This is a genomic window from Sphingomonas sp. 7/4-4 (assembly GCF_027941955.1).
Lineage (GTDB): Bacteria > Pseudomonadota > Alphaproteobacteria > Sphingomonadales > Sphingomonadaceae > Sphingomonas.
Window position 1 is genome coordinate 3,910,001 of sequence record NZ_CP115960.1, and the last position, 226,144, is coordinate 4,136,144.

207 protein-coding genes, 2 tRNA genes, 2 rRNA genes, 27 pseudogenes and 1 riboswitch (1 of these 239 only partly in view) are annotated in these 226,144 nt (G+C 65.9%); of the genes and pseudogenes, 121 read left to right on the forward strand and 117 right to left on the reverse strand.

Features of this window, described 5'->3' with window-relative positions:
- From PIB19_RS20030 to PIB19_RS20040, 3 genes are all read left to right on the forward strand, one after another.
- Window positions 1-1,873: ribosomal RNA gene (locus PIB19_RS20030) — 23S ribosomal RNA — on the forward strand; it begins 922 nt to the left of the window's first position.
- Between the two features lie 162 nt (window positions 1,874-2,035).
- Window positions 2,036-2,150: ribosomal RNA gene (rrf, locus tag PIB19_RS20035) — 5S ribosomal RNA — on the forward strand.
- A 181-nt stretch (window positions 2,151-2,331) separates the two neighbouring features.
- Window positions 2,332-2,408, forward strand: a tRNA-Met gene (locus PIB19_RS20040).
- A gap of 67 nt (window positions 2,409-2,475) precedes the next feature.
- Here the strand turns inward: PIB19_RS20040 and PIB19_RS20045 are convergent.
- The 3 genes and pseudogenes from PIB19_RS20045 to PIB19_RS20055 all read right to left on the reverse strand — a co-directional run bounded on the left by PIB19_RS20045 (window position 2,476) and on the right by PIB19_RS20055 (window position 6,646).
- Window positions 2,476-3,087, reverse strand: coding sequence for a TonB-dependent receptor domain-containing protein (locus PIB19_RS20045; protein WP_271238748.1), 612 nt, complete (start codon window positions 3,085-3,087; stop codon window positions 2,476-2,478).
- Window positions 3,088-3,226: 139 nt separating this feature from the next.
- A pseudogene (locus tag PIB19_RS20050) lies at window positions 3,227-5,137 on the reverse strand (TonB-dependent receptor); the annotation flags it as partial.
- A pseudogene (locus tag PIB19_RS20055) lies at window positions 5,097-6,646 on the reverse strand (sulfotransferase). The pseudogenes PIB19_RS20055 and PIB19_RS20050, both read right to left, overlap by 41 nt.
- Before the next feature lie 122 nt (window positions 6,647-6,768).
- Here PIB19_RS20055 and PIB19_RS20060 point away from each other — a divergent pair.
- Window positions 6,769-8,061 carry an amino acid permease gene (locus tag PIB19_RS20060; RefSeq protein WP_271238749.1) on the forward strand — a complete coding sequence of 431 codons (1,293 nt, stop codon included), beginning with the start codon at window positions 6,769-6,771 and terminating at the stop codon, window positions 8,059-8,061.
- Here the strand turns inward: PIB19_RS20060 and PIB19_RS20065 are convergent.
- Together PIB19_RS20065 and PIB19_RS20070 are read right to left on the reverse strand one after the other, a co-directional pair.
- Window positions 8,058-9,665, reverse strand: a complete 1,608-nt coding sequence (locus tag PIB19_RS20065; protein WP_271238750.1) for a phytoene desaturase family protein — start codon at window positions 9,663-9,665, stop codon at window positions 8,058-8,060. The genes PIB19_RS20060 and PIB19_RS20065 overlap by 4 nt on opposite strands.
- A gap of 137 nt (window positions 9,666-9,802) precedes the next feature.
- On the reverse strand, window positions 9,803-10,975 hold the full coding sequence (locus PIB19_RS20070) for an aromatic ring-hydroxylating oxygenase subunit alpha (protein WP_271238751.1): 1,173 nt from the start codon (window positions 10,973-10,975) through the stop codon (window positions 9,803-9,805).
- 49 nt (window positions 10,976-11,024) lie between these two features.
- Here PIB19_RS20070 and PIB19_RS20075 point away from each other — a divergent pair.
- From PIB19_RS20075 to PIB19_RS20110, 9 genes and pseudogenes are all read left to right on the forward strand, one after another.
- Window positions 11,025-11,153, forward strand: a pseudogene (locus PIB19_RS20075) (TetR family transcriptional regulator); the annotation flags it as partial.
- A gap of 191 nt (window positions 11,154-11,344) precedes the next feature.
- A pseudogene (locus PIB19_RS20080) lies at window positions 11,345-11,389 on the forward strand (hypothetical protein); the annotation flags it as partial.
- Window positions 11,390-11,511: 122 nt separating this feature from the next.
- Window positions 11,512-11,616 carry a TetR family transcriptional regulator C-terminal domain-containing protein gene (locus PIB19_RS20085; protein ID WP_271238752.1) on the forward strand — a complete coding sequence of 35 codons (105 nt, stop codon included), beginning with the start codon at window positions 11,512-11,514 and terminating at the stop codon, window positions 11,614-11,616.
- 208 nt (window positions 11,617-11,824) lie between these two features.
- Window positions 11,825-12,877: a Calx-beta domain-containing protein gene (locus tag PIB19_RS20090; RefSeq protein WP_271238753.1), complete on the forward strand. Its 1,053-nt coding sequence runs from the start codon at window positions 11,825-11,827 to the stop codon at window positions 12,875-12,877.
- Entirely contained in the window at window positions 12,805-13,320 is a 516-nt protein-coding gene (locus tag PIB19_RS20095) for a hypothetical protein (protein WP_271238754.1), read from the forward strand. Before PIB19_RS20090 ends, PIB19_RS20095 begins: the two co-directional genes overlap by 73 nt.
- Window positions 13,272-13,493, forward strand: a pseudogene (locus tag PIB19_RS23855) (hypothetical protein); the annotation flags it as partial. The gene PIB19_RS20095 and the pseudogene PIB19_RS23855, both read left to right, overlap by 49 nt.
- Window positions 13,494-13,508: 15 nt before the next feature.
- Entirely contained in the window at window positions 13,509-16,433 is a 2,925-nt protein-coding gene (locus PIB19_RS20100) for an Ig-like domain-containing protein (protein WP_271238755.1), read from the forward strand.
- Between the two features lie 89 nt (window positions 16,434-16,522).
- Window positions 16,523-18,259, forward strand: coding sequence for a type I secretion system permease/ATPase (locus PIB19_RS20105; protein WP_271238756.1), 1,737 nt, complete (start codon window positions 16,523-16,525; stop codon window positions 18,257-18,259).
- Between the two features lie 2 nt (window positions 18,260-18,261).
- Entirely contained in the window at window positions 18,262-19,617 is a 1,356-nt protein-coding gene (locus tag PIB19_RS20110; protein ID WP_443018760.1) for an HlyD family type I secretion periplasmic adaptor subunit, read from the forward strand.
- A 21-nt stretch (window positions 19,618-19,638) separates the two neighbouring features.
- On the opposite strand, the gene PIB19_RS20115 is transcribed toward PIB19_RS20110, so the two are convergent.
- From PIB19_RS20115 to PIB19_RS20140, 6 genes are all read right to left on the reverse strand, one after another.
- Entirely contained in the window at window positions 19,639-20,232 is a 594-nt protein-coding gene (locus tag PIB19_RS20115; protein ID WP_271238758.1) for an alpha/beta hydrolase, read from the reverse strand.
- A gap of 97 nt (window positions 20,233-20,329) precedes the next feature.
- Complete coding sequence (locus PIB19_RS20120) at window positions 20,330-20,755, reverse strand: OsmC family protein (RefSeq protein ID WP_271238759.1); 426 nt, start codon at window positions 20,753-20,755, stop codon at window positions 20,330-20,332.
- A gap of 56 nt (window positions 20,756-20,811) precedes the next feature.
- Window positions 20,812-21,216 (reverse strand): glycine zipper 2TM domain-containing protein, encoded by a 405-nt coding sequence (locus tag PIB19_RS20125; protein WP_271238760.1) that lies wholly within the window; start codon window positions 21,214-21,216, stop codon window positions 20,812-20,814.
- 83 nt (window positions 21,217-21,299) lie between these two features.
- A complete protein-coding gene (locus PIB19_RS20130) occupies window positions 21,300-21,437 on the reverse strand; it encodes a hypothetical protein (protein ID WP_271238761.1) in 138 nt (45 codons plus the stop codon).
- Window positions 21,415-21,783, reverse strand: a complete 369-nt coding sequence (locus PIB19_RS20135) for a hypothetical protein (RefSeq protein WP_271238762.1) — start codon at window positions 21,781-21,783, stop codon at window positions 21,415-21,417. Before PIB19_RS20135 ends, PIB19_RS20130 begins: the two co-directional genes overlap by 23 nt.
- A gap of 324 nt (window positions 21,784-22,107) precedes the next feature.
- On the reverse strand, window positions 22,108-22,569 hold the full coding sequence (locus PIB19_RS20140) for a lysozyme (RefSeq protein WP_271238763.1): 462 nt from the start codon (window positions 22,567-22,569) through the stop codon (window positions 22,108-22,110).
- 126 nt (window positions 22,570-22,695) lie between these two features.
- On the opposite strand from PIB19_RS20140, the gene PIB19_RS20145 reads away from it, so the two are divergent.
- Window positions 22,696-23,436: a TlyA family RNA methyltransferase gene (locus tag PIB19_RS20145; RefSeq protein WP_271238764.1), complete on the forward strand. Its 741-nt coding sequence runs from the start codon at window positions 22,696-22,698 to the stop codon at window positions 23,434-23,436.
- A 9-nt stretch (window positions 23,437-23,445) separates the two neighbouring features.
- Here the strand turns inward: PIB19_RS20145 and PIB19_RS20150 are convergent, their stop codons facing one another.
- Entirely contained in the window at window positions 23,446-23,814 is a 369-nt protein-coding gene (locus tag PIB19_RS20150; RefSeq protein WP_271238765.1) for a GFA family protein, read from the reverse strand.
- A 150-nt stretch (window positions 23,815-23,964) separates the two neighbouring features.
- Between PIB19_RS20150 and PIB19_RS20155 the strand changes: the two genes are divergently transcribed.
- The 5 genes and pseudogenes from PIB19_RS20155 to PIB19_RS20175 all read left to right on the forward strand — a co-directional run.
- Window positions 23,965-24,522: a TspO/MBR family protein gene (locus PIB19_RS20155; protein ID WP_271238766.1), complete on the forward strand. Its 558-nt coding sequence runs from the start codon at window positions 23,965-23,967 to the stop codon at window positions 24,520-24,522.
- A gap of 21 nt (window positions 24,523-24,543) precedes the next feature.
- The gene (locus PIB19_RS20160; protein WP_271238767.1) at window positions 24,544-24,840 is read left to right on the forward strand and encodes an accessory factor UbiK family protein; all 297 of its coding nucleotides are present in this window, start codon (window positions 24,544-24,546) and stop codon (window positions 24,838-24,840) included.
- A 121-nt stretch (window positions 24,841-24,961) separates the two neighbouring features.
- A complete protein-coding gene (locus tag PIB19_RS20165) occupies window positions 24,962-25,465 on the forward strand; it encodes a YbjN domain-containing protein (RefSeq protein WP_271238768.1) in 504 nt (167 codons plus the stop codon).
- Window positions 25,466-25,509: 44 nt separating this feature from the next.
- Window positions 25,510-26,258 (forward strand): annotated as a pseudogene (locus PIB19_RS20170) (pyrroline-5-carboxylate reductase family protein).
- A 487-nt stretch (window positions 26,259-26,745) separates the two neighbouring features.
- Window positions 26,746-27,108, forward strand: a pseudogene (locus PIB19_RS20175) (hemerythrin domain-containing protein); the annotation flags it as partial.
- An 8-nt stretch (window positions 27,109-27,116) separates the two neighbouring features.
- On the opposite strand, the gene PIB19_RS20180 reads toward PIB19_RS20175, so the two are convergent.
- Entirely contained in the window at window positions 27,117-27,596 is a 480-nt protein-coding gene (locus tag PIB19_RS20180; RefSeq protein ID WP_271238769.1) for a MarR family transcriptional regulator, read from the reverse strand.
- A gap of 80 nt (window positions 27,597-27,676) precedes the next feature.
- Between PIB19_RS20180 and PIB19_RS20185 the strand changes: the two genes are divergently transcribed.
- From PIB19_RS20185 to PIB19_RS20220, 8 genes are all read left to right on the forward strand, one after another.
- The gene (locus PIB19_RS20185; protein ID WP_271238770.1) at window positions 27,677-28,774 is read left to right on the forward strand and encodes a branched-chain amino acid aminotransferase; all 1,098 of its coding nucleotides are present in this window, start codon (window positions 27,677-27,679) and stop codon (window positions 28,772-28,774) included.
- A 23-nt stretch (window positions 28,775-28,797) separates the two neighbouring features.
- A tRNA-Gln gene (locus PIB19_RS20190) sits at window positions 28,798-28,872 on the forward strand.
- Window positions 28,873-29,074: 202 nt separating this feature from the next.
- Window positions 29,075-29,278 carry a UBP-type zinc finger domain-containing protein gene (locus PIB19_RS20195; protein ID WP_271238771.1) on the forward strand — a complete coding sequence of 68 codons (204 nt, stop codon included), beginning with the start codon at window positions 29,075-29,077 and terminating at the stop codon, window positions 29,276-29,278.
- A 201-nt stretch (window positions 29,279-29,479) separates the two neighbouring features.
- On the forward strand, window positions 29,480-31,768 hold the full coding sequence (locus PIB19_RS20200) for an FdhF/YdeP family oxidoreductase (RefSeq protein WP_271238772.1): 2,289 nt from the start codon (window positions 29,480-29,482) through the stop codon (window positions 31,766-31,768).
- A complete protein-coding gene (fdhD, locus tag PIB19_RS20205; protein WP_443018656.1) occupies window positions 31,765-32,544 on the forward strand; it encodes a formate dehydrogenase accessory sulfurtransferase FdhD in 780 nt (259 codons plus the stop codon). The genes PIB19_RS20200 and fdhD overlap by 4 nt, the downstream gene beginning before the upstream one ends.
- Window positions 32,541-33,086 (forward strand): molybdenum cofactor guanylyltransferase, encoded by a 546-nt coding sequence (mobA, locus tag PIB19_RS20210; protein WP_271238773.1) that lies wholly within the window; start codon window positions 32,541-32,543, stop codon window positions 33,084-33,086. The genes fdhD and mobA overlap by 4 nt, the downstream gene beginning before the upstream one ends.
- A 149-nt stretch (window positions 33,087-33,235) precedes the next feature.
- Entirely contained in the window at window positions 33,236-34,903 is a 1,668-nt protein-coding gene (locus tag PIB19_RS20215; RefSeq protein ID WP_271238774.1) for a cadherin repeat domain-containing protein, read from the forward strand.
- Entirely contained in the window at window positions 34,900-35,730 is an 831-nt protein-coding gene (locus PIB19_RS20220; RefSeq protein WP_271238775.1) for a calcium-binding protein, read from the forward strand. The genes PIB19_RS20215 and PIB19_RS20220 overlap by 4 nt, the downstream gene beginning before the upstream one ends.
- 22 nt (window positions 35,731-35,752) lie before the next feature.
- Here PIB19_RS20220 and PIB19_RS20225 read toward each other — a convergent pair whose 3' ends face one another.
- Complete coding sequence (locus tag PIB19_RS20225) at window positions 35,753-37,000, reverse strand: YdcF family protein (protein ID WP_271238776.1); 1,248 nt, start codon at window positions 36,998-37,000, stop codon at window positions 35,753-35,755.
- 1 nt (window position 37,001) lies between these two features.
- The gene (locus tag PIB19_RS20230) at window positions 37,002-39,497 is read right to left on the reverse strand and encodes a TonB-dependent receptor (protein WP_271238777.1); all 2,496 of its coding nucleotides are present in this window, start codon (window positions 39,495-39,497) and stop codon (window positions 37,002-37,004) included.
- 248 nt (window positions 39,498-39,745) lie between these two features.
- On the opposite strand from PIB19_RS20230, the gene PIB19_RS20235 reads away from it, so the two are divergent.
- Both PIB19_RS20235 and PIB19_RS20240 read left to right on the forward strand, forming a co-directional pair.
- On the forward strand, window positions 39,746-39,961 hold the full coding sequence (locus tag PIB19_RS20235) for a hypothetical protein (protein ID WP_271238778.1): 216 nt from the start codon (window positions 39,746-39,748) through the stop codon (window positions 39,959-39,961).
- 129 nt (window positions 39,962-40,090) lie between these two features.
- A complete protein-coding gene (locus PIB19_RS20240; protein WP_271238779.1) occupies window positions 40,091-40,753 on the forward strand; it encodes a hypothetical protein in 663 nt (220 codons plus the stop codon).
- A 93-nt stretch (window positions 40,754-40,846) separates the two neighbouring features.
- Here the strand turns inward: PIB19_RS20240 and PIB19_RS20245 are convergent, their stop codons facing one another.
- The 4 genes from PIB19_RS20245 to PIB19_RS20260 form a co-directional block, all read right to left on the reverse strand.
- On the reverse strand, window positions 40,847-41,680 hold the full coding sequence (locus PIB19_RS20245) for a DUF6454 family protein (protein WP_271238780.1): 834 nt from the start codon (window positions 41,678-41,680) through the stop codon (window positions 40,847-40,849).
- A 164-nt stretch (window positions 41,681-41,844) separates the two neighbouring features.
- Entirely contained in the window at window positions 41,845-42,699 is an 855-nt protein-coding gene (locus PIB19_RS20250) for a TonB-dependent receptor domain-containing protein (RefSeq protein WP_271238781.1), read from the reverse strand.
- Entirely contained in the window at window positions 42,696-44,879 is a 2,184-nt protein-coding gene (locus tag PIB19_RS20255; RefSeq protein WP_271238782.1) for a TonB-dependent receptor, read from the reverse strand. The genes PIB19_RS20250 and PIB19_RS20255 overlap by 4 nt, the downstream gene beginning before the upstream one ends.
- Window positions 44,880-45,106: 227 nt before the next feature.
- On the reverse strand, window positions 45,107-45,322 hold the full coding sequence (locus tag PIB19_RS20260) for a hypothetical protein (protein WP_271238783.1): 216 nt from the start codon (window positions 45,320-45,322) through the stop codon (window positions 45,107-45,109).
- Here PIB19_RS20260 and PIB19_RS20265 point away from each other — a divergent pair.
- From PIB19_RS20265 to PIB19_RS20300, 8 genes are all read left to right on the forward strand, one after another.
- Window positions 45,309-46,148 carry a family 16 glycoside hydrolase gene (locus PIB19_RS20265; protein ID WP_271238784.1) on the forward strand — a complete coding sequence of 280 codons (840 nt, stop codon included), beginning with the start codon at window positions 45,309-45,311 and terminating at the stop codon, window positions 46,146-46,148. The two genes, PIB19_RS20260 and PIB19_RS20265, sit on opposite strands and share 14 nt — an antisense overlap.
- 4 nt (window positions 46,149-46,152) lie before the next feature.
- The gene (locus PIB19_RS20270) at window positions 46,153-46,569 is read left to right on the forward strand and encodes a 3-keto-disaccharide hydrolase (RefSeq protein WP_271241042.1); all 417 of its coding nucleotides are present in this window, start codon (window positions 46,153-46,155) and stop codon (window positions 46,567-46,569) included.
- 10 nt (window positions 46,570-46,579) lie between these two features.
- Entirely contained in the window at window positions 46,580-47,845 is a 1,266-nt protein-coding gene (locus tag PIB19_RS20275) for a Gfo/Idh/MocA family protein (protein ID WP_271238785.1), read from the forward strand.
- 64 nt (window positions 47,846-47,909) lie between these two features.
- A complete protein-coding gene (locus tag PIB19_RS20280; protein ID WP_271238786.1) occupies window positions 47,910-48,533 on the forward strand; it encodes an FAD:protein FMN transferase in 624 nt (207 codons plus the stop codon).
- A complete protein-coding gene (locus PIB19_RS20285; RefSeq protein ID WP_271238787.1) occupies window positions 48,530-48,751 on the forward strand; it encodes a hypothetical protein in 222 nt (73 codons plus the stop codon). Before PIB19_RS20280 ends, PIB19_RS20285 begins: the two co-directional genes overlap by 4 nt.
- Window positions 48,748-50,010: a Gfo/Idh/MocA family protein gene (locus PIB19_RS20290; protein ID WP_271238788.1), complete on the forward strand. Its 1,263-nt coding sequence runs from the start codon at window positions 48,748-48,750 to the stop codon at window positions 50,008-50,010. Before PIB19_RS20285 ends, PIB19_RS20290 begins: the two co-directional genes overlap by 4 nt.
- Before the next feature lie 27 nt (window positions 50,011-50,037).
- Entirely contained in the window at window positions 50,038-51,213 is a 1,176-nt protein-coding gene (locus PIB19_RS20295) for a Gfo/Idh/MocA family protein (RefSeq protein ID WP_271238789.1), read from the forward strand.
- Window positions 51,214-51,618: 405 nt separating this feature from the next.
- Window positions 51,619-52,275, forward strand: coding sequence for a response regulator transcription factor (locus tag PIB19_RS20300; protein WP_271238790.1), 657 nt, complete (start codon window positions 51,619-51,621; stop codon window positions 52,273-52,275).
- Here the strand turns inward: PIB19_RS20300 and PIB19_RS20305 are convergent.
- From PIB19_RS20305 to PIB19_RS20325, 5 genes are all read right to left on the reverse strand, one after another.
- Window positions 52,160-52,843 (reverse strand): hypothetical protein, encoded by a 684-nt coding sequence (locus tag PIB19_RS20305; RefSeq protein ID WP_271238791.1) that lies wholly within the window; start codon window positions 52,841-52,843, stop codon window positions 52,160-52,162. The two genes, PIB19_RS20300 and PIB19_RS20305, sit on opposite strands and share 116 nt — an antisense overlap.
- Window positions 52,840-53,934, reverse strand: coding sequence for a hypothetical protein (locus PIB19_RS20310; protein WP_271238792.1), 1,095 nt, complete (start codon window positions 53,932-53,934; stop codon window positions 52,840-52,842). Before PIB19_RS20310 ends, PIB19_RS20305 begins: the two co-directional genes overlap by 4 nt.
- Before the next feature lie 17 nt (window positions 53,935-53,951).
- Window positions 53,952-54,500 carry a hypothetical protein gene (locus tag PIB19_RS20315; RefSeq protein WP_271238793.1) on the reverse strand — a complete coding sequence of 183 codons (549 nt, stop codon included), beginning with the start codon at window positions 54,498-54,500 and terminating at the stop codon, window positions 53,952-53,954.
- Window positions 54,494-57,235 (reverse strand): phage tail protein, encoded by a 2,742-nt coding sequence (locus PIB19_RS20320; protein ID WP_271238794.1) that lies wholly within the window; start codon window positions 57,233-57,235, stop codon window positions 54,494-54,496. The genes PIB19_RS20315 and PIB19_RS20320 overlap by 7 nt, the downstream gene beginning before the upstream one ends.
- Window positions 57,236-57,882: 647 nt before the next feature.
- On the reverse strand, window positions 57,883-58,167 hold the full coding sequence (locus PIB19_RS20325) for a hypothetical protein (RefSeq protein WP_271238795.1): 285 nt from the start codon (window positions 58,165-58,167) through the stop codon (window positions 57,883-57,885).
- A 7-nt stretch (window positions 58,168-58,174) separates the two neighbouring features.
- Here PIB19_RS20325 and PIB19_RS20330 point away from each other — a divergent pair, with 7 nt between their 5' ends.
- Window positions 58,175-58,636, forward strand: coding sequence for a hypothetical protein (locus tag PIB19_RS20330; RefSeq protein ID WP_271238796.1), 462 nt, complete (start codon window positions 58,175-58,177; stop codon window positions 58,634-58,636).
- Between the two features lie 107 nt (window positions 58,637-58,743).
- Here the strand turns inward: PIB19_RS20330 and PIB19_RS20335 are convergent, their stop codons facing one another.
- The 26 genes and pseudogenes from PIB19_RS20335 to PIB19_RS20455 form a co-directional block, all read right to left on the reverse strand.
- A complete protein-coding gene (locus PIB19_RS20335) occupies window positions 58,744-60,009 on the reverse strand; it encodes a hypothetical protein (protein ID WP_271238797.1) in 1,266 nt (421 codons plus the stop codon).
- A gap of 325 nt (window positions 60,010-60,334) precedes the next feature.
- Window positions 60,335-61,537 carry a phage tail protein gene (locus PIB19_RS20340; RefSeq protein WP_271238798.1) on the reverse strand — a complete coding sequence of 401 codons (1,203 nt, stop codon included), beginning with the start codon at window positions 61,535-61,537 and terminating at the stop codon, window positions 60,335-60,337.
- A 70-nt stretch (window positions 61,538-61,607) separates the two neighbouring features.
- A complete protein-coding gene (locus PIB19_RS20345) occupies window positions 61,608-62,363 on the reverse strand; it encodes a hypothetical protein (RefSeq protein WP_271238799.1) in 756 nt (251 codons plus the stop codon).
- Window positions 62,360-64,219: a hypothetical protein gene (locus PIB19_RS20350; protein WP_271238800.1), complete on the reverse strand. Its 1,860-nt coding sequence runs from the start codon at window positions 64,217-64,219 to the stop codon at window positions 62,360-62,362. Before PIB19_RS20350 ends, PIB19_RS20345 begins: the two co-directional genes overlap by 4 nt.
- Window positions 64,216-64,764: a hypothetical protein gene (locus PIB19_RS20355; protein ID WP_336297205.1), complete on the reverse strand. Its 549-nt coding sequence runs from the start codon at window positions 64,762-64,764 to the stop codon at window positions 64,216-64,218. The genes PIB19_RS20350 and PIB19_RS20355 overlap by 4 nt, the downstream gene beginning before the upstream one ends.
- Window positions 64,761-67,187: a hypothetical protein gene (locus PIB19_RS23285; RefSeq protein ID WP_336297206.1), complete on the reverse strand. Its 2,427-nt coding sequence runs from the start codon at window positions 67,185-67,187 to the stop codon at window positions 64,761-64,763. Before PIB19_RS23285 ends, PIB19_RS20355 begins: the two co-directional genes overlap by 4 nt.
- 198 nt (window positions 67,188-67,385) lie before the next feature.
- On the reverse strand, window positions 67,386-67,733 hold the full coding sequence (locus PIB19_RS20360) for a hypothetical protein (protein ID WP_271238801.1): 348 nt from the start codon (window positions 67,731-67,733) through the stop codon (window positions 67,386-67,388).
- Window positions 67,672-69,096 carry a hypothetical protein gene (locus PIB19_RS20365; protein WP_271238802.1) on the reverse strand — a complete coding sequence of 475 codons (1,425 nt, stop codon included), beginning with the start codon at window positions 69,094-69,096 and terminating at the stop codon, window positions 67,672-67,674. The genes PIB19_RS20360 and PIB19_RS20365 overlap by 62 nt, the downstream gene beginning before the upstream one ends.
- On the reverse strand, window positions 69,093-69,509 hold the full coding sequence (locus PIB19_RS20370) for a GPW/gp25 family protein (RefSeq protein ID WP_271238803.1): 417 nt from the start codon (window positions 69,507-69,509) through the stop codon (window positions 69,093-69,095). The genes PIB19_RS20365 and PIB19_RS20370 overlap by 4 nt, the downstream gene beginning before the upstream one ends.
- Window position 69,510: 1 nt before the next feature.
- Entirely contained in the window at window positions 69,511-69,810 is a 300-nt protein-coding gene (locus PIB19_RS20375; protein ID WP_271238804.1) for a PAAR domain-containing protein, read from the reverse strand.
- Entirely contained in the window at window positions 69,810-70,493 is a 684-nt protein-coding gene (locus PIB19_RS20380; protein WP_271238805.1) for a phage baseplate assembly protein V, read from the reverse strand. Before PIB19_RS20380 ends, PIB19_RS20375 begins: the two co-directional genes overlap by 1 nt.
- On the reverse strand, window positions 70,441-71,565 hold the full coding sequence (locus PIB19_RS20385) for a phage late control D family protein (protein WP_271238806.1): 1,125 nt from the start codon (window positions 71,563-71,565) through the stop codon (window positions 70,441-70,443). Before PIB19_RS20385 ends, PIB19_RS20380 begins: the two co-directional genes overlap by 53 nt.
- A complete protein-coding gene (locus PIB19_RS20390) occupies window positions 71,543-72,253 on the reverse strand; it encodes a CIS tube protein (RefSeq protein WP_271238807.1) in 711 nt (236 codons plus the stop codon). Before PIB19_RS20390 ends, PIB19_RS20385 begins: the two co-directional genes overlap by 23 nt.
- The gene (locus tag PIB19_RS20395) at window positions 72,253-73,326 is read right to left on the reverse strand and encodes a hypothetical protein (protein WP_271238808.1); all 1,074 of its coding nucleotides are present in this window, start codon (window positions 73,324-73,326) and stop codon (window positions 72,253-72,255) included. The genes PIB19_RS20390 and PIB19_RS20395 overlap by 1 nt, the downstream gene beginning before the upstream one ends.
- A complete protein-coding gene (locus PIB19_RS20400) occupies window positions 73,323-73,766 on the reverse strand; it encodes a phage tail protein (protein WP_271238809.1) in 444 nt (147 codons plus the stop codon). The genes PIB19_RS20395 and PIB19_RS20400 overlap by 4 nt, the downstream gene beginning before the upstream one ends.
- Window position 73,767: 1 nt before the next feature.
- Window positions 73,768-73,947 carry a DUF6760 family protein gene (locus PIB19_RS20405; protein ID WP_271238810.1) on the reverse strand — a complete coding sequence of 60 codons (180 nt, stop codon included), beginning with the start codon at window positions 73,945-73,947 and terminating at the stop codon, window positions 73,768-73,770.
- Between the two features lie 403 nt (window positions 73,948-74,350).
- Complete coding sequence (locus PIB19_RS20410) at window positions 74,351-74,758, reverse strand: phage tail protein (protein ID WP_271238811.1); 408 nt, start codon at window positions 74,756-74,758, stop codon at window positions 74,351-74,353.
- Window positions 74,759-74,807: 49 nt separating this feature from the next.
- Window positions 74,808-75,173 carry a phage tail sheath family protein gene (locus PIB19_RS20415; RefSeq protein ID WP_271238812.1) on the reverse strand — a complete coding sequence of 122 codons (366 nt, stop codon included), beginning with the start codon at window positions 75,171-75,173 and terminating at the stop codon, window positions 74,808-74,810.
- A gap of 53 nt (window positions 75,174-75,226) precedes the next feature.
- Window positions 75,227-76,336: pseudogene (locus PIB19_RS20420) on the reverse strand (phage tail sheath subtilisin-like domain-containing protein); the annotation flags it as partial.
- Window positions 76,337-76,366: 30 nt separating this feature from the next.
- Window positions 76,367-76,504, reverse strand: coding sequence for a hypothetical protein (locus PIB19_RS20425; RefSeq protein ID WP_271238813.1), 138 nt, complete (start codon window positions 76,502-76,504; stop codon window positions 76,367-76,369).
- A gap of 20 nt (window positions 76,505-76,524) precedes the next feature.
- Window positions 76,525-77,205, reverse strand: a complete 681-nt coding sequence (locus PIB19_RS20430; RefSeq protein WP_271238814.1) for a hypothetical protein — start codon at window positions 77,203-77,205, stop codon at window positions 76,525-76,527.
- Between the two features lie 148 nt (window positions 77,206-77,353).
- Window positions 77,354-78,088 carry a hypothetical protein gene (locus PIB19_RS20435; RefSeq protein WP_271238815.1) on the reverse strand — a complete coding sequence of 245 codons (735 nt, stop codon included), beginning with the start codon at window positions 78,086-78,088 and terminating at the stop codon, window positions 77,354-77,356.
- A complete protein-coding gene (locus PIB19_RS20440) occupies window positions 78,085-78,660 on the reverse strand; it encodes a Pvc16 family protein (protein ID WP_271238816.1) in 576 nt (191 codons plus the stop codon). The genes PIB19_RS20435 and PIB19_RS20440 overlap by 4 nt, the downstream gene beginning before the upstream one ends.
- Complete coding sequence (locus tag PIB19_RS20445; RefSeq protein WP_336297349.1) at window positions 78,660-79,445, reverse strand: ATP-binding protein; 786 nt, start codon at window positions 79,443-79,445, stop codon at window positions 78,660-78,662. The genes PIB19_RS20440 and PIB19_RS20445 overlap by 1 nt, the downstream gene beginning before the upstream one ends.
- Before the next feature lie 31 nt (window positions 79,446-79,476).
- Window positions 79,477-80,499, reverse strand: coding sequence for a hypothetical protein (locus tag PIB19_RS20450; protein ID WP_271238817.1), 1,023 nt, complete (start codon window positions 80,497-80,499; stop codon window positions 79,477-79,479).
- Window positions 80,496-81,272 (reverse strand): hypothetical protein, encoded by a 777-nt coding sequence (locus tag PIB19_RS20455; RefSeq protein ID WP_271238818.1) that lies wholly within the window; start codon window positions 81,270-81,272, stop codon window positions 80,496-80,498. The genes PIB19_RS20450 and PIB19_RS20455 overlap by 4 nt, the downstream gene beginning before the upstream one ends.
- 235 nt (window positions 81,273-81,507) lie before the next feature.
- On the opposite strand from PIB19_RS20455, the pseudogene PIB19_RS20460 reads away from it, so the two are divergent.
- Window positions 81,508-83,162 (forward strand): annotated as a pseudogene (locus PIB19_RS20460) (MFS transporter).
- Window positions 83,163-83,230: 68 nt separating this feature from the next.
- Here PIB19_RS20460 and PIB19_RS20465 read toward each other — a convergent pair.
- On the reverse strand, window positions 83,231-84,112 hold the full coding sequence (locus tag PIB19_RS20465) for a LysR substrate-binding domain-containing protein (RefSeq protein WP_271238819.1): 882 nt from the start codon (window positions 84,110-84,112) through the stop codon (window positions 83,231-83,233).
- Between the two features lie 111 nt (window positions 84,113-84,223).
- On the opposite strand from PIB19_RS20465, the gene PIB19_RS20470 reads away from it, so the two are divergent.
- Entirely contained in the window at window positions 84,224-84,673 is a 450-nt protein-coding gene (locus PIB19_RS20470; RefSeq protein WP_271238820.1) for a DUF3237 domain-containing protein, read from the forward strand.
- 91 nt (window positions 84,674-84,764) lie between these two features.
- Here the strand turns inward: PIB19_RS20470 and PIB19_RS20475 are convergent, their stop codons facing one another.
- Window positions 84,765-87,689 carry a TonB-dependent receptor gene (locus PIB19_RS20475; RefSeq protein WP_271238821.1) on the reverse strand — a complete coding sequence of 975 codons (2,925 nt, stop codon included), beginning with the start codon at window positions 87,687-87,689 and terminating at the stop codon, window positions 84,765-84,767.
- Window positions 87,690-88,042: 353 nt separating this feature from the next.
- Here PIB19_RS20475 and PIB19_RS20480 point away from each other — a divergent pair.
- Window positions 88,043-88,803, forward strand: a pseudogene (locus PIB19_RS20480) (FadR/GntR family transcriptional regulator).
- Window positions 88,804-88,842: 39 nt separating this feature from the next.
- On the opposite strand, the gene PIB19_RS20485 reads toward PIB19_RS20480, so the two are convergent.
- Window positions 88,843-89,913: an alpha/beta hydrolase gene (locus PIB19_RS20485; RefSeq protein WP_271238822.1), complete on the reverse strand. Its 1,071-nt coding sequence runs from the start codon at window positions 89,911-89,913 to the stop codon at window positions 88,843-88,845.
- Between the two features lie 168 nt (window positions 89,914-90,081).
- Here PIB19_RS20485 and PIB19_RS20490 point away from each other — a divergent pair, with 168 nt between their 5' ends.
- Window positions 90,082-92,142, forward strand: coding sequence for an alpha-L-arabinofuranosidase C-terminal domain-containing protein (locus PIB19_RS20490; protein ID WP_271238823.1), 2,061 nt, complete (start codon window positions 90,082-90,084; stop codon window positions 92,140-92,142).
- 24 nt (window positions 92,143-92,166) lie between these two features.
- Here PIB19_RS20490 and PIB19_RS23290 read toward each other — a convergent pair whose 3' ends face one another.
- The gene (locus PIB19_RS23290) at window positions 92,167-93,867 is read right to left on the reverse strand and encodes a cupin-like domain-containing protein (protein ID WP_336297207.1); all 1,701 of its coding nucleotides are present in this window, start codon (window positions 93,865-93,867) and stop codon (window positions 92,167-92,169) included.
- Between the two features lie 400 nt (window positions 93,868-94,267).
- Between PIB19_RS23290 and PIB19_RS20505 the strand changes: the two genes are divergently transcribed.
- The 4 genes and pseudogenes from PIB19_RS20505 to PIB19_RS20515 all read left to right on the forward strand — a co-directional run bounded on the left by PIB19_RS20505 (window position 94,268) and on the right by PIB19_RS20515 (window position 101,460).
- Window positions 94,268-96,547, forward strand: coding sequence for a TonB-dependent receptor (locus PIB19_RS20505; protein ID WP_336297208.1), 2,280 nt, complete (start codon window positions 94,268-94,270; stop codon window positions 96,545-96,547).
- On the forward strand, window positions 96,472-97,149 hold the full coding sequence (locus PIB19_RS23295; protein WP_336297209.1) for a TonB-dependent receptor domain-containing protein: 678 nt from the start codon (window positions 96,472-96,474) through the stop codon (window positions 97,147-97,149). Before PIB19_RS20505 ends, PIB19_RS23295 begins: the two co-directional genes overlap by 76 nt.
- A gap of 63 nt (window positions 97,150-97,212) precedes the next feature.
- Window positions 97,213-98,753: pseudogene (locus PIB19_RS20510) on the forward strand (tryptophan halogenase family protein).
- Between the two features lie 33 nt (window positions 98,754-98,786).
- Window positions 98,787-101,460, forward strand: a pseudogene (locus PIB19_RS20515) (glycoside hydrolase family 3 C-terminal domain-containing protein).
- 30 nt (window positions 101,461-101,490) lie between these two features.
- Here the strand turns inward: PIB19_RS20515 and PIB19_RS20520 are convergent.
- Together PIB19_RS20520 and PIB19_RS20525 are read right to left on the reverse strand one after the other, a co-directional pair.
- Entirely contained in the window at window positions 101,491-101,748 is a 258-nt protein-coding gene (locus PIB19_RS20520; protein WP_443018657.1) for a helix-turn-helix domain-containing protein, read from the reverse strand.
- Window positions 101,749-101,970: 222 nt separating this feature from the next.
- The gene (locus PIB19_RS20525) at window positions 101,971-102,468 is read right to left on the reverse strand and encodes a gluconokinase (protein ID WP_271241047.1); all 498 of its coding nucleotides are present in this window, start codon (window positions 102,466-102,468) and stop codon (window positions 101,971-101,973) included.
- A gap of 208 nt (window positions 102,469-102,676) precedes the next feature.
- Between PIB19_RS20525 and PIB19_RS20530 the strand changes: the two are divergent.
- The 3 pseudogenes from PIB19_RS20530 to PIB19_RS23860 all read left to right on the forward strand — a co-directional run.
- A pseudogene (locus tag PIB19_RS20530) lies at window positions 102,677-105,704 on the forward strand (glycosyl hydrolase family 28-related protein).
- A gap of 131 nt (window positions 105,705-105,835) precedes the next feature.
- Window positions 105,836-108,818: pseudogene (locus tag PIB19_RS20535) on the forward strand (TonB-dependent receptor plug domain-containing protein).
- A gap of 144 nt (window positions 108,819-108,962) precedes the next feature.
- Window positions 108,963-109,244 (forward strand): annotated as a pseudogene (locus PIB19_RS23860) (L-rhamnose mutarotase); the annotation flags it as partial.
- Between the two features lie 144 nt (window positions 109,245-109,388).
- On the opposite strand, the gene PIB19_RS20540 reads toward PIB19_RS23860, so the two are convergent.
- On the reverse strand, window positions 109,389-110,396 hold the full coding sequence (locus tag PIB19_RS20540; protein ID WP_271238824.1) for a zinc-binding alcohol dehydrogenase family protein: 1,008 nt from the start codon (window positions 110,394-110,396) through the stop codon (window positions 109,389-109,391).
- Between the two features lie 179 nt (window positions 110,397-110,575).
- Window positions 110,576-111,259, reverse strand: a complete 684-nt coding sequence (locus PIB19_RS20545) for an IclR family transcriptional regulator (protein ID WP_271238825.1) — start codon at window positions 111,257-111,259, stop codon at window positions 110,576-110,578.
- A gap of 232 nt (window positions 111,260-111,491) precedes the next feature.
- Here PIB19_RS20545 and PIB19_RS20550 point away from each other — a divergent pair, with 232 nt between their 5' ends.
- From PIB19_RS20550 to PIB19_RS20585, 8 genes are all read left to right on the forward strand, one after another.
- Complete coding sequence (locus tag PIB19_RS20550) at window positions 111,492-113,045, forward strand: alpha-L-fucosidase (protein WP_271238826.1); 1,554 nt, start codon at window positions 111,492-111,494, stop codon at window positions 113,043-113,045.
- A 71-nt stretch (window positions 113,046-113,116) separates the two neighbouring features.
- Window positions 113,117-113,863, forward strand: a complete 747-nt coding sequence (locus tag PIB19_RS20555; RefSeq protein ID WP_271238827.1) for a FadR/GntR family transcriptional regulator — start codon at window positions 113,117-113,119, stop codon at window positions 113,861-113,863.
- 134 nt (window positions 113,864-113,997) lie between these two features.
- Complete coding sequence (locus tag PIB19_RS20560) at window positions 113,998-116,991, forward strand: TonB-dependent receptor (RefSeq protein WP_271238828.1); 2,994 nt, start codon at window positions 113,998-114,000, stop codon at window positions 116,989-116,991.
- A 7-nt stretch (window positions 116,992-116,998) separates the two neighbouring features.
- The gene (locus PIB19_RS20565) at window positions 116,999-119,194 is read left to right on the forward strand and encodes a polysaccharide lyase 6 family protein (RefSeq protein WP_271238829.1); all 2,196 of its coding nucleotides are present in this window, start codon (window positions 116,999-117,001) and stop codon (window positions 119,192-119,194) included.
- The gene (locus tag PIB19_RS20570) at window positions 119,191-121,380 is read left to right on the forward strand and encodes an alginate lyase family protein (RefSeq protein ID WP_271238830.1); all 2,190 of its coding nucleotides are present in this window, start codon (window positions 119,191-119,193) and stop codon (window positions 121,378-121,380) included. The genes PIB19_RS20565 and PIB19_RS20570 overlap by 4 nt, the downstream gene beginning before the upstream one ends.
- Window positions 121,377-122,636 (forward strand): MFS transporter, encoded by a 1,260-nt coding sequence (locus PIB19_RS20575; protein WP_271238831.1) that lies wholly within the window; start codon window positions 121,377-121,379, stop codon window positions 122,634-122,636. The genes PIB19_RS20570 and PIB19_RS20575 overlap by 4 nt, the downstream gene beginning before the upstream one ends.
- Window positions 122,637-122,649: 13 nt before the next feature.
- The gene (locus PIB19_RS20580) at window positions 122,650-123,402 is read left to right on the forward strand and encodes an SDR family NAD(P)-dependent oxidoreductase (RefSeq protein ID WP_271238832.1); all 753 of its coding nucleotides are present in this window, start codon (window positions 122,650-122,652) and stop codon (window positions 123,400-123,402) included.
- Entirely contained in the window at window positions 123,399-124,274 is an 876-nt protein-coding gene (locus tag PIB19_RS20585) for a rhamnogalacturonan acetylesterase (protein WP_271238833.1), read from the forward strand. Before PIB19_RS20580 ends, PIB19_RS20585 begins: the two co-directional genes overlap by 4 nt.
- On the opposite strand, the gene PIB19_RS20590 is transcribed toward PIB19_RS20585, so the two are convergent.
- The 5 genes from PIB19_RS20590 to PIB19_RS20605 form a co-directional block, all read right to left on the reverse strand.
- Window positions 124,275-125,804 carry a SulP family inorganic anion transporter gene (locus PIB19_RS20590; RefSeq protein WP_271238834.1) on the reverse strand — a complete coding sequence of 510 codons (1,530 nt, stop codon included), beginning with the start codon at window positions 125,802-125,804 and terminating at the stop codon, window positions 124,275-124,277.
- Window positions 125,801-126,490, reverse strand: a complete 690-nt coding sequence (locus tag PIB19_RS20595; protein ID WP_271238835.1) for a carbonic anhydrase — start codon at window positions 126,488-126,490, stop codon at window positions 125,801-125,803. Before PIB19_RS20595 ends, PIB19_RS20590 begins: the two co-directional genes overlap by 4 nt.
- A 116-nt stretch (window positions 126,491-126,606) precedes the next feature.
- Complete coding sequence (locus tag PIB19_RS20600; protein ID WP_336297210.1) at window positions 126,607-127,605, reverse strand: ATP-binding protein; 999 nt, start codon at window positions 127,603-127,605, stop codon at window positions 126,607-126,609.
- 147 nt (window positions 127,606-127,752) lie between these two features.
- Complete coding sequence (locus PIB19_RS23300) at window positions 127,753-127,917, reverse strand: hypothetical protein (protein WP_336297211.1); 165 nt, start codon at window positions 127,915-127,917, stop codon at window positions 127,753-127,755.
- Window positions 127,914-128,636 (reverse strand): response regulator transcription factor, encoded by a 723-nt coding sequence (locus tag PIB19_RS20605; RefSeq protein WP_271241048.1) that lies wholly within the window; start codon window positions 128,634-128,636, stop codon window positions 127,914-127,916. Before PIB19_RS20605 ends, PIB19_RS23300 begins: the two co-directional genes overlap by 4 nt.
- A gap of 147 nt (window positions 128,637-128,783) precedes the next feature.
- Here PIB19_RS20605 and PIB19_RS20610 point away from each other — a divergent pair, with 147 nt between their 5' ends.
- The 3 genes from PIB19_RS20610 to PIB19_RS20620 all read left to right on the forward strand — a co-directional run bounded on the left by PIB19_RS20610 (window position 128,784) and on the right by PIB19_RS20620 (window position 130,503).
- Window positions 128,784-128,999 (forward strand): hypothetical protein, encoded by a 216-nt coding sequence (locus tag PIB19_RS20610; protein ID WP_271238836.1) that lies wholly within the window; start codon window positions 128,784-128,786, stop codon window positions 128,997-128,999.
- A 49-nt stretch (window positions 129,000-129,048) separates the two neighbouring features.
- Window positions 129,049-129,465 (forward strand): hypothetical protein, encoded by a 417-nt coding sequence (locus tag PIB19_RS20615; protein WP_271238837.1) that lies wholly within the window; start codon window positions 129,049-129,051, stop codon window positions 129,463-129,465.
- Window positions 129,466-129,579: 114 nt separating this feature from the next.
- Window positions 129,580-130,503, forward strand: coding sequence for a DUF808 domain-containing protein (locus PIB19_RS20620; protein ID WP_271238838.1), 924 nt, complete (start codon window positions 129,580-129,582; stop codon window positions 130,501-130,503).
- A 42-nt stretch (window positions 130,504-130,545) separates the two neighbouring features.
- Here PIB19_RS20620 and PIB19_RS20625 read toward each other — a convergent pair whose 3' ends face one another.
- The 7 genes and pseudogenes from PIB19_RS20625 to PIB19_RS20655 form a co-directional block, all read right to left on the reverse strand.
- Window positions 130,546-131,004 (reverse strand): Fur family transcriptional regulator, encoded by a 459-nt coding sequence (locus tag PIB19_RS20625; protein ID WP_271238839.1) that lies wholly within the window; start codon window positions 131,002-131,004, stop codon window positions 130,546-130,548.
- A gap of 40 nt (window positions 131,005-131,044) precedes the next feature.
- A complete protein-coding gene (locus PIB19_RS20630) occupies window positions 131,045-131,431 on the reverse strand; it encodes a MerC domain-containing protein (RefSeq protein WP_271238840.1) in 387 nt (128 codons plus the stop codon).
- A 242-nt stretch (window positions 131,432-131,673) separates the two neighbouring features.
- The gene (locus tag PIB19_RS20635) at window positions 131,674-132,351 is read right to left on the reverse strand and encodes an RBBP9/YdeN family alpha/beta hydrolase (protein WP_056611575.1); all 678 of its coding nucleotides are present in this window, start codon (window positions 132,349-132,351) and stop codon (window positions 131,674-131,676) included.
- A gap of 249 nt (window positions 132,352-132,600) precedes the next feature.
- Window positions 132,601-133,997: pseudogene (lpdA, locus tag PIB19_RS20640) on the reverse strand (dihydrolipoyl dehydrogenase).
- Window positions 133,998-134,037: 40 nt separating this feature from the next.
- Window positions 134,038-134,436: an acyl-CoA thioesterase gene (locus tag PIB19_RS20645; protein WP_271238841.1), complete on the reverse strand. Its 399-nt coding sequence runs from the start codon at window positions 134,434-134,436 to the stop codon at window positions 134,038-134,040.
- A complete protein-coding gene (locus tag PIB19_RS20650) occupies window positions 134,429-134,701 on the reverse strand; it encodes a hypothetical protein (protein ID WP_271238842.1) in 273 nt (90 codons plus the stop codon). The genes PIB19_RS20645 and PIB19_RS20650 overlap by 8 nt, the downstream gene beginning before the upstream one ends.
- A gap of 27 nt (window positions 134,702-134,728) precedes the next feature.
- A pseudogene (locus tag PIB19_RS20655) lies at window positions 134,729-136,028 on the reverse strand (pyruvate dehydrogenase complex dihydrolipoamide acetyltransferase).
- A 172-nt stretch (window positions 136,029-136,200) separates the two neighbouring features.
- Between PIB19_RS20655 and PIB19_RS20660 the strand changes: the two are divergent.
- Window positions 136,201-136,656, forward strand: a complete 456-nt coding sequence (locus PIB19_RS20660) for a universal stress protein (protein WP_056611588.1) — start codon at window positions 136,201-136,203, stop codon at window positions 136,654-136,656.
- On the opposite strand, the gene PIB19_RS20665 is transcribed toward PIB19_RS20660, so the two are convergent.
- Window positions 136,610-137,128: a hypothetical protein gene (locus PIB19_RS20665; protein WP_271238843.1), complete on the reverse strand. Its 519-nt coding sequence runs from the start codon at window positions 137,126-137,128 to the stop codon at window positions 136,610-136,612. The two genes, PIB19_RS20660 and PIB19_RS20665, sit on opposite strands and share 47 nt — an antisense overlap.
- Before the next feature lie 43 nt (window positions 137,129-137,171).
- Between PIB19_RS20665 and PIB19_RS20670 the strand changes: the two genes are divergently transcribed.
- Window positions 137,172-138,461 (forward strand): M28 family metallopeptidase, encoded by a 1,290-nt coding sequence (locus PIB19_RS20670; RefSeq protein WP_271238844.1) that lies wholly within the window; start codon window positions 137,172-137,174, stop codon window positions 138,459-138,461.
- A gap of 184 nt (window positions 138,462-138,645) precedes the next feature.
- Here the strand turns inward: PIB19_RS20670 and PIB19_RS20675 are convergent, their stop codons facing one another.
- The 5 genes from PIB19_RS20675 to PIB19_RS20695 all read right to left on the reverse strand — a co-directional run bounded on the left by PIB19_RS20675 (window position 138,646) and on the right by PIB19_RS20695 (window position 141,326).
- The gene (locus PIB19_RS20675) at window positions 138,646-138,885 is read right to left on the reverse strand and encodes a hypothetical protein (RefSeq protein WP_271238845.1); all 240 of its coding nucleotides are present in this window, start codon (window positions 138,883-138,885) and stop codon (window positions 138,646-138,648) included.
- Window positions 138,836-139,540, reverse strand: a complete 705-nt coding sequence (locus tag PIB19_RS20680) for an RcnB family protein (protein WP_271238846.1) — start codon at window positions 139,538-139,540, stop codon at window positions 138,836-138,838. Before PIB19_RS20680 ends, PIB19_RS20675 begins: the two co-directional genes overlap by 50 nt.
- Window positions 139,541-139,653: 113 nt before the next feature.
- A complete protein-coding gene (locus PIB19_RS20685; RefSeq protein WP_271238847.1) occupies window positions 139,654-140,139 on the reverse strand; it encodes a GAF domain-containing protein in 486 nt (161 codons plus the stop codon).
- A 142-nt stretch (window positions 140,140-140,281) separates the two neighbouring features.
- Window positions 140,282-140,683, reverse strand: a complete 402-nt coding sequence (arfB, locus tag PIB19_RS20690) for an alternative ribosome rescue aminoacyl-tRNA hydrolase ArfB (RefSeq protein ID WP_271238848.1) — start codon at window positions 140,681-140,683, stop codon at window positions 140,282-140,284.
- On the reverse strand, window positions 140,676-141,326 hold the full coding sequence (locus tag PIB19_RS20695; protein ID WP_271238849.1) for an RluA family pseudouridine synthase: 651 nt from the start codon (window positions 141,324-141,326) through the stop codon (window positions 140,676-140,678). The genes arfB and PIB19_RS20695 overlap by 8 nt, the downstream gene beginning before the upstream one ends.
- Before the next feature lie 278 nt (window positions 141,327-141,604).
- Between PIB19_RS20695 and PIB19_RS23865 the strand changes: the two are divergent.
- Window positions 141,605-141,898: pseudogene (locus tag PIB19_RS23865) on the forward strand (D-alanyl-D-alanine carboxypeptidase family protein); the annotation flags it as partial.
- A gap of 261 nt (window positions 141,899-142,159) precedes the next feature.
- Here PIB19_RS23865 and wrbA read toward each other — a convergent pair.
- Both wrbA and PIB19_RS20705 read right to left on the reverse strand, forming a co-directional pair.
- Complete coding sequence (gene wrbA, locus PIB19_RS20700) at window positions 142,160-142,786, reverse strand: NAD(P)H:quinone oxidoreductase (RefSeq protein ID WP_271238850.1); 627 nt, start codon at window positions 142,784-142,786, stop codon at window positions 142,160-142,162.
- Window positions 142,787-142,846: 60 nt separating this feature from the next.
- Complete coding sequence (locus tag PIB19_RS20705) at window positions 142,847-143,545, reverse strand: pirin family protein (protein ID WP_271238851.1); 699 nt, start codon at window positions 143,543-143,545, stop codon at window positions 142,847-142,849.
- A 97-nt stretch (window positions 143,546-143,642) separates the two neighbouring features.
- Between PIB19_RS20705 and PIB19_RS20710 the strand changes: the two genes are divergently transcribed.
- Together PIB19_RS20710 and ctrA are read left to right on the forward strand one after the other, a co-directional pair.
- The gene (locus PIB19_RS20710) at window positions 143,643-144,503 is read left to right on the forward strand and encodes a LysR substrate-binding domain-containing protein (RefSeq protein ID WP_443018658.1); all 861 of its coding nucleotides are present in this window, start codon (window positions 143,643-143,645) and stop codon (window positions 144,501-144,503) included.
- A 227-nt stretch (window positions 144,504-144,730) separates the two neighbouring features.
- A complete protein-coding gene (gene ctrA / locus PIB19_RS20715; RefSeq protein WP_271238852.1) occupies window positions 144,731-145,444 on the forward strand; it encodes a response regulator transcription factor CtrA in 714 nt (237 codons plus the stop codon).
- Between the two features lie 144 nt (window positions 145,445-145,588).
- Here the strand turns inward: ctrA and PIB19_RS20720 are convergent, their stop codons facing one another.
- The 3 genes from PIB19_RS20720 to PIB19_RS20730 all read right to left on the reverse strand — a co-directional run bounded on the left by PIB19_RS20720 (window position 145,589) and on the right by PIB19_RS20730 (window position 149,246).
- Window positions 145,589-146,485, reverse strand: coding sequence for a lactate/malate family dehydrogenase (locus PIB19_RS20720; protein ID WP_271238853.1), 897 nt, complete (start codon window positions 146,483-146,485; stop codon window positions 145,589-145,591).
- Window positions 146,486-146,905: 420 nt separating this feature from the next.
- Entirely contained in the window at window positions 146,906-147,589 is a 684-nt protein-coding gene (locus PIB19_RS20725; protein ID WP_271238854.1) for an HPP family protein, read from the reverse strand.
- A gap of 1 nt (window position 147,590) precedes the next feature.
- The gene (locus PIB19_RS20730) at window positions 147,591-149,246 is read right to left on the reverse strand and encodes an amidohydrolase (protein WP_271241049.1); all 1,656 of its coding nucleotides are present in this window, start codon (window positions 149,244-149,246) and stop codon (window positions 147,591-147,593) included.
- Window positions 149,247-149,315: 69 nt separating this feature from the next.
- On the opposite strand from PIB19_RS20730, the gene PIB19_RS20735 reads away from it, so the two are divergent.
- The gene (locus PIB19_RS20735; RefSeq protein WP_271238855.1) at window positions 149,316-150,560 is read left to right on the forward strand and encodes a threonine ammonia-lyase; all 1,245 of its coding nucleotides are present in this window, start codon (window positions 149,316-149,318) and stop codon (window positions 150,558-150,560) included.
- A 350-nt stretch (window positions 150,561-150,910) separates the two neighbouring features.
- A complete protein-coding gene (locus tag PIB19_RS20740) occupies window positions 150,911-151,696 on the forward strand; it encodes an arginyltransferase (RefSeq protein ID WP_271238856.1) in 786 nt (261 codons plus the stop codon).
- 204 nt (window positions 151,697-151,900) lie between these two features.
- On the opposite strand, the pseudogene PIB19_RS20745 reads toward PIB19_RS20740, so the two are convergent.
- The 4 genes and pseudogenes from PIB19_RS20745 to PIB19_RS20760 form a co-directional block, all read right to left on the reverse strand.
- Window positions 151,901-152,497, reverse strand: a pseudogene (locus tag PIB19_RS20745) (transglutaminase family protein); the annotation flags it as partial.
- Window positions 152,497-153,432: an alpha-E domain-containing protein gene (locus PIB19_RS20750; RefSeq protein ID WP_271241050.1), complete on the reverse strand. Its 936-nt coding sequence runs from the start codon at window positions 153,430-153,432 to the stop codon at window positions 152,497-152,499. The gene PIB19_RS20750 and the pseudogene PIB19_RS20745, both read right to left, overlap by 1 nt.
- 155 nt (window positions 153,433-153,587) lie before the next feature.
- Window positions 153,588-155,055, reverse strand: a pseudogene (locus PIB19_RS20755) (circularly permuted type 2 ATP-grasp protein).
- A gap of 85 nt (window positions 155,056-155,140) precedes the next feature.
- A pseudogene (locus tag PIB19_RS20760) lies at window positions 155,141-157,182 on the reverse strand (protein-disulfide reductase DsbD family protein).
- Between the two features lie 77 nt (window positions 157,183-157,259).
- Between PIB19_RS20760 and PIB19_RS20765 the strand changes: the two are divergent.
- Window positions 157,260-158,900, forward strand: a complete 1,641-nt coding sequence (locus PIB19_RS20765; RefSeq protein WP_271241051.1) for an alkaline phosphatase family protein — start codon at window positions 157,260-157,262, stop codon at window positions 158,898-158,900.
- A gap of 360 nt (window positions 158,901-159,260) precedes the next feature.
- On the opposite strand, the gene PIB19_RS20770 is transcribed toward PIB19_RS20765, so the two are convergent.
- From PIB19_RS20770 to PIB19_RS20845, 18 genes and pseudogenes are all read right to left on the reverse strand, one after another.
- A complete protein-coding gene (locus tag PIB19_RS20770) occupies window positions 159,261-160,118 on the reverse strand; it encodes a right-handed parallel beta-helix repeat-containing protein (protein WP_336297212.1) in 858 nt (285 codons plus the stop codon).
- 45 nt (window positions 160,119-160,163) lie between these two features.
- Window positions 160,164-161,243 (reverse strand): calcium:proton antiporter, encoded by a 1,080-nt coding sequence (locus PIB19_RS20775; RefSeq protein ID WP_271238857.1) that lies wholly within the window; start codon window positions 161,241-161,243, stop codon window positions 160,164-160,166.
- Between the two features lie 34 nt (window positions 161,244-161,277).
- Window positions 161,278-162,156, reverse strand: coding sequence for a 3-hydroxyisobutyrate dehydrogenase (gene mmsB, locus PIB19_RS20780; protein WP_271238858.1), 879 nt, complete (start codon window positions 162,154-162,156; stop codon window positions 161,278-161,280).
- 10 nt (window positions 162,157-162,166) lie between these two features.
- Complete coding sequence (locus PIB19_RS20785; protein ID WP_271238859.1) at window positions 162,167-162,970, reverse strand: arginase family protein; 804 nt, start codon at window positions 162,968-162,970, stop codon at window positions 162,167-162,169.
- Window positions 162,970-163,746: an enoyl-CoA hydratase gene (locus PIB19_RS20790; RefSeq protein ID WP_271238860.1), complete on the reverse strand. Its 777-nt coding sequence runs from the start codon at window positions 163,744-163,746 to the stop codon at window positions 162,970-162,972. Before PIB19_RS20790 ends, PIB19_RS20785 begins: the two co-directional genes overlap by 1 nt.
- A 103-nt stretch (window positions 163,747-163,849) precedes the next feature.
- A complete protein-coding gene (locus PIB19_RS20795; protein ID WP_271241052.1) occupies window positions 163,850-164,896 on the reverse strand; it encodes an enoyl-CoA hydratase/isomerase family protein in 1,047 nt (348 codons plus the stop codon).
- On the reverse strand, window positions 164,893-166,038 hold the full coding sequence (locus tag PIB19_RS20800) for an acyl-CoA dehydrogenase family protein (RefSeq protein ID WP_271238861.1): 1,146 nt from the start codon (window positions 166,036-166,038) through the stop codon (window positions 164,893-164,895). The genes PIB19_RS20795 and PIB19_RS20800 overlap by 4 nt, the downstream gene beginning before the upstream one ends.
- A 562-nt stretch (window positions 166,039-166,600) precedes the next feature.
- A pseudogene (locus tag PIB19_RS20805) lies at window positions 166,601-166,966 on the reverse strand (polysaccharide deacetylase family protein); the annotation flags it as partial.
- Complete coding sequence (locus tag PIB19_RS20810) at window positions 166,963-167,463, reverse strand: hypothetical protein (protein WP_271238862.1); 501 nt, start codon at window positions 167,461-167,463, stop codon at window positions 166,963-166,965. The pseudogene PIB19_RS20805 and the gene PIB19_RS20810, both read right to left, overlap by 4 nt.
- Window positions 167,464-167,525: 62 nt before the next feature.
- Window positions 167,526-169,022 (reverse strand): CoA-acylating methylmalonate-semialdehyde dehydrogenase, encoded by a 1,497-nt coding sequence (locus tag PIB19_RS20815; RefSeq protein WP_271238863.1) that lies wholly within the window; start codon window positions 169,020-169,022, stop codon window positions 167,526-167,528.
- Between the two features lie 210 nt (window positions 169,023-169,232).
- Complete coding sequence (locus PIB19_RS23305; protein ID WP_336297213.1) at window positions 169,233-169,496, reverse strand: ABC transporter ATP-binding protein; 264 nt, start codon at window positions 169,494-169,496, stop codon at window positions 169,233-169,235.
- A 57-nt stretch (window positions 169,497-169,553) separates the two neighbouring features.
- A pseudogene (locus PIB19_RS23310) lies at window positions 169,554-169,745 on the reverse strand (hypothetical protein); the annotation flags it as partial.
- Window positions 169,676-170,008, reverse strand: a pseudogene (locus tag PIB19_RS23315) (ATP-binding cassette domain-containing protein); the annotation flags it as partial. The pseudogenes PIB19_RS23310 and PIB19_RS23315, both read right to left, overlap by 70 nt.
- On the reverse strand, window positions 169,999-170,970 hold the full coding sequence (locus PIB19_RS20825) for a FecCD family ABC transporter permease (RefSeq protein ID WP_271238864.1): 972 nt from the start codon (window positions 170,968-170,970) through the stop codon (window positions 169,999-170,001). The gene PIB19_RS20825 and the pseudogene PIB19_RS23315, both read right to left, overlap by 10 nt.
- Entirely contained in the window at window positions 170,967-171,716 is a 750-nt protein-coding gene (locus PIB19_RS20830) for an ABC transporter substrate-binding protein (protein ID WP_271238865.1), read from the reverse strand. Before PIB19_RS20830 ends, PIB19_RS20825 begins: the two co-directional genes overlap by 4 nt.
- A 74-nt stretch (window positions 171,717-171,790) precedes the next feature.
- The gene (locus PIB19_RS20835; RefSeq protein ID WP_271238866.1) at window positions 171,791-172,006 is read right to left on the reverse strand and encodes a TonB-dependent receptor; all 216 of its coding nucleotides are present in this window, start codon (window positions 172,004-172,006) and stop codon (window positions 171,791-171,793) included.
- Window positions 172,003-173,223 carry a TonB-dependent receptor plug domain-containing protein gene (locus PIB19_RS20840; RefSeq protein WP_271238867.1) on the reverse strand — a complete coding sequence of 407 codons (1,221 nt, stop codon included), beginning with the start codon at window positions 173,221-173,223 and terminating at the stop codon, window positions 172,003-172,005. Before PIB19_RS20840 ends, PIB19_RS20835 begins: the two co-directional genes overlap by 4 nt.
- 44 nt (window positions 173,224-173,267) lie before the next feature.
- Window positions 173,268-173,630, reverse strand: coding sequence for a TonB-dependent receptor (locus PIB19_RS20845; protein WP_271238868.1), 363 nt, complete (start codon window positions 173,628-173,630; stop codon window positions 173,268-173,270).
- 117 nt (window positions 173,631-173,747) lie between these two features.
- Window positions 173,748-173,934, reverse strand: a riboswitch (cobalamin riboswitch).
- A 183-nt stretch (window positions 173,935-174,117) separates the two neighbouring features.
- On the opposite strand from PIB19_RS20845, the pseudogene PIB19_RS20850 reads away from it, so the two are divergent.
- Window positions 174,118-175,170 (forward strand): annotated as a pseudogene (locus PIB19_RS20850) (methyl-accepting chemotaxis protein); the annotation flags it as partial.
- A 175-nt stretch (window positions 175,171-175,345) separates the two neighbouring features.
- Here PIB19_RS20850 and PIB19_RS20855 read toward each other — a convergent pair.
- The gene (locus tag PIB19_RS20855; RefSeq protein WP_271238869.1) at window positions 175,346-175,810 is read right to left on the reverse strand and encodes a GFA family protein; all 465 of its coding nucleotides are present in this window, start codon (window positions 175,808-175,810) and stop codon (window positions 175,346-175,348) included.
- A gap of 146 nt (window positions 175,811-175,956) precedes the next feature.
- Here PIB19_RS20855 and PIB19_RS20860 point away from each other — a divergent pair, with 146 nt between their 5' ends.
- The gene (locus tag PIB19_RS20860) at window positions 175,957-176,538 is read left to right on the forward strand and encodes a DUF4142 domain-containing protein (RefSeq protein WP_271238870.1); all 582 of its coding nucleotides are present in this window, start codon (window positions 175,957-175,959) and stop codon (window positions 176,536-176,538) included.
- Window positions 176,539-176,665: 127 nt separating this feature from the next.
- On the opposite strand, the gene PIB19_RS20865 is transcribed toward PIB19_RS20860, so the two are convergent.
- Window positions 176,666-177,100, reverse strand: a complete 435-nt coding sequence (locus PIB19_RS20865; protein ID WP_271238871.1) for a bactofilin family protein — start codon at window positions 177,098-177,100, stop codon at window positions 176,666-176,668.
- 433 nt (window positions 177,101-177,533) lie between these two features.
- Between PIB19_RS20865 and rpsL the strand changes: the two genes are divergently transcribed.
- From rpsL to rpmD (PIB19_RS21000), 27 genes are all read left to right on the forward strand, one after another.
- A complete protein-coding gene (gene rpsL / locus PIB19_RS20870) occupies window positions 177,534-177,905 on the forward strand; it encodes a 30S ribosomal protein S12 (protein ID WP_029936467.1) in 372 nt (123 codons plus the stop codon).
- Between the two features lie 53 nt (window positions 177,906-177,958).
- The gene (gene rpsG, locus PIB19_RS20875; RefSeq protein WP_077511480.1) at window positions 177,959-178,429 is read left to right on the forward strand and encodes a 30S ribosomal protein S7; all 471 of its coding nucleotides are present in this window, start codon (window positions 177,959-177,961) and stop codon (window positions 178,427-178,429) included.
- Between the two features lie 66 nt (window positions 178,430-178,495).
- Window positions 178,496-180,592, forward strand: coding sequence for an elongation factor G (fusA, locus tag PIB19_RS20880; RefSeq protein ID WP_271238872.1), 2,097 nt, complete (start codon window positions 178,496-178,498; stop codon window positions 180,590-180,592).
- A gap of 79 nt (window positions 180,593-180,671) precedes the next feature.
- Window positions 180,672-181,865 carry an elongation factor Tu gene (tuf, locus tag PIB19_RS20885; protein WP_271238873.1) on the forward strand — a complete coding sequence of 398 codons (1,194 nt, stop codon included), beginning with the start codon at window positions 180,672-180,674 and terminating at the stop codon, window positions 181,863-181,865.
- Between the two features lie 150 nt (window positions 181,866-182,015).
- Window positions 182,016-182,327 (forward strand): 30S ribosomal protein S10, encoded by a 312-nt coding sequence (rpsJ, locus tag PIB19_RS20890; RefSeq protein WP_029936463.1) that lies wholly within the window; start codon window positions 182,016-182,018, stop codon window positions 182,325-182,327.
- A gap of 310 nt (window positions 182,328-182,637) precedes the next feature.
- Window positions 182,638-183,498 carry a 50S ribosomal protein L3 gene (gene rplC, locus PIB19_RS20895; RefSeq protein ID WP_271238874.1) on the forward strand — a complete coding sequence of 287 codons (861 nt, stop codon included), beginning with the start codon at window positions 182,638-182,640 and terminating at the stop codon, window positions 183,496-183,498.
- A 2-nt stretch (window positions 183,499-183,500) separates the two neighbouring features.
- The gene (gene rplD / locus PIB19_RS20900; RefSeq protein WP_271238875.1) at window positions 183,501-184,130 is read left to right on the forward strand and encodes a 50S ribosomal protein L4; all 630 of its coding nucleotides are present in this window, start codon (window positions 183,501-183,503) and stop codon (window positions 184,128-184,130) included.
- Window positions 184,123-184,443 (forward strand): 50S ribosomal protein L23, encoded by a 321-nt coding sequence (locus tag PIB19_RS20905; RefSeq protein WP_100283861.1) that lies wholly within the window; start codon window positions 184,123-184,125, stop codon window positions 184,441-184,443. Before rplD ends, PIB19_RS20905 begins: the two co-directional genes overlap by 8 nt.
- Window positions 184,443-185,294: a 50S ribosomal protein L2 gene (rplB, locus tag PIB19_RS20910; RefSeq protein ID WP_271238876.1), complete on the forward strand. Its 852-nt coding sequence runs from the start codon at window positions 184,443-184,445 to the stop codon at window positions 185,292-185,294. Before PIB19_RS20905 ends, rplB begins: the two co-directional genes overlap by 1 nt.
- 6 nt (window positions 185,295-185,300) lie before the next feature.
- The gene (gene rpsS, locus PIB19_RS20915; RefSeq protein WP_077511491.1) at window positions 185,301-185,576 is read left to right on the forward strand and encodes a 30S ribosomal protein S19; all 276 of its coding nucleotides are present in this window, start codon (window positions 185,301-185,303) and stop codon (window positions 185,574-185,576) included.
- Entirely contained in the window at window positions 185,576-185,953 is a 378-nt protein-coding gene (rplV, locus tag PIB19_RS20920; protein ID WP_037566464.1) for a 50S ribosomal protein L22, read from the forward strand. Before rpsS ends, rplV begins: the two co-directional genes overlap by 1 nt.
- Window positions 185,953-186,660, forward strand: a complete 708-nt coding sequence (rpsC, locus tag PIB19_RS20925; RefSeq protein WP_271238877.1) for a 30S ribosomal protein S3 — start codon at window positions 185,953-185,955, stop codon at window positions 186,658-186,660. The genes rplV and rpsC overlap by 1 nt, the downstream gene beginning before the upstream one ends.
- Window positions 186,661-186,672: 12 nt before the next feature.
- Entirely contained in the window at window positions 186,673-187,104 is a 432-nt protein-coding gene (gene rplP / locus PIB19_RS20930) for a 50S ribosomal protein L16 (protein ID WP_029936455.1), read from the forward strand.
- A gap of 5 nt (window positions 187,105-187,109) precedes the next feature.
- Window positions 187,110-187,313: a 50S ribosomal protein L29 gene (rpmC, locus tag PIB19_RS20935; RefSeq protein ID WP_271238878.1), complete on the forward strand. Its 204-nt coding sequence runs from the start codon at window positions 187,110-187,112 to the stop codon at window positions 187,311-187,313.
- 10 nt (window positions 187,314-187,323) lie between these two features.
- Window positions 187,324-187,593, forward strand: coding sequence for a 30S ribosomal protein S17 (gene rpsQ, locus PIB19_RS20940; RefSeq protein ID WP_029936453.1), 270 nt, complete (start codon window positions 187,324-187,326; stop codon window positions 187,591-187,593).
- A gap of 62 nt (window positions 187,594-187,655) precedes the next feature.
- Window positions 187,656-188,024 carry a 50S ribosomal protein L14 gene (gene rplN, locus PIB19_RS20945; RefSeq protein ID WP_029936452.1) on the forward strand — a complete coding sequence of 123 codons (369 nt, stop codon included), beginning with the start codon at window positions 187,656-187,658 and terminating at the stop codon, window positions 188,022-188,024.
- Complete coding sequence (gene rplX, locus PIB19_RS20950) at window positions 188,024-188,341, forward strand: 50S ribosomal protein L24 (RefSeq protein ID WP_029936451.1); 318 nt, start codon at window positions 188,024-188,026, stop codon at window positions 188,339-188,341. The genes rplN and rplX overlap by 1 nt, the downstream gene beginning before the upstream one ends.
- On the forward strand, window positions 188,334-188,918 hold the full coding sequence (gene rplE / locus PIB19_RS20955) for a 50S ribosomal protein L5 (RefSeq protein ID WP_082596351.1): 585 nt from the start codon (window positions 188,334-188,336) through the stop codon (window positions 188,916-188,918). Before rplX ends, rplE begins: the two co-directional genes overlap by 8 nt.
- Window positions 188,919-188,937: 19 nt before the next feature.
- Window positions 188,938-189,243, forward strand: coding sequence for a 30S ribosomal protein S14 (gene rpsN, locus PIB19_RS20960; protein ID WP_025560979.1), 306 nt, complete (start codon window positions 188,938-188,940; stop codon window positions 189,241-189,243).
- A 10-nt stretch (window positions 189,244-189,253) separates the two neighbouring features.
- Window positions 189,254-189,649, forward strand: a complete 396-nt coding sequence (gene rpsH, locus PIB19_RS20965; RefSeq protein ID WP_025560980.1) for a 30S ribosomal protein S8 — start codon at window positions 189,254-189,256, stop codon at window positions 189,647-189,649.
- 1 nt (window position 189,650) lies between these two features.
- On the forward strand, window positions 189,651-190,184 hold the full coding sequence (gene rplF, locus PIB19_RS20970; RefSeq protein ID WP_271238879.1) for a 50S ribosomal protein L6: 534 nt from the start codon (window positions 189,651-189,653) through the stop codon (window positions 190,182-190,184).
- On the forward strand, window positions 190,184-190,540 hold the full coding sequence (rplR, locus tag PIB19_RS20975) for a 50S ribosomal protein L18 (RefSeq protein ID WP_271238880.1): 357 nt from the start codon (window positions 190,184-190,186) through the stop codon (window positions 190,538-190,540). Before rplF ends, rplR begins: the two co-directional genes overlap by 1 nt.
- A gap of 2 nt (window positions 190,541-190,542) precedes the next feature.
- The gene (gene rpsE, locus PIB19_RS20980) at window positions 190,543-191,337 is read left to right on the forward strand and encodes a 30S ribosomal protein S5 (RefSeq protein ID WP_271238881.1); all 795 of its coding nucleotides are present in this window, start codon (window positions 190,543-190,545) and stop codon (window positions 191,335-191,337) included.
- A 6-nt stretch (window positions 191,338-191,343) separates the two neighbouring features.
- Window positions 191,344-191,523 (forward strand): 50S ribosomal protein L30, encoded by a 180-nt coding sequence (gene rpmD, locus PIB19_RS20985; protein WP_056611741.1) that lies wholly within the window; start codon window positions 191,344-191,346, stop codon window positions 191,521-191,523.
- 121 nt (window positions 191,524-191,644) lie between these two features.
- Window positions 191,645-191,932, forward strand: coding sequence for a hypothetical protein (locus PIB19_RS20990; RefSeq protein WP_271238882.1), 288 nt, complete (start codon window positions 191,645-191,647; stop codon window positions 191,930-191,932).
- Window positions 191,929-192,324 (forward strand): hypothetical protein, encoded by a 396-nt coding sequence (locus PIB19_RS20995; RefSeq protein WP_271238883.1) that lies wholly within the window; start codon window positions 191,929-191,931, stop codon window positions 192,322-192,324. Before PIB19_RS20990 ends, PIB19_RS20995 begins: the two co-directional genes overlap by 4 nt.
- A complete protein-coding gene (gene rpmD, locus PIB19_RS21000) occupies window positions 192,321-192,476 on the forward strand; it encodes a 50S ribosomal protein L30 (protein ID WP_271238884.1) in 156 nt (51 codons plus the stop codon). Before PIB19_RS20995 ends, rpmD (PIB19_RS21000) begins: the two co-directional genes overlap by 4 nt.
- A gap of 48 nt (window positions 192,477-192,524) precedes the next feature.
- Here the strand turns inward: rpmD (PIB19_RS21000) and PIB19_RS21005 are convergent, their stop codons facing one another.
- Window positions 192,525-194,168 (reverse strand): hypothetical protein, encoded by a 1,644-nt coding sequence (locus tag PIB19_RS21005; RefSeq protein ID WP_271238885.1) that lies wholly within the window; start codon window positions 194,166-194,168, stop codon window positions 192,525-192,527.
- A 386-nt stretch (window positions 194,169-194,554) separates the two neighbouring features.
- Between PIB19_RS21005 and rplO the strand changes: the two are divergent.
- The 11 genes and pseudogenes from rplO (at window position 194,555) to PIB19_RS21060 (ending at window position 203,335) form a co-directional block, all read left to right on the forward strand.
- A pseudogene (rplO, locus tag PIB19_RS21010) lies at window positions 194,555-195,095 on the forward strand (50S ribosomal protein L15).
- A gap of 181 nt (window positions 195,096-195,276) precedes the next feature.
- Entirely contained in the window at window positions 195,277-196,632 is a 1,356-nt protein-coding gene (gene secY, locus PIB19_RS21015) for a preprotein translocase subunit SecY (RefSeq protein WP_271238886.1), read from the forward strand.
- 28 nt (window positions 196,633-196,660) lie between these two features.
- Window positions 196,661-197,314, forward strand: a complete 654-nt coding sequence (locus PIB19_RS21020) for an adenylate kinase (protein WP_271238887.1) — start codon at window positions 196,661-196,663, stop codon at window positions 197,312-197,314.
- Window positions 197,315-197,348: 34 nt separating this feature from the next.
- Complete coding sequence (locus PIB19_RS21025) at window positions 197,349-197,849, forward strand: SRPBCC family protein (protein ID WP_271238888.1); 501 nt, start codon at window positions 197,349-197,351, stop codon at window positions 197,847-197,849.
- A 339-nt stretch (window positions 197,850-198,188) separates the two neighbouring features.
- Window positions 198,189-198,359 carry a hypothetical protein gene (locus PIB19_RS21030; protein ID WP_271238889.1) on the forward strand — a complete coding sequence of 57 codons (171 nt, stop codon included), beginning with the start codon at window positions 198,189-198,191 and terminating at the stop codon, window positions 198,357-198,359.
- A 104-nt stretch (window positions 198,360-198,463) separates the two neighbouring features.
- A complete protein-coding gene (locus PIB19_RS21035) occupies window positions 198,464-199,156 on the forward strand; it encodes a winged helix-turn-helix domain-containing protein (protein ID WP_271238890.1) in 693 nt (230 codons plus the stop codon).
- The gene (locus PIB19_RS21040) at window positions 199,156-200,499 is read left to right on the forward strand and encodes a sensor histidine kinase (protein WP_271238891.1); all 1,344 of its coding nucleotides are present in this window, start codon (window positions 199,156-199,158) and stop codon (window positions 200,497-200,499) included. Before PIB19_RS21035 ends, PIB19_RS21040 begins: the two co-directional genes overlap by 1 nt.
- A gap of 265 nt (window positions 200,500-200,764) precedes the next feature.
- Complete coding sequence (gene rpsM, locus PIB19_RS21045) at window positions 200,765-201,133, forward strand: 30S ribosomal protein S13 (protein ID WP_271238892.1); 369 nt, start codon at window positions 200,765-200,767, stop codon at window positions 201,131-201,133.
- A 14-nt stretch (window positions 201,134-201,147) separates the two neighbouring features.
- Window positions 201,148-201,537, forward strand: coding sequence for a 30S ribosomal protein S11 (gene rpsK, locus PIB19_RS21050; RefSeq protein WP_271238893.1), 390 nt, complete (start codon window positions 201,148-201,150; stop codon window positions 201,535-201,537).
- Between the two features lie 101 nt (window positions 201,538-201,638).
- Window positions 201,639-202,709: a DNA-directed RNA polymerase subunit alpha gene (locus PIB19_RS21055; RefSeq protein ID WP_271238894.1), complete on the forward strand. Its 1,071-nt coding sequence runs from the start codon at window positions 201,639-201,641 to the stop codon at window positions 202,707-202,709.
- Between the two features lie 242 nt (window positions 202,710-202,951).
- Window positions 202,952-203,335, forward strand: a complete 384-nt coding sequence (locus PIB19_RS21060; RefSeq protein ID WP_271238895.1) for a sce7726 family protein — start codon at window positions 202,952-202,954, stop codon at window positions 203,333-203,335.
- A 292-nt stretch (window positions 203,336-203,627) separates the two neighbouring features.
- On the opposite strand, the gene PIB19_RS21065 is transcribed toward PIB19_RS21060, so the two are convergent.
- Entirely contained in the window at window positions 203,628-204,716 is a 1,089-nt protein-coding gene (locus tag PIB19_RS21065) for a beta family protein (protein ID WP_271238896.1), read from the reverse strand.
- Window positions 204,716-205,726 (reverse strand): ImmA/IrrE family metallo-endopeptidase, encoded by a 1,011-nt coding sequence (locus PIB19_RS21070; protein WP_271238897.1) that lies wholly within the window; start codon window positions 205,724-205,726, stop codon window positions 204,716-204,718. Before PIB19_RS21070 ends, PIB19_RS21065 begins: the two co-directional genes overlap by 1 nt.
- A 283-nt stretch (window positions 205,727-206,009) precedes the next feature.
- Here PIB19_RS21070 and PIB19_RS21075 point away from each other — a divergent pair, with 283 nt between their 5' ends.
- Window positions 206,010-206,246 (forward strand): hypothetical protein, encoded by a 237-nt coding sequence (locus PIB19_RS21075; protein ID WP_271238898.1) that lies wholly within the window; start codon window positions 206,010-206,012, stop codon window positions 206,244-206,246.
- Here PIB19_RS21075 and PIB19_RS21080 read toward each other — a convergent pair.
- The 3 genes from PIB19_RS21080 to PIB19_RS21090 are packed head-to-tail and all read right to left on the reverse strand — an operon-like array spanning window position 206,243 to window position 207,611.
- Window positions 206,243-206,650, reverse strand: a complete 408-nt coding sequence (locus PIB19_RS21080; protein WP_271238899.1) for a DUF2182 domain-containing protein — start codon at window positions 206,648-206,650, stop codon at window positions 206,243-206,245. The genes PIB19_RS21075 and PIB19_RS21080 overlap by 4 nt on opposite strands.
- Window positions 206,647-206,928 carry a copper chaperone gene (locus PIB19_RS21085; RefSeq protein ID WP_271238900.1) on the reverse strand — a complete coding sequence of 94 codons (282 nt, stop codon included), beginning with the start codon at window positions 206,926-206,928 and terminating at the stop codon, window positions 206,647-206,649. The genes PIB19_RS21080 and PIB19_RS21085 overlap by 4 nt, the downstream gene beginning before the upstream one ends.
- Before the next feature lie 47 nt (window positions 206,929-206,975).
- Window positions 206,976-207,611, reverse strand: coding sequence for a DUF1326 domain-containing protein (locus PIB19_RS21090; protein ID WP_271238901.1), 636 nt, complete (start codon window positions 207,609-207,611; stop codon window positions 206,976-206,978).
- 383 nt (window positions 207,612-207,994) lie between these two features.
- On the opposite strand from PIB19_RS21090, the gene PIB19_RS21095 reads away from it, so the two are divergent.
- The 3 genes from PIB19_RS21095 to PIB19_RS21105 are packed head-to-tail and all read left to right on the forward strand — an operon-like array spanning window position 207,995 to window position 210,488.
- Window positions 207,995-208,570: a hypothetical protein gene (locus PIB19_RS21095; protein WP_271238902.1), complete on the forward strand. Its 576-nt coding sequence runs from the start codon at window positions 207,995-207,997 to the stop codon at window positions 208,568-208,570.
- Entirely contained in the window at window positions 208,455-210,224 is a 1,770-nt protein-coding gene (locus tag PIB19_RS21100; RefSeq protein ID WP_271238903.1) for a hypothetical protein, read from the forward strand. Before PIB19_RS21095 ends, PIB19_RS21100 begins: the two co-directional genes overlap by 116 nt.
- Window positions 210,225-210,278: 54 nt before the next feature.
- On the forward strand, window positions 210,279-210,488 hold the full coding sequence (locus PIB19_RS21105) for a hypothetical protein (RefSeq protein ID WP_271238904.1): 210 nt from the start codon (window positions 210,279-210,281) through the stop codon (window positions 210,486-210,488).
- An 84-nt stretch (window positions 210,489-210,572) separates the two neighbouring features.
- Here PIB19_RS21105 and PIB19_RS21110 read toward each other — a convergent pair whose 3' ends face one another.
- Entirely contained in the window at window positions 210,573-211,601 is a 1,029-nt protein-coding gene (locus tag PIB19_RS21110; protein WP_271238905.1) for a hypothetical protein, read from the reverse strand.
- A gap of 474 nt (window positions 211,602-212,075) precedes the next feature.
- Here PIB19_RS21110 and PIB19_RS21115 point away from each other — a divergent pair, with 474 nt between their 5' ends.
- From PIB19_RS21115 to PIB19_RS21130, 4 genes and pseudogenes are all read left to right on the forward strand, one after another.
- Window positions 212,076-212,636 (forward strand): hypothetical protein, encoded by a 561-nt coding sequence (locus tag PIB19_RS21115; RefSeq protein ID WP_271238906.1) that lies wholly within the window; start codon window positions 212,076-212,078, stop codon window positions 212,634-212,636.
- A 192-nt stretch (window positions 212,637-212,828) separates the two neighbouring features.
- Window positions 212,829-214,013, forward strand: a complete 1,185-nt coding sequence (locus PIB19_RS21120; RefSeq protein WP_336297214.1) for a terminase large subunit domain-containing protein — start codon at window positions 212,829-212,831, stop codon at window positions 214,011-214,013.
- A gap of 218 nt (window positions 214,014-214,231) precedes the next feature.
- The gene (rplQ, locus tag PIB19_RS21125) at window positions 214,232-214,654 is read left to right on the forward strand and encodes a 50S ribosomal protein L17 (protein WP_271238907.1); all 423 of its coding nucleotides are present in this window, start codon (window positions 214,232-214,234) and stop codon (window positions 214,652-214,654) included.
- Between the two features lie 38 nt (window positions 214,655-214,692).
- Window positions 214,693-216,800: pseudogene (locus tag PIB19_RS21130) on the forward strand (prolyl oligopeptidase family serine peptidase).
- A 314-nt stretch (window positions 216,801-217,114) separates the two neighbouring features.
- Here the strand turns inward: PIB19_RS21130 and PIB19_RS21135 are convergent.
- A complete protein-coding gene (locus PIB19_RS21135) occupies window positions 217,115-217,903 on the reverse strand; it encodes an alpha/beta fold hydrolase (protein WP_271238908.1) in 789 nt (262 codons plus the stop codon).
- Between the two features lie 29 nt (window positions 217,904-217,932).
- Window positions 217,933-218,358 (reverse strand): organic hydroperoxide resistance protein, encoded by a 426-nt coding sequence (locus tag PIB19_RS21140; RefSeq protein ID WP_271238909.1) that lies wholly within the window; start codon window positions 218,356-218,358, stop codon window positions 217,933-217,935.
- 140 nt (window positions 218,359-218,498) lie between these two features.
- On the opposite strand from PIB19_RS21140, the gene PIB19_RS21145 reads away from it, so the two are divergent.
- From PIB19_RS21145 to guaA, 4 genes are all read left to right on the forward strand, one after another.
- Window positions 218,499-218,975: a MarR family winged helix-turn-helix transcriptional regulator gene (locus PIB19_RS21145; protein WP_271238910.1), complete on the forward strand. Its 477-nt coding sequence runs from the start codon at window positions 218,499-218,501 to the stop codon at window positions 218,973-218,975.
- 150 nt (window positions 218,976-219,125) lie between these two features.
- Window positions 219,126-220,184 carry a serine hydrolase domain-containing protein gene (locus PIB19_RS21150; protein ID WP_271238911.1) on the forward strand — a complete coding sequence of 353 codons (1,059 nt, stop codon included), beginning with the start codon at window positions 219,126-219,128 and terminating at the stop codon, window positions 220,182-220,184.
- A gap of 292 nt (window positions 220,185-220,476) precedes the next feature.
- Window positions 220,477-220,851: an endonuclease domain-containing protein gene (locus PIB19_RS21155; protein WP_271238912.1), complete on the forward strand. Its 375-nt coding sequence runs from the start codon at window positions 220,477-220,479 to the stop codon at window positions 220,849-220,851.
- Window positions 220,852-220,911: 60 nt separating this feature from the next.
- Window positions 220,912-222,468: a glutamine-hydrolyzing GMP synthase gene (guaA, locus tag PIB19_RS21160; RefSeq protein WP_271238913.1), complete on the forward strand. Its 1,557-nt coding sequence runs from the start codon at window positions 220,912-220,914 to the stop codon at window positions 222,466-222,468.
- A gap of 22 nt (window positions 222,469-222,490) precedes the next feature.
- Here guaA and PIB19_RS21165 read toward each other — a convergent pair whose 3' ends face one another.
- The 3 genes from PIB19_RS21165 to PIB19_RS21175 all read right to left on the reverse strand — a co-directional run bounded on the left by PIB19_RS21165 (window position 222,491) and on the right by PIB19_RS21175 (window position 224,886).
- Complete coding sequence (locus PIB19_RS21165; RefSeq protein ID WP_271238914.1) at window positions 222,491-223,303, reverse strand: SDR family NAD(P)-dependent oxidoreductase; 813 nt, start codon at window positions 223,301-223,303, stop codon at window positions 222,491-222,493.
- A 205-nt stretch (window positions 223,304-223,508) separates the two neighbouring features.
- Window positions 223,509-224,111 carry an NADPH-dependent F420 reductase gene (locus PIB19_RS21170; protein ID WP_271238915.1) on the reverse strand — a complete coding sequence of 201 codons (603 nt, stop codon included), beginning with the start codon at window positions 224,109-224,111 and terminating at the stop codon, window positions 223,509-223,511.
- Between the two features lie 40 nt (window positions 224,112-224,151).
- Window positions 224,152-224,886 (reverse strand): SDR family NAD(P)-dependent oxidoreductase, encoded by a 735-nt coding sequence (locus PIB19_RS21175; RefSeq protein WP_271238916.1) that lies wholly within the window; start codon window positions 224,884-224,886, stop codon window positions 224,152-224,154.
- Between the two features lie 301 nt (window positions 224,887-225,187).
- Between PIB19_RS21175 and PIB19_RS21180 the strand changes: the two genes are divergently transcribed.
- Entirely contained in the window at window positions 225,188-226,084 is an 897-nt protein-coding gene (locus PIB19_RS21180) for a LysR family transcriptional regulator (RefSeq protein ID WP_271238917.1), read from the forward strand.
- Window positions 226,085-226,144: the final 60 nt, after the last annotated feature.

Below are 226,144 nucleotides of genomic sequence, written 5' to 3' on the forward strand. Positions count from 1 at the left end.
TCTACCAAACCTAACCAAACTCCGAATACCTATGAGTACTATGCGGGAGACAGACGGCGGGTGCTAAGGTCCGTCGTCAAAAGGGAAACAGCCCTGACCTACAGCTAAGGTCCCCAAGTCGTGTCTAAGTGGGAAAGCATGTGGGAATCCCAAAACAACCAGGAGGTTGGCTTAGAAGCAGCCATCCTTTAAAGAAAGCGTAACAGCTCACTGGTCTAAATAAGGGTTCCTGCGGCGAAGATGTAACGGGGCTCAAGACACGCACCGAAGCTTAGGGTGTGATCGTTTACGATCACGCGGTAGCGGAGCGTTCCGTAAGCCGTTGAAGCGATCTGGTAATGGGTCGTGGAGGTATCGGAAGTGCGAATGCAGACATGAGTAGCGATAAAGAGGGTGAGATGCCCTCTCGCCGAAAGACCAAGGGTTCCTGCGCAAGGCTAATCCGCGCAGGGTGAGCCGGCCCCTAAGACGAGCCCGAAGGGGGTAGTCGATGGGAACCACGTTAATATTCGTGGGCCTGGTGGTGTGTGACGGATCTCGTGTGTTGTACGATCTTATCGGATTGATCGTGCTTCGAAGAGGTCCCGGGAAATAGCCCCACCGTATAGACCGTACCCGAAACCGACACAGGTGGTCAGGTAGAGTATACCAAGGCGCTTGAGAGAAGTGTCCTGAAGGAACTCGGCAAATTGCCTCCGTACCTTCGGAAGAAGGAGGCCCTCACTGAGCGCAAGCTTTTTGAGGGGGCACAGGCCAGGGGGTAGCGACTGTTTAGCAAAAACACAGGGCTCTGCTAAGTCGGCTTCAAGACGACGTATAGGGTCTGACGCCTGCCCGGTGCCTGAAGGTTAAGTGGAGGGGTGCAAGCTCCGAAATGAAGCCCAGGTAAACGGCGGCCGTAACTATAACGGTCCTAAGGTAGCGAAATTCCTTGTCGGGTAAGTTCCGACCTGCACGAATGGCGTAACGACTTCCCCACTGTCTCCAGGACATGCTCAGCGAAATTGAATTCTCCGTGAAGATGCGGAGTACCCGCGGTTAGACGGAAAGACCCCGTGCACCTTTACTGCAGCTTCAGAGTGGCATTAGGAAGAAACTGTGTAGAATAGGTGGGAGGCTTTGAAGCATGGGCGCCAGCCCGTGTGGAGCCACAATGTGAAATACCACCCTGTTTGTTTCTGATGTCTAACCACGCACCGTCATCCGGTGCTGGGACCCTCTGTGGCGGGTAGTTTGACTGGGGCGGTCGCCTCCTAAAGAGTAACGGAGGCGCGCGAAGGTTGGCTCAGGACGGTTGGAAACCGTCTGTTAGAGTGCAATGGCATAAGCCAGCCTGACTGCGAGACTGACAAGTCGAGCAGAGACGAAAGTCGGTCATAGTGATCCGGTGGTCCCTCGTGGAAGGGCCATCGCTCAACGGATAAAAGGTACGCCGGGGATAACAGGCTGATAACCCCCAAGAGCTCATATCGACGGGGTTGTTTGGCACCTCGATGTCGGCTCATCACATCCTGGGGCTGGAGCAGGTCCCAAGGGTTTGGCTGTTCGCCAATTAAAGTGGTACGTGAGCTGGGTTCAGAACGTCGCGAGACAGTTTGGTCCCTATCTGCCGTGGGCGTCGAAATTTGAGAGGAGTTGACCCTAGTACGAGAGGACCGGGTTGAACATACCTCTGGTGTACCAGTCGTTCTGCCAAGAGCGCAGCTGGGTAGCTATGTATGGACGGGATAACCGCTGAAAGCATCTAAGCGGGAAGCCTCCCTCGAGATAAGATTTCTTAGGACGGTCGGAGACCACGACCTTGATAGACTGGATGTGGAAGTGCGGTAACGCATGGAGCTAACCAGTACTAATTGTCCTATTCGCGCTTGAGAGTTCCACCATCAATGACAATTCTGGGTACCACCCGGTGTTGCAAATGGTCGGATGATCATCGCAGCTATATTCGAACACATGTGCACGGTATCGATTTGAACCCCAAGATTTGCGCCCAAAAGGGCAGCCTCACCGGCTGCCCGTCGCACGGGCTCCATTGCCTGGTGGCTATGGCGTCTGTGAACCACCCGATCCCATCCCGAACTCGGCCGTGAAACCAGACAGCGCCGATGGTACTATCGCTCAAGCGATGGAAGAGTAGGTCGTCGCCAGGCATTGCAGCCCGTGCGAAACGCAAATCCAAGGTTCCCCACAGGAAAAACCCATTCACTTTCTTTGTTGGCCTCAGGCGCCGGCAGCCGCATCCGCGGCTTTGGCTTTCGCGCCAATAAGGCGCGGCGGCCGGTCGGCCTTGCGGAGGCTTCGCCTCCGTCCCTGATCCCAACACCATGGTGGCGCGGGATGGAGCAGCCCGGTAGCTCGTCAGGCTCATAACCTGAAGGTCGTAGGTTCAAATCCTACTCCCGCAACCAACACCAAAGCCCGCATGCCACATGGCACGCGGGCTTTTCGCGTCTCAGCCGCGACGGTGTGCGCCGCCTAAAACCGTGTTCCCGCCCTTATGCCGATCGTCCGCGGCGTGATCGGGACGATATAGGGCCGCTGGTCGCACGCGCCGCATTGCTGGAAGCGCGAGATCTGGCCGCGTTCGTCCCAGATGTTCTGCGCGAACAACTCGAAATTCACGCGTGAGAGTTCGAAACCGACCGCGAGATTGCCGGTCGTGTAGGACTCGATTCGGCCCAACGCCGCCGCCTTCGCGACGCGGATGTCCGATGATGCCGAACTTTGATGGGCCACAAGGCCCTGCACGTAGGCCCGGCCCGATCCTATGGGCACGGAATAGCGCGCATTGCCGCTGATCTTGAAGCGCGGCGTGATCGGCAGCCGCGTGCCTTCGGGTGCCAGCACGTCGCTGCCGTCACCGACGCAGATCTGCGTTTCGCACAGATCCTCGCGGGTCTTGGCATCGGTGTACGACCCGGCGACCGTGAGGCTCAGCCCGCCCAGCAGGAGGTTGGCGTCCATTTCCGCCCCGTAGATGCGCGCATCCGGGCCGTTCTGGATGATCGTGAAGCTGTTCTCGCCGAGGAACGAGAACTGGAAGTCCTTCCAGTTCTGTCGATAGATCGCGCCGTTGAAGCGCAGCATGCCGTCGGCCAGCGTCGTCTTCCAGCCCAGCTCGTAATTGGTGAGCACGTCGGTGGCATAGGGTGACGTCGCCGCGGCGGTTGATCCCGCCCGGCCGGAAACCGCTCGACGCGACGGCGTAGAACATCAGCGCATCGTTGGGCTTCCACGTCAGGTTGAAGCGATAGGTGACGCCCTGGCCGCTCGTCTTCTTGGGACGCAGTTCGCCGGCCACATAGGTTGCCAGATTGGTGCAGGGTCCGCCCGAGACCATCGGCGGCAGCAGCGTATTGGTGGGACTGCCGTCGAGATAGGCGTCGCGCAGCGTCCGTCCGTCGGACAGGAAGCAGCCGGCGACGCCGGTGCGCGAGCTTCCCGCGGCGTTGAACGGCGACGCCGTATAGGGTCGTCCGTCGCCGGGATCGACACCCGGATTCCTGCCGAAGCCGAAGAAGCCGATCAGCGAATTGTCGTAGATATAGGCGCGCCCGCCCGCGGTGAAGGTCAGCTTCGGCGAAAGGTCGAAGCTCGCCTCGCCGAACATCGCATAATCCTTGTCGACGCGGTGCTGCTGCGTCAGCCACAAAGTGCCCGGCGAACCGTTGACCGAGACATCGGCGCCGAGGCCGGGAATCTGATAGTCCTGATGGATCAGGTTCGACTGGCGCTGGTAGAACATGCCCGCGACGATCCGGAAGCGCTCCGTGGACGGCGAGGCGACGCGCAGCTCCTGGCTGGTCTTCTTGAAATGATCGGTGCCGATCACCCACTGGCGCGGGTCGATCGTGTTGCCGGCATTATCCTGATAATAGAAATAGCCAGCCAGCCCGCCGACCGAGGCGTAGAGATTGTCGTACGCTTCGGAATAGTCGGTATAATCGGTCGCCGAATAGGTCTTCCGGTCGAGATAGGCACCGGCATAGGTGACGTCCCAATTGCCGATCCTGCCCTCGATGGTCAGCGCGCCCTGGATGAAGCGGTCGCGGCGATATTCGGGGTAGAAATGCTGCACCTCGAGGTCGCCGACGCTCGGATCGAACCCGTAGGTGCCGTGGCTGCGCATCTCCTGGTAGAGCACGCTCGGCGTGACGGTCCAGGTGTCGTCGAGATCGACCTTCAGCGCGGCCCGCCCGCCCCAGGTTTCGGTGTCGTTATAATCCTTCTCGACGAATTCGTCATTGTCGACGGTGATCCCTCCGGGTGTCGGCAGGAAGCTGCGCGTGCCGGGCACATTGTCGATATAGCCGGCATCGCGCTGGTAGAAGCCGACGACGCGCAGCGCCGCCCAATCGGAGAAGGGCGTGTTGATCATGCCCTCGATCTTGCCGCCCTGGCCACCGTTCGCGACGGTGTTGACCTCGGCATCAACGCGGCCTTCGAACGCGGTAGTGCTGGGCTTGTTGGTGATGATCCGGATCGTGCCCGCCTGGCTCGACGCGCCGTACAGCGTGCCCTGCGGACCCGCGAGGCTCTCGATCCGCGCGATATCGTAGATATGGACGTCGAGCGTGCCGCCGATCGTCGTCACCGGCTGCTCGTCGAGATAGCTGCCCACCGAGGGCAGCGAGCCCGAATGGTTGCCGTCGCCGCCTGATGCGACGCCGCGCATATAGACGGTGGTCACGCCCGGCTGCGAGGTCTGGAACGCCACCGACGGCAGCAGCTGGGTATATTCATTGAAGTTCGAGATGTTGAGCTGATCGAGCTTGCGCGTCCCGATCGCCTGGATGCTGATCGGGACCGACTGGATGTTCTCGTCGCGCTTCTGCGCAGTGACGACGATCTCGTCGCGATCGGGGGGCAGATCGGAGGGGGTACTTTGCGTATCCTGGGCTTGCGCCACGGCTGGAAGCGTCAGGGCCGTCGAAGCGAGCAACCCGGAAATCACGGCACGGCGCACGGATACGATCATTGCGGTCCCCAGCGTAACATCAATGTAAGTAAGAGACTGTGCTGCGTCGCAGCAGTCGTCAATCTGCCGTACAGATGGAAATGCGCGATCTTTCGATGACCGTGATGTTTCTGCAACGTTACAGCGTGTCGGGGACCTGCGGGTAGGTATCGACGACATCGCCCAGCGCGGCGACGAGCGGACCCAGATGCGGCGCGAACGGGCGCCAGGCGCGGTCGCCGCCGGTGAAGATCGGCTGGCGCACCTGTTCGGAGCTGGCGGTGCGCACTGCGCGTTCGGTCTCGTGGAAGGCGAGGCAGGCCGGCTCGAAACCGACGCCGCAGGCTTGGAGCAGCCTAACCACCTCGGTCTCGGTATCCGCGACCAGCGCCTCGTGGATCACGCGGTGCACCTGCCTAGGCTGGACGCGGTCGAGATGCGCCATCAGCCGTACGTAATCGCGATAATAGCGCCCCATGTCGTCGAGCGCGTAGCTGAACGCCTGGCCGCGTGCGAAATGCTGCTTGAAGTTGGAGAAGCAGCAGGCGCGCGGCTCGCGGCGGGCGTCGATGATCGTTGCGTTGGGCAGGATCAGCCGGATCAGCACGACATGTGCCCAATTGTTGGGGAGCTTGTCGACGAACAGTGGACGATCGGTGCGGCGCTGGACCGCGGTGCGATGCAGATATTCTTCGCCGAGTTCGCGCGCGCGTTCGGCAGTCAGCGCGGCAAGGCCGTGCGGATAGTTCGGGATGCGCCGAGCGAGGGCAGGGAGGTCCGGAAGCTCGGTAGTGCCCTCGATCTGGCTGTGGCTCGCGAGGATCTGCTCGACCAGAGTCGAGCCCGCGCGCGGCATGCCGAGGATGAAGACCGGATCGCGTGCATCACTGCCCCAGCCGGCGCGATCGGCGAAGAATTCCGGCGTGGCGAGTGCGATGCAATCATCGACGAAGCGTTCGGTCTCGTCGGCATCATAGACGAGTTGCGTTCGACGCAGCGCATTGCCCGCGGCGTAATGCGCGAAGGCACGCTGGGCCTCGCGCCGGTCCTCGAACGCCTTGCCGAGCGCGAAATCCAGATGGAACCGGTCTTCATCGCTTATGCCGGATTCGGTCTGCGCGGCCTCCATCGCCGCGATATCGGCATCGTCGAAGCGCACGGTCTTGAGATTGGCGAGGCTCCACCACGCCTCCCCCAGCGTCGGCGAAAGCGCGAGCGCCTTGCGATACGCCGCGACGCCTTCCGCCTGACGTCCCAGGGTCTTGAGCATATGGCCGTAGCTCATCCACAATTTGGACTGCGCAGGTGCCTCGGCGAGCACGCGTTCGTAGAGCGTGATCGCCTCCTCGAACGCGCCGAGCCGGCCGAGCGTGGCGGCCTTGAGATTGGCATGGCCGGGGTGGTCCGGCTCGGCTTCGATCAGCCGGTCGAGCTCCTCCAGCGCCTCGCTCGCGCGGTTCTGGCGGTAGAGGACGAGCGCGAGATTAGCGCGCGCCGCCGTGAATGCGGGGGCGATCTCGACGGCGCGACGCAGCAGATTCTCGGCATCCTTGAGCCGTCCGATCCTCCCGGCTAGCTCGGCGAGCATGCGGATCGCGCGCGCATCGAAGGGATCGCGCTTCAGATAATCCTTTAGCCGCGCTCGGCGTCGGGAAGGCGGTTGTCGTGGAGCGCCAGCGCGGCCGCCATCAGGTCCGGGGGAAAGCGCGTCGCGAGCATCGCGCGATGATGACCACGCGGCTGTCCCGCGATCAAGCGCCGTGCTGTTTTTCGCGCTGGACGTGCACCGCGGTCGTCGCGACAACGGGTGCGTGACCGATACCGCCACCGTATCGCCGCGACGCGTGCTCGGCTTCTGGCCGGCGCTGGCGCTGGTGGTAGGCAACATGATCGGATCGGGCATCTATCTGCTGCCCGCGACGCTCGCGCCGCTCGGCGCCAATGCACTGATCGGCTGGGGCGTGACGATACTCGGTGCGATGGCGCTGGCGTTCGTGTTCGCCCGGCTCGCGGCGAAACTGCCCTGCGCAGGCGGGCCCTATGCCTTTGCCGACGCCGCGTTCGGGCCGGTGGTCGGGTTCGCGGTGGCGTGGAGCTACTGGATCCTCATCTGGGCGGGCAATGGCGCGCTGGCGATCGCGGTGGTGAGCGCGCTGAGCGTGCCGTTTCCGGCGATGGCAGGCGGCGCACCGGCCTTCGTGATAGCGCTGGCGCTGATCTGGGCACTGGTTGCGGTCAATATCCATGGCGTGGCGTTGGCGGGCCGCATCCAGCTGGTGACTGCGTTGCTCAAGCTCGCGCCTCTCGTCGCGATCATCGTCGTCGTGCTCTGGGCGCTGTTTCGCGAGGGCGGATCGGCCGTCGTGGACAACCCGCCCGTGCCGATCGGCGCGGGCGCGGTCGCGGGCGCCATCGCACTGACCTTCTGGGGGTTCCTCGGCGTCGAATCGGCGACGGTGCCGGCGGACAAGGTGAAGAATGCGGCACGGACGGTGCCGATCGTCACGTTGCTCGGCACTGCGCTGACCGGCGCGATCTATGTCCTCGTCGCCGGCGGAGTCACGCTGATGATGCCCGCCGACGAGGTCGCCGCGTCGCACGCGCCGCTCGCGGCATTCCTCGGCCGCTTTTGGGGCGGGGAAGTGGAGCAGATCGTCGCTGTCTTCGCCGCGATCAGCGCGCTCGGCACGCTCAATGGCTTCATCCTGCTGCAGGGCGAGATGCCCTGGGCGATGGCGCGCGGCGGCGTGTTTCCCGTGTGGTTCGGCAAGGAGAGCCGCCGCGGCACCCCGGCGCGCGCGCACTTGGTCTCGGGCCTGCTGGTGACGTTGGTGATGGCACTCAATTACACCGGCTCCACGGGAGCCCTGTTCGCCGAAATCGCGACGATCAGCCTCGCGGCGGGGATGCTCGCATATTTCGTCAGTGCGCTCGCCGCGCTCAAGCTGCTCGCCGGGGATCGTCCCGTGCAATTGGCGGCCGCCATCTCCGCCGGATTCGTGCTGTGGATGATCTATGGGCTGGGGCTGCACGCGAACCTGTGGGGGTTCGGGCTGCTGGCGCTGGGGCTGCCGGTATTCCTGTGGGTGCGGATGAGGCGTTAGATCGGCAGCAATCGCCTGACGAATGAGCGATCCCGCAGAATCTCGTGCGCGGCGTTATGCCCGGGCGCGCCGGTGACACCGCCGCCGGGATGCGTGCCCGAACCGCACATGTAGAGCCCCTGGATCGGCGCGCGATAATCGCCATGACCGAGCACCGGGCGCGCCGCCCAGAGCTGGTCGAGCCCCATCGCGCCGTGAAAGATGTCCCCGCCGATCAGCCCGAACTTGCGCTCGAGATCGAGCGGCGAATGGATCTGCCGGGCGATCACGCTCGCCTTGAAATTGGGGGCATGGTCGTTGACCGTGTCGATGATCAGGTCGGCGACTTCCTCACGCGCATCGTCCCAGCTGCGCCCGTCGGGCAGCTCGGGCGCGAATTGCTGGCAGAACAGGCTGGCGATGTGCATGCCCTCGGGGGCGAGGCTGTCATCGACCGCGGTCGGCAGCTTCATCTCGACGATCGGCTTCCTCGACCAGCCCTGCGCCTTCGCGTCGTCATAGGCCTGGTCCATATAATCCATGCCGGGCGCGATGATGATGCCGGCGGTGTGGTGCTCGGCCTTTTCCTTGCCGCGCAGCACGGTGAAGTCGGGCAGCTCGGAAAGCGCGACGTTCATCCGGAAGGTGCCCGATCCGATCTTGAAGCTCTTCATGCGCTTGTTGAAGTCGGCGGGCAGGTCGCTGGTGTCGAGCATCTGCCGGTAGAGCAAGGCGGGCCCGACATTGGCGGCGACGATCGGTGCGGCGATCTCCTCACCGCTCTCCAGCTGCACGCCCGCAGCCTTGCCGCCGTCGATGAGCACGCGAGCGACAGGCGCCTCGAGGCTGATCTCGACCCCCGCATCTTCGCAGGCGCGCGCCATCGCCTGGGTGATTGCGCCCATTCCGCCCACCGAATGGCCCCAGGCACCGAGCTTGCCGTTCACTTCACCGAACACGTGGTGGAGCAGGACATAGGCCGAACCGGGCGTGGAGACGCCGGCATAATTGCCGACCACCGCGTCGAAGGCGAAGGCGGTCTTGACGTGATCGTCCTCATACCAGCCGTCGAGGAAATCGCGCGCCGATTTGGTGAACACGTCGAGCAGGTCGCGCTGCGCCTCGATACCCATTCTCGACAAGGGCCAGCCCTGCGCCGCGCCGGAGAGCAATGCGCGCAGCCCGCCGCCGGCATTGGGCGGCGTCTTGAGAGCAAGGTCGCGCAGCACCTGCGCCACCTTCTCCAGCGCCGCGTCATAAGCCGGATAGGCGTCCGCGTCCTTTTGCGAGAAACGCGCGAACTCGGCCTGGGTGCGCTGCGTGCCGCCGCCCAGCTTGAGATAGGTGTTTTCGAACGGGAAGAAGTTGCTGATCGTCCGCTCGATGATGCGATAGCCGCGATCGTGCAGCTTCATATCGGCGATCACCTTAGGGCGAAGCAGGCTGACGGTGTAGCTAGCGGTCGAATTGCGGAAGCCCGGATGGAATTCCTCGGTCACCGCCGCGCCCCCGACGACGTGTCGCCGCTCGAGCACGCGGACCTTCAATCCGGCACGCGCGAGATAGAAGGCGCAGACGAGGCCGTTATGCCCACCACCGATGACGATCGCGTCGTATTTCTTCATGGCTATCCCCCGGAATCACTATCCCCGTTCGCCCTGAGCTTGTCGAAGGGCCGCTCTTTCTGCTTCGCGGCCGAAAGAGAAAGGCGGTGCTTTGACAAGCTCAGCACGAACGGGTGGGTTGCTTGATCAATCGCGGTTCATACCGAGCCTGGTCGCGACCAGCCCGGTGCCGGCGCGCGGTGCAGCCGGGCCTCGGGGATGATCGCGCGAACCTTGGCCGCGAAGCCGCGCAGGCACACCTCGCTCGCGCCGATCGGTCCGGCGGTGTAGCTGCCCGACGCCATGCCCTGCTGGACGCGCTCGATCAGCCAGGTGTCCTCGGCGTTGACCACGCGGTTGATCCGCCAGTTGGCGTAGCGGACGAGCTTCATGCTCCGGCGGTCATCGGGCAGGGCGAACGCCATCTCGCGCAGCACGCAGCTGGTCGGCGACGTTGGCAGCCATTGCATGAAATCGATCTGGTCGGCGTAGATGTCGAACGCCATGTTGGGCCAAAGCTTGTAATAGAGCCAGCGCCGCTGATTGGCCTCGGGCAAATGGTCGACGCGCGGCAGGTGGCGCTGGTAGAATGCTTCCCACGGATTGGCCGAAGGGCGATCGACCAGATCGCCCGACATCTTGTCGACCCAGCCCGACGCCTCGATCGCATAGCTCTTGCCGAACAGCCGGGTCAGGCCGTCATGCGCGACGGGGATGTGGAGATTGTCCGAATAATTGTCGCCGACATTCTTCCAGTTGACCGCGCGGTCGCGGGTGCGGACGTCGCCGATCCGGCGCATGTCCTCGAAGCGATAAGGCGCGATCTCGGCGTCATAGGGCGCCATCATCTCGGCGACTGAGGGGCCATCATCATCCTCGAGCCGCACGAAGACGAAGCCGCGCCACGTCGAAACCTGGACCGGCACGAGCCCGATCGCATCGATGTCGAGCGCCGGATAGTCGCGCCGCATCGGCACGCCCGACAGGCGGCCATCGAGTTCATAGGTCCAGGCATGATAGGGGCAGACGAGCTTGCTCGCGCAGCCTGCATCGCCTTCGACGATGCGCATCGCGCGGTGACGACAGACATTGTGGAAGGCACGGATAGCGCCGTCGCGCCCGCGCACCGCGACGATATTCTCGCCGAGGTAGCTGATCGTCCGCCAATCGCCGGGTTCGGCCAGGTCGCTCTCGTGACACAGAATCTGCCACGATGGGCGCAGGATGCGCGCGGTTTCGAGCTCGAGGAACTCCGGATCGGTGTAGATCCAGCCGGGCAGCGACCAGTCGGCGTCGGGATCGACGATGGGAAGAGAGGCGAGGGTCGCCATGGCCGGCTCCGCGATTGCTTGTTGCACGATCGTATAATAAGCTAGCATTATGAGCAAGCCCGCCTTCACCCGCGCCGAACCGGACGCGCGGCGCCTGTCGTTGATCGAGGCGACGGCGCGAGTGTTGGCACGCGACGGGGCAAGCGGTGCCTCGGTACGCGCGATCACGCTGGAGGCGGGAGTATCGCCCGGGCTGGTCGCGCACCATTTCGGCGGCGTCGATGCGCTGATCGCGGCCACCTACCGGCATGTCGGCGATCGGGTCTCCGCTGCCCTGGACGCGGCCGTTGTCGCGGCGGGCGAGGATCGCGGGCGCGCCTCACGGCCTATGTCGCGGCGAGCTTCGCCCCGCCGATCGCCGACCGCGCCCTGCTGGCGACGTGGACGGCATTCTGGGGACTGGTGATCGCCCAGCCCGGGATCGCGAAGCTCCATGATCACCAATATGCGCGGTATCGCGCGGAGATGGGGAACTGCTTGCCGCATGCGGGCTTGCCTCCGCGGCGAAGCGCCGCGCGGCGATCGCGATCACTGCGTTGGTCGACGGGCTGTGGCTCGAGCTCTGCCTGTCGCCCGCGGTGCTCGACGCCGACGAAGCCCGCGCGATCACCGAAGCGCAGATCGCCTCGCTGCTGCGGTAGGGCAACACCGACGGATTGCGCGCAAGCCATCGATTATCCACACAGAATTTCCGGAGACCTGTCCGATCCCGGCACAGACGGGTTGAGCGGCGCAATGTTGCTGTCATGATCGCGTCCTAGCGAGACACAGCGTCGGGATTCGCCCCGACACTCTGTTCTCCATCCCGTCGCCCGACGGCCGCGACCGCGGCCAATCGAAGGACCCGCCATGCCCGCTCCCGCGTTCATCAACGAGATCCATTACGACAATGCTGGCGCCGACAGCGGCGAGTTCATCGAGATCGCGGGCGTCGCGGGCACCGATCTCACCGGCTGGAAGATCGTCCTCTACAACGGCGCGAACGGCGCCAGCTACAACCCGGTCATGACGCTGAGCGGCGTCATCGCAAATCAGCAGAATGGCTTCGGCACGATCTCCGTCGCCTATCCGACCGACGGCATCCAGAACGGTTCGCCCGATGCCATCGCACTCGTCGATGCGAGCAACAACGTCATCCAGTTCCTCAGCTACGAAGGCAGCTTCACTGCCACCAACGGCCCCGCCGCGGGCCTGACCAGCGTCAATGTCGGCGTGTCCGAGAACGGTACGCAGAGCGGCACTTCGATCGGCCTGATCGGCAGCGGCACGACCTATGAGGATTTCCACTGGGCGCTGATCAACGGCAGCACCGCGGGCGGCGTCAATGCCGGCCAGAGCTTCGGCGGCGTGGTGCCGCCTCAGCCGGGCACGCTCAACATCGCCGATGCGACCACCGTCGAGAGCAATAGCGGGGCGCACGACATCGTCTTCACCGTGACGCGCGCCGACGGCAGCGCGGGCGCGGTCTCCGCCACCTGGACCGTCGCTCTAGGCAGCGCCGATGCCGCGGACTTCGGCGTGGGCTTCACTGCCACCGGCACGGTCAGCTTCGCCGACGGTGCCACCACCGCCGAGATCCGCCTGCCGGTACAGGGCGACACCGCATTCGAATCGAACGACGGCTTCACCGTGACGCTGAGCGCGCCCCAGGGCGGCGTAGCGCTGGGCGATGCGGTCGCGACCGGCACGATCACCAACGACGACGCTGCGCCCCCGCGCCGCCGGCGAACGTGTTCATCAACGAGATCCATTACGACAATGCCGGCACCGATGCGGGCGAGGAGATCGAGATCGCCGGCACCGCGGGCACCGATCTCACCGGATACAAATTGGTCTTCTACAACGGCTCGAACACCCCCGGCGCCGCCCCGGTCTATGACACGCTCAACCTTTCGGGCGTGATCGACGACGAATCGAACGGCTTCGGCGCGCTCGGTTTCCTCCGCGCCGGCATCCAGAACGGCGCGGCGGACGGCGTCGCGCTGATCGCCCCCGACGGCAGCGTGGTCCAATTGCTCTCCTATGAAGGCAGCTTCACCGCGGCAGCGGGCACCCCCGCCGCCGGCACGACCAGTACCGATATCGGCGTGACCGAGGAGCCGGCCCCGCCGCCGGCCTGTCGCTCCAGCTCAAGGGCAGCGGCTCGAGCGCCGCCGACTTCGCCTGGGCCGATGCTTCGGACGACAGCTTCGGCTCGCTCAACGCGGGTCAGTCGTTCCTCCCGGCGACCGGCACCGGCCATCTGCGCATCGGCGACGCCCGCGTCGTCGAGGGTGACAGCGGCACCACCAACCTCATCTTCACCGTCAATCGCGCGGGCGGTTCCGCGCTCGCCGCGAGCGTAGACTATGCGATCAACCTCGACGGCACTGCCACCGCGGACGATCTCGCTCTCGGCGCAGTCCTTTCGGGCACGCTGAGCTTCGCTCCCGGCGAATTCTCGAAGCAGATCGTCGTAGCGGTCAACGGCGATCTCGTCGGCGAGCCCAACGAGACGCTGTCGGTCAGCCTCGGCGCGACCACCGGCAATGTCGTGATCGACGATGCCGTCGCGACCGGCACGATCACCAACGACGATCCGATCGCGCTCACGATCAGCCAGATCCAGGGCGCGGGTCACGTCTCGGCCTATGCGGGCCAGGTCGTGATCACCACCGGCATCGTCACGGCAGTCGATTCCAACGGCTTCTATCTCCAGTCGGCGGTGGGAGACGGCGATGCCGCTACTTCCGACGCGGTCTTCGTCTTCACCAGCACCGCGCCAGGCGTCGCGGTTGGCGACGGCGTATCGGTGCGTGGCTCGGTCGCCGAGTTTCAGGGCAGCACCGCCAGCCTCAGCCTGACCGAAATCGTCGCGCCGACCGTCACGGTCGAAACGCACGGCAATGCGCTGCCCACGGCATTGCTGATCGGCACCGGTGGCATCCTCCCGCCGACCGAGGCGATCGATGACGACGGCCTGACCAGCTACGATCCGCTCCACGACGGCGTGGACTTCTGGGAATCGCTGGAGGGTATGCGCGTCACGCTCGATACGCCGCAGGCGGTGTCGAACACCACATCGTTCGGCGAGACCGATGTCGTCGTCTCGCACGGCAATGGCGCCAGCGGAATCAACGATCGCGGCGGCATCACCATCTCGGGCGATGGATCGGGCGTCCCCGATTACAATCCCGAGAAGATCCAGATCGACGACGACAGCGGCATCTTCGCGGGCTTCACGCCCGGCTACACGATCGGCGATCAACTCAGCAGCGTCACCGGCATCGTCAATTATTCGTTCGACGCATATGAAGTGCTCGTCACCGAGGCCGTGACCGTCACGCAGGACACGACGCTCACCCGCGAGCAGACCGCGCTCCACGGCGACGCCAATTACCTCTCGCTGGCGACCTATAATCTCGAGAATCTCGATGCGTCGGACCAGAAGTTCGACATCCTCGCCGCCGACATCGTCTACAATCTCCGCGCGCCCGACATCATCGCGGTGCAGGAAATCCAGGACGCCGACGGCGCCGGTTCGGGCTCGAACCTCTCGGGCACGGTCACTGCGCAGGGCCTGATCGATGCGATCTACGCCCAGTCCGGGCTGCATTACGCCTATATCGAGATCGCGCCGACCACCGCGGGATCGACCGGCGGCGAGCCCGGCGGCAACATCCGCAACGGCTATTTCTATAACATCGACCGCGTGTCCTATGTCGAAGGCAGCGCCGAGCTGATCGACGGCGCCGCCTATAACGGTACCCGGAAACCGCTGGTCGCGCAGTTCGCCTTTGCCGGCCAGACGATCACTGCGATCGACGTCCACCTCACCTCGCGCCTCGGCAGCGATCCGCTATGGGGCGACAACCAGCCCGCCAACGATGCCGGCGACGCCGCCCGCACCGCGCAGGCGGCGGGGGTCAAGGCATGGGTCCAGGAGCATCTCGCCGACAATCCGGCGCTCAACATCGCCGTGCTCGGCGACTGGAACGGCTTCTATTTCGAGAATGCGCAGACCCAGCTCACCGATCCGGGGCAGGGCGGGGTGTTCACCAATCTCAACACGCTGCTGCCCGAGCAGGAGCGCTACAGCTACATGTTCGAGGGCAATGCCCAGCAGATCGACAACATCCTCGTCACCGGCGGGCTGGTCACCAACGCGCAATATGACGCGGTCCACCTGAACTCGCAGTTCGGCGGCGCGCGCGCGACCGATCACGATCCGCAGATCTCGCTGCTGTTCCTCGGCGCCGCGCCGAAGGACCTTGCCCTCAGCAACGCCAGCGTCGCCGAAAATCTGCCTGCGGGCAGCGTGGTCGGCACGGTCTCGGCCACCGATACTGCCAATGACACGCTCCATTATGCGCTGGTCGACAATGCCGGCGGGCTCTTCGCCATCGACGCGGCGACGGGCGTGATCACCACCACCGCGCCGCTCAACCATGAGGCGGTGGCGGAGTACGCGCTGATCGCAAAGGCGACCGACAGCGGCGGGCTGGTCGTCCAGCAGAGCTTCACCGTCGCAGTGACCGACGTCAACGAGGCGCCCGTCGCCGCGCACGACGCAGTCGCAGTCAACGAGGATGCGACCACCGCGAACCTCTGGACGACCTTGCTCGGCAACGATTCGGATCCCGATGCCGGGCAGACGCTGGCGATCAGTGCGGTCAACAGCTCGGGGACGCTCGGAAGCCTCGTCTTCGACGCAGCGAGCCATACGCTGAAATATGTCGCCGATGCCGACGCGTTCGACGCGCTGGCACCGGGCGCCACCCAGGTCGATCATTTCAGCTACACCGTCACCGACGGCAACGGCCTCACCAGCACCGCGATCGTCGACGTGACCGTCACCGGCATCGCCGACGGCATCACGCGCAACGGCACGATCTTCTCCGATACGCTGAACGGCACCGCGGGCGAGGACAGACTGTCGGGCGGGATCGGCAGCGACACGCTGTATGGCCTTGGCGGGCATGACTGGCTCGACGGCGGCATCGGCAATGACAAGCTCTATGGCGGCGACGGCAACGACGTGCTGTTCGGCGATCTCGGCAACGACACCCTGTGGGGTGGCAACGGCCGCGACGTGCTGTTCGGCGGGCTCGGCAACGACACGCTCTATGGCGGTGCCGATGCTGACAGCTTCCACTTCGGCCGGCTCGAAGGCAGCGGCACGATCGCCGATTTCAATACCGCCGAGGACAAGATCGTCCTCGACGACGGCGTCTCGATCACGCGCACCAAGGTGCAGGACGTCAATCGCGACGGGGTCAAGGACCTGACCCTCACGCTGAGCTGGGGCAGCAGCGTCACGTTGCTTGGCGTCAGCGACGTGTCACAGGTCAAGTTCGGTGCGCCGGACTATTATTCGGATCACCAGCCCGGACTTGGCGGCTTGCTCGACAACATTGGCGATCTCTTCGATAGCCTGTACGGTGGTCATCAGAAGTTGATCGACACCGGATGGTTCTGACGATTTGCGACATCGCGTAACGACAAGTATCGAAGCCTCGCCGCGCGATCTTCCGGGTCGCGCGGCACTGCGTTTAGCGGGGGCAAGCCATGCGAATTGAACGCCCGATCGGGGTGCTGCGTCAGGCGCTGGCGTTGTGCCGGCGGCATTTCGTCTCCGCCGCGGCGTTCAGCGCGCTGATCAACCTGCTCTACATCGTGCCCACGCTCTACATGCTGCAGGTCTATGATCGCGTAGTGCCGACCCAGGGCCTGCAGACGCTCGCGTTCCTCACGCTGGTGCTGCTGTTCGCACTGGGCACGCTGTCGCTGCTCGATCGCATCCGCACGCGGCTGCTGGTCCGCGCCGGCGTCCAGCTCGATGCGACGCTCGCGCCGCTGATCCTCGACGCGACTTTGGGTCGGCCCGAGCTGCCGGTGGCGCGGCAGGCGCTGCGCGAATTCGATACGATGCGCGGCACGCTCACCGGTCCGGGAATCCTCGCATTGTTCGATGCGCCCTGGGTCCCGATCTACATCCTGGTCTGCTTTCTGGTGCATCCATGGCTCGGCGTCGTCGCGATAGTGGGATGCACGATTCTGCCGCTCATCGCCTGGGCAAACGAGCGCGCGACTCGCAGCCGTCTCGATCGTGCCCAACTGATCGCCAGCACTTCCTACGCCAATCAGGATGCCCTGCTCGGCTCGAGCGACAGCATCCGGGCGCTGGGCATGCGCCGGGCGATGGTTGCGCGGCAGCTGCGCCAGCGCGAGGCCATGCTCGCCGCGCAGACCGAGGCGAGCTTCGCTTCGGGCAGCTATCTCACTGCCACCAAGTTCACGCGCCTCGCGCTCCAGTCGCTCGCCTTGGGGCTGGGCGCTCTGCTCGCGATCGACAACCTCATCTCGGGCGGCGCGATCTTCGCCGCCTCCTTCCTGATCGCCCGCGCGCTCGCGCCGATCGAGCAGCTGATCGGCACGTGGAAGACGCTCGTCCAGGCGCATCAGAGCTATCGCAGTCTCGGCACGCTCCTCGAGGGCAGCAGCACCCGGCCCGAACCGACCCGGCTGCCGCCGCCGCAGGGCGCGGTCGCGCTGGAAGGCATCACCGTCCTCAACGAGGCGCGTGACGGCGCGATCCTGAACAGCATCTCGCTGCGCTTCGATCCCGGCGAAGTGATCGCGATCGTCGGCCCCAGCGGTGCGGGCAAATCGACTCTGGTCCGCACGATCGCCGGCGCGCTTCCGGCCGATCGTGGCACGATCCGGCTCGACGGCGCGGATACGCGCGATTGGGATCCCGAGCAGCTGGCCCGCCACATCGGCTATCTGCCGCAGGATGCCGCTTTGTTCGCCGGATCGGTCGCCGAAAACATCGCGCGCTTCGCCGGCGAGTTGGGCGAAGATCGTGCCACGCTCGATACCGCGGTAGTCGCCGCGGCGTCCAAGGTCGGTGCCGATCCGCTGATCCGGCGCCTGCCGAACGGCTATGATCATCAGCTCAAGCTGGGCGGTCGCGGCGTATCGGCCGGTCAGGCGCAGCGCATTGCGCTCGCCCGCGCCGTCTATGGCGATCCGCGCATCCTGATTCTCGACGAGCCCAATGCGCATCTCGATACCGAAGGCGATGCCGCTCTGGTCGCCGCGCTGGGAACACTCAAGGCGGAAGGCCGCACGATCCTGATCGTCTCGCACAAACTTGGTATCCTGCCCGTGGTCGACAAGATCCTCGTCCTGCGCGACGGTCGTGTCGAACTCTATGGCCCGCGCGACGAAGTGCTTCCCAAGATCGCGCCGCCCAATCTCCGGCGTGTCGCTCCGCCCACTGCCGCGGCGAGTGGCGCATGAACATGCCGATCCTCCTCGCGCCCTCGGGCGAAGCGCCGGTCTCCGCGTCGCCGGTCGCCGATCCGCGACGCGACATCCGCATCGGGTTGGTGATCGCCGCCCTCTTCTTCGTGATATTTCTCGGCTGGGCGATGTTCGCGCGGCTCGATGCCGCTGCTTATGCACCGGGCACTTTGGTGGTGTCGGGCCAGCGCCAGTCGGTCCAGCACCGCGACGGCGGTGTCGTCGGCAAGATCTATGTCCGCGAGGGCCAGCGCGTCGAGCGCGGCCAGCTGCTGGTCCAGCTCGCCGCAGCCGAGGTTCAGGCGCAGGAGCGGGCGCTTGCCTCGCAGGCGATCCGGCTGCTCGCCCAACGCGCGCGGCTCGAAGCCGAGCAGCTCGGGCGCGGCCAGGTCGCAGCACCGAAGGAATTCGCCTCGCTCTCGCCCGAAGACCGCGAGGAAGCGGCGCTGGCGATGCGGCTGCAGCAGACCGAACTCTCGGCGCGAACCTCGGTGCTGTCTGCCCAGCGCGGCGCGCTCGGTCAACGCGTTCTCCAGTCGGGCGAACAAGGGCGTGGCTATGGCGAGCAGGCAGTGTCTTCGACCGAGCAGCTCCGCCTGATCGAAGAGCAGATCGCCGCGCTCAAGCCCGTCGCCGACAAGGGCTTCGTCTCGGCGACGCGGATGCGCGAGCTCGAGCGTGCGCGCGCCCAGCTTCAGGGCCAGCGCGGCCAATATACTGCCAGCGTCGCCCAGACCCGCGGCGCCGCGCGCGAGAACGAGATTCAGGTGCTCGAGGCCGAACGAACCTTCCGCGAGCGTACCGCGTCCGATCTCCGCGACGTCGAGACCCGGCTGGGCGACGTCCTGCCGCGCTGGACCGCCGCGCGCGACCAGCTCGAACGCACGGCAATCCGCTCGCCCGCCACCGGCGCGGTGGTCGGCCTGTCGGTGTTCACCCCGGGCGGCGTGGTCGCGCCGGGCCAGAAGCTGATGGACGTCGTCCCTGAACGCACGCCGCTATTGATCCAGGCCCGGATATCGCCCGAGGATGCCGACGATCTCCAAGTCGGCCAGCGCACCCTCGTCAAATTCTCCGGGCTCCACGAGCGGACCCTGCCCAATCTCGAAGGCAGGCTGACGCGGCTCTCCGCCGACAGCTTTACCGACGAGAAGAGCGGGATGAGCTATTTCACCGGCGAGATCACCGTCCCGCGCGAGCAATTGAACCTGATCCAGGGCGTCCGCGGTGCCGATTTCGCGCTCAGGGCCGGCATGCCCGTCCAGGTGCTGATCCCGTTGCGCAGGCGCACGGCGCTGGATTATGCGCTCGAGCCGCTGATCGGCAGCTTCTGGTCCTCGTTCCGCGAGCATTGATCGCTCGCCGCGAGCCTCGCCTCAGCGGATCGGGCGCACCCGTCCCATCAGCGTCGTCGCAGTGCGCACTTCGCGGGCAACCACCCCGGCGGTGAAGCGTTCGATCACGCCGCGGGTGCGCCGCATCGGGCGCGCGTCGCTGCTGTGCGCGGACGCCACCAGCCCACTGCCCCAATTGTCCGCCAGCGCGCGGACCCGCGCCGCCAGCATCGATCGCCGGTCCTCGCCTCCCAGCACGATCGACGGGAAGGGGAGCGGCGTGCGCGGCGAGGCGAAGGTATCGAGCAAGGTCTCGACGCTCTCGCCCTGCTCGTCGATCGGCTCGAAGAACAAGGCGCCCGCGACACGCGAGACGTAGGAAGCCGGCGACAGCCGCGCCCACCACGCCGTCGCGAAGCAGCTCGCGCCCTCGGCGATCAGCAGCACCGCGCCGTCCGCGCGCGTCACCGCCGCATCGAGCTTCGCCGCGAGCAGATTGCGCTCCGATTGCGTACCCGCGCGATAGGGGATGTGCTCCCGCGCCGGTCCCGTGAACAGATTGCGCCACGGCGCGCCGGCAGCACCCGATATTTCGACGAGCGACAGGTTCGCGGGAAGGGACAGCGCAGGCACCATGGCGCACTCCATCAGCTGAAGGTCGATCCTAATCCGATCCGACGATTCTCGCCAGCGGATTCCCAGTCATCGAGTAGAGATTGAGCGCAAAAGCCGCTCAGGCCAGCGTATGGCTGAGCGTGATCTCGGCCTTGAGCAGCTTCGAGATCGGGCAATTGGCCTTGGCCCCGGCGGCGAGCTCGTCGAACTGCTCGGGCGAGATGCCCGGCACTTCGGCCTTGAGCGTCAGGTCCGATCGCGTCACCGCGAAGCTGTCGCCCTGCTGCTCGAGCTTGACCGCGGCAGTCGTCTCGAGGCTGCCTTCGCTGAACCCCGCCCGCGCAAGCGCGAAGCTCAGCGCCATGGTGAAGCATCCGGCATGCGCCGCCGCGATCAGCTCCTCGGGGTTGGTGCCCTTCTCGTCGCCGAAGCGGGTATTGTAGCTATAGGGCGTCGCGTCGAGCACGCCCGAGGGCGTGTCGAGCTGGCCTTTGCCGTCCTTGCCGAAGCCCTGGTAGCGAGCGGTCGCAGTCCGTGTCGTCATGGATTCCCCTTCGAGTGATGGGACGCGGCGACAGCGTGCCGCCGCGTCCCGGATTGTCAACGGCAGCGAACTTGGTTCTTGTCGATCGCCGAGCCGGCCGCGGCGCCGGCTGCCGCGCCGAGCACCGTGCCCAGCAGCTCCGATCCGCCCGGCGCGATGATATTGCCCAGCACGCCGCCGGCAACCCCGCCGACGATCAGCCCGGTCGTCCCGTCCGAACGGCGGCAATAATAACGCCCGTCCCGGCCGCGATAGAGGCGATCCTGCCGCGACAGGCGGCGCTCGCGATAGCTGCGGTCGTCGCGATAATAACGGTCGGCATAATAGCCGCCGTACGAGGGGTCGGGCCGGTTCCAGTCATAGCTGCGATAGCCGCCGTCATAGCTCGACGTGCCATAGCCCGTGTCCGCACAGCCGGCGAGCGTGCCCGCGGCCAGCAATCCCAACAACATGGTGCGCATGTCTACTCTCCCATGAAGATTCCTATGGAGAGGGAATGCGTGGCGCCGGGAAAGTTGCGCCGGCGCTATGATCAGGACGGCCGTCAGGCTTCGGCCTGCAGCCGCGCGAGGATCTCGCGTACCCGCCCCAGCACTTCCGGCTCGCCGTCCACCCAGAAACGGCGCTTGTCGGAAGGATCGGGGTCCGCGTGAGCAGGCCTAGAGCCTCGAGCCGTCGACATGGCGCAGCGCCGTCGTCGTCGGCACGCCCGAGGCATGGCACAGCCCCGAAACCGAGACCGCGCGCCGCTCGTCGGCCGCCACCACCAGATCGAGCAGCATGTCCCAGGCGGGATCGCGGAACACCGGCGTGCCGAGCATCTCGTTCCGGCGCAGGCGGACCGCGCGCAGACCGGCCGCGAACTGTGCGACCGATTTATAGGAAGGCTTGTTCAGTCCCGCCGCGGCCGAATCCTGGAGGAACGCGATTGCCGCATCGGCGTCTCCTCCGCGTTGCGCGGCGATCGCCTCGACCAGCTGCGTCAGCCGGAGCAACTGTTCCCTGGAAAGTACGACACGCGCGCCCATCGACGATGCCCCTTCGGTGGTTGCCAGACGGTTGTGACGGAGGGGCTGGACGTGGCAAGCGCGGGAAAGGCTTAACGCCGGCGAAACCGTGGATGCCAACGACACGATGTTTCTGATTGATTTCCGTAGATTTTCCGGAACTCGCAACCGATCGAGGTCGGCGGCTCGACCCTTCAGCGGATCCTGCTCCCGGTTCGTCGGTAAAAACCGCCGGCGCGAGCCGGGATCCAGCGCTCCGCGCGCCATCCCCGTGCGAGGTGGCGCCGGACAAATCCTGTAGTCTTGCGCATATGGGAATAGTCGCGGGCGTCGCGCTCGGCCGCCTCAATCGGCGTAGAGCACCGCCTCGGCCGCGCGCCGTTTGGTCAGGCCGGGCAGCACTTTACCCGCCGCCTTGTTCCACCGGCCGAATTGCTGTTGCGCACCCGCAAAGTCGCCTGCTTTGTGGAGTCGCAGCAAGGTGCTGTTCGCCAGGTTCGTCACGCCGACATTATAGGCGAAGCTCACCATCGCATCGAACTGATTCTGGCTGGTCGGCGCTCCGCCGATCACCGCGGAAACCTTCGCTGCGAAGCTGGCGACGTCCTTCGCCAGCCGATCGTCGCATTGCTGCTGGGTCCAGATCACCCCCGGCTTTACGTCCGCGCCCGTGGTTCCCCAGCCGATCGTCCATGGATCGCCGCCCGTTCCCGGATCGGGATAGGCGATGAACCTGCCATCCGCCCGTTTCTTCGCGCAGCCCTCGAATCGCCGCACCAGCGCGGTGCACGCGGAACCTGGCGTCATCGGAACCTCCCCCGAAGTCGATGTCCATAAAGCGGATCGACTTGTGCACCAGCTGCCGCAGCCTGGCCATGAACGTTGCATCCGGAGTGGTTGCACAGCGGGAGAAGGCGCGCCTAAAGGCGGCGGATGGGCAAACAGCGCGCCGATCAGATGCTCGTCGACCGGGGGCTGGCCGAGAGCCGCACCCGCGCACAGGCCCTGATCATGGCCGGCCTCGTCTTCGCGGGCGATCGCAAGGTCGACAAATCGGGGCAGCAATTCGCCGACGACGTGGTGCTCGACGTGCGCGGCCGCGATCATCCCTGGGTTTCGCGCGGCGGGATCAAGCTGGCGCACGCGCTCGACCATTTCGGGTGGGACGTCACGCAAATGGTCGCGATCGACGTCGGCTCCTCGACCGGCGGCTTCACCGACGTGCTGCTCACCCGTGGCGCAGCACGCGTCTATGCGGTCGACAGCGGCACCAACCAGCTCGCCTGGAAGCTCCGCCAGGATCCGCGCGTGATCGTCCTTGAGCAGACCAGCGCGCGCGTGCTCACCGAAGCGCATATCCCGGAGCCGGTGGACATCATTGTCTGCGACGCCAGCTTCATCGGCCTCGCCAAGGTGCTCGAAGTGCCGTTCCGCTTCGCCAAACCGCAGGCCCGGCTCGCAGCGCTGATCAAGCCGCAGTTCGAGGCGGGGCGCGGGGAAGTGGGCAAGGGCGGGGTGGTGCGCGATCCGCAAGTGCACGAGCGCGTCTGCCGCGAAGTATCCGAATGGGTCGCCGCGCAGGGCTGGCGGGTATTGGGGATCACCCAGAGCCCGATCACCGGGCCCGAAGGCAATGTTGAATTCCTGATCGGGGCGGAGCGAGGCGGCGCGTAATCCTGCGCGCTACTCCTCGAAACGCCCGTCGGTCTCCCTGTCTCGCGCATAATGTCGTTTGAGCGGAAAGGGCGGCAGCCACGCCTCGCGGCGGATCACCCAATTCTCATAGCTCGGCATGAACTGGTCCGGTGTATCGAGCGCCCCCAGATGCACTTCGATCTCGTCCGCGAAACGCGCGAAGACCGACGAGCCGCAGCGGGGGCAGAAATGCCGGCCGCGATAGTCGCGGGTCTCGCCTTCGACGGTCACGGCATCCTGCGGGAATATCGCCGCGGCGAAGAAAAGCGCGCCGTGATGCTTGCGGCAGTCGAGACAATGGCAAAGCCCGACGCGGTAGGGCGCGCCTGTTGCCGTGATCCGAACATCGCCGCACAAGCAGCCTCCGGTAACTTGCTCCATACCGCGCCTCCGTCATTTCGGGTCGGGGCACATTTACATGACGATCGCATCTTTGCGACTGCGCAGACATTGGATTAGGGGATCATCCCGGGGGCGGCGCTTGCGTGCCGCAAAGGAGGAACCGGGTTGAGAGAGATCGCGTCCAGGGGTCAGTTGCGCCTCGCTTATTTTCGCTGGGCCATCGTGACGGTCCCGCTCATGCTGTTGCTGGGGCTGGGTTCGGGAAGGCTCGCACCAAGCGGCGACGAGAATCCGTGGTTCGTCCAGCTCGCCAAGCCCGGCATCATGCCGCCCGGCTGGGCTTTCGGCGTCGCGTGGAGCATCCTTTACGTCCTGATGGGGCTGGCGCTTGCGCTGGTGATCAATGCGCGCGGCTCGCGCGGCCGCGGTCTCGCGTTGCTGGTTTTCGTCGCCCAGCTCGCGATCAACCTCGCCTGGAGCCCGGTGTTCTTCGGGCTGCACAAGGTCGATACCGCGTTGCTGATGATCGGTGCATTGGTCGCATTGGCGCTGCTCACCCTCCTGCTTTTCTGGCGCATCCGGAAGGTCGCGGGGGCGCTGCTGCTGCCCTATTTCGCCTGGCTCTGCTTCGCCTTCGTGCTGCTCTGGCAGATCCACGCGCTCAATCCGAACGCCGGGTCCCTTGTACCTTCGCGCTCGGCTGACCAAATTGAGATCCGTTGAAGTTCGTTTAGGAAGCTCGAAATGCAGACCGACAACCGCCTGTTCGACGATTTCGTCAAGTTCGTGAACGGTGCGGCAGGCACCGTCGCCGGCATGGCGCGCGAGGCCGAGGGCGCCACGCGGGAACGTGCGCGCGAATGGCTCGGCGGGCTCGATTTCGTGTCGCGCGAGGAATTCGACGCGGTGAAGGCGATGGCGGTCGCCGCGCGGGACGAGAATGATGCGCTCAAGGCACGGATCGAGGCGCTCGAGGCCAAGCTCGGCGGTCAGGCCGCCAAGCCCGCCCGTGCGCCCAAGGCTCCGAAGGCAGACGTTTGAGCCAACCGGTTAACGACTGCTTGTCCACAGCTTTTCGACAGGGTTGCGCACCGCGCGCTTGTGCCGCCGGAGCACGATTGGCAGGATTCGCCTCAGCCAATTCCGGTGTGTGGAGGTGAGGATGTTGGACGAGGCCGAATACGACCGCGACGACGCCGCGCCGATCGACATGCTCGAAAATTATTTCGCGGCGCATGGCTGGACCTTCGAGCGCGAGGACGACGAGATCGTCGCCAAGTTCAAAGGCAGCTGGACCGAATATGAGTTGCGCGCGATCTGGCGCGAGGACGATGGCGTCCTTCAGTTCCTCGCCTTCCCCGACATCCGTGTCGCCGACGAGCGCCGCGCGGCGGTCTATGAGACGATCGGGCTGGTCAACGAACAGCTCTGGATCGGCCATTTCGAGCTCTGGTCGGCCAGCGGCATCCTGCTCTTCCGCCACGCCGCGATGATCGACGGTGCGGGCGAGAAGACGCTGACGCTCGATCAGGCTGAATTGCTGGTCGAGAGCGCGATCGACGAGTGCGAGCGCTTCTACCCCGTCTTCCAGTTCGTATTGTGGGGCGGCAAGAGCCCTGCCGAGGCGATCGCAGCCGCGCTGATCGAGACGCAGGGCGAGGCGTGAGCACGGCTGCGCCGCTCCGGCTATGGCTGGTCGGCTGCGGCAACATGGCCGGCGCGATGCTCCGCCGCTGGATAGAAAGCGGGGTGATCGCGCCCGAAAACGTCTTCGTCGTCAATCGCCACGATCGCGAGCTCCCCGCCGGCGTGCGGCAGGGCAGGGCCTTCCCCGACGAAGCGGCGCCCGATTTCATCCAGCTCGGCATGAAGCCGCAGCAAATCGATGATGTTGCGCCGTTGATCCACTCCCTACCGTCGGGCGGCGTGCCCCTCATCTCGATCCTCGCCGGAGCCGAGGTCGCGACGCTGAGGGAGCGTTTCCCCGGCCACTCGATCGTCCGCGCCATGCCCAATCTTCCCGTCGCGCTCGGCAAGGGCGTCGTCGGGCTCCACGGAGATCGCGTCCCCGGCGTGGACGCGCTGATGGCGCCCCTCGGCCTCGTCGAATGGATCCATGACGAGGGCCTGTTCGAAGCCGTCACGACGCTGTCGGGCTGCGGCCCCGCCTTCGTCTATCGATTTATCGACGCATTGGCCGAAGCGGGCGCGGCGCTCGGTCTCGATTCCGATCAGGCGCAGCGGCTCGCGATTGCTACGGTGGAGGGCTCGGGCCTGCTCGCCGCACAGGCCGATGTCGCGCCCGGCATTCTCGCCGATCGCGTCGCCAGCCCCGGCGGCTCGACGCGTCAGGGCCTCAACGTGCTCGACCGCGACGACGCGCTCAAAGGCTGCTCCGCGAGACCCTCGCCGCCTCGCAGCGCCGCAACGCCGAAATGGCCGCAGAGGCACGCCGCTGACTTTCGCGCAGGAAGTATTTTCCTACACGCGCATTTTATGCCATACCGATGTTCGCTCTTTGATCCGGTGAACCTTCCTGGAAATCCCTGCGTAACATCCTTGCTTTGGCGCGCAACGAAATGTCCCAAACCGCGGGCAAAGTGCGAAGTTAAGCGCCGCAAATCCAACACGGAACGCGGGCCTTCCCAATTTGTTTTGCTTCCGACTCATCCATCAATGGAGGCGGTAATGGCGACCACCACGGCCACGCGTGACAGCAAGGGACGTTTCAAGGGCTCCTCTTCGTCGAAGGGCAATGAAGGCCGGTCGAGCAATTTCGGCATGGTCGCCGGCGCGGTGGCGGGCGGCGCTGCGCTTGGTATCCTCGCGATGTTCGGCCGCAAGGCTGCGGTGCAGGCGCCGACCGCGCTCGCCGGTAATTGGGACGAGGCGCTGGTCGTCGAGCATCAGGCCACGCTCAAGGTGTTCGATGCCATCGAGGCGACCGACGAGAACAACACCGTCAAGCGCTCGATGCTGCTCTCGCACCTCAAGCACGCATTGCTCAAGCACGCGGTCGAGGAAGAGAATGTGATCTATCCCGCGCTCCGCGAGATCGGCCAGCGCGACGCCGCCGATGCCCTCACCAAGGAGCATGGCTATGTGAAGCAGTATCTCTACGAGCTGGAGAATACGCCCGCGGCCTCGCCCGACTGGATCGCCAAGGTTCGCGAGTTCCGCGCCGACATCGAGAAGCACATGCAGGAAGAGGAGATGCACCTCTTCCCGATGCTCCGCGCCCAGCTCTCCGAAGAAAAGAACAAGGCGCTGACGCTGACGATGAACAAAGAGGGCTTCAAGGTCGCCTGAGCGCGCTGCTAGCGCCCCGAGACGCTGCTCCGCTCGCTTTCGGGCACCAGCCCTTCGAGCACTGCCCAAAAGCCGCCGACAGCGCCCTGCCCGGCGCTCGAATACGCCGCGGACATCTTCTCGCGGAGCGCGTCGAACAATTCGGCCTCCAGCGCCGCGCCAGCCGGCGTCAGCCGCAGCAGCCGCTGGCGCCGGTCGCGCTCGCCGGCGCGGGTCTCGACCATGCCGCGGTCGGCGAGCTCGCCCAGCACCCGGCCGAGCGACTGCTTGGTGATGCCCAGGATCGTCAGCAGCGCGCTCACCGTCAGGTCGGGCTGGCGCGCGATGAAATAGAGCGCGCGGTGGTGCGCGCGGCCCAGTCCCTGCTTGGCCAAGCCCGCGTCGATCGAGCGCGTCAGATTGGCATAGCCGAAATAGAGCAGCTCGATGCCGCGGCGGATCTCGGGCTCGCGCAGGAACAGTGGTGAGGCAGGAATTGGGGCAGCCATGTTGACCATTCTAGCCTCGCGGCCTAGTCGTCCGCAAGTCGATCCGGCCAGACTCGGCCGGTGCTCTCGGGAAGGGTATGATGGAAGACGCGACGGTCCTGGATTTCGAGTTCGAGGCGCATGCGAATCCGGTGGCGGTGGCCGACCGTGCGGCGCTCCTTGCCAATCCCGGCTTCGGCAAGATCTTCACCGATCACATGGCGGTGATCCATTACTCCGCCGACAAGGGCTGGCACGATGCGCGGATCGAGCCGCGCCGTCCGATCCAGCTCGATCCCGCCTGCGCCGTGCTCCATTATGCGCAGGAGATCTTCGAGGGTCTCAAGGCCTATCGCATGCCCGATGGCGGCGCGACCCTGTTCCGCGCCGACGCCAATGCCCGCCGCTTCGCCGAATCGGCGCAGCGCATGGCGATGCCGCCGCTGCCCGAGGAACTGTTCCTCGCCTCGATCCGCGAACTGGTCAGCACCGACCGCGACTGGATCCCGGAGGGCGAGGGCGCCTCGCTCTATCTGCGTCCCTTCATGTTCGCGAGCGAGACCTTCCTCGGCGTCCGGCCCGCGCAGGAGTATCTCTATCTGGTGATCGCTTCCCCGGCGGGCGCCTATTTCAAGGGCGGCGCGCCGTCGGTTACCTTGTGGGTTTCCGAACATTACACCCGCGCCGCGCCGGGCGGCACCGGTGCAGCGAAGTGCGGCGGCAATTATGCCGCCAGCCTCGTCGCCCAGGCCGAGGCGATCGGCCATGCCTGCGACCAGGTCGTCTTCCTCGACGCGGCGGAGAACCGCTATGTCGAGGAACTGGGCGGCATGAACGTCTTCTTCGTGTTCGACGACGGCTCGATCCAGACTCCGCCGCTGACCGGCACGATCCTGCCCGGCATCACCCGCGAATCGCTGCTGACGCTCGCCCGCGACGCCGGCATCACGGTGCGCGAGGAGCGTTACAGCCTCGAGGAGTGGCAGGCCGATGCCGCCAGCGGGCGCCTGCGTGAGGCGTTTGCGTGCGGTACTGCCGCGGTGGTCACGCCGATCGGCCGGGTGCGCGGGCGCGGCTTCGATTTCGCGATCGGAAACGGTGGTCCGGGCATGCTCACCGAGCAACTCCGCACGCAGCTCGTCGCGATCCAGCGCGGAACCGCGCCCGATCCGTACGGCTGGGTTGAACGGCTCTTCTAAGGCCCTATAAGCCCGCTTCCCGTTGGGGCGTCGCCAAGTGGTAAGGCACCGGTTTTTGGTACCGGCATTCGCAGGTTCGAATCCTGCCGCCCCAGCCAGCTACCATGTTTGGGGTCCCCAAGGCCCCATGACGCTGAACTCCGCCGGATCAAGCTGCTCGAACGGCACGCCGGTTGATCCCGCTATCCGCATGGCATGCCCGCCGGCTATGCTCACATCTTCGGGCCGCTCACGTTCGTCCGGAGCAGATAGGGCGCGGCGGCAGCGCCGGTCTTCGCGGCGGGCCGGAAGGGAGAACGCATGAGCTCGTGTATCCACAGCGCAACGATCAATCAGGTGACGCCGAGCGCGCAGGGCTGCGAGGAGTGCCTCGAGATCGGCAGCCCATGGCTTCATCTCCGCATCTGCCGCGCCTGCGGCCATGTCGGCTGCTGCGACCAGTCGCCGCACCGCCACGCCACCGCGCATTTCCACGCGACGCGCCATCCGATCATCGAGGGTTAGACCCGCCCGAAGGCTGGGGCTGGTGTTATGTCGACGAAGTCGAGATCGACTTGCCGGACCAGACGCCGCAACGTGGCCCCATTCCGCGATATTATTGAGACGAAAGGTCAGGCGCGGTTCGCGGATTTTTCTTGCAGTCGGTGTGCTCCGTACCATTGTCCGGGAAGACTGCTCCAGCCGGGCGGCGGAAGGATAGGCGTCATGTCGAAGCAGCGTTCGGACAAGCCCGAGATCAAGCCTTTTGCCGGTCCGGCGGGCGGATGGGGCTCGGTACGCTCGCTCGCTGAGATCCTGCCGCGCGAGCGTGTCACGCCTGATGCGCTGCTCCAGCTCGCGCGCCAGAACAAGCCCCATGGCTTCATGTGCACCAGTTGCGCCTGGCCCAAACCCGCGGATCATCACCCCGCGGAGTTCTGCGAGGAAGGCGCGAAGGCGACTGCTTGGGAGCTGACCACGCTGCGCACCACGCCGGAATTCTTCGAACAGCACACGCTGACCGAGCTGCGCGACTGGAAGGATTACGATCTCGAGCAGCACGGCCGGCTGACGCATCCACTGCGCTATGATGCAGTCACCGACAAATATGTCGCGTGCAGCTGGGAAGAGGCTTTCGACGCGATCGGCGCGGCGCTGCGCCCGCTCGATCCCAGGTCGGTCGCCTTCTACTCGTCGGGGCGAACCAGCCTCGAGGCGTCGTACATGTACGGGCTGATGGCGCGGATGTTCGGCAACCAGAACCTGCCCGACAGCTCGAACATGTGCCACGAATCGACCTCGGTGGGGCTGAAGGCGGCGATCGGCGTCCCGGTGGGGACGACGCAGCTCAGGGATTTCGAGACGTGCGACGCGATCTTCTTCTTCGGCCAGAATGTCGGATCTAATGCGCCGCGGATGCTCCACGACCTGCGCAGCGCGCGCAAGCGCGGGGTGGAGATCATTACCTTCAATCCGCTCCGGGAGCGCGGGCTCGAACGCTTCACCGATCCGCAGAACCCGATCGAAATGGTGACGGGCGGCGAGACGCAGATCTCGACGCAATATCACCAGGTGAAGGCCGGCGGCGACATCGCCGCGATGCTCGGCATCGCCAAATTCCTGATCGAATGGGACGATGCCGCGCTGGCGGTCGGCGACCCGCCGGTCCTCGATCATGAATTCATCGCGCAGCACACGCATGATTTCCACGCCTTCGCCGATGCGGCGCGCTCCGTGGAATGGACGGATATCGAGCGCGAGTCCGGATTGGCGCGATCGGCGCTGGAGCAGGCGGCGCGGGTCTATGCGAAAGCGAAGGCCGTGCTCGCCATCTACGGCATGGGGCTGACCCAGCATGTGAAGGGCGTCGAGAATGTCCGCATGGTGGTCAATTTGCTGCTGTTGCGTGGCAATATCGGCAGGCCCGGCGCTGGGCCTACGCCGGTGCGCGGCCATTCGAACGTCCAGGGCCAGCGCACCGTCGGCATCACCGAGAAGACCGAATTGGTGCCCGTCGACAGGCTGAAGGAGCTGTACGGCTTCGATCCGCCGACCGAGAAAGGGCTCGATACCGTCGAGACCTGTCGCGGCGTCATCGATGGCTCCGTGAAAGCCGTGATCGGGCTCGGCGGCAATTTCCTGCGCGCGGTGCCGGAAACCGCGGCGATGGAGGAAGCCTGGCCGCGCCTCGACCTCTCCGTCCAGATTGCGACCAAGCTCAATCGCAATCATCTCTTCGCCGGGAAGATCACCTATCTTCTGCCCTGCCTCGGCCGGATCGAGGAGGATGTGCAGGCGAGCGGACCGCAGGCGGTATCCACCGAGGATTCGACCAGTTGCATCCACGGCTCGCGCGGCAAGGCGAAGCCCGCCGGCCCGCATCTTCTGTCCGAGCCGCGCATCGTCGCGGAACTCGCCAAGCGTATCCTGCCGCCCAATCCGCGCGTGGACTGGGACGGCTGGGTCGCCGACTACAGCCGGATCCGGGAAGCGATCGAGGCGACGTATCCGGCGATCTTCAAGGACTATAACCAGCGCCTGTTCACGCCCGGCGGCTTCTGGAAAGGCAACAAGGCGGCCGAACGGATCTGGCAGACTCCGAGCGGCAAGGCCGAGTTCCTCGCGCCGAGCGGGCTGAGCGCGACCGGGTTCGCCGATGCGGAAGGGCGCTTCCGGCTGATGACCCTGCGCTCGAACGACCAGTTCAACACGACGATCTACGGCTATCACGATCGCTTCCGCGGCGTGAAAGGGACGCGCGACGTGCTGTTCATCAATCGCGAGGACATGGCCGTGGCGGGCGTGTCCGAAGGCCAGATCGTTGCATTGGAGAGCGACGCCGGGGACGGCAGGTTGCGCCGGCGCGAGGGGCTGATCGTCACGCCCTACGACATTCCGCGCGGCTGCCTGGGAGCCTATTATCCGGAGGCGAACGTGCTGATGCCGGTCGAGCATCACGCCGAGCAGAGCCATGTCCCCGCGGCGAAATCGGTGCCCGTCCGGATACGCGTTTGACCGCCGCACTGACTCTCCCATTCGAGTGGATCGGCGCCGACGGCAGCGCCGACGTGCGGGAGCGTGCGATCGCCGAGGAAGTGCCGGTGGCAATCGAGTGCAATGGCCTTGGCTATGCTGTGCTGATGGCCAGTCCGGGCGATCTGCTCGATATGGGCTATGGCTTCGCGCTGACCGAGCGGCTGATCGACGATGCCGGCGACATGCTCGACGCCGAAGTGCATGCGCTCGAACATGGCACGGTACTGCGCCTGACCTTGTCGCAACGCGTGGCGAACCGCGTTTCGGATCGCGTCCGCCATCGCACTGCCGATTCCTCTTGTGGATTGTGTGGGGTAGAAAGCCTCGAACAGGCGCTGCGCCCGTTGCCTTCGCGATCGATGCCTTGGGCCGGCGACGACCAGGCGATATTCACTGCGCTGCAAGCACTCGAGAAGACCCAACCGCTCGGCGCGGCGACGCGCGCGGTGCACGCCGCGGCGGCCTGCACGCAGGCGGGCGCGATCCGGCTCGTTCGCGAGGATGTCGGCCGCCACAACGCATTCGACAAGCTCATCGGAGCGATGCTGCGCGAAGGGTTGTCGTGGGACCAGGGCTTCGCCTTGCTCACTTCGCGCTGCTCCTACGAGCTGGTGGAGAAGGCCGCTTTGTCGGGTTGCCCCATGCTCGCGACGATCTCCGCTCCGACCGCGCTTGCGTTGACGCGCGCGCGGTCGGCCGGGCTTGAATTGCGCGTGCTTACCCGTCCCGACGCGCTGCTGCGGCCGATCGCGTGAAGCTGCTCGGCGCGATCCTTGCCGGCGGTCGCTCGCGCCGCTTCGGCAGCGACAAGGCCGAGGCCGTGCTCAATGGCCGAACGCTCCTCGCGCACGTCGCCGATGCGCTTCGTCCGCACTGTGATGCACTTGTCGTTTGCGGCCGAACGCATCGCGAAATGGCCTCGCTGGAGGATCGCCCGCATGCCGGTCTCGGTCCACTCGGCGGGCTTTGCGCGGCCCTGACTTTCGGCAAGGATGCAGGCTTCACGGCCGTGCTAAGCGCGCCCTGTGATGCGCCGGACCTGCCGAGCGGTCTTTGCGATCGCCTGCTGGAGGAATCGGGCCCGGCCTATGTCGCCGATCTTCCCGTGGTCGGCCTCTGGCCCTGCGTACTGGCGGAACATCTGCATTCCTGGCTCGATAGGAATAACGATCGTTCGTTCAGCATCTGGGCGCGTGCGGTGTCGGCCAAGCCCGTGGAATTTGAGCACAAGTTCGGCAACATCAACACGCCCGATGATCTGAGCGTATACGAACATCGCCACGCAATACGCTGGTGAGAAGCTGAGCCCGCAGCGGCCGCTTCCACAGTCCCGGGGCGTAGCAATCCCTTAAACGCGATTAACCGACCCTGCTCGCACCGCTTTTAATAGTCTCGTCTATTCGGCTCGTGCAAAGGTCCACTGTCTGGGCCGAAGAGGGGGCGGATATGGCGGCGAACTTCACGCATGAATTCAAGGCATTCCACAATGGCTTCATGGCGGAAGTCAATGACGCTCCGGCCGACGCCATCGCAACCGAACCCGATGATGTAAACGAAGCGCCGGTAATCAAGGACAGCCGCAATATCATCTTCATCGACGAAGGTGAGACTTTCGTCACCGCGAGCTTCGCTGCCACCGATCCCGATGGCGATACGCTCACCTACAGTCTCGGCCAGCGGTACGACGAGGATGCCGGGCTCTTCACGATCGATCCCGCCACCGGCGCGCTCCGGTTCACGGTGGCGCCCGATTACGAGCACCCGACCAGCTACAGCGGCGAGAACTATTATTATAAAGTCGAGATAATCGTCTCGGACGGTTATCTCAGCGATCGCTTTACCGTCCGCATCGGCGTCGACAATGTCAACGAGGGGCTGTTCGTCACGTCGTTCGGCGGCGCGGCCTCGGCGACGGTCGCCGCGATCGAGAACAGCCAGGCCGTCGCGACGTTCACCGTCTACGATCCCGACAACACTCCGCCCCATTTCTCGCTAGCCGGCGCCGACGCCGCGTTGTTCGGGATCAATCCCTTCACCGGGCAGGTCTATTTCAAGTCCGCGCCCGATTATGAGGCGCCGACGGACGCCAATGGCGACAACGTCTATGAGGTCACCGCGCAAGCGGGCGACGGCACGTTCGTCGTCACCCAGGCCTGGGCAGTGACCGTTGCCGATACGAGCCAGGGCAATGTCTCGATCACTTCGAGCTATGGCAATCCCGGCGCTTCCTACGCGATATCCGAGAACAGCACCGCCGTCGCCACGATCGCCGCCCGCGATGACGAGGGAGGCGCAGTGAGCTATCGGATCGCCGGCGGCGCCGATGCCGCGCTCTTCGCCATCGACACCGGCAGCGGCGCGCTCCATTTTGTCGCCGCGCCGGATTATGAGGCGCCTTCCAGCAGCACCGGGACCAATTACTACGAAGTCACGGTCGAGGCGACGAACGGCTCGAGTGTCGACAGCCAGGACGTGGCTGTTCAGGTGACCGATGTCGCGCCGGCGCTGGCGATCACTTCGCTGGGCGGCGGCGCCACTGCCGCGACCGATGTGGTGGAGCTTGGTTGGGGGACCGTGGCCAGGATCACGACCGCGGGCGCCAGCGGCAATGTGCGCTACTCGATCGTCCCGACCGACGATTATCAGGCGTTCACTGTCGACGGGGCCGGCTGGCTTTCCTTCTCGACCATTCCCGATTTCGAAAATCCACGCGATGCCGATGGCGACAACGTCTATTTCGTCACGGTTCGCGCTGATGACAATGAGGGCGGCGACACGCAGAGGATCGCCGTTACCGTCACGGATTTCGTCAGCCCGATCGCGATCACCTCCAATGGCGGCGGCGCCACCGCCTCGGTCAATTTTGACGAGAACGGCAGCGGCGCGGTCACGACCGTCAGGGTTGCCGACGCATGGGGCGCGCCTGCCTTCTCGATCGTCGGCGGTGCCGATGCCGGTGCATTCCAGCTCGATGGCAACGGCGTGCTGCACTTTACGGCGGTGCCCGACTTCGAGAACGCACGCGATGTCGACGGCGATAATGTCTATGAAGTCATCGTCGCCGCGAAGGACGTGGAGGAGGTGACACCCAGGCCATCTCGGTCCACGTCGTGAATTTCAGCCCGATAACAATCACTTCAAATGGCGGCGGCGATACCGCGTCGGTCGACTTCGCCGAGAACGGCACGGGCGTGGTCACGACGGTTCGGGTCTCCGGTGCCGTCAGCCAGCCCGGCTACGCCATCGTGGGCGGCGCCGACGCCGCTTTGTTCGTGATCGACAGCAGCGGCGCACTGCGTTTCGCCGCGGCGCCCGATTTCGAGAATGCGCGCGATGCCGACGGCAACAATATCTATGACGTGCTCGTCCGCGCGAAAGACATGGAGGGCAGCGACGTCCAGGCGATCTCGGTCAATGTTCGGGATTTGGGTGATAGTCAGGGTGTCAACATCACTGGCAACTCGGGGCCCGGCACGCATACGGGCACTGCCTATGCGGACGAGATCCGCGGGCTTGGCGGGAACGACGTTCTCTACGGCCTGGGCGGCAACGATCTGCTCGACGGCGGTGCGCAGAACGACGTGCTGATCGGCGGTGCGGGGAGGGATACGCTGATCGGCGGCAGCGGCAGCGATCAGTTCGTTTTCGAGACGCTGGCGGACAGCAGCTTCTCGGCTCCGGACACGATCGCCGATTTCAGCCACGGCGAGGACCGCATCTCGCTCTCGGCGATCGACGCCAATGTGCTCGCGTCGGGCAATCAGGCATTCACGTTCATCGGCAGCAGCGCCTTCACCGGCAGTGCGGGCCAGCTCCGCTACACCTATTCCGGCGGCGATCTGATCGTCACCGGCGACGTCGACGGTGACCGCCATGCCGATTTCAGCCTGATCGTGGACGGCGGCTGGTCCTCGCTGTCGTCGAGCGATTTCCTTCTTTGAGCGACCGGATCGTCTAGCCGGATCAAGGATCGAGCGGATCGGCGGCTTCGACGTGGAAAGCGATCGGCGCGGGCGTGAAGCGCAGGCTGAACCGGTCGGGGCCCGGCGCGAGGCGGCCCGGCTGGACGCCCATCTCGCGCAGGTTGCGCTGGGCGAGTTCGGTGCCGCCGATATACTGGATCGTGCGGTGGTCCGAGACGACCAGCGCCGGCCGATCGACCGGGAAGCCGGCGGCGAGGAGCAGCCGGGCGCAATTGCGCAAATTGGTCGTGGTGTGGCGGGCGTGCGGCTCGATCAGGATGCGGTCGGCCGGAACGCCGTGCTCGGTGACGAGAAGCCGCTTCATCTCGATCGCTTCGTTGAACGGCGTACGGTTGGGGTGGACGTTGCCGCCCGACACGATGATGAACGGCGCGAGCCCGCGTGCGAACATGTCGGCGGCGATCCGCATGCGGATGTGCCCCATCACCCCGGTGCGCGATTGCGCATCCTCGGGGCCGTGCCCGAACACCAGCAGCGCAGTATAAGGGCGTGCCTGCCAGTCGGTCCCGGCGACTGCGCGCAGTGCCGCGGCATTCTCGCCACCCAAAAGCGGTCGATAGGCACCCGCCTCCGTACGCTCGTTCATCTGGAGCAGCCCGATCGCGTAGCGTAGCGATGGGTCGAAGAAGAGATCATCGTCATGCCTCAGCGCCGCAGTGGCCACGCCGTGCGCGCTCAGCACGTCGGCATATTCGGGTCTGGCGGTGTCGAAGATGATCGCGTCGATCTTGGGATAACGCGGCGGAATCCCCTTGGCATAGACCGCGATCACGCGATTGATCGCGGCGGCGGCCTCGTCCCAGGCGGTGGCGACGAGATCCGCGTCGGCCAGGGATTCGTGGCGTGCGAACCGTCCCGAAGGCCGCATCTGCCGACCGACAAGCGCCGCGCCGAGGCGGCGATCGCGCGTCAGCAGCCGCAGCCGAGCCTCCACCGTGGCGATGTCGGCATCGGTCCAGACCCACGCATCGGCAAGGCATTGCGGCGACGGAGTGCACGTGTCCTGTGGCACGCGTGCGGCGCGCTCCGTCGCGAGCTGGCGAAGGATCCTGTCGTCGCGCAGCGCCTGCGCCCAGCCGTCCGCCGTCCGCAGCATCGCGAAGAGCGGGAAGACCCGCGTCTCCAGCGAGTCGGCGAACGGCGCGGAATAGCCTCGGGGATCCTGCGCCCAGGCCGCCGCGGGCGCCCAGGCCAGTGCGACGGCGAGAGCGATGGCGGCGTGGCGCAACTTACCAGCTCCGGCTGAGGATGAAGCGGAAGTTGCGGCCGAACAGCGGACGGCCATAGATCGCGTCGGTCGCGCCCTGGCCGGCGAGCTGGTCGGTGCGCGGGTTGCCCTCGGTGAGGCCCTTGGCGTTGGTGAGATTGTCGGCCACCACCTGGACCCGCCACGGGCCGTAGGTGACCGACGCGTTCGCGCCGAAGGTCTGATAGGCCGGCAGCGCCGTCAGGTTGAACAGGTCGACATAGCGGCGGCCGACCCATTCGTAGCGGCCGGCGATCTCGAGCTCACCCTCGCCGACGGGGAAGTGGACTGCGGGGCGCAGATTGCCGAAGAATTTCGGCTCGCGGATGATCTGGTTGCCGTTGACCGCGCTGGGATCCGCGCCCGACGTATTCTCGAGGTTGCGATATTGCGGATCGGCGACGGTGACCGAGCCGGTCAGCTCGAACCAGCGCAGCGGCGCGACCTTCCCGTCGATTTCGACGCCCTTGACGACGGCCTCGCCGACGAACGGCACCGATTGATCGTTGCGCCCGGTCACCGGATTGAACGCGACGAACGAGGCGTTGAACGGATCGAACTTGGTATAGAAGCCCGTGACATAGAGGTAATTGCGCCCGAAGCTCGCCTTGACGCCGGCTTCATATTGCCGCGCTTTGGTCTTGATGATCGTCGGCGCAGTGCTCGTCGTCACGCCGAGCTGCGGCGGCACCTCGAGATTGGAGATGCGGCCATAGGCGCCGAGATTGTCGGTGAAATCATAGTTGAGGCCGGCCGTCCAATTGGTCGTCGACGGCTTCAGCTTGCGCGATACGAACGCGCCGGTGAAGGCGCGGGTGGTGTTGTCGGCAAGGGTGGTCGCATCGCCCAGATTGGCTTCGGCCGAAAGCAGGGCATAGCCGTCATAATCATACCATTCCTTGCGTACGCCCGCGTCGAGCCGCAGTCCGTTGGTGATTTCCCACGTGTCGTTGGCATAGACCGCGACCATCTTCGCGTTGCCCTCACCCTGGTTGAGCGTGGTCGTATAGCGCAGCACGCCGTTCTGCGTCACCGAGCCGAGCACCGCGCCGGCGGCCGAATACGCCACGAGGTCGATCGTCCGCGGCTTGCTCCGCACTTCGATCAGCATGTCCTGATAGACCTGCCGGCTGCTCACGCCATAAGCCGAGCCGTAGATTCCGGCGCGGATATCGTGCGTGCCGAAGCCGGTCTCGAACTTGCGGGTGACACTGAGATCGGCCTGGCTCGAATAGAAATCGGCGTCGACCGCGCGATACTGGCCCGACATGATCAGACCCGAAGCGGTGGCGGGATCGTAAGCCGTCGCGCCGTTGCTGCCCGCGATCGCATAGCCGAGCCGCGAGACGCCGGCGCCGAACGCAGCGCGCGCCGCAGGGAGATAGCCGGCGGCGAAGGTGGCTGCGTCGGCCGGATTGGTGGTCGAGTAGAAGGCATCGAAGCTGCTCTTGCCCTTGGTGAGGCCGAGCCTGGCGGAGACCAGCCAGCCGTCGAAATCGGCCTCCCAGTCCACCGCGCCGTTGAAGAAGCGCATGTAGCGGCCGTCGGCGAGATCGCGGTTCAGGGTCTGCACCGCACCCGTGCCGTCGCGATACCGGATATTGACGTCGCGTAGCGCCGGCGAGTTCAGCGTGCCGGTGTGATAGTCGATATAGGGATCGAGCGAGACCGACGGGTTGCGCGGATCGGCGACCGGAATCGGCAGATAGAACAGATTGTGGTCGTTGACGTACATCGCCGAGATCTTGACGAAGCCATTGTCGAAATCGTGCTTCAGATTGGCGCGGATCTGCCCGCCTTTATCGCTGGGGAAGCCGCTGTCGCGATAGCCGTCATGCTGGCGCAGGAAGCCGCCCACCGCGAAATAGGTCCGGTCGTCGATCGGGCCCGACTGCATCAGATCGAGCCGGTACAGGCCGGTGTCGCCGAGCGTCAGCTGCGCGCGGCCGCGCGATCGGGCGTCGCCGGTCACGGTGATGTTGTTGGCGATCGCGGCGGCGCTGCTCGCATAGACCGGCGCCGGGCCGCCACGGACGATCTCGACCCGCTCGGTCATCAGGTCGTAGCGGTTCATGCCTTCGCCCGAATTGAAGAACACGCCGTCGATCTCGTGATACAGCGGCAGGCCGTCCTGCTGGAAGATCAGATAACCGCGATCGGTCGGGATGCCGCGGACGCGGGTGATGTTCTGCACCTCGCCGCCGGTCGCTTCCACCTGGATGCCCGGAACGGTGCCGAGCAGGTCGGCGAAGTTCTTCGGCGCGATCTTCTGGACTTCCTCCTGGCTCAACGAATTGACCGCATAGGAGACGTCGAAGCGGCGCTGGGCACGCGCAGTGCCGGTGACGACGATGTCGTCGGCCGGATCCGCCTCGACCTGGGGTTCCGCCGCAGGCGTGGCCGGCTGGCCCGCATCCTGCGCAGCGGCGACCCCGGGTAGTGCGCAGGCCAAAGCGCATGCGGATGCGAGAAGCGACATTGCGGAAGTTTTCTTGCCCGAGACGTGCATTTTGCGAACCCCTTATCTGGATCGGCTGCGGCTAGGGGCCGTTCACTACGGCGCGATGACACCGCGAACCGGAACGGATTACCAGAACAGTGCCAGGCGATTCACGGATCGGGGTTCAACCGATCGACCGCGCACCTTGCCGCAAAAGCTCCGCGCTCGTCCTTTGACTGTCACATGCGAGGACTATTTCCCGGACAGTGTTGGAGAGGGTGTTGGTGATGCGTGCTTTCAATCCGCTGTTCGCGGCGGAGGTCGTCGACTGTGTGGCCCAGGGCCGCGCACCGACGGTTCAAGAGCTGTTTGCGGTTGCGGAGCGCATTCGTCATGATGCCGGGATGCGGCCGATCTTCGGCTGGGACGGTGCTTCGAGCAACCAGGAGGAATGCCTTCTCATTCGTGCAGCCCACGCCGCGCTATGCGGGACTACGGGCTAGCGGCGGCACGGTTTTCGGCATTGCAGTCGGTGCCGTGCGATGCCTGATTTTGCAGCGTCCATCAAAAAATTGAAATGCGGGAGTTGGCCCGTGTAGGGATGCGCATGCGGATCTCACAGGAGACCTGACATGGGCACCATTCCACGCCGGAGCATTACCGGTCTGCGGCAATTCGTGGATCTCGAGCAGCAGCGCGCCTGGATGGAGGACGACGCGCAATTGCCCGATGCCGGCGAGCGCGCGGAGTCGCTGGAACAGCGCTTCAAATATGTCGTGCGATTTCAGAAGCTGCTTGCTCGCCCGCAGGCAGAAGACGTGCTGGAGATACTCGGGATCTACGGCGCGACCTGCATTCCGATCCCGCGCCGGACCGAGCGTCATTATTGGTCGGTTTCCTGTCTGCCGTCGACCTCCGACAAGCCACTCGCCCGCGTCAATGCGAGCTGGATGGAACTCTTCACGCTCTATGCGGACGGCGAGGGTATCCGCGCCAGATTCATCGTGCACCTTTCCGACTTCACGGCGGATCGCTCGCTGGCACAGGAGCAGGTGGACGAATCCTTTCTCGAGCACTGTGTCACGACGCCGGAAGACATCGGCTGTTTTTTCCCACGCGGCGCGGACATTTTCGGCATCAACGTGCGCGGGGCCGCCTCCATCCGCAAATTCCTCGCGACCCGCCAAGCGGTGCGCGCGATCCGGAGGTTCAATCTGACGCACATGAACCGAGGCCGGAATGCCTATCAGGCGAGCCACTGCTACAGCCTGGCGGATCACATGCTGGTGGACTGATCGGTTTTGGCGGCGCGGCGGTGCTCGTTATTGGCGATTGCAGACTGGCTCGAGGCAATCCCGGCAGTGCGCTGATGACCAGTTACGACCGAGCTATATTGGCCAGCTTTCCTGTGGATCATCGAGCCTGAAACGGAACAGGCGGCTGGGGCCGTCTTCCGGGACGACATACAGTTCGCGGCCTTCGATCGCCATTCCCTCGCCGGTATAGGGCCCGCCGCGGCCCAAGGGCCTGACCGGTCCGATTGCGCCGGCGCGCAATGTCCGCTTGAGCTTCATCGACGGCCAGTCGATCCAGTCGACGGCGCCGCTCCACAAAGTCAGCGATCCGCTGGCCACAAGCTGTCCGTCGACGAACTTCATGTCCTGATAGTGCGTCGGGGAAGGGTTCGGCACGACGCGCGTCCGCGCATTGTCGCCCAGATCGAATATGTAGAGCAATTCGCTGTCCCAATTGCCCGCCACGAGGGTGCGGCCAGATGCTGCCACGCACCCCAGATGGTCCGCGACGTGAATTCTCCGGCGTATCTGCAGGCTGTCCGCATCGATCTCGACAAGTACCGAGGCACTCTTCGGCTTCATTTCCGCAACCGGAACCCAGATCGAACTGCCGGAAATCGATATCCCGCCAGGATGATATTTTGCCCCGTCCGTCAGCTCCAGCCGCCGCCGGAGCTTGCCCGTGCGCCGGTCGAACTCGTGGATATAGCCCTTGCGGTTCTCCTGATCGACCGAAGTGACCCAGATGCGCCGGCTATCGAGTTCGAGGCCCTGGACATGGAACAACTCCCCTTCGAGCGCGAGCGTGCCCAGGAGGCGGGCATGTTCGATCGTTCCGTCGAACTGGTCCGGAGCCGCGGACACCGACAGGCTCGGCAATACCAGGAAAAGCGCAGTCAAACTGGTTCGGATGGTCTTGCGGATCATCTGACTTGCCCCCGGACTTTGCGTATCCGGGCCCCATGGCAAACTTGTGTGTCAGAATGACTGCGCGAATTTTTTGATGCGAATGTGAGAGACTTCGTGGGCTCTGAAGCAGGGCCGCGCGCGCCGGGGCCGCGGATCGGCCGGCGCGCGCGGGAATCGGACGGCTAGAACTGGAAATTCACCGCCAGCGCAAAGGTGCGTCCGAAATAGGCGGTGTAGAGCGGGTCCTGGCGCACGGTGTCGGTGTACAGCCGGTTGGTCTCGTTGGTGATGTTGCTTACTTCCGCGATGAGTTTGATGTTCTCGCTCAGGTTGTACGAGGCGGAAGCGTCGACGAAGATCGAGCTGGCGGCGCCGTTCGCGTCGCTGTCGGTCGGTCCGGGGATGCCCGTCAGATAGCCGGCCCGATAATTGACCGTGGAGCGGATGCTGAACTTGCTGTCCTCGTAATAAAGCGTGCCGCTGGCAGTCTCCGGCGACAGGCCGACGAGCGGTGCGTTGCGCGTGATCGTCGGCGAGATGATGTAGTTGATGTTGGAGCGCACGCGCGTGAAGTTGGCGAGAACGCCGAAATTCTTGAGCATGCCCGGCAGGAAGCGGAAGGGCAGCTGCAGGTTCACTTCGAACCCGCGCAGCGGCCCGCCCTCGGTATTGTTGCTTCGCGTCACGCTGAACAGTTCGTCCGGCGTCACACCGGTGCCCGTGCCGCTGAGCAGCGACAGCGGGAGACCCAGCTCGCGGAAAGGCACCAGCTGGCTGGTGTTCTGGATATAGGTCTCGATGTTCTTGTAGAAATACGCGACCGACAGCAGCGAGCCTGGAGCGAAATACCATTCGAGCGAGGCGTCCATCGTATTGGCGCGGATCGGATCGAGATACGGGTTGCTGATCGAGGCGGTGCGGATCACGATGTTCGCGCTGCCGCTGGGAATCAGCTGCCCATAAGCCGGGCGGGACATCACCCGCGATGCCGAGAAGCGTGCGATCACGTTCGGCGTGACGTCGAGCGCGAGGTTCATCGACGGCAGAAAATCCTCGTACGAGCGCTGCACCTGCGAGATGACGTAGAAAGAGGGTAGGGCGCCCCGGTCGGCGCGGCAGTGGGGATCGGTCCATAGGTGTCGAGGCTGGTGTGGACATAGCGCACGCCGGCATCGCCGCGCAGCGTGAACGGCAGCGTTTCCTCGGTGTTGAACTTCACCATCAGATAGCCGGAGCTGTATTTCTCGCTGACTCCGCCATAGGTGCCCTTCGCGCATTCGACGCTGCAATATTGGAAGCTGTCGAAGTTCACTGCGCTGCGGAACTTGTCCGGATCGATCGCGACGAAATCCTGCATGTTGCCGCCCAGGTTCTTGCCGATGCCGCTCGTCAGGAACGTGATGTCGGCCATCGACACGCCCGCCGGCAGAGTCAGCGGCAGCGACTGGCTCGGGATCAGCTGACGCTCGCGCGCAGTGTATTTGTTGGTGCGATACTGTCCCCCGACCTGCACGGTGAAGCCCGGTGCCGCCTTCCACTCGCTGTTGAGTTCGAAGGTCTTGCTGACGATGGTGTTGTCGCGAATGAAGTTCGAGATCTGGCCCCGTTGGCTGCCGTCGGCGAGCGGCGGGCCGTAGAGGAAATTCGCCGGATTGGTGAGGTCGATGCCATAGTCGATCTTGGGAAGGTTCGGATCGTCGCGGAAGTCGATCGAGAAATTGTCGGTGTCGTTGGAGTCGATCGCGACCTGCAGCCGGTTCACGTGCAGGCGCGAGTCATTGATGCCGGCAAGGCCGTAGATGCGGAAACTGTCGGAGAAGCGCTGGTCGAAGTTCAGGTTCACCTGGCGGAATGTCGAGGTGAAATGCTCGTCCTGCATCTCGGAGCGCAGGTCGACGCCGTCCCACAGCCCATGGATGAGCGAGCCGTTGTCGTCGACCTCGATGTCGCGGATCGACATCATCGGCTGGCCGTTGTTCGAAGCGGTGCGACCCATCGAGCGAGCGTCGAGCATCGTGTCGAGCCGGTTGACCTTGAAGCGCGAATAGAGGCTATCGATCGAGATGTCGGTGTTGTCGCTCGGCTTCCACTGGAGCGTCAGCGAGCCCGCAAGGCGCTCCTGGTTCTGGCTGCCCTTCACCGGACGGGGCAGGCGCGGCAGGAACACGCCGCCGCCCGGGCGGCCCGAAACGCCGGTGCGGCTCATGATATAGTCGTAAGCGGCCGCGGTGCTGGTGCGTGGATTGCCGGTGCTGCAATTGGCTGCGTCGGCACCCACCGAGACGCCGCTATTGGCGTAGCCCGGGGCGGGGCTGGTCACCGCCACCCCTTGATAGGTGTAGCCGACAGGCGTGCAGAACGGGAAGATGATGTTGGTCGGAGTCGTTGCGCCGGGCAAGGTCACCGGACGCGATTGTCCCGCGACATAAGTCGGCAGGATATCGACGGCCGAATAGGCATATTCGTCGATATGGCGCTTCGAATAAGCGACGCTGGCCAGCACGCCGAACGTATCGCCGAACTTTTTGGACACCAGAGCCGAGAGGCGCGGATCGGCCTTCTTGCTGATGTCGTTATAGATGCCACGTGCCGTGGCCGAAAGGACGAAGTCCTTCTTCTGATCGAACGGCTTGGGCGCGCGCAGGTCGACCGTCGCGCCGAGCGATCCTTCCTCGACATCGGCCGACAGCGTTTTCCGGACGGCCAGTGAGGAGAAGATCTCGGTCGGGAAGGTCACGAAGTCGAACGAGCGCCCGGTGGCGACGCCGCCGCGGATGTCGCTGCCGCTGACCTGCGACACGCCTTCCATCCCGTTGATGCGGACGCGCGTGAACTGTGCGCCGAGGCCGCGGACCGAGATGTTGCGGCCCTCGCCGCCGTCGCCGCGCGACAGCGCGACGCCGGGGATGCGCTGCATCGATTCGGCCAGGTTCGAGTCAGGGAACTTGCCGATGTCCTCGGCGACGATCGAGTCGACGGCGGCGGTCTCTTCGCGCTTGAGGTTCAGCGCATTGTCCAGCGAAGCGCGGAAGCCCTGGACGACGATCTCCTGTTCCTGCGGCTGTTGTGCGTCCGGCCCGGCAGGCTCCGCAGCCTGTGGATCGCCTCCTGTCCCGCCCGGAGGCGTCGTCTGCCCCTGTGCCGATGCCGCAGCCAAAAGGCTCGCCAGGCTGGCCGAGACGAGCAGTCCCCGCCGGTTGAATCGATCGCGCCTCATTCCCCTCTCCCATTGACCCGGGCATTCGGCAGTTTCCGCCGCCCGGGAGGTAATTGTCGGCAATTTGCATTTTTGATTTATTTTCCGAGCTGCTATCATGGTCAGGCCACATTGGCAATGAGGCCTGACTCATTTCGCCGATGTGGTATGGCCGTTTGCCTTTACGTGTGGTTGGCCAATACGTTACTGTCTGACAATGTTGTTGCATGTGGTCTGACCGAGATCTATCAGTCGCAAGAAGCCGCGCCGTAAAATGCGCGCGGATGACACAGGGTGAGGATGTCAATGATGGCGTCAGGAACAGCGCGGCGCTCGAGCCCGGCCTCCGGGATCAGAAGAATAGTCCGCACCATGGCGTTGGCACTGCTCACCGCCACGGTCGCGACAATGTCTTCCGCGGCGATGCAGAAAGCCGCGCCGTGGCGCGCAATGACGCCGGCCACCGGTTTGGCGGGCTGGCACGTCACCGGCGGGAACGCGAAGTTCGCGGTCGAGAATGGCGAGCTGGTCGGGCGCGCCGCGCCGGGATCGCCGAACAGCTGGCTGGTGTCGGACACGCAGTTCGGCGACTTCATCCTCGAATTCGAGGCGAAGACCGATCCGGCGCTCAATTCCGGCGTGATGATCCGCGGCCAGAGCCGGCCGGATTACCGCAAGGGTGTCGTCTTCGGCTATCAGGCCGAGATCGACCCGTCGAAGCGGGCGTGGAGCGCCGGCATCTATGACGAGCAGCGCCGCCAGTGGCTCTACACGCTCGGCCGCAACGATGCGGCGCGACAGGTTTTCCGATCGGGGGACTGGAATCGCTATCGGGTGGAAGCGATCGGCAACCGGATCCGCACCTGGATAAACGGCGTGCCCGCCGCCGATCTGGTCGACGATACCGATGCCCGCGGGTTCATCGCCTTCCAGGTCCACGCCATACCCGACGCCGAGGCGGCCCGGGGACCCGAAGTGCGGTTCCGGGGGATCCGGATCATCGACGCCGGCGCGGCACGGTTCGCGGCGCCCGCGACGCCGCTGGAGCAGCAGGCCTGGCTCGCCAACCGCCTGTCCGACGGTGAGCGCCGGGCCGGTTGGCGCTTGCTGTGGGACGGCCGAACCAATGCCGGCTGGCACAGCGCCAAAGGCGGCGGGTTTCCGGCAAAGGGCTGGTCGATCGGCGACGGAATATTGCGGGTCGAAGGCGGCGGCGGAGATATCGTGAGCGATCGCGCATATCGCGACTTCGAGCTGTCGATCGACTTTCGCCTCTCCCGGTGCCAATAGCGGGATCAAATATTTCCTCGACGGCAAGGATTCCACGGTCGGGCTCGAATATCAGCTGCTCGACGATGCCCGCCACCCCGATGCGAAGATGGGGCGTGACGGCAACCGGACGGTTGGCTCGCTCTACGATCTGATCGCGGCGCGCAACCTTTCGGATCCCGACAGTCCGGGCAAAAGGGTCAACCCTCCAGGCGAGTGGAACCGGGCGGTGATCGTCGCACGCGGCCGGCATGTCGAGCACTGGCTGAACGGCTTCAAGGTCGTCGAATATGACCGCGGGTCGCCCGAGTTCCGGGCGTTGGTGGCGCAGAGCAAGTTCGCCGGGCGGGCGAATTTCGGCGAGGCCGAGCAGAGCCCGATCCTGCTCCAGGATCATGGCGACCGCGTCGAGTTCCGTTCGATCAAATTGCGCGCGCTTTGAGGAGATGACGATGCTCGACCGCCGGACGATGATCAAGGGTGCGGGCGCCGCTGCGGGAATCGCGATGAGCGCCCGCAGCTATGCGCGGATCAGAGGCGCCAACGATCGGCTGCGCGTCGCAGTGGTCGGCGTCAACGGCCGCGGGCAGGCGCATATGAGCGCCTTCTCGAAGCTGCCCAATGTCGAAGTCACCCATTTCGTCGACGTCGATTCGAACGTGCTGGCGAAACGCGCGGGCGAATTCGCCGCGAAAGGGCATCCGGCGCCGCAGACCGAGGGCGACTATCGCCGCCTGTTCGATCGCAAGGCAGTCGACATCGTCACGGTCGCCACGCCCGATCACTGGCATGCCAAGCTTGGCATCGATGCGATGGATTCGGGCCATCATGTCTATCTCGAAAAGCCGATCGGCATGGCGCCTGCCGAAGGCGAAGCACTGATCGCGGCGCAGCAACGCACCGGGCGGAAGCTGCAGGTGGGCAACCAGCAGCGCTCGAGCGCGGAGACGCAGCAGCTGGTTGCTTTGGTCAAGGCAGGCGAGCTCGGCAACGTCTACGAGGCGCAGACCTGGTATGCGAACAATCGCGTCTCGATCGGCCGCGGGCACGAAACCGCGCCGCCGCCGAACCTCGACTGGGACCTGTGGCAGGGGCCACGTCCGCGCGGGCCCTATCGCTCCAATCTCGTTCCCTACAACTGGCACTGGTTCTGGAAATACGGGACGGGCGAGACCTGCAACAATGCGATGCACGAGCTCGATGTGGCGCGCTGGGCGATGGGGCTGGCCTTCCCCGAGAAAGTGACCGCGCGCGGCTCGCGCCAGTTCTTCCGCGACGACGATTGGGAGATGTACGACACGCTGTCGATGGACCTGCTCTATGCGGACGGCCGCACGATCCGCTGGGACGGCAACAGCTGCAACGGCATGCTGCGCTACGGCCGCGGCCGCGGCGTGCTGCTGCTCGGCACCAAGGGCTCGGCGGTGGTCGATCGCAACGGCTATGAGCTGTTCGATCTGGCGGGCAAGTCGACACGCGTGGTCAAGGCGCCCGCGACGTCGGAAACCACCGGAACGGTGGGCGAGGGCGCGCTCGACATCTACCATGCCGGCAATCTCGTCGATGTGATCCGGGGCCGCGCCCCGCGCTCGCCTCGCCGATCCGCGAAGGGCATATCAGCACCACGCTTTGCCACCTCGGCAACATCGCTTATCGCACCAAGTCGACGCTGTCGCTGGACGTGGCGACGGGCAAGCCGAAGAGCCCGGAGGCGATGAAATTATGGGCGGTGGACTATCAGCCCGGCTGGGAGGTCAAGGCCTGATCGCTTCCCCGATCCCGATGCATGCCGAACGGTTCGCAGCAATGGGCACCCGCGTCGAACTCCATCTGTTCGGCACGGTCGAGCGCGCGGCGATCGATGCGGCGCGGCGGGCGATCGAGGCGGTGGACGATGCCCTGACGATCCACCGTCCCTCGGCTACGACCGCGCTCAACGATTGCCTGATGGCGGGGCGGCCCTGCCATGTCGACGATCCGTTGCTGCTCGACGCGCTGATCGAGATCGAGACGGCGCATGCACTGACGCAGGGTCTGTTCGATCCGGCCGCAGACGCGGCACGCCCGGGAGCGGGATGGGGAGCGGTTCGATTTGATCGAAGTGCCGCACGCATCGCGGCTTCGCAGCCGGTGGCGTTCGACTTTGGCGGGTTCGGCAAAGGTTTCGCGCTCGACCGCGCATGCGACGCGCTGCGCGACGCGGGAGTGACTTCGGCCTTTCTCTGCGCGGGCGAGAGCTCGATCGCGGTCATCGGCGAGCATCCGCTGGGGGAGGCTGGCCGGTCGCCATACCCCATCCGCTCGAGGCCGAGCGCGTTCTGGTGGAACTCGAGCTGCGTGACGAGGCGCTCTCGGTCTCGTCGACGGTGGGTGCGGGGGCGAGTGCGCCCGGGCGCGCGCCTATGATCCGGCCGACCGACGGCTCCCGCGTCACCGCGGCACGCACGGCTGTCGCGGTGGATTACAGGGGGTCGCGTGCCGAAGTGATGAGCACCGCGCTGCTTGTCGCCGACGAGGTGCAGGCCGGGTGCTTTCCGGATGGCGGACGGTCGCGCCGTTTTCTGTTCGATTTCAGTCTCGAGCGGGCGATGCCCGCGCATGCGTACGAGGTGGCTCTGCAATGACCGACAAGGATTTCGACCTGACGCGACGCGCGTTCCTCGACGGCGTGCTGAAGGCGACGGCGGGGGCGGGGATGACCGCTGCCGCGCCTTGGGCGGTGTCCGCCGCGGCGGCCGAGCCGCTCCAGCGCGATCGTGTGCGGCTGGGCGTGATCGGGACCGGTGACCGGGGCCGGACCCTGATCCGCAACATCCTCAAGACCCGCAATTGCACCGTCGCGGCGGTCTGCGACAATTTCGAGCCGCATCTCGCGAAAGGGCGGGCACTGGTGGCAGCGAACACGCCCGCCTTTGCCGATCACCGCGCGATGCTCGACGCCGGCGGTTTGGACGCCGTCGTCATCGCGACGCCGCTGGACATGCATGCACGCCAAGCCTTCGATGCGTTCGGCGCGGGCCAGCACGTGTGGTGCGAGAAGGCGATGGCGCGCACCATCGCGGACTGCACTGCGATGGTGAAACGATCGCAGGACAGCCGCAAGGTGCTGCAGATCGGTCATCAGCGCATGTTCCACCCGACCTATCTGAACGCGCTCAAGCGCGTGAAGGCGGGCGAGATCGGCGAGATTACCCAGATCCGTGCCAGCTGGCACCGCAACACCAGCTGGCGGCGCCCGATCCCGCCGGGAAGCACCGACCGCAAGATCAACTGGCGCCTGTATCGCGACGCCTCGGCGGGGCTGATGACCGAGCTGGCGACGCACCAGCTGCAGATCGGCGGCTGGTTCCTCGACGCGGTGCCGACGCGGGTGATCGGATCGGGCAGCATCTGCTTCTGGAAGGATGGCCGCGAGGTCTACGACCATGTCGCTCTGGTCTACGAATATCCGGACGGCCGCAAATTCGTCTACACGTCGCTGCTCAACAATGCGCGCTATGGCTGTGAGGAGCAGATTCAGGGCAGCAAGGGCACGATCGAGCCCGAGCTCGGCCGCATCTATCAGGAAGTGCCGCCCAAGGTGCTGGCGCTCCAGCGGATGCAGGAGGACGTCAAGCGCGGGCACAAGCGCGTCGTGCCGATCGGCGGCGCGACCTGGTTCCCGGAGCTTCCGGTGACGACGCCGGGCGAATCGCTCGGTTGGGGCGAATATGACGAGACGATGCTGCAGTTCGAAGGCTTTGGCGAGGCGGTGCGTGCGGGGAAGCCGCTGCCGGGGATGCTGGCCCAGGCCTATCACGCAAGCGTCGCATCGCTGCTCGGCGAGCAGGCGATGGACCGCGGCGAAGCGGTGACTTGGCCGACCAACCTGATCACCGTCTGACCGCGCCGCAATTCAAGGGGAAAACTCGTGACCGAATCCAGCCGTCGCCAGGTCCTCGGCCTGCTGTCCGCCGGCGCTGCCGCCGGCTTCACTGCCGACGCGCTCGCCCAGTCCGTCACTCGCGGCGATGCGCCGACCGAAACCGCGCAGGCACGGCCCGCACCGGAGGCGAAATACCGCCTGCCCTTCGCAGTGATCGGACTGGATCACAACCACATCTATGGCATCACCGACGCAGTGATCCGCGGCGGCGGCGTGCTGACCAGCTTCCATGCCACCGATCCCAAACAGATCGCGATGTTCCAGAAGCGCTACCCTGGCGTGAAGCTGGCGCGCTCGCAGGAGGAGATTCTCGCGGACCGGAGTATCAAGCTGGTCTGCAGCGCGGCGATCCCGAATCTGCGCGCACCGCTCGGTATCCGGGTGATGCGCGCGGGCAAGGATTATCTGAGCGACAAGGCGGCGGTGACCACGCTTGCGCAGCTGGCCGACGTGCGCCGCGCTATCAAGGAGACCGGCCGCAAATACGGCATCATGTATTCGGAACGGCTCGAGGTTCCCGCCGCGGTGATGGCGGGCCAGCTCGTCCATGACGGCGCGATCGGGCGGGTCCTCCAGACCGTCAATCTCGCGCCGCACCGGCTCGCCGCGCCGACCCGGCCCGAATGGTTCTGGGATCCGGCGCGCAACGGCGGCATCCTCACCGATGTGGGCAGCCACCAGGCCGACCAGTTCGTCTATCTGACGGGCAGCAAGCGCGCGCGCGTGGTCGCCTCGCAGACCGGCAATTTCGGCCATCCGGAGCATCCCGCGTTCAATGATTTCGGCGACATGATGCTGAACGGCGACGGCGGTACCGGCTATGTCCGGGTCGACTGGTTCACGCCCGACGGACTTCCCACCTGGGGCGACGGCCGCCTGTTCATCCTCGGGACCGAGGGATTCATCGAGCTGCGCAAATATGTCGATATCGCCGGGCGGCCTGGCGGCAATCACCTGTTCCTCGCGGACCGAAAGGGCACGCGCTATCTTGATTGCTCCAGGGTTCCGCTTCCTTTCGGCCCGCAATTCGTGACCGACCTCGTCGAGCGCACCTCGATCGCGCAGGACCAGGAGGGTGCGCTGCTCGCCGCCGAACTCGTGCTCACAGCCCAGGCGCACGCCACTCCGGCGATGTGGCCCGCGGAGGTTCGTTTGCCGTGAGACCCTCCACCTAGCCCCGGGGGATCGGGAAATTCGTTCAAATTCTGGAAGTTGCCGTTGGGGCGACCGTTAAGCGCGACCCTCATCCAGCCTTCATCGAACGCGACCTCGTAATTGTCGTCGGCGTGGCGAGGGCAGCCGAGGGAAGCCATTAAGATCGTCACGGCGCCAGACCCTTGGCGGTTCTCTGATTGATATATTAAGTCTAGGCCTATTTGCTGTCAGAGTGTTTTTGTTCGTGCCGGCACAAACGGTTATCTCTTTTATCGAGCCGACTGATTTACATCATACGCCCTTTGACTGTAGAATGGTCCGCCGAGAAATGGGGCTCGATTCGGGCGCACACCCGAGACCCCGTTCAGCTTAGATTCTGGCAACTTTTCGACCGGGTTCGAAGGGGAAAACGTGCGCATCGCAATCGTCAGTCTCGTGCGATTATTGGGCGAAGCCGTCGCCCAGTCGTTGTGCGCGCGCGACGCCTCGCTCGATATCAAGCTGGTGCGGGAGTTCGACGAACTACGCCGCGCGACGCTGGGGGCATCGCTGTTCGATCTCGTGGTGGTCGACACCACCCAGGGCCTCGATCTCGACGCGGTGCGCGCATTCCGCCGCGATCATCCGGGCCTCCCGCTGCTGGCGCTCGGCCTGCGCGAGAAGGAGGCCGAAGTGGTCGCGCACGGCAGCGCCGGCTTCACTTGCTATGTACGGCGCGAGGACGGGCTCGAGCGGCTCCACGCGATGCTGTGTGATGCCGTCGCGGGCCGGCTCACCTGTTCTCCGGAGATCGCCGCCTCGATGATGCGCGCGCTGTTCCGCAACGGGCCGGTCGCGGTCCCCGAAGAGGGTGGCCACCTCACGCGGCGCGAGGACGAAGTCGCGCACCTGGTCGCCCAGGCGTTGTCGAACAAGGAAGTGGCGCGCGAACTCGGCCTGAGCGAGTCGACCGTCAAGCACCACGTCCATTCGATCCTCGGCAAATTCGGACTGGCCACGCGCGGCCAATTGATGCGGCGGATGCGCACCGACAGTCGACCGATGCAGCCCAGCCGGATGGCGGTCTAGCGTCGATCTTCACCTTGATCGTTCGGTGACGGGGGCTGGCTCCCGCGCGGGATCGCCCGATTTCTGCACGCAACCCGGCGAGGCGGTCGGGGAAGACCGACAGCCGATCGCCGACCGCGATCCCCGCATGATTGAGCCGCTGTCCGATGCCGTCTAGCGCGTCATGGGCGTTGGTCACGCGCGCTGGATCACCCGACAACCCGTCGAGGATCGCACGCGGCAGCGCCTTGGCCAGCGACAGCAAGGCGGGCAGCGCATCCGGGGCTACGTCGTGTTCGGGCCGCGCCGGCGTCCGTTTCGCGGCATCAAGCGAAGCCCGCATCCGCCCGAGCTTGGCGTCGATCCGGCGCCGGATCTCGCCGAGCGCGATGCCGAATTCCTGTTTCGCCCAGGCATGCGCTTCGTTTTCGGTGACTTCGTATCGCCCGAGCCAGTCGGGATCGACCGCCGCTTCGTCGCCCGCGAGGGAACGAATAACCAGGGGGCCAGGCGGGCGGGTGGCGACGTCTGGAAGAATGAAGTGCCGCATCCCATCGGATGTACGCCAAAGCTGCTCATCGAGATTCATAACTGGTGCCCCAGATTATGTTCGACCACCCAGCGAAGGTCGGGCCAATTCTGTTCCGTGGTCAGCAATTTCACACCGTCGGCGATTGCCGGGGGCATCTCGCCAAATTGCCGTGCCATCCACCACGCCGCGGTGTTCAGCGTTCCCCAGCCGCGAATGGGATCGCTCCCTTCGGCAAGCACTGCCGTCGCTTCGGCGTGAGCAACGCCGTCATAATCCATACCGCCTGCCTCGATCGCGCGGGCCAGCCCGGTATCGATCTCGTCCTTCGGGCCGCCGGAACCGGACAGCGTGCCGGCCAGCGAGAGCAATGTGCTTTCGCCCGAACCGATCCGCGTCCAAAGGCCCCAGCTCTTCATGCGCGGCGCCCCCGAATCGATCCCGCTGAAGCTTTCGATCAGGTCGCGCCGGATCGACGCCGACCCTGCGGGCGGCGGGCTCGCCCGCCAGAAGTGCTGATAGGCGAGCGCGATCGCCAGCCTTCGCCATGGCCCGAGCGGCTCGCTCCGGACCGGCGGGTCGTCTTCCCCACGGATGACGGCGTCGAGCCAGTCGGCAAAGGCAATGAATTCGGCGGTGGGATTGAACCTTCGTGCCAACCGGCTCGCGGCTTCTTCATACGCCGCCGGGTCCCGACTGCGGGCGGCGACCAGGTCCAGCAAGGCCTCCTGCCCGAGCGCCCATTCGAGCGCCGTGAGGTCCTCGCCGCCGAGATGGCGATGGAGCGCCTCGAGCGGGCCGCGCAATGCGGGCCAACCTTGCTTGAGCCGCCCGACGAGTTCCGCATCATCCAGGATGATGTGGGTCAGAATGAACATGGGCAGCAAATGCCGCGCCGTCGCGGCGAGCGTCAGCGCCTGGCCCTCGCTTACGACCACGCCAGTCCATTCGGTGACCGGCCGACCAGGCCAGGCGACCAGCCCGAAGATCAGCACATCGGATCGCCAGAGCGGAAGCAGCGCGGGAAACCCCGCGCGCGCCAGCGCCTCGCGACGCGCAGGTTCGACCGTGGCGAGGATCATGTCGTCGATCTGCTCAACCTTGCTTGCGAGCGCTTCGGCTGTCGCCGTCCAGTCTTCGATTTCGCGCATTCGTGTCTCTCCAATGCTCATACCGGCCGATCGAACGGGTCCCAGCTGCTGACATAGGCACTCTGCAGATCGTTCATTGCGGCCTCCTGTTCGTCGGCCGTGCCCTCGCGCGCGGTCTTCATCGCCTGTTTCACGACGCTCGACCCGCTGACATAGGCCTGGCGGACGGCTTCATTGGTCAGCAGGTTGAACTTGGTGCGGAAATTACGCGTGATGAAACCCTTCTGGCGCTCTTCGATATCCAGGAATTCATTTTCGAGCGCCGCCGCCTTCGCCCGTGCGTCGACGAGCAGCAGACGGGACCCACGCTTCGCATCGCGCGGTGCGCTGCTGTCGGTCTCGGCGTCGGTGATCTGGCGATAGACGTCGGCGATGAACGACCTCCAGCCCGGGCGCCTGGGATTGACCGAGAAGAACAGTCGCTCGCTATTCTTCGCCTTCAATTTCGCACCCATAATCGCCTCGCCTTCGTCTCCGTCGGCCAGCGCCTGGAGTATTCTTGACGACTTGACGTTGTGCGCGCCGCCCATATGGACCTTGTGCGACAGCGAGATCGCGCTCAGCATGTCGCAGCTGCCGGAGATGAGCGGATCGATTTCCTCTGCCGCTCCTCCATGTCGCGCGCCAGCTCGCGCGCTTTCTCATTCTCGTTCCAGGGTGCGCGGCGGAGCCCGGCAGCCACGTTGCCGTAAAGTTCGTTCATCGCTCTGGCGAAGCCCTGCGCCGGGACGTGGTGGGACTCGCGCGGCTTGTTGGGATGCGCGCTTGATCCCAGTTTGACGACTCCGTGCAGCCCGGCGAACGGCTTGCCCCGCGCAGCAACCGCCCGCATGATCTGGCGGACGCTTTGCGCCAGCACCTGTTCCGCCGCCTTGACGGCCGCTTCCGCCGCGGTCGCATCCTCGCCCTGTTCGACCTTCTTGCGGGCCTTGCGCGCTTCGGTGCGGACATTGGCCAGGTCCGCCTTTGCCGTACCGACCAGGCCGGGCACCTTGGGGTTCGCCGCCGCGGCGGCCTTCACTGCCTCGCTGCGGAGGAACTGCGCGAGCGGTTCGGTGTTGCTCGCGACCATGATCTCGGGTTCGGCGCCACCGCCCTCCACCCACAAGTGATGTTCCTCGCCATCTGCTTCGAATGGGATGTCTTCGCCGATCTGCGCGGTCGCCTTGTCTTTATCCTTGTCCTTTTTCCCACCGATCCCGAGCGCGGCGAGCAGCGATTTGCCTTTCTCGATCAGCCAGTCGAACGCCTTTTCGATCATCCCCAGGATCCAAACGCGGAATCCCTTGATCTGCTTGGCGACCATCTTGGGCAGATCACCCAGGCTGAAATAGTCGGCGATGAACCCCAGGACCGGGGCGATCAGCATCTCGAGGCCCTTTTCGACCGCATTGGCGAAGCCGCCGATATTGCCGGCGATGATGTCGGCCAGCCCGTTCACGATCGTCTCGATCAGCGTGAAGATGCGCGCGGCGTTCTGGAACACCCATTTGAGCACGCGATAGATCGCCTCGATTGCCTGCAGGATCGCGCCGGCGGGATTGAACAGCAACGCGATCCGGATCGCGACCTGCTTGGCGATGGCGGTGACCATATATTCGACCGCCATCTGGACGACCTGATCGACGATCGCCTGGGGGTCGAGCTTCTCCTTGATCATCTCGAAGATGCCTTCGGGACCCTTGTCCATCAGCACCGAGACGAGCGACCAGACCTTCTCGATCAGCGCGACATTCTTCTCGCCGATCTTCTTGGCGATGATCTTGCGGATGTTGGGCCAGGTGATGCCCATGATCTGCAGGAAGAACGTGATGATGCTCTTGAGCGACAGGTCCTTGGGGATCTGGACGTCCTTGAGATCGCCGAGCAGCCAGGACAGGAAGCCGCGCAGCATGTGCGCGGGGAAATTGTCGAAGAACTGGCTGAACCCCTGGCCGATCCCCGCCATCAGATTGTTCGCGAACCCCATCGGGTCGTCGACGATGTCCTTGGCGACCTTCTTGATCTTGGCGATCACCGCCCAGAATGCCGGCGGCGAGATGCCGAGCAGTTCGAGCAGCCCCTCGATGATGAACTTGACCGGATCGTCGAGGAACCGGCCGACCGCGTCGACGATCCGGCCGACCAGCCCGCCGGCCTTCTTGCGCAGCTCGGCGATCTCGGTGCGGACCTCGTCGACTGCCTGCGAAGCGCGGCCGGCCAGATCCTTGTTGAACGATTCCTGGGTGGCGTGGACTTCCTGGCCGAGCTTGTCGAGCTGACCGTCGAACTTGGCCTGTTCGCCCGTCGCCCATTCCTTGAGCGACGCCGGCAGCGCGCCGAAAATCTCGGCGATGCGATCGCGGGCTTTCTTGATCAGCGCCTCGCACGCCTTGATGATGGCATCGACTTCGGTCGAGATCTCGGTGAGCTTGGCGATCACGCCGTCGGCGAAACTTTTCTCCGCCTTGTCATAGGCCTCGGTCGCCCAGCCGGGAAGGCCGGTGACTGCGTCCCACAGCCCGACGACGAAGCCCGACGCGCCCGAATGGCGGTCGTCCACGCGATCCTGGACGATCTTGAGGTCGGCCTTGAATTGGGTGGTCAGGGAAGCCTTGGCGGTCTCCCATTTCTGCATCGCGTTGGGGACGAGATCCTTGAGCAGGTCCTTGACCAGCCCCTGCGCCTCGTCGAACGCGGCCTTGGCATCGGTGCCTGCCTGCGCGCGCATCTGCGCCTCGCTGCCGACCATCCCCTTTTTGTGTTCGGTGGCCTGCCCAGCGGTCCCGCCGCGCTCGGCGGTCAGCGCGGCCAGCGCGCGCAACTGGAGTGCGCCCATATCGGCATTGGCCTTGGCGAGGGCTTCCTTCTGTTCGGCCACCACCTTGCCGGGATCGGTCTTGGCGAGATCGTCGAGCTCGCCTTGCGCGGCACGCGTCTCGGCGACCGGGCCGCTCTGGACCAGTGCCGCGGCCGGCTTGTTCATGCCCGCGGCATCGGCTTTCTTGCGCGCCTCCTCGGCATCCTTGTCGAGCGAGACGTTGTCGGCAGGCACGGCATCGGGCGTCGCCGACTTGGCGTTGAGCGGCGCGGTCTGCGCGGCGGCGGGCTGCGGCGTCAGCGGCGGCGCGGGTGTCGCCGGGGGCGTCGCGCCCGGAGTCTGCAGCGATTGGTAATTGTCCTCGACCTTCTTGCTTTCGCCCTGGACGGTCGCGTTGAGTTCGCTGCCCGCCTCGGCGGCCGCCTTGTCGGGTTCCGCCTCGAGCAGCGCGTCCTCGTCAGGGGGCGCTTGTCGCGGATCACCTGGCGGATGCGCTCGCACAATTTGACGATCGCGGGGCTGGGCGCGGCATTGACCTGGGCAATCAGCTGCGCGCGCGCCTCGGCCAGTCGCTCGGCATCGGGCGGAGTCACTGCCTTTTGCGCGTCGCCCACCTGGTTCGCGGCATCGGGCAGGGTGGCCTGCGCGGTAGCGGTGCCGCCGGCGCGCTCCTTGACTCCCGCGATCCGGCCCATCGTCGCCTTGGACGGCTTGGTCGGCGGTTCGGGGATGTGCAGCTTGACCTTGGCCTCGGCGGCCTGCTCGCCGCCTCCGCCGCCTTCCGGTCCGCCGCCCTCGACCGGCGCGGGCGCCTTGGCCTTGGCGTCGAGTTCGACGGCGTCCTTCTTGTGGGCACCCTGGCCTTTCTTGCCCCCGCTATGGGCGGGGCTCGCGGTACTGCCGGATTCGTGATGCGTCGACCCAGCCGCCCGCCTGGCGCGGGCGGGGTGAGCGTGGCCGGCCAGCATCTTGTGCACACCGCTCGCGCCGATCCGGCTCTGCAGCGCCGCCGCGGCGCTCACCGGGGCGGCGGGATGCGGGCGCACCGGCGCCCGCGCCGGGGTCGGCGCGGGCAGGCTCTTGATGGCTTTGGCGGCTCGCTCCACGCCTTCGTCTCTCTGGCCCGCCGCCGGCGGCGCCGGCTGGGGTCAGGACCCGGTCGAAACCCGATCGTCGATCGGATCTTCGATCAATTGCGGCCGGACGAACCGCCGCACGCCCTTGTGCAGCACCACCCAGCCGTCATCCTCGGTCCAGCGCGCCCAGCCGAGCAGCACGCAGCAACCGCACTCGCAGGCCGATCCGCACCCGCAATCGGGCGGGCAGTCGGCGGTAGCCTGGGGCGCGGGTGCCTGGTTCCCGGCCGGTTTCGGTTGATCGGTATCCTTGGTGCCCTTGGGCGCAGGCGCGGAAGCGGCTTCGGCGATCGGCATCAGCCGTTTGGCCAGCGCCTCGCGCTCGGCGCTGTCGCTCGGCAAGGCGTCGGAGCTGAAGGCGCAAGCGCAGTCGGGCGGGTCGAACGTGATCGAGATCTCGGTGGCGCCGCGCGCGCGTTGCCTGGCGGATATCGTCGAGCGAATCGTCGCAGACCAGCGAGCGCGGCGCGCAGCGGCGTTCCGTGCCGCAGGCCAGGATCCAGAATTCCGTGCGCTTCGGCGGGTCCTTCGTGCCCGTCGGGCTCAGCACGCCGGTGCGCTCGTCGAGCTTGACCGCCGCCGGGCCCGCCAGATGAAGCGGATCGCCGCAGCCGTCGAGCGCGAGGCCCGGGGCAATGGTGACAGTCAGTCCGCAATCCTCGCGGATGCCGACGCGCAGTCCGCAGATGACGCCGCATCCGAACAAGGTCCGGAACAGCAGGCGGTTGAGTTCGCGGGTATAGTCGACCGCCGCGGTCAGGTCTGAATCCTGGAGGATCAGACCGGGTGCGTAGAGCGGGCGTTCGATCTGGCCGATGACGGTCGTCGCCAGGCGGTCTTCGGTGCCGTGGCAGCTGCAATCGTGGGACATGGTCAGGCCTCCTGCGGCGGCTGCGATGCCGCCGATTTGATGGGATCTTTCGTGTCGGGCGTGGCCGTCTCGTCGGGTTCGGCGGTTTCGACTGCATCATCCTCCGCCAGCACCACGAAGCTGCTGAGATAACGGCCGCCCGGCGTGCAACCGTCGGTCGGCACATAGCGGCCGCCGCCGGCGACTTCCTGACCGCGCGCATCGACGATGAAGCCGGTACGGACCTCGATCTCGACCATGGTATCGCCTTCGAACCCCGAACTGTTGTCGGGGTTGATCTCGCCTTCCCAGAATCGCGCGGCGACCAGCGGGCGGAACGCGCGCGTCGTGCCGGCGGGATCGCCGGGGCTCGGATCGGCAACCGCGACTGCGGCGACCGGCACGCGGTACATCGTTCCGACGTCCTCGTTGGCGTCGCGCTGGACGATCGTCATCGCCAGCACGTCGGGAGTCAGCGAATTGGTCTGGACCGGGCCCGAGAAGCTGACCCAGAATTTGGTGTCGACCGGCGGGCGAAGCGTCCTGCCCCTCTTGGTCTTGGGGCCGGCGGGGGCACGCGGCGGCGCGACGAACATCGCCGCGAAGCGGTCGAACGGCACTCGGCGATGACTGTGCGGCAGCCAGCGGGACCAGCCGACATCCTGTATCCGGGTCAGATCGCAACCGCGGATCAGGTCGAACAAACTATTGTTGGGATAGGCCAGGCGGCGTGCGCGATGATCGTCGATCGGCGCGGCGATATGCGGTTTGCCGCAGGCGAAGGCGATGGCGACGCAGGCGATCGGCACGCCGTCGTCGAGCGCCACATGGAGATGACCGACCTTCGTCAGCCGCGGCCGTGCGCACAGATGCGGATCGTGCCGGGCGAGACTCCAGTCGACCAGTTGGTCGTGCGGGCCGCGATCGTGGACCGCAGCGATATGCGGATCGCCGTCCGGCGAGGGTTCGTGCGACCAGCGCGGCTCGCCCTTCTCGGACTCAGAGGGCTCGCATGCACATTGGCAATCGGGCAGTCCGTGGGTGCAGTTCGGCGTCAGCGAATAGACCACCGTCTCGCAGACGTGATTGCCTTCGCAGCGCGTATCGCCGCAACCGTCTTCAACACGGATGCCGTCGATCCATGCTTCGGCGTAATGGGCGCGGAGCAGGTAGCGGCGATGCTGTTCCGTCTCCTCTGTGTAGTCCTTCTCGCCCTTCTCCCGCTTGTCGTCCTCGGGCTCGGAGGGGTGCTCGCCTGCGGTCCAGCCGCATTCCCTCGGATCAGCCACAGCAGGTCATCCGGCGCGGTCAGGTCGACCGGCTCGCAAGCGACGAGCTCGCGGCCGCGCGCATCGAACGCCATTCCGGGGCCGACCGTGATTCCCGCTTCGCCGGGAATGATCGCGAACCCCTCGGCGACGCCCCAGCCGAGCATCGTGCGGTTGATCAGCCGCCGTCGCTCGATCAGATAATCCTGCTCGAGCTCGAAATCGGCGACGGTCAATTTCTTGCCGCGGAAATAGCGGTTTCGTTCGGACGGGCTGCACGGGCCGCACCGCGTCGCAGTCCTTGGTGCTGGCGTTTCGCAGCGCATGACTTTTTCCTCCTTCGATTTCATGACAGGGCTCCGGCGATCGGCACGCCGCCCTCGCGGAGCCTGGGCGCGCGGTCGCCGCCCAGGCTGGCGGTGCCGAGCGGACGCGGATCGCCCAATGCGAGCGGGCGATTGGGGTCGGCGATCATCGGCAGGTCGCCGGACGCCGCAATGTTCAGGTCGATCCAGCGGACGCGAAGCCGCACGCCGGCGGGCACCATCTCGGCGATCATCCGCTCGATCGCGTTGCCCCAGCGACGCTGCTCCCGGCCGGTCGCGGGAATCTCGACGAGGAGTTCGGTGCCGCGCGTGACCTGCTCGGGCCGGTCCGGATCGGGTGGGCACAAGGCGGTTCGGCCGAGTACCAGCCGCGCGCTCAGCATCGGCGTGCGGATCGACGGTCCGTTCAGGAACCCCGGCAGCCGCGATCCGGCCAGCCCATCGCCGCCCAGCGTCACCGGCGCGAATTCCTCGCTGCGATCGACCACGCGATAGCCGCGGTCGCCGAGCACCGCCCGCAGCAGGGCGAGCACCCCACGGCGGGTGCCGCGGCCGGCGAGCAATGCGGGGGCGGCGACCACCAAACGGCGCTGGGCGTCCTGGGCAAGCGTCGCATCGAACGGCAGCCCGAGCAACGCGGCGAGATCGGGAAGCCAGCGCGCCTCGGTCCGCGCCGGATCGAGCCGGTCGGCGAGTGCGCCGATCTCGCCATCGATTCCCTGACTGACCGCTTCGAACACCGCCAGCAGACGCGACAATGTGTGGTCCTGATCGCCATCGGGGCCACGGAAGACGGCGGGCAGATAATCGATCAGCCCCGGTGAATCGTGGACCACGGACACCAGGTCGATCCGTGGCGCGATGCCTGGTTGTCCGGGGATGCTGTTGCCGTCGAGCGTCAGTTCGAGCCACAGGAAGCTGCCATCGACCTCGTCGAGCGGGAAGCTGAAATCCTCGACCACCGGGTCGCCGTTGCGCGCGACACCGACGAAGCTGCGGCGCAGCGGCGACCAATCGAGCCGACGGTCGAGATCGCGGATGCGATCGCCCTTCAGCCTGGTCTCGTCGGTGGCGATGATGTGGGCGGCGTTGCGCATCGAAGCGCTTCGGCTCGCCGCCCAACGCAGGCCGAGCGTCGCGCCTTCGGGCAGCAGTGCGCGCATATCGGCGCGCAGCCATTTGCCGTCCAGCGTGTCGCTTTCGAGCGCCGGGCTCAGCCACATCCTGCCGCCCGCGGCAGCTCCCCGGCGAACCGGCGCACGGTCCAGATGCTGCCGGTGTCGAAGAGCGCGATCAGATCGTCGCCGGCGCAGGCGAACGCGACGGGGCCGGCCCGGCCCAGATACCCCAGCGCGACGGCTCGCCGGCATCGTCGAGCAACAGGAAGCCGGGTTCGCCGTTCCACTCGCCCGCCAGGCAAAAGCCCGACGATGCCGAGGACAGGGTGTTCGCCGCGAAGGTCGGCGCATCGCTGCCGAGGATCACGCGCAGGTCGACGGTCAGCGCCGCAGCCCCCGACGGAAGCAGGGTGAGCGTGCCGGATGCGATATCGAGCAAGGCAATGGTCGTGCCGTGTGCGGCGATCCGGTCGGCTGACGGGATCGGGGTTGGCCCGCCCAGGATACGCCCGCCGGCGTCGAGATGGACCAGGCCGTGGCCGGTCATCACCCAGAGCCCGTCATGCGCCGCTCCGGCAATATCCCGCACGCCGGCGAGATGAACGGTCCCCAGCCGCTGCAGGGTGGCTGCGTCGAACCGCTGCAACCCGGTATCGTCGAGTACCCAGGTCACACGCCGGCCGGGCACCAGCCGCCGCACCTCGCCGAGCAGCGGCCCGGCGCAATCGCCATTGGCCCGGAGCGCGCCGTCTGCGCCGACCCACAGCAACCCGCCGTCGGGCGCCGCGGCGAATCCCGTCACCGGTCCGGACAGGCGCATGACCTCCACGCCGTCGTCCGGCCGCAGGTCGCCGCGCTCGGGGATCGCCACCGTCAGCCAGCGGCTCCATTGCTCGGGCGTCGCGAAACGATAGCTGTCGCCGTCGGTCATCGCGGGCCCTCCATGATCGTGATCTCGGCGGGCGCGACGAGCTGGGGCAATTCGCCTTTGCCCACCGGAATCCGCCCGGCGATTCCTCCCGCGGCAGTCAGCCGGACCTCGACATCTCCACCCACGCCTTCGACACGCCGGATCCAGCCGGCCATCGCCTCCGCGTCAACGTCGCGGCCGAGCGGCCAGGCCGCTTTGGCGGTGTCGAAACGGCCCGTCAGCATCGCCCGGACGCGTTTGGCGACATCGGCGCGATCGGCACCCGGCGCCAGCCGGAGCGTCACCGCGGCGGTGAACGGACGATAGGACGGGGCCGCGATCACCAGCCGTTCGCCGATCGCGATGCGGGGGACGACCGCGCGCCGAATCCGTGCCAGCCAGTCCTGCGTCTCCCGCCCGGCGAAGCGGTGGCCGACGATCAAGGTCCGCGTCGCCGCAATCGCCGGCTGCGCGCGGTTTGGCTCCCAGCCTTCGATCACCGTCGCGCGGACCATTGCGAGCGCGGGATCGAGCGCCAATGCCGCGTCTTCGATCTCTCGGGCGGTGGCGAGCACACGGTTGCTGGCGAGTCCGGTCCGCACCGCGGCCAGCGTGGTGCCAACCGACTGGGCATTCTGGCCACCCTCGATCGGTGTCCGATTGCGCCACATCGTGCGCTGGCCGTCGAGCAGCCAATCGACGGGGTGGCGGACATCGCCGCCCGAGCCGCAGCTCAGCGTCAGTGTGACCGCGATTGTCTCTTCAGGTGCAGGTGTGCGGCCATTGATCCCGTTGCCGAAGCGCAGCCGGATACTGCTGCCATCGGCCCGCTCGGCGACACTGAAGCGGCGGTCGTCGGGGCCGGCGGGGTCGAGCCGGCCCGGGGTCCAGCGTGACATGGCCGCGTCGAGCGTGATGACGGCAACCGCGTCTTCCGCGTCGCTGATCCGCCATGTCCGCTCCTCAACCAGTTCGTCGGCGAGGAACAGGTCGCCTGGCGTCACCGAGATGGTCTGGCCCGGCCGGTCGTTGCCGCGATAGACCGGCAGCGCGATCGTCGCGCGCTGGGCGACCGGCAGCGCGTTGGCCGAGACTCGCACCAGCCGCGGCGACAAAGCGTAGTCGTGTCCCGGGCGCAACACGATCGCGTCGCCGAACGTGGCGGGATCGATCACAACGATGATGACACCGCTGCGCTGGAGCCCGAAGGTGCTGTCGAGGCGCCGGTCGAGTGTGCGGCCTGCTGCGTCGTGGGCATGGACGCGGCCGTCGCGCTGCGGCGGTTGCGCGGGTCCGGCACCGTCGACCTCGACGCCGATCGAGAGCAGCAACGGCGTGGCCGCGGGCCAGGCGATTCCCGGCAGCCGGGACAATTCGATCCGCAGTGTGCCGTCGCCGTCTTCCCCGAAAGGCGCGAACGTCGCGCGGGCACGGGCATTGACTGCAGTGTGATCGTCGCGATGACCGTCTGGATAGTCGGTCGCGACGCGGCTGATCTCGACGGGCAGCACATCCATGTCGGCGGCGGCTTCGAGCCGGGGCACCGCCTCACGGACCGGCTTGAGCACCGATCCGGCGATGACTCGATGGATCGTATCAGGTGCATCGGCCGGAAACAGCATGCCCTGGGCCGGCACCGCGCCGCGCGCCGACACGCCGAGCAGACGCGCCATCGCCGCTTGCTCGTCCTGGCGGTTGCGCGCGAGCGAATAGATCTGGCTGTCGGCCAGCCACGCCAGCAGCTCGACCAGCATGATGCCGGGATCGTGATAATTATAATCGGTCCATTGGGGCGCCAATGCCGGGAGCCGCGCGCGCGCGGCGGCAAGCAGGCCATCGAAATCGATATCGTCAAGATTGGGCGCGAGCGGGATCATGCCGCGGCCTCCCCGTAAGCGCGAACCATGATGTCCGCGCGCTCGATCCGGATCAGCACGTCGCCGGGGAAGGGATCCGGCATCGCCTGATGCGGGTCGGACCGGCCGATCGCGATGTCGCTGATCACAGCGCGATCACTGAGCGGGGCGAGTGCGGCGGCGATATCGTCGATTGTCGGCAGCCTGCCAACCGGCCATCCCCGGCCCTGGAATCCGCCGGTCTCATGGTCGCACAAAGCGAGGATCGCCGCTGCCGCTGCTTCCTCGATACCAACGAAATCCACTCCGGGGTCAGGCTCGACGGTCAGCGCCACTCCGATCGGCAGCAACCGGGGGCCGACCACCGTCAGCCGCGTGCGGACTCCGAAACTGGCGACCGCCTCCAGCGCACGCACGATCGCCTTGCGCGCCGAGGGCGGCGGGATCAGCCGTGCGCCGGCTCCGACGACGACCAGCCGGGTGCCGCCGTGGCGGTTCTCCGCCCGCGCCTGGGCGATGGTCGGGTCGCGCGCGAGGACATGGTTCTCGATATCGGCGAGCGTCACGATGCGGCCGTCATTGGCAAGCTTGGCCGGTGCACGGGCCCGCGCTCTTTCAGGGGCTTCGACATCGGCACCCCCGCCGCGCCGTCGAGCGCCGTCACCCGGTCGATCCCGGCGATCGGCGAGACCAGCTGCAGCTTGTCCCCAGCGCTCACTGCATTGGCGGACGCTCCGGCGACGCGCTGATAGGCAAGCGCAAGCACCGCGCTGCCCATCGGCGGCACCAATGCGTTGCGGCCGTTACCGAAGCCGACAATGCCGCGCTCCGCGTCGGTCGTGAACAGCCGGGCCGGAGCGGTGCTGCCCTCGACGGGGAATTCGTCGACCCGCGTCCAGGCGACCCACGGACCGGGCATGCCGGCGACATCGGAGGCGGCGCCGAGCGCGAGCGCCTCGTCCTCGCCAACAGGTTCGGCCACGCGAAGGATCAGGCTATCGGGATCAATCGGAGTAGCGAACAACCGGAATTGCTGATCGGGTGCCCCCGACGAGGTGCCGATCGTCTCGATCGTGCGAGTCTCGACCGACGCGGCGACGACGCCGTTCAGATAGACTCCGCGCAACCGGGGCGACCAGGCAGTCGCGTCGCCCTTCGGCGTCAGGCGTAGCCAATAGGCGCTGGTCCCGAACAGGACAATGCGATCGGGTGGTTGCGCCACCTCGATCGCGATCACCCCGCTCTCGCCCAGGCCGCTGCTACCGTCGCTCAGCACGCGCGCGGTCCAGAACCCTCCGGCGCGGAACATCGCCGCTTCAATCGCCCAGTCGCCGCCATGCGCGACCGCATCGACGAACAGCGACAACGGCGACTGGTCGATCGGCTGGTCGAACCCGATCAGCACCGCGCGCGAGGCCGCGGAAGCCGGCTCGGGGCCAGTGCCCGGCGCTATCGTGTCTGTGTCGGGCATTTCACGGCAACAATCCGGGATCGAATTGAAGTCCGGCGCGGCCGCTGCCTGCGGGGCGAGCGCTTCGGCGACGGTCGGAAAGATCGTCACCGGCAGGCCGGCGTCATTGGCGTTGGTCTGATCGATCATGCCGAGATTGTCGGCGGTGACGACGATCGCCGGCTTGACCGGCTCGGTCACGCAATAATTGATCTTCAGGCTGATTATGTAGGGGGCACGGATCGCGCTCAGGTCGCGTGTCACGCTCTGCTCGGTCTTAGTGCCTTTCACTTCCGAGGTGACAGTGACCTTTGCCTCGCCGTAATCGCCCCCGACGAGGCGCGCCCGGATCCACAGATTCTTGCGTCCACCGACTTCGGTCTCGGTCAGGTTCGCCGGGGCCTTGAAGAAGATTCCCTGACTTATCTGCAGGTTGGCGGTGCGGTCGGAGAAATCGAACGCGTCGGTATCGAGTGCCCACCACGACGCGCCGTTCCAATATTCCCAGGACAGGGCCGGATTGGCCGGATCGCTGGGCCCCAATGCGGTCCAGCCGCCTGCCGCCACAGTCAGCACCGCGGTTTCGTCGTCGATCAGGGCGTGGTCGAGCCGGATTGCCGGGAAGTTGCCGAAATACTCTACGCGCGTGACGGCGAAGTCGCTGTAGAACGACCGTAACGACACCGTTGTGAGCAATTGCGACAGGTCCAGCGCGTCGGACGGCTGGAGCTGGAAGTAATCCTGCAACTTCAGATCGGCGTCGGCGATCAGATCGAGCAATTGATAGGCCAGGCCGGTATGTGCCGGCAGATCCGGCGAGTCGGCCGGCAGCTTCCAGGCAGCGTCATCGTCGTCATAGCGCAGGTGCCAGATGCCGAGCGGCTGGCCGGCGATGCTCAGGAACAGATCGACTGCGTGCTGCGCCGTGCTGACATGGCCCGATTGATCGGTGAGCGTGATCAGCCCGCCGTTTTCGGCGATCGTGCCGGTTTCGGTGCCTTTTTTGAAGAACGACCCGCTGCGCGTCACGCCCGACGCCGTCCCATCCGGGGTCAAGGGCAGCAGCAGTCGGTCGCCGCTGCCATCGGCGATCAGATAGCCGCCGCCATTGTCCTCGTCCGCGTCGACGAAATAGATCGCCCCGGCGGGGACGTCGCGACCATCGGCGACCTGGCGCTGTGTGCCGGTGACCTTGATCGGCTGGTTCAGCTGGTCGCCCGGCGCGGCACGATAGAGCAGGCCGCGATCCCAATGCTGGGTCATCGCGCGATCCCCGGCGAAGACGATCTGGCGGACCGGATTGGTGCTGTCGCCGATCGCTTCGATTCCATAGGTAGCCTCGAAATCGTCGCCGCGGCGGATGAAGCGGACAGGCGTCGCGGTCGCGATCGCGATCACCGGTGCGCCGTCGTCCTCGACCGGCGGCTCGAAGGTGATCGGCAAAGGCGGGCAAGTGCCGACCTCGACGACCTCGCCGGCACCGCCGGAGTCGAGCGTGACCAATTGCAGATTCTGCCTCGCCGTCCGCCGGCGCCGCATCGTCATAGCCGGCGATGTGGAAGCGATCGAAGCTGTCGCCGGGCGGTGCGCAGGCGGCGCGGCCGGAGGCGGGCAGTTCGTCCGGGTCGAGCAGCGCGAAGTCGAAGGGGTCGGCGACGGCGCCCTGCTTGACGCGGACGCGCCACTGGCCGCCTTCGTCGACGATCAGCAGCGCGGCGTCGCGGCCCTGGACCGGGATCAGGTCATAGGCGTCTTCGGGGGCTGGAGCTCGAAGGCACGGCTGCGCCAGCTCTGCAGCCGCGTGCCGACCATGGCATGGATCGATCCTTCGAAGATGTTTGCGGCAATCACCGCGCCGACCGGCACCGCGGCATCCTCGGGCGCGGCTGCCAGTTTCGTCCATCTGACCGCGCCTTCGACCAACGGCGTGCCGATCGGAAATTCGGCGAGATAGACCGCGCCGATCCCGCCGATCGCGATCCGCACCCATTCGCTGTCGATCCGCGCCGACAGATGCGGCTGGTCAGGCAGTTCGGCGGGCCGATCGCCGTCGCGCGGCCCGGGCACGACCGAGAAGCTCGGCATGCCGAAGCCGAACCGTGCCGCATAGAGCTGGTGATCGGTGCCGAGGCCGAACATATAGGTCAAACCGCCCCCGCCGCCGCGACGATCCGCTCGAGCGACGCGCCCCCAGCGACAGGCACAGGCTGACCTCGGCGCCGGCTTTCCCGAAGGCTTCGGCGCAGCCGACGTAGAAGGCGTCGTACAGACGCGGCTCGCGGCCGAAGGGGTAATAGGGCTTGTTGGGGACGACTGGTGTGGTGACCGCGACTGCGTCATATTCGACCGCGGGCAGCTCGGTCCCGCTCGCAGGGGCGCAGCGCCGATCATGCTCCATCGAGCATAATCCGCCGCTCGACACCGCCATGGTGATGTCGGTCGCGAGGGAGGAGCCGGCCGAGCTGCCGTCGAGCCGTCCGCGAATCCACAGCGCGTTGCGCCCATCGACGATCGTCTTCTCGGGCTTGCCCTCGGGCTTCTCCAGTGCCCAGTGATCGGTATCGAAACGGGCCTCGAATGCCTGCCAGCCGGCGGGTGCGCCGTCGGCGCCCGGCCCGAACCATTCCCAGGTCATTGCCTGGCCCGGCTCGACTCCAGCAACGGTGATGGTCAATGCACCGGCGACATCGAGCATCGTCGGGTGGCTGAGGTAGAGCGCGTGGTCCTGCCGGTTGCGCGAGCCGGCGAACGGCACGAAGCGATCGACCACGAACAATTGGTCGCCCTTGGCGATCGTCCCGGCGAGCGCCGGCGTGAAGCTGACGACGTCGTTCTTGACCTCGGTGATGTCATATTCCGGCGTGCCGTCCGCGGTGAAGCAGATCGTCATGCCCTTAACGAGCCCCAGGACGGGATCCACCTGGACCATCGTCGCGCCGGAGCCCGCTGCGCTGCGAACGTTGCGCGTCACCACGGCGGGGGCGGGCAGCACCGGGGTCACCACGCCCGATGGCGCCAGATAGATCGCGTCTGCGCTCAGATCGGCGGCGGTCAGCGCCGCAACCTTGCCGCGAACCAGGGCGATGCCGCTTTCGATTTCGAAAATGGTCGGAGTCGTGCCGGTATCGGCCATCAATTTCGTGCGCGCCGGTGCGACCAGCCCACCGGGTGCGGTATCGCTCAGCTTGAGCGCCACCGGCACGCGCGCCGGAAGAGCCGGATCACGCCCGATCCCCATCGCCGCGTAGAAATTGTCGGCCTGTTTCTCGGGCACCTTGTCGAGCCGCCGCGTGACTTCCTCGAACATCCGCGCCGCGGCGCCGATCAGCGCAGCCTCGATCGTGCCCGGCTCGACCGGCGCGCCATCGGGGCCGAGCAACGCCGTCGCCCGGCGCACCAGTTGCGCGCGGACCATTTCCTGGCTGCGGCCGTCCAGCTTCTCGCTCATGGCGTGCCGCTCTCCTTGAAGTAGAACGGATAGACGAGGTTGTCGGTCTGGTTGGTGCGGCGGACGCGATAGTCGATCCCGACCAACAACAGACCGTCGAGCGCGCCCATAGGATCGACCTTGACGCTCAGCAGTTCGATCCGTGGCTCATAGGTATTGAGCGCATCGCGCACCGCCTGCTCGACTGCGTAAAGCGTCGTGGTGCTCATCTCCTCGAACACGAAATCGTGGATGCCGCAGCCGAATCGCGGCCGCATCACACGTTCGCCGCGCGCGGTTTGCAGAATGATGCGGATCGCTTCCTTGATGTCGCGGCCATAAGCCGACAGCGCGATATCGCCGGTGGCAGGATCGGTGGCGACCGGGAACCGCCAGCCGATGCCGAGGAAGTCGCGATGTCCCTGACTGTCCATATCAGCCTCCGACCAGCACGGTGGGGGCGCCCATCGCGATCGCGTTGGGGGCGCCGGCCTCGACCACCATGTCGCCCTGGCGCGCGGCGGGAAGGCCGCCGATCAGCACCGTCGCGCTGCCCAGGGCAACCACGCCGCCGACATGCGGTTTGACGCCGTCGACCAGCGGACAGACATGCGTGTCGCCGCCCGCGCGCCAGGCCGGCTGGCCGGCGATCAGCACGGTCGGCGCGCCCGGGCCGGGGCCGAGCGGCGTGCCGTGGCTGGTGGGGTCTCCGACGCGGGCGGCTGGCTGTCCCATCAGTTGATCTTCACCATGCCGGCGCTCGCGCTGAGCGTTGCGCCGCCCTTGAGTTCGAGCGATGCCGAGGCCTCGATCGTGATCTTGGGTGCTTTCAGCGACAGGCTGGCCGAAGCCTCGACGCTGATCGCGCCGCTTTTGGTATCGATCGAGATTGTGTTGCTCGCATCGGTGATGCGGATGCCGTCGTCGTCGATCTCGACTTTCTTGCCGTCGCTCAGCTGGACCGTGACGACGCCCTTGGCATCGCTGTCGTCGAACTGCAGCATGTGGCCCTTGCGCGACTTGATCACGCGATGGTCGTTCTTCTTGCTGTCGTTGGCGTCGGGCGGCTTGTCCGTGTCGCTCCACAGCCCGCCCAGCACATAGGGCTTGCGGATGTCGTCGCGGTCGAACGCGACCAGGACCTCGTCGCCGACTTCGGGCAGGAAATAGGCACCGCGCGCGGCGCCGGCCATCGGGGCCATGCAGCGCACCCAATCGGTGGTGAAGCCGGCCTCACGCCACGGGAAATTGAGCTTGACCCTGCCGAGCCCCTGGGGATCGGCATTGTCGACGACGGTGGCGACGGCGACGCCGGCGACCGAGCCGCCGGCCTCGCGTTGCGATTCGAGAAGGAGTCGAGGCCGCTCATGCGACCGGCCGCTCGACCGAGAATTTCGTCCGATACCCGGCGCCGTCATAGCGGTGGACGGTCTTGGTGACGTAGTAATTGTTCGAAAATTGCTGGCCGATCCCGGCCAGCGTGATGCTGGTATCGGGCAGCAATTCGGGCAGGCCGAACGTCTCGCCTTCGCCTTTCATCAGATTGTTGCTCAGCTTGGCCAGTTCGGCGGCGGCGATCTGGTCGGCCTCCTGTTTCGACTTGACCGCGCGGCGCTCACGGCGGACCGCGCTGCGGCCATAAGCCGAGGCGATGATGTCGCCGCCGGAAGGCTCGCCCTTATTGCCCTTGTCGGCAGTGGCGACGCCGACGATCGCCTCCTTCTTGACTTCGTCCCAGCCGAGGATCTCGAACTTCTTGACCTGTTTGCCCAAATCGATGTCGGGCTTGAAACTGAGCAGGTCGCCGCCCCAGTCGAGTGTCGTCAGCGGGGGATCGATCGGGCTGCGCGGGCGGAACACCAGGACGTCGCGTCCCGGGGACGCGCGCACGAAGAATTCCCATTTCTGCTTCGGGTTGGAGAAATTCTCGGCGAGCTTGCGCAGGAATTCCAGGTCGTTCTGCAGATTGGCGTCGAGCGTGATGTTGGACGGCGGATCGCCCGAGAATTTGAGCGTCACGCCGTAAGCCTGGGCGACTTCGTTGACGGCGTCGCGGATCGAGCGGTTCTCCAGCCGGTGCTCGGTCGTGTCGAACGTCATCATTTGCAGGACATCGAGACCCGACACTTCGATCTCGGGGGCGCCGCCCTCCGCGAAGCTTGTCGAGATCGAATTGATGAAGCCCGAGATCAGAAGCGTCTGATGCGCCCGATCGCCATAGCCCATCTTGATCCACACCGATTGGCCGAGCTTGAGCAGCGGCATCAGCGCTTCGCCGCGCGGCGTGAAGAAGTCGCGCTTCTCGGCGTCGAAGGCGTGCGGGATGGTGAAGCGGAACGCGCCGACCGTGCTGATCGCCAGATCGACCTCCACCTGCGTGAAATCGAGTCCGTAGCGATCACGCATATCGGTGTCGGCGCTGCCGAGCGCGATCGTCGCGCCCGGCACGTACAGCTTGCTCGGCGCGCTATTGCGATCGGTTAAGAGCATTGCTCACCTCCAGCGGCGGCACGCGTAGCCAGTCGCCCGGGACCAGCGCACGGGGGTCGTCCACGTCACTCGCCGCGGCGACCACGCGCCAGTAGCGAGGATCGCCATATTCCGTGTCGGCGATCTCCCAGATCGTCTCTGCCGCCCCGATCTGACGGCGCTTGGTCTTGTCGGCGGATTCGAGGCGTACCTTGGGCGCGTCGCGATCGTGCGGCGTAAACCCCTTGAACGACACCGACAGATTGGCGCGCGCCGGCGTGCCGTCGGGGCGGAACAGGGAGGTCTTGCGGCCGATCTTCTCGATCACTGCGTCGAACCGCAGCGGCCCCCAGACGAACCGCACCGGCGGCGGCGCGTGGAGCGTGCGGTCGATATCGAGCAGCGAAAGGATCTCGTCGATCCGATCCTTGACGCTCTTGCCGCCGCCCGAGGCGATCGGGAGGAAGTCGTCGGGCGGGCCCTTGGGATCGGTCCAGTCATCGAGGAACAGGTCCATCGACAAGGTCGGTGCGTCGCCGTTGACGAACTGGATCAGCGGGCCGCCCAGCCCCGGCAGGGGAGTCGACTTATAGGCGTTGCCGCGCTCGAGGCTGTATTCGGCCGGGTTGAACAGCACCTGGATGCGTTCGCCCATGCGGGCGCCGCCGAGTATTTCGATATAGGCTTTTTCGAGCGACTTGCCGAACATCACATCCCCCGGCGCTGGCGGTCTTGGCGGGTCTGGCGCTCGATCCGGCGCATGACCTCGTCGACCAGGCGGTTGACGTCGGGGGCCGCTGCGGCAGGCGCGGCGACGGACCCCGGAGCGACGGCGATTGCCGGGGCGGACATGCCTGGCGACGAGAAAATCGGCGCGAAGGCCTGCGTGAACGATGCGCCGGCGGCGGTTTGCGGAGCGGACCAGACCTGCTCGGCGGGGTGCGCGCGGGCCGCCCGTGCGGGACGCGCCGGGGCGATATCGAGCGCTCTGCGGACCGGGCTCGCCATGCGCGAGGCGGTTGCGGTGCGTGCGGTGTCGGCGGGCCGAGGCGCCGAGGGCGTGACCGAGATCCGGCGAAGCGACCGGTGTACCAGCGGGTCCGCGGTGAACAGCGGGCGATCGTCCGGCCGCATCGGGCGGGAGAGACTTGGGGCGGTCCGCCTCGTTGCCGAATGGGTCTCAAGGGGAATATCGGACCGGCGCGACGGCCGCATCACGGGGAAATGGCGATCGGCTGACGAGTGCGATGCGGTGCCGGCCTCGCCGTGTTCGACCGGCGAATGAAAGGTCATCCGCGTGCGCAGCCAGCGCTGCTCGATCAGGGGGTAGAGCGTCCGCGCGAAGCTCGGCGATGGGTCGGAAACTGCCTCGGGCGAACGCATCGCGGAAGGGAGCGAAGGCTGTGTCGCCGACGGCTGCGGTGCGGTCCCCGAGCGTTTGGACGGAGTCTGGGATGGCGCGTTCCGGATCGCGTCGCGCCGCTCCCAAATCATGACCGTTCCGGCCTTCGCGACATGGCGGGGCGTGATGGCCGCTGCTCCCGGTGCCGGCTGGGCTGGCGGTGTCGCCGGTGCCGTGACGGTCGAACGGAACAGCAGATTGACGGTCAGCGGCCAATGATGGTGGACTTCGTGACGTGTCGACGCGCCCGCCGCGATGCGGGTGGCTCGGCGCCAGGACAGGGGCGCTCCCCGCCGTCGGGCGGCCGGCACGGGCGATCCCGGCGGGGCGATCGTGGTGGCGAGCGGGCGCGTGCACCCGAGTGGCGGACGCGGGGTCACAGCCCGATGCTCCCGAGGCCGGGGCGCAACAGATAGCCGGTATGCGCGAACTCGACCGATTCAGCCGCGACCTGGCCCGAATTGGCGTCGAAATCGGTCACGGTCCATTTGACCGGATAGGCGTTGAGCACGTTCCAGCTCCACGCCGTGCCGCCTTCGGTATTGCGCAGCGTGACGGTGATGATCGCGCGCTTGACCATCCCTTCGACGACCGCCTGGTGCCAGGCATAGAGCGCCGGATCGGCCAGCCCGCGCTCCAGCACCAGATTGCCATAGGTGGTCAGCGAGGCGAGCTTGTGTTCGTGATCGTTGACCCCGCCTTCGCGGAAGCTCTCGACCTTGGTCTCGCGCGACAGGCCGCGGACCTTGGTGAAGCCGCCGGCCTCGAGCTGGTCGACCAGCACGACGAAGCGGAAACCGGAATAGGGGCCGATCGCCATCTCACAACCCCGCGAACGGATCGTCGGCGCTCGCGCCGAGCATGCGGTTGATCCGCGAGATCTCGCGGCACCAGCGGCGGCGCTCGCCATGCTCCATCGTCAGCAGCGTCTCGCTGCTCCAGTGGAAATGCGCGGCGATGAACGCCATTTCCCCGTAAAGATCGGCCACGGGGTAGGCCATCAGGCTTCCCCCAGGACGGTGAGGCCCCCGCCGTCCGCCCGTTGGCCGCGGCGGCGACTGCGGGCGCGGGCACCGCGGCGGGTTCTTCAGCGGCGTTGATCTCCTCGTACAACCGACGGAGATATTCGATGTCGCAGGCGAACAGCGCCTCGACCAGCTGGGTGTCGATATGCGCGACGCTGCCCAATCGCGTGACGACGCGCGCCAGCACGATGATCGTCAGATAAGCGGGATTGGCCTGCACCCGGGGATCGCGCAGCGGCAGGATCTCGTCGGCGGCGGTGGCCAGCCGCATGACGCCGCGCTTATGCAGCACGCCCGTCTCGTCGATAAAGCCCTTGGGCAAAGTGAAGTCGATTTCGGTCTTGAACCCCGGGTTCGCGATGCGATCCATGGCGGCCTCCTATTTGGTGCGCTCGATGCCTTCGTTGACCAGCTCGAGGAGTTCGATGAACACCTCGTTTCCCTTGCCGTTGAGGTCGCTGGGATCGTATTTGGTCGGCCAGGCCTCGGACACGAGGAAGCTCGCTTTGTCCGCGCCGGATTCGTCGATGACGATGATCTTGACCGTCTTGCGCGCATCCTTGATGCCGCCGCCGACCACCTTCTTGTGCCACTCGTAGAGTTCCTGGGAATCGGTCACGCCCCATTTCAGCGTGATGTTCCCGAATTTGGTCAGGCCCGGCAGCTTGCGGACGTGCGTGGGGTCGGCGCCTTCGCGATAGTCGATCGCTTCGTTCGAGGTTTCGCCGATCATCACTTCGCTGAAGAAGCCTTGGGTGATCTGATCGATCTCGACCCGGAACCGCATGTTCCGGAGGGGTCGTTGCGTGCCATGGTGCGTCTCCTGTTGGCGCCGGTCAGCTCTGGGCTTCGGCGGTGTTCTGGAAGATGCGGAAGACGACGAACTCGGCCGGGCGCACCGGCGCGATGCCGATTTCGCAGATCAGCCGGCCGTTCAGGATGTCGTCCTGCGTCATCGTCGAGCGGTCGCAGGCGATGGTGAAGGCCTGGTCCTCGGTCAGCCCCATCAGCGCGCCGTTGCGCCACTGGGTGCGCAGGAACAGGCGGACCGTATCCTTGACGCGTTCCCACAGGCGTTCGTCATTAGGCTCGAACACGACCCATTGCGTGCCTTCGTAGATCGACCGTTCGAGGAAGATGAACAGCCGCCGCACGCTGACATATTTCCACAGCGAATTGGACGAGAGGGTGCGCGCCCCCATACCCGGATGCCGCGGCCGGGGAAGCGGCGGATGGCGTTGACCCCGTTGGGGTTGAGCACTTGCTGCATCTGGTCGTTGACCAGATATTCGAGGTCGAAGACGCCGCTCAGCGTGTCGTTGGCCGGCGCCTTCCACACCCCGCGATCGACATCGGTGCGGGCGTAGAGGCCGAGGACATGGCCGCCGGGCGGCACGGTCTTCTTCTGCCCGCTGCGCAGGTCCGCGACGCCGATCCAGGGGTAATAGAAAGCCGCGTAGCTGGTGTCCCAATTGTCGCGCGGGGTGATCAACGAGACGTCGGCGCTGCTCTTGGGTGCGTCGATCACCGCGAAGCGGAACTGGTTCCGCTCGCAATGGCTATAGACTTCCTGAGCAACGTCGTCGGCGGCCGCGGGCGCGTAGACGAGCGCCACGTCGCGGAACGCGTCGAGCTCGAGTGCGGACAGGCCGGTGCGCAGATTGCTGTCGGTATTCCCGCCCTTATACTCGACCAGTCCCGGGTCGGCGCTGGCGTCGGTGCCGCCCGCCAGCGCGGTGAAGGCGCCCGTCGGCTGCGAAGTCAGCGGTATCGCGGCGCTCACCTTGACCAGCGCGCTCGCGGTTTCCAGCCGCTTGACGAAATAGTCGGGCGAATTGGGGTCGTCCCACACCAGATCGTCGAAATCCTCACGGATCGTCGGCGCCGGAAAGCGTGGCTGGGTCGGGTCGAAGGGATCGGGATAGGTGCCGCCGGGCGACGGCGTCTGCCAATAGGCGACCTGCAGACGGAAACCGATCGGGGCCCCTGCGCGCGTCGTGCTGCTGTCGACCACCTTGGCGAAGATACGGTTGCCCGAATCGCCGGGCCCGGCGGCGGAGATCGTCAGCCCGCCCATGTCGATCGTCGCAACGGCGGCGCCCGGGCCGACGATGCGGCAGACATAGAGGCGCTGCCCGCCATTGTCGAAGAAGCCCGATGCCGCGTCGGGCAGGAATTTCCCGTCGGCGAAGCTGGTGCCGAAATAGCGGCGGAAATCGTTGAAATTGGTCACCAGCCGCGGCCAGGTCTGGCCGCGCTCGGTTTCGCCGAGGAAAGCAGCGGTGCTGGTCGAGACGCCTTCGATCGGCCGCGGGCCGCGCTCGATCTCTTCGATGAACACGCCGGGTGCGAGGTATTCAGCCATGTCGTCCTCCGTTCGGATTTGCGCGCGTCGTCACGATGCGGTCGGGGTGAGCAATGCCTTGGCGCTCTTGATCCAGATGTCGTCCTTGAGCGTGCTCCAGCGCTGTTTGAGCGTGGCGGCGTCGTCGGGATCGATCTTGAAGTCGGCCTCGGCGGCGGCGCGCGCCACGGCAGCGTCCTTCCATTTGGTCAGGACGTCGGCCCGCTTGGGGGCAGGTCGACCGGCGGGATCACATAGACGCCGCCGGCGTTGCGTGCCGTCACCGGATCGAGCCAGGCGGCGAGATCGGCGAAGCCGGCCTGGGCGACTGCGTTCTTGACCTTGCCCAGCGCAGTCTTGGCGTCGTCCGTCAGCGTTCCGTCGGAAACCTGAAGATGCTTCGGCGCGACTTCGAACCAGAAGCTGAGGATCGCCGAATCGGGTGCGTTTCCGCCGTTGATCTCGAGATCGAGCTTGTTGATCTGATCGGCATAGCCCGCGACGATCTTGGTGATCGTATCGGCCGGCGCCGACCAATCGGCGAAGCGTGCGCCCCAGGCCTTGGCGTCATCCTGCGCGGCAGCGCGGGCGCGTTCACGAGAGCCGAGCGTGGCGTCGAGGTCGGTCCTGGTCTTCGCCCGCGTGACGAGAAGCTGGTGCAGCGGGCCGGTGGCGACCTTCTTCACCCACTCGTCGAGCGCATCGACCATGAAGCCGGCGGTCTCGTTGAAATTGGCGTTGGCGGCATCGAGCTTGCGGCGCAGATCGCCGCCGGGCGCCACGGCCTTGGCATATTTGTCGGCGATCGCGTCGCGCGCAGCCTGGCGGTCGACAGCATAGAGATCGGCTGCGGCCGCTTCGATCGGCTTCATCGCATCGGCGAGCGCCAATTGCGTCGCGATGACGCGCTGCGGATCATTGCCCCAATCGCCTGGCGGTGCCGGGGGCGGAGCCGGTGGTGCGGGGGCGAGGGTACTGCGGCCGGAGCGGTATCGTCGTCAGTCTCGGGGGGCATGTCGAGTCTCCTTGGATTCCTGGTCATGGTGCGGGCAATGCGGGCGGCGCAGCCGCCAAAGCGGCCCAGACAAAGGGTGCAGGTGCCTGAAAGAGGCGAGCACGGCGGAGCGGCAGCAGCAGGCTGTGGCGCGTGGTCGCGCCGACGGTGAAGGCGATCCAGCCGATTACCGCACCGTCGGGCGCGGGCGCCTTTTGCGGCATCGACGCATCGCCGGCGAGATCGCCGACAACGGCGACGAACCCGCCTCGCGTGTCGCTGATCGCCTGATAATTGCTGTCGAGTGCGGCGGCATCGTTGCGCGACTGCAGCCAGATTCTCACTTTTGCGCCGGCGACGGGCTGGCGCGAGGCGGCCGCGTCGATCAGCATTCCGGCGGCTGCCAGCCGTCCGGGTGGCGCCTGGTAGAGGCCCGTCGGCACCAGCGTGTCGCGATAAACGGGCGGCGGCACATCTTTCAGGCGGACCGGCAATGTCAGCGTTCGGCTATAAGGCGCGAACTGACCGTGACGGGCGATCGCCTCGATCGCCAGCTGACGGTCAGGCGGCGGCGCCGGATCGGCCGGATCGAGCGGTGGCTGCGGATCGGTCCACACGATCTGCCCGGCGCGCGTGACCGAGGGCGCCGCGAAACCTGGCCCGCTGACTCGCATGTCTGCTCCTGCCAGCCGGCCGGTGATCGGGTCGACCAATTCGAGCGCGACCATCACGCGACGCTTGACGATGTCCGGCGACAGGAGGGCCAGCGACGCGGTCATGCCTCCTCCAACATCCGCCCGGCTTTCGAACTGCTCTCGCTGACCGGCGTCGCGTCGTCCTCCACCGCGCGCGGATCGATCCAGACCGGGCTGGCGCGGAAAGCGATCGACGACCGGCAATTCTCGTTGGGGAACAATCCCCAGATCCGGGCCATCTCATCGGAGGACAAAGTCAGCAGCGACAGCCAGATGGCCTCCTGGAATGCGGCCGGCACGGCGAGCGGCGAGGCGCCCTCGATCGCGCGGACCGCGTCGACCAGCCGGCTCAGTCCGGCCGCGCCCGCGGGCGCGCCGGCGCCGACGGTCAGCAGAAAATGTAGCTCGAGCGCGACTGCCGGCTCGATCACCCGCGGCGGGTCATTGGGGCCGGGCCAGGGTCGGATGCGCTCGGCGTTGCGCAGCTCGGGCGCGGGGGTCACGAGGTAGAGGAAAAGCACGACATCGGCATTGGCCGCGCCCTCGTTGGGCGAGGCGAAACTGATGACATAGGAATTGGGCGGCACGCCCTCCTGGTTGCCCAGCGACTCCTTGAGCATGTCGATGATCGCGGCGGTGACGGTATCGATCGCCATTACGCCGCCTTTGCCCTGGCGGCGGTAGCGATCGCGTCGAGCCGGGGAAGGTCGGTATAGAGGCCGAGCCTGACGAGCTGGCTGCGCACGCCCGACAGGACATGGTCGAAGCGGATCAGCCCGCCTTCCTCGGCGGCGAGCATCGCGGCATGGACCGCCATCTGGCGGATCGTTCCGCCGGTCAGGTCGAACGCGAAGGCGATGGCGCGCAAGTCGAGCGTCTCGGCGCGCAAGTCGGCCGGGAACGATTGTTCCCAGATCGTCAGCCGGTCAGACGCGGTGGGCCGTGGGAACTCGATCCGGAAGCGCAACCGACGCGTGAAGGCGGGGTCCAGATTGTCGGCATGATTGGTGGTCAGCAGCGCCAGGCCGGTGAACCGCTGGATCCGCTGCAGCAGGTGCGCGACTTCGATATTGGCGTAGCGATCACGCGCGTCGCTGACCGCGCTGCGCTTGCCGAACAGTGCGTCGGCCTCGTCGAACAGCAATACCGCCCCGGCGCGCTGCGCGTCGTCGAATATCAGGTCGAGATTCTTCTCGGTCTCGCCGATATATTTGCTCACTACCTGGGCGAGGTCGATCGCGTAGAGGTCCGCCCCCAATTCGGCGGCGATCGCGTGCGCGGCAGTGGTCTTGCCGGTGCCGCTGTCGCCCGAGAACAGAGCGGCGATGCCCTGGCCGTCGGTCAGTGCGGCATAGCCCCAATCCTCGAGCACGACGCGGCTGTGGCGGACATGGCTGATCAGCTCGGCCAGTTGATCGCGCTGTGCCGCGGGCAGCACCACTATGTCGAGCGGGCTCTCGTCATCGCCGGTATCAGTCGCGGGCGGCTCGATGCGCCGCGCCAGCGTCGGCAGCCGCGCCCCGGCGATGCGGCGGAAACCGCCCAGCCAGTCGGCGTCGTCGGGTTGGTTGGGCCGACCGTTGGCGGCGGCCCGGGCGAGTGCCACGGCTACTGCCTGCGGCACGGCGTCGAGCGGGACCGGGAAGCCGTCGGTCAGCCGATCGGTCAGTGCGTCGCTGCCGCCGCCCAGATCGGCAAGCGCGGCGACGATCGTGTCGCGGCGGTCTCTCCGGGTCGGCGGGGAGGTCGGCGACGACGATATGCGGCTGCGGCGCAGTGGCTAGGCGACGCTCGGGATTGTCCGCGATGACATAAGGCGGTTGATCGAACAGGTCCCAGGACGCAGTCAGCACCTGCCACAACGCGTCGCCTTCGGGGCCATCACCGTCAAGGTCGGCAACCACGCGCCGCCCGGACAGGAAAGCGGCGTCGGCGATGTCTGTGAGTGCGCCGGCCAGCACCTCGGCATTGGTCTCTCCCGCCGCCGGACCGATGATCATCGCGGGTTCGCTGATCTCGGCCGCTTCGACCCGTATCCAGTCGGGCGCCGAGCCGGCGAGCATGATCGCCGACACGCGGTCGCCGTCGCGCCCGACCAAGGCGTGGCGCACCGAAGCCCGGACCCGCCGCAGGCGATCTGCCGACAGCAAGCGGGCGGCTTCGGCCTTCGCCGGCCGACGCAATCGCCGCGCTTCGGGGCCGCTGAGCGCATCGGCGTCGCCGGTGAGCAGCCAGTCGATCATCGTCGCGGCCAGCCGCAGCGGCGCCTCGGCGGAGTCGACCAGCGGTCCGGCTGCCCTGGTCAGTCCGAGCCGGCGCAGATGCGGGTTGGTCGCGAGCTCGCCACGCACCTTGGCCGGCGACACGCCCTTGGTTCCCGCCGCGATGATCGCGCAGGCCAGGCCGACCGAGGCGTAGCGCCGCGCGAAATCGTCGTGCAATGCGCCGAACAGGCGGTGGAAGCGGATGTCGAGATCGCCCGCCGCCGCGATCAACGCGATCTTGAGCGCGAGCGGATCGCGTTCGATGCGCTCGTAGAGAGAGGCGAGGGGATGTGTGCGTGCTCGTTATCCTCCAGTAGGGCGATCAGGCGGCGAAAGACGCGTTCGGGCCGATCGTCGACCGATTCGACCAGCCGCACCATATTGGCCAGCCAGCTCTCGAGCGCGCCCCAGCTGAGCGCGAAGCCGGCGCTCTCATCCTTGCGGCTGCTCGACCAGATGCCGACCAATACCCGCGTCGCCGCTTCGACCCATTCGAGCGCGAGATCGATCGCGTCGACCGACTTCGAATCGAGCTGGATGACCGTCACCACCGGCAGGTTGCGGGGCGGTCCGGCGGAAGCGCCTGTATCGCCTGCGTCATTCGCCGGCAGCCGCGCGGTGAAACGCAGCAGCTTGCCCTTTTCCCGGCGAAAGCCGCGGCCGGGGCGCGAAAGCGTGCGAAGGACGCTGTTGAGTTCGTCGAAATTGGGATCGCGCAGCGACAGATTGGCGGTGCCGGTCTCGATCGCCAGCGCGACGAGGTGAATATCGGGGAGCACCGCGCGGATCTCGCCGACGATGGCGGGGATGCGCGCCTCGCGGCTGATGATCAGGATGACGCTGAGTGTCGTGCCGCGGCGCCGGGCTTCCTCGATTCCGGCCGCAAGGTCCAGCGGCGCCGGAGTCGCGATGACGATCCCGGGATCGTTCGCGAGACTCTGGAGTATGCCGTCGATCGGATCGTCGGCGCCGTCCTTGATGACCAGAACATGAGTGACATCCAACGCGATGATCCTTTCGCCCATCGCAGGATAGGCGCGGCATCATCGGCGCGGCATCGACCGCACGGGGCCAATAACGATCCCGACCGAACGATCCGGTCGGCGATCGATCGATGGATCCATGTCGGGCGAGATCGATCTACCTGAACGATCGATCCGGCGCCGGGTGAGCGGGGGCGTGACGGGTTGGCACGATCGACGGGGTCGAGCATTGAGGAACCCATGACCGCCGACGCGACTGCAGTTCCCGCGACGATCTCGATCCCCGTTCGCGGTCCCGGTGTTCCGCGCTGTCTGGTTCGCCAGCGTCGCATCCAATTTCGGCGGATTGATTCAGTCGGTTGGCGCGTCCTGGCTGATGATTTCCTCGCCAGTTCGCCCCAGCTGATCGCGCTGGTTCAGGCTTCGACGACACTACCCATCATGCTGCTGTCGCTTTGGGCCGGCGCCATTGCCGACAATCTCGATCGCCGCCGGGTGATGCTCGCGGCCCAGGTCTTCATGCTTCTCGTCTCGGCTGCCCTTGCGGTGTGTGCCTGGACCGGGATCCTCAGCCCATGGCTGCTCCTTGCATTCACTTTCCTCATCGGCTGCGGCACCGCGATCAATGGCCCGGCCTGGCAGGCATCGGTCGGCGACATAGTTCCCCGCAGCGTGCTGCCGCAGGCGATCGCGTTCAATTCGATGGGCTTCAATATCGCCCGAAGCGTGGGGCCCGCGCTGGGCGGCCTGATCGTTGCCGCAGCCGGCGCGGCGGCTGCCTTTCTGATCAATGCGTTGAGCTATGTCGGGTTGATCGTTGTGCTCGCTCGCTGGCGCCCGGGCCTGCCGCCCAGATTGCTGCCGCGCGAACGGCTGGGCGTCGCGATGGCGGCCGGCATCCGTTACGTCGCGATGTCGCCCAATCTGCGGATCGTCCTGCTGCGCGCGGCGCTGTTCGGCCTCGCCGCAAGTGCGGTCCCGGCGCTCATGCCGCTGGTCGCGCGCGATATCATCAAGGGTGGACCGCTTACCTATGGCATGCTGCTCGGCGCCTTTGGCATCGGCGCGGTCGGTGCCGCCGTGATGAGCAGCCGGCTGCGACGGGCGCTGCCGGTCGAGGGCCTCGTTCGCCTTGGTGCGATCGCGCTTGCCGTGGGGGCGGCCGTCTCCGGCGTGAGCTCGAACCTGTTGCTGACGATCCCCGCGCTGGCCGCTGCGGGAGCCGGTTGGGTGCTTGCGCTATCCACGTTCAACGTCACGGTGCAGATGGCCGCGCCGCGCTGGGTCGTCGCGAGGGCTTTGGCCCTGTACCAGATGGCCGCGTTCGGCGGCATGGCCGCGGGGAGCTGGTTGTTCGGCACGGTCGCGGAGGGGCAGGGCGTGGGAACCGCCTTGCTTTGCGCCGCCGCCATACAATTGTCAGGTGCGCTGCTCGGGATTTGGCTGCCGATCCCCCAGATCGAGGCAATCAACCTGGATCCGCAAGGCACGTGGACCGAGCCGGATACAATAGTGCCAATCGAGCTGCGCAGCGGCCCGATCGTCGTCACGATCACCTATCATATCGCGCAAAAGGATATTGTCCGGTTCCTTCGAACCATGGCCGAGCGAAGGCGAATTCGCCGACGCGATGGCGCGCGCGACTGGACCCTCCTGCGAGATCTGGCCGACCCCGAGGCCTGGATCGAACGCTATCACGTCGCCACCTGGCTGGATTATGTCCGCCACAACCAGCGCCGCACGGAAGCGGATCGTGCCAATAGCGAAGCGATCGCCGCGCTGCACAAAGGGCCGGAGCCGCCGCAAGTGCACCGCATGATCGAGCGCCAGACCGGGTCGCTGCCCGCAACCCGCGCGCTCGATCCTCGCGAAATGGCCGACCCGATGACTGATCCTTCGCGCTCGAGCTAATGACGCCGGGCGGCGCAGGCATCTTGCGATCAACCTCGCGCGACAGGGTGATCTTGCTCGCGTTTTCGCTATGCGAGAACAGGCGATCGACGCCCCGTCAGGACGGCATGTTCCAGCCATTGCCTGAAACGGAGTACGGCCGGCCGCGCCTCACCGGGACGCAGGAGCAGCCAGTGGTAATCGGGGCCTTCCAGGACGTGCGGAAACGGCTGAACCAGCTTTCGCTCGTGCAGCGCGGAGGCAAATAGCATCGGCGAAAGCAACGCGACTGCAGCACCCTCGATCGCGGCAGTCGCATCGAGTTCGTGCGTGGGATAGTCGTCGGCGTAGAAGCGCAATTCGACTGTCTCGCCACATTCACGGAACCAGCGCCGCCATTGGTCGTGCGGCAACAACGGCAAGGCCGCAAGGTCGCGCGGAGACGTGAGATCAATGCTCGCCGCGAGCGCAGGGCTCAACATCGGCGTCGATTCGACGGGCATCAGGCGAACGGCTTCGAAGCCCGGCCAGTTTCGGGGACCTGTTCGGATCGCGATGTCGAAATCGTCTCCCGGCCGCAGCCCGGTCGACGCGTCGAGTTGGATCGGAGCTGAATCGGGAAGCGCGTGATAAGAAGCGAGGCGCGGTGCCAGCCAGCGAGTGGCGAATGTCGGCACGGCGGTGATGCGCAGTTTCGTTTGCGTGCTTTGGCACGCGTCGACTGCGGAACGGATGAGATCGAGAGCCTCGGTCAGCCGCGCTGCCAGGTCCAGGCCCGCCTGCGTCGGCGCGACCCTTGGCCCGAACCGATCGAAAAGCCTCGTTCCCAGGTCCGCTTCCAAATCGCGAATGCGAAGGCTCACTGCCGTCGGAGTGACCCCAAGCTCATTCGCCGCACGCGCAAAATTCGAGTGCCGGACACATGCTTCGAGGAACCGGAGAGACTCAAGGGAAGGCGGCCGGTTTCGCATTCAGGACAATAAGCACAGATTCATATGACAGGGAAAAATGCGCACTGTCGAAACGCCACGCCCTGAGACATTCAAGCGATCCATACGAACATCGTATCGCGGAGGTGCCGAATGCGCGCGTTGGAGTCCCGTCATCTTTTCAGCCTGGATATCGATCTGCATCCGATGATCGAACTGGGCACCACCCCTGTCGGCGGACGGCGCATCTTCCCTGTTTCAGGGGGAACATTCGCGGGCGAGCGCCTCAGCGGCGAAATCTCTCCTTATGCAGGATCGGACGTGCTGCTCGTCCGCTCCGACGGATCGCGGGAGCAGGACGTCCGCCTGTTGCTCCTGACTGACGACGGTTCGCAGATCCTGATGACCTATCGTGGCCGGGCCCACACTCGGCCCCAGGTCCCCGCACACGGCGAAACCGCGCAAGACCTTTATCTCAGGACGGTTCCTTTCTTCGAGACGGCGTCGCCAGATTATGCGTGGCTCAATTCGATCGTATCCGTGAGCGTAGGCGAGCGTCGCTCCGACAACTCGGTTCACTACGAAGTCTTCGAGATATTGTGATGCGCAACATACGCCCAATTGCGGTCGTTCAGTCGTTGCGGGGAGCGACGGGCTTGGCTTTGCTAAGCCCGTCGCTTGGATCCCATACGCTTCAGAACCGGAACTGCGCGCCGAGATAGAATTGCGCGCCGGTGTGGCTGTAGACGAACGTGCTGTCGCGATCCGAGTCGATATATTGGCGATAGGGCCGGTCGAACAGGTTCAGCCCCTCGAAGCTCAGCTTGATCTTGTCGGTGAGCTGATACGACACCGAGAGATCAAAGATGAGCGACTTGTCGACGCCCTCGAGGTCCTGGAGCGGATTGTTCGCCGGCAATGCGATGATGTACGGTCCGCGATACGAGCCCGAGATACGCGCGCTCAGCTTGCTGTCCTCGTAATAAAGCGTGCCGTTGAAGGCATCGCGCGACAGCCCGAGCAGATCGCGATCGGTGGTGTTGCTCGCGCTCGCTGCGAGGAAATAGGTGATCGTCGATTTCACGTGCGTGTAGTTCGCCAGCACGCCCAGATTGCGGAGGAAGCCGGGCAGGAAGGTGAAGGCGTGCTGGTAGTTGATCTCATAGCCTTCGAGCGGCCCACCCGGCGTGTTGCGCGCCTGGTTCACCGTGAACACCGAGACGTTGGGATCGAGGCCGCTATTGGCCAGCAGGCTCAGCGGCAGTCCGGTCTGGGCGAAGGTCATCTGCAGCGCCTGGTTCTGGATATAGGACTGGATGTCCTTGCGGAAATACGCCGCCGACAGCAGCGAATTGGGCGCGAAATACCATTCGATCGCGGCATCATAGGTGGTGGCGCGGATCGGTTCGAGCAGCGGATTGCCGCTGTTGACGCTGGGCGTGCCGCTGATCACGACATTGGCGCCGGGGCTCAGGAAGCCGAGTTCGGGCCGCGTGATCACCTTTGCCACGGCACCGCGGATCAACAGCTTCGAGGTCAGATCGGCGACCACGTTGAGCGACGGCAACCAATCCTCATAGCTGTTCTGCACCGTCACGAATTGCCCCAGCGACGTCGAATAGCCGGTCGAATCGAGCGAGGTGCGGGCATAGCGCATGCCGACATTGCCACGGATCGGCGCGCCTGCGGCGGACAAGTCGAAATCCACCTGGCCAAAGGCTGAGACGACGTCTTCGCGCACCTTGCGGGTGCCGCCGAGATTCTGGATGAGCGCGAAGTCGCCGGTGTAATTATCCAGCCCGTAGCGCTTGGCGAAATCCTGATAGTTGATCGCGACCCATGAGCTCGGGAACACGCCTTCGCGCATGCCCTCGCCGAAGCCCTCGACCAGATGCGTCATGCCGGCGAGGTCGGACGGACTCACCGTCGGCACGAGGAAGTTGTTGGCGCGCTGATAGGGCAGGATGCTGAAGTCGAACCGGTCGAAATGCACGCCGCCCTTCAGCGTGAACCCCTCCGTCGCCTTCCACTTGAAGCTGCCCTCGACCATCTTGTTGACGTTGTCGATGAACGACGGCGCGGTGCGGATCTCGGCACTGCCGGGCGCCAGTGTGAACTGGTTCGGATCGGTGACGTCGAAGCCGAAGCCGATCGTCGGCTGATTGCGGTCCTCGCGGAAATCGATCGTCTGGCGCGTGTTGTTGCGGCCGAACAGGAACGTGGTCTGCTCGGTCTGGTCGTAATTGGTGCTCGCCTTGCCCGCGAGCAGGTTCAGCCGCAGCCGATCGGTTACGTCGAACTTGCCGTAGAGCGAATATTGCGTGAAGCGGCTGCGGAAGCGATCGTATTGGGTGTCCGAACGCACGTCGACGCCGTCGAACACGCCATAATCGATGTCGTAGACGGTCTGGCCGAAATTCGCGCCCTGGGTGTGGCTGACGCCCGCCTCGCGCAGGATAGCCTCGCGGATCGCGGTCTGCGGCTTGCCGAAGTTCGGCGAAGCGATCGCGCGGGCAAAGGAGAAGCCCTCGAGCCAGTTCTCCTCGCGGAATACCTTGTAATCCGAATAGAGCAGGTCGCCGCCGATCTCGATGCCGGGCGCCGGCTCCCACTGCACCGATCCGGTAACGCCGAGGCGCTTCTGGTCATGATGGAAGCGCCCGTAGCGCGGAAGCCGCGGAAGGAAGACGGTCGAACGATTGACCAGCCCATAATTGGTATCGTTCGCCGCGGGGCGCGGCACGCCCGTCGCGCAATCGCTCGCCGTCGTTCCCTGGGCGGGGTTGAGCGCGGGTGAAACCGGCGCCACGCCGACAGGAGAGCAGAAGCCGCCGTCCACGGTGGCGGGGTTCCAGCCGCCCGAGCCGAACTGGTCCTCATAATAATTGCGGCGGCTATAGGCTGCGGAAGCGAGCACGCCGATCCGGCCGATCCCGGTCTCCCAGGTGTTCGCGATCAGGCTGCTGAACTTCGGATCTATGTTCTTGGCGAGCGTGTTGTATCCGGCCTGCGCGCCGAGGGCCAAGGTGAAGCCCTTGTAATCGAATGGCCGGGCGACGTTCAGATCCACCGTCGCGCCCAGCGAGCCTTCGATCGTCTCGGCATCCGCGGTCTTGCGGACGACCAGATTGTTGAACAGCTCGGAAGCGAAGACGTTGAAGTCGAACCCGCGCCCGGTGTTGGTGCCGCGATCGGAGGTGGTCGCGCCGGAAATGGCCTGCGCCTCCATCCCGTTGATGCGCACGCGCGTGAAGCTGCCCGAGAGGCCGCGAACCGTGATCGCCCTGCCTTCACCCCCGACGCGGTTGATCGAGACGCCGGGTATGCGCTGGAGCGATTCGGCCAGATTATTGTCGGGGAAGTCGGCAATGTCCTCCGCCTTGATGACGTCGATTGCCGAAGTTTCCGCGCGCTTGGCGTTGAGCGCGCTGCCGAGGCTGGCGCGGAAACCGGTGACTACGATCTCGTTTTCCTGCGTCTCGGGTTCTGCCGCCGGGGCCTCCGTGGCGGGCGTATCCGATTGCGCGCTTTGCGCGGCCGCCGAGTTCGTCGCGAGCAACAATGCCAACGGGGAAACGCCGCAGATCAGTGCGGCATAGGCAATCCTGGCTTCAGACATTCTCATCTCTCCCCTTTTGCCGCGTAAGCCATGGTGCGGCCTCGCGTTTCACTTTTCGTAGGTACGTTCCACTATATGACAAATTGCAAATGTCTGATCAATCCGATTTCGGCGAGGAGGGTGAGAATTGCGATCTGTTGCCACCTGCTCGTATGGAGAGGAGCAGGCGTGCATCGGCAAAGGATCGAGCTTGCTGACAAGTCGGCGATGATCGTCCAGGCCACGACGCAAATCGGTGCGGGATTTGTCGTCACCGAGTTGCGCGCGGGTGTACTCGGAGTATTGCGCCAGGCGTACCTTGCGCTGCATTGCCGGGCTGGGGATAATGCAGGGCGTATCAGGGGGAATCCACTATGGCATCGGACAGCGAAGACGCCCCGGAGCCTGCGCGTTCTACCGCCGGCCCCTTCGCGTCGTCCGCCAAGGGCACCGGCCGGCGCCTGCGCGGTGCGGTTGCGCATTATCTCGGAACCGCGATCGTTTCGGGACGCATCGCTCCGGGCGAGCGGCTGACGGGGAAGTCGCCAATTCGGAAGCGCTCGACGTTTCCCGCAGCGCCTATCGCGAGGCGGTACAGGTGCTAGCGGCGAAGGGGCTGGTCGAAAGTCGCACGAAAGCGGGAACGCGGGTGCTCCCGCGCAGCCGCTGGAACGTGCTCGACCCGGTGGTACTGGCTTGGGCCTTTTCGGGCGAGCCCGATCTGGAATTCGTCCGCGACCTGTTCGAGCTGCGCGCTATCGTCGAGCCGGCGGCTGCCCGGATTGCGGCGGGACGTCGCGAAAAGGCCGATATCAAGGCGATGAAGGAGGCGTTGGCCGGGATGCGCCGCTTCACCCTGGCGACCGAGGCGGGCCGGGCCGCGGACCGCGACTTCCACGACGCGCTGCTGCAAGCCACCCACAACAACGCGCTGATCGCGCTGAGCGCCAGCATCGGCGCGGCAGTGAACTGGACGACCCAGTTCAAGCAGCGCACGCGCGCGCTGCCGCGTGATCCGCTGCCCGACCATGCGCGCGTCTTCGAGGCGATCGCCGCCGGAGATCCCGACGCTGCGAGCGAGGCAATGCGGATTCTCGTCGACCTGGCGCTCGAGGATACGCGCTCGTCGATGTGAGCGCCGAAGCGGCCCCGGGCCGCTCCGGCGGGAGGTGCATTACCGGGGCGCGGCAAACGCCAGATGCTTGCTGAAGAACGGGATCACCTGTTCCTGGAAGCGCGCGGCGACGTCGCTCGTGTGATCGCCGGGATAGACTTCGAAGCTGTTGGCGATGCCATAGCGATCGAGCGCCTCGTGCAGCTTTCGCGAGTCCTCCTTGAGCCCGTCACGGTCGCCGACGTCGATGGCGATCGCGCGGTAGCGGCGGAGATTGCCGACATATTGGTCGACGAATGCGAGCGGCGCGTTCGCCGCCCATTTCGCCACTATCTCGGGCCGCACCACGCCGTCCTTCATCGGCAGGTCGAGGTACAAAGGCGGATTCCGGGGATTGGGCGACCAGGCCGCTGCGGTAGCGAGTTGCGCGCGTTCGCCCCAGCCGAGCTTGCTCGCCTCTTCCAGCGACTGCACCTTGGCGAGCTTCGCCCCGGTCGCCGCGTCGAACTGGGCGGGGTCACGCGGCGAGAGACAGCACGGGCTCATCATGTAGATCGCTCCGAACATGTCGGGGTGCTTCATTCCGATGCGTGCGGTGCCGTACCCGCCCATCGAATGGCCGGCCAGTCCACGGCTCTCACGCTTGGCCAGCGTGCGGTAATGCGTGTCGATATGCTGCACCAGGTCGTGCGATATGAACGTTTCGAAATCGCCGGTAGTCGCCGAACTCGAATACATCGATCCGTTATGCGCGGTCTTGCTGTCGGGAAGCACGACGATCATTTCCTTCGCGCCCTTGGCGAAGGCGCCTTCGATCGTCTGGGGGACATGGATTTCCTTGACCCATTGCTCGGCACCGATCGAGTAGCCGTGCAGGGCATAGAGCACCGGATAGCGCTTTTTCGGGTGGCTGGCGTAACCGGGAGGCAGAACCACCAGCACGTCGCGATCGGCGGACTCGCCCTCCAGATTGCCGGCGATGGCGGGAGAGTGGACCTTGATACGCTCGACGGTGGCCGAAGGCGCACCCGGCACGGGCGCCGGAACGCGAGTCGTCACCTGCGCCGAGGCCGGGCCGGCCGCGATCAACGCCAGCGCCACGCCCAGCAGATAAGCACGCCTCTTCGCCATATTGTTCATCCTCTCCTGTGACGGATCGCCCGTTGTCGATCCTTACGAACATTCCCGCATCTTCTGCTGCCAGCCCAGCACTCCGACAAATGCCGAAACAGGGCTGGTGCAATGTTAACGCTACCGTTACGCGTAGCGGCAACAGAAAATAACACAATGGAGGGATGGATGAGGCTGGCAGCGAAAGCGGCGACGCTCGCGTTGATTCTCGCAGGGAGTGCGCCACTGGGCGCGCAGGAACTCCGCGTCACGATCGATGGCACGAAGCGCGCGGCGCCGGTCACGCGCTACGCTTATGGCATGTTCATCGAGCCCATCGGCGGGCTGGTGGCGCGCACCTTGTGGGCGGAGATGCTCGACGATCGCAAATTCTATTATCCGGTCGTTTCCGAGGCGAAGGACGTTCCGCCGCCGCCCAATGCGGAGGGCCGCCCCGGAGTCGCCTATCGCAAATGGCGCCCGATCGGGGGCGACGACGCCGTGAAGATGGACGCGCAGGATCCGTATGTCGGTCCGCACAGCCCCAGCGTCGCGGTCGGCGAAACGCCGCACGGGCTGGCGCAATCGGGCATCGGAGTCGCGAAGGGCAAGCGCTACGACGGATCGCTGTGGCTGTCGGGCGATGCGGCGGCCAAGGCGCAGGTCGCGCTGATCTGGGGTGATGGCGAAGGAAACCGGCAGGTCGTGACCTTGCCCACCGCCGGGCCCGCCTGGCAGCGCGCAGACTTCGCTTTCACGCCGGGCGCCGACACCACCGACGCACGGCTCGAGATCACGGGGACCGGCGGCGGCCGCTTCCGGGTGGCCGCCGTCTCGCTCATGCCTTCGGACAATATCGACGGCTGGCGCGCCGACACTACTGCGATCGCGAAATCCCTGAACTCGGGCTTCTGGCGGCTGCCCGGCGGGAATTTCCTCTCCGATTGGGATTGGCACGGCGCGCTCGGTCCGCGCGATCGCCGCGCGCCGATGTTCGATCATGCGTGGAGCGCCATGCAGCCGAACGACATCGGCATGGACGAATGGATGCGGCTCACCCGGATCCTGGACGTCGAACCCTATGTCACCGTCAATGCCGGCCTGGGCGACGCCAATTCGGCCGCTGAGGAAGTGGAATATCTCAACGGCCCGGCGACCAGCGACTGGGGCGCGAAGCGCGCGGCCAACGGTCATCCCGAACCCTATGGCGTCCGGCTCTGGAATATCGGCAACGAGCCCTATGGATGGTGGCAGATCGGCAAGACGAGCCTCGATTATTATCTGATCAAGCATCGCGAGTTCGCCGAGCGGATGCGCAAGGTCGATCCTTCGATCACGCTCATCGCCTCGGGTGCGATGCCCGACCAGCTCCATCCGCGCGATTTCAAGGAGAATGCCTCGCTCGAGAGCATCCAGCACAAGTTCGGAACCGAAGAGGACTGGACCGGCGGCTTCTTCGCGCATGCGATGGGCAGTTTCGACGGTATCAGCGAGCATTGGTATGACCGCCCGGAAGAACGCCCGAATGCCCCGGCCGATGCCGAACTGATCGAATATGCGCGCTCGCCTTCGAACCACGTCCGGATGAAGACCGAGGAGTGGAAGATCTACCAGCAGCGCTTCCCGGCAATCCGGGATCGCAAGATCTTCCTGTCGATCGACGAGTACGCCTATTTCGGCAAGCCGACGCTCAAGAACGCGCTCGCTTATGCGATGGTGATGCAGGAAATGCTGCGCCACACCGATTTCCTGACGATGAGCGCCTTCACGACCGGTGCCTCGACGATGGACATCACGCCGACCGCCGCGACACTCAATACGACGGGTGCGATATTCAAATTGTACGGCGAACGGTTCGGCGCGGGCACGATCCCGCTGGCAGTCGAGGGCAACGTCCCTCAACCCGATCCGCGCTATCCGGTGGGCTTCGCGCATCCGCAGGTGAAGGCGGGAAGCGCGACCTGGCCGCTCGATGTGATCGCCGGACTGAGCCCCGACGGCAAGCGGCTGCGTATCGCGGTGGTGAACGCTACCTACAAGCCGCAGCGCCTGACGGTCGAACCGCGTGGGCTAAAGCCGGGCGGCGCGGGCACCCAGTGGCTGCTCACCGGCAAATCACTCGATGCCGAGAACAAGGTCGGCAAGCCGGCCGGCGTGACGATCAGCGAGAAGCGCGTGCCGGCGCTCGGCCGTGCGCTTACCGTGGATCCGATATCGGTGACGATCTTCGAATATCCCGTCCGACAATGATGCGCGAGTCCTGTGCGGCGGCGCTCAACCGCCGCGCAGGATCTGCATCACCATCGCACGGATCCGCCCGTAATTGTTGCGCAGCGGTCCCAATATGCCGTGCCGTTCCTCGGGCAGATGCGCGAGCGGATGGCCGTCGGGACGAAAGACATAATGGTCGAAGAAGGCGCGCCATGCCGCACGCTCGGCGGCCGGGCGCTCGGCGATGGCGATCATCGCCAGCATCATCGTCGCATAAGGCGCATCGGGGCCGGCGCTGAACCCGTCCCACCAGTAATTGATCAGGACGTTCACCGGGCCGGTCGCTTCGACCTGGTGCCACCAGAGCTTCGGGATGTAGAGCGCGTCGCCGGGTTCCAGCTCCGCGTGCAGCGCCCGCGGACGTGCCGCTTCGAACTTGGGATAACGCGGATCGCCGTCGGGGGATCCGGCTGCCAGGCTGACCGGCTGGCCGGCCATATTATGGTCGATCGGCCCGACATAGAGGTCGGCTATGGCGTCGGCCGGATAGAGCGTGAAGCATCGCCGTCCCGCCACGACGAGCGCCAGATTGTCATAGGTGTCGTAATGGCAGGCGACCTGCGATGCGTTGCCGATCCAGATGCGTGGTCGAATGGCGCGTGGCAGGAAGGCCGCGGGATTCTCGTCTGCGAAGCCCGGCAGATGGGCGTCCGTCGGCAGCGAGCCCATATACACCGAGGGCAGCTCCGGCCGATCGGCCGCAGCAGCAATGCGCTGCAGGGTTTCCGGTAGCGACAGCGTTTCGCGCGCGAAGTTGAAGCCGTCCGGGCCGGTGCCATAATGATAACGTCCGGCGATCGCGGGAGGGCCGATGAATGCCTGGCCAGTCTGGCCGGAATCGAAACGCTGCAGATAGGCGAACAGCGCATCGCGCGATTTCTGCCCTGCCGCAACGACGGGCCAGCCTTGGCCGAGCCCGCGCAAGATGACCGGCGCGCAGGCATCGGCCACTTCCCGTTGAAAGCTTTCGGGATCGAACCCCTGATCGGCGGAAATCTCGCGCACCCGAACTATCCTGGCATGGCCGCCAGGCGCCGATTGCGCTGGTGGGCGAGGGCCGGAATCTGCTTGAGCGAGATCGGCCATGCAGTAAGCGAGCTGGAGATAGCCGCAGCGGAACAGCTCCAGCACGGCTGCGTCGTCGAGCTCGTGCAGGCTGTCCAGGCTGACCGTATAGAGCCCCTGGAGCGCCAGCGTCTCACCGTCATCGAAACGCAGCGTGACGTCGACCGGATCGATCATGCGATGTCCGAGCAGCGTCTGGATGAACCTGTCGGTCTCCTCCACGCCGGTCTTCAATTGGCGGAGCACCTGCTGGATTTTCCGCAGCCGCGCGCCGGGCTCGCCATTGTCGGCGAAGAGCGCCTCGCCGTCGAGCGCGTCGAACCTTGCATGGTGCGGGTCTATCGCGATGCTGTCGCCGGAGATGAAGAAGCCCTGACGCTCGAGGTCGAGCGGATGATAAGGCCGCGTATCCCCGGCCTGATCGTGCAACAGATTCTCGCCCGGTTTGAATCCGTACATGGCCCCGGCATAGAATTGCCCGGTGTCCGGGTTCTTGGTGAGCAGGATCGGACAGCAAGTGGCGGCCGAGGCGAATTCCGAGACGACGACCTGCACGAAATGCGGCGCGGTTTCCTGCCCGCGCGCAATGCGGAGGTCGCGGTGCGCCTCGGTATCCAGCAATTCGAGCTCTCTCGGCATTCCCCTCCTGAAGCTGGCGCGCCGGGCGTCGACTATTCGATGCTGAAAGCCGCGCGAGGTCAACGCTCCGCCGCATTGTTATACGCCGACAAATTATTGTTGATAGCGCTAACGTAGTTGGTTATTGTCCGGGCAGATTCGCAGAGATGGATCGGGAGGATGGCCATTATCGGCTCGCGGGTGTCCGCGACGCCGCGGGCGCTTGCCTATCGAATAATAAAGCGGGTTTTCAACCGCTTCGCGCGAGTCCGCGCCGGTGATCCGGCGTGCAACCGGTCTGTACCTTAAGGAGGGGTATCGGCATGAAGGGCATTATTACACAGACAAATGTGTCGGGGACGCGCTCGACGGCCAAATTGGCGCTTTTTGTGCTTCAAGTTTGGTAGCGCTAACATTGACTTTGCCCGGGCTTGCGACGTCTGCGAATGCGCAGACCGCGGTCGACCCGGCAGGCCGCGACGCCCCGGCGAGCGCCGCCCAGAACGAAACGCCCGACGCGCAATCGACCGTGACCCAGGCTGAGCAGGACGAAATCGTCGTCACCGGCATCCGCGGCTCACTCCAGCGCAACCTCGATGCGAAGCGCGAGGCGTCGGGAGTCGTCGACGTCATTTCGTCCGAAGATATCGGCAAGTTCCCCGATTCCAACGTCGCCGCCTCGCTGCAGCGGCTGCCCGGCGTCTCGATACAGCGCGACGGCGTGCGGGGCGAGGCGAACGGCGTGACGATCCGCGGCTTCGGCGGCGATTTCAACGAGACTCTCGTCGACGGTCGGCGTCTCGCCACCGCCACCGGCGGACGGTCGATCGATTTCAGCACCGTCGGCTCCGACTTCATCGGCGCGCTCACCGTGTACAAGACCCCGGACGTGACGGTCGCGGCCAACTCGATCGGCGCGACCATCGACATCGCCTATCCCAAGCCGCTCGACCATCCCGGGTTCCGCCTTGCGGCATCGGCCTCGGGATCGATCCAGAATTATTCGAAGCGCATCGTGCCTTCGGGTGGCCTGCTGATCAGCGACAGCTTCGCGGATGACAGCTTCGGGATCCTCGCCAGCGTGATCTACACGCGGCACGACACCCGCACGAACAATGTCTTCGTCCATGGCTTCCCGGGCGGGCGCTATGCGCCATGCCAGCTCGCCGGCAGCACCGCGGCGACGTGCAACCCGACCTCCGACACGACCGCGCCGGCGTCGCAGCAGCAGACGATCGTCGGGTTCTTCGAGCAGCAATATGGTGCGCAGCAATCCTATACGAAGGACGAGCGCATCGACGGGCGGATCGCCGTTCAATGGCAGCCGTCGGACGGTCTGCTGCTGACGGTCGACAACAATTATTCCGATCAGCGCATCAACACGGACACGTTCGGCTTCGGTATCTGGTTCAACCAGGGATCGCTGCGCAACGTGAAGCTCGACGACAATGGCGTGCCCCTCGATTTCACGCAGGCAGGCTCGCAGACCGACTTTACCGCTGGCACCGACAGCAACTGGCGGCGCACCAACCAGACCGGGCTCAACGTCAAGTGGGACGCGACCCAGAATCTGGAAATCGAGGCTGATGGCAGCCTCTCGCGCAGCTGGCTGAACCCTGATGGACGCGTCAACGGGAAGGGTGCGGATGTCGGCTACGGGTTCGGGATCGGCCCGGCACTGGGTATCGCGATCACCGGAGACAGCGACGAAGTGATTCCGTCGCTCCATTCCTATGGCGTCAGCGGCAACCCGAACCGCTGGGCCGACATGTCGGCCATCGGCTCGCACGTCACCGTCAACATCGCGAACAAGAATACCGATACGATCAAGCAGGGCCGGCTGCGCGCCAAATGGACGCAGGACGATCTGACCCTGTCGATCGGCGGATCCTATGTGGACGATACGTTCAAGTTCCGCAGCGCCAACACCTTCGCGAACAATTTCTGGCAAGCCTATTCGGGCTATGGACCGGCGTCGGGAACCACCGGCGGCGTCGCCATTCCGACGACCCTGTACAAGGGCACTGTCAGCACCGATGGCTTCATTCCCGGCTTCGGCGGCACGCTCCCGCCGACGCTGATCAATTTCTCGGCGGTCGCGTATCAGGATTTCCTGACCGGGCTCGGCAACCCGCAGGCGACGACGATCCCGGGCTATAATTACGGCTGTTGCGGCACTGCGTTCACCGGCACGTTCGACGTCGCCAATGATGTCGGCAGCTATCGCAACATCAACGAAAAGACCTGGTCGCTCTTCCTGTCGGCCAAGTACAAGACCGAAATCGCCGGCATGCCGTTCCACTTCAATGCCGGCGTGCGTCAGGAATCGACCAAGCTCGCCTCCACCGGCGTCGGCCGACTGCCGACTTCGATCACGCCGAGCACCACCGACCCGACATTGCTCACCGTGAACTTCGGTCCGTCGCAGGAAGTGACGACGCGGAACAGCTACAGCTATTTGCTGCCCGCGGTGGACATGAAGCTCGAGCTCACGCCCAAACTGGTGCTGCGCTTCGACGCCTCGCGCACGCTGACGCGGCCGACGCTCAATCTGCTGACACCCGTGCTCAATATCGGCTCAGGCCAACGTGTCGGCGCACTCACCGCCGACGGCGGGAACCCCTGTTGCAGCCTTATCTTGCCGACAATTTCGATGTCGCGGCGGAATGGTATTATCAGCGCAATTCCTATGCGTCGGTGAACTTCTTCCTGAAGAACGTCTCGAACTTCATCGTCCAAGGCACGCAGCGCCAGACGATCAACGGAGTCGCCGATCCCTCGACCGGGCAGGCGGCGCAGTTCAGCGTCTCGCAGCGCGTGAACGGGCCGGACGCGACGGTTCGGGGTGTGGAGCTGGCACTGCAGCACACCTTCGGGGATTCGGGCTTCGGCTTCATCGCCAACGGCACGTTCGTGGAGACGAACAAACCCTATGACCGCAACGACATCAGCCAGAGCGGGTTCGCCGTGACCGGACTCGCGAACTCGGCGAACTTCGTCGGCTTCTTCGACAAATACGGGTTCGAGTTCCGCGCGGCGCTCAACTGGCGCGACGAATATCTGCTGCAATTCGGCCAGGTGCAGAACACCGGCGCATTCGGAGCCGAACCGACGTTCGTCAACGCCAGTACCCAGGTCGACCTCAGCGCCAGCTACCAGATCACCGAGAACATCAATGTCTTCGGTGAGGCGCTGAACATCACCAACGAGACGATGAGCACGCACGGCCGGTATAACAACCAGCTGCTCGACGTTTATGGTTACGGACGGCGGTTTACTGCGGGTCTGCGCATCAAGCTCTGATCCCTTTTCCCACTCCGGGGGTGTCTTTGACACCCCCGGCATTGTCGCTGAAGATTGCGCCGCATGCGTCCGATCAAGAATATCGTCATTGTCGGCGGCGGGACCGCCGGGTGGCTGACCGCCGGGATCGTCGCGGCGAAGCACCGCGGCCGGATGGCGGCCGGCTTCACGGTTACGCTGATCGAATCCCCGACTACACCGATCATCGGCGTGGGCGAGGGTACCTGGCCGACGCTGCGGACGACGCTTTCCAAGATCGGCGTTTCCGAAACCGACTTCTTTCGTGAGTGCGATGCGGCGTTCAAGCAGGGCGCCAGCTTCGCGCGCTGGACGACAGGCGCGCCCGACGACGCTTATTATCATCCGCTGATGCTGCCGCAGAGCTTTCACCAGCTCAACCTCGTGCCGCACTGGCTGGCCGGCCCAGTCAAAGGCAGTTTCTGCGACGCCGTCACGCCGCAGGGGCGTATCTGCGATGCGGGGCTTGCGCCCAAGACGATCGCGACGCCTGAATATGATGCCGTCGCCAATTACGCCTATCACCTCGACGCCGGAAAGTTTGCGCCCTTCCTGCAGCGCCATTGTTGCGAGAAGCTGGGCGTGCGGCACGTTTTGGCGGATGTCCGGCGCGTTCACCTGACCGAAGACGGCGACATCAGAAGCGTCGAGACCGAACAGGCCGGCGAGATCGAAGGCGATCTCTTCGTCGACTGCACGGGCTTCCGCGCGCTGTTGCTCGGCGACGCATTGGGTGTGCCGTTCAAGGACTGCGGCGATGTTCTGTTCTGCGACACTGCGCTCGCGGTTCAGGTGCCGTATGCGCGCGAGGACAGTCCGATCGCATCGCACACCACCTCCACGGCCCAGTCTGCCGGCTGGATCTGGGATATCGGCCTGCCGACCCGCCGGGGCACCGGCCACGTCTTTTCGAGCCACCATATCTCCGACGACGAGGCCGAGCGAGAGCTGCGCGCCTATCTGGGGGAAGCGGGAAAGGATCTTCCCGTCCGCAAGATCAGGATACGCTCCGGCCATCGCGAGACGTTCTGGAAGGGCAATTGCGTCGCGGTGGGCCTTGCCGCGGGATTCCTCGAACCGCTCGAATCCTCGGCGATCGTGCTCATCGAATTGTCGGCGAAGCTCATCGCCGAGCAGATGCCGGTGTGCCGCGAGGTCATGGATGTGGTCGCTTCGCGCTTCAATGCGACGACGCACTATCGCTGGGGTCGGATCGTGGATTTCCTCAAGCTCCATTATGTCCTGACCCGGCGCACCGACAGCGACTTCTGGCGGGACAATGTGCGGCCCGAGAGCATACCGGACCGTCTGCAGGAGCTGATGCTCCTGTGGAAATATCAGCCACCCTGGTTCCACGACGAATTCGATCGGGTCGAGGAAGTCTTCCCCCGGCCAGCTATCAATATGTGCTCTACGGCATGGACTTCCGCACCGAAATCGAGCCCGGCGCGATTGCGGGCGAGGCGCGGCTCGCCGAACGCGCGATGCGGGAGAACGCCGCGCAGACCGAGCGGCTGCGCGTCGGGCTGCCGCGGCATCGCGATCTGATCCGCAAGGTCCACGAACACGGCTTCCAGCCGGTCTGACCGGCTTCGGCACCGGCACAAGAAAGGCGCGACATGAAACGATCTTCGGCCCTTCTCGCGGCGTCCCTGCTGGCGAGCATGTCCTGCATTCCGCCGGTTGCCGCCCAGCGCGCGGAAACCACGAATGCCCGGGCGCGCGCCGATGCGCTGGCGGCCGAACTGGTCGGCAGGCTGTCTCTCGACGAGAAACTCGATCAGCTGCTGAACACCGCGCCCACGATCCCGCGGCTCGACGTGCCTGCCTATAATTGGTGGACGGAATCGCTCCACGGCGCACTGGGATCCTTGCCCACGACCAATTTCCCCGAGCCGATCGGGCTTGCAGCCACGTTCGATGCGCCGCTCGTCAAGCAGGTCGCCGGCGCGATCAGCACCGAGGTGCAGGGTCTGCATGCCCTCGCGCGGCAGACGGGGCGAATGGGTCGGATCGGCACCGGGCTCGACACCTGGTCGCCCAACATCAACATCTTCCGGGATCCGCGCTGGGGCAGGGGGCAGGAGACTTATGGCGAAGACCCGTTCCTCGCCGCGCGCATGGGCGTCGCCTATGTGACCGGCATGCAGGGCTCCAATGCCGATCTGCCCAACGTGATCGCCACGCCCAAGCATTTCGCCGTGCATAGTGGGCCGGAATCGACTCGCCACAGCGCGAACGTCTTCGTTTCGCGCCACGATCTAGAGGATACCTATCTGCCGGCTTTCCGGGCCGCCATTGTCGAGGGCAAGGCCGGATCGGTAATGTGCGCCTATAACCGCATCGACGGGCAGCCCGCTTGTGCCAGCGACATGCTGCTCGGCGAGTATCTCCGGGGTGCCTGGGGGTTCGCCGGCTATGTCGTTTCGGACTGCGATGCGGTCAAGGACATCAGCGACAACCATCATTTTGCGCCGGACGCCGCCGCGGCGGTGGCGGCGGCGATGCGCGCCGGGGTCGACAGCGAATGCCATGGAGCGACGCTCTCCGACACCGCCGGCCTGGGGAGCGCTACCGCGAGGCGCTGACCCGCGGTCTGATCACCGAAGCCGATGTGGATCGCACGCTGATACGCCTGTTCTCGGCACGCTACCGCGTCGGCGACTTGCCGGGCGTGCGCAAACCCGACGGCAATGTCGCAGCCGTCGGTGCGCCGGAACATGGTTCGACCGCACTCGCCGCGGCCGAGAAGAGCCTCGTGCTGCTCAAGAATGACGGCGTCCTGCCGTTGCGGCCCGGGCTGCGGATCGCGGTGATTGGTCCATTGGGGGATGCGACTCGAGTGCTGCGCGGCAATTACTCCTCGCCGCTGTCGGGAACTCCGATCTCGGTGCTCGAAGGCCTGCGCCGCGCGCTGCCCGGCGCCCGAATCGACTATGTGCCGTTCGGCGAAACCTATACCGACGGCGATCCTGTCCCAACCACCGCGCTCCGCACGGCGGATGGACGTCCCGGGCTATTGGCCAATTATTACAACGTGCTGGGGACACCGCCGACGCGCTTCGCTCCGGGCGCGTTCCAGGCCTATGTCGGCAAGGCCCGTTTTGCCGAAACCCCGGTTGCCACGCGCGTCGAGACGAGCGTCAACGGCCGCAGCCTCGATCTTGCGCAGGTCTCGGATCATCACCGAGTCGTGTGGACCGGCTTTATCGTCCCTCCCGAAACCGGCAGCTACCGGTTGGGCCTGTCCGGCTTCATGAGCGGTTCGCTGCGCTTCGAGGACAAGCCGTTCGCCGATCTCAAGGATGCGCCATGGGGCAGCCTTCCCACGATGAAGACGGTGCGGCTCGAAAAGGGGCGGCGCTATCCGATCACCGTCACCGGCGATGCGCATACCGGGACGACGGGTGTTGGGCTGGTCTGGAAGCGCATCTCGACTGCGCCCGAACGCGACCTGAAGGCCGCCGCCGCCCAAGCCGATGTGCTCGTCGCGGTCGTGGGCCTGACGTCCGATCTCGAAGCCGAAGAGTCACCCGTCAAAATTCCCGGCTTCGAGGGCGGTGACAAAACGTCGCTCGGCCTGCCGCCGGATCAGCAGGCGTTGCTCGTGCAGGCCAGGGCCACCGGCAAGCCGATCGTGCTCGTCGCGATGAACGGCAGCCCTCTCGATCTCACCTGGGCGAAGGACAATGCCGCGGCGATCGTCGAGGCCTGGTATCCGGGGCAAGCGGGCGGGCTCGCCGTCGGCAACATTCTCTCGGGCCGTACCAATCCGTCGGGGCGCCTGCCGCTGACCTTTTACCGGAGCCTCGAGGATCTGCCCCCGTTCGGGGACTATTCCATGACCGGGCGCACCTATCGCTATTTCACCGGCAAGCCGGTTTATTCCTTCGGCTATGGTCTCAGCTACACGCGCTTCGCTTATGGGCCGCTCGCAGTGGCACCCGTCGGCGGCGATTCGTCGAAGGGGATCCGCGTGACGACCGAAGTGCGCAATGCCGGCGATCGCGCGGGGGACGAAGTGTCGCAGCTCTATCTCGACTTCCCCGACGATCCCGGGGCGCCGCGGATCGCTTTGCGCGGCTTTCAGCGCGTGACGCTCGAGCCGGGGAATCGCGTGCGCTACGGTTCGATCTTTCGCCGCGCGATCTCAGCGCAGTCACTACCGACGGCGTGCGCAAGGTGCTGATGGGGGACTATCGTGTCAGCGTCGGTTCCGGCCAGCCCGATACCGGGGTGCCTGGCCAGAGCGCCGGCTTCTCGATCGCGAAGGAAGTCACGCTACCCAAGTGACGAAGCGGGCCGAGTGGCCGCTCTGTCGGATTATGCCACTAACCGGAGCTGCCCCGCGGCGATCGCGGCCTGGGTGCGATTGCGGACGTTGAGCTTGCGCATGACCGCGGTCATGTGGACCTTCACCGTCGCCTCGGCGATGCCCAATTTGTACGCGATCTGCTTGTTCAGCAGCCCGGAATGCACGCAGCGGAGCACTTCCATCTGCGTCGGCGTCAGCTGCGGCTGACCTGGAGCCGGGGCTTTCCTGTGGCTGAGATCGTCATGCAGATCCATGGCGACATGCATCTCACCTCTCCCTTGTCGATCCTGCGCGGGAACCCATCCATTTCCTGGATTGTGCTCACCGGAACGTTAGCGTTATCATAAGGGAATCAGTTAGACAGGTTCAAGCCCCTTCATTGTAAAAAATGCCCGAAGCAGGTGCGAAAGGGCGATTCTGTGGCTTTCGAGCCACTAATTTTAGCGAAATCTGTCTAACAGATTCCGCCTGCCCCGAATCGTGCCGTTTCATCCCCGGAGCCGGCGATCTTCCAGCTGCGCGAGCACCATGTCCCGCAGCAATGCCGGGGGCTTCTCGGTCACGAGCGTCAGCACATCTTCCCCGGCGAGCGGCCGCTCGAGCGTCGCCAACTGGCTGTCGAGAAGGCTGACGGGCATGAAATGTCCCGCGCGGCTCGCCAGCCGCTGCAACAGGCGGTCGCGGCTGTTCTCCAGCAGGACCAACTGTACCGGGCCTCCGATCGTCGCCCGCAGCCGGTCGCGATAACTTCTGCGCAGTGCCGAGCAGGCGGCCACCGCTGCGCCGTGCGCGGCGATCGATCCCGCGGTTGCCGCACCGAGCCGGTCGAGCCACGGCCAGCGATCCTCGTCGCTCAGCGGCTGCCCGGCGCGCATCTTCTCGACCGCCTCGGGCGAATGGTAATCGTCGCCCTCGTGGAAGGGGCAACCCAGCGCCTCGGCGAGGAGCGCACCCAGCGTCGACTTGCCGCAGCCGCTGACGCCCATGACGATCACGGCAAACGACGGGGCAAAGCGGGCGGAAGGGAGCAAATCGGCGTCCTCGAGAATGGGTCGACCCGGCGGGCCCGCACCGCGACCGATGCCATCCCGTTCTGGATCCATGGCCCGGCGCTGAAAACTACGACCTTGGTCGGAGATGCCATGGCCCGGGCGCCGGGTTAGCCAGCAGGATCGATTGCCGACGGAGGTCCGGATGAAGATGCGCTGCGCTCTGGCTGGTTTGCTCGCTTCGACGGTGCTGACCCTATCGTCCCCGGCCTTCGCGCAGGGGGTCTCGGTGTTCCCGACCGCGCCCGCCGAGCCGCGCGCAGTGACGGTAAAGGGGTGGGTGACGGCAAGGCGGACGACAGCGACGCTCTGCAGAAAGCCCTGGACGAGGCGCGGGACCAGACCCGCCACGGCATGGTTTTCCTGCCTTCGGGCAAGTACCGTATCACCCGCACGCTGATCGTGCCGGCAGGCGTGCGCGTCTATGGCGTCGGGCGGACGCGCCCCGTCATCCTGCTCGGTGCCAACACGCCGGGGTTCCAGCAGGGCGTTTCTACGATGATCGTCTTCGCAGGCGACGATCAGTATAATGTCGGCAAGGTGCCGGTCCCGGTTCCGACGGTCGTGCCGCGCGACAGGATCGTGCGCGACGCCAATTCGGGTACTTTCTATTCGTCGATGCGCAATGTCGACATCGAGATCGGCGAAGGCAATCCGGCGGCGGCGGGCGTGCGCTTCCGCATGGCCCAGCATGCCTTTCTGAGCGACATGGAGTTCCGCCTGGGATCCGCCTTTGCCGGCGTATATCAGGCGGGGAACGTCATCGAGAACGTCCACTTCAAGGGCGGGCGATACGGCATCGTCACCGAGAAGACGTCGCCGGCATGGCAATTCACTCTGCTCGACTCCAGCTTCGAAGGTCAGCGCGACGCAGCGATCCGCGAGCATGAGGTCGGGCTGACGATGGTCAACGTCGCGATCCGCGATACGCCGGTCGGTATCGAGATCGACCGGGGTTACGGCGACTCATTATGGGGCAAGGACGTCCGGTTCGAGAAGGTCAGCCGCGCGGCGATCGTCATCTCGAACGAGGAGAATGTCTTCACCCAGGTGGGCTTCGAGAATGCGCTGGCGGTCGACAGCCCGGTGTTCGCGCGCTTCCGCGACAGCGGCCGCACCGTCGCCGGCAAGGGCAAAGCCTATAAGGTCGCGTCCTTCTCTTATGGCCTGGCCGTGCCCGAGCTCGGCAGCATGGGCAGCTATGCGACCGAGGCCGACATCAAGCCGCTGTCCTCGATGCCGGCGCGCCGCGCGCCCGCCATCCGCCCGCTTCCGAACATGGCGGACTGGGTCGATGTGAAGACGTTGGGCGTGTCGGGCGACGGCTCCACCGACGACACCGCTGCGATCCAGCGCGCCATCGATACGCACCGCGTCCTCTATTTTCCGATCGGCTTCTACAAGGTGACCGATCGCCTGAAGCTGCGCCCGGATACCGTCCTGATCGGCCTGCATCCCGCGATCACCCAGTTCTACATCCCCGACAACAATCCCGCGCATGCCGGCCTCGGCACCGTGGTGCCGATCCTCGAGACACCGCGCGGCGGCGACAATATCCTGTCCGGCCTCGGCCTTTTCACCGGGCGGGTGAACCCGCGCGCGGCGGCGCTGCTCTGGCGTTCGGGCGAGCACAGCCTTGTCGAGGACGTGAAGATCATGGGCGGCGGCGGAACGCCGACGGCGGACGCAAAGCCGCTCGGGACGCTGTCGGCGAGAAGCGGCGATCCAGTGTCCGACGGGCGGATGGATGCGCAATATCCGAGCATCTGGGTGACCGATGGCGGCGGCGGCACCTTCGCCGATGTGTGGAGCCCGAACACCTTCGCCTCGGCAGGGTTCACGGTGACCAACACCAGCACGCCGGGCCATGTCTACGAGATGTCGGTCGAGCATCATGCCCGCAACGAGTTCGTGCTCGATAATGTGCAGAACTGGGAATTCCTCGCGCCGCAGACCGAGCAGGAAGTCGGCGACGGGCCCAACGCGGTCTCGCTCGAGATCCGCAATTCGCGCAATCTGCTGTTCGCCAATTATCACGGCTATCGAGTGACGCGCAGCTATGCGCCGGCACGCAGCGCAGTGAAGCTGTTCAACTCGAGCGACATCCGCTTCCGCAACGTGCATGTGAACGCCGAAAGCGGCTATGCGAGCTGTGACGACGAAGGTTGCGGAACGTTCCTGCGGGCGAGCAAATACCCGTTCGAGAACGCGATCGAGGACGTCTCGCGCAAGCTCGTGGTCCGCGAGCACGAGTTCGCGAAGCTCGATATTGGACCGGCGGAGCGGAGCATCGCAGCACCGGCGTCGGGCGCAGTCAAAGTCGACAAGGTTGCCGAGGGCTTCTGGTCGATCTCCGGCGCCGCGGTGGACGCGAAGGGCGCACTCTATTTCATCGACCGGCGCTTCCAGCGTATCCATCGCTGGACGGAAGCCGGGGGCTGGAGATCGTCCGCGATCATGCGCTCGATCCGGTCAATCTGGCGGTGGATGCATCAGGGCATCTCCTCGTGCTCTCGTCGCTTGGGCCCAAGGGTGCAGTCTATTCGATCGACCCGGCCGGACCGCCCGACCAGCTGACGATGATCAAACCCACGCCGGTGCGCACCGGCGCGACCGCGCGTACGTTGCTGCCGGTCAATTGGTGGAACAATGGCGAGTTCCGCGACCAGCTCGATCACCAGAGCTATGAATTCACGACGCTCGCCGAACTGTTCGCGCAAGACATCGGTGCGCCCAAGGCGCAGGAATATGTGTCACCCGACGGCAGCCTCACGCTGCCGGCGTTCCGCGTCTGGCAGCAGGGGCCGATCGATCATGTCGGCTGGCGCTGGTCGAACGGACTCAACGCCAATGGGCTGGTGAGCGGCCGGCAGGGCGAGCGCCTGTTCGTCACCAATGGATCGGAGAACGTCACCTATAGCGGCACGGTTGGGCCGCAAGGCGCGCTCAAGGATCTGAAACGCTTCGCCAATCGTGGCGGAGAGAGTGTGACGGTCGATGCGCAGGGCCGGGTCTATGTCGCGAACGGGCAGGTGTTCGTCTACGACGCCGACGGTAAGGAGACCGGCCGGATCGACGTGCCCGAACGGCCGCTGCAGATCCTGTTCGGCGGCCCGGATCGGCGCACGCTCTTCATTCTCACGCACCACGCGCTCTACGCGGCACGCCCCTGAGCGGGAGCGCGCTACGACCTTTGTCGTACGTGCGGGCGGGCAGGCGCGGGGATACCGTTGAGCAGCGGTCGTAATGCGCCCCGGGGCGGTGCAGCCAGGAATAGCAGAATAAAAGTCGGAGGGATGGAGCAATGACGGGGATTTTCGCACTGCATCGGCAATATCGCGGCGTGAGCATAATGGCGCTGGCCGCCATGATGCTGGCCGGAGGCGCCCATGCGCAGACCGCACCCGAGTCGGCGCCTGCGCCGCAGGAGGCCGTGCCGCAAGCCGAGCAGCCGAGCGAAGCGCTCGAGCAGCCCGGCGACATCGTCGTCACCGGCTCGCGCATCATCGCCAGCGGGTTCACTGCGCCTACGCCGACCACTGTCATCGGCGAGGAGCAGATCGCTGCCAACGCGCAGCCCAACATCTTCAACACGATCGCGCAATTGCCGTCGCTGCAGGGTTCGACCGGGACTTCGACGGGCACGTTCAGCACCTCGAGCGGGTTGCAGGGGCTGAGTTCCTTCTCGCTGCGCGGCCTCCAGCCGATCCGCACGCTGACGTTGCTCGACGGCCAGCGCGTGGTCGGCGCGAACGTCACCGGCGTGCCCGATGTCAGCCTGTTCCCGCAATTGCTGATCAAGCGCGTCGACATCGTCAACGGCGGTGCCTCGGCGACCTACGGATCGGACGCGGTCGGCGGTGTCGTCAACTTCATCACCGATACCCGCTTCAAGGGCTTCAAGGCCAATCTGCAGGGCGGCATCACCACCTATGGCGACAATGCGCAGGTCCTCGCGCAGGCCGCTTGGGGCGGGGCATTGTTCGACGACAAATTGCACCTGGTCGTCAGCGGCGAATACGCCCACGACCAGGGCGTCGGCCCGGGCGATTTCGGCACCGACCTGGCCGGCAAGCGCGACTGGTATCGCGCCAGCACCCTGCTGAACACCGGACAGGCCAACAACGGCCTGCCGCAGTTCGTCTACGGCGATTACGCCCAGCCTTATCAATATGCCCGCTACGGACTGATCAACAACGGCCCGCTGCAGGGCATCGCGTTCGACGTGAACGGCGCGCCGTACAATTTCAACTACGGATCGGGCGGCGCGCCGCTGGGCAATGGCCGCGTGTCGAACTGCTATCCCGGCAACAGCTTCTGCGTCGGCGGCGACCTGTCCGGCGCGCCCGGATCCGGCGCATCCCTGGTATCGGCGCTCCAGCGCGTCACCGGCTTCGGCCGGATCGGTTACGATTTCGCCGAGAACAACGAAGTCTACGTCACTTTCAGCGCGGCGCAGGTCAAGACCAACAACCAGCCGAGCCCGGGTTACGGCCGGCCGAACCTCACGGTGCAATGCGCCAATCCATTCCTGCCGCAGCTGGTTCGCGACCGGTGCACCAGTGCGGGAATCACGTCCTTCAACTTCGGGACGAGCAACGGGAATTTCCCGATCCGAGGGTCTATACCGATCGACGCCAATATCGCGTCGTCGGCGGCCTCAAGGGCCAATTCGGCGTGGGCGGGGGCGACTGGAATTACGACGCCTATTACGAGCACGGCACCACCATTTCCGACATCGATGTGAACGACATCGTCCTGCAGAACCGCTATGTCGCCGCGACCAGCGCAATCACGCTGAATGGCGCGATCGTCTGTGCCGATCCGGTGGCACGCGCGGCAGGGTGCCAGCCGATCAACATCTTCGGCGGCTTCGCCCCGTCGGCGGCGGCGCTCGCTTATGTCACCCCCAGAACGGCCCGTTCCAGCACACCAGGCTGACTCAGGACGTCGCCAGCCTCAACTTCTCGGGCAATCTGTTCGATCTATGGGCGGGGCCTCTCACGCTCGCCTTTGGCGGCGAGTATCGCCACGAATTCTATGAAGTGAACGCCGATCCCTATGGCGCGGGCGTCGGCACGTTGAGCCCGAACAGTCAGGCCTATCCGGCAGACCCGCTGCTCAACGCGCCCTTGGGCAGCAATTGGGCGGCCGGCAATTACAAGAACGGCGGCGGCGCCTATGACGTGTATGAAGCTTCCGCGGAATTCAATCTGCCGCTGTTCGACGGCGGCGGGGCGGGGCGCGCCAACCTCAACGGCGCCGCCCGCGTGACGCATTACAGCACGTCGGGGACGGTCTGGGCGTGGAAGATCGGCGGCACCTGGGAGACGCCGCTCGACGGCTTCCGGCTGCGCGCAGTGACTTCGCGCGACGTGCGCGCGCCCAATCTGTCGGAGCTGTTCGCCGCGCCGACCGTGACGACGCTGCCGAACTTCGCCAATCCGTTTCCGCCCGCCGGCGCGGTGCAGGCTTTCCAGAACACGATCGGCAATCCCGATCTGAAGCCGGAAATCGCGCGCAACACCGAAATCGGTGCCGCGCTCGCCAATCCGTCATGGTTGCCCGGGCTCAGCCTTTCGTTCGACTATTACAGCATCAAGCTGGACGGCGTGGTCTCCACGCTGTCGGCGGACCAGATCGTCCGCTTCTGCTTCGAAGGCAATCAGGCGTTCTGCGGCGGTTTCGTGCTCAACAGCCCGGTACAGGGCGGCAACTTCATAAACGTCCAGCCGTTCAATCTGGCCTCGTGGAAGACCAGCGGATTCGACATCGAGGCGAGCTACCGCTGGAGCAGGCCGCTGGGCCTGCCGGGCAGCTTCACCGTCCGCGCACTCGGCACCCATATCCGGGAGTTCCTCGTCGATGCGGGCATCGCCGGTGTCGATCGCGTCGACCAGGCCGGTGCCAACAACGGCGCCACGCCCGACTGGAAGTGGCTGGCGACCCAGAGCTACGAGAACGACGCGTTCAGCTTCAATATCCAGGAGCGCTGGTTCTCGGACGGTGTGTACGGCCACCAATATGTGGTCTGCAGCTCGGGCTGTCCGGCCTCGACCGGAAACCACCCGACGATCGACCGCAACTTCATGAAGGGCGCCTTCTATGTGGATGTCGGCGGATCGTATAATGTGACCTCGGCGATCAAGGCCTATTTCAAGGTCGACAATCTGTTCGATCACGATCCCGAGCCTGCACCGCAGACCAATACCGGCCTCGACGTAAATCCGGCGCTCTACGACACGCTCGGGCGGACCTATCGCGCGGGTATTCGCCTCAGCTTCTAGATGTCTCCACCTCCCGTGGAACTGGTCCCGGCCGTGAGGCCGGGACTTTTTCGTATGGGAGCGAGGCCTGCGGGCGTTGTTGGCTCCCTGAAGCGCTTCCTCTACGAGAATCGCGAGACAGCACGACATCGCGGGAGAGAATGCATGACTGACGGAATCCATGCCGGGAACCGCCGGTGCTGCTTTGCGCTCGATCTGATCGACGACGCGGCGCTGATCGAAGCCTATGAGGCGCGGCACGCGCCCGGCGCCGCCTGGCCCGCCGTCATTGCCTATATCCGCGAGCAGGGCGTCGAGGCGATGGAGATCTGGCGGACCGGCGACCGGCTGTTCATGATAGCCGAGGTTTCGGAAGATTATCCCCGCGCCGTGCCCGTGCCGGAGGAAGTCGAGCAATGGGAGACTCTGATGTGGGGGTTCCAGCGCCACCTGCCGCATGCGCGCCCGGGCGAGAAATGGGTCGAAATGCGCCGGATCTTCACGCTCCCGTCCCAGGGGATGTCGCCTGATCCGAAGGGTGGCGACACGCCGCCTCGGGCCGATTGTTGCGGCCAAACACAGCGGCAGTTCTCAGAAGTGCGCGATCGCCTTGAGCACCGAATCTGCGCGCGCGATCAGATCGGGCATGCGGGTCGGCAGTTCCTCCGCGTCGACGCTCTGCGTCTGCAGTTGATCCGTCGGAATGTCGCCCGACTTGATCGCCGCGATCACGCGTTCGAAGTCCGACGACAAGGCGTTGCGGCTGGCGATCAGCATGGCCTCCCGCTTGTGAAACTCGGGATCCTCGAACGTCAGGTCCCCGACCGCCACGCCGACCAGCACCAGGGCCCCACCGTGCGCCACCAGGCCCAGACTGCGGCGCATCGCGGGAAGCGAACCGGTCGCGTCGAAGACCAGATCGAACATGTCTCCGCGCGTATGTTGCCCTAGCACGGCTTCCAGGCGGTCATCCGCCTGCACGCCGTCGAGGCCGAGCCGATCGCGCGCATAATCGAGCCGGGCCTGCCGGCGATCGGCCAGGATCACCTCGAAGCCGCGCAGCCGCCCGAAGAGCGCCGTCGCGATGCCGATAGGACCGGCGCCGACGACGAGCATTCTCTCGACGCCCGCGGCTGGGGCGCGCGTCACGGCGTGCGCGCCGATCGCGAGAAACTCGACCATCGCCGCCTGGTCGGCGGTCAGTCCTTCCGCATCGACCACTGCGCTTTCGGGTACGACCAGCATGTCGCACATGCCGCCGTCGATATGGACGCCCAGCACCCTGATGTTGACGCACGCGTTCGGCTTGGCCTTGCGGCAGGCGATGCAAATGCCGCATGCCAGATAGGGATTGATCGTGACGGGTTGCCCGATGCGCAGCGACGTGCCCGCGCCGAGCCCCGCGACCTCTCCGCTAAGCTCATGCCCCATGACGCGCGGATAATTGAGGAACGGGTGCTTGCCCGAGAAGATGTGATAATCGGTGCCGCACAGGCCGACCCTGCGGATGCGGATCAGAACCTCGCCTGGCCCTGCGACCGGCGTGTCCCTGGCGACCAGGCCCAGACGAAACGGCTCATGGCAAATAATCGCGCGCATGGCGGACCTCCCTTATCGGCCATCGCATGGTGCTTTGCGTATTTGCAAGTTTGTTTTCGTAAGCGCCGGTAACGGCGGCAATCACTCGGGTTGAAAACCGAGCCGGTCCGAAATGCGCGCGGTCGCCGTGCGCAGCATCCCGCGCGCCGCTTCGATATCGACCTTCTGGGATCCGTCGATCAACTCCAGAAAGGGATCGTCAGCGCCGCGACCACGTTCCGATCGAATCCGAACACGGGAAAGCTGATGTCCGTCACGCCATGGGTGATCGGGCTCTTGCGACTGTCATGGCCGGTCCGCCGGATGACCGCGAACCGTTCCGCCAGCCAGCTCCGGTCGACCGAGATGCTCCGCTCCTCCTCGGCGGCGCGGACGATCCGCTCGGCGCGCTGGAGATTGGAAAAGGCCAGGATCACCTGTCCCGAGCAACTGTGAATGATGTCGATATGTGCGCCGACCTTGAGAGCGAAGCCCCGCGTCCCCGGCTGCTCCTCGCGCGCGATCACCATGCCGCGGCCTCCGTTCGCCACGACGAGGTGGCAGGATTGCCCCGCCTCGAGCGCGAGCACCTGCATCTCGGGCATCGCCGCGCGAACGAGGTCCTGCGAAGGCGTCGCGCGGAATGCGACGTCGAGCAGCTTGTAGGCCACGGTATAGCGATCGGTGGCGTCCGATTTGCGCAGATAGCCGAGCTGCTCCATCACCACGACGATCCGGAAGAGTTCGCCGACCGTGCGGTTCAGATCGGCCGCCATCTCGGTGATCAATGCGCCTTCGGGCCTGGTCGCAAGCAGCTCGATGACTTCGAACGCCTTCCCGATCGCGGGAGCGGCGTAAGTGCCCTTGAGCCCGGCTCGTGTCATATGTCTCCCAATCCGTTCGGATATCTGGCGGCGGCGTGATCTCGCGCGGATATCGGCAGGACGCAAGCCGGAACCTTCGCCGGCCGCCGAGCGCCGGCTCGTCGTCCGGTCGCGCAGCGCGGCATATCCGGGCCTGACGCTGCATTCGCCACCTTGATACATGAAAACATATTTGCAAATATGATAGTAGGATCGCGCGAGCTTCGCGATCGATCGCACAAGGGAGAGACACATGGCCACTTTTAGCAAGCGCGAAATGCTGTTGGCACCATGTGCAGCGCTCGGCATGGGCATGGCGGCGCGCGCGCAGGGCATGACCGGCGCGGCTTCTCAGGACCGCCGCCTTAACCTGGCGTCCGGCCGTTTCGAACCGACGGTGGAATCGCTCAAGACCTATCGCACGCCCGATTGGTTCCGGGATGCCAAGCTCGGGATCTGGGCGCATTGGGGGCCGCAAGCGGTGCCCCGCCAGGGCGATTGGTATGCCCGCTTCATGTATGTGCCGGGCCACCCCCATTATGAGCACCATCTGAAGACCTACGGCCATCCTTCCGAATCCGGTTACAAGGATGTCGTCCCGCTCTGGAAGGCCGAGAAGTTCGATCCGGAAGCGCTGATGGACAGATATGCGGCGGCCGGCGCGAAATACTTCGTGTCGATGGGCGTGCATCACGACAATTTCGATTTGTGGAATTCGAGGCACCATCGCTGGAACGCTGCCGCCATGGGGCCGAAGCGCGATATCGTCGGCGCCTGGAAGGCGGCGGCAAAGCGCCGGGGGCTGCGCTTCGGCGTGTCCGAGCATCTGGGCGCAAGCTATACCTGGTCGTATCCGAACCATCTCTACGACCAGTTCTGGCCGAAGCTGGGCGTGCGCTATGACGGCGCGGACCCGCGCTATGCGGATCTGTATCACGACAATCGCGACGAGCCGTTCCTCAACACGCCGGCGAGCTGGTACACCACGAATGCGAAATTCCACGCCCATTGGTTCGACAGAATCCGCGATCTGATCGATTCCTATCAGCCCGATCTTCTCTATTCGGACGGAGGGCTGCCCTTCGGCGAGGTCGGGCGTTCGCTGCTTGCGCATCTGTACAACAGCCGCACCGCCCGCAACGGAGAACTGCAGGCGGTGTACGCCAGCAAGGACACCGGTTCGGGCGAATTCCACAAGGAATGGGGCGTACAGGACGTCGAGCGCGGCGTACTCAAGGGCATCAATCCCCTGCCGTGGCAGACCGATACGTCCAATGGCGACTGGTTCTTCAGCGACCATGACAGCTACAAGAGCCCGGCGGACGTCATCGCTCTGCTGGCGGATATCGTCAGCAAGAACGGCAACCTGCTGCTCAACGTCGTGCTCTATGCCGATGGTAGCCTGCCGCCTGAATCGGAGCAGCTGCTGGCCGAGATGGCGGCCTGGATGAAGGTCAATTCGGAGGCGATTCATGGCACGCGGCCGTGGAAGGTGCATGGCGAGGGGCCGACCGAAGCCGCTGTCGGAATGTTCAAGGAAAAGGTCGATTATACCGCGCGCGACATCCGGTTCACCACGAAGGGTGACACCCTCTACGCCATCGTACTCGGCCAGCCTTCGGGCACGACCACGATAAACGCGCTCGCCGCCGGCAACCCGCTCGAGCCTCGCCGGGTGCGGCGGGTTCGATTGCTCGGCCATCCCGGTCCGGTCAGCTTCCGGCAGACGAGCGACGCATTGGTGGTCGATGTTCCCGAAACGCTGCCCACCCGGCACGCCAGCGTCTTCAAGATCGATTTCGGCTGACGCCCACAACCATGGGTTTGCACCTGTCTGCTTAACTGGTATGACAATTCCGAATTTCCTTGGGGCAGGCAATGGCGGATCGTCGACTTTTTCAGGACATTACCGAGCGGATCATCGCGCTCATCGAGGACGGCAGCTTCCCGGTGGGCTCGCGGCTTCCCGGCGAGCGCGAGCTCTCGGAGCGTTTCGGCGTCAGCCGCGTCACTATCCGCGAGGCGGAGATCGCGCTGCAGGCGGCAGGCTGGGTGCGGATCAAGACCGGCTCGGGCGTCTATGTCCTCGATCGCCCCGCGAACGCGCAATCCGCACTGCCGACGGTCAGCGCCTTCGAGCTCACCGAGGCGCGCTCGCTGTTCGAAGCCGAGGCTGCGGCGCTGGCCGCGCCGATCATCTCCGAGGATGATCTCGACAGACTGGACGGCCTGCTAACCATCATGGCCGACGAGTCGCTGGACGAGGATGCGATCAGCGCTGCCGACCGCGATTTCCACATGACCATCGCTTCCGCCTCCGGGAATCGCGCGATCATCCACGTCGTGAGTTCGATGTGGCAGCTGCGCACCGAACTGCCCGAAGTGCGCGAGAGCCATACCGCCGTGTGCCGGCAGGACGCGCAGGCGCGCCAGGCCGAGCATGCCGAGATCGTCGCCGCGCTGCGCGACCGCGACGTCAATGCGGCCCGGCTCGCGATGCGGCGCCATTTCAACCGGCTGCTCGAATCGATGCTGAGCGCCGCCGAGGAACGCGCGCTCCAGGAATTGCAGCAGCGATCGGCGCAGAGTCGCGAGCGTTTCCTCCTCAGCGCAAGGCTGGGCTAGCACTTATACCAATTTCTATATACCAATTACCGAACCAATTTGCGCGTATTGGCGGCAAAGTGGTTGACAATGAATCCATGCCAGATATGTCTCTCCGCAAGGACCAACAGGTCTACGACTCGGGGAGGATTGCAATGAACATGAGCCGGATCGCCAAGCCGGGATCGCGTTGGCTGCCGTCGGCGGCAGGCGCCGTATCGCTGCTGATTGCCGCGTCGCCGCTGGCATTGGCGCAGGCGCAGACCGCGCCGCAGGACGACAGCACCGTCGCCACCGACGCCGCACCGCAGGCCGGCGATGGGCAGGCTGCGGAGGAGGCGATCGTCGTGACGGGCGTCCGTGCGTCGATCCAGTCGTCGATCCAGGCGAAGCGCAATGAGACGATCATTTCCGATTCGCTCTCGGCGGCGGATATCGACGGGCTTCCCGCCACCAATCTGGGCGATGCGATCGCCACCATCCCCGGCGCCACCACCCACCGCGAAAAGGGTGCCGCCTCGGAGATCGCCGTCGGCGGGCTCGGGCCGTTCCTCAGCAGCATCAACGTCAATGGCCGCGAGACGACGACCGGCAATGGCAAGCGCTCGGTCAATTTCTATCTGTTCCCGTCCGAGCTGATCAATTCGGTCGCGGTCAACAAGACCCAGCGCGCCGATCTGATCGAAGGCGGCACTTCGGGTACGATCGATTCCCGCACCTTGAAGCCGCTCGACAAGGCGAAGCGCCAGATCACGCTCAGCGCGCGCGGCATCCTGACCGGCTACGACCACAAGCTCGACGATCCCGCCGGTCTCGGTGTTCGCCTGACCGGCAGCTATGTCGACCAGTTCGATCTCGGCGCCGCGGGCGAACTCGGCGTGATCTTCGGTGTGCAATATCAGCGCAGCAATTCGCCCGAGGAGCTGCTCGGCGGCGGCACTACCTGGAATGCGTGCCGCGGCGACGTGGCCTATACCGCGACCCAGACCTGCACTGCGGTCACGCCGCAAACCTATGGCACCGCCGCGGTGCCGGCGAACACGCCTTATTATCTGGCGACGACCAGCCGCAACAACATCCAGTTCGATACCGGCGACGAGCGGCTGGCATGGATCGGCGGGCTTCAATGGAAGTCGCCGACCGGAGTCGAAGTCAATTTCGACGTCGAACTCTCGGACTATAATTTCAACGAGACGCGACAGATTTTCGGCCTTTCCGAGACCACCCGCGGCATGCAGAATGTCGTGTTCGGGCCCGATCACATCCTGCAATCCTACACCGGCAACAGCTTCGGCGAAGTGACGCCCACCTATCGCATCCAGGACGAGACCTATCGCGGCGGCGGGCTCAACGTCTCGATCCCGGTGACCGAGACTTTCCGGATCAGCGCCGATGCCTCGCTGTCGCGCACCCGCCGCGAGCGGATGGATCGTTCGGTGCGGCTGCGCACCGGCCCGACCGACATCGACGGCGCAGTCGTTCCCGGCGTCACCACCGGATCGAGCGGCGGGCGGATCGGCTATAGCTTCGAGAATTTCCCGGACGGCACCCAATCCATCCTGCTCAATCCGGCGTTCGACGTGACCGATGCGGACAATTTCAGTGCCGCCGCGCGCGTTCGCCGCGACGATCAGACGCGCTGGCACGAGAATGAGGCGGGCCGGCTCGACATGCACTGGACGCCTGAGAGCGGCTGGCTGCGCGCGCTCGATTTCGGCGGCCGCGTCTCCGAGATGCGCTATCGCAGCGTGGAATCCGATCGCCGCGAGTATAATTTCAACGTCGCCAACACCGCCTCGGCCTTCAACGGCGCGCCCGGCACGTACAATGTGCTGCTCTCGACCATGGCGGCGGCGAACCGCGCCTGCCGGGTGGACTTCCCGCAGAGCGACTATCTCTCGGGCGACCGCGACAATGCGATCAACAATTGGGCGAGCTTCGATCCGGTCTGCCTGATGCAGAATTTCCTCGGCACCGAGGATCCCGGGCTCAGCGCCGACACCCGCAGCATCGGCAACCGCAATATCGAGGAGGACACCAAGGCCGCTTATGTGATGGCGAGTTTCGGCGGCGATCTCGGCAGCCTGCCGGTCAGCGGCAATGTCGGCCTGCGCTATGTCTCGACCGACGTCCTCTCGCGCGGGTTGCGCGGCGGGTTCAACGTCATCAACAACGGCAACGGCACGATCAGCCTCGTCTCGAACGGCCAGTTCGATCCGCTGATCGACACTTATGCCTATGACAAATGGCTGCCGAGCCTGAACCTCTCCTTTGATGCGTCGGAGAAGTTCAAGGTGCGCGCCGCGGTGTCGCGTTCGATGACCAAGCCGGACCCTGCATCGCTCGCCAATGGCCGCACCTTCGCGCTCGACGCGTCGCAGACCTCCTTCCCGGACGTGCGCTCGGCCATTTCGTCGATCACGGCCTCGGGCAATCCGCGCAGCAATCCGCTGATGTCGTGGAACTATGATCTGTCGCTCGAATATTATCTCAATCGCGACTCGGTCTTCTCGTTCCGCCTGTTCCACAAGACCTTCCAGGGCGGCTATGTGAACGTGCTCCAGGATGAGAGCTACACGATCGGCGGACAGACCTTCACCGTGCCGGTAACCGTGCTCCAGTCGAGCGAAGAGACCCACAACATCAACGGTTTCGAAGTGTCGGCCAGCTATCGCGCCTCGTTCCTGCCCAGCCCGTTCAACGGCCTCGGCTTCCGCGGCAGCTGGGCCTATGCCGACAGCGATTACGAGCAGGAGGATCTGCGGCTGGGCGATCAGGTCAATCCGGCGACGGGGCAGGCTTATGAAGGGCTGGTCGATCCGGTCGGCATCTTCGGCATGTCGAAGCACGTCGTCACCGCCGCGCCCTATTTCCAGTCGGGCGGGTTCGAGATTTCGGCGATCTACAAGTTCCGCTCGGCTTATTACCAGCAGTTCGTCGGCGATCCGTCGCAGAACCGCATGGTGCGCGACGAGGGCACGGTCGATCTCAACCTGCGCTATCGGTTGAACAGGAACCTCGTGCTGCAGTTCCAGGGGACCAACATCACCGATACACCGCGATACCAGGACATGCCGATCCTCGGCAGCTTCCGCGAGGCGAGCTATTATGGCCCGACCTATTTCCTCGGCGCGACGCTCCAGTTCTGACGCGCGCATGCTGAAAACCGCCTTCGCGCCGATGGCATTGCTCGCCTTTGTGGCGGCATTGCCGGCCGCGGCCCGTGACGTGCTGGTCCGCGACCAGGCCGGGTTCGCGGCCGCGGCGGCGTCGCTCGAGCCCGGCGATACGATCGTGCTCGCGGACGGCGAGTGGCGCGACTTCGCAATAAAGCTGGTTGGGGAGGGGACGGCGACAAGTCCGATCACGCTGACCGCGCAGCATCCCGGCAAGGTGATCCTCACCGGGCGCTCCAGCCTCGCGGTCGGCGGCACGCATCTCGTCGTATCGAACCTCGTTTTCCGTAACGGGTTCGCTTCCGGAGACGAAGTGATCGCCACCCGGGTCGGCAAGCGCTGGTCCGAGAATCTGCGGCTGACCGGGATCATGATCGACAGCTTCAGCAATCCGGATCGGCGTTTCGAGGATCATTGGGTCGCGCTCTATGGGCGCAACATCCGCGTCGATCACTCGCATTTCGAAGGCAAGGCCAATGCCGGCGCGATGCTGGTGGTGGTGCGCGAAGGCAAAATGCCGCTCGATAACCGCGTCACGCTCGACCATAATTATTTCGGGCACCGCCCGGTGCTCGGCTCGAACGGCGGCGAGACGATCCGCATCGGGACCAGCACCGAATCGATGAGCGATTCGCACTCGATCGTCGAGGACAATGTCTTCGAGCGCTGCGACGGTGAGGTCGAGATCGTCTCGGTCAAATCGGGCGGCAACGTGATCCGCCGCAACCTCTTCCTCGCTTCGCAAGGCTCGGTCGTGCTGCGCCACGGCAACGGCAATCTGGTCGAGCGCAACGTCTTCCTGGGGCAGGGCCTGCCGCATACCGGCGGGGTGCGCGTGATCAACGAGCGCCAGATCGTACGCGACAATTACATGGAAGGGCTGGGCGGAGTCGATTTCACCAGCGCGATCACCGTGATGAACGGCGTCCCCAACTCGCCGATCAACCGCTACCTTCCGGTCAGAGGCGCGGTGATCGAACGTAACACGATCATCGATGCCGCGCGGATCACGCTCGGCGCGGGGGCAAGCGACGAACGCTCGCAGGCACCGCAATCGACGCGCTTTGCGGACAATTTGATCGTCAATCGCGACGGCAAGAGCCCGTTCCGCGCCGAAGCCAGCCTCGCCGGCATCGCCTTCGTCGGCAATGTCGCCTCGGCGGATCCCAAGGTCGAAGGCGTTGTCGTAGAGCGCCGCGAAGTGAAGCTCGAACGCGCCGCGAACGGCCTGCTCTATCCGGTTGGCGCCACGGCCGGTGCGCCGCGCGATCTGCAGCCGATCGCGCGCGAGGCGACGGGCGTCGCCTGGTATCCCAAGCCCGCCGGCACCCGCGTCGCGTTCGGCAGTGGGGCGACGGTCGAAGTCGCGACCGGCCCGGCGCTGGCCGCGGCAGTCGCCAACGCGCGCGACGGGGATGTCATCCAGCTCCGGCCAGCCCAGTACCTGCTCGCCGAGCCGCTGGTGGTGAGGCGCACGCTCACCCTGCGCGGGCATTCGGCGACATTGCGCTTTTCGGCGCCGACCTTGTTCCAGCTCGAGGATGGCGCGAGCCTCCAGCTGCGCGATCTGAAGCTGAGCGGCAGCGCCGCACCCCGCCAGCCGGGCAACGCCGTGATCCGCGCCAGCGCGAAGCCGATGCTGGTCAATTATACCGTCGATATCGAGGATTGCGCCTTCGCCGAAATGGCGGGTGCGCCCGGGTTCGATGTCATCGCGACCGTCCCTGCGACGCTCGCCGAGACCATTCGCATCGTCGATACCCGCATCGCCGATGTCTCCGGGGCGGTCCTCGCCGGCCATTCCGAAAAGGGGAAGGAGGGTTTCTACAATGCCGAACGCGTCGTCTTCGACGGTCTCGACATGGCACGCGTGGCCACCATCGCTGACCTGTTCCGCGGCGGCACCGACGAAAGCACCTACGGCCCGCAATTCACGATGACCGACAGCAGCATCGCCGATAGCGGCGCGGTGCTGCTCTCCGGCGTGCAGGAGACCACGATCACCGGCAATCGCTTCGTCCGCAGCGGCGGCATTCGCGTCACGCACAGCGTCGGTTCGCCGCACACCGAGATCGCCCATAACAGCTTCACGGCGACGCCGGCGCCAGTGATCGAGGAACTCCATTACACCGGTCCAGCGCGGGCGCTGCTCGCCGACAACCGGGTGTCGCAATGATCCGTCGCCTGCTGCTCCTTGCCGCAGTCTCAACCCTGACGGTCGCAACGGCCGGGCACGCGCAAGAAGCGCGGCCGGCCCTGTCGGATGGCGCCGCCTTCGCCGCGATGGCGCGCGAAGGCGGCCGCTATCCGCTGTTCGCCGCCGAAGTGGCGCGGATGCGCGAGACGGTCGACGCGGCGATAAAGGATGGGATCCACGTGCCGGTGCCGAAGGATCCCGGCGGCGGCTACACGCACGAGCAGCACAAAAGGAACTACATGGCGCTGTATGGCGCCGGGCTGCTCTACCGGATCACCGGCGAGCGCGCTTATGCCGACTATGCGCGGCAGTTGCTGCTCGCATATGCCAAGCTCTATCCGACGCTCGGCGATCATCCGGCCAAGGCAAACGAGTCGGTCGGGCGGCTGTTCTGGCAGAGCCTCAACGACAGCGTCTGGCTGGTCTATTCGGTACAGGGCTATGACGCGATCCGCGACACGCTGAGCGCGGCGGACCGCAAGACGATCGACGACGACGTCTTCCGCCGTGCCGCGGCATTCCTGTCGACCGGCAGCCCCGAGATGTTCGACCGCATCCACAACCACGCCACCTGGGCGTGCGCGGGCGTCGGCATGACCGGTTATGTGCTGCGCGACCCCAGGCTGGTCGACATGGCGCTCAAGGGCCGCGACGGCACCGGCAAGTCGGGTTTCCTGCGCCAGGTCGACGAACTCTTCTCGCCCGACGGCTATTACACCGAAGGCCCTTATTACCAGCGTTACGCCCTGCTGCCCTTCGTGCTGCTTGCACAGGCGATCGACGCGAACGATCCCGCGCAGGGCATCTTCCGCCGCCGCGACGGGGTGCTCTTGAAGGCGATCCGAACGACGATCCAGCTGAGCTATGGCGGATATTTCTTCCCGCTCAACGACGCGATGCCCGACAAGAGCCTCAAGACCGACGAGCTCTACCAGGCAGTCGCGATCGGTTATGCGGCGACGAAGGATCCCGCCTTCCTGTCGATCACCGAGCAGCAGGGGCGTACGACGCTGACCCCCGGCGGCCTCGCAGTCGCGCGCGATCTCGCGGCGGGCAAGGCGCAGCCATTCCCGTTCGCCCCGGCATTGTTCCGCGATGGACCGAACGGCGAGCAGGGCGCGATTGCCGTGATGCGCTCGGGGCCCGAGCCCGACGCATCGGTGCTCGTCGCCAAGAACAGCGGGATGGGCATGGGCCATGGCCATTTCGACAAGCTCAACTGGATATTCTACGACGCCGGCGAGCCGGTGATCACCGATTACGGCTCGGCCCGTTTCCTCAATGTCGAGGCTAAGGACGGCGGCCGCTACCTTCCCGAGAATGAGAGCTGGGCCAAGCAGACCGTCGCGCACAACAGCTTGGTCATGAACGAGACCAGCCATTTCGCCGGCAAATGGCGCGACGGGCAAAAGCTCGCGCCGAAGCAGCTCTATTTCGCGAGCGACGCCAAGACGCAGGTCAGCACCGCGGAGATGGACGGCGCGTATCCGGGCGTCCGCTTCCGCCGCACGCTGGTCGCGCTGCCGATGGGCAAAGCGAGCCCGCTGGTGCTCGACCTGCTCCGTGCGACCGGCGACAAGCCCGCGACCTGGGACCTGCCGCTCCATTATCGCGGCCAGATCACCGAGATCGGCTTTCCGCACCGCTCGAACACCGCCGAACGGCCGGTGCTCGGCAAGGCGAACGGCTATCAGCACATCTGGGTCGACGCGACCGGCACGCCTGACGGCGACGCGGCCAGCCTCACCTGGATGCTCGGCAAGCGCTTCTACACCTGGCACATGCTGCCGCCCAAGGGCGCGCAGCTGATCCTCGGCGAAAGCGGCGCCGATGATCCGCGCTTCAACCTGCGCCGCGAGCCGCTGCTGATCGCGCGCGCCACAGGCGCAGCGGACGCCACGTTCGTCGGCCTGCTCGAGCCGCACGGCGCCTATGACCCGTCGGCGGAGACAGTGGTCAACAGCCGCAGCGCCATCGCGAAACTCGTCCACACGCGCGGTGCGGACGCCGATCTGGTGCGCATCGATCTGATCGGCGGGCGCAGCATCGTGCTGGCGATCGCCGACAGCGTCGACGCGACCGCGCGACACCGTGCCACGATCGACGGCCGCGTAATCGAATGGACCGGCCATTTCGCGCGGTTCGATCAGGGAGCGGCGCGATGAAGAACGGCCTGCGCTGGTGGATCATCGGCCTCGTCGCGGTGGCGACGGTGATCAACTATATCGACCGTAACGCGCTCGCGGTGATGTGGCCGGCGATCTCGAAGGACATCGGCGCCGACAAGGCCGATTACGCGCTGCTCGTGACGATCTTCATGATCGCTTATGCCGCGGGGCAGAGCCTGTTCGGGCGGCTGTTCGACGTGATCGGCACGCGGCTGGGGTTCACGGTCTCGATCCTCGTCTGGTCGGTCTCTATCGCGATGCATTCGCTTGCCCGCGGCATCGGCAGCTTCGGCATCCTCCGCGCCACGCTCGGGGTGAGCGAGGCGGGCAACTGGCCCGGCGCGGTCAAGGTCAACGCGCTCTGGTTCCCCTCGTCCGAGCGCGCGCTCGCGCAGGGCATCTTCAATTCGGGCGCGGCGATCGGCGCGATCATCGCGGCGCCGCTCGTCGCCTTGCTGTTCGGCCAGTTCGGCTGGCGCGCGACCTTCGTGCTGGTCGGCGTGCTCGGCATGCTCTGGCTGCTGCCGTGGTTCTGGCTCTATCGCGGCGATCCCGGCGCGCATCCCTGGCTGAGCGAGGCCGAGCGCGCGCATATCGCCGGCGACGGCCAGCGCCACGCGGACGCCGGCCCGCCGCCGCGGCTCGCCGAATTGCTCCGCCACAAGCAGAGCTGGTCGATCATCGTCGCGCGCTTCTTCCTCGATCCGGTCTGGTGGCTGTTCGTCTCGTGGCTGCCGATCTACCTCGCCGAGACCTTCGGGTTCGACGTGCAGAAGATCGGGCTGTTCGCCTGGGTGCCGTTCGTCGGCGCGATGTTCGGCAGCCTGTTCGGCGGCTGGCTGGCGGGGCGGCTGATCCGATCGGGCTGGAGCGTGCTCAAGGCGCGCAAGGCAGTGATCACGCTCGGCGGTGCGATCATGCTCCCGGCGCTGCTGCTCACCATTCAGGCGGCCGACCCGCTTTATGCAGTGCTGCTGATCGCCGCAGTGCTGTTCGGCTTCCAGGTCGCGATCAACAATATCCAGACGCTGCCGAGCGATTTCTTCGGCAGCGGCGGCGCGGGCTCGCTCGCCGGCTTCAGCGGCACCGCGGCAGTCACGGGGACGCTGATCACCACCTGGCTCGTGCCGGTGATGACACGGCACGGCTATGCATCGATCTTTGCGCTGGCGGCGGCGATCGTGCCGCTGTCGATGCTCGCAATATGGTTGCTCGGAGGAGGACCGCGCCGGTTCCGCTCGCCGGGCGGGTAAAAGGGATGGAAGAATGAAGTTCAAGGACAAGGTCGCATTGGTCACCGGCGGCGGCCGCGATATCGGGCGGTCGGTTTCGCTGCGGCTCGCCGCGGAGGGTGTGAAGATCGCGATCAACTATTGCAATGACCGCGAGTCCGCCGAAGCGACGGCGCGCGAGATCGAAGCCGCGGGCGGCACCGCCGCCGTGTTCCAGGCGGATGTGAGCAAGGCGGATCAGGTCGCGACGCTCGTCGCTGGCGTGCAGACGAAATTCGGCGATCGCATCGACGTGCTGGTCAACCTCGCCGGCGGCATGGTCGCGCGCCGCAAGCTCGAGGAGATGGACGAGGCCTTCTACGACCAGATCATGGACCTCAATCTCAAGTCGGTGTTCCTCGTCACGCGCGCAGTGAAGCCGCTGATGGGCGAGGGCGGCGCCATCGTGAACGTCTCCTCGCTGGCCGGACGCGACGGCGGCGGCCCCGGCGCTTCGCTCTATGCGACGTCGAAGGGCGCGCTGATGACGCTGACCCGCGCCTGGGCGAAGGAGTTCGGGCCCGAAGGCATTCGCGTCAACGCCGTGTGCCCGGGGCTGATCGGCACCAGCTTCCACGACATCTTCTCGAAGCCCGAGGGCCGCGCCGCGGTGGCAGGCAACACGCCGCTGCGCCGCGAAGGCCACCCCGACGAAGTGGCGGACGCGATCGCCTATCTCGCCTCGGACGAAGCGCGCTTCCTGACAGGCGTGAATCTCGACGTGAACGGCGGGCTTGGTTTCTCATGATCCGCGGGCTGCTCGGTCTCGCCTGCGCGTTCGCTCTGCCCGCGAATGCGCAGGAGCGCGCACGGACCGATGCGCCGCCCCTCGAGCCGTACAAGATCATCCTGATCGGCGATTCCACGATGGCACCACATAGCGGCTGGGGCTCGGCCTTTTGCGGCGGCCATGTGAAGTCGTCGGTCGCATGCCTCAATCTCGGGCGCGGCGGCCGCAGCACGCGCAGCTATCGGGCGGAGGGATCGTGGGACATCGCGCTCGCCGAGGCGCGGATCCCGGGATATCGCGCGCGCTATGTCCTGATCCAGTTCGCGCACAACGATCAGTCGAGCAAGCCCGAGCGCTGGACCGACGAGAAGACCGAATTCCCGGCCAATCTCCGCCGCTTCGTTACCGAAGTGCGCGCAGCCGGCGCGGTGCCGGTGCTGCTCACGCCGCTGACCCGCCGGATATTCAGGGACGGAAAGCTCGACAACAATCTCGCCTCATGGTCGGACGAAGTGCGCAAGATAGCAGCGGAGATGAAGGTGCCGCTGGTCGATCTCAACGCGCGCAGCGCCGCGGCCGTAAGCAAGCTGGGCGCGGTCGACGCGACGAAGCTGGCGCAGGAGCCGCCTGATCCGAAGGAGATGGAGGCTGCCCGGTCGGGAACCACCTTGCCGCCCAAGCCGGCGCCTCAAAGCGATCTGCCGCCCCCGCCCGACACGCAGGGCCCGCGCGCCACGGTGATCCGCAAATTCGACTATACGCATGTGGGAGAGGCGGGGGCCGATCTCTTCGCGCGGCTGGTTGCGCAGGATCTCGCCATCGCCGTGCCGGAACTGAGCGGGCAGCTTCTTCCTGAAGCTGCCCGCCCGCAGTGGGTGATCAGGAGGTGATCAGGCGAATTCGGCCATCCTGCCGCTGCCGCCGAACACTTCCACCTTGCCGCCGCTGGCCCGGCGCCGCTGGAGCCAGTCCTTGAGCAGCTCGGCGCAGGTGTGATCGATCGCCGAACAGCGCGAGAAATCGATCCGGACCGCCCCTTGGCGCGGCAGGCCGTCGAGCCGCTCGGACAGCTTGGGCAGCGCGAGGAACGTCGCCGCGCCGTCCAGCGCCAGCGTGTGGCCTTCCGCTTCCTCGCTCTGCTCCATCCGCAGGCGCAGGCGCCGGAAGTGCGGCATCAGCTCGATCATCGACAGCGCGATACCGACCAGCACGCCGGTCAGCAGGTCCTCGACCACCACCAGCGTGAGCGTCACTGCCCAGATCATCGCCGGCAGCACGCCATAATCGCGCAGCAGATGCCTGGCATGGCTGAAGTTCACCAGCCGCGCGCCGGTGACGACCAGCACCGCGCCGAGCGCGGCCATCGGGATCTCGCGCAGCAGCCAGGGCAGCAATGCGACGAAGCCGAGGATCCACACGCCGTGGAGCATCGTCGATAGCCGCGTCGTCGCACCGGCCTGGACGTTGGCCGAGCTGCGGACGATCACGCCGGTCATCGGCAGCGCGCCGGCGGCGCCGCACAGCAGGTTGCCCACGCCCTGTGCGCGGAGCTCCTTGTTATAGTTAGTGCGGACGCCGTCGTGCATGCGGTCCACCGCCGCCGCGGAGAGCAGGGTCTCGGCGCTGGCGATGAAGGCGATGGCGAAGGCCGCGCCGATCACCGAAGGGTTGAGCAGGATCGAGAAGGCGCCTGCATCGGGCAATGCGATGGCCGCGGCGATATTCTCCGGCACGACCACGCGGGTGACGTCGAGGCCGAGCGCGAACGCGAGCAACGTGCTCGCCATCACGCCCATCAGTGCGCCGGGGACAAGCTTGAGCGCTGCCGGTCGCCATTTCTCCCAGCCGAGCATGACGCCGATCGTCACCAATGCGAGCGCAAGCGCGATTTCCGCCGCGGCCATGTTGGGCGACAGGCCGAGCAGGCGCCCGGGCATCGCCGCGAGATTCTCGAGGCCGCTGGGCAGCGGCTTCGAATCGAACAATACGTGAAACTGGCCGATCACGATCAGCACGCCGATACCGGCGAGCATGCCGTGGACGACGGCCGGCGAGATCGCGCGGAACCAGCCGCCGAGGCGGAACACCCCGGCGACGACCTGGATCAGCCCGGCGAGCATCAGGATCGGGCCGAGTGCCGAGAGACCCTGGTCGCGGACGAGCTCGAACACGATGACCGCGAGACCGGCGGCCGGGCCGCTGACCTGCAGCGGCGATCCGGCGAGCGCACCGACGACGAGGCCGCCGATGATGCCGGTGATCAGGCCCTTTTCGGGCGGCACGCCCGAGGCGATGGCGATGCCCATGCAGAGCGGCATCGCCACGAGGAAGACGACGATCGAGGCGGTTAGGTCCCGGACGTTCCAGCGGGCCTTTTCCTCGGGCGCCGCGGCGTCGAGAGGGGCGGTGGCGGTGTTCATTCCGCCGCCTCCAGCCGCTCGGCGGCCACGCGCGGCGAGGCGGGCAGCGCCACCGGCAGCGGCGCATCCTCGCGGATCGGCATGAACTGGTTGCTCACGCCGTCGAGCGCCAGCACCTGGCCATAAGCGATATCGAAGAACCAGCCGTGCAGCGCGACTTCACCCCGCGCGATCGCCGCTGCGACCGAGGGATGCGTGCGCAGATGGGCGATCTGCACATTGATGTTCTCGAGGCTGGCCGCGCGCACACGCTCGCCATTCTCCACCCCGGGATAGCCGCGCTCCACCACGCTCTTGGCCGCCTGGCTATGCCGCAGCCACGCCGCGACATTGGGCATGTTCTCGAGCATCTCGGGGTTCATCAGCGCCTTCATCGCGCCGCAGTCCGAATGGCCGCAGACGATGATGTCGTGCACGCCCAACGCCTCGACGGCATATTCGACGGTAGAGGAGACGCCGCCATTCTGGGTCGCGTAGGGCGGCACGATGTTGCCCGCGTTGCGGCACACGAACAGGTCGCCGGGCCCCGCCTGCATGATCTGCTCGGGCACCACGCGCGAATCCGCGCAGGAGATCATCAGCGCCTTGGGGCTCTGCCCGTCGGATGCCAGTCGGGAGTAGAGGTCGCTTTGGTTCGGAAAGACCTGCTTTGCGAAGCTCAGCACGCGTCCCATCAATTCGTTCACGATTCCGTACTCCTTGCCAGCTCGCACTACGGCGAGCGTCAGGAGAGGAGTTAGGGACCGCGTTTTGCTGCGGCGCAGCGTTCTTGTAAGGAATTGTTGCCCGGCGGCCGGCCGTTTCAGGTGAGCGGCAGGCGGATTTCTGCGCTCAACCCGCCGCTGTTGCGGTTGCGTAAAGTGAAGGTGCCGCCTTCGGCCTCGATTGCGCGGGCGACGATCGAGAGGCCGAGCCCGAGACCCAGCGTGTCCCGCGTCCGCGCCTGATCGAGGCGGACGAAGGGCTGCATCACCGTCTCGATCGATTCGGCGGGAATGCCGGGGCCGTCATCCTGGACGCGCAGCACGATCTCGGTTTCGGTGCCCCGCAGGACGATCGACACATGCTCGGCATGATGCACGCCGTTCTCGACGAGATTGACCAATGCCCGCTTGAGAGCGCCCGGCCGGACGGCGCGTTCGAGATGGTCGGGGCCGTTATAGCGCACGTCGCCGCCGCGATCGCGCGCGTCGTCGGCAACCGTCTGGCAGAGCGCGGCGAGATCGACCGGGACGCGCGGCTCGGCCTCGTCCTCGCCGCTCAGATAGGCGAGCAGCGATCCGATCATCGCTTCCATTTCGGAGATGTCGGACTGGATCGCCTTGTGGGTCTCGGCATCCTCGACCGCGTCGGCGCGCAGCCGCAGCCGCGCGAGTGGCGTGCGCATGTCGTGGCCGACCGCGGCGAGCGCCTGGGTGCGGTCCTCGATCAGCCGGTGGATGCGGGCCTGCATGCGATTGAACGCGCGGATGACGCGGCGCAGCTCGCGCGGGCCCGCCTCGGCCAATTCCTCGGGCTCGTCGCTGCCGACGCGCTCGGCGGCCTGGGCGAGCTGGCGCATCGGCAGCAGGGTCCTGCGCACCAGCACGCCGCCGATCAGGATGATCAGCACCGCGGGCGCGAGTCCGAGCAGGATGCGGTCGAACGAGAAACTCAATTCGTGCACCGGCTCGCGCGTGGCGAACTGCATCTTGCTCCCGTCGGGCAGCATGACGCTGCCCTCGATCACCGCTTTGCGGCCGTTGCCCACCAGCCGCAGGTGCGGATTGGCACCGGCGAGGCTCGGCTCCCACTCGACCACCTGCTTGTGGATGCGATCGAGGTTCGGCGCGATCCGCAGCCGGGTCGGCAGCGTCGTGCTCCAGCGGACTTCGTAGCGGCTGGTCGTAAGGTCCGCGGCCAGCGCGGCGCGGCCTTGGGGGCTCCTCCGCCAGCAGCTTCCGGGCGATCACCAGATGCTCGGCGAGCCTGCGCGCCTCGTCGTCGCGCACCGAGAGCTGGCTCGCGCGCTCATAATAAAGGTGCTGGCGCCGAACTCGATCAGGATGGCGAGCAGCAGGATCGCGAAGACGCGCCCCATCAGCCCGAGCGAAGGGCGCAGCAAACGCTTCAATCGCGGGTCACCGCCACGTTCAGCATGTATCCGACGCCGCGCACCGTGACGATCGGCGCCTTGCCGTGCGCGTCGGACAATTTTCGGCGCAGGCGGCTGATCAATACGTCGACGCTGCGATCCGAGCTGTCTCCCAGCCGCATGCGCGAAAGCTCGATCAGCCGTTCGCGCGCAATCACGCGTCCGGCATTGTCGCACAGGCTGACCAGCAGGTCGAACTCGGCCCCGGTCAGCTCGACGATCGCGCCGCCCGGCGATTTGAGCTCGCGGCGGGGCAGGCTGACCGTCCAGCCGTCGAATTGCAGCCGCCCCTGCACCTGGTGCGACGGCGAGGGTTCGTTGCCGCGGCGGAGCACGGCGCGGACGCGCGCGATCAGCTCGCGCGTGCCGAACGGCTTGGCCAGATAATCGTCCGCGCCCAGCTCTAGCCCGATCACGCGGTCGGTCTCGCTCGCCTTGGCCGAGATGAAGATGATCGGCACGCGGCTGCGCTCGCGGAGCATCCGGCACAGGTCGATGCCGCTGGTTCCGGGAAGCATGATGTCGAGGATGACGAGATCGACCGGCGACGCATCGAACGCCGCCCACATCTCGGCCGCGGTCGCCACCGGACGCACCCGATAGCCATGCTCCTGCAGCGCGCGCGCCGTGAGCGTGCGCAGCGGCGGATCGTCTTCGACCAGGATGATCGACGGCGGGACAACGGACTGATGAAGCATCATTCCGGAAACTAGGGGCTCGGCGCGCATGAACAACCCTTGCACTGCAGCATGACACCCTCAGCAACGTTTCCTTACGTTCGCGCGAAGCGGGAGCAATACGCCCCCTAGATGAATCCTCGACACGATGTTTAGAGGAGACGACGAATGTTGCTTGCAGCCCTGGCGATGATCACCTTCGCGGAAACCGACGCCGCGCCGAAGCCGGTCCAGTATCGCAGCCACGAAGTATCGGTGGGATTGAAGGCGGGCTGCAAGGTCCAGCAGGTCCACACCCCCGCCGGAAAGATCGGCAATCATCCGGCAATCCTCCGCTGCCCCGCACCCGTCGAAGGTCTCGCGAGCAAGACGACGGGCCGCTGAGACAGCTTACCCATCCTCGTGACCTGCCCAGCGGCAGGAAGGAACCCAGATGCTCTTTGCCCTGCTGCTCGCCCAGACGGCGACGCCGCTCGAACTCACCTGCGTCGGCGGCGGCGCGGCGAACAAGGTCGATACCGAGACGGTCTATGGTGCCGAGAACAGCGGCAACAGCGCATGGCCGACGATGCACGAGCGGCGCCGCGAAGCCTTTCGCGACCGGGTCGCGATTCGGATCGCAGGCGAACAGGGCCGGATCCGCTTGCCGCAAGCTATGCTGCCAGCGGGCGGTGACGGCTGGTTCAAGCTCGGCGATTTGAAGCTGAGCGAGCGAACGCTCACCGCCGCTACGGCAGTCGACCTGATGAACAGGCCCAAGGTCCGCATCGACCGCGCGACAGGGGCTATCCGCATCAGCGGCGCGGCGGGCAGCTATGACGGTGTCTGCCAAGGCGGTCTGACCTCGTAACGCCACCGCCGCGGAGGATTGCGGACCTCCCTCGGCGGCGCGAAAAATGCGGCTTGAGCGCGTGCGCGAATTGCTGGAGGAGACCAGTCGATCTTCGCCTGACAGGGAAACTCCATGCCTTCCGGACTTGTAGCGCTGCTGGACGACATTGCCGGCATCACCAAGCTCGCCGCCGCCTCGCTCGACGATGTCGGCGCGGCCGCGGGCAAGGCCGGAGGGAAGGCGATCGGCGTGGTGGTCGACGATACGGCGGTGACGCCGCGCTACGTCATCGGCCTGTCGCCCCAGCGCGAGTTGCCGATCATCGCCAAGATCGCAGCGGGGTCGCTGCGCAACAAGCTGCTGATCCTGTTGCCCGCTGCATTGGTGCTGAGCGCCTTTGCGCCCTGGGCGATCACGCCGCTGCTGATGCTGGGCGGCGCGTTCCTGTGCTTCGAAGGCGCCGAGAAAGTGCTCGAGGCATTGAGCGGGGAATCGCACGCGGAAGTCGAGACTGCGCCGATGGATGCCGCCGAGCTCGAGCAATCGAAGGTAAAGGGCGCGATCCGCACCGATCTCATCCTGTCGGCGGAGATCATGGCGATTGCGCTGGCCGATGTGGCGGAATCACCGATTTTCACCCAGGGCGTCGTCCTCGCGATCGTCGGCATCGGCATCACGATCGGCGTCTATGGCGTGGTCGGGCTGATCGTGAAGATGGACGATATCGGACTGCATCTCGCCGAGCGCCGCAGCGCGGCGACCCGCGCCATCGGCCGGGGGCTGGTCAAGGCGATGCCGGCGCTGATGGATTTCGTGTCGATCGTGGGGACCGCCGCGATGATCTGGGTCGGCGGCGGGATCCTCGTCCACGGGCTCGAGGGGCTCGGCGTCCACGAGCCCGCCGGTACGATCCACCACGCGGCCGAGGTGGCGATGCACGCTACGGGAAGCCTTGGCGGCATCGCGGGATGGCTCGTCAGGGCGATCGCCTCGGGCCTGTTCGGTCTGTTGGTCGGCGGCGTGCTCGCATTCGGCCTGCACAAGATCCGGCACTAGAGTCGGGGAACCCGTTCAAGGTTGAGAGGTCAGCCCCTCAACCTACTCGCAGTCGGCACATTTGCCGCGGACTTCGATCACCGGGCGCTCGGGTTGGAAACCAGCGCCCTTGGCCGCGGCGCGGACTGTTTTGGTGATCGTGTCGTCGTCGATATGCGTGGTCTGGCCGCAATTGTCGCATACGAGGAAGATGCAGTCGTGCAGACAATCGGGATGCGTGTTCGCCATATAGGCATTCGCGCTTTCGACTCGCCGCGCGAGATTCGAGCCGACGAACAGGTCGAGGATGCGATAGACGCTGTTGGCGGCGACGCGGCGGCCCTCGGCCTTCGAGACCGCTTCGGCGATGTCATAGGCAGAAGCGGGCTTTTCGAACCCGGCCAGCGCCTCGAATACGCGCTCGCGCATCGCCGTCCATTGCTCGCCCGATTTTTCGAGCGTGGTCTGGGCGACGCGCGTCAGCTCGCTGCCGTGATGCTCGTTATGATCGTGCGCGTGCATAATATGGATTTAGGGAGCCGGGGCTCCGCGGCAAGCTGGCTCAGTAGGTTGCGCGGCGGTTGAGGTCGTGGCCGAGTGCGACGAGGCTCACGCCGATCAACGTCCAGAAGATCTCGAACCCGCCATGCGGGAGCGACAGCGCGCCCGCCATGATGCCGATGCCGAACGCGCCGACCAGGGCCGGGGCCATATAGCCGTGCGCGAGGATGCCCTTGCCGAGGGCGATGATGCCGAAACCGATCGCAAGGGTGAGGCCGATCTCGTGGATCGCGGGATGGACCAGCGCGCCGGCCGACGAAAGAACCGTCAACAGCACGGTCGTCGCGACGCAGTGCACGAGGCACAGGCCGCTGAGCCCGATCGCGATGCGATCGAAGCTTGCGTCGATACCGCCCCAATAGCGGGATAGCGGGAGACTCACCGGCATGGACCGTCATATAGGCCCGAACAGGTAAAGGTACAACATATCATGCGGCGGGTCGTTGCATGCCGCGATGAGCGGTCGGCGGACGGACGGGAACGGGCCTCGCGGCGGTGCGGGTAGGCCGGGTGACGCTCTAGGGCACGTCACCCGGCCACGCCCGCTATTCACCTATGTAAGGTAATGCGCGGCGTTTTCCACCCCGGCCTGCGCCGGTGTGAACGATAGTCGGGTTGGCGGGAAACGGATCATGCGTGCTGCCCGTAATAATGCGCCTGTGCGGCTTCGGTCGCGCTCACTGCCAGCAACGAGCGGGCGTCGTTGGCCGAACGCACCTTGCCGGTACGATCCGATGCGGCGTCGAGCACGCGATCGAGCAGGCTCTGCCCTTCTTCCCACCAGCCGATGCCGCTGGCGGCGTTGAGGTGCCCCTGCGGGCCCGCGTCGACGAAGAAACTGCCCCAGCCGCCGGCGAGCGCGCGGGCCTTGTCCGCCGCGATCCAGGGATCGTCGCTGCTCGCCACCACGATCGAGGGGAAGGGAAGGGGCTTTACAGGGGTCGGCTGGAAGGCCGCGAGCTCGGGACGCACATCGTCCCGATCGACATCGGCCGGGGCGACCAGCAATGCGCCTGCGACGGGCCAGCCGAAGGGCTGGCCGGCCAGTTCGGCCCACCATGCGACCGCAAGGCAGCCGAGGCTGTGCGCGGCGAGCACGACGGGCGCCTGGGCCTGGCGAATCGCCTGGTCGAGCTTGGTCACCCAGGTGTTGCGGTGCGGCGAATTCCACATGCCCAGCTCGACCCGGTGCGTGTCGGGGCGCGATTGCTCCCACAGGGTCTGCCAGTGCGAAGGCCCCGAGCCGCCGAGCCCAGGGACGGTGAGAATGATCGGCGAAGTCTCGTCGAGAGGCGAAAAGATGGACATAAATCCACTCCATGTGGAGGGAGGCCGGACCGCCGATATATATCCTATCAATTTAGTGGGCAATAGCGACTGCGCCGGAATGCTGTGCGTTTGCGATGATCCGAGCGGTCGCATCTCTGCGTTCCCCTTCCGCTTGCGGGAGGGGTTAGGAGAGGAATGCCTGAAGCGGCCAGCACCGATCGCGGCCCCTTCCCCGACCCCTCCCGCAAGCGGAAGGGGAACGAAGAAGGCCGTTGCTGTCACTGCGACTCAGATATGCAGCGCGCGTCCGTAGGCGCCGAGGACGCTCTCGTGCATCATCTCGCTGAGCGTCGGGTGCGGGAAGACGGTTTCCATCAGCTCGGCCTCGGTGGTCTCGAGCGTCTTGCCGATCGTATAGCCCTGGATCAGCTCGGTCACTTCGGCGCCGATCATGTGCGCGCCGAGCAGCTCGCCGGTCTTTGCGTCGAACACCGTCTTCACGAAGCCCTCGGCCTCGCCGAGTGCGATCGCCTTGCCGTTGCCGATGAAGGGAAATTGCCGACCTTGACCTCATAGCCCGCTTCCTTGGCCTTAGCCTCGGTCAGGCCGACGCTGGCGATCTGCGGGTGGCAATAGGTGCAGCCCGGGATGTTGCGCGGGTCCATCGCATGCGGATGCTTGCCGGCGATCGCCTCGACGGCGATCACGCCCTCGTGGCTGGCCTTGTGCGCGAGCCAGGGCGGCGCGGTGATGTCACCGATGGCATAGAGGCCGTCGACATTGGTCTTGCAAGCCGGATCGGTCTTGAGGAAGCCACGGTCGTCCATCGCGACGCCCAATTCCTTGAGGCCGATATTCTCGGTGTTCGGCACGATGCCGATCGCAACGATGACGTGGCTGTATTCGCCGTTGACCGCCTTGCCGTCCTTATCCTTGATCGACGCCTTCACGCCATTTGCGCCGGCTTCGATCTTCTCGATCTTTGCGCTGGTGAGGATGTTCATGCCCTGCTTTTTGAGGGCTTTTTCGAGGAAGGTGGAGACGTCGGCGTCTTCGACGGGGACGATGCGGTCGAGCATCTCGACTACGGTCACTTCGGCGCCCATGTCGTTGTAGAAGCTAGCAAATTCGATGCCGATCGCGCCCGAGCCGATAACGAGGAGCTTCTTCGGCATTTCGGGCGGCGTCATTGCGTGGCGATAGGTCCACACGCGCTTGCCGTCGGCGGGAAGATTGGGGAGGTCGCGGGCGCGCGCGCCGGTGGCGAGGATGATGTTCTTCGCGGTCAGTTCTTCGGTCTTGCCGTCCTTAGTGACGGAGAGCTTGCCCTTGCCGGTCAGCTTGCCCTCGCCGAAATGCACGGCGATCTTGTTCTTCTTCATCAGGTGCGTGACGCCCTGGTTGAGCTGCTTCGCCACGCCGCGCGAGCGCTTGACCACGGCCTCGATGTCCGCGCTGATCTTCTCCGCAGCCAGCCCGTAATCCTTGGCGTGCTGCATGTAGTGATAGATCTCGGCCGAGCGGAGCAAAGCCTTGGTGGGGATACAGCCCCAGTTGAGGCAGATGCCGCCCAGCAATTCGCGCTCGATGATCGCGGTCTTGAGCCCCAGCTGCGCGCCGCGGATCGCGGCGACATAGCCGCCGGGTCCCGAGCCGAGGACGATGAGGTCGTAGGATTCAGCCATGTGCGTGCGCCTTGCTTGGATCGTTGGCGAGATAGGGTGTTCAGGAGCCGGTTACAGCGGGCGCCTCGACCGGGCGCGGCTTGCGGTGCTCGTCGATCGCGACGAAGACGAACTGCGCCTGCGTCACGAGGCAGCTTTCCTCGGCATGGCGCGCCCGGCGCCAGGCGGCGACGTCGATCGTCATCGAGGTGCGGCCGACCTTGACCAGCTCGGCGAAGACCGAGACCTCGTCGCCAACCGCAACGGGGGCGTGGAACTTCATGCCCTCGACCGCGATCGTCACCGCACGGCCGTGCGAGTGGCGCGAGGCGACGAGGCCGGCCGCCATGTCCATCTGGCTCATCAGCCAGCCGCCGAAGATGTCGCCATAGGGATTGGCGTCGGCGGGCATGGTGGTGACTCGAATCGCCGGCTGGCGGTCGGGTGGGCCTTCAGCCATGGGCGACGTCCTTCGATTTGCGGGTCAGATCGGCGGGGTCGTCGTAATAAGCGCGCCGCACCGGTCCGATGCCCATCAGCACCACCGCGGCCATGCAGGCAAAAGCGACGAGCCAGATGTCATCGGTCGCGCGCGGATACGACCAGGCGGACGCCCATCCGATCAGCGCGGCGGCGACCAGCCCGATGAAGATGTGCACGACCTCGATGACGACGCGCACGCGCCTGTCCTCGGCGACGTCAAAGCCGAAGGCGACACGGAACACCTTGATGAGGGGCGCATCGCAGCCGCCTCAGGCGATCATGCCCAGCGGCGATTCGACCAGCGCCTTGAATGTCTTCATCAATTCGGCGCCGTCGGCCCCGTCGATCGCGCGGTGATCGAAGCTGCCGGTCGCGCTCATCACCGTGGCGATGCCGAGCGCGTCGTCGATGATGTACGGACGCTTCTCGCCCGCGCCGATCGCCATGATCATGCCCTGCGGCGGATTGATCACTGCATCGAACTGCGTGATCCCGAACATGCCCATGTTGGAGATCGAGGCGGTGCCGCCCTGATATTCCTCGGGCTTCAATTTGCCTTCCTTGGCGCGACTCGCGAGATCCTTCATCTGGGTCGAGATCGCCGATACGCTGATTCCCGCCGCGTCGCGGATGATCGGCGTGATCAGCCCGGTCGGGGTCGAGACCGCGACCGAGACGTCGGCGCGGCTGTACTTGATCAATTTGTCGCCGGTGTAGGTGACGTTGCACTTGGGCGTCTGGATCAGCGCGACGCCGAGCGCCTTGATCAGCAGATCGTTGACCGAAAGCTTGACGCCGCGCGCCTCGAGCGACTTGTTGAGATCGGCGCGCAGCTTGAGCAGCGCATCGAGGCGGATATCGACCGTGAGATAGATGTGCGGGACGGTCTGCTTCGATTCGGTGAGGCGCCGGGCGATCGTCTTGCGGATGTTGGAGAGCTTCTCTTCCTCGTGCGGAATGCTGTCGTCGAACCAGACCGGCTTGTGCTCGGCCGGCGCGGCGGCAGCCGGCGCAGGCGAGGTCGCGGCGGCAGCGGCGGGCTGGGCAGCCGGCGCGGCACCGGGCTTGGCGCCCTCCAGGTCGGCCTTGACGATGCGGCCATTGGGGCCCGAACCGCTCAGCGAGGCGAGGTCGACGCCCTTCTCGGCGGCGATGCGCTTGGCCAGCGGGCTCGCCTTGACGCGGCTGCCGTCCTGCGCGGCGCCATTGGCCTTGGCGGGGGCAGGCGCCGGAGCTGCGGCAGGCGCCGGAGCGGAGTCGGCTCAGGCGCGGCTTCCGCCTTGGCGGCAGGCGCGGGGGCCGGAGTCGCGGGCGCGGAAACCTCGCCACCTTCGCCGGCCATCACGGCGATCACGGTGCCGACCTTCACATTGTCGGTGCCCTCGGGAACGGTGATCTTGCCGATCACGCCTTCATCGACGGCTTCGAACTCCATCGTCGCCTTGTCGGTCTCGATCTCCGCAAGGAGGTCGCCGGACTTCACCGTGTCGCCTTCCTTCACCAGCCATTTGGCGAGAGTGCCCTCCTCCATCGTGGGGAAAGCGCAGGCATCTTGATTTCGATCGACATGGAGGTTCCCGTCGTTGGTCCCTGGGGTAAGGCTCGCCCTCCCTTTGCCGCCGCCACCGCATCGGTCAAGACCTTGGGCTTGCGCAGGACGCAATCGCACGGCACCTGAAGGAAAGCCTCAACGCGCGAGGCGCTTGAAAGGGTGACCGCGAAGCGCGGCAGGGAAGGCATCATGCGCACCTATCTGGTGGTGATCGACGAAAGTCCCGAATCCGAGATCGCATTGCGCTTCGCCGCGCGCCGCGCCGTGAAGACCGGCGGCAATGTCGAGATTCTCGCGCTTACTCCGCCGCAGGAATTCGTCCAGTGGGGCGGCGTGATGGCGACGATCGAGGAAGAAGGCCGCGAGCGCGCCGAGGCGCTGGTGACGCGCGCGGCCGGGGCCTTGTTCACCGAATCGGGCATCAAGCCTTCGATCACCGTGCGCGAGGGCGACGGCGCCAAGGTGGTGCGCGAGATGATCGCGGCGAACGGCGACATCGCGGCGCTCGTGCTCGGAGCGGCGGCGAGCGGGCCGCCGGGGACTTTGGTGTCGCACTTCACCGGCGCGGATGCGGGAACGCTGAGTGTGCCGGTGATGATCATTCCGGGCTCGCTCGATGTCGCGGCGATCGACCGGTTGAGCTGAGGTGCGGTCGCGGACCTTTCTCCTGATCGCTTCGCTCGTGTCCTTTGTCGCGGTGACCGGTTCCGATCTCTTCGCCCGCATCACGATCGGCCAACGCTCGCTGATGGGCGCCGTTAGCGAACATATCGAATGGGCCGGGATGACTCTGATCGGCCTCCTTCTCCTCCTCGCACCTTTTCTGGTCGTGGCGCTCATCTGCGCGATCGCCAACAAGCGCGCGCGGACCCGCAGTGCGGTCACGATCTTCGTCGCCGCGCTGATCGCTTCGCTCTATTTCTATTTCGGCGCCTTCCAGGCGGCCGAGCGCGCGGCGCTGGATGCGCACTGGACGGCTGCGGCGCTGTCGATAGGTCTCCTCCCATTCTTCATTGGCATCCCCGCGGTGCTGTTGACGGCTATTGCCGCAGCGCTGGCCATGGGCTTCGATCGTCGCTTGCCGCAGACGCGGATTGAAGAAGAAGACCTCACCCAACCTTCTCCCGCGAAAGCGGAGAAGGCTATAGAAGAGAGCCCCGATGCGTATCCTCGCTGTCTTGCCAGCCTTTCTCCTTGCCGCCCCTGCTGCGGCGCAGACCCAGCCCAGCCCCGCGCGCTTGAAGGCGGACGTCGAGAAGCTGGTCGGCTTCGGCACGCGGCACACGCTATCCTCGCCCGATCACCCCACACGCGGCATCGGCGCGGCGCGGCGGTGGTTCGCGACCGAGCTTTCGCGGATCGGCGAAGGGTGCGGCGGCTGCATCGAGACGGCGAATCTCGCGCGGACCTTCACCAACGATCGCGCGCCGAACGGCGTCGAGGTGGTCGACGTGCTCGGCTTCCAGCCGGGCAGGAACGCGAAACGTGTCGTCATCGTGATGGGGCATATCGACAGCCGCGTCAGCGATCCGATGAACGCCACTTCGGATGCGCCCGGTGCCAATGACGATGCCTCGGGCGTCGCCTTGGTGCTCGAGGCCGCGCGGATCCTGTCGAAGGAGAAGTTCGACGCGACGATCGTCTATGCCGCATTGTCGGGCGAGGAGCAGGGGCTGTTCGGCGGGCAATTGCTCGCCGAGACCGCGAAGGAGCGCGGCTGGACGGTCAGCGCGGTGCTCAACAACGACATCGTCGGCAATACGATCGGGCAAAGCGGCACGCGGGTAGCGGATCGGGTGCGGCTCTTCTCCGAAGGCATCCGCCAGGTCGAGTCGCTCGACGAGCAGGTCGCCCGGCGCGCCGATGGCGGCGAGGACGACGGCCCTTCCCGCGCACTGGCCAAGGCGGCGGATGGCGTGGCGGGCAAGCTGCCGGGCGGGCTGGACGTCGTATTGGTGCGCCGGCCGGACCGGTTCGGCCGCGGCGGGGACCACACCCCGTTCCTCAAGCTCGGCTATCCGGCGGTGCGCTTCACCGTGGGTGTCGAGAATTACGACGCGCAGCATCAGGATTTGCGCACCGAGAACGGCCGTATCTATGGCGACACCGTCGACCGGATGGACTTCGGCTATCTCGCCAAGGTGACGGCGATCAACGTCGCGACGATCCGCCGGCTCGCCAGTGCGCCCGCGGCGCCGGCAAACGTGACGATCGGCGGCGCGCTGGCGAGCGATACGTCGGTCAAATGGGAGCCGGTGCCGGGCGCGTCACGCTATCGCGTCCATTGGCGCCGCGCCGACGCGCAGGACTGGCAGCAGCATGTCGACGTCGCCGGCAGCGAGACGGTCCTCAAGGGCGTGATCGTCGACGACCATTTCGTCGGTGTCTCGGCGCTGGCCGCCGACGGCTCCGAAAGCCTGGTGACCTTCGGCGGCCGCGCCCGGCGCTAGGACTGGGCCCAAGCTGGCTCCCCTCCCTGCAAGGGAGGGGCTGGGGTGGGTGCGACCGAAGGAGCCCATCGGGCTGCATCGACAAAGAAAGGGCCGGGCATCGAGCCCGACCTTTTCTTACCCACTCCTGACCCCTCCCTTGCAGGGAGGGGAAAGTCGAATGGCGATACGCCTTGGCCCTGACTCAGCAGCCGCAGCGCGGCCGTACCTTGCGCCACAGACGCTTGGTCGGCGCGCGGCGGTAGCTCCTGGTTGCTACGCGTTCGACATATTCGGTGACGGTGGTGGTCGTGGTCACTGCGCCGGGAATGACCACGACGGTCGTCCCCGCGCCGTAGTTGCCGACCCAGGCGCCGTTCTGCCACGCCGTGCCGTTATAGCCGCCCTGCCAGCCGCCACAGGCCTGCGCGCAGGGCGGGGCCATCTGCACCACCGGCGGCGGAGCCACCGGCGGTGCATACCCCTGGGTATGGGCCATGATAACGGCCGGGTTCGTCATGACGGCGCGGCGGCGGCGGCATGTCGTAAGGTGGCGGCGGAGGGCCGTCGTCATAGGCGCCGTCGTCATAATAATCGTCGGGATCGACCGGCTCGATCCGCGGCGGCGGATAGCCTGCGCCCGTCCGGCTGTCGGCGCGCGCATAGCCGTCGTCCGCGCTCGCCATGGCGACTGCGCCGCCCCACGAAATGCCGTCGCGCGAATCCCAGACGCTGCCGTCGCGATCGACCAGCACGGCGTCGTCATAATAGCGCACCCACGAATAGCCCGGCGGAGGCGCAGCGAGGCCGAAGCTCAGATAGTCGTGGACGCGGAAGTCGCCGCCCATCCAATAGCCGGGCAGCCTGCCACCGCGATGGAGCCGGCGATACGAGTTCCAGCCGCCCGGCGCGCGATAGCCCGCGTCCCAGCGCCCGTCGCGCATCGTCCAGCGATGCGGATTGGTGCGCATCACCATGGGTGCCGAAGTTCGCGGCATCACGACCCAGCGGTCGTTTTGCCAGACGCGCTGCGCGGCGGCGGGCGTCGCCCCTGCGACTCCGACGATCACCGCTGCTGCCAACCAAGTGCTGCGCACCATGCTTACTCCTTCGCGCGAGTGCCCTCTGCCCGCTCTACGAAAGGAGTAACCGTTACGGCGCGCGCACGAAATCGCGGGTGCGGCTCAAACCTGTCCCAATGCGGGGCAGCGTTTCATCCCGAGATTCTTGGGGCGAGAATCCGCATCAGGGCCTCGCACCCGGCGGCGTCGCCCGAGTCGAAGCGTGCGGGGATCGGGCTGTCGAGATCGAGCACTCCGAGCAGCTCGCCCTGATGGACGATCGGCACCACCAGCTCGGAACGGCTGGCGGCATCGCAGGCGATGTGCCCGGGAAAGGCGTGGACGTCCTCGACAAGCTGGGTCTCGCGCGTCGCCGCCGCGGCGCCGCACACGCCCTTGCCGAACGGGATTCGGATGCACGCGGCCTTACCCTGGAACGGCCCGAGCACGAGCTCGCCGCCGACATTCCGGTAGAAGCCGGACCAATTGAGGTCGGGGAGATATTGCCCGATCAGCGCCGAGACATTGGCCATGTTGGCGATCGCGTCGGGCTCGTCGGCAGTGAGCGAGTCGAGCGCGGCGGCGAGGTCGCGATAGAGTTCGGATTTGGAGCCGGCGGCGATGTCGAAGGTGAACATGGGAGGTATGTAGCCATTCCTCCCCCGGAGGGGAGGGGACCAGCGAAGCTGGTGGAGGGGTAGTTTCCCCAAGCTGTGTCGCCGGCGGCCAATACCCCTCCACCGCTTCGCGGTTCCCTCCCCTCCGGAGGAGGATCGGGAGTTAATCCAGCCGCACCCGGCCGCGCCCGGCCTTCACTTCGCTGCGCCCCTTCTTGGTGTCGACGCGGCGCGCCTTCGCCGCCCTGCTCGGCTTGGTCTTCACGCGCCGCGCCTGGCGTTCGAGCGCCTTGTCGATCAGCTCGACTACCCGTTCGCGCGCATCGCTGCGGTTGGCGTCCTGCGTCCGGAATTTCCGTGCGGTGATCACCAGCTCGCCCGCGGCGGTCATCTTGCTGCCGGCCAGCGTCTTGAGTTGCTGATAGGCGTAAGGCGGCAGCCCCAGCGCGAAGACGTTGACGCGCAGCTGCACCGCGGTGGCGACCTTGTTGACGTTCTGCCCGCCCGGTCCCGAGGCGGCGAGGAACTTTTCCTCGACGATCGCCTCTTCCGGAAGCTCAGCCACGGCCGAAGCCCAGATTGTGGAAGCGCACCGGCAGCGGCGCCTCGCCATGGATGTCGGGCTTGCCTTCGCGCGGGACGGTGAGTTCGGCGGCGTGGAGCATCACCGCGGGGCCGCCCTTGCCATAGACCGGGTCGCCGAGGATCGGCAGGCCGATGCCCTCTGCGGCGTGGACGCGGATCTGGTGGGTGCGGCCGGTTTCGGGGAAGAAAGCGAGCATCGCCTTTCCGCGCGCGCGCTCGACGACTTCCCAGCGGGTGCGCGCGGGCTTGCCGCCCGGGTCGCCGGTCATCCGCCAGCCGGATTCTTCGGTCGAGACCTTGATCAGCGGCAAGTCGATCTCGCCGCTTTCCTCGGTGGGTTCGCCGTCGAGGATCGCGAGGTAGCGCTTGACCACCGTGCCGGCCTCGAAAGCCTGGCCGAAGCGCTTGTGCGCCTTGGGATTGCGGGCGAGCAACAGGCAGCCGCTGGTGTCGCGGTCGAGCCGGTGGACGGGCAAGGGCAGGCGCTGGAAGCCGAAGGTGAGCTGGTCGAGCATGTCCTCGAGGCTTTGCGAGCGATCGCGCGGGCGATCGACCGGCAGGCCCGCGGGCTTGTCGATCACGATCGCTTCGCCGTCGATGAAGAGTATGCGGTCCTGGAACATGCCTCGCCCATGCCACCGCGCGGCCGCCGGCGCCAGCATGGCAATATGATCCTTTCCGTGCGCGCGGCGTTGGATGGACGATGCCATCCCGGCAGCGTCGTGAGGGTGCGCATGCGTCTTTCGGCCCTGGCTCTGCTCCTGCTCACGCCTTGCGCGGCGCATGCCGAGGATCCGACGCCTCCCCGCTGCCGGCGAACGTTGTGCGCCTCTTCAATCATCTGCCTTATGGCGAGGCGCCCGCGACTTCGCTGGCGCCGGTGCCCAGCCTGCCGGGTTGCATGCTGGTGCGCGAGGCGACCTATGATCTCGAGCGCCTGCTGGCCGCCGCGCGGGGCGAAGGGATCGAGCTGGGCGCGATATCGTGCTTCCGTTCGATCGAGCACCAGCGCCGCGTCTTCTGCGCCGGACCGGACAATTGCGACACCGTCGGCGGCGCCGCGCTCCGGGCGCGGTTCATCGGCCCGCCGGGACATAGCGAGCACGCCACCGGCTATGCGATCGACTTCGTCCAGCGCGGCTCCACCTGCCGCGCCGTCGAGCAATGCTTCATGCTCACGCCGGGCGGCAAATGGCTGATGAAGCGGGGGCCGGATTTCGGCTTCGAGCTATCCTTCCCGGCAGGCAACAAGCAGGGGTGGGCTGGGAGCCGTGGCATTGGCGCTGGGTCGGCCGCAGCAGTGATTCCGGCGCGCAGGCACAGGCGGCACGCGCGCGTTTCGTGGTGGCACAGGCGAGCTTCCCGGCGCTCCCCGCCGTCGCCCGCCCGCAAACGAAGACGGCGGCCGGAACCGTGGTTCCAGCCGCCGCCGACGCGAGACCGCGCGGGAGGGGGATTACGCGATCTCGATCTCGCGGGCGGGCGCCGCGATCTTGCTGGCCAGCTCGGCGATGCGGCGGCCCTGATAGCGCGCGCCGTCGAGCTCGACCGCGCTCGGCAGGCGGCTGCCGTCGCCGTCCGAGATCGTCGTCGCGCCATAAGGCGAGCCGCCCTTGACCTCCTCGACGCCGTTCTGTCCCTGGAAGCCATAATCGAGTCCGACGATGGTCAGCCCGAAGTGCAGCAGGTTGGTGATGATCGAGAAGAGCGTCGCTTCCTGGCCACCATGCTGGGTCGCGGTCGACGTGAAGGCGCCGCCGACCTTGCCGTTGAGCGCGCCCTGATACCAGATTCCGCCCGCACGATCCCAGAAGCTCGCCATCTGGCTCGCCATCCGGCCGAAGCGGGTCGGCGCGCCGACGATGATGCCGTCGTAATTGGCAAGCTCGTTGACGTCCTCGAGCACCGGATGGCTGTGATCGGCGACGAAGCCCGCGGCCTGCGCGACTTCGAATGGCGCGGTTTCGGGGACGCGGCGCACATCGACTTCGGCGCCGGCGCTGCGTGCACCCTCGGCGACGGCATCGGCCATCGTCGCGAGGTGGCCGTAAGACGAATAATAGAGAACCAGAATCTTGGGCATGATGCGATCCCTTTGAAGAGGTTGGCCCCTCCCCAGGGGAGAGGGAGGGGCCGGGGGTGGTTATTCCGCGTCGACCAGTACGATCTCGGCGTCTTCGAGCGCCTTGATCGTCACGGTCTGGCCGCCCGAGAGCGCCGCGCCGTCGCGGGCCTCGAAGCGTTGGCCGTCGATCTCGATCGCGCCGACGGCGGGGACGAGATAGGCGTGCCGCCCGTCGCCGACTGTGTGCTCGACGCTTTCGCCGGCCTTGAGCGTGGCGCCGAGCACCCGGGCATTGGCCCGGATCGGCAGCGCCTCGTCATCGCCGTCGAAGCCCGAGGCGAGCGTCACGAACTTCCCCGAGCGATCGCCCTTGGGGAACGGCTTGGCACCCCAGCTCGGCTGGCCGCCGGTTTCGCGCGGCAGGATCCAGATCTGGAAGAGCGTCGCGGTCTCGGGCTCGAGATTATACTCGGCGTGGCGCACGCCGGTGCCCGCACTCATCACCTGAACGTCGCCGGCCCCGGTGCGGCCCTTGTTGCCCATCGAATCCTGATGGGTGATCGCGCCGGTGCGGACATAGGTGATGATCTCCATGTTCTGGTGCGGATGCGCCGGGAAGCCGCTGTTCGCGGCGATCTCGTCGTCGTTCCAGACACGGAGCGAACCCCAGCTCGTGCGCGCCGGATCATAATAATCGGCGAAGCTGAAATGGTGCCGGGCATTGAGCCAGCCATGGTCGGCATGGCCGAGGCTTTCGAAGGAGCGTTTCTCGATCATCGCTGATCTCCCTATTTGTTGAAGCCAAGATAGGGCGCGGGATCATGCGGTAAATGGAAACGTTGGAAACCGATCGTTTCCATGATACGCATATGGAATGAAGCTACCCGATTTCGAGGCATGGGCGATCTTCGCCAGCGTGGTCGAGCATCGCTCGTTCAGCGGCGCCGCGGATGCGCTGGCGGTATCCAAGGCGACGGTGTCCAAGGCGATCACCCGGCTCGAGGCGCGGCTGGGAACCTCGCTGTTCCACCGCACCTCGCGGCGGCTGACGTTGACCGACAGCGGCCGCGCGCTCGCCGATCACGCCCAGCGCATCCTCTCCGAAGGCCAGACCGCCGAGGAAGCGGCATTCGAATCCGCCAGTGCGCCGGTGGGGTTGGTGCGCGTGGCGGCGCCGCTGACCTTCGGCATCCGGCATCTCGCGCCGGTGCTCGCCGAGTTCATGACGCTGCATCCGGGGATCAAGATCGACCTGCGGCTGTCGGACGCGTTCGTCGATATCGTCGGTGAGGGGATCGATGTCGCGATCCGCATCGCCGAACTGCCCGATTCTTCGCTGCGCGCGCGGCGGCTGGGGCCCGTCACCGGCCATATCGTCGCCTCGCCTGCCTATTTCGACCGCATGGGGCGCCCGCGCCACCCCGCCGATCTCGCGACCCATGCCTGCTTCGTCTATACGAACACCGCGAACCCGGAAGTATGGCGCTTCCGCCGCGCCGGGGGCGAGGAAGCGGCGGTGCGAATCGACGGACCGATCCGCACCGACAATGGCGATGCGATGCTCCCGGCGTTGCGCGCGGGACTGGGCGTCGCGCGGCTTCCCGATTTCCTGGTCGATGAGGAACTGGCCGCCGGACGGCTGGAGTCCGTGCTCGACGATTGGGCCGGCGGCGCCTCGGGGCTGCACCTGATCACGCCCCCGGAACCTTGCGCCCCGCACGGGTCGAAGCGCTGATCGATTTCCTCAGCGATCGGCTGAAACGACTCTGCGGCGAGTACATTTATGACTCGACTCCGAAACGAGTCTGAGTCCGCGATTAGGTAGATTCCCTGCGACTCGTGGAACAAGGCCGGTTAGCGAGAAATTAACCTTTTGCCTTCAGAGGTGCTTAGGTTAATGAATTGGTCCAGCGCGTCGGCCGAAGGGGCTCGCAACGCGTGCTAGGGACAGGGGAACCGACGATGCGCGTGCTGCTGATCGAGGACGAGCCTTCGACTGCCAAGGCGATCGAGCTGATGCTCTCGACCGAAGGGTTCAACGTCTACACCACCGATCTGGGCGAAGAGGGCCTCGATCTCGCCAAGCTGTATGATTACGACATCATCCTGCTCGATCTGAACCTTCCCGACATGCACGGCTATGACGTGCTCAAGAAGGTCCGCGTCGCCCGCGTGCAGACGCCGGTGCTGATCCTGTCGGGCGTCAACGAAATGGATTCCAAGGTGCGTAGCTTCGGCTTCGGCGCCGACGATTACGTCACCAAGCCGTTCCACCGCGAAGAGCTGGTCGCACGCATCCACGCCGTCGTCCGCCGCTCGAAAGGCCATAGCCAGTCGGTCATCCGCACCGGCAAGCTCGCCGTGAACCTCGACGCGAAGACGGTCGAAGTCGATGGCGCCCGCGTGCATCTGACCGGCAAGGAATATGCGATGCTGGAGCTGCTCTCGCTCCGCAAGGGCACCACGCTCACCAAGGAAATGTTCCTCAACCACCTGTATGGCGGCATGGACGAGCCCGAGCTCAAGATCATCGACGTCTTCATCTGCAAGCTGCGCAAGAAGCTCAGCATGGCATGCGAGGGCGAGAATTACATCGAGACCGTCTGGGGCCGCGGCTATGTGCTGCGCGAGCCCGAGGGCGGCGAGATTGCAGAGACGGTTTCGGCAGTCGCCTGAACCGGCTTATTGGGGTAGGAAGCCGCGGTCCGCAAGGACCGCGGCTTTTTCGTGTTCGGGGCCGTGCGCGTTCCACCGCTCGCCAAGAGAACTCGCAGATCCCGCCCTACACGAAGTTTTAGCCCCCGAACGACAGCCCCTTGATCAGGCTTGCGCGTCCAATTTCAGCAGTTCTTCGGTCAGCTTGGCGGCGGAGGCGAGCAAGGCGCCCTCTTCTTCACTGTTCAGCGCGGGGAACAACACGCGCTCTATCCCGCCCCGGCCAATCAGGCAGGGCAGGCTCAGGCAGATATCGGCCGAACCAAATCTCCGGTCTATCCAGGCGCTGACCGGCAACACAGAGCGTTCGTCGCGCACGACGGCTTCACAGATGCGGACAATGGCCGTTGCGATGCCGAAGGAAGTATATCCCTTGCCCTCTACGATGCGGTAGGCCGCGTCGCGAACCCCGGCCGCCAGATCTTCCAGGTCAGGAGGGGCATTTTCGCCAACAAACGCACCGAGCGATTGTCCCCCGATCCGTACCGTCGAGAAAGCTGCAACTTCGCTGTCACCGTGTTCGCCAAGAACATAGCCATCGATGGCGCTCGCCGAGACCTCGAGCGACGCTGCAAGCGCCTGTTTGAGGCGGCTGGTATCCAGCAGCGTGCCCGTCCCGATCACTTTGCGTTGTGGAAGGCCGGCATGCCGGATGGCTAGCATGGTCATTAGATCGACTGGATTTGAGGCAATAACCAGCACACCGTCGAAACCTCCGTCGCAAAGACCGCGTACGCATTCTGTAACGATTACGGCGCTTCGTGATCCTAGAGAAAGGCGGCTTTCGTTTCCGTGCGACGCTGCGCCGGCGGTTACGACTGCTATCTGCGCCGACGCAGCATCGGCATATGTCCCGGCCCATATACGCGCCGGTCGGGCGAGGGCATTGGCGTCAATGAGATCGGCTGCCTCGGCCCTCGCCAGTTCGACCTTGCTGTCTATTAGCACGATCTCTTCGAACAAGGCCCGCAGCATCATCGCATAGGCCGCGGTCGCGCCCACATGACCTGCTCCAACAAAAGCTATTCTGCCTGCGGGCCTACGTCGCTCAAACTGGCTCAACGCTCCACCGACCGCGCGGGCGCATCTTGACCGGTGGCGAGAATAGCCTTCGCATCCCGAGCGTCAGCCGCGCCATGAAGGACCGCAAGCTTGCCATGAACGATCCGGGCGACCGAGCTCGCGGCCCGGGTCGCCATCGCTTCCTCGGCCAATTCTCTCCGACGGTGATACGATTGGATTGAGGTCACATTCCTCTCCCACATTGAGCGGGAGCACATACGTCTCTCTGCCCTCGCTGCGCCTTGGCAGATCGCGACGGTCACCTATCCTACACGGGATCGAGGCAGGCTCCTAATGCGCGGGCATGCAAACAGGCGGGGTCACTCACGTATGACCCTCCTTGAAGGGAAGAGCCGGTCTCTACGTACGCGGCGGCCTGCCCGTCGCGATGCGCCGTGCGACGGCATGGCGCTCGGCACGGTCGAGCAATGCCTCCAGATCCTCGCGGCTGACGTCGAACGTTTCCCCCGATTCCGCCAGCGCGGCATCCACATCCTCCATCAGCAGTCGCGGCCGGTCCGGGATCTTCATCGGGCGGTGGGGATAGCTGTGGCCCGAGACGCGGTGGAAGGCGATGCCGATCGCAGTGAGCGCGACTGCGTTGAGGCCCACCGGCAGCAATGCGAACCCATAGCCCTGCGCGAGCACCGCGGGCGCCAGCACGGGCAGCAATACGGTGCCGCCGCCGGGCGGGTGCAGGCAGCGCAGCGCCGACATTGCGAGGATCGCCGCACCCACCGCGACGCCGACCGCGAGTGCGCCATGCCCCAGCAACTGCGCCACGACGACGCCGACCAGCGCCGAGACCACGTTCCCCCCGACGATCGGCCAGGGCTGGGCCAGCGGACTGGACGGCACCGCGAACAGCAACACCGCCGATGCGCCGAGCGGTGCTGCCAGCAACAGCCCGTGGCTCGGCACCAGCAATGTCGAGATCGCCGCGCACAGGCCGATACCGATCACTGCGCCGACGCCGGCGATGCTGCGCTCGCGCCAGTTCGCCCCCGCCAGCAGCAGGGCGAAGCGCCGATCCTTCATGCTCATCCTATTTGCGCTGCCACACCCGGTCGCCGCCGACCCAGGTCTCGATCACCTTGGTCGCGCGCAGGTCACCCGGCGAAGCGAGCAGGGGATCGCGGTCGAGGATCAGGAAATCGGCGCGCATGCCCAATGCGATCCGCCCGATCCTGTCCTCGGCCATGCCTGCATAGGCCGCGCCGATGGTGAAGCCGGCCCAGCCCTGCTCGCGCGTCACGGCCTCTTCCGGGCGCCAGCCGCCGAACGGTTGCCCGCTCGCATCCTGACGCGTGAAGCTCGCCGCCCAGCCCGCCCAGGGATCGGGGCTCTCGACCGGGAAATCCGAACCGAAAGCGAGCCGCGCGCCGTTCTGCAGCATCGAGCGCCACGCATAGGCGCCGCCGAGCCGGGCCGCACCCAGCCGTGCCTCGGCCATGTGCATGTCGCTGGTCTGGTGGACGGGCTGCATCGATGCGATCGTGCCGAACTTGCCGAAGCGCGGCAGGTCCTTGGGATCGACGATCTGGGCGTGCTCGATGCGCCAGCGGCGGTCCTTATAGGTGTCCGACAGGACCTCGATCGCGTCGAGCACCTGCTGGTTGGCGCGGTCGCCGATCGCGTGGACGGCGATCTGGAAGCCGTCCATCGATCCGCGGATCATCATGTTGAGCAACTGGTCGTCGTTGAGGAACGGCAGGCCCTTGTTGCCCGGCGCATCGGCATAATCGGCCTTGAGCCACGCGCCGCGCGAGCCGAGCGCGCCATCGGCGTAGAGCTTGATCCCGCCCATCCGGAGGCGGTCGGCATAGAGCCACGGCGTGGGGCCCTGACCGCCGACGGCGAGTGCGGTGTCGATGCCGCTCGCATAGCTGAGGATGCGCATCTTGAGCAGGCCGAGATCGCCCATCCGGCGATAGGTCATCCAGTCGGCCAGGCTCGTGCCCATGTCGGCCGCGGTGGTGACGCCCAGCGAGAAGAGCTTTTCCTGCGCGGCGAGAAAGGCGGCGTTCTGCTCGCGCGGCGTGGGCGCGGGAATGTTGCGCGTGATCAGCGCCATCGCCCCGTCGACGAACACGCCTGCGGGCTTGCCGTCGGCGCGCTCGATACGGCCGCCATTGGGGTCCTTGGTCGCTGCGGTCACATTGCCCGCGGCGATCGCGCGGCTGTTCGCCCAGCCGGCATGGCCGTCGACACGCTCGAGCCAGACCGGGCGGTCGCTCACCGCGGCGTCGAGTTCGGCGGCGGTGGGGAAGCGGCCGAGCTTCCAGCGCTCCTGATTCCATCCGCCGCCGAGGATCCACTTGTTCGGGTTCGACGCGGCATAGGTGCGGATCTTCGCGAGCGCCTCGTCGAGCGAATTGGTCTCGGAGAGGTCGAGCCGGAGGAGCTGTGCGCCGAGGCCCATGACATGGCCGTGCGCGTCGATCATGCCCGGCACCAGCGTCTTGCCGCCCATGTCGAGCTTCCAGTCGGCTTTCTTCGGGCGCCGCTCGCCGCTCTTCAGGATAAGGCTGATCTTGCCCTCGCGGTTGATCATCAGCCCGGTGAAGCGGACCACCTGGCCCTTCTCGTCCAGCGTCATCCCGTTGACGTTGTCGATCAGCGCGTCGGCGCGGGCGGGGAGGGCGAGCGCCATCGCCGCCAGGGCCATGAACGGAGTCAGCAGGCGGGCGAGCAGGTGCATCTTGCGCATAGGCGATTGCGCATAGGGCCTGTTCCCCCGCCGCGCCAGATGGTCTAGGCCCGCCAGACTATGGCCACCAAAGCAGCACCGGCGAACGCGCCGCTCCCCGTATCGATCGCCGACGTCCGTGAAGCTGCCGCGCGGATTATGGGATCGATCGTGCGGACGCCGACCTTGGTGAGCAGGACCTTGTCGGAGCTGACCGGGGCGACGGTCTATCTCAAGTTCGAGAATCTCCAATTCACTGCGGCGTACAAGGAGCGCGGGGCGCTCAACACGTTGCTCCAGCTCGACGAGGTCGCGCGCTCCAAGGGCGTGATCGCGGCTTCGGCCGGCAACCACGCGCAGGGGCTCTCTTATCACGCCACAAGGCTCGGAATCCCGAGCACGATCGTCATGCCGCTCAACACGCCGACGATAAAGGTCACCCAGACGGAGAGCCACGGCGCCAACGTCATCCTGCACGGCGAGACCTTCGACGCGGCCTATGCCCATTCGCGCGAGCTGGAGGCGGAAAAGGGCTTCACCTTCATCCACCCGTTCGACGATCCGCGCGTGATCGCGGGGCAGGGCACCGCCGCGCTCGAGATGCTCGAGGACGTGCCCGAGATCGATACGCTGGTGATCCCGATCGGCGGCGGCGGGCTGATCTCCGGTTCGGCGGTCGTCGCCAAGTCCGAAGGCCGCGCGATCGAAGTCGTCGGCGTCGAGGCCGAACTCTATCCGTCGATGTACAATCGCATCCACGGCACCGACATGCCGTGCGAGGGGGACACGCTCGCCGAGGGCATCGCAGTCAAGGAGCCCGGCGCGATCACTTCGAAGATGGTCGAGGCGCTCGTCGACGACATCGTCTTGGTCAGCGAGCGGCGGCTGGAAGAGTCCGTCAGCCTGCTCCTCCAGATCGAGAAGACCGTGGTCGAGGGCGCGGGCGCCGCGGGCCTTGCCGCCTTGCTCGCCGAGCCCGACCGGTTCCGCGGCAAGACCGTCGGCACGATCCTGTGCGGCGGCAATATCGACACGCGGCTGCTCGCCAACGTGCTGCTTCGCGATCTCGCCCGTTCGGGCCGCCTCGCGCGGCTGCGCATCCGGCTGCAGGATCGGCCGGGCGCGCTGTTCAACGTCGCGCGCATCTTCCACGAGCAGGGCGTCAACATCATCGAGGTCTATCACCAGCGCGTGTTCACGACGCTGCCGGCCAAGGGCCTGATCACCGACATCGAATGCGAGACGCGCGATCGCAACCATCTCGATCGGCTGATGACGGCACTGCGCCAGGCGCAATATGAAGTGAGCCAGGTCGAATTGGCCTAGCGGGCAAGCCTCTCCCTGAAGAGGGAGGGGCGGGAGCCAATCTCGAGACCAACCGAATCACTGGCGCGGCGAATCGAGTCGCGGCGGGATTCACACGCGATTCCCGCAGCAATATACCAATCATCGGAGCGGAGCTCCGGCGCGCATGTGTGCCGCCGAGGTGTCCCGCCATGGTTAACGACCCCCGTACGCGTCCCGGCGCGGAACGATGCAAGCCGTTGGTTTCGCGCGCTTGCCCTTATGGCTAATCGTTAACTCTCTTTCTTGGTAAAGCGGCTTTTCATCATGCATCCGCCGCTCCATAGTCGCGTTGAGAGGGCCAGGTGGGCCTGACAATGGGCGACTCAGCGGTGACTGCACTTTCCCGTTTTCCGCGCTTCTTCGTGACCAGCCCGAGCCCGTGCCCGTATCTGCCGGGCCGGCAGGAGCGGAAGATCTTCACCGAGCTGACCGGCCAGCATGCCGGCGAACTCAACGATGCGCTGGGCCGAATCGGTTTTCGCCGCAGCCAGTCGGTCGCGTACCGGCCGAGCTGCGCGGGCTGCACGGCGTGCGTCTCGGTCCGCGTGGTCGCCGATCAGTTCCAGCCCAACGCGACGCAGCGCAGGCTGATGAAGCGCCATTCCGACCTCGAGGTCACCGCCTGCAAGCCCTGGGCGACCGAGGAGCAGTTCGATCTTCTCCACCGCTATTTGAAGACGCGCCACCCTGGTGGCGGCATGGCCGCGATGGACGAGAACGACTATGCCGACATGGTCGAGCAATCGCCGGTCAGCTCCTGGGTCATCGAATATCGCGAACCCTCGGTCGACGGCGTCCGCGGACGGCTGGTGGGGGCGTGCATCACCGATCAGCAGGCCGACGGTCTCTCGATGATCTACAGCTTCTTCGAATCTGACGAGGCGGGCCGCCAGGGCCTCGGCAACTTCATCATCATGGATCACATCCTGCGCGCGCGCTCGGCGAGCCTGCCTTATGTCTATCTCGGCTATTGGGTGAAAGGCAGCGAGCGGATGGCGTACAAGACGCGCTATCGGCCGATCGAAGTGCTCGGCCCCAATGGCTGGTCGCTGCTCACCGACGAGGACATTGCGGTGTCGATGCCCGTGCCCGCGCGGATGCACGAGCTGGCCTGATCTATTCCTCCGAGACGACTCGCAAGTCGACGTCGAGCTCTTCGTCCCCCTCCCGCTCCGCGTGCCCGCGATCGATGCGGCACCGAGCCCGTCGAGGCCCACCGCGACGCGGACATAGGAATCGTCGGGCGAAAGCCCGGTCACCGGATCGAATCCGACCCAGCCCAGCCCCTCGACATGTGCCTCCACCCAGGCATGCGGCGCCGAATGCGCCTCGCCGTCGCGGAAATAGCCCGAGACATAGCGCGCCGGGACCTCGAGACTGCGCGCCGCCGCGAGGAACATCTGGGCGACGTCGCGCGAGGTAGCCTTGCCGCGCACGAACGCCTCTGCGGCGGTCAGGCCGGTGTCAGGTGCATCGGGGACGCAGGGGAAGCGGGCATGGAGCGCCGCGTTGAGCCGATGCATACGGTCGAGCGTGTCGCGCGCGCCTGCCACGCTCTCGGCCGCGAAGATCGGGAGCCCGTCGCCGAGTGTCGTCCGCGGTGTCGTGCGCAGATAGAGCATCGGCGGCAACGGCTCGATCGATCCGTGGACCACGCCCTCGGTATCGCTGGTCAGCACTTCGCCGGTGACGGTGATGTCGATCGCCTCGATCGGTCCCTCGGCATAGAGCATCGTCACGAAATTGCCGAAACCGTCGGTGGTGTCACGCATCCGGGCGTCGCAATCGACGCCGATCATCCAGCTCACCACGGTCTGGTCGCGCGTGTCGCACGGGGTGAGCCGCAGCATCTGCACCAGCCGGGCCTGCGGCTCGGAAAAGCTGTAGCGCGTGCGGTGGTCGATCGCGATCCGCATCAGATGAACCTGAACTGCCGCGCGACGGCGGCATTGAGCATCGCATTCTCGTGGATGAACGCCTCGAGATATTCGTGGAGTCCGCTGACGATGACTTCGGAGGTCCGCGTCTTCTGCATCCGCGCCATCCGCGCGCGCGCCATGCGATCGGCCTCGCCCTGCAGCCCGGTGCGCTTGGCGAGCTGGCTGAGCAATTGCACCGCCTCCTCGACGCACGCGGCGAGGCTGCGCGGCAACTCGAAGCGGCTGATCAGCAGGTCGATCACGTTGGCGGGCTGGAGGCCCTCGCTGTACAGCCAGCGATAGGCAGTGACTGCCGAAACGGTCTGGAGGATCGTCGTCCACTGGTCGCGATCGACCACGCCGCCCACCGCTTCGCCCTCCGGCAGCAGCAGATGGTATTTCACGTCGACCAGTCGTGCGGTGTTGTCCGATCGCTCGACTGCGGCGCCGAGCTGGATCAGCCACGTCGCCTCGTTGCGCATCATCCGGTGGATCGAGCCTTCGAAGCCGCGGGTCTCGCCCTTGACCTGCTCGACAAGATTGAGGGTTGCGGTGGCGCCGCCGGTCGAGGCGCGGTTCTGGAACAGCCACCAGGCGCGGTTGATCGCGGTCCAAGCCTCCCGGGTCAGCGCGGTGCGGACGGCACGCGCGTTGTTGCGCGCCATCTCCAGGCAGCGGATGATCGAGCCGGGATGGCTGGCATCGAGCGTCAGGAAGCGCGCGACATGGCTCTGGGTATAGCTCTGCCCGGTCGCGGCGAATGCCTCGTCGGTATCGGTGACCGACAACGCGCTCTTCCACGCCGCCTCGCCTGCGGGCCGCGCGGAGAGCGCATCGAGCCGCACCGTCGCCTCGACCAGCCGGGCGATGAAGTCGGCCCGCTCGACATAGCGCCCCAGCCAATAGAGCGCCGCCGCTGTGCGCGAGAGCATCAGCATTACAGATCCTCCCTCGCGAAGCGGGGAGGGGCCCATGCGAAGCATGGTGGAGGGGCTTGGCCGCAGGCGACGTCGCTCGAGGAGAGGCCCCTCCGTCACGCTGCGCGTGCCACCTCCCCGCTTCGCGAGGGAGGAATGAGTGACACCGCTCATGATCCCTGCCTTTGCGACTGGCCTGGACCTGCCCCATCCTCCATCAGCACGAAGCTGTCCTTGGTCCCGCCGCCCTGGCTCGAATTGACCACGAGCGAACCTTCGCGGAGTGCCACCCGGGTGAGACCACCCGGCACGACATGGACTCCGTCGCTGCCGGTCAGCACGAACGGGCGGAAGTCGACATGGCGCGGGGCGAGGCCCGAATCGCTCAGCGTCGGCACGGTCGAAAGCGCGAGCGTCGGCTGGGCGATATAGCGGTGTGGCTCGGCGATCAGGGCGGTGCGGAAGTCGGCGATCTGCGCCTTGGTCGCGGTGGGGCCGACGAGCATGCCGTAGCCGCCCGAGCCGTCGACCAGCTTGACCACCAGCTCGTCGAGATTGTCGAGCACGTATTTGAGCGCCTGCGGTTCGCGGCATCGGAAGGTCTCGACGTTCGGGAGCTTGGCCTCGCCGCCCGAGTAGAACTTCACGATCTCGGGCATGTAGCTATAGATCGCCTTGTCGTCGGCGATGCCGTTGCCGGGAGCGTTGATCAGCGCGACGTTGCCCGCGCGATAGGCGGCGATCAGCCCCGGCACGCCGAGCAGCGAGATCGGGGCGGAAGGTTAGCGGGTCGAGGAAATCGTCGTCGATCCGGCGATAGATCACGTCGACCTTCACGCGACCGGCGATCGTCTGCACCCAGACCACATCGTCGTCGACCACCAGATCGGCGGCTTCGACCAACTCGATCCCCATCGAATCGGCGAGGAAGCTGTGCTCGTAATAAGCCGAGTTGAAATGCCCCGGCGTGAGCACGACGCACACCGGCTTGGGATTGTTGCCCGGCGCCACCGAGCGCATCGTCTCGAGCAGCATGTCGGGATAGGAATCGACCGGGGCGACGCGGAAATCGCGGAACAGCTCGGGGCAGAGCCGCAGCATCGCCTCGCGATTCTCGAGCATGTACGAAACGCCCGAAGGCGTCCGCGCATTGTCTTCGAGTACGTAGAATTCGTCGGGTCCGACGCGGACCAGGTCAATCCCGCAGATATGCGCCCATACCCCGTGCGGCGGGCGGATGCCGGCTACTTCGGGGCGGAACTGCTCGTTGCGGTAGATCAGCTCGGGCGGGATCAACCCTTCCTTGAGGATCCGGCGCTCGCCGTAAATGTCCTCGAGGAAGGCGTTGATCGCCTCGACGCGCTGGACCAGCCCCTCGCACAACCGTGTCCATTCCTGCTGCAGGAAGACGCGCGGAACGATGTCGAACGGGATGATCCGCTCGGCGGCATCGCTGTCGCCATAGACGGCGAAGGTGATTCCCAATTGGCGGAACGCGGCTTCGGCGGATTGCTGGCGGCGCTGGAGCTCGGAAGCGGGCGTGTCGGCCACCCACTGCGATAGCGCGGCGAATTCGGCCCGCGGTGCCTCAGGCCCGCCATGCCCCCAGATTTCGTCGAACGCCCCGCCTGTCGCCATCAACGCTCCCAAGTGCAGCAGATCGCCGCTGGTTCCATGCTGCAACGCTTTGCTGCGTCGCACAAGGGGGCGTCATGACGGCGTCCTATCGGTTCGCGCCCGCAAGGTTCTGCAGCATCGCCTGGGTCAGCAGCTGAGGGAGGATCTCGGGCTCGGCGCTACCCGGCTTGTACCAGAGATAGAGCGGGACGCCCGCACGGTTGTGCGCCTCGATGAAGCGGCCGAGCGCCGGATCGCCGTTGGTCCAGTCGCCGACCAGCACTGCGACATTGGCCTTGCGCAGCGCATCCGCGACGGCCTCGGTCTCGATCACTGCCTTTTCGTTGACCTTGCAGGTGAGGCACCAGTCGGCAGTGAAATAGGCGAAGACCGGGCGACCCGATGCACGTAGTTCCGCCAGCCGGGCTTCACTGAACGGCTCGGCGCCGGCGACTGAGGGACGCTCGATGCCGGCAGGTGCCGGGCGGACGAATACGACCGCGGCGAGGGCGAGCAGGAACAAAGGAAACGCCGGCAGCCAGGCGCGGCTCAGCCCGCGTGCCTGTCGCCGGCCCGCCCACCACAGCCCGAGCGACGCGAGCAATGCCGCGGCGAGTCCGATCGTCATCCCGTCGGCGCCCGCTTGGCGCCCCAGCACCCAGGCGAGCGCCAGCGCGGTGAGGAACATCGGCACCGATAGGATGCGCCGCATCGTCTCCATCCACGCGCCGGGTCTGGGCAGGCGGCGGCGCAGCGCGGGGACGAAGCCGAGCAGCAGGAAGGGGAAGGCGATGCCGAGCCCCAGCCCGCCGAACACCGCGAGCGCCGCGGGCCAGGGGAGGATCAGCGCGCTGCCCAGAGCCGCGCCCATGAATGGCCCGGTGCACGGCGTCGCGACGAAGGCGGCGAGCGCGCCGGTCATGAACGACCCGCCAGTCCCGCGTGCCGAGGCGCGATTGACGAAAGCGGGAGCGGGGACTTCGAACAGTCCGGCAAGGTTGAGCGCGATCGCGGTGACGAGCAGCAGCAGCACGACGATCACGCGCGGATCCTGCAGCTGGAACGCCCAGCCCACCGCCACGCCGCCCGCCCGCACCGCGAGCAGCGCGCCGCCGAGCGCGAGGCAGGTCAGCACCACGCCTGCAGCATAAGCCAGCGCCTCACCGCGCGGATTGCCGGCGTCGTCGCCGGCTTTGGCGAGGCTCAGTGCCTTGAGGCTGAGGATCGGGAAGACGCAGGGCATGACGTTGAGGATCAGCCCGCCGAGCACCGCGCCGAAAAAGGCGGTCAGCGCGATCCATAGCCAGTTGCCCGCCGCCGCAGCCGAAGCCGCTGCCGGCGCGACGGTGCCGGGCGCGGCTTCGAGCACGAAGCCCTGGCTGCCGAAAGCGAGCACGCCGCGGATCGGTCCGGCCGGTCGCTTGGCGGGCGCCTCGATCACCACCCGGTCGCCGTCACGCACTACCCGCTGGGGTGCGGCATATTCGATCGCGCCGTCGGTCAGCGGGAAGAAATAGCCTTCGCCGGCCACCGCGGCCGCGGCGGGAAGGGGACGCCCAGCCGGAATGTCTTGCCGTCGACCTGATACGACGCCTGCGCGCCGAGCGGCCTGGGCAAGGCCGCGCGCCAGCCGTTGAAGCGGATACGGCGATCGGCCGGCACCGCGCCGTCGCCGATCGCGAGCTTCGTCTCGAGTTCGGCCTTTTCTGGGACGCAGATCTGGTCGGTGCAGACGAGATAATCGAGCTTCACATGGACGGGAAACGGATCGCCGGCCCTGGCGTCCGCGGGCACCTTGAGCGTCACCAACGGCGCGAACGGGGCCTCGTAGACATAGTTCATCAGCCCGCCGATGATCAGTCGCTGCGGCACCGGGAAGCGCAGCGGCCCCGCGCTCGCGCCCGTCGGCAGCGTCCATTCGGCGCGGGCGGGGAGGCCCGCATCGCCCGGATTTTCCCAATAAGCGTGCCAGCCGGGCTCGGGCGTCGAGGCGAAGGCGAGCGTGACGTCGCTGCCGGGGGCGGGATCGCCGGTTTCCGCGATCAGCTCGATGCGGACATGCGGTCCCTTGCCCGGCGCTTGCGCCGCAGCGGGCCCCATCGCGAGCCAGAGCGCGAGCGATATCAAGAAGAAACGTAGCCAGGCCATGTCGCGTCCTTGCCCAGGATCGGCCGATGGACAATAGCTGGGCACGGATTTCCTCACGCTTCGGAGCCTCGTTCTCGATGAAGTTTGCTCTTCCCGCCGCGCTGGCGCTGCTCGCCGCCACGCCTGCCGCTGCGCAGCAGGCTCCCGCACCCGCTGCCGCTGCGCCCGCCATGCCCCCCAAACTCGTCGTGGTGATCTCGGTCGACCAGTTCTCCGCGGACCTCTTCGCCGAGTATCGCAGCCAGTTCCGCGAGGGCTTCGCGCGGCTGATGTCGGGGGCGGTGTTCCCCTCGGGCTATCAGAGCCATGCCGCGACCGAGACCTGCCCCGGCCACTCGACGATCCTCACCGGCGCACGGCCCGCCCGCACCGGGATCATCGCCAATGACTGGACCGATTTCTCGGCCCCGCGCGAGGACAAGACGGTCTATTGCGCCGAGGACGAGAGCGTTCCCGGCAGCAGCTCGAGCAAATACACCGTCTCCGACAAGCATCTGAAGGTGCCGACGCTCGGCGAATGGATGAAGGCCGCCGATCCCGAGAGCCGCGTCGTCTCCGTGGCGGGCAAGGACCGCGCCGCGGTGATGATGGGCGGGCACAAGGTCGACGAACTCTGGTGGTGGGACGGCAAGGGGTTCGTCTCCTATGCCGGCCGCGCCGAGCCGGCGATGGTCGCCCGGGTCAACGCCGGCATCACCGAACGGATTGCCGAAGCGCAGGAGCCGATGGAGCTGACGCCGTTCTGCCAGGCACGCAGCCGCGCGGTGCCGGTGACTCCCACCCTTTCGGTCGGTGACGGGCGGTTCGCGCGCGCTGCCGGCGACGTCCGCGCCTTCCGCGCCTCGCCCGAATTCGACGAGGCCATCCTCGCATTGGGTGCCGGGCTCGCCACCGACATGAAGCTGGGGCAGGGCCCGCATACCGACCTGCTGATCGTCGGCGCCTCGGCGACCGACTATGTCGGCCACAGCCTCGGCACCGAAGGCAGCGAGATGTGCCTTCAGATGGCGGCACTCGATCAGGCGCTCGGCAAATTGTTCGCGGTGCTCGACAGGACCGGCGTCGATTATGCCGTCGCGCTGACCGCCGATCATGGCGGGCACGACCTTCCCGAACGCAACCGCGACCATGCCGCCCCGATGGCGGCGCGCGTCGACCCGGCCTTGGCGGCGAGCGCACTCGGCAAGGAGATCGCGGCCAAGCTCGGTATCGCGGGGCCGACCTTGGTCGGCAGCACGGCGGGCGACGTCTATTACGATCCGAAGCTGACCAAGGCGCAGCGCGCCGCGGTCGAGGCGGAGGCGATCCGCCGCTATTCGGCGCATCCGCAGGTCCAGGCGGTGTTCACCCGCGCCCAGATCGCCGCGACCGGCGCACCCAAGGGGCCGCCCGAAACCTGGACCCTGCTCGAGCGCGCGCGCCAGTCTTTTGATCCGGCGCGTTCGGGCGATCTGGTGGTCGCGCTCAAGCCGCGCGTGACGCCGATCGCCAGCCCCGGCCCCGGCTATGTCGCGACGCATGGCAGCTTCTGGGACTATGACCGGCGCGTGCCGATCCTGTTCTGGCGCAAGGGCATGACCGGATTCGAGCAGCCGCTGTCGGTGGAGACGGTCGACATCGCGCCGACGCTGGCGTCGCTGATCCATGTGCCGGTGCCGGTGCAGATCGACGGACGCTGCCTCGATCTCGATTCGGGGCCGGGAAGCACCTGCAAATAGGATTTGCCGGGCTTAACTTCGCACTTTGCCCGCAGCTTCGCTAATTTCGTTGCGCCGCAGAGCACGAATATTACGCGGGTGTGTGGGTGGAATCTCGACGGTTCAAAGAGCTGGACGAGAGCGTCGCACGGGAAATCCTACATTGCGAGATACCAATCTCCCTCTCCCCTTGTGGGAGAGGGAGGGAGCCGACGCAGTCGGCGGAAGGGTGAGGGGGACGTGGGTCTCACTCCCCTCATCCTTCCCACTCGTTGCGCGAGCGGGCCCCTTCCTTCTCCCACAAGGGAGAAGGAGTTTAGCGCCGCTCGAAGGCGCGCATTCCGGTAAGGCGGTTGTTGCTCAGCTCGATCGTGTCGCCGCTCAGATCCGCGACGAACGCCGGGTTCGGCGGCGCGCCGGGGGCCATGCTGGCGACATTGTCCTCGATCCGCAGCCCGCGCGCGGGATAGGTCTTCCTTCGGCCGCCACCACGATCAGCCCCGAATGATTGTCCTTGCTCTTGCCCTGGACGAAGGTGTTGCGCGCGATCAGGCCGGTACCGCCTTCGGACAGGTCGATCATGTAGTTGGTCTTCCTGCCGGCGCTGTCGTCGAAGCTCGAATCGGTGATGTTGACGCGGCGCGCGCGCAATTTGACGTAATGCCCGCCGGTGCCGCGCTCGAAGCGCGAGCGGGTGACCGAAACGTCGCCGTCGACCGCGAGATAGATCGCATGGCTGCAATTCTCGGTCTCGCACTGGCCGAGCCCGGCGAAAGTGGTGCGATCGATGCTGATCCGGCGGACGGTCTCGTGCCCGCCGCCCAGAATGCCTTCCTGGCTGTCGAGGAACATCGAATTGGTGATCGTCAGGTCGCCCATCTCGTGACGGATGCCGGCGCCGTTGCCGTCGGACACCGCATAGCCGCGGAACACGATGCCATCGATTGTCGAGCCGCGCCCGCGCAGCACGAAGCCGGCCTTTTCCTCGCACACTTCCTTTTCGAAGATCACGGTGCCGGGCTGGCGCGCCTTGAAAGTGATCTTGCCGCCGGTCTGGACGGTGCACTGGCGATAGGTGCCGGGCGCGATCAGGATCGTCGCGTCATCGTCGCGGATCGCAGTGACCGCCTCGTCGATCGTGGCATAGCCCTTCCCCGTCTCGGCGACGACGAAGGGAGCGGTGCGCTCCTGCGCGGCGGCAGGGGCGGCGAGGGCGAGGAGGAGGATCGTTGCGCGCATGTGCCGCTCCTACGCGCCCGGGTGGAAAGAGGGGTTAACTGGCGATCAGGGGATGATCGTCGTGAACAGATAGACGCCGAGGATGACGAGGTGCACCACGCCCTGGAGGATCGTCGTACGGCCGGTCGCGAGCGACAGCGTCGACACGATCAGCGTCAGGAACAGCAGCACGATGCCCTTGGGCCCCAGCCCCAGCGAGATCGGCATGTCGGCGAACAGCGACAGCGCCGCGACGCCGGGGATCGTCAACCCGATCGTGGCGAGTGCGGAGCCGAGGCCGAGATTGAGACTCGTCTGGAGCCGGTTGGCCAATGCCGCGCGGACTGCGGCGATGCTTTCGGGCAGCAGCACCAACGCCGCGATGATCACGCCGACCACCGCCTGCGGCGCGCCCACGGCGAGCACCCATTTCTCGATCGGATAGGCCAGCGACTTGGCGAGCAGCACCACGCCGCCGAGGCATGCGAGCAGGAGTACCGCGGAGAAGAGAGCGGTTCGATCGGACGGCGGATCGGCGTGCACGTCGGCATCGAGCGCCGCCGCGCGCGGAGGGAGGAAATAGTCGCGGTGGCGGACCGTCTGCACCGCGACGAAGGTGGCGTAGAGCAGGAACGATACCACCGCGACGAAGCCGAGCTGCTCGGGCGAATAGCCGGGGCCCGGATTGGTGACGGTGAAATTGGGCAGCACGAGCGTGAGCACGGTCAGCGCGCAGAGCGCAGCGAGCGAGGCGCTGACGCCGGTCTGCTGGAAGGCTTGCTCGCGATGCTTGATCGCGCCGACGAGGATGCAGATGCCGAGCAGGCCGTTGAGGATGATCATCACCGCGGCGAACACGGTATCCCGCGCCAGCGTCGCGCCGCCTTCGCTGGCGGCGCTCATCAGGGTGAGGATCAGCCCGAGCTCGATGATCGTGACCGCGACCGCCAGCAGGAAGGTGCCGAAAGGCTCGCCCACGCGGTGCGCCACGACTTCGGCGTGATGCACCGCGGCGAGAACGGTCAGGATCAGCACGGTGGCGAGAATGAGCGGGGAAATGGTGATGCCCTTGCTCGTCAGGAGCAGGAGCCAGGCGGCGGCGGGAGCGGCCCATGTCCAGTGGTGCAGGATTCGCATCATCGGCATGTCTTACGCTCCATCCCCGGCAAATGTCCGCGCATCAGCCCTTGAGCATCCTGATGATGCCAGAGAAATCGAGCGTCGCGCCTTCGCCGTTCGCGAATTTCTCGTACAGTTCCTCGGCGCGCGCAGCCATCGGCGTCTCGGCATCGACGCTCGCGGCGGCTTCGAGCGCGAGCTTGAGGTCCTTGAGCATCAGCGCGGCGGCGAACCCGCCTTGATAGTCGCGGTCGGCCGGAGTCTCGGGGCCGACGCCGGGGACGGGGCAATAACTGGTGACCGACCAGCTCTGGCCGGAGCTGACCGAGGCGATGTCGTAGAGCTTCTGCAAGTCGAGGCCGAGCTTCTCGGCGAGCGCGAAGCTCTCGCAGGTGGCGATCATCGTCGCGCCGAGCATCATGTTGTTGCATATCTTGGCGGCCTGGCCCGTGCCGCCGGCGCCGGCATGGATCACGGCCTTGCCCATGTCCGAGAGGAAGGGCTCGGCGCGCGCGAACGCCGCTTCGCTGCCGCCGACCATGAAGGTGAGCGTGCCGGCACTGGCCGCGGCGATCCCGCCCGAGACGGGGGCGTCGACTGCGGCGAGGCCGTGGGCGCCGGCGGCTTCGGCGACCCGGCGCGCCGTGGCGACGTCGATCGTCGAGCAATCGATCAGGATCGCGCCCGCATCGGCATGCGGCAGGATATTGTCGGTATAGACGGCTTCGACATGGCGCCCGGCGGGGAGCATGGTGATCACTGCCTCGGCGCCCTCGATCGCGGCATTGGCGTCCGCGACGGGCAGGCAGCCGGCCTTCTTCGCCTTGTCGAGCGCCTCGGCGGAAAGATCGTAAGCGCGGACATCGTGCCCGTGCTTCGCGAGGTTCGCGGCCATCCCGCCGCCCATATTGCCCAGCCCGATGAATGCGATGCGTGCCATGGTTTCTTCCTTACTTCCGGACGGCGGCGTCGACGAGCCGCCGGATCACCTTGCTTCCCTCACCAGCAGCTTCGTCGTCGGCGGGCGCGAATTCGGTGACGGTAAAGCCCACGACATCGCCCTCGCGCGCGATCCTGGCCACCAGCGCTTCCGCTGCGTCGATCGAGAGCCCGCCCGGCTCGCGATAGGCGAGATGGGGAAATTCGGTGGGCTCGAGCACGTCGAGGTCGAAATGCACATGGACCGGGCCGGTGACCGGCGCGGGATCCAGCGTCGTCAGGCCATGCGCATCCCTGAACGCCCAATCGCCCGCATCGCCGACGCGGATTCCTGCATAGCGGAAGTGCGACGGATCCAGCGGCCGTCCCATCAGCGCGCGCATCGGCGCGGGCGCATTGCCGAGGATCGCGCTCACCGGCATGCCATGGAAACTGCCGCTGGGCGAAGTCTCGGGCGTGTTGGCGTCGAGATGCGCGTCGATCCAGATCACTGTCAGTCCGGGATGGATTCCGGTCAGCCAGTCGATCGTGGCCACGTCGACCGCGCAGTCGCCGCCGGCGGTCAGCAGGCGGCGCGGACGATGCTGCGCAAGCAGCGCCTGGGCGCTGTGGAACTGGTCGAGGATCGCCTCCCAGCGATGCACGCCCTCGCCATCGCCTTCGCGCGTGCTCAGGGGCACTTCCGCAAAGGGGCCATAAACGGCGCAGACTTCCGCCGCCGCCCGGGCGCCGCGCGGCAGATGCTCGTACCTGCCCGAGCCCTGCCACTGCGGATAAGCGAGCACCAGGTCGAACGCGGCATGCGTTTCGATCATTATTTGCCGCTCCAGTCCCCCGGCCGCTTCTCGACAAAGGCGGTCATGCCTTCTTTCTGGTCGGCGGTGCCGAACAGGGCGTGGAACAGCCGGCGTTCGAAGGCAACGCCCTGCGCGAGCGTGGTCTCGTAGGCCGCGTTGACCATCTCCTTGTTGGCCAGCACTGCGAGCGGCGCCATGCCGGCGATCGCCGCGGCGGTCTTGACCGCATCCTCGACCAGCTCGGCGGCGGGAACGATGCGGGCGGCGAGGCCGGCGCGCTCGGCCTCGGCGGCGTCGATCATCCGGCCGGTGAGGCACATTTCCATCGCCTTGGCCTTGCCGACGGCGCGGGTGAGGCGCTGCGAGCCGCCCATGCCGGGCGAGACCGCGAGCTTGATCTCGGGCTGGCCGAACTTCGCAGTGTCGGCGGCGAGGATGAAGTCGCACATCATCGCCAGCTCGCAGCCGCCGCCCAGCGCATAGCCGGCGACCGCGGCGATGATCGGTTTGCGGGTGCGGGTGAACGCGTCCCAACCGGCGAAGAAGTCATGGCCGTACATGTCGGCAAAGCCCTGCGCCTGCATCTCCTTGATGTCGGCGCCCGCGGCGAAGGCTTTTTCGCTGCCGGTGATCACGGCGCAGCCCTGCGACGCGTCCTTGTCGAACGCGGTCATCGCGTCGAGCAATTCGGCCAGGACCTGGCTGTTGAGTGCGTTCAGTGCCTGCGGGCGATTGAGCGTGACGAGCGTGACGGCGCCGCGCTGTTCGACGAGGATGGTTTCATAGTCGGACATCATTCTCTCCGTTCGTCATCCCGGCGAAGGCCGGGATCCGGAGCCACGAGCGGCGCGGCCGCCGGCTCTGGGCCCCGGCCTTCGCCGGGGTGACGGTTGTTGTTCAGGCGGGCGCCCATGCCTGGTCTTCGGGCAGAGGCGCGAAAATCTGGTCGATGACGTGATCGGTGACGCCCTCGATCGTGGCGGGCTGCCAGCGCGGTTCATTGTCCTTGTCGACGATCACTGCGCGGACGCCTTCGGCGAAATCGGGGCGCTGGACGACACGGCTGGCGACCGCGAACTCCTGGCGCATCTCGTCCTCGAAGCTCGGCATGTGCCGGCCGAGGCGGACGAGGTGGAGCGATACCTTCATGGCCTGCGGCGATTTGGTCGCGAGGATCGCCAGCTGCTCCTTTGCCCACAGGCCGGAATCGGCGGCGAGCGCGGCGATGATCTCTTCCAGCGTGTCGCCTGCGAACAGCCGGTCGATATCGGCGCGGTGTTCGAGGATCGTATCGTCGTCGGGAACGTCCGCCATGCCTTCGAGGACGCTGACGATCTCCGACGAGGGCCGCTCGATCAGCCCTTGCTTCGCTTCGTCGAGCTTTGCGCTGGCCATATAGTGTGTCGCGAGGCCCAGCTTCAGGCAGTCGGCGCCGTTTAGCCGGGCGCCGGTGAGCGCGAGATATTCGCCGATCCGCCCCGGCAGCCGCGAAAGATACCAGCCGCCGCCGACATCGGGGAACAGGCCGATCCCGGTCTCCGGCATCGCGAATCTGGTGTTTTCGGTGGCGACGCGGAACTTCGCGGGCATCGATATGCCGACCCCGCCGCCCATGGTGATCCCGTCCATGAAGGCGACGATCGGCTTGGCGTAGGTGAACAGCGCGTGGTTGAGCTGGTACTCGACGCGGAAGAAGTCGCGCGCCGCCGCGCCGTCGCCCGCGCCGCTCTCCGCGATCATCCGGATGTCGCCCCCGGCGCAGAAGCCGCGGCCCTCGGCATGGTCGATCAGCACGGCCTCGACATCAGTGTCGCTGCGCCAGGCAAGGAGCGCATCGAGCATCTTCGCGCACATCGCGGTGTTGAGCGCGTGGATCGCCTTGGGCCGGTTGAGCCGGATGCGGCCGGTCCGGCCTTCGACGAAGGTGAGGACGTCGTCGGTCACTGCCGCGTCAGCTCCCGCCCGACGATCATCCGCATGACCTGGTTGGTGCCCTCGAGGATCGAGTGGACGCGCAGGTCGCGCCAGAAGCGCTCGATCGGATAGTCCTGCAGATAGCCGTAACCGCCGTGGAGCTGGAGCGCGCGGTCGACCACCGACGAGCCCGTATCGGTGGCGAGGCGCTTGGCCATTGCGGCGAACTTGGTCTTGTCGGGTGCGCCGGCAGTGACCTTGGCGGCGGCGAGATAGAGCAGCGCGCGGGCGGCCTCGAGCTCGGTCGCCATGTCGGCGAGGGTGAACTGGGTGTTCTGGAAATCGGCGATCGGCTTGCCGAACTGCTGGCGGTCCTTGGTATAGGTGATCGCCTCGTCGAGGCAGCGCTGCGCGCCGCCCAGCGAGCAGGCGCCGATGTTGAGCCGGCCGCCGTCGAGGCCCATCATCGCGAAGCGGAACCCCTCGCCCTCGCCGCCGACGCGGTTCTCGACCGGCACGCGGACATCCTCGAAGGTCACTTGCCGCGTCGGCTGCGAATGCCAGCCGAGCTTGCGCTCGTTGGCACCGAAACTGACCCCCGGCATGTCCTTTTCTATGACCAGGCACGAGATGCCCTTCGGGCCCTCCTCGCCGGTGCGGACCATCGTGACATAGACTTCGTTCTCGCCGGCGCCGGAGATGAACTGCTTCGATCCGTTGACGACATAATGATCGCCATCCAGCACTGCGCGCGTCTTGAGCGCGGCGGCGTCGGAGCCCGAGCTCGGCTCGGTGAGGCAATAGCTGGCGATGCGTTCCATCGTGATCAGCGAAGGGAGGTATTTGTCCTTCACCGCCTGCGAGCCGAACGTGTCGATCATCCAGCTCGCCATGTTGTGGATCGAGATGAAGGCGCTGGTCGACGGGCAGCCATAGGCCATCGCCTCCATGATCAACGCCGCCTCGAGGCGGCCGAGGCCGATCCCGCCGCTTGCCTCGGACACGTAGATCGAGGCGAAGCCGAGCTCGGCGGCCGCCCGGATCGTTTCGCGCGGGAAGATGTGCTTCTCGTCCCATTCGGCCGCGTGCGGCGTGATCGCATCGGCAGTGAATTGCCGCGCCATCTCCTGGATCTGGAGCTGCTCGTCGGTGAGTTCGAACTGGGTGGTCATGGGGCTTTCTCGTGCAGCACCCGCTCGGCGAAGAGCCGGTTGGCGAGGGTGATGTTGTTGCGTTCGTACCAGCGGGGGCGGGGAGGCCCTTTTCCCAGGCGAGCAGCTCGGTGAGCGTGCCGTTGGCGCTGGGCACGTCGGGGGCGGCGGCCTTGAGCGGATCGGCATAGGCCGTGTCCGCCGTGACGATCTCCCAGCCGTCGGCGCGCAAGGCCTTGACCAGATCGACGATGAAGAGTGCGGCGATGTCGGTCTCGTGGAGCAGCATCACGTGCGGCGGCGATCGGCCGATCGACTTGACCATCAACGCGTCGGCGAAGTCGGCGGCCTGGACGTGGGTCTCGACATAGAGATCGCGCAGCGCGGCCATGTCGATCTTCTTGCCGGCCCTTTTCGCATCGACCGTGAGCTTCTCGATATTCCAGTCCGAGCCTTCGGCAGTGACATAGCCGTTGGTCAGGCCGCGCTCGGCCAGGCCCGCGCGGACGGCATCGCGCTTCGCTTTGTCCTTGCCGCCCTCGTCGAGGAAGGGATAGCGGAACCACGGTCGGCGGCCGGGGCGCGGCTTGAGCCATGCTTCCGCCTTGTCCACATCGGCGAGATAGTCGGCGACTGTGAGCTGGTTGAGATGCGGGTGGCTGAAGCTGTGATCGGCAATGACGTGGCCGGCGCGGACATAGCGATCCACCACTGCTTCGTCGCCGGGCTCCTGGACCTTGCCCGGATTGACAAAGAAGGCGGCCTGCTCGACCCGCGCCTTCCTGAGCGCCGCGACGAGCCGCTTGCTGCGTTCCTCCTTGGTAAAGAAGGCGCCGACGCCGCGCGGCGTGTCGTCGAAGGTGAGGGCGATGCGCTTTTGCGCGGCCGCCGCGGGGGCGAGCGCGAGCAGGACAAGCGCGATGAGGGCGGTGGCGAGGCTGCGGATCATGCGCAGCGACGGTAGCGCAACGCGCCGGGCATTGCATCGTCGCCCTGCTCGCGGCGGACGAGCGTCTGGCCATTGTCCTGCGCGTCGAGCGTCATGCGGCGCGTCCAGCTCTGGCCCTCGCCGGTCATCGCGAAGTCGGCGGCGATCCGGCCGGCGTCGCGCTCGACGATCTTGCCCAAAGTGCCGACCGATTCGTAGAAGCGCAGCGTATCGCCGGTGATCGTCAGCAGCCCCTTATTGTCGCCCTTGGTCGAGGTGCAGTCGGCGGGGACGAGACCCCAGCGGCCGTGCAGCGCCGTCGGGATGCCCGTGCCGATATCGGGAGCGGGCGACGCCGTGGCGCTTGGCGCAGCTTCCGGCGGCGCGGGGGTGGTCGCGACATTGTTGTCGGTGAGCACCACGCTGTCGTTGGTCGCGGCCTTTTCGGTGCCGCCGCCGCAGCCGGCGAGCGACAGCGCGGCGAGGCTGATGGCGGCGATCATCGCGGCTTTGCGCATCTCGAGTCCTTCAAATCGTTTCGGTTTCGAGCCCAACGCCGGGCGGCGCAAGGTCGATCCGCTCACCCCATCGTGGGAATGACGAAGGCGTTGCCACCGTCGGGCGAGCCGTCGGGCCAGCGCTGGGTGATGGTCTTGACCTTGGTCCAGAAGCGGACGCCTTCCATGCCGTGCTGGTTGACGTCGCCGAACGCGCTGCGCTTCCAGCCGCCGAAGCTGTGATAGGCGACGGGGACCGGGATCGGCACGTTGATGCCGACCATCCCGACATTGACCCGCGCCGCGAACTCGCGCGCGGCGTGGCCGTTGCGGGTGAAGATCGCGACGCCGTTGCCGTATTGGTGCTCGCTGGGGAGGCGCAACGCGGTCTCAAAATCGGGAGCGCGGACGATCTGGAGGACCGGGCCGAAAATCTCCTCCTTGTACGACTGCATGTCGGTGGTGACGCGGTCGAACAGCGACGGGCCGATGAAGAAGCCTTGCTCATGCCCCTGCAGTTGGAAGCCGCGGCCGTCGACGACGAGCTCGGCGCCTTCGTCGACTCCGGTCTGGATCCAGTTCTCGACGCGCTGCTTGTGCGCGGCGTTCACGACCGGGCCGTAATGCGCGTCATTGTCGGTCGAGACACCGACGCGCAGCTTCTCGATCGCGGGGAGCAGCTTGGCGCGCAGCGCGTCGGCGGTCTTGTCGCCGACAGGCACGACCACCGGCAGCGCCATGCAGCGCTCGCCCGCCGAACCGAACGCGGCGCCCGACAGATCGGCGACGACCTGGTCGAGATCGGCATCGGGCATGACGATGCCGTGGTTTTTGGCGCCGCCCATCGCCTGGACGCGCTTGCCCGCCTCGACGCCGCGGCGATAGACATAATGGGCGATGTCAGACGAGCCGACGAAGCTGACTGCGCTGATCGCCGGATGGTCGAGAATCGCGTCGACCATTTCCTTGTCGCCGTGCACGACCTGCAGGATGCCCTCCGGCAGCCCCGCTTCGAGCATCAGCTCGGCCAGGCGGACGGGGACCGAAGGGTCACGCTCGCTGGGCTTGAGCAGGAAGGCGTTGCCGCAGGCGATCGCCACGCCCGACATCCACAGGGGGATCATCGCGGGGAAGTTGAACGGCGTGATGCCGGCGCCGATGCCGAGCGGCTGGCGCATGCTGTAGACGTCGATGCCGGGGCCGGCGCCCTGGGTATATTCGCCCTTGAGTGCGTGCGGGATACCGCAGGCGAACTCGATCACCTCCAGACCGCGCTGGATGTCGCCCTTGGAGTCGGCGATGACCTTGCCGTGTTCGGACGAGAGCAGGTGCGCGAGCGAATCCATGTTCGCCTCGACCAGCTCCTTGAACTTGAACATCACGCGGGCGCGGCGCTGCGGATTGGTCGCGGCCCAGCCCGGCTGCGCGGCTTGCGCGGCGGCGACGGCGCGGTCGAGATCGGCCTGAGTGCCGAGCGACACGCGCGCCTGCACCTGCCCGGTGTTGGGATCGAAAACGTCCGAGGTGCGCGACGCGCCTCCGCCCGGATTCCCCGCGATGAGATGGTCGATCGTGCGCATAAAACTCTCCTGCGGCGGACGCGATGGCCCGACTCGTCGTGTAATTTTATTGCGCAATGGCACAGCGGGTGCGGCTTCTCAATCCTCCCTCGCGTGAGCGGGGAGGTGGCGCCGAAGGCGACGGAGGGGCTTGGCCCCAGGCTGTTCGCTCGCGGCCAAGCCCCTCCGTCATGCTGCGCATGCCACCTCCCCGCTTCGCGAGGGAGGATTTTAGCGGGTCCGCCCGATCGGCACGGGCAGGAGGCGGCCTTGTTCGTCGGGGACGATCATCACTTCCACCCCGAACGCCTCGCGCAACGGCTGGTGCGCCAGTGCCTCCGCGGCGGGGCCGAACGCTACCACTTCGCCTTGCTTGAGCAGCAGTACGTCATCGGCCGCGCGCGCGGCCTGGATCAGGTCGTGGAGGACGATCACGACGCCCATGCCGGTCGCGGCGAGCGCGCGGAGCTGGTCGAGAAGCCCGAGCTGATGCACCGGGTCGAGGCTGGCGAGCGGCTCGTCGGCAAGCAGCCATTGCGGTTCGCCGGCGAGGACGCGGGCGAGCAGGACGCGGGCGCGCTCGCCGCCCGAGAGCTGGTCGGCGCCGCGATCGGCGAGGGGTGCGTATCGGTGGCGCCGAGTGCCGCACCGATCGCCATCGCGTCCGCCTGCGAAATGCCGGCAAAAGGCGAACGGTGCGGCAGGCGGCCGAGCGCGACGAGATCGTGGACATGCATGTTCCAGTGCACCGTCGCGTCCTGCGGCAGATAGCCGATCAGGCGCGCGCGCTCGCGCGGCTCGATCCGGGCGATGTGCCGCCCGCCGAGCTTGACGTGACCGGCGTCGGGATCGAGCAGCCCAGCCAAGGTCTTGACCAAAGTCGACTTGCCCGAGCCATTGGGCCCGAGGATCGCAGTGACGCGGCCCGGCTGGAAGGCGGCGCTGACGCCGGTGAGCACCCGGCGGTTGCCGAGGCTGACGGCGAGATCGCTGACGCTCAGCTCCATGCCGACCGCCGCATTTTCAACAGGAGCAGGAAGAAGAACGGCGTGCCGAGCAACGCCATCGCGACGCCGAGCCGGATCTCCGACGCACCCGGACCCAGCCGCACGAGGCTGTCGGCGGCGAGGACCAGTGCCGCGCCGCCCAGCGCCGCAGGGAGCAGAAGCGCCGAGGGCTTGGCGCCGGTCAGCGGGCGCAGCAGATGCGGCACGATCAGCCCGACGAAGCCGACCACCCCGGTGACCGCGACGCTGGCGCCGACCGCGAGTCCGGCGCCGAGCACGATCAGCATCTGGGTACGCTGAAGCCGCACTCCGAGCGAGCGCGCCGCGTCTTCGCCCAAAGTCAGCGCGTCGAGCGCGCGCCCGGTGAACAGCAGCAGCGCGCAGCCGATCGCGATGAAGGGCAGGGCCAGCTGGACCTCGGCGAAGCTGCGATCGGTAAGCGCACCCATGATCCAGTCGATGATCTCGGCGGTTGCGAAGGGATTGGGCGCGATCGAGATCAGGAAGGCGGTGAGCGCGCCGGCGAGGCTGGCGAGCACGGTGCCGGCGAGGATGAAGGCGACCTGGCTGTCGGCGCGCCACGCCAGCCCGGCGAGCAGCAGCATCGACCCGCATGCGGCGAGCATGGCGGCGGCGAAGATGACGAGCGGTGCGCTGGCGGCGAAGACGACGATCGCGGCGACGGCGCCCAAAGCGGCGGAGGAGGAGACGCCGACCACCGCCGGATCGGCGAGCGGGTTGCGCAGATAGCCTTGCAGCACCGCTCCGGTCAGCCCCAAAGCGGCGCCGATCGCGAGCCCGAGGATCGCGCGGGGCAGGCGCAGCTCGGCGACGATCCACCAGCGCGGATCGCCCGAGAACCAGACGGACGGCGGCACCCACACCTTGCCCGCCATCAGCGAGCCGGCGAACAGCAGGGCCACCAACACTGCGAGGCCGAGGATCAGCAGCGGCCGGTTCATGGCGCCACCTCGCGCCGGATCTCGGCCAGCCGCGTCATCGCTTTGGTGATCACCGGCCCGCCGCAATTGACGAGGCTGCGCGGGAAATGCGCCTGATGAACCTTGGCGCCCGAGCGGGCGAGCGCCCAGCCGCGCATCTGCGCCGCGCGCGAGCTGGCGTCGCGGCCGGACTGATCGGGGACGAGCATCACCCGAGGCGGATCGGCCACGACATGCTCGATCGGGAGATAGCCGGTGCCCTGCAATCCATAATGCGCAGCATGGTCGCTGAAGCCGGCCTTGACCATCATCTCGTCGAGCAAGGTATTCGCGCCGTTGACGGTGTTGCCGCCGATCCAGAGCAAGGCGGGGACGAGCGGGCGATCGGTGCGCGCACCGGTGACGGCGCGGTCGATCCTCGCGACCATCGCTTCGCCGGCGGGCACGGCGCCCACCGCCGCGGCGAGTTCGCGCACTTGCGTCTTGCTGTCGGCGATCGTGCTCGCCCAGCCGAGCGTGAACGTCTTCACGCCGGCGCGCGCAAGCGCCTCGCGCGTCGAGACCGAAGCGAAGCTGTCGATGATCGCGAGATCGGGGCGCAGCGCGATGATCTCCTCGGCGGTGCCGTTGTTGACGTTGAATTTCCGGGCGACCTCGATCGGGATCGAGGTCGCGCCGGGATCGCGCGAATAATGGCTGATCGCGGCGATGCGGTCGGGCGGGACCAGTTCGACCAGCATCGCATCGGCGCACGGGTTAAGCGACACGATCCCGCCCCCGTGCGACGAAGGTTGCGCCGCGCATCCGGCTGCCGCGAGGCAGAGAAGCGCGGCGACCCGCATCAGTTGAGCTTCAGCCGCACGCCGGCATAGGCCGCGCGTCCATAGGTGCCGTAGCCCGACACCACCTGATACTTCTCGTCGGTCAGGTTCTCGACGCGGCCATAGACTGCGAAGCGATCGCCGATCGGCATCTCGGCGCGGATGCTGCCGAGCGCGAAGCCGTCGAGCCGGGTGAAATTGCCCTGGTCGTTGAAGCTGTCCCCGACGATCGTCACCGTGCCCCCAGCGAAAGCCCGAACGGCAGGCGGTAATCGGCGGAGAGACTGGCGGTGTCCTGCGGACGGCGCGCCAGCTGGTTGCCTTCATACCCCGCCGAGCGGTTCTCGGCGTCGGTATAGGTGTAGTTGGCGGTGACGGTAAGCGCCGCGACGGGCTTCAGCGCGAGTTCGACCTCGACACCCTCGGCGCGGGTGCGCGCGATGTTGGCGTAGGTGAAGCTGACCAGATCGAAGTCGATCTGGTTGCGCGTGTCGCGGTGGAAATACGTCACGGCCAGCTTGGCGGCACCGGCAAGCGCGCTCTGCTCGACGCCGGCTTCCCAGCTCTTCGCCGTCTCGGGCTGGAGCGTGTCGGTGCCGTAGAAGGGCGCGAACAGCTGGTAGAGCGTCGGTGCCTTGAAGCCCTCGCCATAGCTGGCGCGAAGCAAGGTGTTCTCGAACGGCTTGACCGCGGCGCTGGCGCCCCAGGTCGTGCGCCCGCCGAACCGGCTGTGATCGTCGTTGCGGATGCCCGCGGTGAGCGTGACCTGCTCGACCGGCGTGACGATCGCCTGACCGTAGAAGCTGGTGATGTCGGCGCGGTAGGTGTCGCTGCCATCGTAGAAGCGGAGGTTCTCGCGCTCGGCGCCGAAGGTCACGCGGACCTGCTCGACCAGCTTCGCGTCGCCGCGATATTCGTAGCGCTCGCTGCGACCGCGATAGAGATAATGCGGCGTGAAGGCGCCGGGCGCCGGATCATAGCCGTCGCGATTGACGTCGGCGATGGTGAAGGCGACGCGGTTTTCCAGGCCGCCGAAATTGGCGAACAGCCCGGCATAGCCGTACAGCTCCTGCGCGGTCGAATACTCGTCGGTGTCCGCGAAGCTGAAGGTCGGGGCGGGGAAGCCGTCGAGCTCGAGCCGCGAATTGGCGTAATAGCCGCGCAGATCGGCGCCGAAGCCCGGTGCGAACTCGACGCGAAGCCGGCCGCTGGCATTATATTGGCGATAGCCGTCCGCCTCGGTGCCCGCTGCCGCCTGCGAGATGCCGTCGGTGCGGAAATAGCCGCCGGTCAGCGCGCCCTGCACCGTGTCGTTGCCCGCGGCGATCGCGGCGTTGGCGGAGATCTGGTCGGCATAGCCATATTCGGCATTGGCGCGCGCCTCGATCCCGTCGACGGGCTTCTGGGTGACCACATTGACCACGCCGCCCAGTGCCTGGCTGCCCCAGATCACCGAATTGGGCCCGCGCAGGATTTCGACGCGCTGGACCGAGCCGGTCAGCAGATTGCCGAAGTCGAAAGCGCCGGCGGGAGCCGAGGATCGTTGGCGCGGACGCCGTCGATCAGCACCAGGGTCTGCGCATCCTCGGCACCGCGGATGCGGACCGCGGTCACGCCGCCTGGGCCGCCATTGCGGGTGGAGGAGACGCCCGGCGTGGTAGCGAGCAGGTCGGAGAGCGAGACGGTCTGGCGCGCCTCGATCAAATCGCGGTCGAGCACGGTGATCGAGCGGCCGGTGGTCTCGGCATCCTGCTCGACGCCGGACGCGACGACGACGATCCGGTCGTCGTCCGACTGGGCATGCGCCACGGCCGGCAGCAATGCGGCGGAGGCGTAAAGAAACAGCTTCAACTTGGTCACGGCAAAGACACCTTCGTCTGGGGTCGTCTTGCCGAAAATTGGCGCGGCGACCCGGTTAAACGGTGTCGCTCACGCGAGGGCACGCCCTCGTTCGCCCGGTGCACCCCGCCCGCGCAAAGGAATCGACTGTGACTGGCAGGTCTCCTGGCTCCCGGGTCACTACATGCGCGCCGCCTTCCCGGATGTGCTCCAGTGGCATGATGGCGCGAATGCTCGCCGGTTACAGTTGCGGGGGCAGCCTCGGGTTCGAACCGAGTTCCCATTTTCATCCCCTTGCGGGGACACCTGTCACGGCGGCGCCTCTACGCCCGGCCCGGTTTCGCTGCAACAGCGAAATAAATGTGGGTTTGTCTCTTTAGTGTAACCAACGGTCAATCCGGCGTTTACCAGCCTGCCGCACAAGCGCCTCATGCGAACCGCCTCGTCTCCGTTGCCCCGCTCGTCTCCCGATTGGCTCAGCCCGGAAGAGGCGAGCCCGCCTTTGCTGATGCTTCGCGATTCACTGTTCGAGGCCGTCGACATCTTCACCCGTGATACCGACATCCGGCTGGTGCCAGTGGTCGACGCCGCGGATCGCCCGGTCGGCGCGGTGTTCGAGAAGGATGTGCGGCAGCTGCTGCTCAATCCCTTCGGCCACGCGCTGCTGCGCAACCCCAGTTACGGCCACGCCGTCGCCCGGCTGGTGCGCGATTGTCCGGTGGCGGAAATGACGCGGGACGTGGGCGCGCTGACCCGGGCCTATCGCGCCGCCAATGGCAGCGAGGGGATGATCCTCACCCGCGACGGCCGCGTCGCCGGCGTGCTCACCAATCGCCGCCTGCTCCACATGACCGCCGAGCAGGAGCGCGGCGAAACCCGCGCCCGGGTCGAACGTGCCGAGCGCATCGAGCAGGCTAGTCTCAGGTTCGAGGCGCAGGTGACTTCGCTGTCGCGGACGATGCGCGCGCTCGCCACCGAGCTGCAGCACGACGCCTCGGGCACCGCCGGCCGCGCCTCCGATCTCGGCGACCGCGCGGTCGCGGTGGCGGCGGCGGCGTCGCAAACCCGTGACAATATCGGCGAGATCGCCGAGCGCGGCCGCGGTCTCGCCGGCGCGCTCGCGCGGATCGAGCGGAGCAGCGACGCCACGCGCGGCGCGGCGTCGCGCGCCGCCGATATGGTCGCCGCGGGCAGCAACCGCACGCGCGAGCTGCTGGGCGCCGCGCAGACGATCGATTCGGTGATCGCGCTGATCAGCGAGATCGCGGCCCGAGTGAATTTGCTCGCGCTCAATGCCACGATCGAGGCCGCGCGTGCGGGCGAGGCGGGACGGGGCTTCACTGTCGTCGCGCACGAAGTGAAGCAGCTCTCCAGCCAGACCAGCACCGCGGCAGCGCGAATCGCAGCGCATGTCGGCGAGATCCGCCACGGCATCGACGATGTCGCGCGCGGCCATGCCGAGGTCGAATGTGCGATCGAGGCGATGGCCGAGCTGGCGAGCGGCGTGCAGGCCGCGGTGATGGCGCAGGAGGCCGCGACCCGGACGATCGCCGTCAATGTCGAGGAAGCGGTCGCCGCCAGTGCCGCGATCCATGACGATGTCGCCGCGATCGGCGAGACGTCGCGTGCGGCGCAGGACAGCGTCGACACCATGCGCGCCCGCGCCGCACGGCTGCAGCAGGGCGCGGGGCGCTCTCGGAAGAGCTGGAAGCGTTCCTGGCGGAGCTGCGCGCGGCCTAGGGCCGCGGGCCGGTCTCGGCGAACTCGGCCATCAGCGCCGGATAGCTTTCGGGATCGGGAAAGGTGTCGAACCGGTGCCTCGCGCCGGTCTCGGCCCAGGGCAATTTCTCGCACGCGTACGTGTCGAGGAAGGGCGTCACCCAGCCATGCTCGTCGAGCACGGGCACGCGCAAATTGACGAAGAAATCCATGCCTTCGATCCGGGTGAACAGCCAGCTCTTGCAGCTGTCGCAATGGTGGTGATGGGCCTGCGGTCCGCGCAGCCCGCCGATCACCGTCTCGCCTGCGGTCACCGCAAAGCCTTCGGAAGGAATGCTGATCGTCAGCGAGAAGGCGCTCGCGCTCATCGAGCGGCAGCCGGTGCAATGGCAGGCCATCGTCATCATCGGCGGCGCGCTCACGCGCACCCGCACCGCGCCGCAGCGGCATCCGCCTTCCCAAGGCAATTTCCAAGCGTCCATTGGCACCTCCAGCGCGCTTTTAGCGGCACCCCTTGCGACGGCAATGCCGGAAGCACGATCATCGCGGGTGCGCGGCTATCTCATTGGGAAGGAGGAACGGCGGGGCCGGGGCTGCGTTGTGGCAAGCCTAGGAGGACCGCCTTGCCATGAAGACGCATCATTTGATCCTGGGGCTCGCCCCGGCGCTCGCACTTGCCGCTTGCGGCGGCAACCAGACGACCACGACCAACGCGACCACAACCGCCGACAACGTATCGGCCCTGGACGTGCCCGCCGCCGACAATATGGCGATGGCGGATGCGGCACTGTCGCCGGCGCAGAAGTTCGCCAACGATGTCGGCGCCAGTGACTATTACGAGATCGAGGCCGGCAAGCTGGCGCAGGAAAAGGCGCAGGCCAAGGGCCTCAAGGACTTCGGCAAGATGATGGTCGAGCATCACACCGCCTCGACCGACAAGCTCAAGGCGGCCGGTGCCAAGGCCAGCCCGGCGATCACGCCCAATCCGACGCTCACCGTCGAGCAGGAGGCCAATCTCTCGGCGCTGCGGGCGGCCGACGGCGCGGCGTTCGACGCTGCCTACAAGGCCCAGCAGATCGCTGCGCACGAGAAAGCGCTCGCCGCGGTCAAGGACTATGCCGCCACCGGCGACGTTCCCGAGCTCAAGAAGTTCGCGGGCGATGCCGAGAAGATCGTCCAGGCGCATCTGACCAAGATCAAGGGGCTGTAGGCGGGAACTCTCTCCTCTCTCCGCTTGCGGGGAGAGGGCCGGGGAGAGGTGCCTATCGAGGGCGCGACGCACTTGCCCCTCTCCCCGACCCTCTCCCCTGAAGGGGAGAGGGAGAAGGAAGGAAGGTTTAGGCCGCTTCTTCCTGCGCCATGTCGGGCACTGCGCGCGGCCCGGTCGCCGCGGCCTCGCCGCCGGTCCGCTTGAGCCGGCCGTCGACATGGCCGCCATTCTCGATGGTGATGTCCTGATATTCGACATCGCCGATGATCTTCGCCGAACGCTCGACCGTGAGGTGCTTGACGTGGACGCTGCCTTCGATCGTCCCGGCGATCCGTGCGGTCTCGGCAGTGACGCCGCCGACGATCCGGCTCTCGGGTCCCTGGACAAGGTTGCCGCAATAGACGTCGCCCTCGATGCTCCCGTCGATATGGAGGTCGGCGGTCGCGCGGACATCGCCGGTCACTTCCATGTCAGGGCCGATCACCGAGAACATGCCGCGCCCGCGTCCGCTTGCCTGCGCCGGGCTCGTGGGCCGGTCGTCGCGCTTGTTGCCGTTGAACATAAGATACTCCCCCAGCCCGGGACTCGAAGCCCCGGTGTGTGCCTATCATTGTCGGGCGGAATCCAAAACTCGCTGAACCGCTCGACTGGTCGATTATCGTTGAGTCGCCGGAGCGCACGGCATGAAGGAGCGGCAGCGAGCATTGCGAGCGAAGCTGCGGTGCCCGGCGTCGGACCGTCGAGCCAAATGCGCCCGCTGCCCCCATTGACCCCGCATGCCTCCACAGCTATAGGCGCCCCCGTTCCGCGAGGGCCCCACAAGGCATAAGACTCGGGGAACAAAGAGCTGAACGTTGCTGGAGACGCAATGGCCCGGGGGTCAAAGACACCCGGGGCCTTTTCGTATTCTATAGAGATTTGATTTTTTCGAGAAGAATCTGGGCTCCAGCAAAGTAACCGCCGGATCATCCGGTAACTTAAAGGTGAAGGGCTTCATGCCAACGATCAACCAGCTGGTCCGCAAGGGCCGCGAACCGCAGAAGGCCAAGTCGAAGGTCCCTGCGATGGAGCAGAACCCGCAAAAGCGCGGCGTCTGCACCCGTGTCTACACCACGACCCCGAAGAAGCCGAACTCGGCTCTGCGCAAGGTGGCCAAGGTCCGCCTGACCAACCAGCGCGAAGTCATTTCGTACATTCCGGGCGAGGGCCACAATCTTCAGGAGCACTCGGTGGTCCTGATCCGCGGCGGCCGCGTGCGCGATCTTCCCGGCGTTCGGTATCACGTCCTTCGCGGCGTGCTCGATACGCAGGGTGTGAAGGATCGTCGCCAGTCGCGTTCCAAGTACGGCGCAAAGCGTCCGAAGTAAGCCGGCCGGCTTATGCCGACCTCCAAGGCTGAAGTTTAGAAGGAAGATATCAGATGGCTCGTCGTCGTCGTCCCGAGAAGCGGGAAATCCTGCCTGATCCCGTTTACGGGGATGAGGTTCTCACCAAGTTCATGAATTCGGTCATGCTGGACGGCAAGAAGTCCGTGGCCGAGGGCATCGTCTATACGGCGCTCGAAACCGTCGAGCAGCGCGCCAAGCGCGAGCCGATCGGCGTGTTCCATGAAGCGCTCAACAACATCAAGCCGGGCATCGAGGTCCGTTCGCGCCGCGTCGGCGGTGCGACCTACCAGGTTCCCGTCGAGGTCCGTCCGGAGCGTGCCCAGGCACTTGCGATCCGCTGGCTGATCACGTCCGCGCGCAATCGCAGCGAGCACACCATGTCGGCCCGCCTCTCGGGCGAGCTGATGGATGCCGCCAACAACCGCGGCAACGCGGTGAAGAAGCGCGAAGACACCCACCGTATGGCCGAAGCGAACCGCGCCTTCAGCCACTACCGCTGGTAATTTTCGACCCTATATTCTGGGGAGCCGCCACCAGCGGCTCCCCAAATCGCTAAGGAAACTGAGATCATGGCCCGCAGCCATCCGCTCGATCGCTATCGCAATATCGGCATCATGGCGCACATCGACGCCGGCAAGACGACGACGACCGAGCGCATCCTCTATTACACCGGCAAGTCCTACAAGATCGGCGAAGTGCACGAAGGCACCGCGACGATGGACTGGATGGAGCAGGAGCAGGAGCGCGGGATCACGATCACGTCCGCCGCTACGACGTGCAAGTGGCGCGCCGAAGAGGGCAAGGGCGAAGAGCACCTGATCAACATCATCGACACTCCCGGGCACGTCGACTTCACGATCGAAGTCGAGCGTTCGCTGCGCGTGCTCGATGGCGCGGTCGCATGCTTCGACGGCGTTGCCGGCGTCGAGCCGCAGTCCGAGACCGTGTGGCGCCAGGCCGACAAGTACGGCGTGCCGCGCATGTGCTTCGTCAACAAGCTCGACCGCACCGGCGCGGACTTCTACTTCTGCGTCAACTCGATCATCGAGCGTCTGGGCGCGCGTCCGGCCGTGCTGTATCTGCCGATCGGTATCGAGGGCGGCTTCAAGGGCCTGGTCGACTTGGTCGAGAACCGCGCGATCATCTGGCTCGAAGAGAGCCTGGGCGCGAAGTTCGTCTATGAGGACATTCCCGCGGACTTGGCCGAAAAGGCCGCCAAGTATCGCAGCGAGCTGATCGAGATGGCCGTCGAGCAGGACGACGACCTGATGGAGGCATATCTCGAAGGCAATGAGCCATCGGTCGCCGACCTCAAGAAGCTGATCCGCAAGGGTACGCTCAGCATGGCGTTCGTGCCCGTGGTGTGCGGCTCGGCGTTCAAGAACAAGGGCGTCCAGCCTTTGCTCGACGCTGTGGTCGACTATCTGCCGAGCCCGCTCGACGTTCCCGCCATCCAGGGCCTCAAGCTCGACGGCGTGACGCCGGACGAGCGCCCGTCTTCGGACGACGTTCCGTTCTCGGCGCTGGCGTTCAAGATCATGAACGATCCGTTCGTCGGCACGCTGACCTTCGCACGCATCTATTCGGGCAAGCTCGAGACCGCGTCGCAGGTCACGAACTCGGTCAAGGACAAGAAGGAAAAGGTCGGCCGCATGCTGCTGATGCATGCGAACGAGCGCGAGGACATCCAGGTGGCCTATGCCGGCGACATCGTCGCTCTGGCGGGCCTGAAGGACACCACGACCGGTGACACTTTGTGTGCCATCAACGCGCCGATCATCCTCGAGCGGATGGAATTCCCCGAGCCGGTGATCGAGCTGTCGGTGGAGCCGAAGACCAAGGCCGACCAGGAGAAGATGGGCGTCGCCCTGAATCGCCTGGCGCGCGAGGACCCGTCGTTCCGCGTGACTTCGGACGCCGAAAGCGGCCAGACCATCATCAAGGGGATGGGCGAGCTCCATCTCGAGATCCTGGTCGATCGCATGAAGCGCGAGTTCAAGGTCGAGGCCAATGTCGGCGCGCCGCAGGTGGCGTATCGCGAGTATCTCGCGAAGCCGGTGGACATCGACTACACGCACAAGAAGCAGTCGGGCGGTACCGGTCAGTTCGGTCGCGTGAAGGTCAAGCTCACGCCGGGCGAACGCGGTTCGGGCATCATCTTCAAGGACGAGATCAAGGGCGGCAATATTCCCAAGGAATATATCCCCGCGATCGAGAAGGGCTTCCGCGAGACGGCTGCCACGGGTTCGCTGGTCGGCTTCCCGATCATCGACTTCGAGATCCTGCTGTATGACGGCGCGTACCACGACGTCGATTCGTCGGCGCTGGCGTTCGAAATCTGTGCCCGCGGCGCGATGCGCGAAGCGGCCCAGAAGTCGGGCATCAAGCTGCTCGAGCCGATCATGAAGGTCGAGGTCGTCACTCCGGAGGATTATCTGGGCGACGTCATCGGCGACATGAACAGCCGCCGTGGCCAGATCCAGGGCACCGATACGCGCGGCAACGCGCAGACGGTGGACGCGATGGTCCCGCTGGCGAACATGTTCGGCTATGTGAACGCGCTCCGCTCGTTCACCCAGGGCCGCGCGCAATACAGCATGCAGTTTTCGCATTACGACGAAGTGCCCGCGAATGTGGCCGACGAAGTGAAGGCGAAGCTGGCGTAACCCGAAATGAGTCGCTAAGGGGCCGCGTTCGCGTGGCGCCCTGAAGGCCGCGAATCAGAATCCAGAAGGTAGGAAAGCAATGGCGAAGGCAAAATTCGAGCGGAACAAGCCGCACCTCAACATCGGCACCATCGGTCACGTCGATCACGGCAAGACCTCGCTGACCGCAGCGATCACCAAGGTGCTGGCCGAGACCTCGGGCGGCGTCGCAGTCGATTTCGCGAACATCGACAAGGCTCCGGAAGAGCGCGAGCGCGGCATCACCATCTCGACCGCGCACGTCGAGTATGAGACGGCTGCTCGTCACTATGCGCACGTCGATTGCCCGGGCCACGCCGACTATGTGAAGAACATGATCACCGGTGCCGCCCAGATGGACGGCGCGATCCTCGTGGTCGCCGCCACCGACGGCCCGATGCCGCAGACCAAGGAGCACATCCTGCTCGCCAAGCAGGTCGGCGTGCCGACCATGGTGGTATTCCTCAACAAGGTCGATCTGGTCGACGACGAGGAAATCCTCGAGCTGGTCGAGATGGAAATCCGCGAAGAGCTCTCCAAGCGCGAGTTCGACGGCGACAACATTCCGATCATCCGCGGTTCGGCGACTGCCGCGCTTTCGGGTTCGGACGACGTGCTCGGCAAGCAGGCGATCCTTGCGCTGATGGCCGCTGTCGACGAGTCGATCCCGCAGCCGGAGCGTCCGCTGGACAAGCCGTTCATGATGCCGATCGAGGACGTGTTCTCGATCTCGGGCCGCGGCACGGTCGTCACCGGCCGCGTCGAGACCGGCATCGTCAAGGTTGGCGAGGAAGTCGAGATCGTCGGCATCCAGGAAGCCGTCCGCAAGACCGTCGTCACCGGCGTCGAAATGTTCCGCAAGCTGCTTGACCAGGGCCAGGCCGGCGACAACATCGGCGCGCTGATCCGCGGCGTCGGCCGTGAAGAGGTCGAGCGTGGCCAGGTTCTCTGCAAGCCGGGTTCGATCAAGCCGCACACCGACTTCCAGTCGTCGGTCTACGTGCTGTCGAAGGACGAGGGTGGCCGTCACACGCCGTTCTTCGCCAACTATCGTCCGCAGTTCTACTTCCGTACCACGGACGTGACCGGCACGATCGAGCTGCCGGCCGGCACCGAGATGGTGATGCCGGGCGACGAAGTCGCTTTGGGCATCAAGCTCATCGCGCCGATCGCCATGGACGTCGGTCAGCGCTTCACGATCCGTGAAGGCGGCCGTACCGTCGGTGCAGGCGTCGTCGCTTCGATCGACAAGTAAGACTAGGGATAAACAACCGCCCGGGGCTCTCTCAAAGAGAGCCCCGGGCGGTTGCCTCTATGAGGGGCGCTGTAAGGGCGCGCCTCCGGTTTTGGGTTTAACAGCAAGAGCCTCGACTACGAGGCCCGCTCTTTCGCATTGGCAGGTACCATGGAAACGCAGAATATCCGTATTCGCCTGAAGGCGTTCGATCACCGAGTGCTCGACCAGGCGACCGGCGACATCGCCGACACCGCCCGACGTACCGGCGCCCTTATCCGTGGTCCCATCCCGCTTCCGACGAAGATCGAGAAGTTCACGGTCAACCGTGGTCCCCACATCGACAAGAAGTCGCGCGAGCAGTTCGAAGTCCGCACCTACAAGCGTATGCTGGATATCGTGCAGCCGACCCCGCAGACCGTCGACGCACTGATGAAGCTGGACCTCGCTGCCGGCGTCGATGTCGAGATCAAGCTGGCCTAAAGGCTGGACAGGGAAGCGTCGCTGACGTAAAGGCGCGCCTCCACGAGATTCGCGAGTTCCGGTTTGCCGGATTCGCACCGTTCCTCGACCGGATCATCCCGATCCGACGCAAGGGGCAAGAGGGCGCCGCGGGCGCACTCAAAACGAGATAGGGATACCGCCGGCCTCCTTCGGGAGAACCGGGTCTGCGTCCCCCGTCACCCCGCTTCGGCAGGGTTCAGCCCAGACGGGGGCTCGCATCATATTTTGGGCTGAGGCACGCACCCGAGGGAATGGTCCGTCGGGTGCCTCTGTATAGGAGCAACAGGTCATGCGCACTGGCGTGATCGCGAAGAAGTTGGGGATGACCCGCCTGTTCCAGGACGACGGCCGCCACGTGCCGGTCACCGTTCTGGCTCTCGAAGGCTTGCAGGTCGTCTCCGTCCGCGAAGAAGGTCGTGACGGCTACACCGCCGTCCAGCTCGGCGCCGGTTCGGCGAAGAGCAAGAACGTTTCCAAGCCGCAGCGCGGCCACTTCGGCAAGGCCGAAGTCGAGCCCAAGGCAGTGGTCCACGAATTCCGCGTCAACACAGACGGGCTTCTGCCCGTGGGCGCCGAGATCTCGGCCGACCATTATGTCGCTGGCCAGTTCGTCGACATCCAGGGCAAGACCCAGGGCAAGGGCTTCCAGGGCGGCATGAAGCGCTGGGGCTTCGGCGGTCTGCGCGCCACCCACGGCGTCTCGGTCTCGCACCGCTCGCTCGGTTCGACCGGTCAGCGCCAGGATCCGGGCAAGGTCTTCAAGAACAAGAAGATGGCCGGCCACATGGGTGACAAGTATCGCACCCAGCAGAACCTCGAGATCGTCGGCACCGACGTCGAGCGCGGCCTGATCTTCGTCAAGGGCTCGGTCCCTGGCTCGAAGGGCGGCTGGCTGTTCGTCAAGGACGCCGTCAAGGTCGACCGCCATGCCGACGCGCCGTTCCCGGCCGGGATCCGTGATCCCCAGCATGCCGGTGAAGAGCATCACATCGCTGCCGTCGAAGAGGGTGCGGTCCACGAGATCGCCCCGCTGCCGGGCGCCGATGAAGTCGCAGCCGGCGTTGCCGCGGCCGACGCCCAGGGCGCCGGTCAGAGCGATGCCGAGATCAGCGGTGCCGCCGACGGCGACACCACCGGCCAGGAGGGCTGAGCGTGAAGATCAAGGTTCAATCCTTCGACGCCAAGGCGAAGGCCGCGGACATCGAGCTCAACGACGAGGTCTTCGGCCTCGATCCGCGCGCCGACATCCTGCATCGCGTCGTCACCTGGCAGCTCGAGAAGCGCCGCGAGACGGCACGTGGCACGCGTGAGCGTGCCGACGTTGCCCGCACTGGCAAGAAGTTCGGCCGCCAGAAGGGCGGCGGCACCGCCCGTCACGGCGATCGCCGCGCTCCGGTGTTCATCGGTGGTGGTAAGGCGCACGGCGCCCGCGTCCGCGACTTCAATCCGTCGCTGAACAAGAAGATCCGCGCGCTCGGTCTCAAGATGGCTCTCAGCAGCCATGCCAAAGCCGGCTCGCTGATCGTCATGGACAGCCTGAGCGTTGCCGACAGCAAGACCAAGACGCTGCTCGGCAGCCTCGAGGTGCTGAAGTTCGGCAAGAAGACGCTGGTGATCGACGGCGACGCCGTCGAGAACAGCTTCGCGCTCGCCGCCGGCAACCTGCACACGGTCAACGTGCTGCCGGCCCAGGGCGCCAACGTCTACGACATCCTGAAGAGCGACACGCTGGTCCTGACCCGCGCTGCCGTCGAAAAGCTGGAGGCGCGCTTCAATGGCTAAGAAGCAGAAGGCCGCGATCGACAACCGTCATTATGACGTGATCGTCGCGCCGCACATCACCGAGAAGTCGACGCTCGTCTCCGAGCACAACGCAGTTGTGTTCAAGGTCGCCGGCGACGCCACCAAGCCCGAGATCAAGGCCGCCGTCGAGGCGCTCTGGAACGTCAAGGTGACCGGCGTCAACACGATCGTCCAGAAGGGCAAGACCAAGCGCTGGAAGGGTGCTCCCTACAAGCGCTCCGACATGAAGAAGGCAATCGTGACGCTCGCCGACGGTGAGCAGATCGACGTGACCTCGGGGGTCAATTCGTAATGGCACTCAAGAATTATAACCCGACGTCGCCTGGCGTCCGCGGCCTGATCCTGATCGACCGTTCGAACCTGTTCAAGGGTCGTCCGGTCAAGGCGCTCACCGAGGGCAAGACCAAGACCGGCGGTCGCAACAACAAGGGTCACGTGACCTCGCGCGGCATCGCCGGCGGTCACAAGCAGCGCTATCGCATCGTCGATTTCAAGCGCCGCCTGTGGGACGTCGAGGGCGCCGTCGAGCGGATCGAGTATGATCCCAATCGCACTGCGTTCATCGCGCTGGTCAATTACGGCAAGGACGAAGCGGGCAAGGACCGCGTCGCCTATATCATCGCTCCGCAGCGCCTCGCTGTCGGCGACAAGGTGATCGCCGGCAAGAAGACCGACGTGAAGCCGGGCAACGCCATGGAGCTGGGCTCGATGCCGGTCGGCACCATCGTCCACAACGTGGAGATGAAGCCGGGCAAGGGCGGCCAGATCGCCCGTTCGGCTGGCACCTATGTCCAGGTCGTCGGTCGTGACCGCGGCATGGTCATCGTCCGCCTCAACTCGGGCGAGCAGCGCTACATTCATGCGAACTGCATGGCGACGGTCGGTGCGGTGTCGAACCCCGACAACCAGAACCAGAACCTCGGCAAGGCCGGCCGCAATCGTTGGAAGGGCATTCGCCCGCTGACGCGCGGTGTCGCCAAGAACCCGGTCGACCACCCGCACGGCGGTGGTGAAGGCCGGACCTCGGGCGGCCGTCATCCGGTCACGCCTTGGGGCAAGCCGACCAAGGGTGCGCGCACCCGCCACAACAAGGCGACGGACAAGATGATCATCCGCTCGCGTCACGCCAAGAAGAAGGGCTAACCGCTCATGGCTCGTTCCGTCTGGAAGGGTCCGTTCGTGGACCTCCACCTCCTGAAGAAGGCGCAGACCGCGCAGGAGACCAACGCGCGTTCGCCGATCAAGACCTGGTCGCGCCGCTCGACGATCCTGCCCGACTTCGTCGGCCTGACCTTCAGCGTCTACAACGGCCGCAAGTTCGTGCCGGTGTCGGTCAACGAAGACATGGTCGGCATGAAGCTGGGCGAGTTCGCTCCGACCCGCTTCTTCCCCGGCCACGCCGCCGACAAGAAGGGTAAGCGCTAATGTCCAAGCCCCAGGCACCCCGCAAGGTCGGCGACAAGGAAGCGCTGGCCGTTGCAACCCAGATCCGCGGTTCGGCCCAGAAGCTGAACCTCGTCGCGGGCCTCATCCGCGGCCGCAAGGCCGGTGACGCGCTGAACATCCTTCAGTTCTCCACCAAGGCGATGGCGGTCGACGCGCGCAAGGTTCTCGCGTCTGCGATTGCCAATGCGGAGAACAACCACAACCTCGACGTCGACGCGCTCGTCGTCGCCGAGGCTTCGGTCGGCAAGTCGATCACGATGAAGCGCTTCGCGACGCGCGGCCGTGGCAAGTCCACCCGCATCCTGAAGCCGTTCAGCCGTCTTCGCATCGTCGTCCGCGAGCAGGAAGAAGCATAATGGGTCACAAGAGCAACCCGATCGGCCTGCGTCTGCAGATCAACCGTACCTGGGACAGCCGCTGGTTCGCGGAAGGCGCCGATTACGGCCGCCTCCTCCTCGAAGATCTCAAGATGCGCCAGTACATCATCAAGACGCTGCCCCAGGCCGCGATCTCGAAGGTTGTGATCGAGCGTCCGGCCAAGCTGTGCCGCGTTTCGATCTACGCTGCGCGTCCCGGTGTGATCATCGGCAAGAAGGGCACGGACATCGAGAAGCTTCGCAAGACGCTCGGCGCGATGACCTCGTCCGACGTTTCGCTGAACATCGTCGAGATCCGCAAGCCCGAAGTCGACGCCAAGCTCGTCGCGCAGGGCATCGCCGATCAGCTGGAGCGCCGCATCGCGTTCCGTCGCGCCATGAAGCGCGCCGTTCAGTCGGCGATGCGTCTGGGTGCCGACGGCATCCGCGTCGCCTGCGGTGGCCGTCTCGGCGGCGCCGAGATCGCGCGTAACGAAAGCTATCGCGAGGGCCGGGTGCCGCTGCACACGCTGCGCGCCAACCTCGACTACGCCGATGCCACTGCGCACACCGCTTATGGCGTGTGCGGCGTGAAGGTCTGGATCTTCAAGGGCGAGATTCTCGGCCACGATCCGATGGCGCAGGACCGGCTCAACATGGAAGCCCAGACGACCGGCGTGCGCCCCGCGCGCGACGATCGCCGCTAAGGACACCAGGACATGCTGCAACCAAAGAAATTTGCGCACCGCAAGCAGTTCAAGGGCCGCATCCATGGCGATGCCAAGGGCGGCACTTCACTGAACTTCGGTTCCTATGGCCTGAAGGCGATGGAGCCCGAGCGGATCACCGCGCGCCAGATCGAGGCGGCCCGCCGCGCGATCACGCGTCACATCAAGCGCCAGGGGCGTTTGTGGATCCGCATCTTCCCGGACGTTCCGGTTTCGTCGAAGCCGGCCGAAGTCCGCATGGGCTCGGGCAAGGGCGCGCCGGAATATTGGGCCGCTCGCGTCAAGCCGGGCCGCATCCTGTTCGAGCTGGACGGCGTTCCCGGCCCGCTCGCCGCGGAAGCGTTCTCGCGTGCAGCGATGAAGCTGCCGATCAAGGTCAAGGTCGTCGCCCGTCTCGGCGACACCTCGCACCTGGAGGGTTGATAGAAATGACCAAGGCAACCGATCTTCGTGCGAAGACCGAAGACCAGCTCGGTGAAGAGCTCGGCAACCTGAAGCGCGAGGCGTTCAACCTCCGCTTCCAGGCCGCGACCAGCCAGCTCGAGAAGCCGAGCCGGGTCAAGGAAGTCCGTCGCGACATCGCCCGTATCAAGACGCTGCAGACCGAGCGCTCGCGCTCGGAAGCGAAGTAAGGAAGAGACCATGCCGAAGCGCGTGCTGACCGGGAACGTGGTTTCCGACAAGGGCGACAAGACGGTCGTCGTGCTGGTGGAGCGTAAGGTTAAGCACCCGCTCTACGGCAAGATCATCCGTCGCTCGAAGAAGTATCACGCCCATGACGAGGGCAACGAGTACAAGGCCGGCGAGACCGTGCGCATCGAAGAGACTGCGCCGATTTCCAAGCTGAAGACGTGGAAGGTGATCGAGCGGGTCAACACCCACGCGACGCCGTCGAAGGCTGCTGAAGCCTAACACTTTAACTGGAACCACCGGGCCATTGGTCCCGGCAGGCCGAACGAGAAGGAACCGGATCGATGATCCAGATGCAGTCCAATCTCGACGTCGCAGATAACAGCGGCGCGAAGCGGGTGCAGTGCATCAAGGTGCTGGGCGGGTCGAAGCGTCGCTTCGCCGGCGTGGGCGACGTCATCGTCGTCAGCATCAAGGAAGCTGCTCCCCGCGGCAAGGTGAAGAAGGGTGACGTGCATCGCGCGGTCATCGTTCGCACCGCCAAGGATGTCCGTCGTGCCGACGGCTCGGTGATCCGCTTCGACGGCAATGCCGCGGTGCTGGTCAACAAGAACGAGGAGCCGATCGGCACTCGTATCTTCGGGCCGGTGGTTCGCGAGCTGCGTTCGCGCGGCTTCATGAAGATCATTTCGCTCGCGCCCGAGGTGCTGTGATGGCTGCTGCCAAGATCAAGAAGGGCGACCAGGTCATCGTTCTGTCCGGCAAGGACAAGGGACGGACCGGTGAGGTCGTCAAGTCGCTGCCCAAGGACGGCAAGGTCGTCGTCTCGGGCGTCAACGTCGCCGTGCGCCACGTCAAGCCGAGCCAGGGCGATCCCCAGGGCGGCCTGAAGCGTTCGGAAGCGCCGATGCACATTTCGAAGGTCGCGCACGTGACCGCCGACGGCAAGGCGACCCGTGTCCGCTTCGAAGAGCGTGACGGCAAGAAGGTCCGCGTTGCGGTCAAGACCGGGGAGGTCATCAGTGGCTGATAAGTATACCCCGCGCCTCAAGAGCCTGTACGACACGAGCATCGCCAAGGCGATGACCGAGAAGTTCGGCTACAAGAACGTCATGGAAGTTCCGCGGATCGACAAGATCGTGCTGAACATGGGCGTTGGCGAGGCCACCCAGGACAAGAAGAAGGTCGAGCAGGCTGCTTCGGAGATGGAACTCATCGCCGGCCAGAAGCCCGTCATCGCCAAGGCGAAGAAGTCGATCGCACAGTTCAAGCTGCGCGAAGGCATGCCGATCGGTTGCAAGGTCACCCTGCGCCGCGAGCGGATGTACGAGTTCCTCGACCGTTTCGTCACGATCGCGCTCCCGCGCGTTCGCGATTTCCGTGGGCTGAACCCGAAGAGCTTCGACGGCCGTGGCAATTATGCCTGCGGCATCAAGGAGCAGCTCGTGTTCCCCGAGATCAACTATGACCGCATCGACAAGGTGCGCGGCATGGACGTGATCGTCACCACCACCGCCAAGACCGACGACGAGGCTCGCGAGCTTCTCCGTCTCTTCGGCTTCCCGTTCCCCATCGAGGCGGACGGCGAAGCGAAGCAGGCAGCGTAAGGGAAAGAGAACTTAAGTCATGGCGAAACTGAGTTCCATCAACAAGAACGAGCGTCGCAAGCAGCTGGTGAAGAAGTACGCCGGCAAGTATGCGAAGCTCAAGGCGACGGCGAACGACGAGAGCTTGGATGATACCGAGCGCCTCATCGCGCGGCTGAAGATGGCCGAGATTCCCCGCAACGGGAATCCGACCCGCATCCGCAACCGGTGCGAGCTGACCGGCCGCCCGCGCGCCTATTACCGCAAGTTCCGTCTCGCACGCGTCATGCTGCGGGATCTGGCCAACAAGGGCCTGATCCCCGGTCTCACGAAGTCGAGCTGGTAAGGACTACGAGATGGCTTTGACCGATCCCCTGGGTGATATGCTCACCCGCATCCGCAACGGCCAGCGCGCGCGCAAGGACTCCGTCCTCACGCCTGCGTCGAAGCTGCGGGCACGCGTTCTCGATGTTCTCCAGCGCGAAGGCTACATCCGTGGCTATAGCGAGGAGCAGATGGGCCCTGCCGCCGGCATCCGCATCGAGCTGAAATATTTCGAGGGCCAGCCGGCGATCAAGCACGTCGCGCGCGTCTCGAAGCCCGGCCGCCGCGTCTATTCGGGTTCGCAGGAACTGCCCCGGATCCGCAACGGCCTCGGCATCACGATCGTCTCGACGCCTCGCGGCGTTCTGTCCGACGCGGAAGCGCGCGAGCAGAATGTCGGCGGCGAAGTGCTCGCGGAGGTCTTCTGATATGAGCCGCATCGGCAAGAAGCCGGTCTCCGTACCGGCAGGCGTCACCGCCTCGATCGACGGCCGCGTGCTGAACGTGAAGGGCCCCAAGGGCGCCCTTTCGCTCAACCTGCGCGAAGAGATCAGCTACACGCTCGAGGACGGCGGCATCCTGGTGAAGCCGGCCAACGAGACCAAGGCGGCGCGTGCCTTCTGGGGCATGCAGCGCACGCTGGTCCAGAACCTCGTCACCGGCGTGACCGAGGGCTTCACCAAGAAGCTCCTGATCACCGGCGTCGGCTATCGCGCGAACTCGCAGGGCAAGGTGCTCAAGCTCCAGCTCGGCTATTCGCATGACGTGAACATCGACGTGCCGGAAGGCATCGAGATCAAGACGCCGGATCAGACCACGGTCGAGATCTCGGGGATCGACAAGCAGAAGGTCGGCCAGATCGCGGCCGAGATTCGCCGCTGGCGGAAGCCCGAGCCCTATAAGGGCAAGGGCATCAAGTACGACGGCGAGTTCATCTTCCGTAAGGAAGGGAAGAAGAAGTAATGACCAAGGGTCTCTCGCTCTTCGCGAAGCGGCGTCGCCGCAATCGCTCCACGCTCAAGGCGCGTGCCGGTGGCCGTCCGCGGCTTTCGATCCACCGTTCGGGCAGGCACATCTATGCCCAGGTGATCGACGATGTCGCCGGCAAGACCGTCGCCTCGGCTTCGACGCTCGAGAAGGACGTGCGCGGCACGACCGGCGCGACCGTCGCGGCTGCGCAGGAAGTCGGCAAGCGCGTTGCCGAGGCCGCCAAGGCCGCCGGCGTGACGCAGGTCGTCTTCGATCGCGGCGGCTTCCTCTATCATGGCCGCGTCAAGGCGCTGGCGGATGCCGCTCGTGAGAGCGGACTGGAGTTCTAAACATGGCTGACGAGAACAACACGCCAGAAACTGGCGGCGCTCCCGCCGAAGCCAGCGCTCCCGCGCAGGAGAGCACCGGCTATCAGGGCGGCGGCCAAGGCGGCGGCGGTGGTGGTGGTGGTGGTCGCGGTCGCGGTGGTCCCGGCGGCGGCGGTGGTCGCGGTCGTGGTGGCCCGGGCGGCGGCGGCGGTAATCGTGGCGGTCGCGATGGCGGCCGTGGCGGTCGTGACAATCGCGGCGGTCCGCGCGGCGCTACCGATGACGGCGGCGAAGAGCTGATCGAAAAGCTCGTCCACATCAACCGCGTCTCGAAGACGGTGAAGGGCGGCAAGCGCTTCGGCTTCGCAGCTCTGGTCGTCGTCGGCGACGGCAAGGGCCGCGTCGGCTTCGGTCACGGCAAGGCACGCGAAGTGCCGGAAGCCATCTCCAAGGCCACTGCGGCTGCGAAGAAGGCAATGGTTCGCGTTCCCTTGAAGGAAGGTCGCACGCTGCACCATGACGGCAACGGTCACTTCGGTGCCGGCCGCGTCACGCTCCGTACGGCGCCTGCCGGTACCGGCATCATCGCGGGTGGCCCGATGCGCGCCATCTTCGAGAGCCTGGGCGTTGCCGACGTCGTCACCAAGTCGGTGGGCACGTCGAACCCCTACAACATGATCCGCGCCACCTTCGAAGCGCTCGGCGAGCAGACCTCGCCGAAGAGCGTTGCGCAGCGCCGCGGCAAGAAGATCGCCGACCTGCTCGGCCGTGGCGGTTCGAACACCGCCGAGGCCGATGCGGCCGCGATCGCGGAGTAAGCGACAATGGCAACCATCAAGATCAAGCAGACCGGTTCGCCGATCCGCCGCACCAGCGATCAGCGCGCAACGCTGATCGGCCTGGGCCTGAACAAGATGCACAAGGTCTCGGAGCTGCAGGACAGCCCCGAGGTCCGCGGGATGATCCGCAAGGTGCAGCACATGGTCGAGGTCGTCGAGGGCTGAGCCTTCACGCCGCGAACGAAACAGGAAGGGGCGGTAGGCGACTACCGCCCCTTTTCCGTTGGGCTCCTCGACGTCGTTTGATGCGCCGGGCAATATGCGTTGCCGCCGAAGGAGAGAATCTGTGAGCAGACCCGTGGACACCGAACTGCGCATCGCCCGGCTCGAACGCAGCCTTGCTCGCCATCGCGCCGGCCTTGCCGTGATCGGGCTCGTCGCGATCGGCGTGGTGGTCGCCGGCTTCGCGCCGGGGACGCCGAACGTGATCGAAGCGCAGGCGATCCGCATCGTCGATGCCGCCGGCAAACCGCGCATTCTGATCGGCGCGCCACCCCGGCCGAGGGGCGCGAGCGCCAGGATGGGCAGACCGCCTCGATCGTGGTGCTCGATGACAAGGGCCGGGATCGCTTGATCCTGGGCGAAGAGCCCAACCCGCGCCTGGGCGGCAAGAGCTATCCGCGCGTTGCCGGCGCCTATGGACTGGTGCTGCACGACCAGACCGGGTCGGAGCGCGGCGCGATGAGTTGGCTCGACAATGGCCGCGGCGTGATCGCGCTCGATCGCTCGGGCGGCGACGCGGTGGCGATGATCGTCAACGAGAAGAGCGGTTTTGCCGGCTTCACGGTCAATTATGCCAATCCCGTCGGCAAATATGCCGAGGGGATCCGGCTCGGCACCACGGGCGACACCGCGTGGTTGTCGCTGGAGGACCGGGCGGAGGGCGAGCGTGCCCGTCTCGCCGTCGAGGGAGCGGAGGCGCCAAAGCTGATCACCCGACCAGCCGGCGCGCCGCCGGCACCGTGAGCCGAGCGGCCCGCTGCGCCAAGGATCAGCGCGCGACGCTCGTCGGCGCTGGCCTGCACAAGATGCACAAGGTCTCGGAGCTGCAGGATGGCGCCGAGGTCCGCGGAATGATCCGCAAAATGCAGCACATGGTCGAGGTCGTCGAAGGCTGAGACTTCGTGTCACCCGAACGAAACAGGAAGGGGCGGTAGGCGATTTCGCTAGCTGTTTAGCAACTCAGCGTCCCCTGGACGCACGTCGTAGACGGAGGCGAAAACGCGGTCGCAATAGTCTTGAATGACCCTTGGGGACTCCGTCTGCGAGAGCCAGCGAAAGTTATATGTGAATGGACCGGGCGTAGTGATCCATTGCCTTGTCAGGTTGAACACGGTGTTGTGCGCGTAGAATTCCTCGAACGCCTTATGAAGGTCGCGCTCGTCCCTTCCTTTAATCAAGCGCGGGAAAACGCCATCGTCGTGCTCCTTGTCGACAAACAAGGCCCCATGGCGCTCGAAGAGGTCCACGGCTTCAGTCGATACGCGTTTCCCAGCCATCCATGGGCCAGGCCAACAGAAGAATTCCGGGCGTCGATACTTATCTCTCATAAAGGCGAGAAAGTGAGAGAAGAGCATGCGTGGAACGAGATTGCTCGAGTCGAACGCATAGGCTCGGTACTGTTCCATCAGCGGTGCAAATTCGGGCGTCGCGCTCCACCGGTCAAATTCCGCCGCTATGGCGAGAGGCGGGATTTCTCTAATCGTCGAGCACAGCTTGGTGCTGGCCTCTTCGTATTCTGCCCTAGTGTACCCGATGATAAGCGAAAAAACCTCAGGACATTCGGAGCGCGCTTGCTTGCACATTAGCATGAACCGCGTGCCCGGATCGGCATCCCACACGAACGTCTGGAAATTGACGAGCGGGAATGGGAAGCCGGATCCAGGATTGATGGCGACATCGCAAGCCAAGAGAAACAGCGCAACCGTCGGGTGGTCGATGGAGTTGGGCCAACTTAACCCCGTCATCGTTAGAAACGCCGAAAATGCCTCGCCGTAGACACCTTCGAACATTTCCAGTGCAACGGCGTCTTTCATCTCGAATCGACCGCCAGTGCCAAAATGAAGATACTGCAGCTGAGCCATACGCGCTTGGCCCTCAAACAGCTCGTAAGCGCCTAGGGGACAGAGAGTTACCGGCGAACCGTAGTAATATCCCTCCACCTTCGCTTCGCGCAGCTTCTCGAACTCGGGCTCCCATTCTTTGGGGTGTGGAATGACACTGAATGCTCGATCGGAGACCGACGAGAGTAAGCTGAGCCCGCTAGCCCAAGTGATATGAAATGAGTGAGCGTGGCTCTCAAATTGAGGATGCCGAAGCGCCTTTTCGACGGTAAGCGGGGTAACCGTGAGGCCGCGAAATACCTCCATGTCGAAGTGATTGTTGATTATTGTGTTGGCGATCCCGGCGGGAGTTCCAAACCCACCGCTCGGAAGGGTTTCCGCTAGCTGACGTATCGATTTCTTGAAGCCTACCTGATCGGTTAGGCGTCGTAGAAGGTCATAATTTGAGTGAGCCTGAGTAGGATATGTCATACTCAGGATAAGCCCGAAAGTGGAGCCGACGTGTTGCCACCAATGGATCGTTTCATGCAGGTACGTTGAAAATGCCTGGATGGCCTCAAAGTCCATCCCGCTCGTGCTGATGCCTTCCGGCACCCCGGACAGTTTGCGATGCACTTCCGGCGAAAGCCGGAGGACAAACTGAAACGAGTTGTAAAGGCCATGTCCTTTGGTAGTTGCGCGCAGTTCCGCGCTATCAGGGATAAGCGGCGTATGATCGCTTAGGAGTTGAGGTGAGTATCTGGTCATTCAGTAGTAAACTCATATCTGCCCTTCGCTTGCAAAGTAGGATTTCGTCTGCTTGGTTTGGCTGGCTCTTTGAACCGTCGATCTCCGAATTGCGCGTCGCCAACGTGCATAGGCCCGCTCGCGGACCCAGCAGGTCGCGATCGTGTCGCGTACCTGTAGCTTCACCGCCGCGTGAGTGGCGCGTGCCAGGCGCGTAGATGCCGCCTCGTGGTGGCTTCGCAGGCGCATCCGACGAAAACCCGCAAACGAGTCAACCGAGTCAACCAACCCTGTGTCAAGCGCGCGGCCGGCCGCGCAAACATAAGGGGTGACAAAGTCCGATCCCGCCGCTATGCGCGCCGCTTCCTTTCAATCAGCGCGACAAAAGCGAAAGCGAGTGCACGACCATGAAACTCAACGATCTCCGCGACAATGAAGGTTCGCGCAAGGGCCGGATGCGCGTCGGACGCGGCATCGGCTCGGGCAAGGGCAAGACCGCCGGCCGGGGCCAGAAGGGCCAGAAGAGCCGCGAAGGCGTCTCGATCAACGGCTTCGAGGGCGGCCAGATGCCGCTCCACATGCGGATCCCGAAGCGCGGCTTCAACAACATCTTCGCCAAGGACTATGCCGAAGTGAACCTCGGCGCGATCCAGAAGGCAGTCGATCTCGGGCAAGCTGACCGCGACCGACATCACCCAGGCCGAGCTCAATGCGGCGGGCCTGACCCGTGGCGGCAAGGACGGCGTCCGCCTCCTCGCCAAGGGCGAGCTCAAGGCCAAGCTGAACTTCACTGTCGCGGGTGCGTCGAAGTCGGCGATCGAGGCAGTCCAGAAGGCTGGCGGTTCGGTGACGATCCCCGAGATCGTCCCGGCAGCCGACAAGCACAAGGCCAAGCACCGTTCGGTGCAGAAGGTCATTGCCGCCAAGAAGGCCGGCAAGCAGGGCTGATTTCTCGAGGGGCGGGGAAACCTGCCCTTCGTTCGTGCTGAGCTTGTCGAAGCACGACGAGCGCAAGCCGAACGGGCTTGGGGGCAGGCGCCGCATTGCCCTCGGGACCGAAGGACTTATATGAGCGGCGGGGGCGGTCGAACGCTTTCCCGCCGCTTTTGTTTCCAGGACGAATTCGCACATGGCATCCGCAGCCGATCAACTCGCCTCCAGCATCAATCTGTCGAAGTTCAGCAAGGCGACGGAGCTCAAGAAGCGCCTGTGGTTCACGCTCGGCGCGCTGATCGTCTTCCGCCTGCTCAGCTATGTGCCGATTCCCGGTATCGATCCGACCCAGCTCGGCCTGCTGACCAACAATCTGCAGGGCGGCGTCCTCGATTTCTTCAACAGCTTCACCGGCGGCGCGCTCAATCGTGCGTCGGTCGTGGCGCTCGGCGTGATGCCCTACATCACGGCCTCGATCGTCGTGCAGCTCGCGACGTCGCTGTCGCCGGCGCTCGCCGCGATCAAGAAGGAAGGCGAGAGCGGCCGCAAGCGCCTCAACCAGTACACCCGCTACGGCACCGTCGGCCTCACCGCGGTCCAGGGCTATTTCATCGCCAGCGGGCTGCAGGTCGGCGTGCAGGGCGTCTCGCCCGTGATCGAGCCGGGCCCGCTGTTCGTGATCGGCGCGGTCATCTCGCTGGTCGGCGGCACCTTGTTCCTGATGTGGCTGGGTGAGCAGATCACCAGCCGCGGCGTCGGCAACGGCATTTCGCTGATCATCATGGCGGGCATCGTCGCGCGCCTGCCGACCACGCTCGTCCAGCTGTTCGAGAGCGGCCGCACCGGCACGATCGATCCGCTGCGTCTCATTTCGATCATGGTCGCGGTGGCCGGAATCGTGCTGCTGATCTGCTTCATGGAGCGCGCCCAGCGCCGCATCCTGATCCAGTATCCCAAGCGCCAGACCGCGCGCGGCGTGCAGGCCGAGCGCAGCCATTTGCCGCTCAAGCTCAACACCGCCGGCGTGATCCCGCCGATCTTCGCCTCGTCGCTGTTGCTGCTGCCGCTGACGATCACCCAGTTCGCCGGCACCGCGGCTACGGGCGATAGCTGGTGGGGCGATTTCGTGAGCAACCTCAACATCTATCTGCGCCACGGCTCGCCGCTCTACATGGCGCTCTATGGCGCCGGCATCATCTTCTTCTCGTTCTTCTACACCGCCGTGGTGTTCAATCCCGAGGAGACCGCGGACAATCTGAAGCGCTATGGCGGGTTCATCCCCGGCATCCGCCCGGGCAAGAATACCGAGGTCTATTTCGATTATGTGCTGACGCGCATCACCGTGATCGGCGCGGCGTATCTGACCTTCATCTGCCTCGCGCCCGAATTCGCGATGTCGGCGCTCGGGGCGACGTTCCTGATGGGCGGCACTAGCCTTCTGATCGTGGTCAACGTAACGATGGACACGGTTACGCAGATCCAGTCGCATTTGCTGGCGCACCAGTATGGCGATCTGATCAAGAAGGCGAAGCTGAAGGGCCGCATGCGCTGAACGCGCAGCTTGGGACGGGGATAACCGAGTGAACATCATCCTGTTGGGCCCTCCGGGTGCAGGCAAGGGCACCCAGGCGAGCCGCCTCGAGGCCGAGCGCGGCATGGTCCAGCTCTCGACGGGCGACATGCTGCGCGCCGCGGTCAAGGCCGGCACGCCGACCGGCCTCAAGGCCAAGGCCGTGATGGAAGCGGGCGAGCTCGTCTCGGACGAGATCGTCTCGGGCATCATCGGCGAACGGCTCGACATGGCCGATACCGAAAAGGGCGCGATCTTCGACGGCTATCCGCGCACCGCGGCGCAAGCCGAGGCGCTCGACGGCCTGCTCGCCGAGCGCGGGCGCAAGCTCGATTTCGTGATCGAGCTGCAGGTCGACGAGGACGCACTGGTCGAGCGCATCACCGGCCGCTTCACCTGCGCCCAGTGCGGCGAAGGCTATCACGACCGCTTCAAGCTGCCCAAGGTCGAAGGCACCTGTGACGTCTGCGGCAACCACGAGTTCAAGCGCCGCCCCGACGACAATGCCGAGACGGTGCGCACGCGCATGGCCGAATACCGCGCCAAGACCGCGCCGATCCTGCCCATCTATGAAGCCCGGGGGCTCGTCCGTCGGGTCGACGGCATGGCGGACATGGATCAGGTCGGCACCCAGATCGCCGCGATCCTCGACGGACAGGGCTGAGCGGCGTAGCCTCCCGGTAAACGGGAGGGTTCGCATGCGCCTGTCTTTGCTCGCACTGCCGCTGTTTCTGGCGACTCCGGCTCCGGCCGAGATTGTCCGGGCATCGGACACCAGCTTCGCCACGCAGCACAAGCTGACGATCGCGGCACCGCCCGCCAAGGTCTGGCAGACGCTGATCCAGCCGGCGCGCTGGTGGGACGGCGCCCACACCTATAGCGGCGACGCCGCCAATCTCAGCCTCGACGCCCGTCCAGGCGGCTGCTGGTGCGAGAAGACCGCGAGCGGCGGCGTCGAGCATATGCGGATCGTCTATCTCGCCGCGAACGAGACGCTGCGCATGACCGGCGGGCTCGGCCCGCTCCAGGCGATGCCGGTGACCACGGTGCTGACGGTCACGCTCAAGCCTGCCGGTACCGGCACCGAACTCATAGCCAGCTATGCCGTGGCCGGCCCCGGGCTCGGCGGCATCGCGGCGCCGGTCGACGGCGTGCTCGGCGGCCAATGGACGCGGCTCAAGGCCGCTGCGGAGCGTTGAGACCGATATGAGCAAGGCTCGAGACATCGTCCCATCGGCACCTGAAGAAGCTGCGCGGGGCCGCTGGCGGCACCCCAGCGCGCCGCCGCCCGGCTGCAGATCGGCGAGCGTTCCTCCGCGGTGGCTGAGGTCGAAGTGACGCCCATAGGCCTGCTCGCGTTCGGCGGCATGGTCGGCGCGATCCTGCTCGGCGTCTCGGTCGTGGTGCGCGCCGCCAAGCGCTGATTTTCGCGCATGACAAAATCTTCATGCCCGCGTCACCGCGGCGTGAGGTGGCTCCGGTTAGGAAGTGTGCAGGGCCGGCAGCGCGCCGGTTCCTTCTTCCCAAGGAGGATTTCGATGAAGCTTTCCCGCACCCTGCTCCCCATCGCAGCACTCGCGATGGTCGCCGCTCCGACGATCGCCAGCGCCGCGACCGTGTCGATCGGCAAGCATCACAAGACCGCGAAGGCCGCCAAGCCCGCCAAGACCGTGAAGACCAAGACGGTCAAGGCCAAGGCCGCCAAGTAAGCTTACGCCAAGCCCGGTGCTCTGCCCTGCACCGGTACTTACGGCCGGCGGAAGATCCCCTCTTTCCGCCGGCCGTTCTGCGTTCTAGGCAGGGACCGCCGCTTATGACCCGCAAGATCCTCATCGTCGAAGACGACGCCGCCGCGGCCGGCTATCTGGCCAAGGGGCTGCAGGAGGCCGGGTTCGCAGTCGAAATCTGCGGAGACGGCCGCGATGGATTGTTCCTCGCGTCCGAAGGCATTTTCGACCTGGTCGTCGCCGATCGTATGTTACCCGGGCTCGACGGCCTGTCGATGCTGAACGCCCTCCGCGCGGCCGGCATCCGAACCCCGGTGCTGATCCTCTCGGCGCTCGGCACGGTCGACGATCGCGTGAAGGGTCTCCACGCCGGTGCCGACGATTATCTCACCAAGCCCTTCGCCTTCGCCGAGTTGCTCGCCCGCGTCGAGGCCTTGCTCCGCCGCGGCGACGGGGCGGCGGCCGAGCCCCAGACCACCCGCCTGACCGTCGGCGATCTCGAGATCGACCTGCTCGCCCGCAGCGTCTCCCGCCAAGGCCGCGCCCTCCCGATCGGCGGGCGCGAATTCAACCTGCTCGAATTCCTCGCGCGCCATGCGGGCCAGGTCGTCACGCGCACGATGATGCTCGAGAAGATCTGGAACTATCATTTCGATCCGGGCTCGAACGTCGTCGATGTCCATATCGGCCGCCTGCGCCGCAAGCTCGAGGAAGACTTCGACGCGCCGATCCTCCACACCGTGCGCGGTGCGGGCTATCGCCTGTCGCTCGACAATTGATGCGAGTCTCGATCACTGCGCGGCTCGCATTGCTCGCGGTGCTGTTGTCGCTGGTCTCCAGCCTCGCCCTCGCCGGCCTCATCTGGCAGCAGACGCATGACGACGCGATCGAGGCGCTGCGCCGCGACACCGCGCAACAGACCGACGCTTTCGCCGCGGTATATCGCTCGGGCGGCGTCGCGGCGCTGACCGAAGCCATCACCGACGCCCAGGCCGATGACGATTCGCTCGTCGCGCTGGTTGTCGACCGCGGCGGTGCCCGCCGGCTCGGCGTCGGCCCCGATCGGCTCGCCTTCGCGCCCGCCGCTGAAAGCTTTCGCATCGCGACGCTGGGCACGAACGGCGATTGGGCGGGGCAGGAGGCGGGGATCGCGATCCGTCCGCTCGGGCGCGACTGGCTCGTCACCGGCCGCATGCTCGACGATTGGGAGCGTGCCCAGCGCACGATCGAGCGGGCATTGCTGCTCGCGGTTTTGCTCTCGCTCGTGCTCGGCGTCTGCGGCGGCCTCGTCCTCACGCGTTACGTCACGCGTCGGCTGAATCGAATCGCCGGTGCGGTCGATGCCGTCGCCGCCGGCGATCTCACCCGACGGGTCGGCACCGAGGGGGACGGGGGCGATGCCTTCGATCGGCTCGCGCTTCGCATCGACGGCATGCTCGACCGGATCGACCGGCTGATGGCCGAATTGCGCATCGTCACCGATTCGATCGCGCACGATCTGCGCTCGCCGATCGCCCGGCTGCGTGCGCGGGCCGAGGCGGCGGCGACGGCCGATCAGCCGCAGCAGCGCGAAGTTGCGCTCGCCGGGTTGATCGCCGAGACCGATCTGGTGATGCGGATGCTCGCGGTGCTGCTCGAGATCAGCCGTTCCGAGGCCGTCACCCGCGACACGCTCGTCGCGCTCGATCCCGTCGAACTGATCGAGGAGATCGCCGATCTCTACGCGCCTGTGGTCGAGGAGGCGGGCATGGGCTTCAGCGTCGCGCTGCCGCCGGGGCCGGTCGCGCCGGTTCCGATGCACCGTGAGCTGCTTTCGCAGGCGCTCGCCAATCTGATCGACAATGCGCTCCGCCACGGGGCGGCGGGCGGCGCCATCGCGCTGTCGCTCGAAACCGCGGCGGGAGAGCTTCGCCTGACCGTCGCCGATCGCGGCCCCGGCATCGCCGCCGAGGACCGGGCGCAGGCGTTGAGCCGATTCGGCCGACTCGATCGCGCGCGCAGCTTGCCCGGCGCCGGGCTGGGCCTCGCTCTGGTCGAATCGGTCGCGCGGCTGCACGGCGGCCGACTCGAGCTGGGTGATAATGCCCCCGGCCTCGTCGCGACGATCGTGGTGCCGATCTGAATCCCCTCCCTGCAGAGACGGGAACTTCCGAGGGTTCACCCGCCGCTTGGCGCGCGCGCAACGTTCGTGTATGCATCCGGTTCCGCGATACCAGCCCGCGGCGCTTGACAGCGCCTCTGCGGCTGCATATGTCGCGCATCTTCCGAAAAACGGTTGCACGGCGGCGCTTCTCTGCGCAGGTCGCGCCACTGCATTTTCGGAGCAACGCTACGAGATGGGGTGCGAGCTGCCATGCGGCACCCTGTGGAGCTGGGAGAAAAAATTCATGGCTCGTATTGCGGGTGTCAACATCCCGACCAACAAGCGCGTTCTGATCGCGCTTCAGTATATCCACGGCATCGGTCCGACCAAGGCCAAGGAAATCACCGAGAAGCTGGGCATCACGTCCGAGCGTCGCGTGCAGGACCTGACCGACCAGGAAGTGCTCCAGATCCGCGAGGCGATCGACGCCAGCTACACCGTCGAGGGTGATCTTCGCCGCCAGGTGGCGATGAACATCAAGCGTCTGATGGACCTCGCTTGCTATCGCGGCCTCCGCCATCGCAAGGGGCTCCCCGTCCGCGGCCAGCGCACGCACACCAATGCGCGCACCCGCAAGGGCAAGGCCAAGCCCATCGCCGGCAAGAAGAAGTAAGGGAGCGCTGACCAATGGCACGTGAACCGCAGCGCATCAAACGCCGTGAGCGCAAGAACATCACCGCCGGCGTCGCCCATGTGAACGCCAGCTTCAACAACACGATGATCACCATCACCGATGCCCAGGGCAACGCCATTTCGTGGTCGTCCGCCGGCATGATGGGCTTCAAGGGCTCGCGCAAGTCGACCCCGTACGCAGCCCAGGTCGCCGCCGAGGATGCGGGCCGCAAGGCCGCCGAGCACGGCGTTCGCACCCTCGAGGTGGAAGTGAAGGGTCCGGGTTCGGGCCGCGAGAGCGCCCTGCGCGCCCTTCAGGCGGTCGGGTTCCAGATCACGTCGATCCGCGACGTGACGTCGATCCCGCACAACGGCGTCCGTCCGTCGAAGCGTCGTCGCGTCTGATTCGCCATCCTGTCCGGTTCACGGGCCCCGAGGGCGGGGTCCGGACCGGGCAGCAGTTACCCGGCAGGATGGCCCCGTCCTGCCCAAATATGAGGAAGCCCATGTCGGTGAACCCTAAGAACTGGCAGGAACTCAAGAAGCCCAACGGCCTCGAAAAGAAGCCCGGCGGCGATCCCAAGCGCAAGTCGACCTTCGTGGCCGAGCCGCTCGAGCGCGGTTTCGGCCTTACGCTCGGCAATGCGCTGCGTCGCGTGTTGCTCTCGTCGCTCCAGGGCGCCGCGGTCACGTCGATCAAGATCGAGAACGTGCTCCACGAATTCTCGAGCCTCGCCGGCGTCCGCGAGGACGTGACGGACATCGTGCTCAACGTGAAGCAGATCGCCATCCGCATGCAGGGCGAAGGCCCGAAGCGGCTCCAGCTCTCGGCCACCGGCCCCGCTGAAGTCAAGGCGGGCGACATCGCGGTCTCGGGCGACATCGAAGTGATGAACCCCGAGCTGGTGATCTGCCACCTCGACGACGGCGCGACGCTCAACATGGAGCTGACCGCCGACACCGGAAAGGGCTATGTCCCCGCCCAGTCGAACCGTCCGGCGGATGCTCCGATCGGCCTGATCCCGGTCGACGCCCTGTACAGCCCGGTCCGCCAGGTTTCGTACAAGGTCGAGAACACCCGCGTCGGCCAGGAGCTCGATTACGACAAGCTCACGCTGACCGTCGAGACCGACGGCACGATCGCCCCGGAAGACGGCCTCGCCTACGCGGCGCGCATCCTCCAGGACCAGCTCGCTTTGTTCGTGCACTTCGACGATTCGGCGGTCACCCGCTCGGCACCGATCGGCATGGCGGCTCCGGCCGCTTCCGATGGCGGCGTCGCCTCGGGCGATACCGCGCAGATCAACCGTTACCTTCTCAAGAAGGTCGACGAGCTCGAACTGTCGGTGCGTTCGGCCAACTGCCTCAAGAACGACAACATCATCTATATCGGCGACCTGGTCCAGAAGACCGAAGCCGAGATGCTGCGCACCCCGAACTTCGGCCGCAAGTCCTTGAACGAGATCAAGGAAGTGCTGTCGAGCATGGGCCTGCGCCTCGGCATGGAAATCCCGGGCTGGCCGCCTGAGAACATCGAAGAGATGGCCAAGAAGCTCGAGCAGGAGATCATGGGCTGAGCTGCACCGGGTTAGCCACGCTAACCCGGAGACAGCGAAGCCCGGCCGGCGGGCCGCAGGCCTGACCGACGACGCGGCTTTGCCGCGGCGGACACCGGAGCGAAGTAACAGGAAGGGCCGTCCCGCGAGGGGCGGCCTTTTTGTGGCTGCGGTGGCGGCCTAGACATGGGAGCAAGACCGCGTCACGATGATGTCGTTGACAGTTCGGAGACATCGCTTCATCGGTCCCCCGCGAGTGAGACATGGATGAAAATGCCATCAAAGCAGCGGTTCTGACCCGCATCCGGCGCGAATGCCGCGGTCGCGACCTGCCAGTGGTGACCAGCGAGTTCTCGCTAAATGGGACGGGGATCAGGGCTGATCTCGCGGTGCTCGACACATGTTTCTACGGAGTAGAAATCAAGAGCGCAGCCGACAGCCTCAAGCGTCTACCGAGCCAGATGGAAGGCTACGCTCGCTATTTCGACCGTACGATCTTAATTGTGGCACCTAAGCATCTCAGAGGGCTTCGTGATATCGACCTACACGGAGCCTGCGTGTGGCGGCAGGAGTCACTTGGCGAGTGGCAGCAGCACGCGACGGGGAGGATCGCAGAATCGCCGGTCACTGGCTTCTGCATCTCCTGACCGCTGAGGATGAGCGCCGCGCTCTCCGCGTCTTGGAAAGTGTAGCCGGCGAATCCGATGACATGATCGACGCCACTAAGCGCGCCCAATTCGAAGCAGCCTTCCGGCGCCGATATGCAGCGACGAGCGCTGCGTTCTGGGATGCTGTGCGTTCCCGCACCATACGAGGTGAGGATGTTGCATTACTCAGTCGCTTCCACGCCGATCGCGAGCGCGCTCGAGCCTCGGCCGTCGCGGCCGAAGCCATGTGGGCAGATTGGGCCACGCAGATGAACGCGGCCGCAGCAGCCATTCAGCCGCCCCAATCATCCTCAGTATCATAGAGACCTGCTTGGTCGCCGAAGAAGGTCTGTCGCTGCAGATGTAGATTGATGCGGACGGCCGTACTGCGTGCGGGAGTTTTTATGGCAGTGGTGTCGTTCCCTGCCGTCCGCTCGATCATTTGGGTGCCCCAGACCCGTAAGTTGGCATCAAAAAAACGATTGTTGTTGGCGTCCGTTGCCGCGATCAGCGCCTGTGCTCGGTTTCGATAACCTGCGAAGCCTTCTGTTTCCGTTCGGTAAAACAACCACCAGCCGTCCAACGGATAGTCGATCCGAGGCTTCGGCAAGCCGCCGCCGCCGGTCTGCCGTTCGTAACGCGCGCTTCCCCGATCGCTGTAGATTAGGGTTCCGCCGATGAGTTGGTCGCGAACGGATCGGTAAAGTGTTCGTTCGTATATTTCCTGGTGGTTGATCGACGTGAAGTCAGCCGGAAACGAGGATGCCGAAATCGCAATTGCGGCGGATGGGCAGTGTTGCCGGATGGTATTACAGTAGCCAACGACCAGCACTGCTAATTGGAGCGGGTCACGCGACCCTTTCCCGAGGTCGAGCACGAAGCACGTATCGAGTCCGCCATTAGTCATTTGACCAACCGTCGCAGCCAGCGGCTGCAGACCCTGCAAGGCGCCGCTCCCGACCACGATCGCGAGCCCCCGACCGAGTTCATGGAAGCGGCTTACCTGAACGCCAATCTGGGCAGCGTCACTAATCTGGATAGCGGGGATGAAATGAGGTCGGGCGGTAATAAAAGAACACCAATTGCCATACCCTCCAGCAGACTGCCGTAACGCTGCAAGTTCGGCATGCACCGGGCGAGGTTTGTCGGTTAGTTCGGCCGCGTCGATTGAGACGATCGTCGGCCGAGGGCCGTACGCCTCCGCCAAACGCTCAAGCCCCTTCTCCAGCAAATTGGCGGCCAGCCAAGGTCGGAGACCGATGACCGGCAGCATGCGATCTTTCGTCTTGTTCGGCAGTTCCTGCAGCGCCCGCATCTCCGCCGGTCGCAATGAGAGTAGCGGAAGGTAAGGAATCGTAGCGAATGAGCGGAGCGCGGCCATCAATCGTTTCCTAGCTTGATGCCCATTGCCGCGCGTGAAACCTGGAAACGATCTGCCAACTCGTCTCGATAGTTTGAGATGCCTAATTTTTCGGCTGTAGCGATAGCTTCACGGATGGCCTTGGTTGGCATGACAATATCTGCTGCCAAACGGTTAGCCTCCCACTCGATTTGGTCGCTCTGGTTCGATCGGTAAAGGGCGTCATCTGTGATGCCGGCGCCAATATGGTCCCGATGGAGCAAGAAATGAGCGATTTCATGCGCGACTGTGAACCGCTGCCGACCGGCGCTATCATGGCGATTGACCTTGATGATATAGCTGCCGGCACCATCGGGCCGGATCTCGCCAGATTTACCCGGGTCAAGTGTGGCAGCTTTTACCGTCAAGCCAAAATGTCGCGCCAAACCTGCAAGATCCACGGGTGTCTGTTCTTGGAAACGGAGGACGGCCGCACGATCAGCGTCGCTTAGCTTGCGCCAAGCGTAGCTCTCACTGCTCATCTGCGTTCCCTCTTCTAATTCAGCCTCAGCGATATCATCCTCATCAAGCTCGTCGTCGGCAGGATTGCCAATCAGTAGTGTATCGATCTGTTCACGGATGAGTTGCTCGAGCCGCTCAGGCGAGATTACCCGCAACGCCACCGTTTCGGCGCGCTGCACCAAGAGCTGCTCGGCGCTTGTCGCCATATATGTCTCGACCGCACCAGTGGCCGCCGGAACAGCCGCTTTCTTGGCTGTCGCTTCAGCCATCTTCATGAAGGCGCGCCATCCAATGATCGCCAAAGCGCCTACAGCGAGCGCGACGACGGCAAGGATGATGGTGACTGCGCTTAGTACGACCGCAGCCAAGTCAGTATAGCTGATGTTCTCAGGTAGAATGTTGATCTGCCCTTGGAACATGGCGGCCGTCACGAATGAGGCAATCACCGCGCTAAGAATCGGTACTCCGATCGTCCATCGCAACGAGGGCGGCTGGCGCTGGTCGTTTCTGTCGCTGCTCTCGATCGTCATAAGGCACGCTTACCGCATATGCCGCACGACGTCATCTTTGCTGCAGTCCTTCGAGGACAACGGCAGATCTCATCAGTTCACCGAAAGCTTTAAGGCGATCAGCGGATGCAAGAGGTCTCCATACGTCCAGATTTAAACCAAATAGGTGAATTTCTTTGACACCGTCACGCTAATCTGGTACAAATCAAGAACATTGCCGTTCTGCGCCTCGATCGTGCGGGCGGCATTTTCGTTTGTGGGGAGCGTGGGTCATGGCGGCGAGGCGAGGAGCGGGGCTCCGCCGGTGGGGCGGGGCGTGCGGCAGGACAAGAACGGCAAGGCGCAGGTGATCCGGGCGACGGGGCGCTGGTCGCAGGAGGCGGAGGCTAGGTTTCTCGGCGACCTGGCGGCGACCGCCAATGTGCGCGCGGCGGCCGCGGCGGCGGGGTTCTCGACCACCGCCATCTACAAGAGGCGGACGGCGTGGCCGGGGTTCGGGGCGGCGGGGGATGCGGCGCTCGACCAGGGCTATGCGAGCTAACCAATCATCAAGGCAGCTCCCCAGAGAATCATCGCAATGCCGGCAATCGCTGCAAGCCAACGGCCGCCGGGAAGAAGCTTCTCCGCTGCAACAACCAGGGTCAGCCCGGCTATCCAAATGAGGTTCATGACGCCGCCGACGAATAACAGTGCCATCAGCAACCAGCAGCAGCCAACGCAATAGGCACCGTGCAACAGGCCGAGCCGGAGAGCGCCAAATGCGCCCGGGCGATAGTGGCGGCTGAGAAATTGCGCAGGCGACCTGCAGCGGCCCAGGCAGGCGTTCTTGAGCGGCGAGAGCTGGTAGAGTCCTGCAATGATCAGCAGCGCCGCTGCGGCCCGGCGGTTGCCGATCGCCATCGACATCGGAGAGATGAGCCAGGATTGCAGCGCTCCAGCGATCACCGCGAAGCCAAGCCAGCATGCGAGATAGCCGCCGAGGAAGGCGGCCGTGGGGGCGGGGTCTCGATGCCCTTCGAGCGCCGGTGCACCTGGGCGTAGATCAGGATGGTGGGGGCCGCGGCCGGGATCATCATCGCGACCATCATCACCCACCACATTGCGGCAACGGTCGCGAAGCCGGGCGGTGCCATGGCCATGCCTTGCATCATGGGCATTCCGGCACCCGACAGGAGATAGGCCCAGGCAAGCAACGCCAGCAGGGCAAGTCCCAGGATCGTCACCGCGCGACTGCGCAGCGCGATCCGCTCGGCGACGGTCGACGGCGCGCTCAGCTGCGCACCACTCCGTGGCTGCTGAGGTGGAGATTGGCGAACTGGCCGTAGCTGTTGCCAAATTCCACCTGCATCGGCCCGCCGGTCGTCCGGCTCGAGGCGCTCCCGATATCCGCGACTTCATATTCGAAGCCCGCGGGAAGAACGATCTGCGCCCGCGACTCCTCGCCGCTGACCTTGTTGCGGATCGGCTCGCCCGTCATCTCGACATAGCCCGAAACGCTCAGCCGGCCGCGTCGACCCTCGACGTCGACCTCAAAATCGATGTCGGTGAACACGGGCGCGTGCATGGTCGTGATGGTCGAGGCATAGACCGCGAACATGGTTGCGAACGGATCGGTGTCCTGGCCCGTCATGATCCGCAACAACGCATCGCGTTGGGCCTCGTCGGCCCGCTTGTCGACAAACGCCAGCGCCTCGCCATTGCCCTCATGGATCGCGCCTGGCCATTTGAAGATGGCGCCAATCCTCAGCCCATCCAGGCGGGTTTCCCCATGATGGCCTTCGTCGATCTGGATGCCGGCAACCGCGTGGCAGTGGCCTTTGTCAGGTAACGCATTGAACTGACAGTTGCAGCCGTACTCGCAGGTGCAGTTGACCAGCTCGCGGCCCTTGAATTCCCAATGAGTCATGGCGGCCTCCGCCGAGAGGAATGCCGCTTCCTTAGCATAGTCTACTTCGCTTTCGGAATCGTAATCCGCGATGGGTTTACCGGGCGGGCGCAGGGGGCCTGGTTATCGGTGCGCTCGGGGCGCTATTTGATCGGCTGAACAGGTAATCGATTTTCAGCCGGTGCCGGTATACCTCCAGGCGATAGGTATAACCTTAGTTATATCATCCTAGGCGCGCATCGTAGTTGGATATGTCGGGATTTGTGTCGAAACGACACCAGTAACGTCGATTAGGTATTCCTACTAGGCAACATATATCTTGGTGAAGTATCTACGATTTGGTAGATTAAGCGATGGGGTACCCGAGATATTTCAGGGTGACACTTTGTCTTCCTCTTTGGCTTGTGGCCGTGCAGCCGGCAAGGGCAGACAAAACGGATGGCCCTCAGGATCAGCAGCCGCAGACTGCCGATGACATCGTCGTTTACGGCCCCCGGCTGGGCGTGTTGCCGGGGGTCCCTCCGGAAAACGAGCTCAACGAAGGCGATATCGCGGCGTACGGCGCCAACAGCGTCGGCGACCTGCTCGATCAGGTGGGCGGCGCGGCCGATGCGTCCGGGGAAGGCCCCGTGGTCCTGATCAATGGCCGGGAAACCAGCGGCCTGAACACGATAAACGACCTCCCGACCGAGGCAATTCGCAAGATCCAGGTGTTGCCGCGACGCGTGGCCGGTCGGCTGGGCGAACGTCCGACCCGGCGGGTGATCAATGTGGTGCTCAAGAATGACCACCGGCAGATCACCGGAAATGCCGAGGAGTTTCGCAACCGCCGGTGCGGGGCGGAGCTACAAAGCCGAGATCAACTTGTTGCGGCTGAAGGGCGGCAATCGCGACAGCCTGGTTTTCCGCAGCGAACGCGTCGATCCGCTGTTCGAAGGCGACCGCGACATCGTCAGCGAGCCATTGACGGCACCCTATGACAGTCGCGGCAATATCTTCGCGTCGACGATCCTGGGAGCGGAGATCGATCCGGCGTTGAGCGCGCTGGCGGGACAAAGGGTCATTGTCGCACCGGTTCCGGCCGGCAACGCGGCGCCGACCCTGGGTGCGCTGGCAGCCAATGGCAACCGGCCCAATTTTACCGATGTTCGCGATTTTCGCACGCTTGCCGCCGGCAAGCGCATCTTCTCGGTGAACGGCAATATTGCGCGACAATGGGGGAAGACGGCGCTCTCGCTCAACGCGCGCGCGGAATGGGCGAACACGGACTCGCAATCGGGCCTTGCGGGCGTGTCGCTGACGCTGCCGGCCGGGTCGCCGTTTTCGCCGTTCACGCGCGATGTCAGGATCGCGCGCTACGTTGGCGACGCGCTGCGCCAGCAGGGCCACAACGCCAATCTCGAGCTTGGCGGCGATTTCACGACGCCGATCGGCGGCTGGAACCTGCGCCTTGCCGGAAACTGGCAACACCTTGCCGCCAGGACCGATAGCCAGGCGGCCTTCGATCCCGCCCCGCTCCAGGCCGCGATCAGCGCCGGCACGGTCGATCCGTTCGGCGCGTTGCCCGCCGGCCTGACACTGACCCGGTACAATTTTTCACGTTCGCGCAGCGACAATGCGTCGCTGCGGGCGACGCTCTCCGGGCGAGTGCTGGAGCTGCCGGCGGGCGCGATGCGCGCCGCGGTGACGGCGGCGGTACGGACGGATCGGCTCGACGGGCGGTGGGAGTTCCTGTCGGTGCCGAACGCGACGGGGTTCACGCGAAACGAAGCCGCACTTTCGGGCAACCTTCAGGTTCCGCTCCTCAGCGACAAGTCGCCGATCGGCGATCTGGAACTGGACCTCAATGGAGCGATCCGCAGGCTCAACCGGATCGGGACCGTCGAGGATTTCGGCGCCGGCCTGGCGTGGCAACCGGCTGGATCGCTGAATTTCCGCGGCGCGTTCGACATGCAACGGCTGGCGCCCTCGGCCCAGACGCTCAGCGACCCGCAGATCGTCTATGAAAATTACCGTATCTTCGACTTCGTCACCGGACAGACGGTCCAGGTCCGCTACATTACCGGGGGCAACCCCGATTTGCCCGTTGCCCGGCGCAGGATCTGGTCGGTCGGGGGCACCTATCTGCCCTTCGACAGCGCCAATCTCATCCTGACCGCCGAATATTCCAGCCGGCGAACGACGAGTCTCCAGTCGACGCTCCCTCCCGTCAACGCGCAGGTCCAGACGGCATTTCCCGATCGCTTCGTTCGCGACGCCAACGGCGTTCTGACGATCGTCGACAGCCGGCCGGTCGCGTTCGCGTACGACAATAGCGACCAATTGCACGCGCGGATCGACTTTCATGGTTCGCTCGGAAAGCCCGGCCCGGAACGCGCGGCCGGCTCGCGCAGCGATTCCGACGGCGCCTTTTCCTTCGACGGCCGGCCGCGCTTCAATTTCAGTATCGAGCACAATTGGATTCTCCGCAGCGTGCGCCGTGCCCAGCTCGGCCTGCCCGAGATCGATCTGCTGGCCGGGGAGCGACTGGATATGGCGGAGGCCTGGCCCGGCACACCGTCCGGGTTTCGGCCAATCTCGCCGGCCGGGGCGTGGGGATGCAGCTTTACGGTACCTGGCGCAGCGAAACGCTGATCAAGTCGTCCGAGACTCCTCGCCAAGCGACCTGTTTTTTCCCCGCAGACCAATATGGATATGCGGCTTTTCGCCGATCTCGGCACGCTGGTGCCGGGCAACGCTGTTCTGAAAGGCGCGCGCTTGTCGCTGGCGGTGACCAATTTGCTGGATTCGAAGCAGCGGGTTCGTGATGGCAACGGACTGACACCGATACGGTATCAGCCCTATCTGCTGAACCCGCTCGGGCGCGTGATCACGATCGGACTTCGCAAGGTATTCTGAGCCGATCCGCGCTGGCCGCCGCCGGAATCAAAAGCCCCGCCAGTGTTCCCTGGCGAGGCTCTTGAAGTCGGTAAGCCGGCTAAATCAGACCACCGGAACCGTGACCCAATTGTGGCTGCCGTCGTTGAGGTTCGGAACCCCGACAGTCGCGCCACCATTATACCAGACGGTCGTGCACTTATCGCCGGTATAGCCGTTCTGCTTGGCCCAGGCACCCGGCAGCTTCGTCCCGGTCTTGCTCGGCGAGATGCAGACCACGACCTGACCGATGATCAGCGTCGCGCTGGTGTCGAAGCCTGCGCCGGCATCCTCATGCGCGCGGAGCGCATTGGTCTGGTCGACGTTGATCGCAGTCTGCGCTTCGTTGCCCTGCAGCGTCGCCGGATCGTTATACGCATCATGGTGTTCGGTGTACGCCGCGGTGCCCTGGAACATGCAGTGCGGATTGGCGTCGCTGCCGCCATGGAACGGGTCGCCCCACCAGGTCGGGAGGTTCAGCGGATCCTCGCCTTGCCTGGTGAAGGCCGCGCAATTGCCCCGGACCGCATCCTCGGACTCGCCGAAGTCACCGGCGATCACGTAGATGCCGACCGCCGGATGGAAAATGTCCACGGCGGCATGATAGACCGCCTTGAGGATGTCGCAGCTGAACGCATGGGCATACGTCGTCTTGAACGTTCCCATGAAATCATAGGTGCTGGCGCTGTAATGGCCGCCGACGGCCTGCTTGATCCCGAACATGTTGACGCTGCCGCCGTTGCGATACGGATCGCCGAGAATCTCGACATGCGCCGGGGTGAAGGTGCCGGCGCCGACGAGGGTGCCGGCAATCGCGTCGGTGATCGAGTGGGTGCCGGTTTCGACAGGTCCGGCAGCCAGCGTCACCGGGCCGAGCACCACCTGGCCGGACCAGATGTCGCCGCCTGCACCATCGGTGTCGTGCACCATTGCCGCGGCGTCACAGGTGGTCTGCATTCCGGGAAGAACAACCTGCCCGGGATCGGCCGCCGGCGTCGGATCGACAAGGGTGACCGCGGCAAATGCCGGAATCGGGGCGACGGAGACTGCGAGCGCGATGATCGCACTGGCAGAGGCTCGAAAGGTCGGTATCATGATCCACTCCTATTTTTTCCGCGAATTCACATCTCCCTGTCCACGACTCGCAGTTGGATCGGGGGCTGTTCAAATCCTGCGACTAGTAAACACGATAGTAAATAGGAGGTTAACGGCTTTGTGGTGTAAATGTGACCTGATACGGAACTAGAGATATAAGATGTTATCCAAGTATAACTTTGGTTATATTGTTTATGTTAGGAAATAGTCTGCCTATTTTATTGAAGAAGGCGCCATTCGCTGGCCCGGTGCGGTAACGTTTGCTTTCGCGGTATCTGAACCAGCAGGCCGGCAGCATGCGGCCCTGAGCGACCAAGCGCGTGTGATAACCAAATAGGATAAATCCTTGACATCGTCGCGCTGATCTGGTACAAACCAAGAACATTGCCGCTCTGCGCCTCGATCGCGCGGGCGGCGTTTTCGTTTGTGGGGAGCGTGGGTCATGGCGGCGAGGCGAGGAGCGGGGCTCCGCCGGTGGGGCGGGGTTTGCGGCAGGACAAGAACGGCAAGGCGCAGGTGATCCGGGCGACCGGGCGCTGGTCGCAGGAGGCGGAGGCAAGGTTTCTCGGCGAGCTGGCGGCGACCGCCAATGTGCGCGCGGCGGCCGCGGCGGCGGGGTTCTCGACCACCGCCATCTACAAGCGGCGGGCGGCGTGGCCGGGGTTCAGCGCGGCGTGGGATGCGGCGCTCGACCAGGGCTATGCGCGGATCGAGGCGCTGCTGATCGCGGGCGCGTGCGACGCGCTCTCCGGGGCGGGCGCGGTGGCGGGGGCGGTCGCCGGGGAGGCGCCGCCGTCGGCGCTTGTTGGCGAAGGGCCGCCGTTGGCGGCGGGGATGACCGTCGATCAGGCGATGAACCTGCTCAGGCTCCACCGCGCGTCGGCGCGGGGCGGGGCGCCGCAGCGTTACGACGCGCGCGCCAAGCCGACGGATTTGGGGGCGGTGCGGGCGAGCATCTTGCGGAAGGTCGCGGCGATCGAGCGGGTGGATGCGCGGACGGCGGCGGGGCGCGGTGAGGCGGGGACGGCGGAGTAGGTCGGCATTCAAATCCTCCCTGCCAGGGGAGGTGGCACGCGCAGCGTGACGGAGGGGCGGAAGCACTGCGCTCGATTGGAGAGCGCGCCGCTTACCTCCCCTCCGTCGCCTTCGGCGCCACCTCCCCTGGCGGGGAGGATTGAAGGCTCTCGCGCGCCTGAATGTGCAGAGGTTGAACGACGGGAGGCGGCGATGGGCGAGTTGGTGGAGGCGGTGCGGCGGTTGAGCGAGGGGCAGCGGGCGCGGCTGCTCGCGACGTTGAGCGAGGCGGAGGTGCGGGCGTTCGATTCGGATTGGAGCGAATGGGCGCATGACGGGCAGATGCCGCCCGACGGCGACTGGCGGACCTGGGTGGTGATGGCCGGGCGCGGCTTCGGCAAGACGCGGGCGGGGGCGGAATGGGTGCGCGGGCTGGTGCGCGCGGCGGCGGAACCGGTGCGGATCGCCTTGGTGGCGGCGACCGCGGAGGAAGCGCGGCGGGTGATGGTGGAGGGGCCGAGCGGGCTGCTGGCGGTGGCGGACCAACGGGGCGAGCGGCCGCGCTTCGAACCGAGCCTGAAGCGGCTGGTGTTTCCGTGCGGGTCCGAGGCGACGCTCTTTTCGGGGGCGCATCCCGATGCGCTGCGCGGGCCCGAACACCATTTCGCCTGGTGCGACGAACTCGCCAAGTGGCGGCACCCGAAGGCGACCTGGGACATGCTGCAATTGGGGCTGCGCGTGGGCGAGGCGCCGCGCGCGCTGGTGACGACGACGCCGCGCGCGGGCAGCGATGCGCTCAAGGCGGTGCTGGCGGGGGCGGCGCAGACCGGCGGGGCGACGGGGGCGAACCCGCATCTGCCCGACGCCTATCTGGAGGCAGTGCTCGCGGCCTATGGCGGCACGCTGCTGGGACGGCAGGAGATCGAGGGGCTGCTCGCCGAGGATCTCGAGGGGACCCTGTGGCCGGTGACGCTGATCGAGGCGAGCCGCGGGGCGGCGCCGGCGGCGGAGGACCTGGTGCGGGTGGTGATCGGAGTCGATCCGCCGGCGAGCGCGGCGGGCACATGCGGGATCGTGGCGTGCGGGCTGGATGCGCAAGGGGTGGTGCATGTGCTGGGCGATCACTCGGCGGGCGGGCTCTCGCCCGAGGGCTGGGCGGCGCGGGTGGCCGCGGCGGTGGAGGCGCATGGTGCCGACCGGGTGGTGGCGGAGAAGAACCAGGGCGGCGACATGGTGGCGAGCGTGCTGCGCAGCGCGGGGCGGGCGCTGCCGGTGACCCTGGTCAGCGCGACGCGGGGAAGGGGACGCGGGCCGAGCCGGTGGCGGCCCGGTTCGAATGCGGGCAGGCGCGACTGGCGGGGCGGTTTCCCGAACTCGAGGCGGAGCTGGGGACGCTGACCCCGGGGCGCGTGGCGGGTGCTTCGCCGGATCGGGCGGACGCGATGGTCTGGGCGATCTGGGCGCTGGCGATCGCGCCGCGGGGAGAGCCGAGAGTCAGTTTACCTTGACTCTGCGGGGCGGATCGGGTTGAGGGCGCGTTCGGTTTTCGGCGGCGACCTGATGCTGCCTGGTCTGGGGTTCCTGATACGGCCCCTTAACGAACGAAGGAAGATATCATGCGCCATCGCGTAGGCGGCCGTAAGCTTCAGCGGACCTCGGCTCACCGCATCGCCCTGTTCCGCAACATGAGCGCCGCGCTGATCAAGCACGAGCAGATCACGACGACCGTCGCCAAGGCGAAGGAACTGCGTCCGTACATCGAGAAGCTGATCACGCTCGCCAAGAAGGGCGGCCTTTCGAACCGCCGCCTCGCGCATTCGCGCCTTCTCGACGATGCCCAGCTGGTCAAGCTGTTCGACGTGCTGGCCGCGCGCTACGCCGACCGCAACGGCGGCTACACCCGCGTGATCAAGGCCGGCATCCGCGCGTCGGACGCGTCGCCGATGGCGATCATCGAGTTCGTCGATCGCGACGTCTCGGCCAAGGGCCAGGATTCGGGTCCGGTGCTGATCGACGAGGACTTCGACGAAGCGGCCTGATCGCGCCGTCACGGTTGAATTAGGGAAAAGGCCGGGCCATCAGGCACCGGCCTTTTCTCGTTGTGGAGCCTGCCGTGACCGACCCGATCGCCTATCCCGAAACCCGCCGCGAAGACGTGGTGGACGAACAGTTCGGCGTACAGGTGGCGGATCCGTATCGGTGGCTCGAGAACGATGTGCGGAACGACGCGCAGGTGGCGGAGTGGGTCGCCGCGCAGAACGCCGTCACCGACGCCTATCTCGCCACGCTGCCCGGCCGCGACTGGTTCCGCGCGCGCATCAAGCAGCTCTTCGACTATGAGCGCTTCGGCCTGCCGCAGAAGAAGGGCAGCCGCTATTTCTACATGCACAACAGCGGCCTGCAGAACCAGGCGGTGCTGTTCGTCCGCGAGGGCCTGAACAATGAGGGCCGCGTCCTGATCGATCCGAACGGCTGGTCCGCGGACGGCGCCACCGCGCTCTCCGAATGGGCCCTTCGGACAATGGCGAGCATCTGCTCTACGCCGTGCAGGACGGCGGCAGCGACTGGCGCGTGGCGCACGTCCTCGACGTCGCGACCGGCAAGGAGACCGGCGACGTCGTCCACGGCATGAAGTTCACGCTCGCCGCCGCCTGGGCCAGGGACGGCAGCGGCTTCTTCTACTCGCGCTATCCCGAGGTCGCCGAGGCGGAGAAATTCCAGGCACTCAACGAGAACCACCGGATCTTCTTCCACCGCCTCGGCACGCCGCAATCGGCCGACCGGCTGGTCTACGAGACTCCGGCACATCCGACCCAAAGCCATTATGCCCAGATCACCGATGACGGGCATTGGCTGGTGATCACCACCAGCGAAGGCACCGACGATCGCTATCAGATCACGCTCGCTGATCTGAACGACCCGGCCTGGCCCACGCGCACGATCGTCCACGGCCTCAATCATCACTGGTCGCTCGCCGGCAATGTGGGCACGCGCTTCTACTGGACCACCAACAGCCATGCGCCGCGCATGCGCATCGTGACGATGGATGTGGGCGCCAGCGAGCATCCCGAGGCGCACGCGCTGGTTCCCGAGGACAAGGCGACGCTGGAGGGCGCGGCTATCGTCGGCCATGTCCTCGTCGCCAGCTACCTCGTCGACGCGCGCACCGAGATCCGCCGCTATGCGCTCGACGGCACCCGGCTCGAGCCCGTCGCGCTCCCCGGCATCGGCACCGCCTCGGGCTTCGGCGGCGAGCAGGACGATCCCGAGACCTTCTACGCCTTCACCAGCTTCAACGATCCGACGACGATCTACCGGCTCAACATCGCCACCGGCGAGAGCATTCCCTGGGCCGCGCCGAAGCTGCTGTTCGATCCCGCCGACTATCATGTCGAGCAGCGTTTCTATGCGTCGAAGGACGGCACGCGGGTGCCGATGTTCGTCGTGCGGCGGAAGGATGTGACCGGCCCGGCGCCGACGTTGCTCTATGCCTATGGCGGGTTCAACATCCCGCTCACGCCCAGTTTCTCCTCGTCGCGGATCGCGTGGATGGAGCAGGGCGGGGTGGTCGCGATCGCCAATATCCGCGGCGGCGGCGAGTATGGCAAGGCGTGGCACGATGGCGGCCGGCTCGCCAACAAGCAGAACAGCTTCGACGACTTCATCGCGGCGGGCGAATATCTGATCGCGCAGGGGATCGCGGGTGCGGGCCAGCTCGCCATCCAGGGCGGCTCGAACGGCGGGCTGCTCGTCGGGGCGGTGGTCAACCAGCGGCCCGATCTGTTCGCCGCGGCGCTCCCGGCGGTGGGGGTGATGGACATGCTCCGCTTCGATCGCTGGACCGCCGGCCGCTATTGGGTCGACGATTACGGCCGCCCGTCGGAGGAAGCGGACTTCCACCGCCTCCTCGCCTATTCGCCCTATCATAATGTGCGCGGCGGCCGGGACTATCCGGCGATCCTGGTCACTACAGCAGACACCGACGACCGCGTCGTCCCCGGCCACAGCTTCAAATACACCGCCGCGCTCCAGGCCGCCGAGATCGGCGCCAAGCCGCACCTCGCCCGCATCGAGACCCGCGCCGGGCACGGCTCGGGCAAGCCGACCGACAAGATCATCGAGGAAGCAGCGGATATCTGGGCGTTTGCGGCTGAGTGGACGGGGCTGGGGGTGAAGGGGCGCTAGGGCGTATCGATATTCGACCTAAAACTCCCTCTCCCCTTGATAGGGGAGAGGATACCGCAGCTTGGCAGCTTGCTGCCTAGCGAAGGTTGGTGAGGGGTAGAGCGGAGCGAAGCTCCGCGCGGCTGCTGCGCAGCCGCACCCTCACCCAGCTCCGACTAAGGCTTTGCTTCGCAAAACCTAAGTCTGCGCAACCTCTCCCCTTGCAGGGGGCGAGGGAAGTATGGGTTGAATGTCGATACGTCCTGGACACGACGAAACGCCGGGCAGCATGCGCCGCCCGGCGCCTCGTTCGATCGCGGGCCGTTTTCAGCGGATCACTTGGCCGCGCCCTTCGCCGCTTCCTCGATCACGTCGGCGACGACCCGCGGCTGAGTCATGAAGACCGCATGGCTGGCCGCAACTTCGGTGATGTCGGCGCCGATGCGCCTGGCCATCGATTGCAGCATCCGCTGGTCGAACGCCCTGTCGTCGGTCGCGATCACCGCCCAGCTGGGTTTGCTCCGCCAGGCAGCATGCTGGAGCCTGGTCCCGAACGCCGACATGGCGATCGGCACCTGGGAGTCGCGCAGGAAGGCGGCATCCGCGTCGCTCGCATCGGCGGCGAAGGCAGCCTTGAAATTCGCTGGCCGCAGAAAGCCGAAGCCGTCGCCATGCGTGTCGATCACGAACTCCGGCCGCGTCGTGAAGCCTTGATATTGCTGCGCCGTCGTCTCGCCGACGTCGGGCGAAAGTGCCGAGACATAGACGAGCCCGGCAACCTTCGGGTGGACGCCCGCCTCGGTGATGACGGTGCCGCCCCAGCTATGGCCGACGAGAATGGCGGGACCGTCCTGCCGGTCGAGCGCACGCCGGGTCGCGGCGACGTCGTCGGCGAGCGAGGTCAGCGGGTTCTGGACGATGGTGACGCGATAGCCGCGCGCGGTCAGCGCGTCATGGACGCCGCGCCAACCCGAGCCGTCGGCAAAGGCGCCGTGCACCAGGACCACGTTGCGCACCTGCCGGGTTTCGGCGGCGCGCGTGGCCGCGCTTTGCGCATGGGCGACGCCGGCCAGGCCGACCGTCGCGACGGCGGCGGCGAGGATATTTCGGATGCTCTTGATCATCGCAAGGTTCCTTTCGGAGGAAGAGGGGTTCAGGCCGCGAGCGACAGGCGCACGTCGAGGCCGTTGCGGGCGAGATGCGAATAGGGGCAGACGACATGCGCCTGGTCGACCAGCTCGCGGGCGACCTCCGGGTCGACACCGGGCAGCACGATCGTCAGCGCGACATCGAGGCCGAAGCCCTGGCCGTCGTCGCGCTTGCCGATGCCCACGGCGGCGGTGACGCTGCTGTCCTCGGCGACCTTCACCTTGCGCTGGCCGGCGACGAACTTGAGCGCGCCCAGGAAGCAGGCGGCATAGCCCGAGGCGAACAGCTGCTCGGGGTTGGTGCCTTCGCCGCCCGGTCCGCCGAGCTCTTTGGGGGTGACGAGCGCGAGATTGAGGGTGCCGTCGGCGGTGCGGGCCTGTCCGGTGCGGCCGCCAGTGGCGGTGGCTTCGGTGCGATAGAGAATGTTCATCGGTCAGTTCCTTTGATAAAGCGATAATGTTTATCGCGATAAACGTTATCTAACCGATGGCCTACCGAGTCGCAACATAATTCTTATCGCGATATGTATTTTTGCGAGAAGCGTGCTATATCAAGGCCCAAGGAGCCATGATGACCGCCCAAACCAATGTGCCGCTGCCGCTGGACGACCAGCTCTGCTACGCCATCTACTCGGCGGGAATGGCCATCCAGCGCCTCTACAAGCCGCTGCTCGACGAGCTCGGGCTGACTTATCCCCAATATCTGGTGCTCAACATCCTGTGGCGGGAGGATGGGCAGACCGTAGGCGGAATCGCCGAACAGCTCGCGCTGGAATCGAGCACGCTCACCCCTCTGCTCAAGCGGCTCGAGGCGGCCGGGCTGGTACGCAGGACGCGCAATCCCGACAACGAGCGGCAGGTCGTGATCGAGCTGACCGAACGGGGCCGCGCGCTCCAGCCGCAGGCGGGATGCCTTGGGGAAGCCCTGCTGGCGGCATCCGGCCAGTTGCCGGAGCGCTTGGGCGAATTGAACCGAAACGTCAGGGAATTACGTGATGCGCTCTATGGCGACACCGGCAAATGGAGCATCGCTCGCACCGGCCCGTAATTGTGGAATTCGATTGCTGTCACGTCCGCAACTGGGGCGTTAGCGGACGTTCGCCGCCCTAAGCGTTTTCCCGCTGACGGGCGGTTCGCGACCTCGTTCATCGCAGCGACAGCTTTCGCAGGTCAGCCTCCCGGTAAAGGGGAGGGGCTGATGCTAACACGGGCGGTTATCGCGATCCTCATGCTGGCGACGCCGGCCTTCGCCCAGCAGGCTCCGGTCGACGCGGTAGCCCGCAGCGCCGGCGCCGACTATCTGGCGGCGGAGAAGGGCGTCGGCCTTTCGATCGGCATCGTCCGCGACGGCAAGGTCACCAGCTGGCATTTCGGTTCGATCGCGAAGGGCGGCCCGGCACCCACCGCCGATACCGCGTATGAGATCGGATCGATCTCCAAGACGATCACCAGCCTGCTGCTTGCCCGCGCAGTGATCGCCGGCAAGGCCAGCCTCGACGATGATGTCCGGAAATATCTCGACGGCAGCTATCCGAAACTGGAATTCGAAGGCGAGCCGGTTCGGTTGCTTCATCTCGCCAACATGACCTCGGCGCTGCCCGACAACATCCCCGATCTCTCCGCGCTCGAACCCGATCCCGGCCGGGCGAAACATGCGCGCGCAATGACGGCCTACACCAAAGCGCAGTTCCTCGAAGCGCTGCGTGGCGTGTCGCCCAAGGGCAAGCCCGGCGCCGATGTCGCGCATTCCAACGCCGCGGCGCAGTTGCTCGTCTATGCGCTCGAACGCATCTATGGCGTGCCTTACGAGACACTTCTGGCGCGCGAGTTCGAGAGGCCGCTGGGCGTCAGCGCGGGTGTTGCCGCCACCGGTTATGACAGCGAAGGCCGCGAGACCGCCGTGCTGCCACGCAAGAGCTTCGGCTATCGCTATTCGACTGCCGACATGCTGCGTTACGCGGCGCTTCAGCTCGACGAGAAGGACCCGGCGGTGGCGCTGAGCCACAAGGGCACCTGGTTCACGCTCGACAGGAAGACATGGGTCGGGCTCACCTGGATCTCGACCGAGCTTCCCGGCGGCGGGCGGCAATTGCGCTATTCGGGCGGAACCTGGGGATTTGCCAGCGTGATGCTGCTCTATCCCGAGCGGCGGCTCGGCGTGGTCGTGCTCGCCAACAACGCGAGCGACACCGCGCAGGGCAGGCTATCCGACATCGCGGGACGTATTGCCGATGCGCTTGCGATGCCTGCACGCTGAGTTCCGGGGCTGGTGGCGAGGCTCCGCCGAAGCCGGGCGGTATCACATTCAGGCGAGCGAGGACTTTCAATCCTCCCCCGCAAGGGGGAGGTGGCAGGCGCAGCCTGACGGAGGGGAGGAAGCACTGCGCTCAATTGGAGAGTGTGCTGCTTACCTCCCCTCCGACGCCTTCGGCGCCACCTCCCCTGGCGGGGGAGGATCTGAATGTCCGAACAGCCGGAAATGGTGGTTTGCCGCCGCTCAATCCCGCATAGTCCTTCCCCTGCCAGGGGGCGTGCGGGGGCGGACGGCGATGCGTCTCGAAGGTAGCGGAAACGGCCGACGCAATGCCAGGCGACTGCGCAAGGAAATGACGCCGCCGGAAATCGGCCTGTGGCTCGCGCTTCGCCGGAACGAGATGGGCCTGCGCTTTCGCAGACAGCATTCGGCGGGTGGCTATGTGCTCGATTTCTATTGCGCGCCCGCAATGCTGGCGATCGAGGTCGATGGCGAGGTACATGCGCGCGGCGATCGTCCCGCGCGGGATGCGGTCCGTGACGCGTGGTTAGCCTCGCAAGAGGTGCGGGTGTTGCGCTATCCGGCGAAGGAGGTGCTGACCAACCTCGAAGGGGTGGTTCGCCAGATCATCGCGGTCGCGATCGAGCGCCGGGACAGATTCGAGAATTGATCGCCGTAACCCGCCGCCACGCCCTTCCCACGCGGCGCGGTTCTGCTATGCGCGCTGGGCATGGAACATCATGCCGATTCAATCCTGATCGTAGATTTCGGGAGCCAGGTGACCCAGCTGATCGCGCGCCGCGTGCGCGAGTCCGGGGTCTATAGCGAGATCGCCCCTTTCACCGCCGCCGCCGAAGCATTCGCGCGGATGAAGCCCAAGGGGATCATCCTCTCGGGCTCGCCGGCCTCGGTGCTCGACGAAGGCAGCCCGCGGGTGCCGCAGGAGATCTTCGATTCGGGGCTGCCGATCCTCGGCATCTGCTATGGCCAGCAGGTCATGATGCATCAGCTGGGCGGCACCGTGCAGCTCGGCGATTCGGGTGAGTTCGGGCTCGCTTTCATCGAGATCGAGGATAGCTGCGTGCTGTTCGACGGGCTCTGGGCCGAGGGCGAGAGCCACCAGGTGTGGATGAGCCATGGCGACAAGGTCACCGAGCTCGCTCCCGGCTTCCGCCCGGTCGCGGTGAGCCCCGGTTCGCCCTTCGCAGTCGTCGCCGACGATGCGCGGCGCTATTACGCCACCCAGTTCCACATGGAGGTGGTCCACACCCCCGACGGCGCGAGGCTGCTCGCCAATTTCGTCCGCCACGTCTGCGGGCTGCAGGGCGACTGGACGATGGCCGAGTTCCGGCAGGCCAAGATCGCCGAGATCCGCGAGCAGGTGGGTTCGGGCCGGGTGATCTGCGGGCTTTCGGGCGGCGTGGACTCCGCCGTCGCCGCGGTGCTGATCCACGAGGCGATCGGCAGCCAGCTCACCTGCGTGTTCGTCGACCATGGACTGCTGCGGGCAGGCGAGGCCGATCAGGTCGTCAGCCTGTTCCGTAACCATTACAACATCCCGCTCGTCCATGTGAGCGCCGAGACCTTGTTCCTGAACGGGCTCGCGGGGGTCACCGATCCCGAGGCCAAGCGGAAGTTCATCGGCAAGACCTTCATCGAAGTGTTCGAGGAAGAGGCGAAGAAGATCGGCGGGGCCGATTTCCTCGCGCAGGGCACGCTCTACCCGGACGTGATCGAGAGCGTCAGCTTCACCGGCGGGCCTTCGGTGACGATCAAGAGCCACCACAATGTCGGCGGCCTGCCCGAGCGGATGAACATGAAGCTCGTCGAGCCGCTTCGGGAACTGTTCAAGGACGAGGTCCGTGCGCTGGGTCGCGAGCTCGGGCTGCCCGACATCTTCGTGGGGCGGCACCCGTTTCCGGGGCCGGGGCTGGCGATCCGCATTCCCGGCGAAGTCACCAAGGAGCGCTGCGACATCCTCCGGAAAGCCGATGCGATCTATCTCGAGGAGATCCGCAACGCCGGGCTCTACGACGCGATCTGGCAGGCCTTCGCGGTGCTGCTGCCGGTGCGCACCGTCGGGGTGATGGGCGACGGCCGCACTTATGATTACGTCCTCGCCCTGCGCGCGGTGACCTCGACCGACGGCATGACCGCAGTCGCGTTCCAATATCCCGGCGACTTCCTGCCGCGGGTCGCGACGCGCATCGTCAACGAGGTCCGCGGGATCAACCGCGTGACCTATGATTATACGTCGAAGCCGCCGGGAACGATCGAGTGGGAGTGAGGGCGGTGCGGCAGACGTCCCGCTAAGCGACGAAACGGACCACGCCGCCATCTACCCGCAAGGCCGCGCCGGTTGTCGCCGAAGCCTGCTCCGAGCATGCGTAGACGATCATGTTGGCTACCTCATCGGTGGTCGCGAAGCGTTGGATGAGGGTGGTCGGGCGCATCGCCTTCAGGAAGCCCTGCTCGGCTTCCTCCAGCGTGATCCCGTTTGCCTCGGCCTGCTTCGCCATGAAGTCGCCCAGGATCTCGGAGCGGGTGGGTCCCGGCAGGACGGCGTTGACGGTGACGCCCGTGCCCGCGACCGCCTCGGCAAGCCCGCGCGAAACCGCGAGTTGCGCTGTCTTGGTCATGCCGTAGTCGAGCATTTCCTTGGGGATGTTGACTGCGGATTCGCTACTGACGAACACGACGCGGCCCCAACCTTTCGCCACCATCCGCGGCAGGTAATGACGAGACAGGCGCACGCCACTCATCACGTTCAGCTGGAACAGGCCGAGCCAGTCCTCGTCGGGGATCTTCGCGATGTCCTCGATGCCTTCATAGTCCCGGATGTGAGCCGTGCCTACGTTGTTCACAAGGATATCGGCGTCCGGCGCCTGCGCGATCAAGGCCTCGGCACCCTCCGCTGTCGCAAGATCGGCGGCGATGCCCGAGATATGGCTATCGGGAAAGGCTTTCCGCATCTGCCGCACCGCTTCGTCGATCCGGGCTTCTCCACGGCCGTTGATGACGACCGATGCGCCGGCACGGGCCAGTCCCTCCGCCGTCGCACGGCCGATGCCCGCCGTTGACCCCGTAACGATCGCCTTGCGGGCCTTGAGTTCGATATTCATGGTATTTCATCTTCCGAAAGCATTGAAATCTGGGGAGCGAGGACAGGGGCGTCAACTCGCTTTCCTTGCGGCTTCAGCCGCCGCTGACCGGGCGAGGCTTTCGACCCGCTCCTGGTGATAGCGGTAGGCCCGCGCGCCTTTGTGGTCTCCAAAGATCCGGTCGCGCGCTGCTCGAAGGTGGCGCGCGACCGGTTATCGGTGTCGATTACTGTTCCTTCTTGAACAGATCCTGGAAGATGAGCGGACCCCAGATGCGGCCGCGTGCGTGGACCAGCGCGCCGCCCTCGCCCAGCTTGCCCAGCGTGACGGGTGCGAAGCCGAGCTGTTTGGCCAGGGCCGCCACGGGAGCAATCGCGTCCGCGTCGTCGCTCGACAGGAAGGCGACGCGGTGCCCGCCCTCGACGACCGGATCGGTGGCGAGGATGGGCGCAACCAGGTGATTGAACCCCTTGACGAGCCTGGCGCCGGGGAACGCCTTGGCGATGAAGGCGGAGGAGGGGAGGCCGTCCAGCTCTTCAGGGGAAACGCCAAAGCTGTTCGTGACGTCGATAACCGTCTTACCTTCCCAGCTCGGCAGGGCCTTTGCCAGCTCGCGATGCTCCCAGAAGGGGATTGCGAGGAAGATCGTGTCGGCCTCGAGCGCCTCCTGCAGCGACCGGGCGACGATCGTGGGGCCGATCGCCCGGGCCTGGGGCGCCAAGGCCTCGGGCGGGCGCCGGCTCGCGACGGTCACGTCCACGTTCTTGCGGGCGAAGGCGTGGGCGAGCGCCTGGCCTATCTTGCCGAATCCTATGATCGCATAGGTCATGATATTTCTCCAATCGGTGTTGATGTGGATTCCCGGCCCTTCAGATGGCCGAGAAGCCGCCGTCGACCGCCAGTTCCACGCCGTTCACGAAGCTCGAATCGTCCGACGCGAGAAACAGCGCGGCCGCCGCGATTTCCTCGGGAAGACCCATCGTTCCCCGCGGGATCAGCGATTCGAACATCTGCTTCGCTTCCGGCGTGAGCACCGCGTCCTGCATCGGCGTGGCGATCGGCCCCGGGTGCAGCACGTTCACCCGGATATTCCGGCCCTTCAGCTCATTCAGCCAGCCGCGTGCGAAGGCGTGCAACGTCGCTTTGCTCGCCGCATAGACGCTGTAGCCGGGGAAGCCTTTGATCGAGGCGACCGACCCGGTCATGAAGATCGATCCGCCATCGTTGAACAGCGGCAACGCCTTCTGGACTGTGAACAGCGTGCCACGCGCATTCAGGTTGAAGGCCGTATCGAAATGCTGCTCGGTAATCTCGCCCAGCGGAACGCCTTCGCCCACGCCGGCGCTTGCATACAGGATGTCGATCTTTCCCTTTTCCCGCTTGACCGTGTCGAACAGGCGGTCGAGATCGTCGAGATTGGCCGCGTCGCCGCGCACGCCGGTCACGTTCCGGCCGATCAGCTTGACGGCCTCGTCCAGCACCTCCTGCCTCCGGCCCGTGATGAAGACATAGGCGCCTTCCTCGACGAACCGCTTGGCGCTCGCCAGCGCCATGCCGCTCGATCCACCCGTGATGACTGCGACCTTATTCTCGAGCTTACCCATGATTTTTCCTTACGTTCCGTCTTCGGTTGTTCGGGGAAGCCCCGAGAGACGGAACATGGGTCCGCCGCAGTCGGGCATTGAGTGCGGAAGTGCGCACATCGGTGGTGCGAAATCGATCCGGCTGGGCGCGTGACGCCATCGACATTCAGTCTTCTTAAGCCCCTCCCCTTCAGGGGAGGGGTTGGGGTGGGGCCTATCCTCATTGCCCGGCGCCTCGGTGAGACGGACACGCCCCACCCCCAACCCCTCCCCTGAAGGGGAGGGGCTTTGGAAAACGCATCGTTCGGTGCAAGATTGCACCATGATCGACTGGGATGACGTCCGCTATTTTCTTGCCGTCGCGCGCGGCGGCTCGGTGCGGGCCGCCGCCGGGCACCTGGGCGTGAACCACGCCACCGTGTTGCGGCGCATCGCCCAGCTCGAGGAACGCCTCGGCGCGCAGATGTTCGAGAAGCTGCCGTCGGGCTACCGCCTGACGGCTGCGGGCGAGGAGGTCGTCGAGCTCGCGAACCAGATGGAAGCATCGTCGCACCAGCTGGAGACGCGGGTCTTCGGGCGCGACCAGAGCGTGCGCGGGCTTTTGCGGGTGACGCTGGCGCCGCCCCTGGCGACCCATTTGCTCATGCCGGATTTCGCCGATTTCGCGCGCCTGCATCCGGACATCGAGATGGACATTCTGTCGTCCGGCGAACTGGCGAACCTGACCAACCGGGAGGCCGACGTGGCGATCCGCGTCGTCTATGACCGCAAGACGCTGCCGCTCAATCTCCACGGCCTGAAGGGACCGGAGGTGTTCGGCGCCGTATACATGTCCCGCGATCGGCTGGCCGCGTGGCGTGCGGGCGCGCCCGATCCCATGCGGTGGATCGTCATCAGCATGCACGGCATTCCGGACTGGGCCAGCGAGGGTGAGGTTCGCGCCAGCGGGGTTCCCTTCAGGACCACGGACGCCGAGGCGCAGCTCGCCGCGGTGCGGCAAGGGCTCGGAATCACGACACTGCCGTGCTTCGTCGGTGATGCGGATCCGCTGTTGGTGCGGGTGCCGGGAACCGACCTGCATCTGTACGGAACGCTCTGGCTTCTCACACAGGGGGAGACACGCAAGACGAAGCGCGTGCGGCTCTTCACGGAATTCGTGTCCCGCAGGCTCGCCGCCTACGCGCCGCTTCTCGCGGGGCTGTCCGTAACGCAGGGCTGACGCCGGGCAGGTCGCCGAGTGCAGGATGCGCACTCGGCTTGGTTTCTCGGATAGTCGCCT

What these genes read in the sequence shown, in the direction of transcription:
- PIB19_RS20310 (WP_271238792.1), bottom strand. Translation starts at nt 53,934, where the DNA reads ATGCGCGAAATCGAAGACTGGACGGCGACAGCCGAAGCGCTCGCAAGC.
- PIB19_RS20290 (WP_271238788.1), top strand. Translation starts at nt 48,748, where the DNA reads ATGACCGACAAGGATTTCGACCTGACGCGACGCGCGTTCCTCGACGGC.
- mmsB (WP_271238858.1), bottom strand. Translation starts at nt 162,156, where the DNA reads ATGGCACGCATCGCATTCATCGGGCTGGGCAATATGGGCGGCGGGATG.
- PIB19_RS21060 (WP_271238895.1), top strand. Translation starts at nt 202,952, where the DNA reads ATGGATGAAAATGCCATCAAAGCAGCGGTTCTGACCCGCATCCGGCGC.
- PIB19_RS20140 (WP_271238763.1), bottom strand. Translation starts at nt 22,569, where the DNA reads ATGACGCCAGGTTCCGCGTGCACCGCGCTGGTGCGGCGATTCGAGGGC.
- PIB19_RS20070 (WP_271238751.1), bottom strand. Translation starts at nt 10,975, where the DNA reads ATGGCGACCCTCGCCTCTCTTCCCATCGTCGATCCCGACGCCGACTGG.
- PIB19_RS20340 (WP_271238798.1), bottom strand. Translation starts at nt 61,537, where the DNA reads ATGTGGCTGAGCCCGGCGCTCGAAAGCGACACGCTGGACGGCAAATGG.
- PIB19_RS20575 (WP_271238831.1), top strand. Translation starts at nt 121,377, where the DNA reads ATGAAGAACGGCCTGCGCTGGTGGATCATCGGCCTCGTCGCGGTGGCG.
- PIB19_RS21110 (WP_271238905.1), bottom strand. Translation starts at nt 211,601, where the DNA reads ATGATACCGACCTTTCGAGCCTCTGCCAGTGCGATCATCGCGCTCGCA.
- PIB19_RS20110 (WP_443018760.1), top strand. Translation starts at nt 18,262, where the DNA reads ATGCCGATCCTCCTCGCGCCCTCGGGCGAAGCGCCGGTCTCCGCGTCG.
- PIB19_RS20195 (WP_271238771.1), top strand. Translation starts at nt 29,075, where the DNA reads ATGAGCTCGTGTATCCACAGCGCAACGATCAATCAGGTGACGCCGAGC.
- PIB19_RS20695 (WP_271238849.1), bottom strand. Translation starts at nt 141,326, where the DNA reads ATGTTCCAGGACCGCATACTCTTCATCGACGGCGAAGCGATCGTGATC.
- PIB19_RS20230 (WP_271238777.1), bottom strand. Translation starts at nt 39,497, where the DNA reads ATGTCGCTTCTCGCATCCGCATGCGCTTTGGCCTGCGCACTACCCGGG.
- rpsG (WP_077511480.1), top strand. Translation starts at nt 177,959, where the DNA reads ATGGCTCGTCGTCGTCGTCCCGAGAAGCGGGAAATCCTGCCTGATCCC.
- PIB19_RS20385 (WP_271238806.1), bottom strand. Translation starts at nt 71,565, where the DNA reads ATGCTCTTAACCGATCGCAATAGCGCGCCGAGCAAGCTGTACGTGCCG.
- PIB19_RS20785 (WP_271238859.1), bottom strand. Translation starts at nt 162,970, where the DNA reads ATGATCGAAACGCATGCCGCGTTCGACCTGGTGCTCGCTTATCCGCAG.
- PIB19_RS20325 (WP_271238795.1), bottom strand. Translation starts at nt 58,167, where the DNA reads ATGCCGATCGCCGAAGCCGCTTCCGCGCCTGCGCCCAAGGGCACCAAG.
- PIB19_RS21165 (WP_271238914.1), bottom strand. Translation starts at nt 223,303, where the DNA reads ATGAATATCGAACTCAAGGCCCGCAAGGCGATCGTTACGGGGTCAACG.
- PIB19_RS20735 (WP_271238855.1), top strand. Translation starts at nt 149,316, where the DNA reads ATGGCCACCAAAGCAGCACCGGCGAACGCGCCGCTCCCCGTATCGATC.
- PIB19_RS20390 (WP_271238807.1), bottom strand. Translation starts at nt 72,253, where the DNA reads ATGTTCGGCAAGTCGCTCGAAAAAGCCTATATCGAAATACTCGGCGGC.
- PIB19_RS20135 (WP_271238762.1), bottom strand. Translation starts at nt 21,783, where the DNA reads ATGGGCGCGCGTGTCGTACTTTCCAGGGAACAGTTGCTCCGGCTGACG.
- PIB19_RS20620 (WP_271238838.1), top strand. Translation starts at nt 129,580, where the DNA reads ATGCCTTCCGGACTTGTAGCGCTGCTGGACGACATTGCCGGCATCACC.
- PIB19_RS20215 (WP_271238774.1), top strand. Translation starts at nt 33,236, where the DNA reads ATGGCGGCGAACTTCACGCATGAATTCAAGGCATTCCACAATGGCTTC.
- PIB19_RS20200 (WP_271238772.1), top strand. Translation starts at nt 29,480, where the DNA reads ATGTCGAAGCAGCGTTCGGACAAGCCCGAGATCAAGCCTTTTGCCGGT.
- PIB19_RS20125 (WP_271238760.1), bottom strand. Translation starts at nt 21,216, where the DNA reads ATGCGCACCATGTTGTTGGGATTGCTGGCCGCGGGCACGCTCGCCGGC.
- guaA (WP_271238913.1), top strand. Translation starts at nt 220,912, where the DNA reads ATGGAACATCATGCCGATTCAATCCTGATCGTAGATTTCGGGAGCCAG.
- PIB19_RS21030 (WP_271238889.1), top strand. Translation starts at nt 198,189, where the DNA reads ATGAAGCTTTCCCGCACCCTGCTCCCCATCGCAGCACTCGCGATGGTC.
- rplQ (WP_271238907.1), top strand. Translation starts at nt 214,232, where the DNA reads ATGCGCCATCGCGTAGGCGGCCGTAAGCTTCAGCGGACCTCGGCTCAC.
- PIB19_RS20670 (WP_271238844.1), top strand. Translation starts at nt 137,172, where the DNA reads ATGCGTATCCTCGCTGTCTTGCCAGCCTTTCTCCTTGCCGCCCCTGCT.
- PIB19_RS20250 (WP_271238781.1), bottom strand. Translation starts at nt 42,699, where the DNA reads ATGAACCTCGCGCTCGACGTCACGCCGAACGTGATCGCACGCTTCTCG.
- PIB19_RS20490 (WP_271238823.1), top strand. Translation starts at nt 90,082, where the DNA reads ATGAGGCTGGCAGCGAAAGCGGCGACGCTCGCGTTGATTCTCGCAGGG.
- rplB (WP_271238876.1), top strand. Translation starts at nt 184,443, where the DNA reads ATGGCACTCAAGAATTATAACCCGACGTCGCCTGGCGTCCGCGGCCTG.
- rplV (WP_037566464.1), top strand. Translation starts at nt 185,576, where the DNA reads ATGTCCAAGCCCCAGGCACCCCGCAAGGTCGGCGACAAGGAAGCGCTG.
- PIB19_RS20410 (WP_271238811.1), bottom strand. Translation starts at nt 74,758, where the DNA reads ATGCGGTTCCGGGTCGAGATCGATCAGATCACCCAAGGCTTCTTCAGC.
- PIB19_RS20855 (WP_271238869.1), bottom strand. Translation starts at nt 175,810, where the DNA reads ATGGACGCTTGGAAATTGCCTTGGGAAGGCGGATGCCGCTGCGGCGCG.
- PIB19_RS21145 (WP_271238910.1), top strand. Translation starts at nt 218,499, where the DNA reads ATGACCGCCCAAACCAATGTGCCGCTGCCGCTGGACGACCAGCTCTGC.
- PIB19_RS20570 (WP_271238830.1), top strand. Translation starts at nt 119,191, where the DNA reads ATGATCCGTCGCCTGCTGCTCCTTGCCGCAGTCTCAACCCTGACGGTC.
- PIB19_RS20285 (WP_271238787.1), top strand. Translation starts at nt 48,530, where the DNA reads ATGATCCGGCCGACCGACGGCTCCCGCGTCACCGCGGCACGCACGGCT.
- PIB19_RS20520 (WP_443018657.1), bottom strand. Translation starts at nt 101,748, where the DNA reads ATGCATGTCGCCATGGATCTGCATGACGATCTCAGCCACAGGAAAGCC.
- PIB19_RS20615 (WP_271238837.1), top strand. Translation starts at nt 129,049, where the DNA reads ATGCTCTTTGCCCTGCTGCTCGCCCAGACGGCGACGCCGCTCGAACTC.
- PIB19_RS20280 (WP_271238786.1), top strand. Translation starts at nt 47,910, where the DNA reads ATGCATGCCGAACGGTTCGCAGCAATGGGCACCCGCGTCGAACTCCAT.
- PIB19_RS21140 (WP_271238909.1), bottom strand. Translation starts at nt 218,358, where the DNA reads ATGAACATTCTCTATCGCACCGAAGCCACCGCCACTGGCGGCCGCACC.
- PIB19_RS20660 (WP_056611588.1), top strand. Translation starts at nt 136,201, where the DNA reads ATGCGCACCTATCTGGTGGTGATCGACGAAAGTCCCGAATCCGAGATC.
- rpsK (WP_271238893.1), top strand. Translation starts at nt 201,148, where the DNA reads ATGGCACGTGAACCGCAGCGCATCAAACGCCGTGAGCGCAAGAACATC.
- PIB19_RS21180 (WP_271238917.1), top strand. Translation starts at nt 225,188, where the DNA reads ATGATCGACTGGGATGACGTCCGCTATTTTCTTGCCGTCGCGCGCGGC.
- PIB19_RS20585 (WP_271238833.1), top strand. Translation starts at nt 123,399, where the DNA reads ATGATCCGCGGGCTGCTCGGTCTCGCCTGCGCGTTCGCTCTGCCCGCG.
- PIB19_RS20370 (WP_271238803.1), bottom strand. Translation starts at nt 69,509, where the DNA reads ATGGACAGTCAGGGACATCGCGACTTCCTCGGCATCGGCTGGCGGTTC.
- PIB19_RS20590 (WP_271238834.1), bottom strand. Translation starts at nt 125,804, where the DNA reads ATGAACACCGCCACCGCCCCTCTCGACGCCGCGGCGCCCGAGGAAAAG.
- PIB19_RS20365 (WP_271238802.1), bottom strand. Translation starts at nt 69,096, where the DNA reads ATGAGCGAGAAGCTGGACGGCCGCAGCCAGGAAATGGTCCGCGCGCAA.
- PIB19_RS20130 (WP_271238761.1), bottom strand. Translation starts at nt 21,437, where the DNA reads ATGTCGACGGCTCGAGGCTCTAGGCCTGCTCACGCGGACCCCGATCCT.
- PIB19_RS20905 (WP_100283861.1), top strand. Translation starts at nt 184,123, where the DNA reads ATGGCTAAGAAGCAGAAGGCCGCGATCGACAACCGTCATTATGACGTG.
- PIB19_RS20265 (WP_271238784.1), top strand. Translation starts at nt 45,309, where the DNA reads ATGACGCCGGCCACCGGTTTGGCGGGCTGGCACGTCACCGGCGGGAAC.
- PIB19_RS20415 (WP_271238812.1), bottom strand. Translation starts at nt 75,173, where the DNA reads ATGGGGGCGCGCACCCTCTCGTCCAATTCGCTGTGGAAATATGTCAGC.
- PIB19_RS20255 (WP_271238782.1), bottom strand. Translation starts at nt 44,879, where the DNA reads ATGAGGCGCGATCGATTCAACCGGCGGGGACTGCTCGTCTCGGCCAGC.
- PIB19_RS20605 (WP_271241048.1), bottom strand. Translation starts at nt 128,636, where the DNA reads ATGCTTCATCAGTCCGTTGTCCCGCCGTCGATCATCCTGGTCGAAGAC.
- PIB19_RS21070 (WP_271238897.1), bottom strand. Translation starts at nt 205,726, where the DNA reads ATGACGATCGAGAGCAGCGACAGAAACGACCAGCGCCAGCCGCCCTCG.
- PIB19_RS20360 (WP_271238801.1), bottom strand. Translation starts at nt 67,733, where the DNA reads ATGCCGAGCTTCTCGGTCGTGCCCGGGCCGCGCGACGGCGATCGGCCC.
- PIB19_RS20545 (WP_271238825.1), bottom strand. Translation starts at nt 111,259, where the DNA reads ATGACACGAGCCGGGCTCAAGGGCACTTACGCCGCTCCCGCGATCGGG.
- PIB19_RS21025 (WP_271238888.1), top strand. Translation starts at nt 197,349, where the DNA reads ATGCGCCTGTCTTTGCTCGCACTGCCGCTGTTTCTGGCGACTCCGGCT.
- PIB19_RS20470 (WP_271238820.1), top strand. Translation starts at nt 84,224, where the DNA reads ATGCGCGCGTTGGAGTCCCGTCATCTTTTCAGCCTGGATATCGATCTG.
- rplX (WP_029936451.1), top strand. Translation starts at nt 188,024, where the DNA reads ATGGCTGCTGCCAAGATCAAGAAGGGCGACCAGGTCATCGTTCTGTCC.
- PIB19_RS20240 (WP_271238779.1), top strand. Translation starts at nt 40,091, where the DNA reads ATGGGCACCATTCCACGCCGGAGCATTACCGGTCTGCGGCAATTCGTG.
- rpmC (WP_271238878.1), top strand. Translation starts at nt 187,110, where the DNA reads ATGACCAAGGCAACCGATCTTCGTGCGAAGACCGAAGACCAGCTCGGT.
- rpsQ (WP_029936453.1), top strand. Translation starts at nt 187,324, where the DNA reads ATGCCGAAGCGCGTGCTGACCGGGAACGTGGTTTCCGACAAGGGCGAC.
- fusA (WP_271238872.1), top strand. Translation starts at nt 178,496, where the DNA reads ATGGCCCGCAGCCATCCGCTCGATCGCTATCGCAATATCGGCATCATG.
- PIB19_RS21150 (WP_271238911.1), top strand. Translation starts at nt 219,126, where the DNA reads ATGCTAACACGGGCGGTTATCGCGATCCTCATGCTGGCGACGCCGGCC.
- PIB19_RS20555 (WP_271238827.1), top strand. Translation starts at nt 113,117, where the DNA reads ATGGCGGATCGTCGACTTTTTCAGGACATTACCGAGCGGATCATCGCG.
- PIB19_RS20710 (WP_443018658.1), top strand. Translation starts at nt 143,643, where the DNA reads ATGAAGCTACCCGATTTCGAGGCATGGGCGATCTTCGCCAGCGTGGTC.
- PIB19_RS20245 (WP_271238780.1), bottom strand. Translation starts at nt 41,680, where the DNA reads ATGATCCGCAAGACCATCCGAACCAGTTTGACTGCGCTTTTCCTGGTA.
- rpmD (WP_056611741.1), top strand. Translation starts at nt 191,344, where the DNA reads ATGGCAACCATCAAGATCAAGCAGACCGGTTCGCCGATCCGCCGCACC.
- PIB19_RS20680 (WP_271238846.1), bottom strand. Translation starts at nt 139,540, where the DNA reads ATGGTGCGCAGCACTTGGTTGGCAGCAGCGGTGATCGTCGGAGTCGCA.
- PIB19_RS20375 (WP_271238804.1), bottom strand. Translation starts at nt 69,810, where the DNA reads ATGGGACAGCCAGCCGCCCGCGTCGGAGACCCCACCAGCCACGGCACG.
- rpsM (WP_271238892.1), top strand. Translation starts at nt 200,765, where the DNA reads ATGGCTCGTATTGCGGGTGTCAACATCCCGACCAACAAGCGCGTTCTG.
- PIB19_RS20770 (WP_336297212.1), bottom strand. Translation starts at nt 160,118, where the DNA reads ATGCGCGCAACGATCCTCCTCCTCGCCCTCGCCGCCCCTGCCGCCGCG.
- rplR (WP_271238880.1), top strand. Translation starts at nt 190,184, where the DNA reads ATGACCAAGGGTCTCTCGCTCTTCGCGAAGCGGCGTCGCCGCAATCGC.
- PIB19_RS20145 (WP_271238764.1), top strand. Translation starts at nt 22,696, where the DNA reads ATGGGCAAACAGCGCGCCGATCAGATGCTCGTCGACCGGGGGCTGGCC.
- rpsS (WP_077511491.1), top strand. Translation starts at nt 185,301, where the DNA reads ATGGCTCGTTCCGTCTGGAAGGGTCCGTTCGTGGACCTCCACCTCCTG.
- rplC (WP_271238874.1), top strand. Translation starts at nt 182,638, where the DNA reads ATGCGCACTGGCGTGATCGCGAAGAAGTTGGGGATGACCCGCCTGTTC.
- PIB19_RS20350 (WP_271238800.1), bottom strand. Translation starts at nt 64,219, where the DNA reads ATGATCCCGCTCGCGCCCAATCTTGACGATATCGATTTCGATGGCCTG.
- PIB19_RS20790 (WP_271238860.1), bottom strand. Translation starts at nt 163,746, where the DNA reads ATGTCCGACTATGAAACCATCCTCGTCGAACAGCGCGGCGCCGTCACG.
- PIB19_RS20160 (WP_271238767.1), top strand. Translation starts at nt 24,544, where the DNA reads ATGCAGACCGACAACCGCCTGTTCGACGATTTCGTCAAGTTCGTGAAC.
- PIB19_RS21105 (WP_271238904.1), top strand. Translation starts at nt 210,279, where the DNA reads ATGGATATGCGGCTTTTCGCCGATCTCGGCACGCTGGTGCCGGGCAAC.
- PIB19_RS20580 (WP_271238832.1), top strand. Translation starts at nt 122,650, where the DNA reads ATGAAGTTCAAGGACAAGGTCGCATTGGTCACCGGCGGCGGCCGCGAT.
- PIB19_RS20105 (WP_271238756.1), top strand. Translation starts at nt 16,523, where the DNA reads ATGCGAATTGAACGCCCGATCGGGGTGCTGCGTCAGGCGCTGGCGTTG.
- PIB19_RS21065 (WP_271238896.1), bottom strand. Translation starts at nt 204,716, where the DNA reads ATGGCCGCGCTCCGCTCATTCGCTACGATTCCTTACCTTCCGCTACTC.
- tuf (WP_271238873.1), top strand. Translation starts at nt 180,672, where the DNA reads ATGGCGAAGGCAAAATTCGAGCGGAACAAGCCGCACCTCAACATCGGC.
- PIB19_RS20550 (WP_271238826.1), top strand. Translation starts at nt 111,492, where the DNA reads ATGGCCACTTTTAGCAAGCGCGAAATGCTGTTGGCACCATGTGCAGCG.
- PIB19_RS20400 (WP_271238809.1), bottom strand. Translation starts at nt 73,766, where the DNA reads ATGGCGATCGGCCCCTATTCCGGTTTCCGCTTCGTCGTGCTGGTCGAC.
- PIB19_RS20750 (WP_271241050.1), bottom strand. Translation starts at nt 153,432, where the DNA reads ATGCTCTCGCGCACAGCGGCGGCGCTCTATTGGCTGGGGCGCTATGTC.
- PIB19_RS20625 (WP_271238839.1), bottom strand. Translation starts at nt 131,004, where the DNA reads ATGCACGCGCACGATCATAACGAGCATCACGGCAGCGAGCTGACGCGC.
- rpsL (WP_029936467.1), top strand. Translation starts at nt 177,534, where the DNA reads ATGCCAACGATCAACCAGCTGGTCCGCAAGGGCCGCGAACCGCAGAAG.
- PIB19_RS21120 (WP_336297214.1), top strand. Translation starts at nt 212,829, where the DNA reads ATGGGCGAGTTGGTGGAGGCGGTGCGGCGGTTGAGCGAGGGGCAGCGG.
- PIB19_RS21155 (WP_271238912.1), top strand. Translation starts at nt 220,477, where the DNA reads ATGCGTCTCGAAGGTAGCGGAAACGGCCGACGCAATGCCAGGCGACTG.
- PIB19_RS20305 (WP_271238791.1), bottom strand. Translation starts at nt 52,843, where the DNA reads ATGAATCTCGATGAGCAGCTTTGGCGTACATCCGATGGGATGCGGCAC.
- PIB19_RS20685 (WP_271238847.1), bottom strand. Translation starts at nt 140,139, where the DNA reads ATGTTCACCTTCGACATCGCCGCCGGCTCCAAATCCGAACTCTATCGC.
- PIB19_RS20610 (WP_271238836.1), top strand. Translation starts at nt 128,784, where the DNA reads ATGTTGCTTGCAGCCCTGGCGATGATCACCTTCGCGGAAACCGACGCC.
- PIB19_RS20675 (WP_271238845.1), bottom strand. Translation starts at nt 138,885, where the DNA reads ATGGCCCCGCCCTGCGCGCAGGCCTGTGGCGGCTGGCAGGGCGGCTAT.
- PIB19_RS20045 (WP_271238748.1), bottom strand. Translation starts at nt 3,087, where the DNA reads ATGCTGCGCTTCAACGGCGCGATCTATCGACAGAACTGGAAGGACTTC.
- rpsC (WP_271238877.1), top strand. Translation starts at nt 185,953, where the DNA reads ATGGGTCACAAGAGCAACCCGATCGGCCTGCGTCTGCAGATCAACCGT.
- wrbA (WP_271238850.1), bottom strand. Translation starts at nt 142,786, where the DNA reads ATGCCCAAGATTCTGGTTCTCTATTATTCGTCTTACGGCCACCTCGCG.
- PIB19_RS23285 (WP_336297206.1), bottom strand. Translation starts at nt 67,187, where the DNA reads ATGCGGCGCCGGCGGACGGCGAGGCAGAATCTGCAATTGGTCACGCTC.
- PIB19_RS20185 (WP_271238770.1), top strand. Translation starts at nt 27,677, where the DNA reads ATGGAAGACGCGACGGTCCTGGATTTCGAGTTCGAGGCGCATGCGAAT.
- PIB19_RS20765 (WP_271241051.1), top strand. Translation starts at nt 157,260, where the DNA reads ATGAAGTTTGCTCTTCCCGCCGCGCTGGCGCTGCTCGCCGCCACGCCT.
- PIB19_RS20730 (WP_271241049.1), bottom strand. Translation starts at nt 149,246, where the DNA reads ATGCACCTGCTCGCCCGCCTGCTGACTCCGTTCATGGCCCTGGCGGCG.
- PIB19_RS20705 (WP_271238851.1), bottom strand. Translation starts at nt 143,545, where the DNA reads ATGATCGAGAAACGCTCCTTCGAAAGCCTCGGCCATGCCGACCATGGC.
- rpsE (WP_271238881.1), top strand. Translation starts at nt 190,543, where the DNA reads ATGGCTGACGAGAACAACACGCCAGAAACTGGCGGCGCTCCCGCCGAA.
- PIB19_RS20235 (WP_271238778.1), top strand. Translation starts at nt 39,746, where the DNA reads ATGCGTGCTTTCAATCCGCTGTTCGCGGCGGAGGTCGTCGACTGTGTG.
- PIB19_RS20525 (WP_271241047.1), bottom strand. Translation starts at nt 102,468, where the DNA reads ATGGGCGTCAGCGGCTGCGGCAAGTCGACGCTGGGTGCGCTCCTCGCC.
- PIB19_RS20065 (WP_271238750.1), bottom strand. Translation starts at nt 9,665, where the DNA reads ATGAAGAAATACGACGCGATCGTCATCGGTGGTGGGCATAACGGCCTC.
- PIB19_RS21175 (WP_271238916.1), bottom strand. Translation starts at nt 224,886, where the DNA reads ATGGGTAAGCTCGAGAATAAGGTCGCAGTCATCACGGGTGGATCGAGC.
- PIB19_RS20565 (WP_271238829.1), top strand. Translation starts at nt 116,999, where the DNA reads ATGCTGAAAACCGCCTTCGCGCCGATGGCATTGCTCGCCTTTGTGGCG.
- PIB19_RS20860 (WP_271238870.1), top strand. Translation starts at nt 175,957, where the DNA reads ATGAAGACGCATCATTTGATCCTGGGGCTCGCCCCGGCGCTCGCACTT.
- PIB19_RS21055 (WP_271238894.1), top strand. Translation starts at nt 201,639, where the DNA reads ATGTCGGTGAACCCTAAGAACTGGCAGGAACTCAAGAAGCCCAACGGC.
- PIB19_RS20825 (WP_271238864.1), bottom strand. Translation starts at nt 170,970, where the DNA reads ATGAACCGGCCGCTGCTGATCCTCGGCCTCGCAGTGTTGGTGGCCCTG.
- PIB19_RS23290 (WP_336297207.1), bottom strand. Translation starts at nt 93,867, where the DNA reads ATGCCGAGAGAGCTCGAATTGCTGGATACCGAGGCGCACCGCGACCTC.
- PIB19_RS21090 (WP_271238901.1), bottom strand. Translation starts at nt 207,611, where the DNA reads ATGACTCATTGGGAATTCAAGGGCCGCGAGCTGGTCAACTGCACCTGC.
- PIB19_RS20540 (WP_271238824.1), bottom strand. Translation starts at nt 110,396, where the DNA reads ATGCGCGCGATTATTTGCCATGAGCCGTTTCGTCTGGGCCTGGTCGCC.
- PIB19_RS20475 (WP_271238821.1), bottom strand. Translation starts at nt 87,689, where the DNA reads ATGTCTGAAGCCAGGATTGCCTATGCCGCACTGATCTGCGGCGTTTCC.
- PIB19_RS20630 (WP_271238840.1), bottom strand. Translation starts at nt 131,431, where the DNA reads ATGCCGGTGAGTCTCCCGCTATCCCGCTATTGGGGCGGTATCGACGCA.
- PIB19_RS20275 (WP_271238785.1), top strand. Translation starts at nt 46,580, where the DNA reads ATGCTCGACCGCCGGACGATGATCAAGGGTGCGGGCGCCGCTGCGGGA.
- rplN (WP_029936452.1), top strand. Translation starts at nt 187,656, where the DNA reads ATGATCCAGATGCAGTCCAATCTCGACGTCGCAGATAACAGCGGCGCG.
- secY (WP_271238886.1), top strand. Translation starts at nt 195,277, where the DNA reads ATGGCATCCGCAGCCGATCAACTCGCCTCCAGCATCAATCTGTCGAAG.
- rpsH (WP_025560980.1), top strand. Translation starts at nt 189,254, where the DNA reads ATGGCTTTGACCGATCCCCTGGGTGATATGCTCACCCGCATCCGCAAC.
- PIB19_RS20380 (WP_271238805.1), bottom strand. Translation starts at nt 70,493, where the DNA reads ATGACGGCGCCGGGTATCGGACGAAATTCTCGGTCGAGCGGCCGGTCG.
- PIB19_RS20465 (WP_271238819.1), bottom strand. Translation starts at nt 84,112, where the DNA reads ATGCGAAACCGGCCGCCTTCCCTTGAGTCTCTCCGGTTCCTCGAAGCA.
- PIB19_RS20800 (WP_271238861.1), bottom strand. Translation starts at nt 166,038, where the DNA reads ATGACCACCCAGTTCGAACTCACCGACGAGCAGCTCCAGATCCAGGAG.
- rpsN (WP_025560979.1), top strand. Translation starts at nt 188,938, where the DNA reads ATGGCGAAACTGAGTTCCATCAACAAGAACGAGCGTCGCAAGCAGCTG.
- PIB19_RS20775 (WP_271238857.1), bottom strand. Translation starts at nt 161,243, where the DNA reads ATGCCGATGATGCGAATCCTGCACCACTGGACATGGGCCGCTCCCGCC.
- PIB19_RS20165 (WP_271238768.1), top strand. Translation starts at nt 24,962, where the DNA reads ATGTTGGACGAGGCCGAATACGACCGCGACGACGCCGCGCCGATCGAC.
- PIB19_RS20090 (WP_271238753.1), top strand. Translation starts at nt 11,825, where the DNA reads ATGCCCGCTCCCGCGTTCATCAACGAGATCCATTACGACAATGCTGGC.
- rplP (WP_029936455.1), top strand. Translation starts at nt 186,673, where the DNA reads ATGCTGCAACCAAAGAAATTTGCGCACCGCAAGCAGTTCAAGGGCCGC.
- PIB19_RS21170 (WP_271238915.1), bottom strand. Translation starts at nt 224,111, where the DNA reads ATGACCTATGCGATCATAGGATTCGGCAAGATAGGCCAGGCGCTCGCC.
- PIB19_RS21005 (WP_271238885.1), bottom strand. Translation starts at nt 194,168, where the DNA reads ATGACCAGATACTCACCTCAACTCCTAAGCGATCATACGCCGCTTATC.
- PIB19_RS20810 (WP_271238862.1), bottom strand. Translation starts at nt 167,463, where the DNA reads ATGCGCAAAGCCGCGATGATCGCCGCCATCAGCCTCGCCGCGCTGTCG.
- PIB19_RS20635 (WP_056611575.1), bottom strand. Translation starts at nt 132,351, where the DNA reads ATGTCCATCTTTTCGCCTCTCGACGAGACTTCGCCGATCATTCTCACC.
- PIB19_RS20815 (WP_271238863.1), bottom strand. Translation starts at nt 169,022, where the DNA reads ATGCGCACGATCGACCATCTCATCGCGGGGAATCCGGGCGGAGGCGCG.
- PIB19_RS20725 (WP_271238854.1), bottom strand. Translation starts at nt 147,589, where the DNA reads ATGAGCATGAAGGATCGGCGCTTCGCCCTGCTGCTGGCGGGGGCGAAC.
- PIB19_RS20405 (WP_271238810.1), bottom strand. Translation starts at nt 73,947, where the DNA reads ATGGCCTACCCCGTGGCCGATCTTTACGGGGAAATGGCGTTCATCGCC.
- PIB19_RS20645 (WP_271238841.1), bottom strand. Translation starts at nt 134,436, where the DNA reads ATGGCTGAAGGCCCACCCGACCGCCAGCCGGCGATTCGAGTCACCACC.
- PIB19_RS21135 (WP_271238908.1), bottom strand. Translation starts at nt 217,903, where the DNA reads ATGATCAAGAGCATCCGAAATATCCTCGCCGCCGCCGTCGCGACGGTC.
- PIB19_RS20345 (WP_271238799.1), bottom strand. Translation starts at nt 62,363, where the DNA reads ATGACCGACGGCGACAGCTATCGTTTCGCGACGCCCGAGCAATGGAGC.
- PIB19_RS20115 (WP_271238758.1), bottom strand. Translation starts at nt 20,232, where the DNA reads ATGGTGCCTGCGCTGTCCCTTCCCGCGAACCTGTCGCTCGTCGAAATA.
- rpsJ (WP_029936463.1), top strand. Translation starts at nt 182,016, where the DNA reads ATGGAAACGCAGAATATCCGTATTCGCCTGAAGGCGTTCGATCACCGA.
- PIB19_RS20180 (WP_271238769.1), bottom strand. Translation starts at nt 27,596, where the DNA reads ATGGCTGCCCCAATTCCTGCCTCACCACTGTTCCTGCGCGAGCCCGAG.
- PIB19_RS20440 (WP_271238816.1), bottom strand. Translation starts at nt 78,660, where the DNA reads ATGGCGATCGATACCGTCACCGCCGCGATCATCGACATGCTCAAGGAG.
- PIB19_RS20435 (WP_271238815.1), bottom strand. Translation starts at nt 78,088, where the DNA reads ATGACCGCGTCGCTGGCCCTCCTGTCGCCGGACATCGTCAAGCGTCGC.
- PIB19_RS20865 (WP_271238871.1), bottom strand. Translation starts at nt 177,100, where the DNA reads ATGTTCAACGGCAACAAGCGCGACGACCGGCCCACGAGCCCGGCGCAG.
- PIB19_RS21035 (WP_271238890.1), top strand. Translation starts at nt 198,464, where the DNA reads ATGACCCGCAAGATCCTCATCGTCGAAGACGACGCCGCCGCGGCCGGC.
- PIB19_RS20560 (WP_271238828.1), top strand. Translation starts at nt 113,998, where the DNA reads ATGAACATGAGCCGGATCGCCAAGCCGGGATCGCGTTGGCTGCCGTCG.
- PIB19_RS20120 (WP_271238759.1), bottom strand. Translation starts at nt 20,755, where the DNA reads ATGACGACACGGACTGCGACCGCTCGCTACCAGGGCTTCGGCAAGGAC.
- PIB19_RS20315 (WP_271238793.1), bottom strand. Translation starts at nt 54,500, where the DNA reads ATGCTGAGCGCGATCTCGCTGTCGCACAAGGTCCATATGGGCGGCGCG.
- rplF (WP_271238879.1), top strand. Translation starts at nt 189,651, where the DNA reads ATGAGCCGCATCGGCAAGAAGCCGGTCTCCGTACCGGCAGGCGTCACC.
- PIB19_RS20485 (WP_271238822.1), bottom strand. Translation starts at nt 89,913, where the DNA reads ATGGCGAAGAGGCGTGCTTATCTGCTGGGCGTGGCGCTGGCGTTGATC.
- ctrA (WP_271238852.1), top strand. Translation starts at nt 144,731, where the DNA reads ATGCGCGTGCTGCTGATCGAGGACGAGCCTTCGACTGCCAAGGCGATC.
- PIB19_RS21040 (WP_271238891.1), top strand. Translation starts at nt 199,156, where the DNA reads ATGCGAGTCTCGATCACTGCGCGGCTCGCATTGCTCGCGGTGCTGTTG.